Origin of the sequence: Paenibacillus sp. FSL R7-0189, from assembly GCF_037969925.1 — a bacterium.
In the GTDB taxonomy this organism is placed as follows: Bacteria; Bacillota; Bacilli; order Paenibacillales; family Paenibacillaceae; genus Paenibacillus_AQ; species Paenibacillus_AQ odorifer.
The window spans coordinates 1,903,158-2,133,843 of sequence record NZ_CP150223.1 but is presented as its reverse complement, the minus strand read 5'-3'; the positions used below and the strand labels follow the sequence as shown (position 1 = coordinate 2,133,843).

The following is a 230,686-nucleotide window of genomic DNA, read 5'->3' as shown; positions in this document are numbered from 1 at the left end:
GATAGGTTTTGAAATATTCATCCACCCTTTTAAAAGCATCCACTACATCAAATTTATTCACGTTATAGCTGTTGGAGATGGAGGAGTTTCTCTGTAAATAAAATGATAGTATATCCGGGATTGAGATGACTCTGGCCGCTCTGGACAAGGCTTTGTAGATGAACTCTTGATCCTCTCCATTCACACAGCGTTCTGTATAACCTAGCTCGTGGAGAAGTAGGAATTCTCGCTTATAAGCGATACTCCCTGTCCATATTCGCAAGCTCTTGTTCACGAAAATCCGCGCCAGTGCTTCACTTCCCGTCACGTCGCTGAAATCAGAGGTACAGCTCAATAGAGTTTCTCTGCCTTCGGAGACATGATTATAACCCCAGCAAATAATCTCGGGTTGTTCATCTTGGGTATAAGACTGAAGGGTTGAGACCAAGTCTGCGGAGACATAATCGTCTCCATCTACAAAAAGAACATAATTACCTGTGGCTTCAGCTAAACCCCTATTTCTAGCCGCGCTTACTCCATGATTCTCCGTTCGAATGACTTTACAGAAAAGGCCGGGATTACGCGAAAGAATCTTTTCTATAACGTTGTAAGTGTTATCCGTAGAACCATCATCTACGATGATGACCTCGAAATGCGGATCGCTTTGGTCAAGGAGTGAATTGAACATAGGGGTTATATACTGCTCTATATTGTATACCGGGATCACAAGGCTTAGATTCATGGGCTCGCTCCTTTCCTGTGTAAAACGGGACGATAAGCTATCTTAAGCTTACCCCTCGTATGAAAAGATTGTATATACTACTTTAGTTTACTTATTGCTGGCTCTACTCGTTGTAGCATCATGTGAATAATAATTATTACAATATGTAAAATGAAAATATTATGGTTTGGTTTAACATAGATAGAAAGCCAACAAAACGTTCGAAGCGGAGGGATCTGGGATGCAGCTGCAAAAAATATTCGTGAACGGTGAGAGACTGAAGAGTACAATCGAGGCATTTGCCGATTATGGGCGTACAGATAAAAATGGCGTGACCCGATTATCGCTGACGGAAGAGGATATTAAAGTTCGGGATTATTTTCGTGCCTGTTGTGAAGAGCTCGGAATGTCTGTGAAGATGGATGATATGGGGACGATGTATGCCACATTGGCAGGCGAAACTTCCGGGCCTCCGATTGTGATTGGCTCGCATATGGATACTGTGAAAAAAGGGGGCAGATTTGATGGCGTCCTAGGGGTTATCGCGGGTCTAGAGGTTGTGCGGACGCTTGTAGATCACGGGATTAAGCCGAAGGTTCCGGTGACGATTATGAATTTTACGAATGAAGAGGGGGCACGTTTTGAGCCATCGATGATGGCCTCTGGTGTGTTGTCCGGAAAGTTTGATAAAAGTGTTATGTTGAACAAAAAGGATCCAGCGGGCATTAGCTTTGGTGAAGCGCTGGAGAAGAGTGGATATAAGGGAGAGATGAGCAATCGTATCACCGAAGCCACCGCTTATTTGGAGCTTCATATCGAGCAAGGGCCTGTTCTTGAAAAAGAGGAGCAGGCGATTGGGCTGGTTAACTGTGTAGTTGGTATGGCCTGTTACGAGATTGAGGTGACGGGAGAATCTGATCATGCGGGCACAACCCCCATGGCGATGCGCAAAGATGCTTTGTTTGCTGCCACAGACCTGATTATTGAGCTGCGGAGCAAGCTGGGGGCGCTCGATTCCGAGCTTGTGTATACCATGGGCAGAATGAATGTGCTTCCTAATATCCATACCGTCATTCCCAATAAAGTGATTTTCACCATTGAAGCCAGACATAAAGATATGGAGATTGTGCGTGAAGTGGAAGCCATTATTAACGGTTTGCCAGAGCAACTGCTGGATTGTGAAGTAAGCAAAACTAAGCTTTGGGGCCGAGATACGGTGTGGTTTGATCAGAATGTGTGTGATTTGGTGGAGCAAGCGGCTCAAACCTTAGGTTATTCCAGTCGAAAGATCGCAAGTGGTGCAGGGCATGATGCACAGTTCGTAGCCAGCTTTCTGCCATCCGCAATGGTGTTCGTGCCTAGCGTGAATGGTAAAAGCCATTGTGAAGAGGAACTAACCTCTTATGAAGACTGCGAAAAAGGGGTAAATGTAGTGTTAGAAACAGTGATGTTGTTATTATCAAGATAGTTCATGTAACTTAATATAACATTATGCGATATGGTAGTCACTTTAATTTCATACAAAATCGTCAAAAAGGCACTCTATAGGGTGTCTTTTTTTATGAGATAATAAAGATGGTTGTGTTGAGTACCAAAGTGGTTAAAGATTAATGGGCAGTTAAGTCAGATCCTTTGTGTAAAAACACAATCATGGTAGATAATATTTTAATTTTTTAACAAAATGGGAATGCTAATCATATGTTATTATTCTTTACATAAGGGATCTACATTAGATGGGAGAGATGAATGATGATTATCGGAGTACCTAAAGAAATTAAAAACAATGAAAATCGTGTTGCCATAACCCCTGCGGGTGTAGTTAGTTTAATTACTGAAGGTCATCAAGTGCTCGTAGAAGCTGGAGCCGGTGTGGGCAGTGGATTTCCTAACGAAGAGTATGTCTCTGCCGGAGCACAACTGATTGAGGATGCAGCAAAAGTCTGGAGCTCCGCTGAAATGGTGATGAAGGTAAAAGAACCATTGGCAACGGAGTACCCCTATTTCCGTCCAGGCCTTATTCTATTTACGTATCTTCATCTTGCTCCAGAGCCTGCCTTGGCTGCTGCGCTTAAAGACAAAGGTGTCTTTGCGATCGGATATGAGACGGTTGTTCATGGACGCACCTTGCCGCTGTTAACACCGATGAGCGAAGTAGCTGGCCGGATGTCCGTCCAATTGGGAGCGCAGTTCCTGCAAAAGAACTACGGCGGACAAGGTATTCTTCTTTCCGGTGTTCCTGGCGTTAGCCGAGGTAAAGTGAGTATTATTGGCGGCGGTGTAGTAGGTACTAATGCAGCTAAAATGGCTATTGGCTTAGGTGCAGATGTTACGATAGTTGACCTCAGTGCGGAGAGACTACGTCAATTAGATGACATTTTTGGAGCACAGATCAATACGTTGATCTCTAACCGTTATAATATTGCGAAAGCAGTGGCTGAAGCCGATCTGCTGGTAGGTGCCGTGTTAATTCCGGGTGCCAAAGCACCGAAGCTGGTTACCGAAGAAATGGTCAAGACCATGAAGCCGGGATCGGTGATTGTCGACGTGGCCATTGACCAAGGTGGCATTGTAGAAACCATCGACAGAGTGACGACACATGATAATCCCGTGTTTGTGAAACACGGCGTGCTGCATTATTCCGTGGCTAATATGCCGGGCGCTGTTCCTAAGACCTCAACTATTGCCTTAACAAATGTTACAGTTCCATATGCCCTGCAAATTGCCAATAAAGGTGTGATCAAGGCGATTCAGGATAATGACGGCCTAAGAAGCGGCGTGAATGTAGCCAATGGCAGAATCACCTGCCAAGCTGTTGCCGAAGCGTTGGGTGAGACACCTTATTCGGTTGAGCAAGCCATGGAGCAGACATTCACATTGATCTAAAATAGACACGTTCCATAATGGAATGAGCCAAACAGCAAGCTCTCTGCGGGGAGCTTGCTGTTTGGCGTTTCTTGCGGAGGAGATCGGGTGGAAGTTTGTCAGTACGGTGTTAAAGTAAATAGATTGCGTTTCAGTGTGATTAGATACATTAGGTGTTTGCTCGTGTGGTGTGATGGTGGAAAGATTACGTAGTGAAGTTGGCTAGAACAGGCTAGTTTTGATTAGTTTTTGCTTCTGCGATGGTGAAAGCTTTGATGGAGAGATGCTTTAGGGAAATTCTCCCTAAAAAAACGCGAAAATAGCTTATAAATGCTGTTATTAGGGAATTCCTCCCTAAAAAGCGAGGAATACGCCTGTTTATACGCAAAACGGAAGAAAATCAGGGAGGATTTCCCCAATTATGATCGTGTGATGCTTAAAGTGCAGAATATTAGGGAGGATTTCCCTACTTATGATCGTGTGATGATTAAAACACAGAATTTCCGGGGGTTATTCCCTAAAAACCATTTATAACATTCGGTAAACACCAACAACTATTAAACCTTCCCAAACACCCCGACAAAACTCCCCACCAAACATCCCACACCACCCCCAACAAAACCCCCACCAAACATCCCCGTCCCAAACACCTTCCTCAACTAGCCGATCTCGTCCCTCACCTAAACCAGCTATTTATCTTATAGTCAGTTAGGGGGATGCATACTATAATGAAATCACTCTAGAGTACAGGATTTGGTTATTCTTCAGGTGGGAGTGAAGCTAGTGACAGATAAAGATCCATTATTTGATCGTTTTTTCGACAGTATGGAATCATTGGCGGATACGATAAGTGAATCGCTACAGTCTCAAGTTACCATCGAGGACAGCAATCATCATGTGATTGGCTACAGCTCGCATGAATTTGAGAGTGACTCCGCGCGGATTTCAACGATTATCGGGAAGCGTGTACCTAACGCTGTGATTATTGGCTTGCGCAAAAAAGGGATTATGCAGCAGCTGGAGAGCGCGGCACATCCCATTCGAATTCCTGCGGTGCTGGAGGTGGGACTTGGCCCCCGGCTGGCCATTTGTATTAAACATCAAAAGGAAATTCTCGGGTACATATGGGTAGTAGATACAGGCAACCTGGTAGAAGGGCATGCCGAAAATATCGTTGAGAAAGCGGCAGGTATCGTAGGTCGTTATTTACTTAAGCAGCGAGGCTGGAAAACGAAGCAGGACAAAACGCATGAGGATTTTTTCTGGAAGCTGATTACCTCCCACTACGACAACGAAGCAAATATTAAAAAGGATGCGGAATTTTGGTCCATTCTTTTGCCGGAAAAATATTATATTAGCGTGTTTGAGAGTGACAAGGTAATCGATGATCATTTAATACTCCGGTTTCGGCAGGTTATGGCTTCTTATTCCGGCCTGCAATTATTATTTCTGACGGCTGAGCATAATCGGCTGATTATTTTGTTTTCTTTCAGCTTTGTGATCGAAGGGGCGGGTGGATTATCTTCATTCCTGCATAAAACAATGGAGGATATGTATAAGAGTGAAGGCTGCACACTGGCTGCTGGCTGTAGTCTCGATTACACCGAATATATGTCCGCGGCTATTGCCTATTGGGAAGCGGTATCCATTGTGGAGATCAAAAAGCTGCTGCCTTTTCATGGGCGGGAGTTGCTATTGTACGAGGAGATTGGATTTTGGGCATATATACCGGCTATTATGGAGCAAAAGCGCAGTCGAATTCGTAAAAGCCCGTTGCTATATCCGCTAAAAGAACATGATCGCGAGCATAAAAGTGATTTTCTCAAAACCATCGCTGTCTATTTATCATTAAGCGGCAATTTAAAGGAATCCGCGGCTTTTTTACATATACACACTAATACATTGCTTTATAGATTAAACCGAATCGCAGAGATTACGGGCAAAAGCTTGAAGGATACGGGTTATCGGACTTCTATTTTCCTCGATATTTTGACGGAAGAGACACGGCAGCTTAACCAATGGTTTGCCGATGCCTGGGAATCATGAGAATTAAGCACCAACCCGGTGACGAACACGTACAATAACCTATATTTAGAACCTATAACATTGGAGGGACTAAGCATGGTGAAGGAAGTTCGTTCACCCGATGCCCTTGACTTTGAACGCAAAATGAGAGAAAGCATCGTGGAATCGGCTGAAGCTTTAAATGAAAGTGGAGTGGATTTTGCAACATTTGATGATTCCCGCTGTAATCCGCTGTTTTGGACACGTACAGAGATTGGTGGACTTCAGCTGAACGCTGGCGTGGAACCCACAGTGGGGATTAAAGATATTTTTCGGAATGGACATTTATATGCCTTCGAATGCGCGACAGCCATGGTTATTGTTTTGTATAGGGCGACAATTGAAGCTATAGGTGAAGGAGTCTTTAATAAGTATTTTAAGGACTTGTTCTTATGGGACTGGAATTATGACGAGAATTTACGCTTAATCACAAACTACAACAAGGACCACACGCAGCGGGGAGACGTTGTATATTTCAAGAATCCCGATCATGCTCCGAGCAAGCCAGAATGGCAGGGCGAGAATGCAATTAAGCTTGAAAATGATCTGTTCTACGGCCATGGCATAGGGATTACTACTGGAGAGATCATCATAGACTCTCTGAATCAGGAAAGAGTATATGGGAGTGATATCTCGGCCTATTTAACGGATGAATCGGTGCATCCAGACTTTAATTACTTACAGCGGTTATCTGCAGGAACGGTTTTACCGGCAGCCAACAATAGAAGCTTCCGATACACTGTATGTTCAAGAATAGGGTCTAGAAACTATATTTATAAGATATAGCGTCTGCCTATTTTATACTTACTGAGCAATGCAAAGAGAGGGCACTTTTGTATTGTTCATTTTTTATTCACAAAAGAAAGGGATGGAGCTTCAGATAACTCTGAAAACTCTATCCCTCTTTTTTAATTAAGGACTACCACGTCGTTTCTAATTTGTTATAGCTCAATAAAATCGTTGCGGAATTTCTCGAAATCAGATTTTCTGCATTCCAGCTCAAGGCGTGTGCCTGTTTCTTCATAGCTAGTAGATTGAACATGGGCATGTTCATTGAAATAAGAGACTACATTACCCCGATCAAATGGAACCAGAATCTCGCACTGGACATAGTCCGTAAAAACATGGCTGCGGATCAGAGCGGTAAGTTCAGCCATTCCACTATTTTGCTTGGCGGAAAGGTAGACATTGTCACCTTCAATTTGCGGGTAAGGCAAATCAGTCAGATCAGCCTTATTATAGGCATAGATCGTTGGAATCTGGTCAGCGCCGAGTGCTTTAAGCGTCTCATCCGTAACCGCCATATGCTGTTGATGCTGCGGATCGGAAATATCGACTACGTGAATCAATAAGTCCGCTTCGGTAACCTCTTCAAGAGTGGAGCGGAACGCTTTGACCAGATGATGGGGAAGCTGGCTGACGAATCCGACAGTATCTGTTAATAAAAAGGTTTTGTGATCAGGCAGCTCAATGCTGCGAACCGATGTCTCTAGTGTAGCGAACAGCATATCCTTGGCGAATACTTGTTTATTGGAACCTGGATGGTAAGTCTCTACCATGACATTCATTAAGCTGGACTTTCCGGTGTTCGTATAGCCTACAAGGCAGACGACGGGAACTTCATTTTTATGCCGTTGTTTCCGCTGGATTTGACGTCTTGCTACTTGTTGCTGCAGTTCAACCTGTAAAGCAGTGATCCGCTCTTCAATTCTTCTGCGGTCCAGCTCTAGCTTGGTTTCACCCGCACCTCTGTTTTTAAGTCCAGCTCCGCCACCTTGTCTGCCCAGCGACTCACGAAGACCTGTGAGGCGCGGCAGCATATATTGCAGCTTGGCTACTTCAACTTGCAGCTGTGCTTCCTTGGTCTTCGCTCTTTCCGCAAAAATATTCAAGATTAGAATGGTCCGGTCAATGACCTGACGGTCCAGTGCGGACTCCAAATTGCGGATCTGTGAAGGTGACAGTTCGTCGTTAAAAATAACAATAGGAGCATCGTGTGCTTCTAAAAGTGCTGATAATTCCTCGATTTTACCTGTCCCGATATAATGGGAGGGGTTAATTCGACTTGCCTTTTGACTAAGCTCTCCTACGACTTCAAGGTCACAGGCAGCTGCCAGATTGCTCAGCTCTTCCATCGAATAGGCGAAATTCGTTTCGTTCTGAAGCTGGACACCGACTATAATTGCTTTTTCTCGTATTTGTTCCATATATTTATTCATCCTCCAATAGTAAATAATAAACGCAAAAAAACACAGGCAATCTGCCTGTGCTTACGGTTCGTTAGAGGACGTCAGAGTTAGGGCCTTCCATAGGTAGAATGAATTAAACAACAGTCCAGTCGCAGGGAAGAGGCACTTTGATCCCTTGCGAGCAGCAGTTGGCTAATCGGCTTCTATGGATGTTCAATTCTTAAAGGAATGGAGGTGAAGAGAATCCTCCCTACACGCTGTTGTTAAATTATCGGGTTACCTTTAAAAATGGGTAGACCAATCCTGAGTCCTCTGCACATGGGCAGAGCTTTAGCGCTATTCAATTAGCCGCGCAAAGTTCTAACTCGGATAAAGTCTATCACACGTAACCCTCCGTTCATAAAAAGTTAAGTCGAGTTTACCACATTCGTTATTTAGTGGCAAATCTCTATTTAGGCTCTGGAACATCTCTTGTATTTTAATTACATCCAATAATTCTAAACAATGTTTACATATCATATATGAATTGATATATAGGAGGTGTGATGACATTGCCTGTTCTGTCCACAAACACCATTATTAATTTACCTGTCGACGGTACTCGGCCAATAGATCAAGTAGTGATCAAAGTTGTTAACAATGGATCGGCTGGCGCGTTTTGTTATATTACGGGCTTATCCAATAGTGTCAGTCCCCAGGCCATTTTTGTTGAAGAGTTATTTGAGCTGCAATATCAGGAGACCTTAAGCAAGACCTATGTCATGGTAGAGGATTTATTCCAATTTAATTTTGTATATTCGCAGGAGCAGATGAAGATTCAGGTTTTTCTTGTTGATGTGGACGGTGTATGGACCGCCGTTGATCTTGAAGTGTTTCAAGTGAGCCGGATAACTTCGGAAATACGTGATAACGTGTCTGTTACATCGACTGACTTCGCAGCAATCAGCTTTATGAGGCGTCCCGGCTTTGCTATTCCACAAGGTCTTGCGGCTGAGATTCGACCGGCAGCTTTAGATGTTATGTCCAAAAGACCAGTGCGCTATATGATCGTTGCAGGCGGGACACTTGATGGGACCTTCGAGAATTATCCTACACCGACTACGAATATTCCTGCCACGGACACGGCACTGCTAGTGAACTATACCTGCACTACGGTCACGGGTGGAAAAGTTATTATGCAAGGTACAGGATCAGGGATTTCTGGTGCGTATGCGAATCTGGCGGTCAATTTGCTTAATGAGCGACTCTCATACGAGTTCCATGATGAACCTGTCACATTGGTGGTAAACTCCCTCTCGGGCGGGGATGATCTCGCAGTCACCTTTAAAATGTCCGAGCAATGGTAATTATTCTTGTGAAAAAGGAACATTCGCATCTACGCGAATGTTCCTTTTGCTAGTCATTTAAGTCTCTACGCAAGGTAAAGAGATCTTTCAGAGCCTCAGTGGACAGCTCGGTAATCCAGCCTTCTGAGCTGGAGATCACATTGTCGCTGAGCTGCTGCTTATTCTCCAGCATTTCATCAATCCGTTCTTCGAGTGTACCCAGGGCGATGAACTTATGCACCTGGACATCACGAGTCTGGCCCATGCGGTAAGCGCGGTCAGTTGCCTGATTCTCCACCGCTGGATTCCACCAGCGGTCGAAGTGGAATACGTGATTGGCTGCAGTTAAGTTCAGGCCAACTCCCCCAGCTTTGAGTGAAAGGATGAATACATTCGGCTGATCAGACGGCGGTGCGTCTGGACGTGTAGACCCATCTTCCGCAGCAGGGGCTGGTGTCTGAAACCGCTCGATCATACGGTCGCGCGCCTGTTTGGAGGTGCTTCCGTTCAAATAAAGGACAGGTTCGCCCAGCTCCTGCTGGAGAACCGCCTGAAGCATTTTTCCCATACCCACATATTGAGTAAAAATCAGGCAGCGCTCGTCTTCCGCGCGCAGCTCCTTGACCATATCCAGCAGTCTTTCGAGTTTGGAGGAACGGTTAATAAGAAAGCTGGTATCCAGCTTGTTGTCCGTATCCAGTTCAGGGATAGCCTCTTTTGTTACAAGCATCGGGTGATCGCATAGCTGCTTAAGCCCGGTCAGAGCTCCAAGAATTGCCCCTTTGCGCTCAATGCCTTCCAGCTTCTTCATCCGTTCCAAGAGTCCATTTACGGTCTGATCGTAAAGCGCTGCTTGCTCGGCAGTCAGATGAACATAGGTTTTCATTTCGTTTTTATCAGGTAGATCGAGCTGTATATTAGGGTCTTTTTTCTTGCGGCGCAGCATGAAAGGTTTCACTAGATTTTGTAGGTCCGCTGTACGTTTCGCGTCGTGTTCCTTCTCAATAGCATTCGTGAATCGGTCATTAAAAGACTTGGCGCTGCCCAGATAACCTGGGGTTATAAAATCATAAATGGACCACAGCTCGGATAATCTGTTCTCTATAGGCGTCCCTGTTAAGGCAACCCGGTGTAGTGCTGGAAAACTACGTACAGCAGCGGATTGTTTGGTTTGGGCATTTTTAATATTTTGAGCTTCATCCAGGCAGATCGTCGCCCAAGTGAATTCCTTCAGCAGCTCCTGGTCAAGCGCGGCAGTCGCATAAGAGGTGAGTACCACATCGGCTTGCGAAGCTGCGCCATAGAAGAATCCTGCGTCCAGACGGCGGCTTCCGTAATGAAGCATAACATTCAACGAAGGCGCGAAGCGTTGCAGCTCCTTCTGCCAATTGCCTAACACGGAGGTCGGGCAGATGATCAATGAAGGCCAACCTGGTGGGTCGGTCTGCCGCCGGGCTGAGCTTGCATCCGTGTTCTCTTGGATGTGTAGCAGATAGGCGATGAGCTGTACTGTTTTGCCTAGTCCCATATCATCGGCTAGGCAGGCCCCCAGCCCAAAGCGGCGCAGAAAGGTCAGCCAAGCGAATCCTTCATGCTGATAGGTGCGCAGCTCCGCCTTAAGGCTTGCAGGTACGGGCGGCTTAGGCCATTCTGAGCGCTGGCCCAGCTGACCGATAAGGCTGATCAAATGCTCGTTCAGCTCTACCTCCAGACGCAGACGCGCGGCATCCTCTTGCAGCTGCTCTTCCGTAGCTTCAGCGTCTGCCTCTTCACCTGCTCCTAGCAAATGGAGCTGAAGCACGTCTTGGAAGGACAAGCCTTGCGACTTGTCCATTCCCGCCATGGCTCTTTGGATCTGCGCCAGCAGAGCCGGATCGAGTGAGACCCATTTGCCCTTGAAGCGGACGAGCCGTTCCCCTCTTGCGACCAGCTCGGCAAATTCGGCCTCAGTGAGATCCGCGTCGCCGATGGAGATGCGCCAATCGAAATCGATGATCGAATCGAGACCGAACAGCGACTCACCGCCGCTGCGTTTGTCTTCGCCGGAGCTGATCTTTGCGCGCAGGCGCGGCTTTTTCCGGCTGGCGGCTTCCCACCACGCCGGCAGCAGCACTTGCCAGCCTGCTTCCAGCAGCCGCTGGCTCTCGGCCGTCAAGAACCGCCAAGCGATGGCATCGCTGAGAGGTTCGGCCAGCACATCGCCGCCCGCCGCGAAGCGCTCGGGCGGCAGACTGCCGCGGAGGCGCTCCAGCCATCCCGCGGCCCGTTCATGCACGTGAGCCGACCACGCGGCCGGCCACAAGCCGTACGGCTCGCCGTTATCGGCGAGCCTGATGGGAACAAGCGCGGATTCATCGCGCTTGTCCTGAAGGATCAGCTGCAGCCGCCAATAGGATTCATCCTCATCGGGCTCCAGCAGCTGTAGAGCGGGCCGGAAAGGCGCGGTGTCCGCCTTCCAGCCAATGGCGATAAGCCACGCAGCGGTATCCATGCCCGCTGCAAGTGCTCCGCTTCTATCGAAGAAAAGCGGGAATTCGCTGCGGAGGTCGCCGGCCTCGGCCTCCGTGCTGTAATAGCGCTGCGATACGGCGGCAGAGAACGCCGCACGTAATCCACGGCTAAATTCGCTGCCGCCATTTAGCGCCTCAAGGGCTCCCTTAGCAGTGTCACTGTCCACTGCCACCTGCGCAAGAGCCCCCTCGTCCCAAGTCCATTGCAGCCTCCCGGCGCGGTAGGCGGAGATGTCGGGAATATACTGTTTGTGCTCCAGACATATAGCCAGAAGTGGCGCCAGTTCTGTGAGGTGGGCGGCATCGCCCTCCCAGCTCCATTCGATATGCGTCAAAAGCTTCTGCTCGGCAAAGAAGGGGATGACCTGCTCAGCAGGGAGAATCACTAGCTCCACGCCTTCGCCAGCGGGCTGCACGGTTAACTCCGTACCATAAAAAGACGCCTCATGCCAGGCGAAAAGCCGCTGCTTAAGCTGCAAGCCCGGCACGAGATCTTCGCGCTCATTCATTCCAAATATTAAAGCATCGCCATACTGGCTTAATGCAAGCCGGATGGTTAGCGTGCGTAAATGCATGTTCATGGTATTAGCTTTCCTTTCCGAAGCTCCTCTTGCAGCGCACGGAGCCTGCTATGCCTAATGGCGAAGGCAGTGAGGAACTCTTCCCAGCGTTCTTCTTGTTTCAGCTTTTTATACAGCTTGGATAATCGTTTCAATAATTTCACAGCCGCTTTGTAGCTATGTCTGTTCTTATCCAGCACGAATCTTTCGGCGGCCTGATGGTAAAAGGGCAGCAGAACCTCAGGTGCATTCTTTTCCACCGGTTGGAGGTCTTTGACACGAAATTCGGAGGGCTGTTTACCGATGGACAGCTGATAATCCATCCAGGTCTGCCATTTCTCATAGGTGATTAGCTTCTCTTCATAGACTTCGCCAGAGATAGGTAACATGGTGGCTAGTGTGTCCCACATTTGCAGCTCAGCTTCAGGCAGGTGGCGAACAGCTTCTTCCCAACTGGTTGAATAGCTATTGAGATTATAGAGTCTGCTGCTCAGCAGTGGACCGATCTGAACAAGCCAACCCACCAACCGGGACCAATCCCCTGCATCCAGCAGCGGAGAGGTGAAGCTCATGAGCTCATCGGGATGGAGACCCGGGCGTTCGGCAGCCTTATTCAGTAAGTCCCAAGCCTTCTGGTCATCCATCAGATAGTAATACATGCGGCTCTGAGCTAACAGCCAAGCATGTTGTGACAGGGAAGCGCCTAATTCACCTTCTGCTTGCTGCAGCTGTTCGATTTCATTCAGGTAAAGCTTAGTTCCACCTGTATTCGGATAAATCCAATTTCTCCACAGCAGATCATAGCTAAGAGAAAAAGAGGGTTGATCCCGTGAGCGATCCCGCGACTCCGTCAACATCTCGCGCCGCAGATACGATAAAGTATCGATGACGTATGGCCATAGATCCTGCTCTTGCTCGGGGGACAGCGGAAGTGTCTTTTTTAAAAGACCTGTGATTACTTCCTGTAGCTCTGAGACTGCTACCTGTGTGTAATAACCAAGAGAAGGGGCGTAAGCGGCCTGACCGACGGATTGCGTGGAAGGCTTAGCGAGCTTTTCCAACAGATAAAGATGAGCATGCAGAGTGAACAGCTTCTCCGTTTCCGGAAGCATTTTTGGTTTGAATTTATTAATTGCAGACAAGGCCCGACTCACATATTCAGGATTTCGGGTAGTATGGGCTAGAGGGGAGATACAGAATTCAAAATACTCCCGCCACTCCATTATTTTTCCGCTAGCGATGCGGTTGGCCATCTCTTTCATTTGCTGCTGACGAGTTGCATCGGCTCCAATAGAAGTACTTGTTGCTGTACTTGATATTTTAGGCAAAAAGGATGCAGCTTTAGCGTTAGCCAAAACCTGTACAGATCTATTTTGTTGTTCGGCATAATTCAACAGCACGGCAGCCATATGCTTGCAATGACCTGATACTGGACAATTACAATGACAATTGGTGAAGCCGTCGAGATCAATGGTGACGCGGTAATCCTCTCTACCTTCAACTAGAGCGTTAATCTTACGAGGCTCCGTCATAGTAAACGGCTGCACTCGATTTTGTTTATAATATTGGAACCCCCGCTTGAGGGTAAGATCATCGAAATAATAGGCGACATTTTGGATGAGCTTACTCCACTGCGTATCATCCATAGGATAGGTTGGTTGCATACAATTGGTCTCCTGTAACGAAAATGGTCTTTAGTTGTCTTTCATTATATCACTTCTGCTGGCTTCATCTTTAAATCGTTAAATTTTGATAGATCGTAAGAAAACTCTGTTTAAAAGCTGGCGTGAAGATGATTAGAAGCTAATGGCTTGTATTGAACGGAAGGTCTGAACATATAATAATCGTACTGCAAGTTGGATCATGATTATATAGGTGTCATTTACGAAAGATCAAACAAAGGTCAAAATTGGTCAAATAAATAAAAAGAACTAATTTTCTCGTGTGAAATCAGTTAATTCGCCTAAATTTGAGTGATAATCGGCTTAAATCGGTTTTGTTATTCCTCAGTTAGGGGACTATAATAAGGTCATAGGTCAAATAAAGTCAAAGTCAATGAGAGGAGAATGGATAATGTTTGATATGGTTCCTTTTGGTAAACGTAGAGATGATGCTTTTGGTATGCTGGCTAAGTCTTTGAATGATGTTTTTAATGATGATTTTTTTGCACCGATTAAGAGTTCCACGATGTCCTTCAGAACAGATATTCGTGAGAGTGAGCAGGCTTACCTGATTGAAGCTGAACTTCCTGGTTTGAAAAAAGAAGAAATCGACATTGATTATGCCAGTCCTTATTTGACGATTAAAGCGGTACGTAAGGAAGAAAATGCCGAGGAGAACAATGAACATCAGATTGTACGCAGAGAACGCCGATATGGTGAATATGTGCGCAGATTCTATGTTCAAGATATTGCCGAGGAAGAAATTCGCGCGTCTTTGAAAGATGGAGTGCTGAAGCTGGAAGTTCCCAAACGGCAAAAAATGCAAGGTAAACGCATCGAGATTCAAGACGGAGATTCTAATTCTACCGGTTCGCAGTCTGAATAAGCATAAATTAAGCGGAATGGACTTCCGCTCAGCCTTTTAGAGATGGCAGCGAGCTTTTAATATAGTGTTATGAATAGAAGGCGCATTGTAGTGGAGGATTCCGGCTATGGTGCGTCTTTTCTCGGAGTGCAATGGTGGTCGGTATGAGATTAGGGATGGAAAGGAGGAAGCGCGAGTGGCTAGTAAAAGCTATTATGATGCTTTGGGCGTGAGCAAAAAAGCTACTAAACAAGAAATTAAAAAGGCTTATCAGAAGCTTGCCAAGAAGTGGCATCCCGATGTTAACAAAGCCCCTGAGGCAGAGGCGAAATTCAAAGAAGCAGCTGAAGCCTATGAAGTGCTTGGTAATGAGGATAAACGAAAACTCTATGATGAAGAGCTGCTTTATGGAGCTCAACGTGGCAGAGCTAGTGGAGGGGCGGCGAGTGGAGCCTCTTCTTGGGATTCAAACTTTGGTGGAAGTGGAAGCTGGAACGGTGGGACTTATTCAACGGGAGGTTCTGGTATTTCGGAGGAAGATTTATTCGGGATGTTTTTTGGAAATCGGGGCTCGGCGGATCGGGCTGGCTTTGATTTTTTCTCGGGAAGTGGAACGGGGCGTGCGAATGGCAATCCGTGGGGCGAGGCCCGCAGTAGCATGCAGGCGCAGCTGGATATTACCTTGGAGCAGGCTTATAAGGGCGCCACTGTAAGAGTACAGGTCAGCGACAAAACGGTGGATGTGAACATTCCGCCTAGATCCTATGAGGGTACAATTATTAAAATCGCGGGAAACACTCCGGGTGGCGACGTGCTGCTGGCACTTCATATTCTTCCTCATGATATTTATGAGATTCGCGATGGCGACTTATATGGCATGGTTGAAATCGCTCCTTGGCAAGCGGTATTGGGCGGAGAAGTGAAGGTTCCATTACCGGGGGGCGGCGCCGTGAAATTGAAGATTCCAGCAGGAATTCAGAGCGGCAAAACGCTACGTATCCCCGGCAAGGGCTTAAAACGTGAGAATGGTGCGAACGGCGATATTTTATTTGGTATTGAGATTGTTATCCCTGAACCCACCAGCGAAGCGGAGAAAAATCTGTACCGAAAGCTGGCAGACTCCAGCCCTTTCGAAGCCAGAGCTAAACGTCAAAGTACTGGCACCCAGCGGCAAAAGGCGAAAGTGGGTAATTAATAGATAGGTAGAAGAGGTAGAGGTGAGGTGATTTCACCCGTTTGTGATCAACTCTGATTGGTGAAAGGCTGAATTGAATGCTAGTTGCAGAACAGTAACTTATTTAGCCACTAACTATAAAAGAACTTTTCGCTCAAACGGTGAAAGTCGGTACTATGGTGGGAAAAGAGAGTCAAAAGTGTACTAGAAAGCGCTAGATGAGGCTCGTTGGTCGAAAAGAAAGGCAAAAGTGCCTTAGAAAGTGCCGAATGGGGCTCGATGTGCGAAAAGAGAAGCAAAAGTGCCTTAGAAAGCGCTGAATTAGGCTCGTTGTTCGAAAAGAAAGTCAAAAGTGCCTTTAGAATGTGACGAATGGGGCTCGTTGGGCGAAAAGAGAGGCAAAAGTGCCTTAGAGTACGTCGAATGGGGCTCGATGTGCGAAAAGAACGGTAAAGATCCCGTAGAATGAGAGCAAACCAGCCAGTTACTCGAAAAGAACGGTAAAAATCCCGTAGAATGAGAGCAAAACTGCTAGTTACTCGAAAAGAACGGTAAAAGTCCCGTAGAACGAGCGTAAACCAGCTAGTTACTCGAAAAGAACGGTAAAAATCCCGTAGAATGAGCACAAACCAGCCAGTTACTCGAAAAGAACGGTAAAAGTCCCGTAGAATGAGCGCAAATCGGCTAGTTACTCGAAAAGAACGGTAAAAATCCCGTAGAATGAGAGCAAACCAGCCAGTTACTCGAAAAGAGCGGCAAAAATCCCGTAGATTGAGCACAAACCAGCTAGTTACTCGAAAAGAGCGGTAAAAATCCCGCAGAATGAGCACAAAGCGTTTAGTTACTCGAAAAGAACGGCAAAAATCCCGCAGAATGAGAGCAAACCAGCTAGTTACTCGAAAAGAACGGTATAAATCCCGCAGAATGAGCACAAAGCGTTTAGTTACTCGAAAAGAACGGTAAAAATCCCGCAGAATGAGAGCAAATCGGCTAGTTACTCGAAAAGAACGGTAAAAATCCCGGAGAATGAGAGCAAACCAGCTAGTTACTCGAAAAGAGCGGTATAAATCCCGTAGATTGAGCACAAAACGGCTAGTTACTCGAAAAGAGCGGTAAAAATCCCGTAGATTGAGCGCAAATCAGCTAGTTACTCGAAAAGAGCGGTAAAAATCCCGCTGATTGAGTGCAAACCAGCTAGTTACTCGAAATAAGCGGGATAAATCCCGCTAAATTAACCTATCCCCGGCCAAAAAGGCCGATTTAATATAATCACTCTTAAATAGAAAGGTGAGAGAGCTATGGATTTCAATAAATTAACTCAAAAGCTGCAGGAAGCAGTAGCTGCGGCGCAGTCGCTGGCATCAGACAGCGGTCATCAGGAGATCGATAATCTCCATCTGTTAAAAGCGTTGCTCCAGCAGCAAGAAGGTTTGCTGCCAAGATTGCTGCAAAAGATGAATATCCCTGTGGCTGAGCTGATGCGCAGCACAGATGAACTGCTTCAACGCAAGCCGAGCATCAGCGGGTCAGGAGCAAGCACGGTACGGCGTTACGCCTCGCAATCGCTGATCCATCTGCTGGAGCAGGCGGAGAAGGAAGCGGCGAAGATGCAGGATGAGTTTGTTTCTGTGGAGCATGCGGTGCTGGCCATGGTGTCGGATTCGAGCGGGGAGAATCGTGAGCTAAGGGATCTTTTTGTCCGCCGTGGGCTGACCCGTGAGAAGCTGATGTCGGTGCTTGCTGAGATTCGTGGACATCAGCGGGTAACCAGCCGGGAGCCAGAAGCTACTTATGAGGTGCTGGAGAAATACGGCCGTGATCTTGTAGCAGAGGTTCGCGCGGGCAAGATTGATCCAGTCATTGGTCGTGATGGCGAGATCCGCCGGGTAATCCGGATTTTGTCCCGTAAAACGAAAAATAACCCTGTGCTGATCGGTGAACCAGGTGTAGGGAAAACAGCCATTGTGGAAGGCTTGGCCCACCGGATCGTGCGCAAAGACGTGCCAGAGGGGCTGAAGGATAAGACGATTTTTTCACTGGATATGAGTTCACTTGTGGCAGGCGCCAAGTTCCGTGGTGAATTCGAAGAACGCCTGCAGGCGGTATTGAGGGAGGTTCGCGAAAGTAACGGCCGCATTATTCTTTTTATTGATGAGCTGCATACGATTGTGGGCGCAGGTAAAACCGAAGGCTCGATGGATGCGGGCAATATGCTGAAGCCGATGTTGGCCCGGGGTGAGCTGCACTGTATCGGTGCCACAACGCTCAATGAATATCGCAAATATATAGAGAAGGACCCTGCGCTGGAGCGCCGTTTCCAACAGGTGCTCGTGAGCGAACCCGATGTAGAGGATACGATCTCCATTTTGCGTGGTCTGAAGGAGCGGTTTGAAGTCCACCACGGGGTCAAAATCCATGACAGCGCCCTAGTAGCCGCAGGGGTATTGTCCAATCGTTATATTACGGATCGATTTTTACCGGATAAGGCGATTGACCTAGTGGACGAGGCTTGCGCCATGATCCGCACAGAGATAGACTCCATGCCGGGTGAGATGGATGAAGTGACCCGCCGCCTGATGCAGATGGAGATTGAAGAAGCAGCGCTTAAAAAAGAAACCGATGACGCCAGCAAACGCCGTCTCGAAATATTGCAGCGCGAGCTCGCTGACCTGAAGGAGAAGCAGCTAGGAATGACGGCGCGCTGGGAGAAAGAGAAGTCGGCCATCCAAGGGATTCGCGACCTCAAAAAACGGCTGGAGCAAGCACGTAAGGATCTGGTCGATGCACAGGAGGAATATGATCTTAATAAGTCAGCCGAACTGAGCTACGGCATTATTCCTGATCTGGAGCGTCAGCTGAAAACAGCGGAAGAAGCGGCACAGCAAGACCAGGATACAAGATTGCTACGTGAGGCTGTTACTGAAGAGGAAATCGCAGATATTGTCTCCCGCTGGACCGGCGTTCCAGTTAGCCGACTGGTAGAAGGCGAGCGGGATAAGCTGCTGCGTCTGGAGGATACGCTGCATGAACGGGTAGTGGGCCAAGACGAAGCTGTCAGCTTGGTGGCCGATGCCGTGCTTCGGGCAAGAGCGGGAATCAAAGATCCGAATCGCCCGATTGGTTCATTCCTGTTCCTTGGCCCGACGGGGGTAGGGAAGACTGAGCTCGCTAAGTCGCTTGCGGTATCTCTTTTTGACCGCGAAGATGGCATGATCCGTATAGATATGTCGGAGTATATGGAAAAGCATAGTGTCTCCCGTCTCGTCGGCGCACCTCCAGGATATGTTGGATATGAGGAAGGCGGGCAGCTCACGGAAGCTGTGCGGCGTCAGCCTTATACTGTAGTGCTGCTCGATGAAGTGGAGAAGGCGCATCCCGATGTGTTTAACATTCTGTTGCAGCTGCTTGATGATGGACGGCTGACTGATTCACAAGGCCGAATGGTTGACTTCAAGAATACAATCATCATTATGACTTCCAATATCGGTTCACCTTATCTGATTCAAGGCACCGATGAAAACGGTCAGCTCACGGAAGCTGCAAAGGATAGAGTGATGAAGGAACTGAGTGGTCATTTCCGTCCAGAGTTCCTGAACCGGGTGGATGACATTGTAATGTTCAAGCCGCTGACACTGGGTGAGATCGAGAAAATTGTGGACAAACTGGTGGATGGATTGCGTCTACGTCTGGCAGAACGGGAGATCGGGCTGGCATTAACTGAATCGGCGGTGCGTTTTATCGCTAAGGAAGGTTTTGATCCTGTGTATGGGGCAAGACCGTTGAAAAGATTTATCCAGCGAAGCTTGGAGACACGTGTGGCGCGTGCGATTATTGCTGGTGAAGCCGCAGAGGGATCAGTTATTCAGGTGGATGAATCCGGCAACGGGCTGACAGTAACCATTCTGAAGCCAGAAGTCGATGGGCCACAGAGTTCTGAATTGAGTTCTGAATAAAAAAAAGGCGTCCATAAAACCCTAACGGTTTTGTGAACGCCCTTTTTATTGTAAGCCTCACTCCACCCAAGGGATTAGATGAGGCTGTTCATCCAAGATGGACATATACTGCTCTTTCCAGCCGTATTTGCCGTCGGGGTCGAGGAGCATATAACGCAGATATTTTTCCAGCCGGAACTCGGCTTTGGACCAACCGAGATGCTTGAGCCGCAGATTGCTTAGCTGATGAGACAGCTCGAAAATATTTTCCGGGAACCGCCCACAGTGCTGTGGGGATTCATTCCATACATAGTTGAAGTCTTCTTTATAGCGAAGCAAAAAAGGGCGGTAGTTCAGATGAGAGCGCCAGTAGGTATCCTCCCTGTAATGGTTCGCGTTCCATAAATCGTAAAGGCGGAAGCAGAACAGATCGACCCCATCTGCATACAGCAAGGTATCTATATTTTCCGCAAAGCTGGCTTCAAAGATCTCATCCGCGTCCAGACTCAGAATCCACTCGGGATTTGTCTTTAGGACTTCCTCCCACTGCTGTTTTCGCAGCTCAATTTCATTGCTGAACTTGGATTCGGTATTATGCACGAGATGAACGGGAATGCCGTCAAGTGCTTCCAGACAGACAGCTGCTGTATTGTCGGTGCTGCCGTCATCAATAATGACAGCCTCATCGATATATTTGCGGTGTTCCTCCAGAACCTGTCGCAGGAAGCGCCCGCTTTCATTTTTTACAACCATGGTAAGGGTTAGCTTGGGACGCTTTTTGGTTATAGGAGCAGCTGCAGCCTCATTGGAATTTTCCTCGATGGGTGTGGGTGCCGATTCAGCTTTTACCCCTGTTGTTTCTCTGATGAAATCTTCAACCTTGTTCAAATCACTATCTCTGTACAAATGAAGGGCAGGATAATGGGTGTCAACAAATAGCGGAATGCCAAGGGCCGCGGCACGAATGCAAAAATGGCGATCCTCGCCCCAGTATGAAATGTTCCGGATCTGATTGTAGCTCACCCCGGCTTTTATCGCATGCTGGCTAATCAATGTACAAGCGCCTAGACCCCCCACTTCATAGATTCCAGGATTGCGGAGTTTGGCTATGAATTCATGAAATCTGCGGTTGATCTCCTCGGGTTGCAGTTTTTCGCCGGGAAGTATCTCCCACTGATTGTATTCGTCATGCATCCAGACCTGTGGCTGAAACATGGTATCTGGCTGCCACTGTGTCCAAAATACCTCTGAAATAATATCTTTGTTCGTCCCTATTAGATGTCTTAGCGTATCTGGGTGGAGGATGAGGTCAGAGTCGATCAGGAACAGGTAGTCATAGTTCAGGGTTTGCGCTCGGTTAATCATGAGGTTTTTGAAGTTGGCGACTTTCCAGACTAAATCAGAATTCCAATAGTGAGTCGTATCATTGCGAATGTACGCATCGTTAAAGCCGGAGCTTTGAATAAAAATATGCTCGCCCTTGCTTTTAAATTCCTGGAGCAGCCGGCTGGATTCCTCATCATCATTGTCATCAATCAGATGGAAATCCAGTTCGATTTTCTCGATATTCAAGCGCAGCAGGGAATTCAGAAATTCCCGTAATACATTGGGCTTTTGATGGATCGGGCTGCCGATTAATACGCGTGTCTTATTCATTGCGGCCTCCTTGGGGGACTCTCCCTTTCTTCCGAGAGGTATAGGTATGTTCTCAATATATTTACAGTGAGATAGTAATAATCCTTATTTCGCAAAGTTCTTATAGTAAATGAGAAATGAGAGTTGGATAAATTGAACTTTTTAGATATATTAATTTTGATGGATCTGCTGTACAATTACCGGATAATTAGATAAGAATGCCAGCCAGATGAGCGCAGGAATGAGACTATGGATAAATCACCACTAAAAGTTCAGCAGTTAATCAATCTGTTACTGGCCATGAATCCTCGTGCGGATGTGTTCTGGGATGATGGAAAGGGTGAATACCGACCTCTGCTGGATGAGGATGTTGAGGAAATTTATTGCACCGGAAGAGACAGCGAAGACGGAAGCTTATATTGGTGGCTGAACAGAGTTTGATTATTGCGACCCTTGGCATACTGTATTCGGAAGAGTCATTTCAGGTATGGACCATGTGGATACTTTAAGGCGTGGGGATGTCATGAAAAAGGTCGAAGTTATCAGTTCCCTCAATATTACATTAATGTGAAATGCTATCCATTGTAATTCCTAGTATCCCGATATACAATATAAAAAACAAACAAAGACAATATAGACACGGGGGAGAAACTTATGCGTAGAGGATTATCTGGAGTTATTACTTTGGTTTTGTTAACATTTTTGATTAGCGCGTGCTCCGGGGGAAATAACGCCGCTTCCACAAATACAAATCAGACGCCTACGGCTACTGAAGGATCGACAGCAAGCACTGAACCAAAAGATGGCGGCAACTTAATTATTGGGGTCGCTGCAGATCCTGTCATTCTAAATCCGAACTATGCAGGTGATCGTGTCAGTCTGACGATTGACCAAGCGCTCTATGCGCCATTGTTCCAAGTGAATAACGGAGAGAAGACCTTCTACTTGGCAGACAGTCTGACACTTTCCGAAGATAACCTGACTTATACATTGAAACTGAAAAGTGGACTAACTTGGCATGACGGAGAAAAGCTTACAGCTGACGATGTCGTGTTCACGATTGATAGCATCCTCGATGAGAAGCAAAACAGCATGCTGAGAGCGAACTTATTCATCGGTGATAAACCCGTTAAGGCAGTTAAGGTGGATGATCTGACTGTAGAGTTCAAGCTTCCGCAGGTCAGCCCAGCTTTTGAAGCTACACTAGTGCAAGTATTTCCGATTCCAAAGCATATTTTTGAGAATGAGACGGATCTAGAGAAAAGCACCAAGAATGCTGCTCCGGTTGGATCTGGCCCATTTAAATTTAAAGAATACAAAGCAGGCGAATATGTTACGCTCGAGAGATTTGATAACTACTTTGGCGGCAAACCACATCTTGATTCTATAACGTACCGGATTGCTAAAGATACGAATGCTGCGAATCTCGCACTTCAGAATGGTGAGATCAACATTAAGTATCTAGATCCACAGGATGTTGGAACGATTGAGGCTTCGAACAATTTCGAAATCCTGCCTTATAGTGAAGGCCGATTGTCCTACCTGTTGTTCAATGCAAACAGTGATAGAGGTGCTCTTGCTAAAAAAGAAGTTCGTCAAGCCTTGTCTCTAGCCCTAAATCGTGATGAAATCATTCAGGCTGCTTATACTTCTAACGAGTATGCAGACCCGGCGAAGTCCTTTTTGACTCCGGATGCATTGTTCTATACTAATGACGTACCTTCTTTTGATAATGATGTAGAAAAAGCCAAAGAGCTTCTGCAATCGGCAGGGGTTAGCGATCTGAAATTGAGATTGATTGTATCGAGCGGTAATAAAGCTCAGGAAGCCATTTCACTATACGTGCAGCAAAAGCTAAAGGCCATTGGCGCTGAAGTTGAACTGCAAAATATGGATGCCTCGGCATATGGCCAGAAATTCAGTGATATGAATTCAACAGATTTTGAACTTGCGATTGCAGGTTATATTATGGGTTACGATCCTGATGCTTACAGAATTTTGTATACTTCTACTGCAGACTCTAACTACTCGCATTATAATAATGCTGAAGTCGATAAGTTGTTCAATGATGGTGCAGGAGAAGCAGATGTAACTAAACGTGGTGAGATCTATAAGAAGATCCAAGAGATCATTGCTGATGATGCACCGATTTATCCAATTGCTAATACTAAGACTATTGTAGCTGTCTCCAAGAACTACGGCGGTCTAGAAGAAGCAGTCTTGAAGCCTGTCGTTATTTTTGAAGATTTATCGAAAATCTACCTTAAATAAGAACGGGAAAAAATAAGCTGGTCAATCCAGCTTATTTTTTTACCGATATAGAACTGGGAGAATATACGTATGAGACAACTTATCGTCCGAAGATTACTGCAAACCCTGCCGATGCTGTTTTTTGTCTCGGTTGTGTGCTTTGCGATGATTAAGCTGGCTCCGGGGGATCCGGTACTATCCTTCGTTACGCCGAATATGCACGCGGATGATATTGAGCGCATCCGGCATAACCTTGGGCTGGATAAGCCAGCCTACATTCAATATTTTATATGGATCAAAGAAGTACTGCAGGGCAATTTCGGTTATTCCCTTGTGAATCATCAGCCTGTATTGGAGCAAATTCTAGAACGTTTACCTGCAACAGCAGGTTTGATGGGCAGTGCAATCGGCTTAGCCGTTCTGTTGGCGATCCCGATGGGTCTGCTTGCTGGAGCTAACCGGAACCGCTGGGTGGATAAACTAATTAATTTTTTATCCTATATCGGAATTTCAGTGCCTTTATTTTGGCTGGCCATCTTACTTATGTACTTATTCGCAATTAAGCTGCACCTGCTGCCTATTATGGGGATGCGAACCATTGGTGTGGAATCAGCGGTTGATGTATTGAAGCATGGTATTTTGCCTTGCGCCGTATTGGCGTTTGGATTTCTGGCCGGTTACGTACGATACATCCGCTCTAGTACGATTGGACAGCTAAAAGAAGAATATGTGCAGATTCAATATGCTTTTGGATCCAGCAAGACAACGATTCTGTTCCGTCACGTGCTTAAGCATGTACTGTTGCCAGTAATTACATTGCTCGGAATGTCGATGGGTGATCTGGTGGCGGGTGCAATTGTAACGGAGACGGTATTTTCATGGCCGGGTATTGGCTCTTTAGGGATGACTGCGGTTAAAGGGATGGATTATCCCGTAATTATGGGAATAACTTTGTTCTCTTCTTTAATGCTGATCATCGGCAATCTGGTCGCGGATATTCTATATAGCTTCGTGGACCCACGAATTAAATTAACGAGGTGACCTCATGAATCGCAGTAAATGGAAAAGTGTTGGAGATGAGCTATTTACGAATAAATTGGGTGTCGCAGCCCTCATTACTTTAATCGTCTTCACACTAGGCTCTATATTTGCTTTTTTATCCGGACATGATCCGAATGCAATGGATGTTTTGGCACGTTTGAAAGCACCCGGGGCGGATCATTGGTTTGGTACGGATGATTACGGCCGGGATTATTTTGCCCGAGCTTTGTATGGTGGCCGGGTATCTTTGCTAGTTGGTTTTGCTTCAATGATCATTGCCACGGGTATAGGTGTGACGGTGGGCGTAATCAGTGGATATTTTGGCGGATGGATTGATAATCTATTGATGCGGATGCTTGATGTAGTGATGTCCATTCCATCTTTCCTTGTGCTGCTGCTGCTCAGCGTATTTTTGAAGCCGAGTGTAGGAAACATCATTTTAATCATTGCTCTATTAATGTGGATGAACATTGCCCGTGTGATTCGTGCGGAGACGATGACGATTAAAGAACGGGAATATGTACTGTATGCAAAAGCTTCCGGCCAGAGCAACTTCGGAATTATTTGGCGTCATATTCTTCCGGGGCTAGTACCTGTTGTGATTGTAGGTGCGACGAATAATATCGCTTCCGCGATTATGATGGAGTCGTCCCTAAGCTTCCTTGGGTTCGGGGTACAACCTCCGAATGCCACTTGGGGCAGTATGCTTAACAATGCGCAGGGATATATCGCTCAGGCACCTTATTTGGCATTGTTCCCGGGGTTATTGATACTATTAACGGTTCTGAGCTTTAATGTTCTGGGCGATATTTTGCGGGTTGGCTTTGAACCGAAGCTGATCCGAAGATAGGAGTGTGAAGACATCATGACGGAACGGCTATTGTCTGTTGAGAATTTGAAGGTTTCCTTCCAAACTCGGGATGGAGAGAATCAGGCAGTTCGTGGCGTTAGCTTTCATATAGATGCTGGAGAAACGGTAGGGATTGTTGGTGAATCCGGAAGCGGGAAAAGTGTAACTGCGAAGGCGATTATGTCGTTGATTACACCTCCGGGTAAAATTATCGCTGGAAATATTAATTTTCGTGGTGACAATTTATCTAACCTTTCGGAAAAAGAGTGGAGAAAACTGCGCGGTAACCGCATAGCGATGGTGTTTCAGGACCCCATGACTTCTCTTAATCCTGTGAAAAAAATCGGCCAGCAGCTTACGGAGGTCATCCGGCGGCATCGCGGCTTAAATAAGGAAGCAGCGTTTAAAGAGGCAGCAAGTATCCTGCGGCAGGTGGGCATTAATAATCCTGAGCAGCGGCTGCAGCAGTATCCGCATGAATTCAGCGGCGGGATGCGGCAGCGGGTCATGATCGCTATGGCTCTTTCCTGCGAGCCAGAGCTATTGATTGCGGATGAGCCGACAACTGCGCTTGATGTAACAATACAGGCCCAAATTCTTGATCTTTTTAAAGAGCTAAAAAATAATACCAGTACAGCTATAGCGCTGATCACCCATGATTTGGGTGTGGTGGCTCAGGTATGTACACGGGTTATCGTAATGTATGGTGGACTAGTGATGGAGGAAGGTACGGTGGAGGATATTTTTTATCGCCCACAGCATCCTTACACGAAAGGTCTGCTTCGCTCGATTCCGAAACGTGACGGCAAATCGCGTGAACGTCTAATTCCAATCGAAGGCACACCTCCGGATTTGTTGAATCCTCCTTCTGGCTGTCCGTTTATGGAACGTTGCCCTAATGCTTTTGCCCGTTGCAGTGAACGTCCTCCGGTAATCGAATTATCGCCCGGTCACCGTTCGATGTGCTGGTTAGCAGATGGTGTGCAGGAGACTCCAGCCGTAGCTGGCGTTGAAGGGAGCGGTTCGGTTGAGTGACAATAAGATTCTAGTAGACGTAAATAATCTCAAAAAACATTTCTCCAAAGGCAAGGATATGTGGGGACGCGATACATCGGTGCTTAAGGCAGTAGATGGCGTAAGCTTTCAGATACGACAGGGAGAGACCTTTGGGCTGGTTGGAGAGTCGGGAAGCGGCAAGTCCACGGTTGGACGCTGCTTGCTGCGCTTATATGACTACACAGACGGTGAAGTGTCTTTTGACGGGCAGCCGCTGAGCAAGCTTGGAGAGAAGCAGCTAAAACCTTTTCGCAGACGCATTCAGTCGATCTTCCAAGATCCCTATTCATCACTTAATCCAAGCTTAAGTGTGCTTGATCTGATCAGTGAGCCTATGAAAATCCACGGCATCCACGAAGGTGAAGAACGCAAAGAAGCTGTTGCGGCATTGCTGGAAAAGGTAGGTTTAAAAAGAGAACATCTCTACCGCTTTCCGCATGAATTCAGCGGTGGCCAACGCCAGCGGATTTCGATTGCCAGAGCATTGTCCGTAAGACCTGAGTTTGTCGTGTGTGATGAACCGATCTCAGCGCTGGACGTGTCTGTCCAGGCTCAGGTAGTGAACATGCTGGAGGATTTGCAGTCCGAATTCGGCTTGACCTATCTCTTTGTCGCACATGATCTGTCGATGGTACGGCATATTTCTGACCGGATCGGCGTGATGTATGGCGGTCGTCTAGTAGAGGTAGCCGAAAGTGATGAGCTGTACGAGAATCCTATTCATCCTTATACAAAGGCGCTGCTGTCTTCCATCTTGGAGACGGATCCCCGGCGGGCCAATCAGAGAATTATTTTAGACGGATACTCGCAAGAGTACGGCAGAGCTGAGACTTCTACACTACAGGAAGTAAGTCCGGGCCATTATGTTGCTTATGATTTTACGGTATGATTAGACTCTATATATAGATTGGGAGGGATCAGAATGTCAGAGAACTTAAACCGGGTAAAGTTATCCCAGTGGGATGCGTTATTGGTGGAATCACTCCGCTCCTTGGGGTGGTCTGATGAGGATATTCTTCGTAAAGTGGCAGAGGGCGATTTGCCCGTTGACGAGAGCGAATACCAATTTGATTATAAGCAGCTGACTACGTTGCAGTCAGAGCAGCCGGAGTTGTTCGGGCAAGCGGTGAAGACAGGCTATCAGATCAAATACAACACGATTCGTGGGATTCGCAGCTGGATATGGGTAGCTCTGGGCAAAGAAGCGGCTCTGGAGCTTGAGGAAGGTAAGGAAGCCGCTGAGGTGGCTTTAACCTTGGCCGAGAAGGAACGTTTGGCCTCTGTGTTATCCTTCGGTTGGCAGATCGAGAGCGATACGAAGGCGGCGGTTGGAGATACAGCTGTCTACCGGATTGCACCGATTGGACGTTAAGCTGAATAGCTACAGTAAAAAACGATTGTTGCGGGGAAGGACTCCCTGTGCACAATCGTTTTTTTGTTATATTTCTCGCTTAAATGCTTATCTTTAATATACGCTTACCGCTGGGTAAACTACCTCATAGTGTGCAGCTTCAATCCAGCTTCCTGTCTTAAAATCTCTGCCCCGGACAAGCACTTTATCGCTATACACTTCTACATAGAAGCCTTGGCTGCCCTCTTTATGTTTATCTTCATTAGTCCAAAGATAGGCGACAGAAGCAGCATTAAACATCGTTGCGATCTCTCCATCGCCAGGGAACATAGTGTTGTCTACCTCCAGCTCCCAATGGGTATGTCCAGTGAATAACAAGGTCTGAGGGTATCTCGACAGAATTTCTTTTAATTCCTTATCTTGTGTGACACCATACCAATCCTGCGATTCCAGCGATCCGGCTACAGTGTCTTTAAGCGGTTGATGCAGGAAGAGAAAGATAGGCTGATCTGGTGAAGCTTGTTCTCCAAGCTTATGCTCCAGCCAATCAAGCTGTTCAGAAGAAAGATCACAGAATTTGGGCAATCCTTGTTCTGTCCCTAGAAAAATAAAATGATAGCCATTGATCCAGTGATCATGATAGGGTCCGGACATTCCGGTCTGTGACGTATACATTCCTAAACGTGATTCCCAATTTCCGAGGCCCACATCATGATTGCCTAAGGTAAAGGTAATCCCGGGCAGGTCGGTTTTGTATTGTTTGAGGATACGAAGCATTTCTTCGTATTCAGCAGGGAAGCCGTGGTCTGTGACATCACCGATATGCATAATCCCGCTGCTGCCTTCCCCATGCGCTGCTATATCACGGAGAGCCAGCTCGAAGTTAAGATTGTACTCATGATTGCGGTCAGCAGTGACATGGGTATCCGTAATGATCTGAAAGGTGATAACTGGTTTATCTTCAGGTGATGTGTTCTTACTCATGTTTGGGCATCCTCCTTCATCTATGAACCTATCCAATACTGTTGCTGTTCGCTAATGCGTCTTGCCGCTAATATTCAGTCCTATGATCCCGACAATGATGACGGCGATCCAAAGTAGTGAGGATAGGGTTAGCTTTTCTTCAAAGAACAGAGTTCCTATGAAGGAAATCAGGATGATTCCCGCTCCTGACCATATCGCATAAGCTACGCCTACCTTAATAGAGGTGAGAGCATAATTCAGGGAGGTGAAGCTGGCTCCATAGAACAGGAACATAAGCACGGAAGGCCAGAGCTGGGTGAACCCTTGAGATATTTTCATTGAGAGGGTCCCTGAGAGTTCGAACACAATAGCCAGCGCCAGAAACATCCATGCCCATATTCCTTCTATTCTCACAGGGAAGTAACCTCAATTCTGAGCTCAGCGTAAGATTGTACAATGAGATCTGCATCCGGGAGAATATGTGTTGAAGCACTAGTACCGTCGCTTTCTGCTAGGCCGATAGCTACCTGTACACCCGCTGCTTTAGCCATTCGCATATCCCCGTTAGTATCACCGATAACTGCTGTGTGCGCGGGTTCAACGGCCAACCTTTCGCAGGCAAGCTGCACCATGTCGGGGAAAGGTTTACCCTGATCCACAAGATCTGTTCCAATTACCTCGGAGAAATAATGCCGTATGCCAAGCCATTGGAGATGTTTGTCTGCGGCCTCTGTTTCATCTGCGGTCACCACGGCGAGAGGAATGCCTGCACTCACACACTCATCAAGAAAACGATGAAGTCCCGGAAGGGAGTGAACGGGGCGTTTCTCTTCTAACCTAACATCCGCTTCGAGACGGCATTGATGGACAAGCTCCATGGACTCCGCCCAAGATAAACCTTGCAGATAACCCTGCCATGACAGGATGGCATAGAGGTCACTCATAGTCCCCATAGCCAGGGGGCCGTTCCGATCATAATCGGTAATGCTTCCTTGGGCATTGTGTATAGTTCCCATTAATGCAGGGAGCTGCTCTTCTGCAATCTGTAGCCCTCTTTGCTTCATATACTTCGTGAATCTCTCTAAAAAACATTCGCCCCAGCTGCCCCAGAGGGATACGAATTGGAGCAGCGTACCATCCTTATCGAATAGAATAGCTGCTACAGCGTATCTGCCTTGCGGAGTGATGAGCTCAGACATGAAGTCCACCGCCCTTTATTTTAATTTATCAAGCGCTGCTTGTGCCGTTTCTTGTGCTTCCTTAAGTGCTTGTGCTGCTGGGATATTCTCAATTTGCACCTTATCTGCGGCGATTGTCAACGCATCGTTAATTTTGCCGCCAGTTGGGTCTTGGAAAGGTGCAGAACCATGAGAAGCTTGCATCAATGGGACCCTAATCTGTGGATTACTTTCGCTGAATGACACAAATGCCGGGTCTTGCAATGCGGATTGGCGCACCGAAATATATCCCGTATTAATGGACCAGGACGCAGTATTCTCAGCATTTGTGAAGTAGGTTAGCCATTTCATAGCTGCTTCCTTTTCACTGTCGCTGGCTTTGGATAGAATGCCGGCCATAAGTGCTTGGGCTACGGGTTTGCCCTCACCGATCCCAGCCCAGCCTGGCTGCTCCATAGCCGAAACAATGCTGAAGTCCAAGTCGCCCTGATCGCCGCTGGAGCCGGTGTAGCCTGCGGCTTGACCCTTCATTACATCGTCAATCGTCTTGTACCAATACTCCCAGCCTTGACCGCCGGAATGAATCCGCATGATCTTATCCTCGTGAATCCACTTGCGGAACAAATCCCAGGTTTCAATCCACTCTTTAGAGTCGACCATAACTTGTTTTCCATCCTCACTAAGGATAGTGCCTCCTTTGCTGAGTACGGCATCAATCATGTTCCCTGAACCCCACATAGGCTCCCAACCATAAAGGGTGGTTTTGCCGCCGTCCTTCACTGTCATTTTCGCAGCTGCGGCAGCCAGATCTTCCCAAGTCTTTAGTGTGCTCGCATCAATTCCATTCTTCTCAAAAACATCTTTGCGATAGTACATGACCTGCGTTGTTCCATACATCGGCAGGAAGTATTGCTTACCATCAACCTGGCCCTGATTTAGAAAGGTTTGGACAAAATCCTCTTTATTGAAATCTGGCTGCAGTGCCATAAGCTCGTCTATCGGAGCGAAATATCCTTTACGGGCCCAATCTACATTGGAGGAGAGAGCAGCCGCAGGCACTTTCCCTGTAGCGATAGCTGCTTGCAGCTTCTGTTCGGTTTCCGTGTAGTCTGCCTGCGCGATACCTTTGACAATGACCTCTTGCTGAGAGGTATTAAATTTCTGAATCAGTGCCTCCATATTCTCACCAAGCTTGCCGCCGAGACCATACCAGAATTCAATTGTTACCGGTGCATTTTGTGTGGGTGCAGCCTCTGTGGAGGGGGAGGAAGAAGCTCCATTCGCCGCTGTAACATTGCCTGTATTCGCATTTCCTCCGCAAGCTGTTAACATTGTAAATCCGGCAACCAAAGACAGGGTGGACAGTCTCTTCAATACGTTCATCATCATTCTCCTCTTATTAAAATAGAATTGTTAGCTTATCCTTTGCTGGAACCAGCGGTCATATTGACACTTTGCATGATCGTTTTCTGAGCTAGTAGAAATACTAGCAGCAACGGGGCGATGGTGAATGCGCTAGCGGCCATGATCAGCGGCCATTTTAATCCGTAAGCACCTCCTTGAGTAAAGAAACTACGCAGACCCGCCGAGACTAGCTGGAGATTAGGGTCTTTGGTGATCAGCATCGGCCAGAAATAGTTATTGTACTGATCAATGAAGGTGATCAGGGCTAGCACAGCAAAGGAAGAACGTGTAATGGGGACAAGAATGGTCCACAGAATCCGCATATGTGAGGAACCGTCCACTTCTCCAGCCTCCACCAGCTCATGGGGAACCTGAAGGAAGGCTTGGCGAATTAGAAAGATGGAGAAGACACTTACACAGTTGGATAGAATTAATCCGGCATATGAATCCAGTAGATGGAGCTGGGACAATACCAAATATCCGGGAAGATAAACAGCGGTGGCTGGAACCATATAGCCGAAAAGAATAACGCCTGAGAACAGCCCTTTGAAGCGGAATTTCATATGCGTAAGCGCATAGGCCATCATCCCGGAATTTATGACCTGCAAAATAACAATCGACACAGCGACAAATATGCTATTGCCCATATATCTGAAGAAAGGGGCTTCGTGCCAGGCGGCTGAAAAATTACTCCACAGCGGATCCTTAGGCCAGATTGTGGGCGGAGACTGCCAGATTTCATCATTGGTTTTTAAGGCGCTGGTGACCATCCAATAGAAGGGGAAGGCCATGATCAGTGCAATAGCTGTAAAAAATAGATGGCGGGTCAGCTTGCCCGCGCGTACGATCGTTGCATTCATCAGTCGTTCTCCTTTACAGCAGTTGTTATTGATAATGGGTTGTCCGTTTACTAACCTCTAGTGAGATTACGGAGAGCAGCATACATATAAATACCAGAATTATTGCGACACTAGAGGCTTCTCCAATCTGAAAGGCTTCAAAGGCAGACTGATAATACATATAGAGCAAGGTGCGTGTTGATCCTGAGGGTCCACCTTGTGTAAGTACGTTAATCTGGTCGTAAGCCTGTAACGCCCCGATGATCTGTACGATGAACAGAAACAGTGTCGTTGGCGAGATTAGCGGTAAAGTAATACGGCTGAATTTTTGAACAGCATTTGCTCCATCCAGTTGAGCTGCTTCCAGCAGATCTGTAGGGACATTGCGTAGTGCCACCAAATAAAAAATCATCGCCCAGCCTACCGATTTCCATATTGTCACGAGCAGAACGCCAAGCAGCGCCCATTTAGGGTCTTGAAGCCAGCCGATTTTTTCTAGACCTAAGAGGTCAAGTACAGTATTGGCAAGGCCGATTTCGGGTTCATAGATCCAGGACCAGACAATGGATACAGCCACGGTCGGCGTGACCCAAGGGGAGAACAGCAATACCTGATATAGGGTGGAGCCTTTCAGCTTCCCGTTCATCAGGAGTGCTAGTCCAAGTCCGATCAGAATAACGGGCAGCACACTTCCGGCACAGAATAACAGAGTCACTCTAAGTGCTTTATAGAAGGCAGGATTGCTGAAAAGATCCAGATAGTTGGTTAGTCCGACAAAGGTTTTCTCAGGGCTCATGAAGTCCCATTCGGTAAAGCTGAGATAAAATACATAAAGTAATGGCGCTAGCCAAAATACAACGAATGGAATCATTGCCGGCAAGGTGAAGAGCACCGGTTTCAACTCCCCTATAAATCTCGAACGTTTCATTATTCTGTCGATACCCCATTCCATCTTCTGTTTTTTGCGGTATAATTCTGAGGAAAGCTCTTCCGTTCAAAAAAAATTGTACACTCATCGAGCGGCTGCGTGGTCAAGTGGACGTAAAGATCGATGCGAGATTATGTAAAAAATTAAGAGATTAGCGCAGGTAGTTGCTATTTTGTGTAAAATAGAAGGGTAGATTCTAAGTGGAATGAAGGTGCAGCTATGAAACAGGTAGCCTTTGGTGAAGAGAATAAAGACTTATCTCCACGCGAGCAGCTGCTGCGTCCGATGATCGATGCGATTGCTCAGACGATGGACCTATATGGTGCGAATTATTCATTCGGGCAGCTGTATGGAATTATGTTCTTTGAAGACCGTCCGATGACGCTTGAAGAGATGAAGAATGTGATGAATATGAGCAAGAGTAATATGAGCTATGGAGTCCGTTCTTTGATGGCCTCCAAGATGGTCACTAAGCTGGAGGAGAAGCGGGACCGAAAGGATCTGTATGCAGTGGAAACAGATTTCTTTCAGACCTTTAAGAACTTTTTTGGGATGAAGCTGCAGCGGGAGATTGATGTCATGAAGCACGCTTTAGACGTTGTCATTCCTGAGCTGGAGGGATTGGTTCAAGCCGTGGATACGTCTGAGGAGGAGCGGCAATTCTGCCTGAAGGATCTGGAGAAGCTGGAGCATGCCGTTCAATATTATCATTGGCTGCAGCAGTTCGTGGACGAGCTTGGGGAAGAGAATTACTTCGCAGATAAGAGAAGGTCCTAGACCGTCTACAATCACATATAGATGTACATAATTGTATATAGATCTCCATTTTTGCGGGGTGTTCCTTAAGCCGGTTCAGGCTTGAGGTTCGCCCTCTTTTTTATGATAAAGAAACAAAAATAAGAAGAAAATGTAACCAATAGCAGGTGGAACTTCCATAAAATATATAGTTACATAGGGACAAGAAATGTTGTTAAGGAGATTCTGAGATTGAAAACAAAAAAATATATGCTGCTTGTTGTCATAGTTCTACTGCTGAGCCTTGCTGCTATTTTGAATACACAACGTGAACCTTCAACAATAACTATTAACGTAAATGGTCAAATGATAAAGACGATAGCTGCCAATCCAGCCTCGCCTGATGATCTTATGATCCCGAAGGCGGTAGCTGAACAGGCACTAAATACACAAATCGGCTGGCAGAAATCCGGACCTCTTCCAAAAGGTATTTACTACAGAGATCAGGTGGCTGTGCTGATGTATCATCATCTTTCTGAGAAGCCCATGCCACAGTTTCCTTGGGTGTTATCGGTTGATCGGTTTGATGATCAAATGAATCTGCTGAAGCAGGAAGGTTTTCATGTGATCACCATGGCGGAATACCGTGAATTTATGCTGAATAACGGCGCAGTTCCGGACAATGCAGTGCTGCTGACCTTTGATGATGGATATGAGAGTTTCTATAAATTGGCGTTCCCCGTTTTGCAAAAATACGGATATACAGCCGTCAATTTTGTTATCGTATCTACAATAGATCACCCAGATCCGAATAGCGTACCGAAGCTCACTTGGGAGCAAATGCGGGAAATGAAGCATGCTGGGATGGGATTTTATAGTCATACCTATGATTTGCACCATTATGGGATTGTCGATGCCGAGGGCGGGCAGCGGCCAGCTGCAAGTGCCTTGTTATATGTTGATGATGAGAACAGGAATGAGATGAATGTCGAATACTACAGCAGAGTTACACGTGATCTGGCTAAGGCGGAGCAAAGGCTGAAGGAAGAATTGGGCAATACGGATTCGGCGATTGCTTTTCCTTATGGGTCCTACAATGACAGATTGCTGGCTGTTTGTGATTCGCTGGGGATTTCACTGACCTTCAAAATTGAGGATGGGATTAACACCAGAGCGGATCGGAATGCCGCACGAATTAACGGGGGAAGTGAGACACTTACCGCTGCGTTGACGCTTGATCAGATGAAGCATATCGATTTGCCTATGGAATTGACCTTGAACAACCAAAAGGTGAATATGGTAAGGAATTCTCCTGAAATGAGGAAGGGAACCTTGATGGTTCCATTTCATCAATTATGCAAAGATCTGCATATAGATATGAAATATGATCCGAAACGCCGAATCGTTGAATTGACTCATATGGATGCAGGAGCATAAAAAGTGTCACTTTTATTGATGATGAGATTACAAAAAGTGAGTAAATTCGTCATTTTAGGCGAATCACTAGTTGCTATAAGTGAATTCCTTACTGTAGACTATAAACAGAGTACTAATTGGTAGGCGAATGGAGAGAACTGATGGAATTGTTTAAGCGTTATTACGCAAATTTAACGGTCCGGCGTTTTTTGATTTTAGGATTGGTTGCTCTGCTGCTATTCAGCATTAGAGATATGCTTAATTTGGTACTGTTGACGTTTTTGATTGCGTATGTAATGAATAGCTTTCAAGTGCTGCTCACGAAGCGCATTAACAAATATGTAGCAGTTAACAGCAAAGTGATTATTGTTATTCTATACCTTGCCTTAATCGCTGTAGTTGTCATAACCCTCGTTAATTATCTGCCTAAGGTTTTTATACAGATTAAACAGTTAACGAATTTTTTGACCAATTTGACCCCTGAGAACATCCCGCAGAATGATATAGTGCAGTATATATTCGCCCAGCTTAAGGATTTGAACTATCAGTCGTACATGAAAGACGGTATTGAATATGTCTTGAAAATAAGCAATTGGGGCACCAGCTTTGTTTTATCAACCATTTTGAGCTTTGTATTTATACTTGAGAAGAACAGGATCGTTAGTTTCACTTCCCGCCTTAAAGAGAGCAAAATCTCTTGGTTCTATGTAGAGCTTGAGTATTTTGGCAGAAAATTTATCTCCTCTTTCGGAAAAGTGATCGAAGCACAAATTCTGATCGCGTTGTTTAATACATGCTTTACGGTGATCGGACTCTGGATTTTAGGTTTTCCTTACCTTTTCGCATTATCCATTATGATCTTCTTGCTCAGTTTAATTCCGGTAGTAGGTTTTGTTATCTCGCTAATCCCACTTTGTATTATTGGTTACAATATTGGTGGCCTAGTCATGACGATATACGTACTGGCAATGATTGCCGTACTGCATTTTGTAGAAGGCTACTTCCTAAATCCTAAACTGATGTCATCCAAAATGAATTTGCCTATGTTCTATACGTTTATCGTGTTGTTATTCTCTGAGCATTATCTCGGGGTATGGGGTCTGATTCTGGGGATTCCGATCTTTGTATTCTTCCTTGATATTCTGGAGATTAACAGAGAGAACAAGATAGGAACTTAGGGATTCTGTTATAAAATAAGTGTTAAATATACAAAAACCGGCTAAATGGAAGATCCATTTAGCCGGTTTTTTTGTGTGTATGTTACAGCGTCGCTGTATGTATTCCCTTAACCGAAGGAAGTATGGACACTATCTGAAACGATGTCCCTCAGCTCCGCTTTATATGCCGCATACTGCTCGGTTGTTATGCTTCCAACGGCTAACCGTGAATCCAATTGATCCGTTAGCTGGGCAACCTGTAGATCGATTACAGCTTCAATATCTTGGCCTTGTTCTGATGCAATATCTTGAAGTGACTTACCGTCATATATGGCCTCGTATAGATCCTCGTCCGTTGGTTGGTTAAGTACCTCCAATAATTCGTCTTGATCCGCGACCTCTGCGGTGGACCATTTAACAGGCGAACTTGCATTAGCGGTAAGACTAGTCCAAGCATTTCCGAAAGACATCACTACAACTACCGTTCCGACTATGATCACTCTTTTTATATCCATTAGAGTCCTCTTTTCTTGTTCTGCAATAACTTATCTTGCTTAAGCATCCGTCTAAAGTATCGTTTAAAATGGGTTCTAACTAGTTATATTGTAACCCGCGAAGCTGAACTGAAGCTTAAGCAATATTAAAAATAACCTAAAGATTTAACACGGCTATGATATAGCGATAATACACCGCAGGTATACTTTCCAGATGAGCTTCATTGCATATTTATGCATTGAATCACAATCAAACAAATGGGGAGTGTTCGGAGTTTTGAGAATAACAGCAAAAGCTAAACGTTTATTTTCCAGCATAATTGCCAGCAGTCTGATGTTGGGAATAATGGCTCCAGCAGGGTATGCCGAAGAGCAGCAGCTGGAGACAGAGCAGACATCTTCCGAATTAGAGGCGCATTTTGATGAACAGGTTGAGCTCAACACGCTTTTAAGTCAACCGACTGTAATGGCAGAGGTGTACGCGGTACCTAATAATCCAGGAGCGCTACTGATTACAGAAGTTGTTCCGGATACTAAAAATGTAAAAGGGACAGATGGAACCTCTGTAGATGGTTACGAGTTTGTTGAGGTCTACAATAATACGGACAAGCCGGTTAATTTTAAGGATTATTATTTCTTTTATAATGACAAAGATACATGGGCACCTAATGGTGATGCTGTAATACCGGCGCATGGAAATATTGTTTTCTGGATTATGAACGGCAATAATCTGAATGTTCCTACGGAGGATTTCATCAAAAACTTTAATCCTTCTGCAGCTTTGCAGGAAGGAGTGAATCTGTTCCGGATCAACGGTGGCGGGGGGATGGCTAACACTTCTGCGCGTAATTTACAAATTAAAAGCAAAGCAGGAGATACGCTAATTGTTTCTGTTTCCTATGGAAAAGAACAGGTGAAGGAGAATAACGGGATCTTCTATCAATATTTGCAAGCGGATAGCTCCGTTATGAACCTCATGGCGAATTCGGGAACGGTTGTGGCTACGCCTGGAACCGTAGAGGCAGAACAAGTGCCTGAGCTAGTTCCTGGGAACAAGCAGCCAGTGATTGAACATATTGCACAGAGTAGTGTCGATCCAGCCGATCTCCCTATCAGTGCGAAGATTACTAATCTGGAAAGCGGGGCAGATGGATCACTACCCGTAGTGAAGCTACAGTATGGCTCTCCTTCTCAGGCGAAAGATACGGTAATCACCATGACCTCAAAAGGTGGGGATGAATATGCGGCAATGATTCCTGCAGCTGCGCTGGAAGAGCCGGAGCTGCATTACAGCATCCGCGTTAACAATGTGACAGAGAGTTATTTTGTTCATGTGAATGTGCCGGCGTTCGATCCGAACAATGTGCCGCCGTTGTTAATCACAGAGCTGCTGCCAAACTCGACGAATGTAAAAGGAACGAGCAGCGACGCTTTTGAATTCATTGAGGTCTATAACAATACTGATGCACCAGTTAATTTCAAGGACTACAAGGTCTATTATCGTTATCCTGATAAAGGTAACGCTTCCGATGTGAAGTGGCCTTCGACGCCAGAGAACTTTCTTATTCCTGCACAGCAGTCCGTGGTGTTCTGGGTTATTAATAGTGCCAATAGTACGTACACTGCTAATGATTTCAATACAGAATTCAACACAAACTTAATTGAAGGCACTAATCTCTTTTTGATCAAAAGCGATGGTATGGCGAACTCTGGCCGCCGGGCAGTCGTAATCAAAAGTAACACGGAAAAAGAAATTTCCTCCGCGTATTATGATGCTGACCTCACCTACGATGGTGGAGCTAAAGGTGATGACACCAAAGAGAATAAAGTCCTTCTATATAAGTATCCTGTGAATGGGCTGAGCAAAATGCTCAAGATCAGTACGGGGTCAGCCGTTCCGTCACCAGGCCAGACGGATGTAACACAACTTCCAAACACACCGATCCATGTGGAGCCGGATACAGAGAAACCAACAGTAGAAGATCTGACGGGTGTAACGGAGATTGATCAGTCGCTGGGTCTCGATTTGAAGGCTTTTGCTGATGACAATAAAGCTGTTACTTCTGTGGAAGTTAGAGTGTCTTCGGACAAGCAGCCGGAGGCTGTTAGCCACAATCTATCCCAAGAATTCAACGACAGCTTGTATCACTTTAAATTGACCTCTGCGGATTTGATTGGCAGAAATGAAATCCAGTATTACTTTGTTGTTTCTGATGGAACGAATGAAACACAATCTCCAGTAATGAAAGTAAAAGTTACAGGAGGACAGGATCAATCACCCCTTCGTTTGAATGTGAAGGAAGGGCAGTTGATCAATGGCTCCGTGACCGTAAAGGGAACCTCTGCCACCGCTAAGGCTGATGTCTTAGGCTTGAGCATTGACAGTAAGTTACTGGGCAATAACGAGGCATATAATGCACTGGAGAATGATGCCTACTTTGTATTTGAAGCTAAAAATGTGGACTATTATTTTAAAAATGCGATCACGATGGGACCGGAAGAACTAGGAGATGCCAGTATTCTGTATACCTTTATGGACCCGATTACTACGTATACTACATTGACTTTTCCTATTTCTTCTGCCGCTTTAAAAAAGGGTACGGATAATGTGATTTACATTCGGGCGGGCTCTAAATCATCTCCATTTGATCCTCGGCCTGAGGAGAATAAGGATGATTTTGAAGTGAAAAATGTTCGTCTCCTGCTGGCAGATGGTACCGAAATTTGGGATCCGGCTTATGCAGAACGTGATAAGGAAATCAAGATGGGGGACAGCGCAGGTAAGCATGAATCCCTCGGCTTCCAGTTTGATCTAAAAGCGGATTTGTTCCGTTCAAAGGCGTACAACTGGAATACTAAGGAAGCAACTGACGGAGAACATAAAGTAACGCTTACCGAAGGTGGAACGAAAGTATCATCAAACGTAATTGTTGACAACACGCCACCATCCATCAAAGCATCAATAGAAGAAGGAGAAACTTACCGTGGCAATTTTGAAATTGCTGCTGAAGTTAAGGATACTTATGCGGGTGTAGATAAGGTCAGCGTGAAGCTGGATGGTAATGTTATTGAACTGCCCTATGCTACTTCATCCGGGAAGTTATCGGCTGGGGAGCATACGCTTTCTATCACAGCCTTAGATAGGATTGGCAATCAGGCAGAAAAGGTAATTACATTCCATGTGCCGAATGAGAATCCCTTTGCGCCACTGCTTATTTCTCCTACAAACTGGGAGACCGCTGTAGGTACTAATCCGACTTTAAAGGTTAAGGTTGAAGATCCTAATCAGGATAAGATAAACGTTACCTTTTTTAGAGGATTTAAGTACGATGCTAACCATCCGGAGCAAGGCTTTGCTGGGTTTATAAATGCATCCGATACAGAGCCGCCGAAACAATCCGTACCTGCGGGCGAACAAGCGCTTAGCAGTGATGACTACAGTAAAATAAGTGCGGTGGACGGACAATATTTAATTAATGATGCTGTCGATCAATTCCCTTATCAGCGTTATGAAATTAAGCTGGATGAGTCGGTTAAGGCGTCAGATCGTGTAGATATTGAATGGAAAGGGAATTCGTTGCCGGGACGAAAAGTAAGTCTCTACGCATGGAGTCCAGCTCAACAAAAATGGGTACAGCTGGATCATTTAATCGCTGGAACAGAGGATTTTGAGCTGAAATCCACGGTTACAGCTGGAGAATATGCTAATGGAAATAGCATTGCCGTAATGGTTCAGGATGAAATTGCTTCTGTGGCTAAGACAGCACCTACAGTAACACAAGATGCGTATGACTTCTCTTTTGTATGGATGTCTGATACACAATATTATTCACAGAGCTACCCTTACATTTACCGTAAAAATGTAGAATGGATAGCTGACAACAAAGAGAGCTTGAACCTGAAATACGTTATTCATACAGGAGATATCGTGGATAAATCCTATCAGGAGTATGAGTGGAAGGAAGCTGACCGGGACATGAAGGTTCTGGAGGAAGCTAACATTCCTTATGGTGTTCTTGCAGGTAATCATGACGTAGGTCATCAAACCGGGGATTACACGAAATTCTGGGAGTATTTTGGAGAGTGGAGATTCAAGAATATGCCGACCTTTGGTGGCTCTTATGACAACAACAGGGGCCATTACGATTTAGTGTCTGCGAACGGAAATGATTTTGTTATTGTATACATGGGCTGGGGATTGGCTGAGGAAGAAATCGAATGGATGAATGAGATCGTTGCCCGTTATCCAGAGCGTAAAGCGATTCTTTGTCTCCATGAATACTTGCTGGTTTCTAATAACCGGGCACCTATTGCGGATAAGATTTTTGAGATGGTTGTGAAACCTAATAAAAACGTAATCGCAGCACTGTCCGGCCATTATCATGATGCTGAGCTTAAAGTAGACGAGCTGGATGATAACGGTGACGGTATTCCAGACCGCAGTGTCTATCAAATGCTGGCAGATTATCAAGGCGCTGAAGAAGGGGGTCTCGGCTATATCCGACTGCTTCAGTTCGATGTTGCTAATAACAAACTTCGCGTGAAGACTTATTCGCCTTATTTGGATGATTATAACTACTATGATGAAGACGAATATCCAGGCAAAGATGAGTTCGTTCTGGATCTGGATTTACAGCCTGTGACTAAACGTGTGGCTACCGACTATATCGGAGTCAAGGTTTACAGCGATCAGGAAATTGCGGCCAATCCACAAGTAGAGAGTGGCGCGGAGACTCAGGTCACTTGGAGTAAGCTGAATCCGGATAGCTACTACCAATGGTATACAAAGGTTGAGGATGATCACTCCGGTAGTGTGCTTTCAGATATCTGGGGCTTTTACACTGGAAAAGAGGATGTGACGCCGACACCAGAGGTGACACCGACACCAACACCGACACCAGAGGTAACGCCGACACCAGAGGTAACGCCGACACCAGAGGTATCGCCATCGCCAGAAGTGACGCAGACACCAGCACCTGAGGTGACAACGGCACCTCCAGTAGTTTCACCAGTACCAACAGTGACTCCAACGCCTACAGCCACACCTGGAGCGGGAAAAGGAAACATTGAACTGGCATTAGGAAGTAATGGGACGTATACAGCTGATCCGTCAGCTTTGAAGAAACTGATAGAGGAAGCTGCTACAGGGGGAAGTCTAAAGATTAGCGCAGGCGGAGCAACTTCAGCTCAAGATCAGATTAGAATTGCTCTTGATGCAGCCGCTGTTCAACAGGCTGTCGATAAGAAGTTGAATTTGAATATTGTTTCATCTAACGTTACCTTGAGCGTACCAACAAGCTCCTTACCAGCCATTCCGGCAGGCAGTGATATGCTGCTACTAAGCATTGATACGAGTATGATATCTGTACAGGCCAATGACGCTGGAATGAGTCCATTCAGAGCTAACGTTACGCTGAACCTCAGTACATCTGCAGGAGGCAAAGAAACGGCTATCCACCAGCTTAAAGGTGCTGTTACGATTACCTTGACGCTGACTAAGGAACAGCTTGCTAAGCTTGATACAGATTTTGCGGGTGTCTATTATGTAAATGGCAGCACGTTGGAATATTTGGGTGGAGTGTTTAAGGATAATACCGTTACCTTCACAACAAATCACTTTTCCTCCTTTGCGGTGCTGGAATACCATAAGCAATTTAGGGATACTGCTGGTCACTGGGCAGAGTCGTATATTTCCAAGCTGACGGCTAATCATGTGATTAAAGGGATCGACGATACGCATTATGGACCACAGGCGAATGTAACCCGTGCAGACTTTGTTACACTGGCCGTTCGTTCTCTCGGATTGGATGAAGCAAGTGGGGCAATCGTACAGAGTGCTTTTGCAGATGTATCTAAAGATGCTTATTATGCACAGTCGATAGACAAAGCTGTCCAGCTTGGATTGATCCAAGGCTGTGATGGCAAGTTCCGACCTAAAGATGCGATTACTCGTGAGGAGGCGGCAGTTGTCCTGCAGAAACTGATGCAGTATAAAGCAGGATTGCAAGCTTCCGTTGCTGCTGCTGCAAGCTTTAAGGATATGAATAGTGTATCTGAGTGGGCGAAGCAAGCGGTAATTGATTTGCAAGCAAAGGGAATCCTTGACGGCAAGGGCGACAATAACTTTGACCCTCGTGGCAAAGTGACCCGCGCTGAAATCGCAAAACTGTTATATGGAATAATCAAATTATAAGATAGGTTGGCAAAGGCAGGCAGAGGTGACTCTGGCCTGCTTTTTGTCTTTTTTTGCGTGTAGTCTCCTTTTTCTTCTATGTAAAAAGGAAATTTCCACTATTCATATGATTTTTCATATATAATATTTTTGAATTAATTTTTAATTTTCAGAATCTTTCAAAATAAAAGGTAGATTGCAAGGAGTGCAAGTGAAATTAAATATCTCCAATCTGCCAATTCAGGAGTCGGGTAAAATATATTTACCAGTTAGAGCGTTATTTACCGGCCGTATCATCTTTTATGCAGGTTTATGATGAAGACAGCCATGCGCTTGTACTGGAAAGTGGTCTATAAGCTTCCAAGTTGGAGGGCACCTTTGAGGGTGTTCTTTTTTTGAATATATAAAATACTTACTTGACAGGTAGGAATAAAGGGGTATATGATATCACCAATACTTAAACAGTAATTAAATGAACAGTGAAATAATTCAACTGAGCTGATTGGACCACCAAAGGCTCCCGTACTTTTCCCTTGTCAGGGGTAGGTGCTGGGAGTCTTTTTTTATGGGCTGATTGGGAGAAAGCAGAGGTAAGTAAGCCATGAGCGAACAATATTGGAGACAGCTGGAGGAGACAGATTGGGCATTTCGCAAGGCGGTTCGCAGATTCGTGAAAGAGCGGGATAAGGTCGCCGTAGCAGGCATCTCCTTACCAGGCATGCTGATTCTGCACAAAATCATTCGTGATGGTGAACAAAGGCTAGGAGACTTAGCGGATGAACTAGACTTCACCTCAGGTGCGATTACCGCATTGAGCGATAAGCTTGAGGCGGGTGGATATACCGTGCGCAGACGTAAAGAAGGCGACCGTAGAACGGTAATGCTGGATATTACGGATAAAGGCCGCAAGCTGGCGGAGCAGAACAGCAACATCGGAGAACGATGTATTTCGCTTTTGTTTGAGGGGTTTACGGAGGAGGAATTGGCGCAGCAAAATGACTTTTATCAGCGGATCATTAGCAATTTGGAAGGATTCTCGGATATCCTGCTGAAGCTCGCCAAGGAGAATGCAGAGACCTCTCCAACCCTTGAACAGAAGCCACGAACAACCACCAAAAAAAGTAATTATCTTAGCTACTAAAAATTGAACGTAGGAGAGATGAACGATGGGACATTCAACCATTTATCCAACTGGAGCAACCGTATATAACCCTAACAAAGCCTGGAGTGGCTATACCGTATTTCAAGCTGGTGAAGAAGGTGTTGTACTGATTGATATGAACGGTAAAGAGGTGCATTTGTGGAAGGGGCTGCTTGGATTTCCGGCTAAAATCTTCCCGGGTGGTTATGTGCTGGGCAGCACAGGAAGAAGAGATCCTAAATTCGGAATACAGGATAATGTAGATCTGGTACAGGTGGACTGGGATGGGAACATCGTGTGGAAATATAACAGCTATGAACATATAGAAGATCCGGGTTATGAACCCCTCTGGTATGCCCGCCAACATCATGACTATCAGCGCGAAGGCAATCCGGTCGGATATTTTGCACCGGGGCTTGAACCCAAGGTAGACAGTGGAAAAACGCTAATTCTTGCTCATAAAAACATCTACAATCCTCAAATCTCCGACAAACAATTGCTTGATGACACGATCCTTGAGGTGGACTGGGAGGGGAATATCGTCTGGGAGTGGGCTCCAAATGAACATTTTGATGAGCTAGGCTTTGATGAAGCGGCCAAAAATGTACTATTTCGTGATCCTAACTCACGCTCTTTCGGAAATCTAGGTGGTGGTGTTGGAGACTGGCTGCATATCAATTCGGCTTCTTATGTAGGACCCAATAAGTTTTACGATGCAGGGGATGAGCGTTTCCATCCGGATAACGTGATCTGGGATGCGCGTGAAGCAAATATTATTGCGATCACGGATAAGCGTACCGGAGCCATCGTTTGGAGAATCGGTCCGGATTACTCGCTGCCAGAAGTGAAGCATATCGACTGGATCATTGGCCAGCATCATGCGCACATCATTCCGAAAGGTTTGCCGGGAGAAGGCAACTTACTTGTATTCGATAACGGGGGCTGGGGCGGTTATGGTCTTCCAAATCCATCTTCTCCTTTTGGGCAAAAAAATGCACTCCGCGACCACTCACGAATTCTGGAGATTAATCCCGTAACCCTTGAGATTGAGTGGCAATATACAGCGGCAGAAGCAGGTTTCTCTGTCCCAACCGATTCTTATAAATTCTACAGTCCATATATCAGCTCAGCTCAACGGCTTCCGAATGGCAACACCTTAATTACAGAAGGTTCTAACGGCAGACTCTTTGAGGTTACGCCAGAACATGAACTGGTATGGGAATATATTTCGCCATTTACGGACTCCAGAAATACCAACATGGTCTATCGTTCCTACCGTGTGCCTTATGCATGGGTACCACAGCTGGAAACGCCAGTTGAACAAGCGATTGAGCCAATAGACGTAACGCAGTTCAGAGTCCCGGGGTCTGCACCTAAAGGATCGGATTCTGTGGTAAGTGTGGCGACAACCCTGCCATTTGTTGAAGGAGCTGCTTGTGTGGCGACGACGGATGAAGGCAGCAGCCGCAAGGTAAATTAACAAATTTGAGGAGATGTGTCGGTTGAAAAAATCATGGATCAGCTCAAGCTTTCTGCTCTTATCTTTATCAGTGGTTATCCTTTTATCGGGCTGCAGCTCCAAGGGCGACGCGGCTGCCTCTAATGCCGCTAAAGAGGGAGCGGCGAACAGCAAAGCAGAGACATTAAAGATAAAAATTGCTGACATCAATACGAATCCCACTTTTCGGGTGGCACTAGATAAAGGCATCTTTGCCAAACACGGGATTGACGCTGAACTGGTCAACTTTGGTTCCCCTGCGGAAGGTGTAAATGCCCTTTTTATTAAACAGGTGGATGTGGCTTTCGGGGCAGACTTCCCCTTGCTGAACGCAGTGGCGAAGGGCGATTATGCTATTATCGCCTCGGCGGGATTAGCGACTGATGAAGCGTCCACTGAATGGAAATTGTTCGTACAGGACGATATTCAGAAGGCTGAAGACTTGAAGGGGAAGAAGCTGAGTTTCATACGCGGTACCTTCATTCCGTACCTTTGGGATGAATATTTGAAAGAGCATAATGCTGCTCTCAGTGATGTGGAGTTGATAGGACAGGGTGCCTTTGATGAAGCTTATATCGCTTTGAAGCAAGGTGCTGTGGATGGAGCATGGTTTTATGGTTCGGTTCTGAATGATAAGCTCTACGCGCTTAAAGGTGTTCATGAACTGACAGATATGTCTAAAACCACGGTTCGATTGGGGATGGGGATTGTAACGGGAAATGATTTTGCGACTAAGAATCCGCAAGGTATAGCGAATTTCCTAGCAGCGGTGAATGAAGCCGGAGCCTATGCTCAGGCTCACCCAGATGAGGTTGCTGATCTGATGTATAAGGAAGTGAAGCAGCCTAAGGAATCAACGATAAAAGATCTGCCGAATAATCCGTGGGCACTAGGATTTACTCAAGCAGCGTATGACAGTTTGACCAAGCAGAAGAAATATATGGTCGACAACGGAATCATTGAGAAGGATTTTGATCTGGATAGCAAACTGAATCTCGAGCCGCTGGCGAAGGCATTACCAGAAAAGGTTACGTACAAGAAATAGGGGGAGTTCAGCATGTCATTATCTGCTAAGCAGCATACCATTCATATTGAGCAGCTCCGTAAAAGCTACAGTGAACCGACTGCTGGGGAAGTCCACTACATTATAAAAGATGTAGATCTCGTAATTAAAGGTGGCGAATTCTTCGTTCTGCTCGGGCCGAGTGGTTGCGGGAAATCAACACTGCTGAATATGATCGCCGGCTTTGTCTCCAAATCCGGTGGGCATCTACGGGTGGATAATGTAGAGGTGAATAAGCCCGGCAGAGATCGGGCGGTTGTGTTCCAGCAGGCTGATTCCTCATTATTCCCTTGGTTAACCGTTCGTCAGAATGTGGAGTTCGGATTGCGGATGAAGAAAATCGCAAAGGTGGAACGGCATACAATATCGGATAGGTTCATCGGGCTTGTTGGGCTGAACGGGCATGAGGAGAAGTTCCCGAAGGAGCTGTCTGGGGGTATGAAGCAGCGTGTTCAGCTGGCTCGGGTGCTGGCGAATGATCCAGCGATTCTGCTGATGGATGAGCCATTTGGTGCACTGGATGCGATGACGCGCCGAACGATGCAGAAGGAATTGGTCAATATTTGGCGCCAGACACATAAGACGGTGATTTTTGTAACTCATGATATTCAGGAGGCGTTATTGCTGGGAGAACGAATTGGTATTATGTCAGTAGGACCGTCCTCTAATATTACGGATATTTATGACAATACACTGCCGTATCCGCGGGACGTAACCTCACCGGAATTCTACTCGTTATACAATCAAATTCAAGGTCATTTCGAAGAATAGGATAGGGTGAGACAGATGAGGAAATGGGTGGAGAAGAAGTGGGTTTCCGTAACCCTTCTATGGATTACCGCGCTCTGCGTCTGGCAGCTTGGAGCTGTAATCTATGGCCCCGATGTGATCCCCGGACCATGGAGTACACTTAAAGGCGGACGGGAGCTGCTGGAAGACGGAACCTTGCTGCAATATATCGGGATTAGCTTTTACCGGGTGCTCATTGGTTGGGTACTCGGCAGTTTACTGGCGATTCCCGTAGGACTAATCATTGGGAAGGTGAACTTGATCCGTATTTTTGCGGAGCCTTTCCTGAACTTTATCCGTTTTATCCCGCCGATTGCATTCATTACTTTGTTCCTAGTATGGTTTGGTATTGGGGAGCAGTCGAAGATTGCGTTAATTATGTACGCTACCTTTTTTATCGTGGTGCTGAATACTTTAACCGGTGTGATGTCCGTGGAAGAGGACAAAATCCGCTCAGCCCGCAGTATGGGCGCCAGTGAGTGGCAAATTCTGATTCATGTGGTCGTTCCGGCGACGATCCCTTATATTTTTACGGGTATCCGGTTAGCGATGGGCACCTCATATATGGCGATTATCGGCGCGGAAATGATTGCTTCGAACGAAGGTGTAGGTTATCTGATCTGGAATTCCCGGTTGTTTTTCCGTACGGATTGGATCTTTGTCGGGTTATTCTGCCTTGGCTTTATGGGCTTCTTTACGGATCGGCTTTTTGGCTGGTTCGGTAAGAAGGTGCTTTACAGATACGGTGTTGTCAGTGTGGCAGCGCGTAGACGGTAGTTATATTCATACATGTAAAACTGCCTGGAAATGTCGGGCAGTTTTTTACTTGGACTGAAGTTTATACGAATATTTTTTGTCATTGTAATTAAATTGGATGGAATCCAGTGATGAGGGATTAAGAGAATAATCATTTATTTTTTCTTTGTTGCCAGTCAGAAGATTATAAATATAAACTTCGTAACTATAGCTACCATCTGCATTTCCAGGAAGTATGGAAACCGATAGATAGAGTTTTTCTTTTTCATCAACTGCATAACTATAAAATTTACCTCCAGATGAATGGAATTGAGCAATTTCTTTATTAGATGTTGGATCGTCTACTTTCATCACCCAAGCTTGTTCTCGTATCGGCTGAGCTCCATCAGTGAAAATGGAAAAGGTATGATAGAGGATATAATCATCTAATCCAAAAACGCCGCTAACCACCAGAACAGCATCGCCATCATTTAAAGGTAACGTCAATAGCTTCTTGGACTTTTCTACAGCTAGTGATTTTTCATTAGGAGAACTTAAATAGAAAGTGAATGGCTCTGTTGGAAAATAAAATGGATTTGCTTCTGTTCCAGGGGCAATGTTCATTTTTGGGGCTGGCAACCATACGATACCGGCAGAGGTTTTGACAGCGTAGTTGTATTGTTCTGTATTCTGATCACGTAATGGGAGGGTGTAAAGATCACTGTTTATTTGAATGATTTTATTACTTGTATCTGGCGTGTTATTTTTAGGAGGAGTAGCTGCATTGTTGCAAGCTGAGATAAGCAAAGTACATAGAAATAAACCTGTTACCATCTGAATTTTTGTAAACGGCATTTTTCAAGCTCCTCTGAGGGTCATTTCTTATTATGAATAAATACTACTATACATCAGTAAAGTTCTATTTTAGTGTAATTAATGTAATTATTTTCATAAAAACATTTCTAAGGGAAACGGCGGTCATCTAAAAAAGACGACAGGTCGTTTCTTTTTATTTACAAATATTCCTATTCTCCTTAATGCCGCGAAAATAGTACACGCCTATACTGCAATTGGGTGCCTAACAGTTGGATCATAAAGAGCCCGCAAATAAGAAATAGGAGTGAAGGGGAAATCATGAAAAAAGGGATCAACAATCAATTATCGATGGGTCTAATGTTATCCTTGCTCGTCCTGTTGCTTGCTGCTTGTGGAAATTCGGCCAAGGCTGAAGAAACAACGAATGGAAAGGCTGGCACCAAAGAATTAAGTCTGACTGAGATCGAGAGTAAAGCTAAAGAAGAGGGCAGTATCATCAGTGTAGGAATGCCGGATTCCTGGGCGAACTGGAAAGATACATGGAGTGATATGAACAGTAAGTATGGTCTTACACATTCGGATACCGATATGTCGAGCGCGGAGGAAATTGCCAAGTTTGATGCGGAAAAAGACAAACCAACGGCCGACATCGGAGATGTGGGGATTGCGTTTGGATCGGTTGCTGTGGATAAAGGGGTAACCCAGCCTTATAAAACATCCTACTGGGATGAAATCCCCGATTGGGCTAAGGATAAGGACGGGAATTGGATCGTCGGCTATCAAGGTACCATTTCTTTTCTGACTAACACTAAGCTCGTGGCGAATCCACCGAAGAGCTGGGAAGATCTGAAGAACGGTAACTACAAAATCATCGTTGGTGATGTAACCAAGGCTGCTCAAGCACAGATGGCTGTATTGGCCGCAGCGATGGCCTTTGGTGGCGATGAGTCGAACATTGAACCGGGGATTGCTTTTTTCGAGGATTTAGCTAAAAAAGGACGTCTCTCCAATGCAGAAGCTTCCCTTGCCAACATTGAAAAAGGGGAAGTAGAAGTTACCCTGCTGTGGGATTTCAACGCTTTGAACTATAGAGACCAGATCAACAAAGATGGCTTCGCAGTAGCCATTCCTCAGGAAGGCAGTGTCGTGAGCGGGTATGCCACGATCATCAACAAATATGCGCCGCATCCTAACGCGGCGAAGCTTACACGCCAATACATCCTTAGCGATGAAGGACAGATTAATCTTGCCAAAGGTTACGCTCGTCCGATCCGTGACAGTGTAACGTTGCCGGATGATGTTGCAGCTAAGCTACTGCCAAAAGAGGAATATGTTAACGCTAATCCTGTTGGTGATTACAAGGTATGGGAAGAGACGGCAAAAACCATTCCTCAATTGTGGCAGGAACGTGTGCTTGTACATTTGAATTAGTATTCATTTCTCCCCAAAAAAGAAGCAGGGCGCCTTCGTCATGATGCCGTAAGGCGCCTTTGTTCTATTCCCGCGACAAGGAGCGAGTAAGATGAAACAAAGAAGCCGCGGTGTGATCCTGGCACTTATTCCATTTGCACTAATGGTGTTAGCCTTTCAACTGGTACCTATACTATCCATGCTGACGGGAAGCTTTCGCACAGCGGACGGAACGGGATTTACGTTAGGCAATTATCTGCATGCGTTGCAAAGTGCCTATTACATGCAGGCGATTAAGAACAGTCTGCTAATCTCCATAATCTCAAGTCTGATAGGGATCATTGTCGGGCTTTTTTGTGCTTATTGCATTACCCGGTTTACCCCGAGAGTACGCGATAGACTTCTGATGCTGTCGAATATGACCTCTAACTTCGCAGGTGTTCCGCTGGCTTTTGCTTATATCATTTTGCTCGGAAATAATGGGGTGTTTACACTCTTATTTAAACAGTGGGGCTGGAGTGTTTTTGCCGATTTTGATCTATATAGCTGGTCAGGTCTAATACTGGTGTATGTATACTTTCAGGTTCCGTTAGCCTTACTGCTTTTGTACCCGTCCTTTTACGGAATTCGTGAGCAGTGGAGAGAGGCAGCGTCCTTACTGGGGGCTGGGCCTTGGCAGTTCTGGAAGACGATAGGCCTGCCTATTCTAACTCCAGCGATCTTCGGCACACTTGGAATTCTTTTTGCTAATGCAATGGGGGCTTATGCCACGGCTTACGCATTGGTTGGCGGAAATTACAATCTGTTGGCGGTACGTATCGGTTCACTGGTTGCCGGAGATGTGGTTACACAGCCACAAATGGGGAGTACGCTTGCTGTTCTGCTTGGTCTGACTACGATTTTGGCGGTTTATCTGAACCATTTAATGGTGCGGCGTGCGGAGAGGTTCGGAACGAAAGCACTCAGTAAACCGGATGTGAAAATCAAAGCTTCCCGGCGTTTATGGACAGCTCGTGAGGAGGTAGGGCAATGAATATACGTAAAGCAGGCTTTGCTCCACGCACCTTCATGCTGCTGCTCATGGTGTATTTGCTGCTTCCTCTTTTGGCAACGGGTATTTATGCTTTTGCACAAGATTGGCAGAATACCTTGCTGCCCCGAGCTTGGACGCTGAATTGGTTTGGGGAAATGTTTGAGGATATTCGCTTTCTGGAGGCGCTTTGGACCTCGCTTTATTTATGCCTGATCAGCGTGGTGCTGAGTCTAGCCGTGATGCTGCCAGCTGTTTTTGTCATCACCCTCTATTTTCCGCGTTGGGAGAGCTTTATGAAAGGTATTGTTGTTTTGCCTTATGCGGTGCCTGGTGTTGTGGCTGCGGTAGGTCTTATTCGTACCTATTCCTCTGGTCCTTTTGATATCGCTGGAACAGCGTATTTATTGGTGGGCGCATATTTTGTGGTCATCCTTCCCTATATGTATCAGGGCATTCGCAATAGTCTGTTAACGGTTAATGCCGTAGAACTGCTGCATGCTGCGGAGCTGCTTGGTGCCCGCCGAAGAACGGCCTTCGTGAATGTGATTTTGCCTAATATATGGCCTGGGGTTATCGTCTCTACACTGTTATCATTTTCAGTTCTATTCGGCGAATTTGTCCTTACGAACATGTTAGTTGGCGGACATATTCAGACGATTCAGGTATATCTATATCAAAGGGTTGGTGAAAGTGGACATTTAGCCAGCGCGATTGCGATCTCTTATTTTCTGTTTATTCTAATTCTTTCGATGGTACTCATGAAGCTCGGTAAAAAGATGGGAGGGGCGTTAAGGGATGAATGATTATCTAAAGCTGCAGGGTGTACGCAAAATGTTTGGGAATACCTGTGTGTTAGACAATGTTGATTTGGAGATCCGTGAAGGTGAACTTGTGACACTGCTAGGCCCCTCCGGTTGTGGAAAAAGCACATTGCTACGCTGCATAGCCGGTCTTTCAGAGCTGGATGGCGGCAGAATTCTTTTGGAAAATAAAGATCTGGGAAGTTTGCCGCCCCGTAAGCGCGAGGTAGGAATGGTGTTTCAGTCTTATGCCTTGTTCCCCAATCTGACGGTGAGCCAAAATATCGAGTATGGAATGAAAATGCGGGGATTATCGAAATCAGCCCGCCATCATCGCTGCGCGGAATTGCTGGCATTGGTCGATCTGGAGGATAAACGGGATGTATATCCGCAGTCCCTCTCCGGTGGACAGCAGCAGCGGGTAGCGCTGGCTCGTTCTCTAGCGGTGCAGCCCAAAGTATTGCTGCTGGATGAACCCTTAAGCGCACTAGATGCTAAGATACGCAAGAATTTACGTGCAGAAATTCGTGATATCCAAAAAAGGTTTAACATGACGACACTATTCGTGACACATGATCAGGAGGAAGCGCTGATTCTTTCTGATCGCATCTGTATTATGAACGGTGGCCGGATTGTGCAGGATGGCACACCTGAGGGGTTGTACTCCGCACCACGAACAGAGTTCGTTGCCCGGTTTATGGGCAGTTACAATGTATTGACCCGATCAGAAGTGATGACGTTGTTCCGGGGGATAGATAGCACGCAGGACCGCTTTGCTATTCGGCCTGAGGCGGTTACGCTGCTGCATGAGGGTGCGGGACTTCACGAGGTTGCTGCCGGAGTGCAACTGGTGGATGGCATCATTAAATCTGTCTCCGTGTTGGGCAATATTATTAGGTGTACGGTAGAGGTAGAAGACATTTGCTTAACGGTTGATCTTTTAAATGACGGACGCTGGCTGAGGCTGGTGGAAGGGGCTAACGTCACCTTGGCTCTGAACCCTTCTGAGCTGCTGCATCTGGAACGAGAGGGAGCGTAATAAGATGACTGAAATGAACAATAAACTTATTGTGGTAGTGTTGGACGGACTTAGATATGAGGCCGCACGTGAATATATGGGGTATATGGAGCATTTGGTGGAGCAGGGGAAAATATCATGTCACCGAGTGAAGTCGGAATTGCCTAGTCTGTCACGCCCGCTTTATGAAGTGCTCTTGACGGGGACACCTGTGACCAAAAATGGAATTACGGCTAACCATATTGTGAGACCAAGCCATGAAGAGAGCGTATTCCATCTGGCAGTGGCCGCTAATTTGCGCACAGCTGCTGTCGCCTATCATTGGGTCAGTGAGCTTTATAATTCGGCCCCTTTTGATCCGCTGGCTGATCGCCATCAGCACAATGTGATGAAGCCCATTCAGCATGGCAGCTTTTATTTCGAGGATCACTATCCCGACAGTCATGTGTTTGCCGACGCGGTGTATTTACGGAGTGCCTATGATCCGCATTTCCTATACATTCACTCCATGAATATAGATGACGCCGGGCATCGTTATGGCGGCGAGAGTAAAGAATATGAGCTTTCAGTGCGTAATGCCGACGGTCTGCTGGCCACTGTTTTGCCTATTTGGATGGAACAGGGCTATAAGATTATGATTACGGCAGATCACGGAATGAACGCAAATGGGTACCACGGCGGGATAACCCCTTCCGAGCGAAATGTGCCATTATATACGTTTGGGGTAGATGTATTATCTTCAGAAAAAGAGGAAGAAATGCTGCCACAGCTGCGAATGGCTCCTTTAATGTGCCACTGTTTGGGGCTGGCCCCTTCGGCAGCAATGAGTAAGGAGGGCTTGCCTCCACTTGTGCAGAAGCAATCTCATGACAAAGTGGAAGAACCTTTGCCGTTGGTATGAAATAAAATAATTAGCACGAGAAAAATCATATATTTTACCCAATTAGGAGGTTGTCTATTGAGCGCTTCTAAAGCTATGAAATGGATTACGGGTTCCTGTGAAATTATTTTGGCAATTCCAATTCTGGGTGCTGCTATTGTTATTGGCACGGGGTATTCCGTTCTGGGGTTGATGTTTATTCTACATGTGATTACATTGATTTTATCTTCAAGAGACCGTGAGTCTATCTACGGTTCAGTGCTAGGAATTATAACTTCTTTATTGGCATGGATTCCTTTTGTAGGCTGGTTCTTGCACTTAATTACTGGGATTCTGTTGATGGTGAGTGGAGGACAGAAGTCCCGTTATCCGTCGAACCATATCTATCCACAATGATGTAAATTGACTTCAATACAGCCCAATTCGGACGTTTGTCCGGTTGGGCTGTATTCATGTTATAATGAGGGCACATTTTAGCAGTAAGCACAGAGAGGAGGCGCATCCATATGGAAATAACCGCACAAGAAGTAGCAGAATGGATGGTGAAGGAGATTCGTTTTACGGGTACCTTGCATCAGACGGCGGCGATTGAATATGTGAAAGAGAATTTTGGAGAACAATTTGTATTTGTGAATGAGAACGGCAATGCCTCACTCTCCAAAGAAGTGAAGAAAGCTTTCCGGAAACTCCATGGCGGGAGAATTGCTTGGGATCGAGACGGGTTCTTGTGGGCTTGGACCTAGGTTTGGCGCTTAAAAAACATTTATAAACTGTTCAACTTCTTATATAATGAGATGAAAAACGGACCATGCATGTACTGCAATGGCCCGTCTTTTTGCATTCTTTGTTAGTTAGATATATTCTGTCATTCCCTGTTCCTTTAGAAGCTCCACGATATCTTTGACTGACTGCGCTTTGTCCTTGGGACAGATTAATAGTGCATCCCCAGTATCCGCAATGATGAACCCGTCTACACCAATGGTCGTGATCAGTCTGCCATTTCCATAGATGATTGAATTATGGGTATCTATCCCCACATGATTTGCTTTTATAATGTTGCCTGCATCATCCGGAGGGAAGATTGAACCCAGTGCATCCCAGCTGCCGATATCATTCCAGCCAAATTGCCCGGAAAGCACGACAACTTCATCAGAGCGTTCTAAAATGCCGTAATCAATCGAAATATTCTGAAGCGTTGGATAGATGGCATTAATAACTTCCTCTTCTTGATCTGTACCCAAACAATCACTGATGGGCAGCATGGTTTTGTAGAGTCGAGGTAGATAACGTTTGAAATTATCAATAATGACAGAGGTCTGCCAAATAAAAATCCCACTATTCCATAGATAATTACCGGATGCCAGATAACTCTGTGCATTCTGAAAGTTTGGTTTCTCTACAAATTCATCTACATCATATACAGCCACTGGGCTTGTCGCAATCGGCGTCTTATCAAAGGCAATATAGCCGTAGCCAGTAGATGGGAAAGTAGGCTTGATTCCGATGGTTACTATTTTGTCTGACTCCATGGCAACAGTGCAGGCTTCGTCTAGTGTAAGACGGAATTGTTCCTCATCCGTTATATAGTGATCGGAAGGCAGGACGACCATTAAAGAATTACCATGAGATTTCTCTATAGATAATGCTGCAAAAAGAATGCTAGCGGCTGTATTTCGCGCCACAGGTTCAATTAGAATATTAGCTTTGAGAACGCTGCTGTGCATAATACTCTCCAACAATACTGCTTGGGTACGATTAGTAACGATAACTGTATTCTCCTGAGGAATAATCCCTTTGAAGCGTTCAATCGTATCGTTTAGCATAATGTCGTTGCCACTAATATTCAGCAGCTGCTTTGGGATTTCTTGTCTGGACAGGGGCCAAAACCGTGTTCCGCCCCCGCCGGCTAGGATTGTAGCATATTTATTCATGATGCATCACCAACCGGGCAATTGTGAAGGATATAATGCTCTCCGAGCCTTGGTTCAGGTTGAGTCCCGCGGCATGGATGCCGTCATAACAAGCACCAGTCTGCGCATCGATCAGAGGGATTCCCAAGGAATTATGCCCTAGATACCAGTTGTAGCATAATTCTGCCTGCGCAAGATAGGCGGGGTCCTCAAGAACAACAGCTGCTTCCCGGCAGGCCAGCAGCATCTCGCAGGCTTCAATGGGCTGTTCATCATAGGGTGCAGCCAGCCCATCGCGCAGCAGCCAGCCATGGCTGCCGATCGGTTTATAGTAACCTTTGCTGGAGAAGGTGGTGGAAGCTAGGAAATCCAGGCTTTCCTTGGCGGTCTCCCGCAGGTCTTTATTCCCGGAGATCAGGAAGGCCCGAAGCAGAGCCCAGGGCAGCATGGAATTGCCATAAGTGATGCTGTCCTCGAACCAATTCCAGCCGTGCCCCTTATAGCGGGTATATTGATTATGCAGCCGAACCGCAATATTTTCGATCAGACTCTCAATGGTTGCCCTTGGCAGAAAGGCGGCTTCTTCGGTCGTGTTTTCAGTATGCGGGTATGGAAAAGCATAACCTAATGAGCCCGGTGCTTCGGTAAGATAACTTAGGCCGATGATGGCATAGGCACCGGCCCGAGGTGAGCCCAAGGCTTCCAGATGCGGCAGTGCCTGATTGATCAAATACCGGCAGGTATTCATCAGGTTATCGGGCAGGGAAGCAGCATGCGACAAGGCGAACCCGAGTGCCCACAAGGTACGTCCCTGGCAATCTTCAGAACCTTTATCCTCTATAAAGGAGCGGTTATAATCCATGAAATTGCGAAAATTGCCGTCCGCTGTCTGGGAATGATAGATAAAAGAGATATACGTATGAATGAGATCGAGTGCCACGGCATCCCGGGAATTCTCGTACATTAAGACCGCAGCAATCAGAGCGCGGGCGTTATCATCGGTAGTGTAGCCCTTGGAACGGTCCGGAACCCCAAACTTGGTATGCTGAAAGATTCCTGTATCGTCCGTGATTCTGCGCATATAGCCTGGTTTAGACTGTACTGTGGTGGAGGTTTCCATTAAATCACGCTCCGATCAGCTGACGCCGAGCTCTGGATATGGCTGTGGAACAAGGCGGCATAGATTTTGGCGATTTCGTTCCAGCGCATAGTGAGCCCGAGCTTCAACGTGCGGTCTTCCATCGTTTGCACCAGAGCAGGGCTGTTCAGCAAGCGCAAAATGCAGGCTTCCAAGGAAGCAGAATCATGAAAATCAGCCAGTAGACCGCGGCCTTCTGCCAGCATTTCCTGGGCGTAGCGGTAAGGGGTAGACACGATAACCCGGCCATAACCGACTCCGTAGGCCAGGGTGCCGCTGACGGCCTGATCCTTACCCAGATAAGGAGTCACATAGATATCTGACATGACCAAGGACTCTATTACTTCTTCTTGGGTCAGCAACTTATCGACGAATTGGACATTGTCCTGCAGGTCAAACATTTCTACGAGGTCCGTCAGTTTCTGGCGGTAAACTTCCCCGGATTCCAGCTTGACGACCGGATGGGTCTTGCCCCAGACAATGTAAAGTGCTTCGGGATGGCGCTTGACCACGCCGCGCATGGCTTCGATGCTGTATTCAATCCCTTTGCCGGGACTGAGGAAGCCGAAGGTGGAGAGGATTTTGCGGTCTGGATAACCGTATTGTGCTTTAAGGCTGGTGCGTGAGGCTGTGCTAACTTGAGGGACGCCGTGATGGATGAATGTGATTTTGGAAACTGGGATCTCATAAATAGTAGATAAATCGGTAAGGGTTGATTCCGCCATCGTCACGACCTGCACGCTACGCTCGGCCAGACATCGGATGATCTGATGCTGCTTAGGGGAGGGCTTGGTCAACACTGTGTGAAAAACAACAACATACGGAATGTTCAAACGTTCGACAAAGGGCAGCAGGTATTCACCGCTTTCTCCGCCGTAGATGCCAAATTCATGTTGGATGACCAACAAATCGGTATCGGAATTGTTGAGGAAATCGGCCGTATCTATATAATCTGCGTAATTATGCTGGTCGATCTGCCGTATTACCTGCTGATCGTAAGCGTAGGTTTCATTGTTGTTTATGGCAATAATCCGGGGCGGGTTGAAGCCGGGAAGGTGGATAAGTTCATCTAGCAGATCCTGTGTGAACGTGGCGATACCGCACTCTCGCGGCAGACTGGTTCCCAGGAACACGATGTTGTGATTACGGACTGTATTTTTCATTCAAAGAGCCTCCCTAATGGTCTTGCGATTGGTCTGGATACAAAAAAAGAAAATAAAGAAGACTCTATTTTCTGAATAGGGAAAGGTATTTGGTTTTCTGAAATTAGAAATGTTGCAAATTATTTCCTAATCCCACTGTAACATGACCGTTTTATCTTGTCAATTCGATTGACGCCTTGGGGTTAGTGCGGATATATTATTGGAGGAGGTGTAGGAATGCCAGTCATACGCAGTAAACTGAGTGAGGTCATGGAGAGGCATGATCCGAAATTATCGATCCGCAAGCTTGCTAAAGAGATCAATTACCATTTTGATTCGGTACGCCGAATGTATAAGAATGAGATGGTGCAGTATCCAAGGGATCTGTTGCTAAAATTATGTGTATACTTTAATGTCCAGCCCGGCGAGCTGATTGCCATGGATGCGGAAGACAACGATTGGGTGATCGATCGTTCAAATGATTACGAGGAGGACGGCGATGACAAGGAACCCGGCACGGACAGCCACCTGTAAGCAGCTTCTGGATACATATCATGCCGGACGCGGTACAACCACTGTAAATAAAATGACGTTCACGGGTGTTGGGCACCGGGATGTCTATAATATAACCGCCCCGTTTATGTATAACGGGGAAGAGGTACTAATGGGAAGAGTTGAGGAACGGGACAGTGAGTTCTCTCAAGTCTTCTTTTTTACATGCCATGATGGGGTTTGGAGACCTCGTGCGCATACGCATACGTACAATTTACAGGACCCGTGCTGGACCCGGATCAGGGGGGAACTTATTGTGGGCGGGGTGGAAGTGATTACGGCAGCGGATGATCCGCACCGGATTGTCTCCTGGGTGACCCAGTTCTACCGGGGATATCACATCGATTCTTTGACCCACTTTTCTTCAGGTCCCGGCACGATGAAGGATATCCGGCTTATCGAGCTTGATAATGGCAGTGTAGGCGTATTTACCCGGCCGCAGGGCGAGCGGGGTGGGCGGGGGCAGATTGGGTTCACAGTGATTCCTTCGCTGGACGAACTAAATGAGCAGACCTTCATTGATGCCGAGGTTTTACAGGATCAATTCGTGCCCGAAGAGTGGGGGGGAGCCAATGAAGCTCATCTGCTGCGGGGTGGAATGGTGGGCGTATTGGGCCACATTGCTTGCTTCGATAGTGCCGGAAACAAACACTATTATGCCATGGCTTTTTCGCTGAATCCTGAGACTTATAAGGCAACTCCGGTCAAAATAATAGCAGTCCGCAGTGATTTTCCGGCGGGCCCGGGCAAGCGCAAAGAACTGGAGGATGTCATCTTCAGTGGTGGCTTGAAACGTCTTGGAGGAGGCCGGGCGGTATTGTCTGTAGGGGTGAGTGACGCAGAAGCATATCAGATTGAAATCGCAGACCCATTTGACGAATATGAATCCTAGCGTTCTTCCAGTAAGTTTGACTAGATTATATGGTCATGTTACACTTGGTGTGACAAGAATTTATGGTCAAAGAGAGCGGGAAACCCAATGAATAAGTTTATTCAATTCAACACACGTAAGACTGACACCAAGTCCAACATCAATCAGGCGCGTAAGCAAGGACGTATTCCGGCTGTATTATATGGTATTGGTAAAGAGACTCTGACGTTGGAAGTGAATGAAAAAGAACTTCTGGACATTCTCAAAAAGAATCCGCGCGCAATTCTGCAAGGTAAGGTATCGGAAGAGCTGGAGGTTCCGGTCGTGGTTCAGAACATTCAGAAGGATACCCTGTCCGGCAAAATTCTGCATATTGATTTTCAACATGTAAATATGAAAAAGAGCATGGACAGCAAGGTGACTATTCATTTTGCAGGTGAAGCCGTAGGGATTAAAGCAGGCGGCACACTTCAGGTAGAAATCTATGAAGTGGAAGTTCGTTGTATGCCTGAGGATCTGCCTACCTCCATGGAAGTCGATATCAGCGGACTGGATATTGGCGACCAGTTGCTCGTCTCTGATCTGATCTTCAAGGACGGTATTGAAGTGTTGACCGAACCGTCAACCGTAATGATCCAGATCAAGACCGTGCATGAAGAAGAGGAAGAAGAAGCGGTAGTAACTCCAGCTTAAACATATATTTTTATAAAAAAGGCAAGTTTCCAGGGAAGAGGAAACTTGCTTTTTTTGCGTTGAATCATACAGGAACTTCTCGTTGGTCCTTTGCCATAGGGGAACTACATAACGGGCAGGGCTTTGAGGTTAAATGATCCTCAGCTCCGCCCGCTTTCATGCGTGTCCAGCCAGGACAGGTACTGCTGGTACAATTCCATACCGCAACGACATGGGTTCTTGTCGCAGTTGTCCGGCTGGTAGGTAAGGATCTTGTTGTCACTGTTCTGCTCACCGTAGTCGTTGCTGTGGAAGAAACGGCAGAGCGGAAGGCTGATAACATGAAGCGGGAGACCTCTGCTTTTTTGCCTCGATGCCTCGCAGGTGAACTGATAAATAGCTCTTCCCGGGCTCTAGTAACAGCTACGTAAGCCAGTCTTCGCTCCTCTTCCAGGGCAGCCAAGCTTGAACTTCCACTATTTGCAGCGGCCAGCTTGCGGTCCTTGAGCCGGTCGCCCTCCAGGGCGGAGCTATGCGGGAGAATTCCTTCAGAGGCTCCAATCAAAAAGACCACAGGAAACTCTAATCCCTTGGATTTGTGAATGGTCATAAGCGCGATCCGATTCCCTTGTTCTTTGGTGCTTGGCTGACGATTATGTTCATTACGTTCAGTAACATTATCTATGAAATCCAGAAAGGCAGGGATACTATCAAATCGCTCTGCAGACGATTCTAGTTCATCTAGCATTTCTTTTAACGTCTCGCGATGTAAGGTTGCTTGATGCCGCTCATTCGCTTCGATGAAATAATCATAGAATTGCGTGCGGATCTGGCGGATCGCTTGGACTGGGGTTAACTCGCGCATATTGCGAATTAGATCCAGCCGCTCTCTAAGCTTAGTGCCCTTGAAATCCTCCATGCCGGGCATGGACAACAGATGGATTAGTGGGCCTTGCTTTGGTTGTCTGGCTTCCATCTGCCGGATGTGATTCATACCTTTTTCACGGTTCATATATAGAGTAGGCAGGATGTTCTCCATAGCCGCGAAATTCCGCCGATTCACGGAAAGACGCATATGATCCACGACCGGGGAAATTAGCCAGTGTTCGTACAGTAATTGGCCTTCTCCATAATCAATATAGGGAATATCGCGTAAAAGAAGTAATTCCAGAACGGCCCGGTTGCTGCTGGACGCTCTATATAACATGGCGAAGTCGCTATATTCTCTTTTGCCGCTCGAAACCTCGTTTAAAATATGCTCAACCATCTGCTCAGCTTCCTCGTCTGCTGTCTGCGGACGCATATACCGGGGCTGACTCCCGCTGCCTTTGGCAGCTTGCAGGGTTTTGGAACGCCGGCGCGTATTGTGCCGGATAATACCGTTACCGAGTCCGACTATAGCTGGACCAGAACGGTAATTAATATCAAGTGTAATAACCCTTGCTCCCGGGTACAGCTTCTCGAATTCCAGAATGAATTCACTGCGTGCCCCGTTGAAGGAATAAATCGTCTGGTCATCGTCGCCAACCACCATCAGATTATGCTGCGGGTGAGCAATCATTTTGACTAACTCGTACTGCAGGGCATTGGTATCCTGAAACTCATCCACCATCACGTATAGATATCTCATCTGCAATTCCTGCAAAAGCGTAGGACGCTCCTTCAGCATCCGATAGGCGATTAAGAGGACATCGTCGAAGTCGATTTTGAAATTGTCTAGTTTCCATTGTTCGTAGATTTCCAGAATGGATTTCATTTCTTTTTCAGCGGTGGTTCCTTCAGGCAAGCCTTCTACGGTACCCATGTTCATCTTACAGGAAGAGAGCAGGGAGAGTAGCGTTTCCGGTGGATAGGCATCCTTAGGTAGCCCGAGCTCACGCATGATTTGTTTTAGCAGGATGTGCTGGCGCCGCGTCTCACTGAAAATCTCTTGCTGCAATCCTTGTCTGCGCAAGAAAAATAAGAAAAAGGAATGAAACGTGCGGGCCTGCAGCCGCGCGACGTCTGCTGGGCCTACTCCCGGTAAAAGGGCGATCCGTTCGCGCATTTCAGCCGCAGCTTTACTCGAAAAAGTCAGCAATAGCAGCTGACTTGGTGAGACACCGCGCACGGACAACAAATAACCGGTTCGGCAGATCAGAACCGAGGTTTTGCCGGAGCCTGCGCCGGCCAGTGTTAGAAGCGGCCCTTTATGATGCCGTACCGCGGAAATCTGCGGACGGTTGAGCAGGATGCCGCCTTCTTCCAGCCTGCGAAAAAAAGCGGAGTCCTCTTCCTCCCGCTTCACCAGTTCTTGGCTTGTCTGCGCTGAGGCCACAGCCGCTTGCGGGATTCGCTCACCAGTCGCTCCCAGCGGGATATTATGAAATAAAAGCTTATTCAATAGATTCACCTTCATTATTTCTATATAGAGTGATCTCAACAAATCTAGTTCTATGATGTTTGAGTTCATCTTAAAATGTGCCGAAAATTTAGCCAATCTACAATATACCATCCCAAGCTTTTTGCTGCACAGGAAAAGTGTTGGATATTGAGCCAGTAAAAATCTGGGGATTGGTGTGGGAGTGGGACACAACGGTGGTATAAATCCCGTAGATAGGTAGGGTTGTGGCTGCGCGGACGGAATGTACGGTATAAATCCCGCAGATTGGCTGGAAAGTGGCTGCGCGGGTGAAATGTACGGTATAAATCCCTTAGATAGGCTGGATTGTGGCTGCGTGGGTGAAATGTACGGTAAAAATCCCGTAGATTAGTTGGAATGTGGCTGCGTAGACGGAATGTACGGTATAAATCCCGCAGATTAGCTGGATTGTGGCTGCGCGGGCGAAATGTACGGTATAAATCCCGCAGATAGGCAGGAATGTGGCTACGTGGGCGGAATGTACGGTATAAATCCCGTAGATTGGCAGGAATGTGGCTGCGTGGGCGGAATGTGCGGTATAAATCCCGCAGATTAGCTGGAATGTGGCTGCGTGGGCGGAATGTGCGGTATAAATCCCGCAGATTAGCTGGATCGTGGCCGCGTGGGCGGAATGTACGGTATAAATCCCGCAGATTAGCTGGATCGTGGCTACGTGGACGGAATGTACGGTATAAATCCCGTAGATTAGCTGGATCGTGGCTGCGTGGGCGAAATGTACGGTATAAATCCCGTAGATTAGTTAGAATGTGGCTGCGTAGACGGAATGTACGGTATAAATCCCGTAGATTGGCAGGAATGTGGCTGCGTGGGCGGAATGTGCGGTATAAATCCCGTAGATTGGCTGGAATGTGGCTGCGTGGGCGGAATGTGCGGTATAAATCCCGTAGATTAGCTGGATCGTGGCTGCGCGGGTGAAATGTACGGTAAAAATCCCGTAGATAGGTAGGATTGTGGCTGCGTGGGCGGAATGTACAGTAAAAATCCCGTAGATTAGCTGGATCGTGGCTGCGTGGACGGAATGTGCGGTATAAATCCCGCAGATAGGCAGGAATGTGGCTACGTGGACGGAATGTACGGTATAAATCCCGTAGATTAGCTGGATCGTGGCTGCGTGGGCGAAATGTACGGTGTAAATCCCGTAGATTGGCTGGAATGTGGCAGTGTCGGCGAAAAGAGAGGCATATTTGCCCCAGTAAAGGGCGCCGGGTGCAGGTCTGCTTCTATTTTTATAATATAAAAATTTCTGCCCGCGCATCGCAGGCTTGTCCAGCGCACATTTGCCACTCTCCTGAACAATTCTGTGATGCCCATTCCCTTTTCCTATCATGCTCATATCCTAAAGCAAAAACATGATATGGAGATGACCCTATGCCCTCGCCCAGTAAGGCCCGCATCAGACATGCCGTTACTATAGATGTACTGATTCCCGCGATTGAAAAAGATTTACAGACCCTTCCCCATGTGATTGACGCTGTTAGAAAGCAGGTTAAGCATCCCATCGGCCGGATATTAATTGTTGCTCCCAAAAAGAAACGGATGATTGAGTTCTGCCGCACAAAAGGCTGTACCTTTATTGACGAGAATACGGTGCTGCCGATTACGAAAAAAGACATTCATTACCGCTCACGCACCTGGGAACGTTCCGGCTGGCTATTCCAACAGCTGCTGAAGCTGAATGGCGACAAGCTCTGCACGGCGGATTATTTTTTGGTCATTGATGCCGATACCGTTCTGATCACCCCCCACCGTTTTCGGGCGGACGGCAAGACACTCTTTTACAGCCGGAACTGGAGCCAACCACAGTATTTTGTAACCTATAGGAAACTCATGGGCCGCAAGGTGACCGCAAAATCATCATTTGTGACCCATTACATGCTGTTTGAACGCAGTCAATTGGCTCAAATGAAAAGAGAGATAGAAGCAAAACACCAAATGCCTTGGTATCGAGCTATTTTACACAGTATGAACCGCTCCAAGCAATTTGCCTTTTCCGAATTCGAAACCTATGCCAATTACCTGTATTCGAAGAATCGCGAGGGAATGAAGATTCAAAAAGCGCGTAATAAAGGTCTCCATATGAATGCAGGACAGCTATCCAAGCAGAAAGTGAATCAGCTGGCTGAGAAGTATAGATCATTGTCTTTTCATAAACGAAAGGGGTATTTGAGAACACCGGGGGCTAAATCCAGCGCAGGGGGGCGATAGAGTTGCAGATCGTACTCCTTTCAGGGGGATCGGGGAAGCGGTTGTGGCCGCTATCAAATGAGATCAGGTCAAAAGCTTTTTTAAGGCTGCTTCCAACAGAAGCTGGCGGTGTGGAGTCGATGATCGAGCGGGTATGCAGAGGGCTGGAAGAGGTAGGTTTGTTGGATTCAAGTTGCATAGTGACTCATCGCAGTCAGGTGGAGATTACTCGCAAATCCGTTAGTGCTCAAGTCCCTTTATTAGCAGAGCCGCAGAAACGGGGGACTTTTACTGCAGTAGCTCTGGCGGCGAGTTATCTGCATTCTGTGAAGGGTATGGACTCAAAAGAGATCGTAGTGGTCATTCCGGTGGATTCGTATGTGGAGGCTTCTTTTTTTAAGCAGCTTCATCAATTTCCGAGTGTGCTTGCCGAATCACAAGCGGACATTGCTTTGATTGGTGTTTTACCTGAATTTCCTTCTACACAGTTCGGTTATATTCTGCCGGGTGAAGGGTCTGGGGTAGGGGGGACGTCTTTTTTAAATGTTAAGCAGTTTGCAGAGAAACCGAACGAATCGACAGCCGCCGAGTTCATTTCTCAGGGAGGACTGTGGAATTGCGGCGTGTTTTCCTGCTCATTAGGGTACTTGCTCTCAAGTATGGTCGAACGGGATCTTCCAGTAGATTACATGGAGTTTATGGAGCATTATGATCAATTGCCAGAACGAAGCTTTGACTATGAGGTGCTAGAACACACGCGGCGAGCGGTAGTCATCCCCTATATTGGGGTGTGGGCGGATATTGGCAGCTGGGATGCACTTGTTCCCCATTTGCAAGGAAGAGTAATTGGCAGTGGGAGTATTTCTGAGGATTCAAAAGGTACCCATTTGATCAACGAACTCTCTTGTCCTGTGCATATCATCGGCGCTCCTGGTTTAATCGTGGCGTCGGGGCCAGATGGTATTTTGGTTGCTGGGATAGAGCAGGCAAAACGAATTAAGCAAAAACTGGAGGGCCATGCGGCGAAGCCGATGATTGAAGAAAAACGCTGGGGTACCTCACGCATTTTGGACTTCTCTCGCACGGCGGCAGGTATTGAGGTTACGACCTCTAAAATAACCATTTTGGCAGGCGAGCACACCAGCTACCATTTTCACCGGCATACTAAAGAAGTTTGGTCTTTTCTTTCTGGAAATGGAGAATACCGGATGAATGGCCATCTTCATGCGGTTGCCGCCGGGGACACGGTCACGATTCCTGCTGGTACGAAGCATGGGCTGCGGGCAATTACAGCGCTCGAATTGATTATCATTGAACTGTTGGAATTTCCTGAAATTGATGACTACGTACGAGTGTCTGCCGAATGGGAGGGGGAGGACAGCTTCCTTGATGATTTGGGATGAATGGAAAGGTAGTTCGCTTTAACCCGGAGGCAGTTGTAGACATGGGGAGATTGACCGGCTGAAGTGAAATAGATGTATTCAGTGCAACTATTTCGTGGAGTAGCGAATGTCTTGCGATTTAGATGTAGTTTGTACAGTTAAAAATCGCGAATTTTTGCGTTTTGAATAGATTTGTTGAATATAAGTGTACAGAGTGCAATTAAATCCGAATTAGCGCCTAAAAGAGGGCATTTAACTGTACGAAGTACAACTAATTATTAAGAGGACGGAGATGCAATAGGCAAGCCACAGTAAACTACAGGAAAGCGATAAGTAAGCTATAGGCAAGCCACAGTAAGCTACAGGAAAGCGATAAGTAAGCTATAGGTAAGCCACAAGTAAGCTATAGGCACGCCATAACCTAAACCTAAAGTGTGATGGAAGACCCCTACCCAGCAAAAATAAACCCACAAATAGCACCGTGAGCAGAACTGCCCACGGTGCTATTTGTGCATCCGCTGCTTTATGCAGAAATTATTCTTTAGAATTTCTTTTCAAAAGATGCTCAATTCCTGCCGCGACTCCGTCTTCCTCATTACTGGTGGTGATGAATTCAGCCATTTCCTTAAGAATTGGCGCTGCGTTAGCCATAGCAATCCGGTAGCCGGCCTTCTCGAACATTGGCTGATCGTTATAACTGTCGCCCATGACAGCTACATCCGCTAGCGGGATACCATAATGGTCAGCAAGCATGGTTACACCGGAGCCTTTGTTGGCCTCTTCATGGTTAATCTCGATATTATTTACATGGGAGGCGGTAATAATTAAGCCCGGAATAGCTGCGAAGCGGGTGGAAGCTTCCTTGAGCAGCTCTCGGTTTAGAGAAAAAGCCAATGTTTTATAAATAACATTTTCCTCCTTGCTCCACACCTCTTCCATACTCTCCACATAGGTTACCGCTGCTTGTTGAAACTGTTGATCTATCATTGCTTTCAGCAACCAACTGACTTCTTCAGGAACTTCTTCATCGCTTAGTGCAGATAATTTCTCTAACCGTACACGTTTGTTCAGCTCTACATAAACGTTATCCTCAGTGTATACCTCGTAATACAAGTCCGGAATTTCGTTTATCCAGCGCAGAGCGGGAATGATGTCTGCTTTATTCAGCGGCGTGCTTGCCGCGAGGGTGCGATCAGATAATGTGACGACTGCGCCATTTAGACTGACTACAGGACATTCCAGATCCGCTAGCCGAAGCTGACGTTCTGCATCCATAAAAGAGCGGCCTGTGGCAATGATAACAATGTGACCTAGTTTCTGAGCTTTTATAATAGCTTCGCGGTTTTTTGGACTGATGTTTCCTTCTTCGTTCAGTAATGTTCCATCCATATCTAAAGCAATCAGCATATTGTATGAGCTCCTTTTCCAGGTAAAGTGGTACTTTTTAAGGGTATTGAAACGTTACTTGTATCTTATCATTAATATTCTGAAAACCAAAAACCATTTTCATGCAACTGTACAATAATGAACGTCCAACAAGAGATAAGAGGTTTTTACAGTATATTTTTAGATAATAGTTCAGTCGTGGTACAATAGTTATCAAACTAACCGACTAGCCGAATCTATCGTCAGCTTATGTTCGTGGAACGTGACCCGACGGTATTTTTCCTGTGTAAGGACATCGGCAGCTGCTTATGTAAAGGGGACTATTTATGAGATCCAAAAACTTAGCCACCATGTCACTCGCCTTTATGGCATGTGGGTTTCTGATTACACTGTTTCTACCTGAAAACCTAGCCGTGATTCTACTGAGAGGTGGTTTCGAGGCCGGTTTGGTAGGGGGGATTGCCGACTGGTTCGCGGTAACGGCGCTGTTCCGCCATCCGATGGGGCTACGTATTCCACACACCTCACTACTGCTCAAGAATCGCGATAAGATCATCCAATCACTAATCACCGCGATGGAGACTGAGCTTCTTAACAAGGAAAGCATTGAGAACAAGCTGCGTAAGTTTGGCTTTATATCAATGGGCTCCAAGCTACTGACAAAGTTCTTTAGTAAAAAGAAGGCAAGAGTACAAATATTGGAGCAGCTTGGCGAATTCGTGTCTCGTCTTCCGGTAGAGAAGGCAGTACCGTTTCTGCAAAAGGCAGCCTCCGAATATGTTCGTGAAGCTGAGCTTGGCGTTGCGGCTGATAAAATAGTTACTAAGTTAATGAATGACGGTAAAGATGTAGCTGCTCTGGACTATGCGCTGGAAGGGGTGTCTACTTGGAGCGGACGTCCTGAAACGAAGGCTATGCTGGGCAAGATTGCCAGCGAGAAATTGGCTGAAGTGAAGCTTGGCGGACTTAAAGGTATGGCTTTTCAGGCTTTTGTCGGGTTTATGGATGCAGATATGCTTGGTGAAATGCTGCAAGGTATGTTGCAGTCCGGTATCCGCGATTTTCGGGAAGAGGATAGCCCATACCGTGAAGAGATTATCCGCGAGATTCGAGTGGCCCTGTTCCAGATTGTTAATGACGAGGCTAGACTGGCTTCATTAAAAGAATGGGCACTAAATGAGCTTGAAGGCGAAGCAGCAACCGCATTTCTGCATACGCAATTGGAGAACATTCGCAGCAAAGCAATTTCCCTGTTGGAGGAAGATCGGGCGGCTGGCGGACGCAAGCTGTTCACGCTCTATACCCTGCTTGTACGTCGTATTGGCAAGGAACAAGAATGGATCAGCAGCTGGGAAGAGCGGATTCGCGCTTCGCTAATTGCCTTTGTAGAGGCTAACCACTACAGAATAGGTCTTTTGGTAAAAGAGAATCTGGACAGCATGGATGACGCTAGTCTAGTGAATATGCTGGAAGATAAAGTGGGTAAAGACCTGCAATGGATTCGTGTGAACGGAGCTTTATGCGGGTTTGTCGTAGGGCTTGTGCTTACAGTTATTCAATTGATTTGAATGAAACTTACTATTTATTGTAAAATAAGAAAAAAAGAAGAGCAGCGATTCTCCCGTGAGGGAGGATCGCTGCTTTTTGTTGTTGCTCATGGCCTGTCTGCATCGTGGAGTAATAATCCTCCTCTGAGGCTTATGGACCGATATGACGTTATTTGTTAGTTCTTGGCTCTTGGAACATGCTTGCGGACTCCACTGGCGTTATTCCTATGGATGACGTTCATATGGGGCATTTTTCATGCCAATAGGGGTTATAGGGTCCTTAGCATTGCAAATGAGGGATAAAGCTGCGTTTGGGGTCAGCTGTGTCCGATAGCTACCTTGTATGCGCATATGTTACCTAATTCATACGGAGATTGGTGTTTAGCTCAAGCAAGCTCAAAAAGAAAGGGACCCAGCAGCCAGTTGATGGCTTAGGAGGCCCCTACTTTGGGTGAGTCTACAATTGCATTCCATCTGCAAGAGTTCTGTACCCTTGCTGTGGTGTTGCAGAAGCTTGATACAGCTGTTCTAAATGGTTTGCGGTTCGCTGCCAATTGAAGGCTTCAAGCGCATCTGCTCTCCCTTGTGATCCGATGGTAACTGCCAATTGTGGATGGCGGGCTATCCGCAGCAAATACCGGGCAAAGGGTAAAGCCTCGCGATATCGTTCTACCAGATAACCGTTATGGCCAGAGGCGACTATCTCTCGGATGCCCCCATTATTCGAAGCGATAACAGGTAGACCGGAGGCCATAGCTTCTACATTAACAAGACCGAAGGATTCATGGTTCTGGGAAGGGCATACAAAGCAGTCTGCCGCCTGATAAAGGGTGTGAATATTCTCATGAGCCACATTTCCTAGAAAAGTAACAGACACTCTCAGCCGCCGTGCAAGGAGCTTCAACTGCCGTATGTACGACGGTTTGCCTTTGCCGGCGATGACCAGATGAGCGGGGAGGTGTTTGTTTAAATGCGACATAGCACGGATTAATATAGGCACTCCTTTGCGGGGTATAACCCGACCCACGAACAAAACTGTGAAGGTCTGCGGGAGTTTGTAGAAACTACGAAGCTGTTGTTTTTCAGATATCTGCACAGGGGTAAACCGGTCAAGATCAGCTCCCAATAAGACAATATGAATCCCTGTGGTCAGTTTCGGGAAGCGGCGATCTAATCTTCGCTGTAAGGAGTGGCTGTTGGCAATGATCAGATCCGCTTTTGCCAAGGCATTGGCCACTTTATCTGTACCCGGTGTGAAGGTAAGCGAGTGCAGGAACAGAAATACCGGGATATGAGGAAGCTGCTTCTTTACAGCAGACATAAGATGGGGGCGATTATCAACCTGAATGATGTCAAAGGATTCTTTCTGAATGTATTCTAATACCGAAGTAAGATAATGGGCTGGGGTGCTTGCAGGCAGTCGGATAATTCTGACCTGCTCCAATATAATGGCAGCAGGTAGTCCAGGTACCTTCCGACTAACAATGGTTACCTTATGTCTCTCCGCCAGTCTTCTGGCAATGGCCCAAATGCAGATTTCTACAGAACCGTCTCCCGGAACTGGGAACTGCTCCGGTGCAATGATACAAATGTGCATGGTTCACGCCTCCTTTTATCCGCTAATGGATATCCTCTTCCACCATATGCAACACAGTAAACAGTAGATACATCCGAAAGCGGAGAGGGCGTTTCACTCATGCCATTTGTACAGTTGCAGCATAAAATACTAAGGCTTACTAAGGCCGTGATTATTTTTTGAGGGACAGGGGAGAGGACAGTTGGGAAAGAAGTTAAAGTCTGCATTGACCAGCAAATGGATTAAAACCAAGGTGCTCATGCGAAGCGCTGAAATTTCACCGTTGATTCCCGAAACGATAAAATTCAGTAAAGTCAATCTGAAAGCTATGCTGCTGAAATATGGAATGGTTTATGTTAAACCGGAATACGGTACCTATGGCAATGGTGTGATGAAGGTTGAGCAGAGTAGAGAGGCTCATGGAACAGAATATAAGTACCAAAGTGGAACAAGACTCAAAACCTTTAGAACCTTCGACGCCTTCCATTTATCTTTAAAGAAAGCAACGCGTGGACGTAGTTACCTGATCCAGAGAGGAATAGTTTTGCTAAAGCACGGGAAACACCGCTTTGATATCCGTGTGATGGTCCAGCTCAGCCCGCAGGGCAAATGGGAAACTACCGGTCTGATCGGTCGGGTAGCTGAGAAAGGTAAGATTGTTACCAACTATCATAGCGGCGGCAAACTAACTGCTATGGAAAAGCTGCTGTCTCCTTATCTGAACGAAGCTCAGCAAGCGCAAATGCTTAAGATCCTGAGAAAGCTAGGAGAAGATACCGGACGTTTCTACCATAAGAAATATCCTGGGTTTAGACAGATTGGTGTCGATGTAGGATTGGATAGATCCATGACGCCTTGGATTATTGAAGTGAATACTAGTCCGGACCCGTATATTTTTAAACATCTTTCTGATAAAAGCATGTACCGCAAAGTAATGGCTTACCGCAGAGCGAATGAGAAGAAAAAGTCCGTTAAATGATCTGTTTCCTCGTATTTGCAATGACAGCAGAAATCTTTTGTTCTAATTCTATGATTTTTTGCTTGTGTGTTGCGATTTGGCGGTAACCGGAGACGAGTGAGGACAGAGACTGAGTGGTTAATGTAAGGTTTTGCTTGCGAATCGCTGCTTTGAAGTCACTCCAATCTGCGGAAATCCGTTTATTCAATGAGGTGACTACGCTTTTGTTTGATTTAATTGAGACCTGTGGACTATCAATGCCAGACAAGGTTTTGCGGGCATAGGTTATCTTTCGGGTACGTGTCTGTTTCGCTGCATTCAACTGATTCTGTCTGTCGCTAATTTCTTTGCGTGCCAACTGAACCAGGATCTTCATAGCATCACCTTGGGCTTGTAATACGGTATTCAACGTCTTGTTTTTAAGACCCTTGGCGATCTTGATACGCTTATTAAGCGCATTGTACTGGTCGAATAAGGGCTGATAGTGCTGTTTGCAGCTCTTAACGGTAGCCTCCAGTTGAGCTACGGTTTCTAAATCAATCTCTTTAATTTGCTTACGTACTGCAATCAGTGTTTGCTCATTATTATAGTGAAGGGTTCGGATCTGCTCCTCACGATTATTGTATTGCATCTTTAAAGTAGATAAATCATTGTACAGATTAGTCATCTTTATCCTTGTAGGACCGTCGGCAGTCGCAGCTGTTAGATCAAAAGCCGCTTGAATAGAGGGTGTTAATTCAGTCGTTGCTGCAGCAAAAGCTTCCGTTGATGTGCTTAACGATAGCAGGATCACCAGTAGTAGTAAGGGGAATGACTTTAGTGCGTTCATTAATTTGCTCCTCCTTTTGTCCGTATCCCTGAAGACAACAAAAAAGCACCCGTAGCAAAGGCAAAAGCCTTTATTACGGGTGCTTCCATCGTAATAGGTCACGAACGATATATTTATTCTTAAATATAAGTTGTTTATTTGCTAGCGTCAATAATTTAAATTTAAATATTTCCAATTTAAAATAATGCGCTAGACATTTCTTTCCCCAGTTCTCTTATCGTATACTGACATAAGAAGGTATGAGAGCTTTAGCACTAGCAACAAAGGAGGTCTGGCTTAAATGGGCAGCTCGGTAGAATTTAACGCAATTCTGGATCATGCATTTATGAGGTCTCCAGAAGGAATGGCCGTACTGTTTTCGAATAACGGCGATTTCAACTGGATAAAAGTCAATCCGGCTTTTTGCAATCTACTTGGCTTTACGGAGGCCGAGTTTCTTGCCGGGGCTCTTTTTACAGAATCGGAAAATAGAGAGGCACATTCAAAAGAGCTCTCCTATAGATTAGTAATGGACGAGCTTCAGAAATCGCCAGCGGGCAGCTGGAAGAAGGAACATTGTTTTTTAAACAAAGAAGGTCAACCCGTTTGCCTGTCTCTCATGTTCTCTGGATTAGGAGCAGAAGAAGGACAAGTCCCTTCGTATATTATAGTATACGCCGAGGATATTACGGAACTAAAGATCGCAGCTCAGGAAACGGTGGATCATCGGGATCAGCAGCAGCAAATGGAAGAACAAATTCGTCAAAGTGAACGCAATTATAGATTGATGTCCGAGAATTCGCTGGATTTAATCTCGCGTCATGCGGTCAAAGACAGTGTTTTCTTATATTGTTCTTCGGCTAGCCGTACCCTGCTTGGTTATGAACCTGAAGAGATGGTTGGGACAAGCGCCTATAATTATCTTCACCCCGATGATCTAGTTATGATGCAAGGTTTAATGGAGCAGAGCCGCAGCTCTGGCGTTATTCCGGCTGTAGCTTACCGCTACCGCCATAAGAATGGCACCTATGTCTGGTTCGAGTCGAGCAGTCGTTATACCTATGATGATGAGGGAAATGTCTTGGAGATTATAGCGATTGGGCGGGAAATTACGGAGCGCAAGCAGTTCGAGTTCAAGCTTAAGGAGAGCGAGCAACGGTATAAATCATTGTTTGAATACAATCCATCTGCTGTGTACTCTATGAATTTGCATGGAGACTATTTGACTGCCAATGCGAATTTGGAGAAGTTGACCGGGTATTCGCTGGAGGAACTGATCGGAATGTACTTTGGCCCCATTGTGCATGAGAAGGACATAGAGAAGACGTTGTATCATTTTAACTTAGCCGCCCAGGGTTATCCTCAAAGCTATGATCTAACGCTTATTCATAAAGACGGACACTTTGTAGAAATTAATACTACCAATATTCCGATCATTGTAGATGACCAAGTAGTGGGTGTGTATGGGATTTCCCGTGATATTACAGAGCGCATCCGTTATACAGAACAAATTGAGAAGCTTAGCAATGAGTATACCCTTATTTTAAATGCGGTTTCAGAAGGCATCTTTGGACTCGATATGGAGGAGAAGGTGACGTTCATTAACCCTGCAGGTTTGCAAATGCTGGACTATGAACATGATGAAATTATGGGCCATCCTTATTTGGATCATATTCAGCAAATAGCGCTTGATGGGAGCCATTATCGGCCGCAGGAATCTCCACTGATGAAGGCTATTAAGTCAGGTGTATCTTATCAGAGTAAAGATGCGGTCTTGTGGCGTAAGGACGGTTCTAGCTTTCTTGCGGAATACCAGGTAACCCCTCTGTTTGATAAAGGGGAGCCGAAGGGTGTTGTTGTAGTGTTTCGGGACATCACGGATGAGAAGGAAATCATTCGGGCGAAGGAATCCGCAGAAAAAGCAGACCAGGCTAAGTCTGAGTTCTTAGCTATTATGAGCCATGAAATCCGTACGCCGATGAACGGAATTGTAGGGATGACGGATCTCCTGGCGGAGACGGAGCTTGATGAAGAACAGCTTGGATATACTGACATTATTAAGGAGAGCAGCAGCTCGCTCCTATCTATTTTGAATGAAATACTGGATTACAGCAAAATTGAAGCCGGAAAAATGATGATTGTAAATGAGCCCGTGCAGCTTCAAGCCGTATTGGACAGCGTAATCGATCTATTTACAGCTAAGGCTTTGGAGAAAAATATTCAGTTATCATGCAGCATGGCACCTGGAGTCCCGCCACTGATTATGGGCGATGCCGGGCGGTTGCGTCAGATATTGGTCAATCTGGTCAGCAATGCAATCAAGTTTACAGATCGGGGCAGTATCAGTATTTACGTAGAGCAGAAGCTGTCCGCAGATCAAAAGAAATTAACTTTGAAATTTAATGTTAGGGATACGGGGATCGGCATTCCTCTAGAGAAGCAGCATCGGCTGTTTCAGTCCTTTTATCAGCTGCATTCCTCGTTTAATCGCAAATATGGCGGGACCGGATTGGGGCTGGCAATTTGTAAAAAGCTCGTTGAGCTGATGGGCGGAGCTATCGCTGTAGAGAGCAGTGAAGGAGAGGGCTCTAATTTCTATTTCACGCTGCAGATTAATCCTGATAGTAGTAAATCTGAGATAAATGTGGAAGATACAGTGCAAACAGAAGAACGGGAGACAACAATGGAAGGGGCAGCAGCTGCAGAAGAAGAATTGGATGCCGGTGCAAATGTAATTCTACTTCCGGAGGCAACTCCACATTGTGCTCCTAAGTCTAGCCCTTTAAGAGGGGATCTATCCGAATGAAGCATGGACAGCCTCGGATTAGCAAGAAACTGCCTGCGGAGCCATATACACAGTGGGAGGTTGGGGTCGAATCCCCGTCCTCTGCATGTGGCCCAGCTACGATGGCCGCGTTAGCGGAGTATTGGAACACCCATTTAGGAGCGGACTTTATTCGGGGCAAAGGTCATTTTCCTTCCAAAGCCGCTCATATTAATTACATATACAGCCATCACGGTGGAAGACCTTGGGGGATGAGTGTGCGCCGTTTTACCAAAGGACTGAAGAACTATATCCATTCAGTGATTTTACCTAAGGATCAGCAAAAGTTACTTATTACTACGTTTAATGATTTTGAAGTATATAAAACAGAAATTGATGCCGGCCGGCCTGTGGCTGTTAAATTTGATAAGTGGTTTCGTCTGCGGTGGAGAGGTGAGTTTACTTACGACTACCATTGGGTACTAGGTATAGGATATGAGGGATTTGAGGACGGAGAGCGTGCTAACCTGATTGTTCACGATAATGGTGTGCGGTACAAGGACGGTAGAGTCACTCTAGGGAAAGAACGGCGTATTCCGTATTTTGCGAATAAAGACATTATTACGATGGTTGGGCTAGATATTGACGATGCATCGAGGTAGAGGGATTGTCCTGACAAAATAGCTTGAAAAATTTGAGTCCAAACGTTTGCACTACTTAGACGATCATACTATAATCCAGTTAATAACTGGAAAAGGGGATAGGTGCTTTGTCCGTACAAAGGGAAATGAAGGAACCCATTTATTATGGGGATCCTGCGGCTACTAGAGGGATTTCCGTGTTTGCTCAGGAGTTTGATCAGTTATTCAGCTATGATGGGGACGATCTTGGCCTAACGTACTCACCGGGGAGTTCAGCTTTTTGTTTATGGGCGCCCACCGCTCAAGAAGCGGAGCTGGTACTCTATAATTCATGGCAGGGAGCAGCAGAGTGTAAGTATTCTATGATCCGTGATGTCCGGGGAACGTGGAGAATTACAGTTGACGGTGATTTAGATGGCAAGTTCTATACCTACCGAGTACGTCTTGGAGAACAGTGGAATGAGGCGGTTGATCCTTATGCACGTGCTGTAGGAGTGAACGGTGATAGGGGAGCTATTTTAGATTTACGTAAAACAGATCCGGAACGGTGGACGGAAGATAAGCCACCCTTGGATGATCCTGTGGATGCCATCATTTATGAGCTTCATTTGCGAGACTTATCCATTCATCCAGCAAGCGGTATGACCCATAAAGGAAAATATCTTGCTTTGGCGGAAGAAGGAACCCGCGGACCGGAGGGTATTCTCACTGGACTCGATCATATCGCGAACCTCGGTGTAACCCATGTGCAGCTATTGCCTGTCTATGATTATTCTACAGAGAGTGTAGATGAGACGAGGCTGGATGAACCGCATTATAACTGGGGTTATGATCCGAAGAATTATAATGTGCCAGAAGGCTCCTATGCTACAGATCCATATGTGCCTGGACTGCGTATCCGGGAACTAAAAACAATGATTCAAGCACTTCATGATCGCGGTCTCCGCGTCATTATGGATGTGGTTTACAACCATGTGTACGATGGCTATCGTGTGAATTTCACCAAGCTGGTTCCCGGCTATTATTTGCGTTACAAGCAAGACGGAAGCCTGTCGGATGGCTCTGGCTGCGGGAATGACGTGGCTTCAGAACGCTTGATGATGTCCAGCTTCATCGTGGAATCCGTAGTTTATTGGGCCAAAGAATACCATATCGATGGTTTTCGTTTTGACCTGATGGGCTTGATTGACCTCGCCACGATGGAGGAAATCCGGCGTCGTCTGGATGGGATTGACCCGTCCATCATGACGATTGGTGAAGGTTGGATGATGGGGACGGAGTTGCCGATGGAGCGGCTCGCTCATCAGAAGAATGCTGCGCTTCTGCCGGGAATCGGACATTTTAATGATGATTTCCGGGATGCCATTAAAGGGAATATTTTTCTGCATGATCAACCGGGTTTCATCAGCGGAATGATGGGACTGGAGCTTGCGATAAAGGCAGGGGTCGCGGGAGGCATTGCTTATGCCCCAGGCATTGGACAATTTGCCGTGGAGCCTCAGCAAACCGTCAATTATGTGGAATGTCATGATAATCATACGTTATGGGATAAAATATTACTGTCCACACAAGGGCAGACGGACAAACAGCGTCAATCTATGCATAGGTTAGCTTCTGCGATAGTGTTCATGAGTCAGGGAATCCCCTTTGTCCATGCGGGTCAGGAATTTATGCGCACGAAAAACGGGATAGAGAACAGCTATAAATCCTCGGTGAAGATCAACCAATTGGATTGGGAACTGTGCGCTGCTCATCAAGATGATGTGGTTTATCTGAAGCAGCTAATTGCCTTGCGTAAAGCACATCCGGCTTTCCGTATGCGAACGGCAGATGAGATTCGGAATCATCTAGTATTTGAAAAAGCACCGGTAAGTTCGGTAGCGTATACATTGCGTGGCCATGCTGGAGGCGATGCGGTGAAGCATATCTATGTGCTTTTTAATGCTAATGTAGAACAGACGACTTTGGTTCTGCCACAGCTTGGTGCATGGAAAACAGTTTTTGGAGCCGATCTTGCGCAGAATCTGACGGGTAATAAGCTAACTGTAAGCGGGATTGGAATGGTAGTGCTGACGGTGGACTAGATGTTTTTTTACAGATAATTCTTCAAAAGCATGCAGTGTATTGTGCTCAATGAGTGCAGTACTCCGCGTGCTTTTTTGTGTGGAACTTTCTTTTGAATGGATGCTCTTATTTTACATAAAAAGGTGACATTACTCATTTTCGTTAAAGATCTAGGATGCTAATATTAAGGCATTTACTTTGGCGCTTTAGAGTGGCATAACAGCAGAAAGTGACAGAGAGTACTTTTCTTTGGTGAGAGGATGAAAGAGATGGGGAAAGCAACCGGATTTTTAGAGTTTGAACGACAGACACCCTCCGAGTGTGAGGCATTGGAGCGAATTAAGAATTGGAATGAATTCTCGATACCTATGGATGAAGAAAAGCTGCGCGAGCAAGGGGCGCGTTGTATGGATTGCGGTACGCCATTTTGTCATGTAGGACGTCTGTTGTCTGGTATGGCTTCCGGCTGCCCTTTGCACAACTTGATTCCTGAATGGAACGATATGGTCTATCGTGGAAATTGGGAGATAGCGCTGAAACGTCTGCATAAGACTAACAACTTTCCTGAATTTACAGGCCGTGTCTGTCCCGCTCCTTGCGAAGGCTCTTGTACGGTAGGGATGAATGGCAAACCTGTCACCATTAAATCTATTGAGAAGTCGATTGTAGATAGAGGTTTTGCAGAAGGCTGGATTGTGCCTGAGCCGCCGCTTCATCGCACGGGTAAAAAGGTAGCTGTAGTGGGTTCAGGTCCGGCAGGCCTTGCCTGTGCGGCACAGCTTAATAAGGCTGGACATACGGTGACTGTGTATGAACGGGCGGACCGGATTGGCGGTCTGCTTACCTATGGTATTCCCAACATGAAGCTGGATAAAAAGACTGTGCAGCGCCGGGTGGATCTGCTTGCGGCTGAGGGTATTACCTTTGTAACTCGAACAGAGATCGGCCGAGATCTCCCAGCTTCACAGCTCAAGGCAGAGCATGATGCTGTGGTACTGTGTGGTGGATCTACACAGGCACGTGATCTTCCGATAGAAGGACGTGATCTGCGTGGGATTCATCAAGCTATGGAGTTTTTAACGCTGAATACAAAGAGCCTACTGGATTCAGGGCTTGCAGATGGCGAGTATTTATCTGCAGCAGGTAAGGATGTAGTTGTAATCGGCGGTGGGGATACTGGAACAGACTGTGTGGCCACCTCAATCCGCCACGGCTGCCGCAGTGTAACTCAGCTCGAGATTATGCCACAGGCGCCGCTGACTCGTCAGCCTAACAATCCTTGGCCGGAATGGCCAAAGGTGCTTAAAGTGGACTATGGTCAGCATGAGGCCGCTTCACTGTATAAAGAAGATCCACGCCGTTATCTGGTTTCGACGAAACGGTTTGTCGGCGATGAGGGCGGGCAAGTGCAGGAGCTGCGTACAGTGCGCATTGAATGGAGAAGTAATGAACAGGGACGAATGGTACCGGTCGAAGTGCCGGGCAGTGAGGAGACCCTGCAAGCGCAGCTGGTATTGCTGGCTTTGGGATTCACAGGGCCTGAAGAAACTGTACTGGGCGAGCTTGGGGTGGAACGCGATGAGCGGGGGAACGCCAAAGCAGAGTTCGGAGCACAAGCAACCAATGTAGAAGGTGTGTTCACAGCAGGTGATATGCGGCGCGGGCAAAGCCTTGTAGTATGGGCTATTGACGAAGGGCGTCAGACTGCGCGCGAAGTAGACCGCTTTTTGATGGGATCCTCGAATTTGCCGTGAGTGTTAAGATATAGCGAGCAGGGCGTTCCTTTGGGAACGTCTGCTTTGCGTTGTGGTATGTTCAAGGTTAAGATTATTGTCTAAGCGCATATTTACTTAAGTTAAGTTGAAAAGGAGAATACATGATGAAGTTAATGTTTATTTCCGACATTCACGGATCTTTATTTTGGCTGGAACGGGCTTTGGAAAAGGTAGAAGAAGAGCAGCCGGACAGTCTTATTATTCTAGGAGACTTCCTATATCATGGTCCAAGAAATCCGCTGCCGAAGGACTATAACCCACAAGAGGTTGCTAATAAGCTTAACGTATATAACAAAAACAAGCCGATAACCGCAGTGCGTGGAAACTGTGACGCCGAGGTAGATCAAATGCTGCTGGAATTCCCGATGATGGGCGATTATGTAATGCTTTTGCACGAAGGCAGACGGATTTACGCTACACATGGTCATGGCTTTAGCATTGAGCATTTGCCGGCGCTTTCCGAGAAGGATATTTTTATTCAGGGACATACCCATATACCAGTTGCCGATGTAAAGGAGGGAGTGTACGTGCTGAACCCCGGCTCCATATCGCTGCCTAAAGAGAATAATCCTAATTCCTATGCTGTTCTAGAGGGCGGGGAATTTATCGTTAAGGATTTTGAAGGCAATGTGGTAAAAAAGATTACCGTATAGTGAGAGGGATCGTTTAAAGGAACTCCTGAAGATTGAGAGATTGAATAAGGGCGACAATGCCGAAAGACAACATTACCAATCCGGATAGTTTGTTGAACAAGAGCTGTTTCGAACGTCCTGACATTATGTTGTTTCTGAACAAAGCGGTGCTCCCTGTCAAACCCATCCACCATAATGCGGAACCCAGAAAGACGCCGCTAACTAGAAACGGCATATTGGAGCTGCTATGAGACAGAAGGACGCCTGATGCGCTGAATACGCCAAGGGAAAAAATAATTGTCATGGGATTGGACAACGTCAGCAACAGCGTTACCGTGTATGAATTCAGTGAGCTTTTTGGGGAATTGGGTTCTGTTAGCTTCGTTGTAACGGATGAAACTTAAATTTTTTAACTGTAAAATGGGGGCTGCGAAAAAAAATTCCTTCCAACATTATTAATGTCCCAGGGAATTGAGCACTAGAACATATTATTGTATGATGAGGAAGGAGTTTTAAGGGTAGGACTGGCTCCAAATATATTAGTAAAGGTAGTTAACACATGAATCCTAAAGATTTGAACTATACAATGCCACCGGAATGGGGCAAGCATGAACGTACTTTTATCTCCTGGCCGGTGCAGGAATCTATGTGTTTCCCGGACAACCACGAGTCAGTGTGTCAAGGTTATGCTGACATTATCACAGCCATCGCCGAGTTTGAACCGATCACGGTCATTGTGAACCCGGAGGACGTGGAGCGGGTAGAACATCTGGTCGGCGGACCGAATGTAACGCTGCTGCCTATTGCGCATAGCGATGCTTGGCTGCGTGATAACGGACCTACCTTTATTGTTAATAAAGAAGGACAAATGGCAGGTGTGAACTGGAAGTTTAATGCTTGGGGCGGTAAATATTCACCTTGGGATCTGGATGACGAAGTGGCTCCGCAGATTCTGGAGCATGCACAGATCACCCGTTTTGATGCACCGCTTGTGATGGAGGGTGGCTCGATTCATACGGATGGAGAAGGCACTTTGCTTACTACAGAAGAGTGTCTGCTTAACCTAAACCGCAACCCGGAGCTGAAGCGCGAAGAGATCGAAGAGTACGTGCGGAACTATACAGGTACAGAAGCTATTATCTGGCTGAGACGTGGCCTTAGCGGCGATGAAACCGATGGTCACGTTGATAATATTGCTTGTTTTGCTGCAACAGGCAAAGTTATTATCCAGGTCTGTGAGGACCCGCAGGATGAGAACTATGAGATTACGCAAGAAAATCTGCGTATTCTGGAGAACGCTACAGATGCCAAAGGGCGTAAGCTGGAGATTATCAAGATTCAGCAGCCACCACGGGTCGATCATGACGGCAGTCGTCTGACGCTCAGTTATTTGAACTTTTATTTCGTGAACGGCGGAATTATCTTGCCTGTGTTTGGCGGCACCGCAACAGAAACGGATACACTTGCTGAGAAAGTGCTCGCTGGTTTGTTCCCGGATCGCAAGATTCGTACAGTTAACGGAATGGCCGTTATCACCGAAGGCGGGAATGTACATTGCACTACGCAGCAAATGCCTGCACAGCAATAATTTGAAGGAAACTAAACGTCCAAAGGGACATTTATATACAAGGAGGACAGATTCTTGAGAAATGTAAAAGTAGCTGCGACACAAATGAGTTGTTCCAGCAATATTGAGGAGAATATCAGCAAAGCCGAGGCATTGGTCAGAGAAGCGGCAGCACAGGGTGCGCAAATTATTTTGCTGCAGGAGCTGTTTGAGACTCCGTATTTCTGTCAAAAAGAGAAAGCTGATTATTACGCATATGCAACAGAGCTTGAGCATAACAAGGCGATTAATCATTTCAAAGCAGTAGCCAAGGAGCTGCAAGTGGTGCTGCCAATTAGTTTTTATGAGAAAAAGAATTACGCGCGTTACAATTCACTTGCTGTAATCGATGCTGATGGAACGGTGCTTGGTAAATACCGCAAGAGTCATATTCCAGATGGCCCAGGTTATGAAGAGAAGTTCTACTTTAATCCGGGAGATACTGGCTTTAAGGTATGGAACACTCGTTATGCCAAGATTGGCGTAGGTATCTGCTGGGATCAATGGTATCCAGAAGCGGCTAGAGTAATGAGCCTGATGGGAGCAGAAATTCTGTTCTATCCAACGGCTATTGGTTCTGAACCGCAGGATGGATCGATCGATTCCAAGGATCATTGGCAGACCTGTATGCTTGGACATGCAGCTGCTAATCTTATTCCAGTCGTGGCTTCCAACCGTATTGGTGAAGAAATTGATGAGGATTCGAGCATTAATTTCTACGGTTCATCGTTCATTGCAGGTCCTCAGGGCAATAAAATCGTTGAGGCTGGACGTGATGAGCAAACCGTGCTGGTAAGCGAATTCGATCTGGATGCTTTGGAAGTTGGACGGATCGAGTGGGGAATCTTCCGTGACCGCCGGCCGGATCTGTATAAATTGATCGGTACTTATGATGGAGATATCACACTTTAATAGGTTTAAGGTTAAATCTAAAGGCATTGCTAGGGAGAATACAATCTCTGGCAGTGCCTTTTTGTGTTTGATGGTAATTTTTTGAGAGTGATGTACGTATAAAACTTATAAAATAATAATATTATGTTATATAACCTTACATAAAATAGAAAAGTTAATTGTCATGAATCCTTTAATCTGTTAAAATCTCTTTAAGTTATTTCCAAAAATAGGGGGTATGGAGATATGACAATAAAAATTCGCGCTTTAATGTCAGTTTTTATCGCATTGGTGGTGGTTGGATTGGTAGGTTGTGGAGCAAATAACAGTAAAGCTGGTAACGAATCCCCGGCAGAGAAAATTAAGTTTGCCAGTGATGCCAGCTACGCTCCTATGGAGTACATGGACACGGATAAAATCAAAGGATTCGACATCGATTTCATTAAGGCAGTTATGGAAGAAGCGGGAATAGACTATGACGTAACGAACACAGGCTGGGAAACGATGCTTCAAAGTGTGAAGCAGGGAACGGAGTATCAAGCAGGACTGTCTTCAGTATCCATTACGGATGAACGTAAAGAAACCTATGACTATTCCATCCCTTATTTCGAATCTACCAATATGATCATGGTTAAAGAAGGCAGCGACATCAAAAATGCACTTGATCTTAAAGATAAAGTAGTTGCAATACAAGGGGCCACAACTGCAGACGACCTGATGAGCGGAATAATGGGCGTCGACAACCCTAACTTGAAACGTTTTGACAGCAATGCGGTGGCATTGATGGAACTGAATGGCGGCGGAGCCGATGCGGTCGTAGCGGATATTGCCATTGTACGTGAATACATGAAAAACAATCCTAAGCAGAAGCTGGTGGGGATTGTAGACACGGAGAACTTCGGAGCGGAATATTACGGCATTCTTTACCCTAAGGGCAGTGAGTTAAAAGCGAAACTGGATCCGGCTATTAAGAAGGTATTGGAAAACGGAAAATACGCGGAAATCTACAAAACTTGGTTCGGCGAAGAACCTAACTTGGATAGCTTATTGAACGCAAAATAAGGAAAGAACCTAATAAGCGTGCGTAATGATAGCTATTGCGCATGCTTATTTTTTTAAAGAGAGATGACATAAAGAAGAGAAGGGGAGAGCCCTATGGATTTTAGAATGGACATTATCATTCATTATTTGCCCGTCCTTTTAAAAGGGACACTGCTGACTATCGGCATTTCTGTAGTTTCTATTTTATTTGGCTCTATTTTGGGACTGGGAATCGGATTCGGCAAAATGGCCCCAAAATGGTATTTGCGCTGGCCTTTTCATTCATATATCAACTTTTTTCGGGGAACACCGCTGTATGTGCAGATTCTGATTGTTCACTTTGGAGTGATTCCCCCGCTTTACGGCAAAACCAACGCCCTAATCACTGCGTTTGTCGCTCTGTCGCTTAATTCGGCTGCTTATTCGGCTGAGATTTTTCGGGCGGGCATTCAGTCGGTTGATCGTGGGCAAAGGGAAGCCGCTATTTCACTGGGGATGACTAATCGGCAAGCGATGAGATTTATTATTTTACCGCAAGCGATCAAACGGATGGTTCCGGCTTTTGGTAACGAGTTTATTGTGCTTGTTAAAGACTCCTCTCTTCTGGCTTTAGTGGCTGCACCGGAAATAATGTATTGGACCAACACGATGAAAGGGCAATATTTGCGGATATGGGAGCCTTATTTGACAGCGGCACTTATTTATTTCATTCTTACCTATTCTCTTAGCAAGCTGCTGAATTACGTTGAACGGAGGCTGAAATAGGATGGAGCCTATGATTTCAGTACGGAACTTACATAAATCATTTGGAACAAATACGGTGCTGGCCGACATAAGTATCGATATTTTCAGTCAGGAGGTAGTGGTGGTTATCGGTCCGTCCGGATCGGGTAAATCGACCTTTTTGCGTTGCCTTAATTTACTGGAACAGCCGCAGGGGGGCGAGATTGTAATTGAAGGCACTTCTTTGATGGCGGCGAGTACGAAGATTAACGATATCCGTACAGAGCTTGGGATGGTGTTTCAGCAGTTTAATCTATTTCCTCATATGAAGGTTATAGAAAACATTATGCTGGCGCCGGTTCAGGTGCGTAAATGGTCTCCGGATAAAGCGCGGCAAAAAGCGCTTGAGCTGCTGCAAAAAGTAGGTCTAAGTGAAAAAGCAGAGATGTATCCAGCCTCATTGTCTGGGGGGCAGGCTCAGCGGGTAGCAATTGCAAGGGCGCTGGCTATGGAGCCCCAAATTATGCTCTTTGACGAACCAACCTCAGCGCTTGACCCGGAGATGGTGGGGGAAGTGCTGGCGGTGATGAAGGAGCTGGCCCGTGAGGGGATGACGATGGTCGTGGTGACGCATGAAATGGGCTTTGCGCGTGAGGTGGGAGATCGTGTGCTGTTTATGGAACAAGGTGAGATTGTGGAGGAAGGAAGTCCGGAGCAGCTGTTCGGAAATCCTGTGCAAGAACGGACACGCTCCTTTCTATCAAAGGTGCTGTAATTTTGTGGAAAGTAGAATCTTGTTATTTTATCAGGTATATTAGAAGAGTAACGGTTATTTCAGGGATTTATATGCAAAATCTGTCGGAACGTGGAGAGGAGGCTCTGGGGATATCTTTTGTTATCATAATCTTGCAGTGATAGAGGGAGAATACGATGAGCACATTTAAAAACTGGTTAAACACAACCAAAAGCGGACTAACAGATCAAGTGAAAAAATTCAAAAATAAAGATTTTATGAATGCTGTAGTTGCGGGCTGCGCTTTGGTGGCTGCGGCTGACGGTAAAATAGAAGAAGCAGAGAAAAATAAAATGGCCGGCTATATGAATATGAGTAATGAATTGAAGGTATTTGACATGAGAGATGTCATTGCTCAATTTAACTATTATGTAAGCAACTTCGAATTCTCACCGGAAATAGGGAAACAAGAGGCTTTGAAGGCCATCGCAAAGTTTAGCGGCAAACCAGATGCAGGACGTTTAATCGTGGGCGTATGCTCGGCAATTGGATCGGCCGATGGCGATTTTGATGATTATGAAAAAGCAGTTGTGCGGAATATTTGTAGCGTCTTGGGATTAAACCCTAGCGAATTCAGTTTATAAATTAGGTGGAGTCATAGATGAAAGTTCGTTGAAACGTAATTTAATCTTTATCGTATCACTGATATAACACCTAAAAGCTAGACTAACAGATAATGATTTTTATCGGAAACGGAGGTACGTTGATTTGGCTGGAATTAATCTGGTAAAAGGTCAAAAGATTGATTTGACTAAAGGTAATGCGGGCTTGTCCAATGTAATTGTGGGCTTAGGCTGGGATCCGATTGAAGCCTCGCGGGGATTCTTTGGAGTCAAGAAACAGGCGAATGTCGACTGTGATGCCTCAGCACTGCTATTAAATGAGGAAGGTAAGCTAACTAAGAAGGGTAACCTGATCTGCTTCCACAACAAGCAAAGTCCTTGCAACTCGGTTATTCATTCCGGAGATAATCTGACGGGTGAAGGCGACGGAGATGACGAGCAAATCATGGTTAATTTGAAAGCCATTCCTGCCGATGTTCACAAGGTGCTGGTTGTCGTTAACATTTACGATGCAGTGAATCGCAAACAGGATTTTGGAATGATCAAATCAGCGTATATTCGGGTAATGAATGCTGCCGGGAATAATGAGTTGATTAAATTTAACTTATCAGACAACTACACAGGTTTTACGGCACTTATTTGTGGAGAGCTTTACCGCCAAGGTGGGGAATGGAAATTCGCTGCAATTGGTGAAGGCAGCCACGCCGCTCATATCAATCAACTTGCAGAACGCTACGTATAATCCAAATATAAGAAAAGAGGTATGTAATCATGGCAATTAATCTATCCAAAGGTCAAAAGATCGATTTAACGAAAACAAACCCAGGTCTATCCAAAATCACAGTAGGTCTTGGTTGGGACACTAATAAATATGACGGCGGAAAAGATTTCGATTTGGACGTATCCGTCTTTTTGACCAATGCTAGTGGTAAAGTTGATAAAGAAACAAACTTTATTTTCTTCAATAACAAGCAAAATGAAAATGCTTCTGTTGTTCATACCGGCGATAACCGTACAGGTGAAGGCGATGGTGATGATGAGCAGGTTCAAGTGGATCTTCAGAACATCCCTGCTGATGTAGACAAAGTAGCTTTTACTATTACAATTTATGATGCTGAAGCAAGAAGTCAAAACTTCGGACAAGTTTCCCGTTCTTATGTACGTATCGTAAACGATCTGAACAATGAAGAGCTGATTCGTTTCGACCTCGGTGAGGATTTCTCTATTGAAACTGGTGTTGTTGTAGGCGAACTGTATCGTAATGGTGCAGAGTGGAAGTTCAATGCCATCGGCAGCGGCTATAAAGACGGCTTGGGCGGTTTGACTCGCGACTACGGCCTGCAATAAATTTCGTTGTATATGCCAAAGATGAACCAAATGAATAATGAAGGAAGGTTTTGTCAGTGACGATCAGTCTCTCTAAAGGACAACGGATTGATCTTACCAAGACTAATCCGGGTTTGACTAAGGTAGTAGTAGGATTGGGCTGGGATACTAATAAGTATAGCGGCGGCCAAGATTTTGACCTTGATGCTTCAGCCTTTCTACTGCATGAAGATGGTAAAGCCAAGGGCTCCGATGATTTTGTATTCTACAATAATCCCTCGGGTGGCGCAGGTTCTTTGACTCATACGGGGGATAACCGTACGGGTGAGGGGGACGGAGATGATGAGCAGATTGTTGTTGACTTCAGCAAAATCCCTGCTCATATTCAGCGCATCGGAATAACGGTAACGATCTATGATTACGAAACTCGGACACAAAACTTTGGACAAGTCTCCAATGCCTTTGTACGTGTGGTAGATGCTTCTAATGATCGTGAAGTGCTTCGCTTTGATCTGGGTGAAGACTTCTCAACTGAAACAGCTGTTGTATTCTGTGAGTTCTACCGCAATGGTGCGGATTGGAAGTTCCAGGCGATTGGAAGTGGCTTTGCCGGCGGTCTAAGCGCTTTATGCAGAAACTATGGACTGGACGCGCAATAGCATCCAAGTGGGCGGGGTCATTACCGATCCTGCCCTTTTTCTAAATATTTAGAGCAGTACAGACTCCACTTTGTGGGGTTCTTTTTTACAAAATTATGGGTTGGTTTACTCCATTTATAAAGGTGGCGTAAGAATGAGTGTTAACGTAGTCAAAGGGCAAAAAGCTGATCTGACCAAAGGCAATGCTGGACTTCATTCTATAATCGTAGAAATCGGCTGGAATGCTCCGGCTGCTCTGGAGATTGATAGCTCTGCTTTCCTGCTTGGATCAGAGGGTAAGGTAAGTAAAGACGAGGATTTAATATTTTATAATAATCCAGTCACTTCTTATATTAGGTATAAGGATGTGCCAGGATTCAATGACCGCAAGCAATTCGAAGTTCAATTGGATAAGATTCCTTCCGATGTGATGAAGATTGCCTTTACACTTACCATCTATGATGGGGAGAAAAGGGGTCAAAGTTTTGGGCAAGTAAGTCAGGCCTATTTTCGGATTCTGAATCAAGTAACAGGTGCGGAACTGCTCCGATGTGATCTCGACAATCTTTTCTCCGTGGAAACGGCCATTGTGGTAGGGGAATTATATAGATATAACAGTGAATGGAAGTTCAGTGCCATTGCAGCGGGGTTTGCCGGAGGTTTGAAAGAGATATGCAGCAACTTTGGTATTGAAGCGAATGAGGAGCCTGCTCCTGCTGCTCCACAGCCGGAGGTTAAGCCGCAGATTCCACCACGAGTCTTCGCAACGCCGCCTGCGCAGCCAGTGAAACGTGAAGAGAGCCCTCCACCCACACCTCCGCCTTCGCCAATAAATCTCAACTTGAAGAAAATCGAGCTGAAGAAAAAAGGCGATTCCATCAATTTGAAAAAATCAGCCAGTGGTGATCTAGGGGAAGTGTTGATTAATCTCAACTGGAACCAGAAACAGGGCGGACTCTTTAGTCGTAAAAATGGCGTAGATCTAGATCTTGCTTGTCTGTATGAACTGAAGAATGGCAGTAAAGGAGTGGTACAAGCGTTAGGCAATGCCTTTGGCTCCTTAAATCAACCTCCTTATGTCATGCTTGATGGGGATGATCGTACAGGCTCCGTAACTACTGGTGAGAATTTGCGTATAAATGGTATCAAAATTTCCGAGATTGAACGCATTCTAGTGTTTTCCTTTATTTATAAAGGGGTAACCAACTGGTCGGAGGCCGATGGGGTTGTCACCATCAAACAAGGCGGAGGACCTGATATCATTGTAAATTTGGACGAGCATAACAACCGAAAAGGGATGTGTGCCATTGCGTTATTCCGGAATGTAAGCAATGAAACATTTAGTGTTGAACGGCTGGTGCAATATTACAGTGGTCATCGTGAGATGGATGAAGCCTATGGATGGGGGCTGCGCTGGGTTGCGGGCAGCAAATAATCGATTTTACCGGAGGCGCAAAGTGTAATGGATTGGTTCGCAGATTTTTTTAGAAATATTAGTGAGAATTACGGGCATTTTTTCTCATGGAGTGATGTAGTAGGCACGCTCTCTGATCCTGTGAGCTGGGGGATTATCGGAAGCTTAATTCTACTAGAAGGTTTGCTCTCTGCAGATAATGCGCTTGTGCTTGCCGTTATGGTTAAGCATCTACCTAAGGAGCAGCAGAAAAAGGCACTTTTCTACGGTATCTTAGGGGCTTATTTGTTCAGATTCCTGGCCATTGGACTAGGGACATTTCTTATTAAGTTTACTTTGGTTAAGGTTCTTGGTGCACTGTATCTCTTTTATATCGCATATAAAGGTTTATTTAAGGGCAGTGGCGAAGAGCATACGGAGAATAAAGGTACTTCTTTTTGGAAGACGGTTCTCCTTGTTGAATTAATGGATATTGCTTTCAGTATTGACAGTGTCATTGCTGCATTTGGACTTAGCGATCAGGTTTGGGTTCTCTTTATGGGTGGTATATTAGGAGTTCTGATGATGCGCGGAGTGGCGCAGGTATTCTTGAAGCTTATTGATAAATTCCCTGAATTGGAACAGGCAGCGTTCCTGCTTATCGCCATTATTGCGGGTAAGATGCTAGCGGGTGCTTTTGGCTTTGAATTGCCGCATGTCGTATTCTTTACAATCCTTATAGCGGTATTCGTGGGTACGATCCTCTACAGTGCTAGACGTAAGAAAAAAGATGCCCACAAAAGTGCATGATTAAAAAAGTAATTGCACCATAGAGAAGTCGGAGCCGATCATGCAAGAATAGAAACGCCTGCTTCTTTCAGGTAATCGTATATGTTATAGCGTAGGCCTTCACTTATATTTGAGAGAGCCAAGATGCCATCCCAAGGGACAGTATTGCCGGTTCTGACACTCTCTATGAGGAGAGGTCTACGCTTGTTTTGCTTGGCTTCGCAAAACTATAAGGGGGAACCGATTTGAGATACTTCGATTACCTGACGAAAGAACAAGAAAACTCTTTGTTTTACACTCCGCCTATCTCATTTGATCATACCACGAACAAGGAACTGCTAGCCTACGCTGTCGGCGCTGCCCTCTATATGCCGGCTACCCGTGCAAGTGTTGCAGAAGACATCATTAAGCTCAAGAATGCAGGTCTGGTGACGGTTATTATAGATCTGGAGGACGCAATCGGAGATGACCAGGTTGACAATGCAGAGGAGTCTATTATCCAGCATCTTATTTATCTAGCTGCTTACGCAGAAAATGAGCTGGATTCGGCAAACAGCCTCCCGCTTCTTTTTATACGAGTACGTAACCCGGACCAACTCCGGCAAATGATTTTCCGCTTGGGATCCTTGGTAACGATGTTAACAGGGTTTGTTTTTCCTAAGTTCTCTGTGGACAATGGAATTCAATATTTTGAAACGTTAGCTGAGTACAACAATACGCGTGGTTATAATGATCCTGTGCTTTACGGGATGCCAATCTTGGAAACTGCACCTATTATTTATCGGGAAAGTCGAGTGGACAGTCTGCTATCTATCCGTGATTTACTCCGTAATTACCGTGAACTTGTCCTAAACGTTAGAATTGGGGCAACGGATTTCTCCAGTCTGTTCGGACTGCGTCGCAGTCCTGATGTTAGTATTTATGATCTTACTCCTATTCGTGACTGTATCTCGGACATTATCAATGTGTTTGGGCGGGTTGAAGAGGGATATGTGATCTCAGGACCCGTCTGGGAGTATTTTGCGAATAAAGGCCATCGAGTTCTCCGGCCGCAGCTGCGGCAGACCCCATTTGAGGATACTTACGGCAAAAACGGCCGTGATATGCGGAATAGCTATATTTCGAGCAGTGTAGACGGGCTAATTCGTGAGGTTATTTTAGATAAAGAGAATGGAATTGTAGGCAAGACGATTATCCATCCTTCTCACCTCAGACCTGTTCAGGCGATGTATACGGTTATGCATGAGGAATACGTTGATGCTTTAAGCATTGTAGAAAGTAATGATGGCAGTTTGGGCGTGTTTAAGAGTCAATATTTTAATAAAATGAATGAAATTAAGCCCCATCTCAATTGGGCAAGACGAACTTTACTACGATCTCAAATATACGGGGTGTTACATGAACAACAGCATTTTGTCGGATTATTACCCGAAAACGAATTTACGCACGTATAACATAGTCGAGAACCTGCAAGTGAATGTAACCGAAACCTTTAACCCCTTTCATATGCCTCTGGATTCTTTATTCTCTATGGCGGCGCGAATTAATAAAAAGCGGACTTTTCTGTTTGTCAGTAAGGTGCTTGGCAAGCATATCCCCGTCGATCCGTATACTTCACTTCTAAGCGGAGCAGCGTTGGCGCTGCTGTTATATCAGGAGATGAACGGTGATTCCGTGGACAGTGATCGTATGACAGAGTTATTGGATATGGCGGTTCATGGGCTGATTCATCCTGAATTTGCTAAGGAAGCCTATCAACATTTGCTAGCGGCCCAGCTGGTTTTGCCCAAGCCTGTGGTTTTTATAGGATTCGCAGAAACGGCAACTGCACTGGGTCACAGTGTGTACAACATCTTTGCTGAGCAGGCATCATATATTCATACTACGCGTGAGCATATTCCTGATTTGGAGTCTGTTGTAAGTTTTGTAGAAGAACATTCTCATGCGGTTGATCATCTATGTTATGCCTTGGATACCGAACTCTTATCTGGGACAGAGCCTATTATATTGGTAGATGACGAGATAACGACTGGGAAAACCGCGATCAATACGATTCGGGATATTCAGTCAAAGTTCCCGCGGGAGGAATATGTGGTAGTCTCCCTTTTGGACTGGAGAAGCGGCAGCAATCTTCAACGCTATAGTGATCTTGAGCAGGAGCTGGGGATTCGCATTAAGTCGTTATGTCTGCTGCAAGGGAATATTGAAGTGATAGGTTCACCAGTATTTAATAAGGATACAGAGCAGCTGGATAGAGAGGCTGCTTTAGAGTGTGAGGTTGTAACCACTTATGCTCCAGATGGAATGGAACGACTGGAGGTATCCTCTATCGATTCATATGGTGAGATTAACACAGCGCCGTATATGAAATATAGTGGACGTTTCGGAATTGTGTCGCAGGATAATCCGGGGCTTGATCAGGGTGTGAAACGAATAGCTGAACAGCTGCGGCAATTGCGTAGAGGACAGAAAGCCTTGGTAATGGGCGTAGGGGAATTTATGTATCTTCCGATGAGAGTGGCGGCGGAAATGGGGGAAGGGATTGCTTATCAGTCTTCCACTAGAAGTCCAATCCACCCTGAGCGTCGACCGGATTATGGGGTGCATAGTGCTGCTGCCTATCCTTCAGCCGGCGACCCGGAGATCACAAACTTTATCTATAATGTAGCTCCTGATCAATACGATGATATATTTGTGCTGATTGAGCGTGATGTACCGCATGAACGTATGAAACCTATGCTTGATATACTGAAGAAACTGGCCCGCCATAAAGTGCATCTTATTGTACTGACCTCGGAAAGAAGAAGTGGAGGCCCTACCAATGAAGGGAACAGTAACTGAAGAAATTCTAAACAGAAGTATAGCCGAACCGGTTCCGCTAGGCAGCTATTCTCCATCAGATGTTATATTTTTGCTTAAGGATCTGAGTGATGTTTCACTGGAGCGGGCGACTGACGAAAGAGAGGCCGCCATTCAATCAGGTGTACATTACTCTGAGATGCTGCCCGTGGAATATCAGCCTACTGAGCAGTATATTGAGTTATTTCACGAGACGCTGGAGCAATCTGCGGAGAAGGTCGCTCTAGCAGTAGCGGTAGTCTCTGAGATGATTGTCGCTCAACGGGGACTTGATACGGTGTTAGTCTCTTTGGCAAGAGCGGGAACACCAATTGGTGTACTGATTAAGCGTTATATCCAAGAGCGATATGATGCTGATTTGCCGCATTATAGTATCTCTATCATTCGGGGCAAGGGGATTGATGAGAACGCAATCCTCTATATTCTGCAAAAGCACGGGCTTGACGCTGATTTGCAGTTTGTCGATGGATGGACGGGGAAAGGAGCTATTCGCCAGGTATTGATTGAAGCGTGCAACAGCCTGTATGAGAAATATGGCATTCGGCTAAATGATGACCTGGCCGTATTGGCTGATCCCGGGAACTGTTCAGGCACGTTCGGTACTAGAGAGGATTATCTTATTCCTAGTGCATGCCTCAATTCTACGGTGTCAGGGCTGATGAGCCGGACAGTGCTGCGCGACGATTTAATCGGTCCGGAAGAATTCCATGGGGCTAAATTCTACAAGGAATGGCTCGATACGGATGTATCTAATGTATTCATTGCGGCGATCTGCCCGTATTTCTCCTCCGTTGCGGAAGAAGCACAAGCGATTGCTGAACAGATGCAGCAATCCCCGCCAGAAATTACATGGCAGGGGCTGCGTGATATTCAGAGTATTCAAGAAGTGTTCGGCATAGATAACATCAATTTGGTCAAGCCCGGAGTCGGAGAAACAACCCGAGTGCTGCTGCGCAGAGTACCGTGGAAGATTCTTGTCGATACTATGGATAATCCAAATCTCCGTCATATTATTCTCTTAGCAGAGGATAGGGGGGTTCCAGTAGAAGTATTCCCTGGACTCACCTATTCCTGTTGCGGGATTATTAAACCGCTGAGAGGTGAGACGGAATGATCTATGCCAGTGATTTGGACCGAACGTTAATCTATTCCCTAAATGCAATTGGTGTCCCGGAGAATACTCCGGGCCTGGTTCCTGCGGAGGTTGTGGATGGCAAGACGGTTTCATACATTTCCCAAAAAGCATTGGCTGATCTGATGGAGCTTACTTCCCGTATTATCTTTATGCCCGTTACAACACGTACAATCGCGCAGTATAAGCGTATTAATCTGTTTCAAGACACGATTATTCCAGACTACGCGATTACTAGTAATGGCGGGAATATTCTGATTGGTGGCGAAGTGGATAAGAGCTGGAGAGCTTCTGTGGGCAGGCTTGTTCAAAATGAATCGGCTGCGGCAGAAGAAGTTAGAATGCACGTTAGGTCTGTAGTGCACGAGGAATGGATCATTAGTGAGCGGTATTGTGATGATTTATTCTATACCTTTGTGGTAGTTCGTGATTTATTACCTATGGATGAGATTACGAATCTGGCAGAGCGATTATACGATTTGGGCTGGCGGGTATCCTTACAAGGGCGCAAGCTATATGTCGTTCCTGCCGCTGTAAATAAAAGTGATGCGATTGTTCATGTACGCCGGACGGTTCGGTCAGAACCGATGGTAGCATCGGGAGATTCCTTGTTGGATAAGAGTTTACTAGAAAGTGCGGACTATGCGATTGCTCCTTGTCATGGAGAAATATTTGCAGAGCAGCAAAGTGGTCTTGTAAAATCAAGGTACCCCTTTACGAAGCAAGCGGGTGTTTTTGCTGGTGATGAAATTCTACAGTATGTAAACATGATCTATAATAACTTAACCGTATTGGGAGTTGGGCCACTATGAAAAAGGTAAACATTTATTTCAATCGCTGGTTTTCCGTCGCTTACCATTATATGAATCTCATCCGCAATAATGAGGATGGCGTTCCTGTACAAATCTTCGCCACGCACCCAGATATTCACCATATGTCACTTCAAGGGGCTGATGTTGCTGGGACTGAACCGGCACTGACTGGAATAGAATATGTTCAATTTTGTGTGGATTTCTGTCGCCGCAATGAGATCGATATCTTTATTCCACGGTTACATATGCTGGATATAGCTTTGCATGCTGCTATGTTTGATGCGATTGGTACCAAGGTTCTGGTCTGTAGAGATTTGGACTTGTTGGAGACCATCATGGATAAGGGTAAGTTCTACGAAAGTGTTAAGGAAACCGGGATTATGACAATTCCTGATTATCATGTGGTCAGTACAGCAGAGCAGTTCAAAGAGGCTTATCATGATCTTGTAGCCAAAGGGCATCGCGTATGCTTTAAACCTACGGAGACAGAGGGGGGCCTCGGCTTCCGTATCATTGATAACACACGTAGTCCTCTGCAGGAGCTGTTTGGTCATGTAACACCGCTGATATCCTTCGAAGAGGCTTATCGTATTCTGGGAAGTGAAGCTACATTCCCTGAACTTATGGTGATGGAATTGCTGGAAGGTTATGAATACAGTATAGATTGCTTGTCAGATGAGAACGGCAGACTGTTAGCGGCTGTGCCCCGTCGTAAAGCTGGCGGCCGTCTGCGGCTGATGGAGCATATTCCGGAGCTGGAGGAGATCGCTTCTCGGGTAGCAGAGGTATATAAAATACCTTTCAATTTCAATATTCAAATGAAGTATAGTGGTGGAATTCCTAAACTGCTGGAGATTAACCCCCGGATGTCTGGAGGTCTTCATATTTCTTGTCTGTCTGGAATTAACTTTCCATACCTGGCTGTCAAAAGTGCACTCGGCGGAGAGGTACAGCCTGCGGAGTTCGGCGATAATGTGCTTGCCAGCCATGTAGAGCAGCCGTTAATTATGAAAATAAACGGCGAATCCGTAATTTCGGATCCCGTGAATTGAGCGTTCGCAATCTCGCTCACAAGAGGTGAGAAAAATTAAATTTAAATCGAAAATATTGCTGTATGCCGGTATTGGCTATGTTGTCGCTGTATTAACGAGCTCTTTTCTGCCTGAGTTACTCTCCTTGCTGTTGCCTGTAGCAGGTGCTGCTGTAGGGGTTCTTGCAACGAGAAGTCCGAGAACCAACCTTCCGGCTGAGGTGCTGCCAGCAGGTCCAGAGACGGTACCTATTGCTCCAGCTCCCTCTGCAAATGCTCCGCAATTAAATAGTGCGGCAAATAATGCTGCACCATTTAATCCGGGCAATAGTGGTAGAACTGAGGCAGAACCGACGAAGATTGGACCGGAATTTGCTCCGGTAGTTGAGTACCTTAGCATTCTGGAAGATATGATTATCTCCGAAGGGCAGAAGGATACACTGGACAATGAAATTGTCGAGAAATCACTGGCGCTTTTTGCGAGACTTCAACGTGTAATTCCGCTGCTGCAGGAGCTCAATAATGGCGATATTAATCACACGGTCCGCAGATTGATTCTGAAGGATTTGAATGGTGTGATTAACCCATTTTTGCGCCTAAGTGGTGAAGCAAAGACGAAGAATCGGAGAACGCTGCTGAACGGTCTAAGAGATGTTGATTCCAAAATATCGGATATTGCTTCGACGATCGAACATAAAGACCTGATGGAACTTCAGACGAAGGCGGAACTGATTCATCAGCGGTATAGCAGTTCCGAATTATAGGAGGGAAACCCATGTCCACGCAGTTGATCCAATTAAAAAAAGAAGATGAACAAAAGGTAGTCGAAGAAGCGGCACAATTGATCGAGAAGGTATCCCAAACAGATACAGTCACACTGGATTCTTTAATGGATGATATCGGGAAGCTTGGGGTGAAGACGCAGGAAAAAGCAGGCCAAACCCTCAAACTGCTGGATCGTCCGGTAAATGACCTGATGTCCGGTAAGCGTGTTGAAGTGCCTAACATGATTATGAAGCTGCGGAATGAGTGTGAAAATCTGCAACAGAGTAAGAATGTTAGCTTTTTCGGCAAAATGCTGCGGAAGAGTCCGATGAAGAACTATGTGTACAAATATCAGTCTGTCCGCACGAATATTGATGCGATTGTTACCGGTCTACGCGACGGCAGGGATACCCTCGAAGAGAGTATTGTAAATATGCGCCAGCTGAAACGTACCTCTATGGAGGAGATCTATAACCTGCAGACCAAAATTGCCTTCGGCAATAAGCTAAAAGAGCTGTTCGAGGTGGAGATTGCGAAGCCTGAGAATGAGTTCCGTAAAGCTTATCTGGAGCGTGGTCTACGTAAAGTGATGGTTCGTATTCAGTCCATGACAGAGATGATTCTATTGTACAATCAAGCGATCGCTGCTACAGATATCATCAATGACAATAATGATAAACTGATCGATTCCGTGAATAATGCGATTGATAAGACCTCTAATCTGATCACAGTGTCGGCAATGATTGCGATGTCGCTGGCCGATCAGGAGAATGTTATCAATGCTGTAGAAGCAACAAATAAGACGATTGAAGATCAGTTTAAAGAAAATGCACGCTTGCTGCGTACGACTACAGAAAAAACGACCGAGCTTCTATCCAAACCTTCCATGTCTATGGAAGCCGTGAATCAAGCGATCGGCGATCTGCTTAGCGCATTAGACACTTCGGAACAGTCAAACCGTCGTATTATCGAGAGCTGCCAGGATTATACATCCAAAATGACGACGATCAATACCCAATTGGGCAATCGTCTAGGTCTCAATGAAGCGGACAAGCCTGAGGCGCTGAAACAAGGTGAAGCAGAGAGCCAACTGAGCAGTTTCTTGAACTAATTAGTTAAAAAAAGACCGTAAAAATATAGCAGAGCAGTGAGCCTTCGTTTCTGGGGGCTCGCTGCTCTGTTTTTTTTTGGTTATGGGGTAGTTTGCTTCACCTGCTGTATAGGCGTAAACGCGATCTAATCAAACGAAGTTTGCTGTAGCCAAACATAAAGCCCTATCCACATACATAAGTTGTCACAAGACTACATGTGGAGGAAGTGGGGATAGGCTATGGTTTTAGGCTGTTTGATACTCGTGCTTATCATCGTCGCCAGCAGTGAAAAAGCAGAAGCCATTGCTAAAATGAATGAAGACAATTAGCAAGAGGTAGCTTCGCTTCCCCGTAAGTATTCAGGGATTTTTTGGCGTGAATTGGTTCAAGTAATTTCCAGCGGGTTATTGGGTATAATAACGCAAGGCTGTACGATTAGCCCATAATCAGCTGGAAATACCAAAATCCCTAAGGAGGTCACATGGAGAACGAGGCGCTGCTTCAGGTTGAACATTTAGCACTTAAGAAACAGAAGATATTCCGGCAAAGCGTAATGCGCTATATTGCCAGAGCCATGCTGGCCAGTATGTTTATCGGATTCGGTGTAATTGTAGCCTTTAAGACAGGCAACTATTTCTTTATGGAGCAATCCCCCTTTGCATATCCAATGGCTGCGATAACTTTCGGAGCGGCTATTATTCTAATTTCTTTTGGTGGTGGGGATTTATTCACCGGAGATACTTTTTATTACACATACACGGCACTAAGACGGAAAATGAAATGGTCTGAGGTTGTCCGCATGTGGATCATGAGTTATATCGGTAATATTCTTGGAGCTGCCGTTTTTGCCTTGCTGATTTTTTTGACAGGACTGTTCTATAGCTCAGATGTAAACGGATTTTTGTTATATGTAGTGGAGCATAAGATGGAAGCCCCGGCAGGTCAGCTTTTCTTTCGGGCCATTCTTTGTAACTGGCTCGTTTGTATGGCTTTTTTTATACCCATGAATATGAAAGGCGATGGGGCCAAAATGTTCGCAATGGTCTTATTCGTATTCTGTTTTTTCATCTCCGGCTATGAGCATAGTATTGCCAATATGTGTACCTTTGCGATTGCGCTTGTACTTGATCATCCCGGAACGGTATCGTGGTATGGAGTGTTCCATAACCTTGTCCCCGTTACGATCGGCAATTTAATTGGCGGTGGCGTACTGATGGGGGTAATGTATTATTATGTGAATAAACCTTTTTTGGATGACACTAAGCATTAACAGAAAAACAGAAAATAATAATCCTCCAAAACTTCGCTCTTTTACAGGGGTGGAGTTTTTTTGTGCAGAAAGTTATTTTTTAACATTGGGATTATTTGATTTTTAAGGATTGAAAAGGATTAGAGGGAGAGAGGTAGAATACATAATTATGCAATGCAAAATTGAAGATTCATACAGAATGGGGTAAGGGCTTTGGATGAGACAACAGGGATACTGACGGATGAGACCATTATTAAGGCTTCCAATCAGCATTGTATAGACCAAGGAATTGATCCTGAGCAACCGCCTGTCTTTGCAAAGGGATATTCTGCTGATGAATTGGGAGCGCAGCTTAGCGTATATAGTGAAGTGATTGAGGTTATCGAATTTTTTGTCAAAAAATTTCTGTCCTCAGTAAAGGGGAACCCGATCCTAATTACGATTTCGGATGATGCAGGTTATCTATTAGCGTTCCAGGGAGATGCGACGATTATTGATCTCGTAGGACAGGTAGGCATCAAAGAAGGCGTGCAGATGAACAAAGAGGTGGGTACCAATTCAATCGCTTTAGCCCTTGAATATCAGAGGCCATTCCAGCTGACAGGACGAGACCATTTCCATCATATTTTGCATCATTTAGTATGCTGTACGGCTCCATTTTATAAAGAAAATGGGCAGGAAATCTTAGGTACAATTTCATTTATGGCAGATATAGATGTAGCCCATCCCCATTTGCTGCCTCTGCTCTGTACGATGGCTGACTCGATTGAACGTGAGATTTTGTTGCGGAGAGGAAATTCTCAGCTGCAATTATTAAATCGGATTTTGCTAGAGACCAATTACTTAGGGGTAATCATAACAGATCAATTCGGAACAGTCGTGAATATAAATGAGAACGGTTTAGCCATGCTTCATTTGGGTGGTGAGCATCAAGAGTCTGTTGTTGGAACTAGTGTCTTTGAAATTAGGAATGTGGGCGCATACTTTCAACATGTCATCATACATCATGTCGCATGTGCCGGGTTAGAAGTGATTCAGGAGAAAAACGGGTTGTTCGAGCATTATATGTTAGATGTACTACCCGTTTACGATGCGAATGGTTACTTAGCGCGTGTGATTGGAAGTTTGCGCAACATCACGGAGATGAAAAGAACGGAAGAAGTGCTGCGCAATACAGAAAAGCTAGTGGTCGCAGGACAACTGGCCATGAGCATTGCACATGAGATCCGCAATCCCCTGACTACGGTGAAAGGGATGCTTCAACTGGCTAATAAAGATTCACGTCTGCTGCATTATGATCTCATTATGTCAGAAGTGGAAAGAATGAATCTCATTGTGAGCGAGTTTCTTATTCTGGGTAAGCCGCAGGCTGCGCATTATATGACTGAACAATGTAGTACGATCCTTCTGGAAGTATTGAATATCTTCGCGATTCAGGTGGAGATGAATAATATAGCGTTGAATACAAAGATCCATTATGATGCTGAGATCGAATGTGACCGCAATCAGATTAAGCAGATTTTCCTGAATATCCTAAGAAATTCAATGGAAGCTTTGCCTTTTGGCGGGAGCATTACAGTAACTCTTGATGTGAAGGATGAATTCCAGGTGATTACCTTTACCGATAATGGAGAGGGTATGAACAAGGAAGTTCTGGAGAAATTAGGGGAGCCCTTTCACACGACCAGAGGCGATGGGAATGGACTTGGCTTCATGATTGTCAAAAAAATCGTGACTGCCCACAGAGGATATGTGGCAATAGCTAGTGAAAAGGGAGTGGGCACAGCCGTTACAATTTATCTTCCAATGGCACATTCATACCACAAATGAAACAGCAATAATTCATAATTAAAAAGACTCTTCCGCCAGGTATAGGCGAAAGAGTCTTTTTGTATATCCATTTGCATCTAAGTGTGAGGAATCACCACTTTGAGCCACCCGATGAATTTCCACCGGATTTGCCGCCGCCACCGCCCCAAGAAGAACCGCCGGAGGATTTGCCGCCACTGCCGCCTCCGCCCCAGGAAGAGCCGCCGGAGGAACGTCCCCCACCGAATCCGCCTGAAGAAGGAGGACCAGAGGACATTCGTTTACGGGCTTGTGCACGCCGCTGTTGCTCTCTCATCATGGCTAGCTGGGCCAGCCGTTCTTCCTCTTCCTTTTGGCGAATGATTCGGTTCGCTTCATTCACAAAGGAAGTGATCTGAGCGTCATAAGCGCGGCCAATCGATTCCAGTTCCTCTAGGTTGTAAGGCCGGGATGACAGCCGTTGCTCCAACTGGCTATATTCCGGCAATAAGGACAACTCAAAGCGGATTCTGGAAGACAAGCCTCTGCTGTGCAGCATTCGCTGGGTCGTCTCTACCCGGCTTTGTCCTTCGGAGAAGAGACGTTGTACTTTATCAAGTCTTTCATTTAATGCATTTAGACTTTCAGAGACACCGTCATATTGCCGGCCAGCTTCATCCTGCAATGACAGCAAGCGCTCCAGCGCATCGTGGGCCTTGTCATATTCGCCCCGTTCATCACTGGTCCAGTTCTCAATTTGCGCCACTTCACCTGCGCCTTCCCGAAGACGTGTGCTCCACTCCGTCAGAATATTCTCTATAGTAGCTACATGCTGTTCTTCGAAATGTACACGTGCTTCTGTAATTCGTGCCTGCAGCTCGTCTCGCCGCTGTTTCAAATGGCTCCATGTGGTGCGGAATGTCTCTAGATCTCTACGGTTATTCTGCCGCAGCAGTGCTTGTTGCTCTGTCATAGCAATAGCTTCATCCAGAAGAAGGTCTAGACTGGCGCCGATTCTGCGCACCTCATCCATATCTCCTATACGCAGTGGCGCTTCAAGAGTCAACGATTCTGCGCGGGCCTGCTCCAGGTGATCATATGGCTTAACCTTCATATTGTGCAGTGAATTCTGTTCAATGATCCCGGTGATTTTGGCACGTGCCGCAGCTAATACCGTAGGGAATTTGTTTAGCTTATCATCGTAGAGATCAACATCCTTCAGATCCTGTTCAATCTTTTCCTGACGTTCCTGTGCATCCTCGGTAACCTCTTGTGCAGCAATGGGATCAAAAAGCTCTAATTGGTCTGCCTTAGCTGTCTCCTCCGCAAGCTCCTTAAGTTCCTCTACAATTTCTTGAAGCTCATATCCGGTTTCTTTAACTGCACCTTGCAGTTGCTCTTCAAGCTCCGGCGTATCCTCTTTCAGCTCTGTAATACGCTGTTTGACATTGCGGTCAGCTTCGCTGATGACAGCAATGTGTTTCTCTTCCTCTTCAAGCGCTGCGCGGAAGGAAGCTTCGGTCAGCTGTAATTGTTTCACAGCTGTCTTGAGGGCAGCCAAGCGATAAAATGCCGGCTGAACGCCTTGACCTTCGCTTTGTAGTGCAGAGATTTCAACGAGCTTGGCAGACAGCCGCTTAGAAATACCCTCGACTAGCTCTCCCGTCTTGCCTTGAACGATCCCTTGAAAAGGATTTAGCGATTCCAGTGCCCGATTTGCCTGGACCATTAAATTAGATAACTGTTTCTGTTGCTCGCTAAGCTGCTTGCGGCGACGCAGGCCCGTAACCACTACAAAGAGTAGAAGGAGGATTAGAAGGGCTCCGATAAGAATCGCTGCAATCATAAACATGGAGCTGCTGGAGCGGTTTACACCATTCCCGGCGCCGACTGCGCTCCCGCTTCCTGCGGTTCCTCCAGTATTGCCGGCACGATCTCCAATAGAATGGATGGCATTAATCAAAGCCTTTGTCCCGCCAGCGAAGTCCCCTTTTTTGGCATAAGGAATGAAATAAGTGTCGAGCAGTTTTTGGATGGCTGAACTTCCCGAGGACCCTCCCTGATTCTTAGACCAAGTATTTAACGAGCTTTGAAAGTCTGGATTTAAGAAATTTAGCTCAATGGACTGGTCACCAGCGGAGATCAGCAGTAGAAGATCCCGCGTGGACAGTTTCCACGAGTCGTAAACCTTGTCTGCATACTTATCAGCTGGAGTACCATCTGTGGAATCTACAGTGAGTACGTGGATGGTCAGGAGTTCTCCAGTAGCGGTAGCAGAAATAGACGCGGCTTCTGCGGAACTGAACATTTCAGCGTTATCGGTAACGAATCCCTGCTGTGCAGGAATTCCAGCGGCATATGCACCGGGTATCCATAACAGGCTGAGCATTAAGAATAAAGCTATATACTTTTTCAAGCTGACACGCTCCGATCTGAAGGGCTTTTTATTCTATATATTATGCTGATAATTATACTATATCATTAACCATCAGGTGACCTGGAGATACTCTTATTATTATATAGCTATGTCGGCATACCAACAAAAAAAGCCATGCTCCCAATAAGGGAACACGGCGTATATTCAGAAGCATTATCTTGTCGGCAGACAGAGAATGTATTGCAGTCTGGATTTAATTTCTTTTTGCCATTTCAAATCTCCAACTTTAACGGCAAGATTGAGCAGATCCAGATAATCGTCAACCTGTAATGTTGTTCGGGTAGAGGTAACGTTCATGGGTGATCAGTCTCCTTTTAACTTAAATATAGTAAATTGAAATTATTAACGCTTATAATAATGATAATCATTATCATCGTTTTGTCGTTATTGCTATTATCCACATTTTCTATGTAAAAAGCAATATAAAAATCAAGACTTCGTAACTTTTATCATTTACAAATAAAAGAGTCCATCGAAAGATGGGGATTTGCGTATAATGTGTGGTTTTAGGAAAGAATTAGCAGGAATCTTACCATATTTTGTCGAATACTTTTTAGAATAATGCTTTAAATTCTAAATTTTTGCAAAAAGGGGAATTGGGCAATGAAGCGGTGCACAATGTTGCTTCTGATTATTTTTCTGCTTTTGCTCGTACCTCCTACAGCCGCTCACGCCGAAAGAGAGGATATAAGGTACCAAGTAGAACTGGAATATCCACCGTATAAATATGTAGAAAATGGGTATTTGACCGGGTTTGATATTAATTTGAGCACGATGATTTTTGAGAAGCAGGATTATCTTATTCACTACAGTACTGGGCAATGGGATGAAGTTTACAGTCGGCTGATTCAAGGAGATATTGAGATAGCAGGTCTTATGGCAATTACGGAGTCGCGTAACCAAGAGGTGTTATTTTCAGATCCAGTTATTAAAAACTATATTTCCATCTATGCAAGGCGAGAGCTTGAGGATGAGATCGATTTAAAGACGTTGGGAAGTTATAAGATTGGGTTAGGGAATGGACAGTATTCTGCAACCGTGCTGAACAGCAAGGTGGGGATTACAAATTACATAGAGTATGCAACGACTCCTGAAGCTTTAAAGGCTCTTGAAAAAGGGGAAATCGACCTTCTATTTGAGAATCAGGAAGTGATCGATTATCTGATTGCTGAACAGAAATTGAAGGGGAGTATTATCAAAAAAATGAGCAATCTCTACCCTAGGGATGTTGCTTTTGCAATAAGTAAATCCGCTCCGGAGCTAGTAACTTATGTTAACGAGAGATTGGATCGCCTGCATCGTTCCGGTGCTTTTGAAGAGCTGTATCAGCACTATTTCTTCGTTCATTCAGATTATTATAAAGTTATGATGCGCAATAGATTTATTGTGGGAGCCATTATTCTGCTCGGCCTTCTGATCATTAGTGCGGTTCTGCTAAAAATGTATATTAATCACTTACGGCGGGCGGTTTATTCGGAACAGCAATTTTTTGAGGATGTAATAGAGCATAGCGGTATGGTGGTTTGGGCTGTGCAGGCGGATAAAAAGGTAGTTCGGTTTAACAATTACGCTGAGCGAATGACGGGCTTATGCGAGAATGAAGTAGTGGGCAAAAACATTGAGGATATCGAGGGTCTGGCAGGCAGTACGGCGGCTATTCGGAATCTGCTGGAAAGGGCCGTACAGCTTGACTATGTTGATAATATCGAGCATAAACTTCCGGACAATTCGCCAGCAGCGCGGTATTTTTCATTTCGGACCACCTTGTTAAAAGGATTGGATAAGCAGGCAGCTGATATTTTTGTGCTTGTAGGAGTGGATATCGATGAGCGCAAACAAAATGAGCTAAGGCTTCAGCAAAGTTATGAGGAACTGGAAGCTACTTACGAAGAGCTGTCAGCGACAGAGGTCGAGCTACAGGAGCAATTTGCTAGACTGCAGGTAGGTGAACGACGGTTCAGTCTCGCGACAGAGGGTTCTGGTGCTTACATGTGGGAGCTTGATTGGGAGACAGGACTGTATAATCTATCGGATCGCTGGTACAAGCTCATGGGCTATACGGAGGATGAAATCAATTCATTCGAAAATGGGGTGCTTAGTATTATTCATCCCGATGACCAGCCATCATCCCAAAAGGCAAGACATGATCATCTGGCAGGTTTAACACCTATCTACGAGACGGAATACCGCATGCGGACCAAAGATAATCAATTCGTCTGGTTTGAGGTAAGTGGTAAAGCTATCGTTGATCCAAAGGATGAAGTTGTGTTATTTATCGGTTCACTGATTGATATTAGTAAGCGGAAGCAGGTAGAGCTAAAGCTGAGCAACAGTTATCAGGAGCTTGAGGCAACCTATGAACAGCTAACAGCCACACAGCAGGAGCTTGTAGAGCAATACGATATGCTGGTGGAGAATCAAAAACACATGCATCGTCTAGCTTATGTGGATGAGCTTAGTAATTTACCCAACCGTGTATGTCTACTGGAATCTATGGAGAAATATCTGCAATGTTCAGGAGGCAAGGCGGCGCTGTTGTTCGTAGATACCGATAATTTTAAATACATCAATGATACCTTAGGGCATAAATCCGGTGATGTTCTCATTCAGAAGGCTAGCAAAAGGCTGCAGTCGTTGGTTCGTGAAGGGGATATGCTCTCTCGGCTCGGTGGGGATGAATTCGTGATTTTTATTAAGGATATAGAAAACCACGAGGATGTGCTAGACCTGGCGGAGCGGATCATGAGAGCATTCAGGCAGTCCTTTTTAATCGGAGAGAGTTATTTGTACGTTTCCGTAAGCATCGGAATTTCCTTTTATCCGGAAGATGGGGAGACCACCGAGCAAATCTTGAAAAATGCGGACGTCGCTATGTACCGGGCGAAAGAGGATGGCAAAGGGACTTATGTGGTATATGACAAATCCATGCATACTGCGTTTAATGAACGGATGAATATAGAGAAGCATTTGCGCAGTGCCATGAATAATAATGAGTTTGAGTTATATTATCAACCGCAGGTGGATATCCAGTCTGGATTAATTTCTGGTTTTGAGGCTTTAATTCGCTGGAATAGTCCAACGCTGGGCTTTGTATCTCCACTTTCTTTTATCAAAATCGCCGAGGATTCCAGGCTAATTATTTATATTGGAGAATGGGTGCTTAGGGAATCGTGCATCTTTATGAAGGGCATTCAAGATCGTATGGGCATTCCTTACAAGATATCAGTTAACATTTCCATTATTCAACTATTGCAGGATGATTTCGTCGAGATGGTGCAGGAAAGTCTGGCTGAAAGCGGGCTAAAGCCTAGTTGTCTTGAACTGGAAATCACCGAGTCTATCTTTATGGAATCGTTTGAGAGTATCGTGAATAAGCTTCAATTCCTCAAATCCCAAGGCATTCGTATTGCGCTGGATGATTTCGGAACGGGGTACTCATCTCTTAGTTATTTGCAGCAATTGCCGATTTCTACGCTTAAAATGGATAAAACCTTTATCGATTCGCTTTCGGAAAAAGCTTACAGCCAGTCTTTTGTGCAGACCATTATACAGCTGGGACACAATATGGGGCTGGAGGTCGTTGCGGAGGGGGTGGAAGAGATCAGCCAGCTGGATTTCCTCAGAAAATCGGGCTGCGATAAGGTACAGGGGTATCTGGTTAGCAGACCTGTTCCGAAGCAGGAAGTGGTGGAGCTTTTGGAACCGCAGAAGCGTTACGGAATATAGCAGTTGATACACAGCCCTCATCTACAAGGTGGGGGTTTTTGGTGTGTAATGCTTTTAAGATTAAGTCTTTGCAAAAAAACAAGCTCCGACAGATAAACAGTGTCTGTGGAGCTTGTCACTAGCTGATGACAATTTTATTCTTCCCGGTGTTTTTAGCTTCGTAAAGTGCATTATCAGCCTGCTGAAAAGTGGAATTTTTGGAGTCTGCGCCTGTGTAATCATGCATCCCGATACTGACGGTTATGCTTTTACCTTCCATTTCGGCAAAAGGGGTATCGGCTACTTTGGCTAGAATTTGTTGCATGATTTCATAGGATCGCTCAAAGGTTTTGGTAGTCAAAATGACAATGAATTCCTCGCCACCGTACCGCGCGGCGAAATCATCAGGACCGATATACTCGAGCAGAATCGCTGCGACTTTTTGTAATACGATATCTCCAACGGAGTGTCCATAGCAATCATTTACTTTTTTGAAATTATCGATATCCATAACGGCAAGCTGCATGGAGAATGGATTACTCTGCTGGTGCTCAATTAGCCAACCTAAATATTCGTGAAAAGTCTTGTGATTATACAGATCAGTCAGGGGGTCTATCTTAGATAGACGATCCATAATTATATTCTGAATGCGTAATTCCTGTTCTGACTTAACGGAGTTCTGCAGGGATTGCATCAAATCACGTCCACGAACGATTACTGCAAAACCTGCCAAAGCAGTGCCTGCAAAAATAAGAGCGATAATGATAGTTTGGGTGATCGGTAAGTACTGGTGAATGGGTGTCCTGGTGAATAAAATGATCGTGTACAGTAGAGAAATAGCAGAAGTGGCTATCATATAACTGCTCTTCAGATAGATCATCGAGACTAGTAGCGGGAACAGCATAATTAATGATTTAACATGCAACTCATCGCTGAGATTGACGATAATCAAAACCGCAAATAGATGGCTTGCAACCGTAATGGCGAGTTGGGCCCATAGGGGCTTCCATCTGTAGATTACTTCTAGAATAATGATCAAACTCACTATGATGGAATCAGAAATCAACGAGTGCTCAATATAATCGTACCTGGTAGGGGTTTCCGGACGCTGGCTCCATAAGGATAGAGAAACAATGAACTGGATACTTAAATACACAATCAGGATGATCCAGAATGAATTGAGAAGCACACGATTCCAATAGGTCTGACGAGGAGTTTGAGGTGTGGCGCGCATAATGTGATCCTCTTTTCCAGTGGCAATATGCTTATATATTCGACAATAAGCTCAGGTTTCCTCTTGATGGCTTTCTTGGAAGCGGGAGTTCAACAAGCATCTTTATAAGGGGAGATTGCCTGGCCCGGGGAATGATTGAACGAAAAGGAATACTATAGAAAGTATTTCCTTTAATTAACTCTGCTGATATAATGTTAGAATACATAACATCAATCGAGTGGAGTGGAATTGAAGATGCAGATCCGTCCAAACCAGATTTTTGTAGTCGTCCTGTTGCTTCTTGTCAGTGTGTACAGCTTATTGATTGACATGCTCTGGATTCATAAGCTGGTGATTATTCTGTTTATGGGTTCTCTAGGATGGTTCTCGCTGAATACATCCCGCTACGGTTATCGCAAAGAAGCGCTGCTGAAGGAGTCACAGAACAAAGTGGAGCTTCTTGGCAATGAGATTGTAGTTACCTCGGATCGGCTGCATGGTGCACTTGAAGAAATCAGCCGCCATACAGAGCAGCTGCAGCAGACAGCGGATTATTCACACGCGTATGAAACGGATTTAAGGATTCGCAGCAACGAAGCTAAAGCCAATATTGAAGGGGCCTATCAGACGATGGGCGGTGTAGCTTCAGTTACAGCACATATCGAAGAATTGACGGAAAAACTAGGCTCGAATATGCAATATGCCCGGCAAGGAATGACAGCAATGGTAGATTCCCTGAGCATTGCAGATGGGGTGATGAAGGATCTGCAAACACAGAGTGGGGACATGTTAGCTAAGTTTACTACCCTGAGTAATCATATTGCGATGGTAGAGGAGATCAATACATTGATTAACTCCATTGTGAATGAGACCTCATTGCTCGCGCTGAATGCTTCTATTGAAGCGGCCCGGGCCGGTGAACAGGGCCGCGGATTTGCAGTAGTGGCCAGCCGGATTCGGCAGCTGGCTGATCAAAGCAAGAGCTCGGTAGACCGCTCCTCAGGCATCTTGCTTGACATTAATAATGGAGTACAGCAGGTGCTGGAATCCGTTACGAAAGAGCAAGTCTCAGTGGAGCGTGGGGTGAACGAGGTCGGCACGGTGAAGCTTCGACTCGATGATATCGCGTCGAGAGTAGATGAAGTAGGCAGCGCCGTGACGGAAACAATCGATGCTGCCGCGAAGCAGGGCAAGCTGATTGTAGAAGTGACAACGGAGCTGAGCGGTGCGGTGGCGATCGTGAATGAGACGATTGCCAATGTAGACCTTACGCTGGAGCAGGTGACACGGCAGCGGGATCAAATTGGGCAGCTGAACGAAGTCAGCGCCAATCTGTTAGCGGAGTCGCAATCCTTGCAGCAATCGGTTACTAGCATTGCGGGCAGAGCGGAAATTGAGATGAGCCAATATGCAGCCCGGCTTCAGGAAATGCAGAGTCTCCTGGAGACGATTTCCGCCAAGGAAGAACTTTACGCTCCAGATACTGAAGTTCATCAAGGTGTTTTGAACGCTTACATTAAGAAAATTCCAGATGTACAAGCCATTTGGTCTAATCGGACGGATGGAACCTTTATCTACTCCGAGCCAGCGGCTGGCTTGTTGAATGCTAAGCGGCGTGATTGGTGGAATGGGGCCATGAATGAAGGTGAATATGTCTCTAAACCTTACGTATCTGCGATTACGAAACGTTCTTGTATTACATTATCTAGAGCAATCCGGAATCGTCAGGGAGATGTAGTAGGCGTGGTGGGTATTGATTTAGCGGTGTAATAAAGCAACAGCAGCAAGCCCTTCTGTAGCAGAGGCTTGCTGTTTTTTTTATTCCGATGCTAACACAACTTAGCTTTAGGTAGCGCTGACCTGCAATTGCTTCCACGTTGCCTGCCAGTTTTTTTGTGCAATTCGTTTTTCATAAATAGGGAGTAAGCTTGGATTATTGTTGAAATGAGGGGTAGCCCGCAACACTACATTAATAACATCCGCAATCCCATGCGGAGCGGTTAGGATAACCTTACCGTATTCATCTAAGGAAAGCCCAAGCGCTGTAGCTGTTTCCGGAAACTTGGAGATGGCATCTACAGATGACGTATAGGGTGCAAGGTTGTTAATGGTATGCATTCTTGCTTCATTCTTAACGGACCATGGCACATGGGGATTTAAATCTCTTAGTTTTGCCTCCCATTGCTTTTCCACTTCCTCATGAAGATTGCTGCCGTCATAATAAATAACATCAATATCTGGCAAAGGGGTCCGTTCTTCAAATCCATGTAAGGTATCCCAGATTTTTGAACGTACAAACCCCGCACAAACCCACCAGTCAGGTAACTGTAGCGATCTGGCATTTTCTAAAATATCCATCATCCAGGGATCATTATGTACAAGCTGAATGATATCTGCCTCGTGTTCTATCTTGCGCAAACTGCCACCTCCTAATATTCATGCTTCCAATCTGTTAATATCATACAACAAGAGTTTCAATAGAGGTATAAAGGGACAGGCTGAATGGACAGAGGCATGAACTATCTTTATAATGAATCGACATCGAGACCTTTGGAGGCGGTGACCGTGCAATATACGTTTACTATATTACTGCAATTGTTGGAAAGAGCTGCGTTATTGCTGATGTGTCTATTTGTATTGACTCGTCTGCCGCGGTTTAAAGAGGTTTTTCAAAAAGGGAGTTACGCTCCGCAAGAGCTTGCTATTGCAACGATGATCTTCAGCTTATTTGCCATTTTCGGCACTTATAGCGGAATTAATGTGGAAGGTTCGCTTGTGAATGTACGAATTATCGCCATCGTATCTGGCGGGATTTTGTTCGGGCCATGGGTTGGACTTATAACAGGCATCATCTCAGGGGTTCACCGTTTTCTGATTGATATCGGAGGGGTAACCTCTCTTCCTTGTCTGATTACGAGTATCACCGCGGGCATAGTGTCTGGGATAATCTATCGCCGCACCTCTGGTGAGCGTCGCTGGATAGCAGGCATTTTGGCGGGAATGGCCTGTGAGGCACTGACGATGCTGCTCATTCTAGCGATGGCTCAGCCGATGTCGCTGGGTGTGGATATCGTGTCCAAGATCGCTTTTCCGATGATTATGAGCCAGATTAGTGTCGGCCTGATTGTCGTGTTAGTGCAGAGCGTGGAAGGTGAGAAGGAACGGATTGCGGCTAAGCAGTCCAAGCTGGCGCTTGATATTGCCAATAAGACCTTGCCGTATTTTCGCAATATTAACCAGGAGTCGCTGCACACCATCTGCCAGATCATCAAAGAGGATATCGGTGCAGACGCTGTAGCGATTACTGATACTCGGTTTATTCGTGCCTATGTTGGTGTGGGTGAGGAGGATTATGAGACAACTAACGATATTATCAGTGAGGAAACTAAAGTAACGTTGTCCAGTGGTGAAATTACCATCCGTAATGATGATAGTGATTACGTGAATCCGCAGATCAAGTCGCTGATCATTATTCCTTTAAAGGAAAAGGGTGAGGTGACGGGAGCGCTCAAAATCTATTACACCAAAGCCCACAAGATTACCTACTCACTTCAAGCTATGGCCGTGGGTCTGTCGCAAATGATCTCTACCTTGATGGAAGTGTCGCGGGTGGAAGGCATTAAGGAAATGGCGAACAAAGCGGAGCTGAAGGCACTGCAGACCAGCATTAACCCGCATTTTTTATTCAATGCACTGAATGCGATTGCGTCCTCGATTCGAATTAATCCGGATAAGGCGCGTGAGCTGATTGTGAATCTGTCCGGTTATATGAGATACAATCTGGAGCTTACCGATGAATTCATTGATATCAAACGAGAGCTACAGCAGGTCCAGCAATACGTAGAGATCGAAAAGGCGCGTTTTGGAAGCCGGCTTAACGTGCTTTATGATATTGATGAGGTTCAGGTTCGGATTCCGAGTCTGATCATTCAGCCGCTTGTAGAAAATGCGATTATACATGGCATACTGAAGGTAAGAGGGACAGGAACAGTAACGATTTCTGTAAAAGACCACGGGGATACCGTACGGGTGGGCATTCGCGATACCGGAGCTGGCATCAGCGAGGAAACGATAGAGAAAGTCTATACTGGCGATATGCCGGAGAATAAAATCGGGCTGTTTAATGTACACCAACGGGTAAAGCTGATCTATGGGACTGGACTTACCATTCAGAGATTGGATAAAGGGACGAACATCTTTTTTGATGTTAAAAAGGAGGACCAATGAGAGCGATCATCGTAGAGGATGAAGAGCTGGCAAGACAGGAGCTGGCTTATTTAATAGAGACGCACAGCGGGATCGATATAACGGCACAGTTTGAAGATGGGCTGGACGCACTTAAATTTTTGCAGAGTGATACGGTAGATGTGATTTTTCTGGATATTAATATTCCCTCTATCGATGGGGTGCTGTTGGCACAGAATATCAGTAGATTCTCGGTAAAACCCTACATAGTGTTCATCACTGCGTATAAGGAGCATGCCGCTGAGGCGTTTGAGATTGAAGCTTTTGACTATATTCTTAAGCCGTATAGCGAGGTTCGCATTAAAGCCATGCTGCACAAGCTGGAAAATGCGTTTGCCAACCGTGGACGACAGGGGGAAGAGGAGCGTAATCCGGTCAGTGACAAGGTTAATCTGTGGAAAAATGAAAAGATTATCGTAGTGAATGCCGACGATATTTATTACGCCTCCGCGCAGGAAAAAAGTACAAGTGTGATGACTAAAGGTGAGGAATACAGCATGGCACTTAGTATTAGCGATTTCTTTCAGCGGCTGCCGCAGGATCGTTTTTTTCGCTGCCATCGTTCCTATATTGTTAACCTGTCCAAGATCAAGGAAATCATCCCGTGGTTCAACAATACGTATTTGCTGCGCCTGCATGATTTAGATTTTGAAGTGCCGGTAAGTCGTAGTAAGGTAAAAGAATTCAGGCAGATTATGCGCTTATAAATGCAATTCATTCTTCATTTCCGTCATCTCATGCCGGATTTCTCTCAACATCGGCTGGTTTAGCTACAATAAAGAGGCGATAGAAGCTCTTGTAGCAGACAACGAGAGAGAAAGAAGGAAAAGACCATGACTACGACAATGGACAGCAAAAGCACCAAACGGTGGCTAATCGTATTAGGTACAGTAATTATGCAAATGGGCCTAGGTACCATCTATACATGGAGTTTATTTAATGCGCATCTGGTAACAAAATTTGGCTGGGAGCTTAACTCCGTTTCGATTACTTTTTCTATAACGAGCTTTGCACTCGCTTTCGCCACCTTGTTCGCAGGGAAGCTGCAGGATCGTTTCGGGCTTCGCCGTTTGACTGCTACTGCTGGGATTGTGCTCGGACTAGGATTGATCCTTAGCTCGCAGGCCAATTCACTCTTCATGTTCTATTTATTGGTTGGGGTGATCGTTGGTTTTGCGGATGGGACAGCTTATATCACTTCATTATCTAATTTAATTAAATGGTTTCCGAATAATAAAGGTTTAATCTCCGGCGTATCCGTTGGTGCTTATGGAACAGGGAGTTTGATCTTTAAATATATTAACGGCGGGTTGATTGACTCAGTGGGTGTGTCTAATACATTTATGTATTGGGGTTTGATTGTTATGGGCATGATTGTAATCGGTTCCTTGCTCGTAAGAGAAGCCCCGGTTCAAGCGGCCCCAGCACCAGCGGGTTCAACGACAGCTGCAGTAATGAGTTCACCGAAAGACTATACGGTCAAAGAAATGCTGCGGACAAAAGAAGCGTATCTGCTATTTATCATCTTTTTCACCGCCTGTATGTGTGGTCTGTATTTGATCGGTATTGTAAAAGATATCGGCGTGCAGCTGGCTGGACTTGATGTACAGACTGCAGCTAGTGCGGTGGCTATGATTGCGATCTTTAATACAGCGGGACGTTTAATTCTGGGTGCTTTATCTGACAAAATAAGTCGCTTGAAGCTGGTAGGCGCATCACTTGCTGTAACTGCGGCGGCTATGCTGACCCTCAGCTACGCGACCCTGAATTTCGGACTTTTCTTCACTTGTGTAGCAGCCATTGCGTTCTGCTTTGGCGGGAATATCACGGTGTTCCCGGCCATTGTCAGCGACTTCTTCGGACTGAAAAATCACAGTAAGAACTACGGAATCGTCTACCAAGGTTTTGGTATTGGTGCCCTTTCCGGTTCGTTTATCGCCGTCTTCCTAGGCGGGTTCAAACCAACCTTTGTTATCTTTGGCCTCTTGTGCCTGCTGGCCTGCATCATCGCGATTTCTCTGAAACCGCCAGTGGCGAAGTCGAAAGAGAAAAAAGCGCTGCGTCTCAAAGCAACGGAACGTACAGCTTAAGGTGTAATTGAAGTTAGAGCCAGGCAGCGATTCTCCGGTTAGTGGAGAATCGCTGCCTGTTTTTTTGATTTGCGGTGGCTTGCTGAGCTGAGACTTGTTTGGGCGGATTATCTTCAATTGGGAGAAGGAGTTTTGCTGGGATCTGAGAAGTAACTGCATTCTGTGCAACTATTCCGTATGAAATAGTGAATCTTCGGACTTTAGCTGTATTCTGTACAACTAAAACCTCGAGATGTTGCTTAGAGGCGAAAAAACCAAGGAAATAGTTGCACCAAATACAGCTATATCTAATGGTGGCGTGATGCGTGAAAAAATAGTTGTATGAAATACAGTTAAACGTGACTACCCTTGCACCAGCACCAGCACCAGCACCAGCACCAGCACCAGCACCAGCACCAGCACCAGCACCAGCACCAGCACCAGCACCAGCACCAGCACCTATATCACTACGAGCGCCTAGCACCTACATCACTAGGAGCACTTAGCACCTACATCACTAGGAGCACCTAGCACCTATATCACTACAGGCACCTACACCAGCACCTACATCAGTACCAGCATCTGTACCAACGTCTGTGGGCCTGCACCATCACTTTTGCCATTCCTTTCCCTTCGTCTCTCTTTTGCGTCTAAACATTGCCTCCGTTACTGCTCAATATGTTTATTTAGAGGGTGGATAGATTTGTCGGACGCACAGCGGATTTTTTGTAACTAGGTAAGCAAGTACATCAATAGGACAGTGTGGTCGAAGCAGTGTTGGATGTGATCTGATTCTTGCGGAACTCGGATGGGGAGACCCCACTAAGTTTATTGAATATGCGGTTGAACTGGGAGAAACTGTTGAATCCGCATTGCCCGGCGATCTCGGAAATCTTCAGGCGGGTGTAAATCAGCAATTGCTGGGCATTACGGACCCGGGTCATCTGAATATATTCTGTCAGCGTGGAGCCGGTAATTAACTTAAATTGGTGTGATAAATAATAGGAGCTGATAAAGAACTCTTTAGCGAGGAAATCAAGGGATAACTCGCTGTTGTAATGGCTATGGATGTATGCGGTGATCGAGTAGATTTTTTGCATAATGGCATTTCCGATCTCCTCTGGGACATAGCTGTTCTGATCCCTGCGCTGGTATAAAGCACATAGAAACTGTTGGAAAAGGCTGTGAATCAGTACTGGATTTAATGGTGAAGTGCTGTGTGATAAGGTGAAGATAGCGTTAAGAGGATCAAACACGGCTTTGCGCAACTCTTTTGGCAAACGGTAGATCGGTATTTCTTCCCAAAATGAGAGAAACATACTTTTGTAAGCGTTCTCTAAACCGGGTATATCCTTGGGCATGGCGAAGTTTATGATCAGCCGCTTAAACGGCGGCCCTTCCGGATATTGTGTCTTATGCATCCGATAAGGACGCAGGAGCACGATGTCATACTGCTGGAGGGCGCAGACATTCCCATCGATAATATGAGTGGCTCGGGAATCCATTAAGATATGAATCTCGTAAAAATCATGAAAATGCTGAAACTCCATATTGATATCGTGAGAACGCTGGTCATAATCAAAATAGTAAAAAAGGGGATCAACGGGCGTGTTGATACGTACGCTATATCCTTGTTCGTACAGTAAGTCGCTTTCAAGCAAATGCTCTCACCGCCTTATTCTGTAATATGCACTTATTATATGTTCAGAAAAGCAAGATTTGCAATATATGAGGGTTATTACAGCAAATATAAAGTAGTTTTTGTATGGAATGGTTTGATATATTACGGGTGAATGGAACTAGCCAACATGAGGGAAGACCCAAAATGGCAGGCGAAGGGGCGGAAAACAGATGAACAACAGCCGGATTAGTAAAGTTGAGATCATTGAAAAGCTGAACCGCGTGACGGATAAGCTGCTGAAGCTGGAGCGGCCGGAAAACGAAGCCGAACTGCAAAATTTAGGGGAGGATGCGGGACGACGGGGGTATTTTGCTCGTGATTTTGGCATGGAGGAATGGGATTGGCCGCAGGGAGTGGGGCTTTACGGACTTCAAAAACTTGAGCAGCATTTCAAGGATGAGCGTTATCAAGAATATGCCAAGCTTTGGATGAGCAAGCAGCTGGGCAAGGGGCTGCCGAGCCGGAATATCAATACAACAGCGCCGTTGCTGTCATTGATGGAACTGAAGGAATCGGAGGAATTAAGCCTGGAATGGGTACAGTGGTTGATGCATGGCCTGCCGCGGACGAAGGAGTCTGGTTATCAGCATGTCACAACAGGAGCGAGCAAGGATGAAGTTACGCTCAACGATAATGAAATCTGGATTGATACGTTATTTATGGCTATTTTGTTCACGGCAAAAATGGGTGTGAAATACGATAATTCCGCATGGCGGCAAGCGTCGCTTTACCAACTGCTGCTGCATATCAAATACCTGTATGATAAAAAGACAGGGCTGTTTTTTCATGGCTGGCATTTTGGCGGCCGGCATAATTTCAGCGAAGCCTTCTGGTGCCGGGGTAATAGCTGGTTTACACTCGGCCTGCCTGAATACCTGGATTTGATGGGGCCGTATCTGGACAGTGGAGTGTTTGAATATCTTCAACAGATCCTGAACGCACAGGCAACAGCTTTATTAGCCTGCCAGAGCGGAGATGGATTGTGGCATACGCTGCTGGACGACTCTAGCAGTTATACTGAAACGTCAGGCTCAGCAGCTATCGCAGCGGGTATTTTGCATAGCGTACGCAGGGGGTTGTTGCCGGAATCGTATGCAGGTCATGCCCTGAAAGCGATCCGGGCGGTGCTGGACAGAATTGACGATGAAGGCACGGTGCTTGGTGTATCCGGCGGTACTCCGATTGGTGCTGCAAAAGAAGATTATAAGCAAATCATTATTGCCCCTATGGCCTACGGGCAGGCCATGGTTTTAGTCGCACTAGGTGAAGCGTTACATTACTGTTGAGGTTGAGTAAATAGCTAAGGCGAGAGTCAAAAAAGCTGGAGAAATATTTGCTTGTAACTTCGCTGGTGCTTGGAGTATACTATTTTCGGGATGGTTAAGCGCTTACCTCGAAGGAGGATAAGCAAACATGGTAAATCCGATCGTAGTTGGCATTATTGGGGCAGGCAGAATTGGCCGGCTTCATGCAGATAATCTGCGTGTGATGCCGTCGTTTAAGTTGAAATCAATTGCGGAGGCTGTGGTAAGTGAGGAATTGCTGGTCTGGGCAGAGAGCCGGAATCTTGGCTCTGCATTTGTGAATGGGCAAGACCTTCTGAATGACCCTGAGATCGAGGCTGTGTTTATCTGCACACCTACGGATACCCACGCCTCATGGATTGAGCTAGCAGCCCGGGCTGGGAAACATATTTTCTGTGAAAAGCCGATCAGCCTGTCGTCAGAGTTTACCCACCAGGCACTGAAGATAGTGGAGGATGAGGGTGTATTGCTACAGGTCGGCTTCAACCGGCGAATGGACCCTAGCTTCCGCAAACTTAAGCAACTGGTTCAGTCAGGAGAGCTAGGCAGTCCACATGTTGTGAAGATCACATCACGTGATCCGCAGCCTCCGGGTGAGGCTTATGTGCGGTCTTCCGGCGGGATGTTTATGGATATGACGATTCACGATTTTGATATGGCCCGTTATCTGATGGGTGAGGAAGTAACAGAAGTTTATACCCGAGGTGCCAATCTCGTTGATCCGATGTTTGGGCGCTGCGATGATGTGGATACAGCTGTCATCACGCTGACCTTTGCCAGTGGCGCAATCTGCGTCATTGATAACAGCCGTAAGGCTGTATATGGTTATGATCAACGTGTGGAGGTGTTCGGTTCCTGCGGCTCAGCCACCGCCGACAACTGCCGTCCAACAACTGTAGAGGTTTCAACCGCTGCTTCGGTCACACGCGATCAGCCGCTTCATTTCTTTCTCGAGCGGTATAACCAGGCTTTCGTGGAAGAGGTTGCCGCATTTGCCCGGGCAATCCGCTTGCAGGAGCCTATCATTTGCAGCGGGCTTGATGGGCAACAGGCGGAACGGATTGCCGAAGCCGCTAAAGAATCCTATCTTACCGGGCTTCCGGTCAAGTTGTCTTCTTGTGCCGGAGAGGGAATATCGGCGACACATGCTTTGTAAGCGGATGCAGATGCTGAAGATGGGGGAGGTCTGTGAAGATGTCCAATCTAATCATAAAAGCCGGAGCACCCGGCAAAGATGGACTTGTAGCGGCAGTTAGCAAGGAGAGCGCTGGATGGGAGTATGTAGGTTTTGAAGTGTACCAGCTGCAGGTTGGGGATACGCTGAGCCGCAGCGCGGAAGGGAATGAAATCTGTCTGGTGCTGCTGGCGGGCAAGGCGGATGTGAGAGCAGGCGCCCAGTTGTTCGCCGGGATCGGTGAACGTATGTCTGTATTTGAGGATTTGCCGCCGTATGCGGTGTATATTCCGGCGGGAGGGCATTATGAAGTTACGGCCTTGACGGAGCTGGAACTTGCGGTTTGCCTTGCACCAGGAACGGGCAAATATGCGCCACGTTTGATCACTCCGTGCGATACTGTAGCCGAAGCCCGCGGTTCTGGCAGCATGTCACGGCGAGTGGTCAACATTTTGCCTGAGCAGAGTGAAGCCGAGAGCCTGCTGGTCGTGGAAGTGCGTACGGGTGGCGGCAATTGGTCCAGCTATCCTCCGCACAAGCATGACTGTGACAATCTACCTGCTGAGTCTTATCTGGAAGAGACATACTACCACCGGGTTAACCCGGCTCATGGTTTTGTAGTGCAGCGGGTGTATAATGATGACCGCAGCCTCGATGAGACGATGGCGGTGTCTGACCGCAGTATTGTATTGGTTCCGGAGGGCTATCATCCTGTATCGGCACCGCCGGGTTATGATTCTTATTATCTCAATGTGATGGCAGGTCCGGTCCGCACATGGGTTTTTCATAATGATCCGGAACATGAATGGCTGTTCGAGATGCAGCAACACCAGAAGGATAAGAAGGAATAGTGTAGCAGCACGCACGAAAAGGGGGCTTCCGCAAGGCGGAGGCTCCTTCTTTGTGTCGATGTATTGACCAAATGTTCGCGACAGTAACAGAGTCCCTTGCACCGCTTAATAGACACTGTCAGAAGAGTTCCTTATAATCTAGGTATAGGATTGATTGTACGAACGTAAAGGCGGGCTCACTAACGATGAAACCTACGATATATGATGTGGCACGGGAAGCGGGAGTCTCCATCGCTACGGTGTCCAAGGTGTTGAACAAGAACGGGAGAATTAGCGATAAGACACGGGAGAAGGTTCATCGGATCATGGAGGAGCTGAATTACCAGCCGAGTCTGGTGGCCTCTGCGCTGACGAGTCGCCGAACGGGAACAATCGGGTTGATGATTCCCGATATTTCCAACCCCTTTTTTGCTGAGGCGGCCCGAGGTATTGAGGATTATGCTCAGGAGCAGGGAAGCGACTTAATTGTATGCAGTACAGACCGGGATGATGAGAAGGCGGCCCGGTATATCTCACTGCTCCTGCGCAAACGGGTGGACGGTATAATCATTGCTTCTCATACAGGGAATCCGGATATGGTCCGCCGCCTGCTGGCTGATCACGTGCCGCTTGTGTTATTTTCGGCTGATATCCGGATGATGGAGAGCAACAGCGTCACGGTGGATGACTATAAGGGAGGCTATCAGGCGACAGAATATCTGTTGTCCTTGGGCCATCGCAGGCTCGGCGTTATCTCTGACAATTTACCGGGGAGTAAGCTGCGCGTGGAAGGCTTTATGGATGCGCTCAAGGCAGCAGGTGTTGGCTTTGACAATCCGGCTAATCTCACGCATACCTCAGCCACGCTGGAGAACGGCCGCAAAGCGGCTGCCGCGATGCTGGCTCAGGCGCAGGAAGACCGGCCGACCGCGATATTCGCTTGCAACGATCTGCTCGCGATTGGGATATTGAAGGAGGCGCGCAGCGCAGGCTTGTCAATTCCCCGTGATCTGTCCGTAGTGGGTTTTGACAATACAATGCTGGCTGAAATTTGCCATCCTACCTTGACCAGCATTGCTCAGCCTCTGCGTGAGATGACGGAACAGGCGATGATTCTGCTGAACGAATCTATCGACAATCCCGATAGTCCTAAGCGCAAGATCATGCTGATGCCGGAACTGATAGTCCGCCATTCCACTGGACCGGCACCGCATTAGGAAGACACAAACTCTACAAACGGAGTAAGAACGCCGACTCCTATCTGAAGACCTGTACTTCGCTTAGCGGCGAGGAACAGGTCTTTTCTTTGTTTTTTTCTGGTACATGAGTTCAGATCCCAACTTCGTTTAAGTTCAGGATTGCCAAACTCCAATTTCTAAACTATACTAATGGAAATTAGGTTAAGCGCTTAACCCACCCCCGATGATTGTTGTATCTCATTAATCCATTTCACTGAAGTTTTCTCAAGGAGGCGTCATAATGAACGGTTTACAGTTCGATCCTGCACGACCGCTGGATTTAATCGCTGTCGGTCGGCTCTGTATTGACTTGAACGCTAATGAAACCGGAAGACCCATGGAAGAGACACTGACCTTTACCAAATATGTTGGCGGCTCTCCTGCCAATATCATAATTGGAGCAGCACGGCTAGGGATGCGCACTGGCTTTATCGGTAAGATATCCGATGATCAGATGGGCCGTTTTATCCGAACTTATCTGCAAAGGAATGGCATTGACGATAGCCAGGTGAGTGTTGACCAGACTGGTGCAGTGACTGGGCTTGCTTTTACTGAAATAAAGAGCCCTCAGGAGTGCAGCATTCTGATGTACCGGGATCATGTGGCTGATTTGCTGCTGAGTACGGAGGAGATCTCGGAAGAGTATATTCGGAAGTCCAAGGCACTGCTGATCTCAGGTACTGCACTGGCACAAAGTCCGTCCCGTGAGGCTGTGTTTGTCGCTTTGGAGTTCGCCCGCAAGCACAATGTCACTGTATTTTTTGATCTCGATTACCGCCCCTATACGTGGAAGTCAGCCGCAGAAACAGCGGTTTATTATAATCTGGCAGCTGAGAAATGCGATTGTATCATCGGTACCCGTGAGGAATTTAATATGATGGAGAGCCTGTACAATGTAACAGATGCAGATGACGAAGCAACAGTTAACCGCTGGTTCTCGCACCAAGCAAAGCTGGTCGTTATCAAGCATGGCGGGAGTGGTTCAATCTCCTACACGGCGGATGGGCAGAAGCATCGGAGTGGTATTTTTCCCGCTAAAGTATTGAAGACATTTGGAGCCGGGGATTCCTACGCCTCAGCCTTTATTCACAGTCTAATGCGGGGTGAAAGCGTCGGTGAGGCCATGCGCCGCGGCAGCGCGTCGGCATCCATTGTCATCTCCCGCCACAGCTGTTCGGATGCCATGCCAACCTTGGATGAATTGGAAGCGTTTTTATTGTCTAACGAGGAAATCATTTCAGGTGCAGAGTAAGTAGCCGGAGGTTGGAGAGGACACAACTCAAACAACCCCAGATCGAATAGTTATGCAAGATTAGATTACATTCGCAGGATCGCATTAATGAGATGAAGGAGTGAGTAGAATGGCACAGCAAACCGTGCAAGTGCTGAACAACTATATTGACGGGCAGTGGGTAGAGGCGGCTACGGAGCACTTAGAAACGGTATACAATCCAGCGTCTGGTGAGGAGATGGCAAGGGTTCCGCTGTCCAGCAGAGTCGATGTTGATCGGGCAGTGGCGGCGGCAAAGGCGGCTTTTGCAGGCTGGTCCAAGACACCGGTGCCGCGCAGAGCACGGATCTTGTTCAAATATCAGCAGCTGCTGGTGGAGCATTGGGATGAACTGGCGAAGACGATCACGCTGGAGAATGGAAAAAGCTTCAAAGAGGCCTACGGAGAGGTGCAGCGCGGCATTGAGTGTGTGGAATTTGCGGCAGGTGCGCCGACGCTGATGATGGGCCGGCAGCTGCCCGACATCGCGACAGGCATCGAGTCTGGGATGTATCGCTATCCCATCGGTGTAGTCGCCGGGATCACACCGTTTAATTTTCCGATGATGGTGCCTTGCTGGATGTTCCCGTTGGCTATCGCCTGTGGGAATACCTTTGTGCTGAAGCCCTCCGAACGCACACCGCTGCTGGCAGCGCGTTTGGTTGAATTGCTAGAGGAAGCCGGGCTTCCGAAAGGTGTGCTCAATCTGGTTAACGGTGCGCATGAGGTGGTAAACGGCCTGCTGGAGCATCCTGATGTGAAGGCGATTTCCTTCGTTGGCTCACAGCCAGTGGCCGAATATGTCTACAAGAAGGGTACGGCGTGTTTGAAGCGGGTTCAGGCGTTGGCAGGGGCGAAAAATCACTCTATTGTGTTGGCCGACGCGAATCTTGAGGCTTCAGCAACACAGATTGTCAACGCAGCCTTCGGCTCGGCGGGAGAGCGCTGTATGGCTTGCTCCGTGGTAACGGTGCAGGAAGAGGTTGCTGATGAGCTGATCTCCATCCTCCTGCGTGAATGTGAGCAGATGAACATCGGCGATGGCTTGGACGACGACACGTTTCTTGGGCCAGTTATCCGCCAAAGTCATAAAGACAAAACGGTCGCTTATATTGAACAAGGCGTGGCTGAGGGTGCTAAGCTGCTAAGAGACGGCCGGGCGGATGCTGCGGTGCAGGGACAGGGTTATTTTATCGGCCCAACGTTGTTTGATGGAGTGACCCGGGAAATGAAAATCTGGCAGGAGGAAATTTTCGCGCCTGTCCTGGCAGTGATCCGCGTCAAGGATGTAGAAGAGGCGATTGAAATTGCCAATGCCTCTCGTTTTGCCAACGGGGCTTGTATTTTTACGAATGACGGCGGGAAAGTGCGTTATTTCCGGGAAAATATCGAGTCAGGCATGTTGGGTGTCAATGTCGGAGTGCCAGCACCGATGGCCTTTTTCCCTTTCTCCGGCTGGAAGGATTCCTTCTATGGCGATCTGCATGCGAATGGAAGCGACGGGGTTGAATTTTATACACGCAAAAAAGTCGTCACTGCCCGCTGGCAGTAACAAAAACGGCGAAAGGGAGGCTTCACGTGGATACGATTAGATTAACGACGGCGCAGGCGCTGGTGAAATTTCTGAACCAGCAATATGTGGAATTTGGCAATGGACCGGAGCGTTTTGTACACGGTATATTCACCGTTTTCGGCCATGGCAATGTACTTGGACTGGGGCAGGCACTTCAGGAAGCGCCGGGTGAGATGACGGTCTATCAGGGGAGGAATGAGCAAGGAATGGTGCATGCGGCGACTGCCTTTGCCAAGCAGAGCCGCAGACGGCGAATCATGGCCTGCACCGCTTCGGTAGGGCCGGGTTCAGCCAATATGCTGACAGCCGCTGCCACTGCGACGGCGAATCAGATTCCCGTGCTGCTGCTCCCCGGCGATACCTTTGCCACCCGTCAACCGGACCCGGTACTTCAGCAAATGGAGCACACCTACAATCTGTCGATAACGGTCAACGATGCCTTCAAAGCGGTGAGCAAATACTGGGACCGGATTTATCGGCCAGAGCAGCTGATGACAGCATTGCTGAACGCGATGCGTGTGCTGACTGATCAGGCAGACACCGGGGCAGTCACGATTGCGCTGCCGCAGGATGTGCAAGGGGAGGCCTGGGACTATCCACTTGAGTTCTTCCGCAAGCGCATCCATCGGATCGTTTCCCGTACTCCGCATCCGGATGAGCTTGCTGCGGCAGCTGATCTTATTGCCAGCAAACAGCGACCTCTGCTGGTCTGTGGGGGTGGAGTCCGGTATGCAGATGCAGGGATGGAATTACGTGCATTTGCAGAGAAATTCGCCATCCCATTCGGTGAGACGCAAGCCGGAAAAAGTGCCGTGGCAAGCGACTGTGCCTACAATCTCGGTGGCATAGGAGTTACCGGGAATGGCTGTGCTAATACGTTGGCCGCAGAAGCGGATCTGGTGATCGGTGTGGGTACCCGGTTTACGGACTTCACGACAGGTTCGAAGAGTTTGTTCGCCCATCCCGAGGTGGAGTTCCTGACAATTAACGCTTCCCTCTACCATGCCTCCAAGCTGGATGCGCTGGCTGTGGTCTGCGATGCTGCCGAAGGTCTTAGAGCGCTGTCTGCCACGTTGGAGGAGCGTGGTTACCGCACCGCTTATACAGATGAAATTGTAGTGGCAAAAAAGGCATGGGAAGTGGAAAGAAAGCGTCTATCTGACGTGGAGTATACGGTGAATCAGGAGGCAGATCGTTCTTCAGTTTCCTTCGTGCCGGAAGTTGCCGGACATCTTGACGAGAAGCTATCTGAATATGCGGCGAAGTTGAACACTTCGCTGGCGCAAACACAGGTACTCGGGATTCTCAATGAATATCTTCCGAAAGACGCCATTGTGATAGGAGCCGCAGGCAGCTTACCGGGCGACATGCAGCGGATGTGGAATTCCACTGTGCCGGATACTTACCATATGGAATATGGCTTTTCGTGTATGGGGTATGAAATCTCCGGTGCACTCGGTGTGAAATTGGCGGAGCCGGACCGGGAGGTATATGCATTGGTGGGCGATGGCAGCTATCAAATGCTGCATTCAGAACTAGTGACGAGCCTTCAGGAGAACAAGAAGATCAACGTCATTCTGCTAGATAACATGGGGTTTGGCTGCATTAACAACCTGCAGATGGAGCAAGGACTGGATAGCATGGCGACTGAATTCCGCTACCGGGGCCCGGAAGGTCAGCTGAGCGGCGAACTGATAGGCATAGATTATGCAGCAAGTGCCGCGGGATATGGAGTGAAGACCTTCCGTGCGTCAACGGCTGAGCAGCTGCGTGACGCTTTGAGGGAGGCTCAGCTGCAGGATCGTTCCACCCTAATCGACATTAAGGTGCTGCCCAAGACAATGACACATGGTTACGGAGCCTGGTGGAATGTTGGTGTTCCAGAAGTGTCCGGCAGTGAGGCCGTTCGGGCTGCCCACGAGCAGAAGCTTGAACAGCTTGGAAAGGCCCGCAGTTATTAGTATTAGTAATACTGTGAAACGGAAGGGGTAGAATCGATGATGTTCAAAGAACATGCGGTCAAGCTGGCGATTGCTCCTATCGCTTGGACTAATGATGATATGCCTGAACTGGGAAAAGACAATACCTTTGAACAGTGCATTAGCGAAATGGCGCTTGCCGGGTTTCAGGGAAGCGAGGTGGGCAACAAGTATCCACGCTCTCCGGAACGGCTGCGCCGGGCACTGGAGCTTCGTGGACTTGAGATTGCCAGCGCTTGGTTCAGCGCGTATCTGACTGTGCGGCCATATGAGGAGACAGCGGAGGCTTTTTGCGCGCATCGTGATTTTTTATATGAGATGGGTGCGAAGGTGATTGTCGTCTCAGAGCAAGGGCGGAGTATTCAGGGACAAATGGATACGCCGCTATTTGCTAATAAACCTGTATTCACAGAAGCGGAGTGGGCCGCACTTGCCGATGGACTGGGTGGGCTTGGCCGGCTGGCTGCTGAAAAAGGTATGGCGCTTGTATACCATCATCATATGGGGACAGGGGTGCAGACTGGGGGCGAAATTGCTAAGCTAATGGAGCTCACGGAACCGGAAGAGGTGTCCCTGCTGTTCGATACCGGTCATCTAGCTTTTGCCGGTGAGAATCCCTTAGAGGTGCTGCGCATCCATCTACCTCGGATTAAACATGTCCATTTGAAGGATATACGTCCGGAGGTTGTTCAGCGTGTGCTGCGGGATCAGCTCAGTTTTCTCCAGGCTGTAAAAGCGGGCGCATTCACCGTACCTGGCGATGGATGTATATCCTTTGCGGAGATTTTCACCGAATTGGCAAGTTACTCTTATACGGGATGGTTTGTAGTGGAAGCGGAGCAGGATCCGGCACTTGCCGATCCACTGGAATATGCGATCAAGGCGCGCCGTTATATCAGAGATCTGAGTGGTTTATAGGCCGAGGAGGGCTACCACTTGGTGCTTGGCGGCTGCTCGGACAGATTTATATGCGGGGGTTCACGGCTATGGCTGTGCGCACCTCGCCTTTTTAATGAGCAGGTGTAAAATACGAATGGCTTCGTTGGTCGGGTTCATGTTGTATGTGTTATAATGGCAGCAAATTAGGCGGAAGAGTTTCCATTTCCATGATGGTGCAGCCAAATATCTATGAACTACTCGTGCATTAACGGCTAAACCGTGGCCGGGTATCCTAACGGTTGTACAGAGGGGGTTATCTATTGTTCCGTTCCTGGTATCGCCGATTACTGCTGTCCTACTTTCCTATTTTTTTGCTTACTGTGACGATACTGATTTTTGCCTCTTTTGTATTTATTAATGATATTTCACGAATGGAAACCAAAAAAGCGGACCGTATCACCGCCAGCTATCTTATGGATAATGTGGACCGAACGATCAAGGAAGCTGAATTGTCAGTGCTGGAGGCTGCTGAACGCAGCGATGCTTATAAACGTTATTTTAACAATCAAGGCCAGATTGATATGGCGACCGTCTACGCTGTTGCCCAGAATCTACGCAGCTTGACGCGTGAATCGCCCTATATTCAGTCCATCTATCTTTATGACAAGAGAAATGAAAGCGTTTTAACAGAAACTGGATTAAAGGACCTTTCAGGATTTGTAGACGAGGATTGGATTGGCCGCATCACCTCCGGCTCTTTATCGGAAGGCTGGCAGCCTGTTAGGGAATACAAAGATGAATTTCAGCGTACGTCTATACGTGTGCTTACCATAAATAAAGGAATGCCGCTGCCCTTCGGCTCGGAGGGAGTGCTCGTAATCAATCTCAAGATGAGCGGAATGGAACAGATCGTCGACGGTATGGTCAACGAACAGTTGTCCTTTCTGACCATCTTTGGCGCAGATGGACAGGTGGTCTATCAGGCCCATTCGGACAGTGAAGGTGCCAAGAATGGGAAGCAGTTGAACACTTTATATATGGAAAGGCTTGGCTGGACGTTTTCCAGCGGGATCAAAACGGGCAGTCTATTCAGCTGGGTGTCGGTGATTTCTTACCTTTGGGTAGCTATTGCCTTAGGTACGGTTGTGTGCGCGATTTTTTACCTGATCTATGTTACGCGGCGGAACTATAAACCAATTCAGGTGATTATGAACCGGATTGAAGGCCATCAAATTCGCAAGCTGGACCAATCCAACGACAGACCGGACGAAATGATGCTCATTGACGGGGTGCTGGAAGATCTAATCAACCATATGACGGATTATGATAAGAAAAGCAGAGAGAATCTGCTGTTACAGCGCAGCAAGCTTTTCAACGATCTCTTGCAAAGCGAACGGTTGGACAATGTCGTCCAGCGGATGGAAGAGCTGTCGCCGCTCTCCGGAGCTCATTCCACATCCCGCTTTATGGTTGTGCTAAGCGAAATCAACCGCTACGACAAGGTTTTTCAAGATCGGTATACAAGGGGCGATCAGAACACGCTTAAATTTGCCCTGATGAATGTCTTTCAAGAATTGGCGCGGAGTGCGGAATTGCAGGCTTGGGCGGAGTGGATTGGGACTGACCGGGCGGCAATTCTCTTCCTGACCACAGGAAGTGATGAAGAGATGGCAGAGAAAATCCGTGTATTCGCTGAGGACTGCCGCACCTGGGTGGAGCAGAATTTGCGCCTCTCCCTAAGCTTCGCTATCGGGCCAGTGGCGGCTGGGCCAGGGGAGATTCGCGATTCCTATGCGGCAGCGGAGAATGTGATGCAGCACAAGCTTTTAATGTACGAAGACATCGCTTTAACGGAATTTGGAGAAACGCGCCAGCCGCTTCTTGAGACATTCAAGTATCTACAAATGATTGCTGAGTTTGTTAAGCAGTTCCGGATGTCGAGCGGCCAATGGCGGGAACTGCTGGAAGGTGTTTTTGATGGTTTTAAACAGGATTATTTACAAGATGATGATATTCGCTCTCTAATTCAGGCCATGCTACAGATGCTGAGCCGGGAAGTGGCTGTCATGTCTGAGCAGCTGCAGGATGAGCTGTCAGCGGAAAATGCGGAGAAGCAGCTGAAGCGGCTGGAAGAGGCAGAATCCATAGATGAAATGAAGGGGATTTTGTTTGAGTATTTGACTGATTTATTCCGCACTTATGTTTCTGTCAGTGAGACTAAAAGCTACCGGGCGATGGTAACCGAGATGAAGAACTATATAGAAGAGAATTTTACAAATCCCGATCTCTCCTTAAAGCATTTGAGCGACCGGTTTCAGGTATCCGGCAAATATGCCAGCTATCTATTTAAAACAGAATTTAAAATGAAATTTGTTGATTTTCTAACAGAGCTACGCATGAAGGAAGCCGAAAAGCTTTTAGTGGAAACGGAATGTTCGCTGCAGGATATTGCACTCCAGGTGGGGTATGCGAATGCAATTACATTCGGCAGGGTATTCAAACGAGTATTAGGAATCACGCCGGGTGACTACCGTTCTTTAAAGCGCGGGCGCGGGACCTCCAGACTATAGGCTGCCGACTTTATTAATCCAATAGCAAGTGAACAATAGTTTTTTATAACCGCATCTGTGCACGCCAACCTCTATGATGGGGGCGCGAACACCGATGCGGTCTTTATTTTCACACTTTTGAAAGCGGTTTATTCTACGAAAATGGTTTGTATAGATAAACCGGAAGTCCGATTTTGCTGGGATATGAGCATCCGAAAGAGGTTTATTGTCAGACTGCCGAAATTCGTGAAATACTGTGGGCATCCAGAACAACAAGCGACCCAGTAGCACGGCAGTAAAAAGCATCACGAGCTATGGATTCCGCTGGGGATGGATAGAGTTAAGGCTAGGGGATCATAAATACACCATTAAAGCCTGCAAGGGCGAAGGGGATGGAAAAATGACAGTGAACGTACATCAAGGAGTTCTGAAGAAAGCAATCGGGATCGGATTAACCGCAATAATGGGCGTTTCTCTGCTAGCAGGCTGTTCCAATGATTCTAAAAACAACACAGCATCCGAGGGTGCCGCAGCCGGCGAAAGTGCCAAGCGCGTTACATTAAAGGTGGAAGTGTTTGATCGCGGCAACAGCCCAGCCCCTCATACCATTACCAATAACTACTTAACTAAACTAGTGCAGGAAAAGTTCGGAGATCCGAATAACATTGATGTGGAATTTGTACCTATCCAACGTTCTGAGGAAGTTACCAAGCTGAATGTTTTGATGGCGAGCAATACGGATGTGCCCGATATCGTATTTACGTATGATTCCAGTGTGTTTTATCGGTATGCCCAGCAAGGTGGCTTGACTGATGTCGGAGAAATTCTCGATGAATATGGCCCGAATCTGAAAAAGTTTATTGGCGAGGATACGCTGGCGTTCGGCCAGCTTGAAGGCCAACAGTATGCGATCCCTGGTAAACGGGCGATCACAGGCCGTTATAGCTCCTACATCCGTCAGGATTGGTTAGATAAATTAGGATTGCCTGTGCCAACGACGACCGATGAGCTGTACACCACTTTGAAAGCGTTTAAAGAAAAGGATCCGGGCAATCTCGGCAGCAAAAACATCCCGATGGGCATGGCACTGGCACCAGCCCAATTCGAGACGTTGATTTTCTCTTTCATGAAGCCGATCAGCGGCGATCTGACCTACAGCCAACGTTATGAGCTGCCGCTGCATGAGGGCTTTAAGGATGCCCTGCAATTTCTTAATAAGCTCTACAATGAAGGGATGATCAGTAAGGACTTCAGTCTGGACGAGGATAAAACACAGTTGGCCAAGGATATCCAGAACGGCAATGTAGGCTACTGGTCGGAGGATGTGGATGTCTTGTTCTATGCCGATGGTACCCTAGATAATCTCTACAAAAATGTAGAGGGAAGCAAGGTGCTGCCGGTAGACGTCTTAACCAACGCCAACGTTGATAACAAGCACATTAAATCCCGGTATGCCTCCAACGGCATGTACATCATGATTCCGAAGAGTAGTAAACGCGCCGTGGAAGCCGTTAAGTATCTCGATTGGATGGCTTCGGATAATAATCTGATTGATATCCAAAATGGCGTTGAAGGTGAAAACTACGACCTGGTAGACGGTATTCCAGTGGCTAAAACAGATGTTTCCCAGGAGTTCGCCGATCGTCTGTTTAACGCGGGTGACATGGCCATTATCTCCAACGGCAAAAACATTGGTGATCAGGCCACTAATGAAAAAGCATGGGCGCTGGGCTTCCCGGAACGTAACCGGGAGATGCTGACTCAATCAATCGCTATCGCCAACGCTGACACGGTGGGTCCGCTCGTCTTCGGCAAGCCGATAGAAGCGGAATCCCAATATGGCACAACGCTTAAAGATAAGCTCAACGTAATTATTGTAAAGACAGCAATGGCCAAACCAGAGCAGTTTGAAGCAGTTTACGAGCAGGAAATGAAAGATTACATGACTTTGGGCGGAACCAAACTGAAAGAGGAACTGGAGAAGTCGTTTAAGGAACTTTCGGCTCAATAAACAAATATATAGTGAAAACCGGGGGGAGATGGTGCTGCGCTCCACCCGGTTTTTCTCCTTAGGAGGAAAACGACTTGAGCAAAGCGACATACTTTAGACGGTATTGGCAATTGTACGCGCTGCTTTCGCTGCCTATTATTTATTTTCTGATCTTCCGCTATGGTCCGATGTATGGTGTGCAGATTGCTTTTAAGGATTTCAATTTGTTTCAAGGGATTGGAGGCAGCGAGTGGATCGGCTTTGATGCGTTCCGCGAGGTTTTTGGAATGAGAGAGTTCTATACCACCTTGCGCAATACCTTTATGCTGAATTTTCTGGATTTGCTGGTCTCTTTTCCGGCTCCGATTATCCTGGCGATTATGCTGTTCGAAATTCGTTCGGTGTGGTTCAAGAAAATATCGCAGACGATTTTGTATATCCCCCACTTTATTTCCTGGGTGATCATCGGGGGGATTGTGTATCAATTATTCGGCAACCAGTCCGGTATGGTGAACGGTGTGCTGGAGAGCTTAGGCCTTACTCCCATTCCGTTTCTGACTGAAAAAAATCCCTGGCTGATCACTTACTTATTCACAGGCGTCTGGCAAAGTGCTGGTTGGGGGACTATCCTTTATCTGGCGGCGTTAACCGGTGTCAACCGAGAGCTGTTTGAAGCTGCTGAAGTGGATGGAGCGACAAGGCTGAAGAAAATCCGTTACATTACGCTTCCCAGTATAAAACCAACTATCGTGACGCTGCTTATCCTCAATCTAGGAAAGATGGTCAGCATCGGTTTTGACCGTCCTTACATTATCGGTAACACTGCTGTGCGTGAGTATTCTGATGTGCTTAGTACCTTTGTGTACCGGGTGGGTCTAGAATCCGGACAATATACGTTGGCTACCGTAGTCGGATTGTTCCAGGCCGTGGTGGGACTGGTGTTTATTTTTGGCTCCAACTATATTTCGAAAAAAGTGACCGGAGACGGTATTTTATGATAAAGAAAGAAGGAGGCGGAGTGCTATGAGTGAACGTATCTCAAACCGGATATTCGATATCGTCAATATAACGTTTGTTGCCTTGTTCGTGTTGTTCTGCTTGGCTCCGTTTTTGCATGTGATTGCCGTGTCGCTTAGTTCCAACCGGGCAATTACTTCTGGAGAAGTAACGATTTTCCCCATTGAATTGAACTGGAATGCATACATTAATGTTTTTTCCAATAATGCGATGATCCGCTCTCTTGTCTTTACGGTTATTCTGACGTTTGCCACAACGGTGCTGTGTATGCTTTTCACTGTCGCAGCAGCTTATCCGCTGACCAAAAGAAAATTGAAGGGCCGCAAATTTTTTATGTATCTGATCGTTATCACCATGTTTTTCAGCGGCGGTATTATTCCTGAATATTTGTTGATCCGTGATTTACATTTGATTAATTCGGTCTGGTCGCTTATTCTGCCAGGTCTGATCAGCCCCTTTAACCTGATTATCCTGATCTCCTTTTTCAATAACATTCCTGCCAGCCTGGAGGAATCCGCCGAGATCGATGGCAGTTCCCATCTTCGTACACTGATGAGTATTATATTGCCGCTATCCATGCCGGTTATGGCCACGTTGGCTCTTTTCTACGCAGTGGGAAGGTGGAACGGCTTTCAGGATTCTTTGATGTATATCAATAATCCGGATTTGTATCCGCTCCAGCTTAAGCTGTTCCAGATGGTGCAGAACAACATGGTATCCGAACTGACACAAATGGAAGGTGCCAACCGAACCCCGCTGACACCAGAGAGCCTAAAAGCGGCCACCGTTATCTTTGCAACAGTACCGATCCTTGCCGTATATCCATGGCTGCAGAAATATTTTGTCAGCGGTGTAATGCTTGGTGCCGTAAAAGGTTGAACCGTAAGCTGTAACAAGGGAGGAAAACATAATTATGGAGGACAAAGGCATATTTTCGTTCTCAACTTGCTGGAACATTAAGCGCCACACTGCCGGTGACGCCATGCTGCGGGAAATCCGCGATCTCGGCTTTCAGCGGGTGGAGCTGAACTATAATGTGACTAAGGAAATGCTGGAAACGATCGAGCCGATGCTTGAGCGGGGGGAGATGGGGATCTCCAGTGTCCACAACACCTTCCCGCATGTGCATGACTCCGATTATGGCACAGATTCCGTGCTGCTAGGTTTTGAGGATGAGGAGAAGCGGCAGCGGGCGATTGAGCTGCTGATTGGCTCGGCTAAGTACGCTCAGCGTTACGGAGGAGAAGCCGTTGTTGTGCATCCCGGTGAGGTACCCTTTCCAAATGATATCAGTAAAGAGCTGGAGCAGATTTATAACGGAGAGGGTAGAGATTCTAACGCTTATCGCAGCAAATGGGCGGAACTGATGGAGCGGCGGGAAGCTTACAGCGCCGGCTATGTGCAGAAAATTATTGAAAGCCTAGATGAAGTATGTAACCGGGCAGTTTCTGCGGGGCTAAACGTCCGCTTTGGTATCGAAACACGTTCCAAACCGCAGCAGATTCCGACGCTTGCGGAAGCCAAAACGATTATTAAGGCGCTAAAGGGAGCGCCTGTGGGCATATGGTATGACACCGGGCATGCCATTATGATGGACCGTTTGGGTTTGTACGACAGTGTGGGGGAAATGGAAGGTCTGATGGATGATATTGTAGGTGTTCACATTCATGAGACCATCGGTCTGTCTGATCACTGGTGTCCTTATGTAAATAGCAGGAATATGGAATTCTATGATGCTTATCTGCCGATGATTGAACGGGCGCGAGTCAAGGTGTATGAGCTGAAGGCAGCTTGCCAGCCGGAAGAGATTGATGAAAGTCATCGGCTGCTTATGGCCAAGTTGGCGCGTAGAGGGCAGGTCTGATGTTGAACGATGAAGACCGTAGGTTAGCTATGAAGTATGCTCCGCGCTTATTTTTCGATCAGAACGAGCCATTTTTTCCGGTACGTCTCGGTATAACGGTGATGCGGCAGGAGGAGGAGTCTCCTTCCTTCCGGCGCCGTCTAGCTGTGAACCATCCGGATGTGCTGAACGTTGTGGAATACGCGATTTATTACGATTATGATATTCAGCATTTATATGATCTGGAGCATGTGTGGGTTTATATCGGTAGAGACGGGGAAGTGGTGGATGCCGAAGCGAGCTTTCACGGGAAATCCCTTAAAGCGCTGCTGCGCGGGAGCAGCAATCTAAACGGAACACGGGTGGACCTCTATGTCCAACCCGGCAAGCATGCCCTCGCCCCGTTCCCTGAAGTCTTTGAGCTGTTACCAGGATTCGCATCCAGTACACAGGATGGGGCAGGTGCGGAGGGTCTGATTTATGGTGACTTTTTCCGCGATATACTGGCATCGGATGAAGAAACTGACCGTCTTGTCCACCGTTATCTGCAAACCTGCCGGTTCACGCCTTCCCTGTCCTATTCGATCTGGGAATATGCGGACCGGGAGGAATTGTTCGTTTCTTGGATTCAACTGTTCACGGAAATTCCTGAACGTATCCGACAAGAGCTGGCGCGGCTTCAGCTCCTGTTACCACCCAGACATTGAGCAGATTGTTAACATGGAGGGAAGTATAATGTACAAGCAACTGGTAGCCAGTAATGATAGAGCGTCAGTGGAGGGATTATCCCGGCAGGTGCTTGATCCGACGAGCCGCTATTACGGAGGGATAATAGATCCGGGTACTGGCGTTGCCTGGGTTAATCATACGACCGGCACGCCAACCGATATGTGTTATTGGGGAGCGGCTCTGGTTAACCCGGATTCCGCATTCTACCGTGATGAGCTGCTGCTGGCCCGCCTGCTGCTGGCGACGGAGTTCGTGCTGCGTGCACAACATGAGGATGGCTCGATCTCTCCGGGCTGGACGAACTATCATTCTCCCCCGGACACAGCCTTTGTCATCGTCGGCTACGCTCAGCTATACCAACTGTTGGCGTCGCAGGATTGGGCACCACTGCAACAGGTGCTTGATAATATGCTTCTGTTTCTTAAGCGAACTATTCCCGTCATGCTTACAGGGGGCTGTCACACGCCGAATCACCGTTGGGTATTGTGTGCAGCACTGGGATTTCTGCATGAACTGTTCGGACTGGAGGAGGCTGTCCAGCGGGCGGATCAGTGGTTGGCAGAAGGGATGGATATTACACCTGATGGAGAATGGACGGAGCGCAGCAACGGTATTTATAGTGCGGTCAGCGACATCATGCTGATTCATGCCGCTCGTCTGCTGGATCGGCCGCAGTTGCTGGAGCCAGTTCGTCTGAATTTACACATGATGGTCTATTTGGTGCATCCTAAGGGCGAGGTTGTGACCGATTATTCTGGGCGCCAGGATCTGGGGAGCTTTCACGACCTGTCTCCATATTATTTACCGTACGCTATTCTGGCCCGTTTCGATAAGGAGCCATTGTTTGCGGGGATGGCCGAATGGGCAGGCAGTGCACTGGAAAATCCGGGGGTCTGCTCTGTCAACGTACTTGTACGGATGCTGCTGGAGCCGGAGCTTCAGCAACCTTTTGAAGATTCGGCAGCTCTGCCTGTAAAATATGAGAAAATACTGAACGGCGATTTTCCGCGACACGGCTATCTGCAGGATATGGAGAAGTCCGGCCATCAAGGGCGAATTTACCACAGCCGGCTGCATACTGATTTCGGAGCACCGGTTGCGCGCTACAGGGACGGGAACACTAGCGTGACCTTAATCACAGAGACGCCGTCTTTTTTTGCACTCCGTCACGGTGCCGTCAGGCTGCTTGCAGTGCAGCTGGCTTCTTACTTTTCTCCGGGATATGTACCGATGCAGAAAATGGTCAAATTGCCGGAAGGATACCACCTGTCAGGAGAACAAAAGAAGGGGTATTACGGTCCTGTCGAAGGCGAACTGCTTCCGCAAACATCTGCGGAGCCGGTAAGCCCTTGGTATCTGCTCCCGCACCAGAGCCGCGCACTTACGCATGAACAGACATTCCGTGTGGAGACGGAGGTTCAGCGTACGGACAGAGGGTGGACCCTCCGGTTGCATGCTGAGGAGCCTAGAGAGGTTATGACACAGTTGTCTTTCGTTTTTGGACGGGAAGGATGTTTCACTTCGGGCGAATTGCAGGCTGTCGGAGAGGACCATTATCTCTGGAACGGCGGTAACCTCCGCTATAGTTGTGAAGAGGACTGGATTGAACTGACAGGGGGCGAGCTTGGCCATCTGGCGGCTACGGTGCGTGAGGCGAAGCTACAGGATAACTGCAAGGTGGTGTTGGTCAATTTTATGACCCCGTTCGATAAGACGATTACGATCACTCTATCTCCTTCCATGATAAGAGAGTAGCCTTTGTACAATTTACAATCTAGTAGGCTTTGAAGTTACACCTCAGTCTTAGAATAATGAAGCCTTATTAAAAAACCTTCCATTAGAAGCAAACCTGGAGTTATCAGGTCTAATGGGAGGTTTTGTTATGCATCTGCTAAGCATAGACTCACCAGATTTTAACCGTGCATAATGGTATAAGTAAGAAATCCGGGCACACCAGCCGTCAGAAATTCAAATATTCTCCGAAGCTGTGATTATCACCTTTTATAAAATTTCCTTTAGTTTGGTTTACATAGGCACTTTTTTCGGCAGTCAAGTGTTATAGAGATATAAAGGTTAAGGAGGTGCTTACATCGCCACAGGATTCGCTAGACTCGACAGAGTTGGAAGAGCTAATCGTTAGGATTCAGGAGGGGGATTCCGAGCAGTATGCTTTAATTGTAAGAGTATTCCAAAAGCCGATCTATCGCTATTGCTATCGTTTGTTAGAAAACAAGCAGGATGCGGAGGACGCGGTTCAGGATATTTTGGTAAAGGGTTATCAATCTATCCAGCAATACAAATCGCAAATGCATTTCTCGGCTTGGCTCTATCGTATCGCATATCATCATTGCTTAAATCTGCTGCGCAGGCGTCGTCTGCACAAGCAAGTCATGCGTATTTTTCGTCCGGAAGTACTGTCTGCAAGCCCTGAACAGGAGCTGGATGCTCGGTTGTATAGTCCTTCATTGTCTGCAGCTTTAGCGCGATTGTCGCTTGAGGAGAGAAACATGCTTATTCTGCGGGTGTTTGAGGAACAAACTTATGCAGAGATAAGTGAGATTCTAGGGGTCAGTCCCAATGCGCTAACTAAAAGAATGAATCGGATCAAGCTAAAGGTTCAGGAAGCTATGAAGTCGGAGGAGGAGATCACATGGAAAGAAACAAAATCAGCAATGAATACCAAGATATAATTTATGCCTCGGCTGGCAATGAACTTTTGGATGAGGTAGATGTAGAAGATAAGGTCATGGGGCGTATTACTGGCATAACAGGTCGAAAGCGATCGTTCTCGCTGAGGGTGATGAATAAAACAACGGCAGTGGCTAGCATGTTAACGCTGTTTCTGCTGATCTCTGTGACTGCGTATGCTGCATCTGAATATATCCAAATCCGCAATAGTGAAGGAGTAGTGAAGGTTCAACATATTGCGCCGACAGAATCTGCAGAGAGGGCTTCTTATGATAAATATGCGCAGCAAGCAGAACAGTTCGCTAAACCGGGTGAATTGATCGGCTATCTTGTGAAAAATAAAGCAGGTGCAGCAGGCTTGGCGACAGAATTGCAGTTTAAGTATAAAGAGCAGCGGATAGATGCGTATTCTGACTTTATAAAAGAAATCAAAAGAACAGGGGCGCCAATGCTTCCCGAAACGGCAGCGGGGTACGCTTTTAAATATGGTGTAATCCATCCTAATTCTCCGACTACGGATACAGCTAAGCTAGGTTCTCTGTATAAGGAAACATTAAATGATCTTACCGCTCAGGCATATAAGGATAAGGGGACGCGCAATTTGTTTATGAAGGCTATACCGTGGTCTGAGCCAGGGGGGCTAAGTGTAACTTATTCGAAGAACAATGCTTTTATAGGGATCTCAGCAACGCTCATGCATGGCGGCAAGGTTTTCGTGGAACAAACATCTGAGAATCAAGCTAATAAGCTCACAGTCGCAGGCACAGATGTTATCTATAACAAGGTAGTAAGGGAAGAAGTCAGCTATGATTATCTGAATTGGTATAACGAGAAGCAGGACGCGTATTATACACTCACCAGCTATGGAGATGAGATTTTGACCATGGAGCAATTTTTACAGCTGGCTGAGGAGCTATTGAAGTAGAGTTTTGAAGTTTGAAGTTTGAAGTTTGAAGTTTGAAGTTTGAAGTTTGAAGTTTGAGGTTTGAAGTTTGAGGTTTGAGGTTTGAGGTTTGAGGTTTGAAGTTTGAGGTTTGAAGTTTGAGGTTTGAGGTTTGAAGTTAGTAGTTAGTAGTTAGTAGTTTGTAGGTGCATGCGCTAAGTTAGTTGTATTATGTGCAATTAAAGTTCACCAATAGCTGTATATAGGTCGTTTAGTTGTATTTGATGCAGTTATTACTGGTTAGATTAGTGGAAATAGACGTTTTTACGGATTTTAGTTGTAGAGAATGCAATTAGAGAAGAGGATATGAGCGGATCAGAAAGATATAAGTGTATAAAATACAGTTAAATCGTATGCAGGGAAGGCAGCAAGTCGATCCAGATATAAAAGAAGGTATCCCCCAAGCGAGAGCTGCAGGGATACCTTCTTTATATTCTTAAGTCGAAAAGTCGAAGAGCGTTAGCCTTCTAACAACAGTGCTTCTGGATCTTCCAGCAATTCCTTCACTTTGACGAGGAAGCTTACCGCTTCAGAGCCGTCAACGATCCGGTGATCATAGGAAAGGGCGATGTACATCATTGGACGGTTTACGGTTCTTTCTTCGTCCAGCGCGATCGGACGCAGTTGGATCTTATGCATCCCTAGAATACCCACCTGTGGTGTATTCAGAATCGGTGTGGATAACAAGGAGCCGAATACGCCACCGTTGGTGATGGTGAATGTTCCGCCTTGCAGCTCGGAGAGGCTGAGCGTATTGGCGCGTGCTTTGGAAGCGAGCTCGCCAATCTGGCGCTCGATTTCCGGGAAGCTGAGCCGATCCGCATCACGGACTACTGGAACTACAAGTCCTTCTTTCGCTGCAACAGCAATACCGATGTCGTAGAATTTCTTAACGACCAGATCTTCACCGTCGATTTCGGCGTTCAGCAGTGGATAGGTTTTAAGCGCACCGATCACGGCTTTAGTGAAGAAGGACATGAAGCCCAGTCCAACTTCATGTTTCTCTTTAAAAGCATCCTTGCGGCGCTTGCGGATGTCGAGGATCGCTGTCATGTCCACCTCGTTGAAGGTGGTAAGCATGGCCGCGGTCTGCTGCGCTTCGACCAAGCGGCTGGCAATCGTGAGCCGTCTGCGCGACATGCGCTTGCGCTCCACGTTTTTGCCCTCGTCCGGCGTGGCTTTGCTCGCTGCCGGCTTCGCTGGCTCCGGCTTGCCTTGCGGCGCCGGAGCTACCGGTGCAGCGGCCTGCGGCGCTGCTGCACCATGACCGGACACATCGGCCTGACCAATCCGGCCGATAGGATCACGGGCGCTAACCTCGCCGAGGTCGATGCCGCGCTCCCGTGCCAGCTTGCGTGCGCCCGGCGATGCCAATGCAGCGTGGCTGTCGCCACCTGCTGCAGGCACTTCGGGCGCGGCTACAGGCGCGGCGGCTGCTACTGCGTTGCCGCCTGCTGGTGCCGCTTTAGGCGCTTCGGCTTCGCTTTCAGCGGCCCGCGGCGTACTGCCGCTTGCGGCTCCAATGATGCCGATGGCTTCGCCAACGGCTACGTTCTCGCCCGCTTGACGCAGGATGGTGGAGATGACACCCTCCACCTCTGCACTAATTTCCAGATTGACTTTATCCGTTTCCAGCTCAGCGAGCACATCGCCTTGACCTACCGTGTCGCCTTCTTTAACCAGCCATTTGTAGATGGTTCCTTCGGATATGGATTCTCCCAGATCGGGTACTAAGATTTCTGACACAGGCCGTTTCCTCCCCAAACATAATGGTTTACGCTATTGTGATACCGTCCTCTTAAGAGGACGGTACAGCCGCTTGTACGTTCGAATTTGATTTTAGGGCTTCTGTTACAATTCTACGTTGTTCGAAGCTATGCACATCTGCATAACCACTGGCCGGGCTGGAACGTTCCGGACGGCCGATATATCTTACGCCGGCATTCTTTGGTGCGATGGCGCGTAACCGAGGCTCACTATAGCTCCAGCCGCCCATATTTTTCGGCTCTTCTTGCACCCAGACAATTTCCTGAAGGGAGCTGAAGGAGTTTAAATGTTCGCTTAACTCTTGTTCCGGGAACGGATAAAGCTGCTCTAGGCGAAGAACATGCAGCCATGACCAATCCTTATCCTGTGCTGCTTCCAGTTCTGTTTGGATGTCGATAGCCACTTTACCGCTGCAGACTACGAGCCGTTTAACTTCACTTGGTTTCTGGCCAAGCAAAGATTCAGCTAATACAGGCTTGAATTGTCCTGAAGCCAGCTCGGTTCCGGCAGAAGTGCTGCGCGTATTCCGAATGAGACTTTTCGGCGTCATAATGACTAGCGGTCTAGCATCTTCCTGCCCGCATAACGCTGCTTGGCGCCGCAGCAGATGGAAATATTGCGAAGCGGTAGTCAGATTAGCGACTGTCCAGTTCTCCTCAGCGGATAGCTGCAAGAACCGTTCCAGCCTACCGCTGGAGTGCTCAGGTCCCTGTCCTTCGTAGCCATGCGGCAGCATGATGACGAGATTGCTGCGCTGTGTCCATTTGGCGCGTCCAGCCGCAATGAACTGGTCAAAAATAACCTGACCCGCATTGGCGAAATCACCATACTGTGCTTCCCAGATTACGAAGGTTTCCGGTGCGAACACATTATAACCATATTCAAAGCCTAATACTGATGCCTCTGACAATGGACTGTTGTATACGCCAAAGGAGGCACGGGAATCGCTTAGCTGATGTAGCGGAGAGAATAAATCTCCTGTTTTACTGTCGTGCAGCACCAGATGGCGATGTGCGAAGGTTCCGCGTTGGGCATCTTGACCGCTCAGTCGGATGGGCGTCCCATTTTTCAAAATGGTAGCGAAGGCTAACGTTTCAGCCAGTGCCCAGTCGACCTTTTCACCCTCATTCAGTGCATCTTTACGACGTTGTAAAATGCGCTCCAGCTTCGGATAAACCTGGAATCCAGCTGGAACCGTCAACAGTTCACGATTGATCTCCTGCAGGCTGGAGATGGATACCGCTGTAGTGTTTGCCGCTGCGCGGTCCGTTTGTAGAGGAATGAAGGCTTTGGGTTCTTTTTTCTTATGATTGCCTTCCTTCATATTATCGTACGCACGCTGCAATACGCTTTCTGCTTCAGCATTCATCTTTTGTACGTCTTCGGCGGTAAGAACCTTTTCGTTTTTCAGTCTCTCTGCATAAACCTTGTAGACGGTTGGATGATTGCGAACCTTGCCGTAGACAATAGGTTGTGTGGTTTCAGGATCATCCATTTCGTTGTGACCATGACGGCGGTAGCCGATGAGATCAATTACGAAATCTTTTTTGAATTGATGGCGGTATGCGCTAGCTAAACGTACGGCTGCTACGCAGGCCTCTGGGTCATCAGCGTTGACATGGACTATCGGGATTTCATACCCTTTGGCAATGTCACTCGCATAATGCGTAGAACGGGAATCTTCACTTTCAGTCGTAAAACCAATTCGGTTATTAACAATGATATGGATCGTCCCACCATTTTGATAACCTTGAAGTTTGCCGATATTAAGCGTTTCTGCAACAATTCCTTCACCTGGAAAAGCAGCATCACCATGCATCAGCACCGCCATAGCTTTACTGGTATCAATCTTCGGCAGTCCTGCAGTGCTCCGATCTTCTTGTGCGGCACGAGTGAAACCTTCCACGACAGGATTGACGAATTCCAAGTGACTTGGGTTATTCGCTAGTGTTATTCTTGTGCGTACGGTTTCTCCTTCACGGACAGCACGGTCTGCACCGAGATGGTATTTCACATCACCTGTCCAGCCATAGTTAATGCCTGTGGAGCCTTCGGAAGGGAAAAGCTCCTTGTTCGGAGAATGATGAAACTCTGAAAATATGATATCATAAGGTTTGCCCAAAATATGTGCAAGAACGTTGAGGCGACCGCGATGCGCCATGCCCATCAAAATATGCTCTGCACCGTCATGTGCAGCAGCGCGTACGATTTCGTCTAACATCGGCACAAGAGCATCATTGCCTTCAAGACTGAAACGCTTCTGACCTACAAAAGTCTTGTGGAGGAAGGTTTCAAATTGCTCTACCTGAATCAGGCGGTTCAGGAGCTCTTTGCGTTCTGTATTATTTAGGGGTGCTGGTGAGCTGGTGGATTCTGCCTGTCTATTTAGCCATTGCAGTTCTTTTTCTTCATGCACATGCCCGAATTCATAGGCGATAGTCTTGGTGTATGCCTGACGCATACGTTGCACGGCATCCCACCCGGTATGCACATCATTCGGCGCATTTTCCCATATAAGCGTGGCAGGCAGTGCAATCAGGTCTTCGCGGGTCAGCCCATAGGTTTCAGGCTCAAGATATTTTGCCATGGGATTCTGATCGCGTACCAGCGGATCAATTTCAGCGGCCATATGGCCATATATACGAATATTGGCGATTAGCTTGGAAGCTCTTACTGCTTTTCTAAGCCATTCGGTGTCTCCCGAGATGCGCGGCTGAGGAGCCGGTTCGCTATCCGGAGTTAGGGGAGGGGGTCCCGAATTTGTAAAAAGCTCGCGATAATTATTTTCTACGGTGGAGGGATCTTTCACAAACTGTTCATATCTTTCTTGAATGTAGCCTAAATTGGGTCCGTAATACTTACTCCAAATGGATTCGTTATAGGGCTCTTTGGCTGCCATGAATACATCCTCCTTAACGGATGAACTCCATACGTGACATTTTGTGTCAACGCTTACTGGAGCTGTGATGATTGCGGTTTCATTTCTCATCTTATTGTGCTACTTTCAGCCACTGTAATCAATTCATTCTTTCGTCCAATACGTTCGCAAAATGGTATAGGTTAGCTTGTTCTAATGAAAAGAAGGGTGTTTCTTCTCATTACCCATTCTAAAGGCCTATTAAAATGATTCTATTATCCTTATTTTTAACTATTAGGTCAGTAAATATTTATTTTGCTAGTACAATTTATTTTATGTAACGGACGAGTATCGTGATAATCGGACAAGATCTTTGAAAAAAAATCTTTTATTTTTCGTTTTTAAAATAGAAAGTAACCAGGAATCGACACACTTTTCCGCTTTCTTTTTGTATAATGTTATTGCAGATAGTAATTTTATAGTTTTTTAAGCAGATCCTTTCGTGAAAAGGGTCCAGTAAAAGGTAAACTTGCCGAAAGGCAGGGGCACAAAGTCGCGGGTCTAAGGTAGAGATACTATGACAGCCGGATTGCCTGGGGACGTAAAATCTTAGGGGGAGATTTTTTGGAAAAGTCCAACCAGGGTAGCAACAGAGAACAGCAGTTTATTGATCTGGATCAAGAGTGGGTACATTTATTATTAGCAGCTAAGAAGGCTGGCATTAAGGCAGATGAAATCCGCCAGTTCTTTCATGAGAAAACTGTGCAGATCGTGCAGTAATACATTAGAGGGGTTACATATCGAAAAAGGGCACAGCGGTTCTTCGCTGTGTCCTTTTTCGATATGATTTAGTAGAAGAGAGGATCGTACCAGATTAGTAGGAAGTATTAATCCTTTTGATCGAGCTTCCATTTCTGATAGTCCAGAAATTCTTTGAATTCGCGTTTGCTAATGCCTGAGTCCATAGCTTCCTGCACCAATCGGAACCATTCCGAATCTAAATGTGATTCCTCTGCATCATTTGGTTCTCCATAGAGTAGGGCATGAATGGATACCTGAAGCGCGTCAGCGATCTTTTCGATAAACTGGATGGATGGATTGGATTGGATGTTTCTCTCCACGTTGCTAAGATACGACTTAGCCACATCTGCTCTGTCCGCAAGCTCAGATAGGGAGAAACCCTTGTCTAGGCGGAGCTGCTGGATACGTTGGCCCATATTCTGTGGCACTATGCTGACGCCCCTCCGTAATTTTTGTTATTAGTATAGCAAATATCAATAAATCGGACAAAGTTTATTGTAAAGAGAAGAGCAGCAATCTGCTTATCCGTGGCCGGATTCAGGATCTGCTGCTCTTCGAGTATTTTATTAAATTACTTTATTGATCTTAGTAGTCTTTTTTCGCACCTTGTTTAGCTACGAAATCCCAAGTCAGTGTTAAGCTATCGCCTTGGAAAATATTTTGATCTTGGTTATTTTCCACAAATTCGAATTGGACGGAGAAGCTGTCATTGGTACCGGCTTTAATACCGGATGCTTCGGTAAAGAGTTGATCCCAACCTGTATTTTTTACGAGATCCGGATGCTGACTTTTTAAAGCAGCAAGTGTAGTCTCATAAACTACATTTTCAGGAGAGACGATAGGTACTCCTTTATCATTATTTCTAAGGAATTTAACTTTAATGAACTCGGCTAAATCCAGGTAGTTATCTCCTTTAGCATCCGTGATTTGAGTCGATGTATTCAGAATGATAGATCCGATATCGAGCGAACCATCGTTTTTCAATTTGAAGGATTTAGTTACAGTATCACCTGGTTTCAGGTTAGGAATATTAACGATGACAGAAGGGTCGGAGTTCAGATCGAGTGTACCCGCTGCGAATGTAGCTGTGCTTTGCGCAGTGTCGCTAAAGTATGCGAAGGTTCCTCCGCCGATTAATGATAAACCCAGTGCTGCAGATGCTACGCCAAGACCCAATGTTTTCTTGATACCCATAATAAAATTCCTCCTCAAATTTGTGTTTGAATTTTTTATAAAATTTATATATTGTATCTTCCGGTTCGTAAGCGGAAGTGGACAATCAACTTAGGGCTGTGTTTCTGTTGGGGGCGGTGAGGCTGGCAGTAGGGCAGCATTTTTCTTTTCTAATGCAGCTACAGCCTTCCAAGAGGTATACAGAGCATAGAGCAGAAGCATCAAGCCAGGCACGATCATGAGGACTACACTTCCAGCTTTGGAAACCGCGAAATTCATAGCGTAACCGACATAGGGTACAGTGACCCCGGTATACTGAGCTACAACATTCGCAGAACTGGTAGGGTTCATGTCGGGTGCGTCGTTGTTATCGCCTTTAGTGCGATAAACAGCTTCACCAGTAGCGTTATTGACGGTCGCTTCTACAATCCGGTGAGTAATGAGCAGATTATCTTCGTTCCTAAAGGTGATGACATCGCCTGGTTTGAAACGATTCATATCCCCTCCGGGTTTTAATGCGACAATTGAGCCTGTCTGAATTCCTGGTTCCATCGATCCTGAGAGTACGGTTTTGATCTCATATCCGAAGAAAGCAGGTTCACCACCGGAGGCCTTGGATAACACTACGGCTGCCACCAGCAGAATAAAGATCACAAGCATTAAGCTCGATAAGGTATTATTGATAATTTTTTTAATTCGCATCTTATTCTCCACCTTTCTCAGGTTGAGGGTCCGAAGGAGCTTGGGTTGCTACCGGCGGGGTAGTCGTACTGTCTTCCGCCTTTGCCGTCTCTTGTGGAGCCTCTTGCTGAGGAACATCTTTTGGAATTGTGAGCTCTTCGCCAATTTCCGGCTTAACCGGGTCAGTGGCTGGGGCTTCAGGTTGTTCTTTATTTGGGGCTTCCGGAGCAGCTTCACCTGACGTTGGAGGGGTTGCCTCAGCTTTCGCTTTATCCTCGGCTTCTTGTTGCTTTTTCTCCTCAGCCAAACGTTCTTCTTCCTTCTTCGCTTCTTCTTCTTTCTTTGCTTGCTCTTCTTCTAGCCGAGCTTTTTCAAGCTCTTCTAGTTTTTGCTCGCGAGTCTGACTGATCATTTGGAGTTTATCTTGAAGGGTAGTGATACCTGAGGTTGCCGATTCTTTAAGGTTAGTCAATTCGGTATTTAGAGCTTCATAAGTGGAGGTGAGGTCGCTAGAGATCACGCCATCTGGTTGAGTGAAGGTAATCAGGAATGGCAGTGGCTGTGGGAACTCTCCTTCGCGTAATTCAAGTTGTCCATAAACATCACTGGTAACTACCGAAGCGAATGGAAGACCGACATCGTGTATGGAGGTTAGGTAACTAATAACTCCATTTAAGGAAGCATTCAAGGATTCCGAGATCACACCGCTTTGATTCAGGCTGCTTTGTAAATCTCTGAAAAATTGCTCATCCTTGATTTCTAGACAGTTTGAATCTAGAGAAGTCATATATCCTCCTATCTGGAAGAGTAAGGCTGCTGCTGCACTTAGCTCATTGTGGATTTGATTCCAAATTTGGCTGTTAGCCGCCAGTTGCTCGTTAACGCTATCTATTTGGGATTGAAGCGCCGCTATTTGCGAAGAAATCTCTTGTGCAGCGACATCAAGCTCTTCCAGCGACATCCCTTCTATTCCCGAAACGTCCGAGTAGTTAGCTGATGAGGAAAAGGGTTGTAGTGATTCTTTTAAAGTGAGCGCTCGATTAACATGCTCTTTGAACTCTGTAAGCAGTGCCTTGATCGAATTCGGAAATACTTCGCAAAAGCTAATCGTGCTAGTGGTTTGCGCAGCAGCTCCAAAGCCTCCATAGGTACCACCAACTTGCTGCGAGGTATATAGAAATAAGACGGAGACAGCCATTCCTGATTGCAGTATACGTAAACCAATTTTCCTGTTTCTTCTAGGTCTTCTCCTTGCTGATCTGGGTCTCAGAGGAATACCTCCCCTCAATGTCTGTTTCTTTGGTTCGTTATTATCGTTCTTTATTAAGAACAACTTCTGTAATGAATCATACATGGAATAAAACAAAAAGAAAACTGCCAATAACGCGCATTTGTACTCTATAAAGAACAAAAATGATAATTTATCTCTGAATAACTCTATTTATCGCTCGATTACTAAATATATTCGCAATAAAGAACGATCTATTAGGGTGATTCGCATAAAAATACCCGGCTCGCAGTAAAAACGCGAGCCGGGTATAAGTGGAGTAATGAAGTTGAGAATATAAATGTATATGTTACGGAAGTTTTGAACCACGTGAACTAACATACAGGTCGTACCATTCCTTACGGCTAAGCTCCAGCTTGTCCGCATCGGCACAGGCAGTAATACGCTTCGGATTCACAGTTCCAATAACAGGCTGAATGGCAGCTGGATGTGTCATTAGCCAAGCCAATACAATAGCTTCGGGTGTTGTTCCTTTTTCATCTGCAAGCTGTTGGACCATAGCTGCTGTTTGGACGATATTCTCCGGTTGATCCTCTAATGAACGCCCGCTAAATAGACCTTGGGCGAGTGGTCCCCAGGCTTGAAGCTGAATGTTCTCCATTCGACAATGTTCAAGGGTTCCCTCAGGAAAGATAATATCCTTCCAGGGTTCACGATTTACACTGATTCCAGCATCCACCCAGCTGATCTTAGCCAAGCTCATATGCAGCTGGTTTACGATAAAAGGTTCATCGCAATAAGTCTGCAGCAGCTTGATCTGAGCGGCGCTCATATTGGAAACCCCGAAATGGCGAACCTTACCAGCGGCCTTCAGTTGATGTAATGCGGAGGCTACTTCCTCAGGATCCATTAAGGGATCGGGTCTATGCAATAGAAGAATATCAATGTATTCGGTCCCAAGTCGTGACAATATTCCATCCACGCTGTTCAGAATATGTTGGCCAGAGAAATCAAACGTATTAGTGCTGTCCCCAGGCTCCATTAGCTTAATTCCACATTTAGATTGAATTATAATTTCTTCACGTAGTCCTGGACGATCCTTAAAAATCTGACCGAATACCTTCTCCGCCTTGCCACGAGTGTAAATATCTGCATGATCAAACATGTTGATGCCGATGGAAAGTGCGGCATCGACCGCTTCATGCCCTTGTTTAACATTCTCCGCAGTAATCGGCTCATGGTCCCAGTCACCGCCTAGTCCCATGCAGCCTAAAGCAATGCGGCTTGCGGGAATCCCGCGCTTGTTTAAAGGTAACGCTTTCAACAATGTGATTCCTCCTTGGAAAATATGATTGCGTACTTGTAGTTATTGTACACTCTCAGAAGCCCGTATGGTATTTTTTGTCGCTGGAAGAGCGGTGTTTGGTCTCCTCTTTATTCTTTTCCTCTTGCTTTTCCAGTGTCAAATCTTCCATCGGAATTGGGTCTACATTCTGCTCACTTTCATGAAGATCGAATAGACTTTCTTTCTCTGTTGGATATTGTTCCGGGTGATCCCGTTTATCACTATTCAGCTGATGTTTTTCTTGGGTCATTTTTACCGCCTCGTCTTCCTTTGAGATTTAATGGATATTGTGCTCGTTAATAAACGTATTTTGACTCCCTTAAACAGAAAAAGAGGCCATTAGGCCTCTAAATTCAACGGTGTCCCTATGTCTTTTAGCTTGCGTGCTACAACATCATCGTATAGGCGCTGCAGCCATTTCAGCTCAGTCAGGGTGTGCTCATATGTACCGTACATTAGATGCAGGGCAGAACGAGGCACGATGGAGATATGCTCCTCGTATACCTGATAAGCCAGATTAACCTGATGTTCTGTTTCCCGTAGGCGTTCCTCGAGCAGCTTCTCAACCTTGCTCTGATCGATATGACGGGACATAGCCAGGGCCATATACATCGGATGATAGAAGGGTTCGTTTTTCTTAATTTGTTGCAGGATAAGCTGTTCGAATAAAGCTTTACCTTGCTCCGTTATGGCATAGATTGTTTTGTCCGGCCGATCACTGCTGCGGATGACCTCTAAGGCTTCTATATAACCATCTTGTGCAAGCTTATCCACAGCATAATAGAGTGATCCCATCTGCAGCTTCGTGATCCGGTCCATGGAACGTTCCTTCATCACTAATGTGATTTCATAGGGATGCATGTTCCGCTCCAGCAGTAAACCTAGAATGGCTAATTTCATGGACATAATGGTTACCTTTTGCCCTCTGACGCCTGAACAGCTTTAGCAGGAATGGTAAGACGGTCTTTTGGCATGAGCAGTACAAAGACTAGACCGAGCACTGCAGGAATCAAAGCCCACATAAAGGTTTGAGCAATAGAGGTGGATAACGCACTTGATATTTTTTCTAATATTTCAGCAGGGATCTTCGCTCTTGCTTCAGGTGTTAACGCAGCGCGTGGATCTCCGAAAGCTGCTGACTGTTCACTACCGCCAAAAGCATCGCTTAGACTGTTAGTAAAGCTATTCCGCTGAATAATCCCGAAGATCGTAATTCCCAGCGTCATTCCAAGGGAGCGCATGAAGGTACTGGTTGATGTTGCCGACCCCCGTTGACGCATATCGAAATTATGGATAGCTGCCATGCTCAGCACGGAGAAGGAAAAGCCTACGCCGAACCCAGTCAGAGCCATAAATACATTAAGCATGAGGCGGGAGGTATCTGGTGATAAAGTGCTTAGGCTGTAGACCCCTGCGACAAAGCAGACTGCGGATAGGATCATAATGTTGCGGAAGCTGGTTTTTGTTGTAAGCAGCCCCCCGGTCTGACTGCCAACGACCGTACCGATCATCATCGGCATAAGGATCAGCCCTGAGTTCGTAGCTGAGCCGCCAAATACACCCTGCACAAAGATAGGGATATAAATAGTAGCTACGATAAAAGCAGAACCATAAAATAAGCTGGTCACGCTGCTTGTTGCAAACAACCGTTTGCGGAACATAGCGAACGAGATCACAGGTTCAGCAGCTACTCTCTCAATAAGGATAAACGCCAGCAAGAGAACAGCAAAACCTACGAATAAGCCAAGGATGGCACTGGAATCCCAAGCATATTGATTACCACCAAGTTCCAGAGCGAACATTAGGCAGATAATCGCGCCAACCAGAGTGAAGGCTCCGCCCCAGTCAATGCGCTGTTTAGCGTGGGAGATCGACTCCTTATAAGAAGTTGCAATCAGGAACAGTGCAATAATTCCTAGCGGCAGGTTAATGTAGAATACCCACTGCCAACCAACATAGTCGGTAATATAGGCACCGAGTAAAGGTCCAAGTACACTGGAAATTCCGAAGACGGCTCCAAAGAGACCGGTCAATTTCCCTCTTTTTTCAGGCGGGTAAATGTCGAAAACGATGGTGAAGGCGATTGGCATTAGTGCACCGCCGCCGATCCCTTGAATGGCACGGTAAATGCTGAGCTGTGTGATACTGGTGGCAGTACCGCACAGAGCCGAGCCAATCAGGAATACAATCAATCCGAAAATGAAAAAACGTTTACGTCCGTACATATCAGAGAGCTTGCCGAAGATAGGGGTCCCGGCCATTACCATTACCATGTAAGCCGAGGTGACCCATACGATTTTATCCAGACCGCCGAGATCTGAGACTATCGTTCCCATAGCTGAAGCTACAATGGTATTGTCCATTGCGGACATAAGAATACCAAGCAGCAGGCCAACTACTACGAGTTTAAGATTACTTTCTTTAGTATGCATGCTTCGCAGCTCCTTCTTCTAAATAGTGATAGTTCTGTTCGAAAAATGTTCATAATTGGAAGCAAAATTTATTATATTCAAATTTGAATAGGGAGGCAATAGTTTTTTTGAAAAATAGAGATGTATAGCCAACCATAGAAGAATACGGCGGTAATAAAGGGACAAACTACCGGTGGAGATCATCTGTGGATGAATTAGGAATGCCTCTTGACATACCCTACGGGGGTATATTATATTATAACCAAGGAGGCTGATTCTTATGTCTACTGCCAAGAAAGAGCAAGCTGCAGAATCCTGCGACATAAATTGTCATTCTTCATCATCAGGAGAACGAAAAAGTCATCATTCGGCAGAATTCAAGAATAACTTGAATACGCGCCTCAACCGGATTGAAGGCCAGATCCGCGGGGTAAAGGGTATGATTGAGCGGGATACCTATTGTGATGATGTGCTCAACCAGCTCGCAGCGGTACAGGCGGCGTTAAATGGTGTCGGTAAGTTGCTGCTAGAAGGGCATATGAAAAGTTGCATTGTTGAGCGAATCGAAGCTGGTGAACATGAGGTTATCGACGAGCTCCTAATTACGGTTAACAAATTAATGAAATAATAAGCTAATGCTTCTAGAGCATAGCTTCACAACATTTATTGGAGGTTATATTAATGTCAAACGCTACATTAAACGTTGAAGGAATGTCTTGTGGTCACTGTGTTAACTCCGTAGAGAAAGCCGTAGGCAATCTTGGAGCAACAGCTAAAGTTGATCTTGCTGCTAAGAAAGTTTCCGTCGAGTATGATGAGAACAAAGTAAGCCTTGGCGCGATTAAAGAAGCGATTGAAGATCAAGGGTATGACGTAGTTTAGTTTGAAGCACAGTAATAAGGCTTGGAGTGATATGGGGAAGCAACCCGAAGCTCCAATGCCTTTTCTTTTAGAAATTATCATACCCTATAGGGGTATGTGGAGGCGTGGAAATCATGGATAAAACCAAAACAACAGCTTCACCAAACGAACAGCAGGCAACTGTACAGATTACAGGGATGACTTGTTCCGCTTGTGCAACCCGGATTGAGAAAGGTTTGTCCCGAATGGACGGCGTATCTCGTGCGAATGTGAATCTAGCCTTGGAACAGGCTACTGTTGGATTTGATCCGACAGTATCAGGGTTGCCACAAATTGAAGATAAAATCCGTTCTCTTGGTTATGACACTATTAAAGAATCTGCGGATTTTGATATATCGGGGATGACCTGTGCTGCTTGTTCCTCACGGATTGAAAAAGTGTTGAGCCGTACACCGGGCATAGCAGCAGTTAATGTGAATTTGGCGCTGGAAACAGCACATGTAGAATATACACCCGGTAATATCAGTCCAAGGGAGATCATGGAGAAGGTAAGCAGTATCGGCTATAAAGCTTCTCTTAAAGAAGACCGCAAGGATCATGTGGATCGTCGTGGAAAAGAAATTCAGCATAAAAAGTGGAAATGGATCATTTCTGCAATTCTTTCGTTCCCATTGTTATGGGCGATGGCGGGTCATTTCTCCTTCACCGGCTGGATTCCAACACCGGATATATTTATGAATCCTTGGTTCCAGCTTGTTCTGGCTACCCCTGTGCAATTTATCATCGGTTGGCAGTTCTACGTCGGTGCTTATAAAGCCCTTCGTAACCGGAGTGCCAATATGGATGTGTTGGTCGTATTAGGGACGTCGGCAGCTTATTTCTACAGTCTTTATCTGACCATTGATTCCTTAAGCATGAAGGGAATGAATCATACTGTAGAAATGTATTATGAGACGAGTGCTGTACTCATTACCCTTATCCTCGTCGGTAAATGGTTTGAGGCGCTGGCGAAAGGCCGTTCCTCTGACGCAATCAAAAGCTTAATGGGGCTTCAGGCAAAAACCGCCCTCGTAATTCGGGATGGGCAAGAAATGAATATCCCGACAGATGAAGTCATTCCTGGCGATATTGTATTGGTGAAGCCCGGTACTAAGGTGCCTGTGGATGGAGAAGTTGTCGAGGGATCTTCTTCTGTGGATGAGTCGATGTTGACCGGAGAAAGTATTCCTGTGGAGAAAAAACCAGGGGATACCGTGATCGGTGCCACTATGAATAAGAATGGTATCTTGAGAATCAAAGCAAATAAAGTGGGTCGCGACACTGCGCTGGCTCAAATTATCCGAGTAGTGGAGGAAGCTCAAGGCTCCAAAGCTCCGATTCAACGGATTGCCGATGTAATCTCAGGGATTTTTGTGCCGATTGTTGTGGGTATTGCTGTGATAACGTTTCTGATCTGGTATTTCTGGGCAGCCCCTGGCCAGTTCGCTGATGCCCTCGAAAAAGCTATTGCAGTGCTCGTAATTGCTTGTCCATGTGCGCTAGGTCTGGCAACGCCAACCTCCATTATGGCAGGATCGGGCCGGGCAGCAGAGCTTGGAATCCTCTTCAAGGGTGGGGAGCATTTAGAGGGAGCGCAAGGGATCCAGACCGTTGTGCTAGATAAAACAGGTACAGTGACGAATGGTAAACCCGTGCTTACTGATGTTGTGACAACAACTGGAATTGCAGCTTATGGAAAAGAAAACGCGGAAAACCGTTTGTTAGCTTTAACTGCAGCCGCCGAAAAGCTATCAGAGCATCCACTTGCGGAGGCTATTGTTGCTGGCGCCGCTGATAGAGGTTTGGCTTTGCCTACTGCTGAGCAGTTTGATAATGTGCCCGGACGTGGAATTATGGCGGTTATCTCTGATCAGCAGGTTATGGTAGGCACACGGCGGATGATGGAAGATCATCAGCTCGATATCACAGAATGGACTCCAATTATGAAGAAGCTGGAGGAGTCGGGAAAGACAGCTATGCTAGTAGCGGTAGAGGGAGAAATCGCTGGAATTGTGGCCGTTGCTGATACGATTAAACCGACCTCAAAAGCGGCTGTAGCCGCGCTTCATGATATGGGTATTGAAGTCGTTATGATCACTGGTGACAATAAAATTACAGCTGAGGCTATTGCGAAGCAGGCAGGGATCGAAAAAGTGTTAGCAGAGGTTCTGCCAGAGGGCAAAGCTGAAGAGGTTCGCAAGCTCCAGCAAAATGGGACTAAGGTTGCCATGGTTGGGGATGGGATCAACGATGCTCCGGCACTGGCTACTGCCGATACGGGTATGGCGATTGGGACAGGAACGGATGTAGCTATGGAAGCAGCAGATATTACGCTGATGCGCGGGGATTTGAAGAGTATTCCTGATGCGATTATGATGAGCCGCAAAACGATGAGAAATATTAAACAAAATTTGTTCTGGGCGCTTGCTTACAATACAATAGGAATACCGATTGCTGCACTTGGGTTTCTAGCCCCATGGCTGGCAGGAGCTGCGATGGCATTTAGCTCCGTGTCTGTTGTTTTGAATGCACTTCGGCTACAGCGGGTAAAGCTGTAATATCACCATCACTATTTAGGGAGTGGCCACAGTGCAAGTAAATAACGATACAATTTCTCTGTTAATGAAACATGCATCTGTCCGCAAGTTTCAGGATAAGCCAGTAAGTGAAGATCAGCTTAGCGCTATTATTGGAGCAGCTCAGATGGCTTCAACCTCAAGCAATGTTCAGGCCTATAGTGTTATTGCAGTTACTGACCCGGCACTAAAGACGGAGCTTGCGGGATTAGCGGGCAATCAGGCTTATATAGAACAATGCCCAGTGTTTTTGGTCTGGTGCGCTGATCTGTATCGGCTGCGCGAGGTGACGAAACCTCATTTGCAGGGAGAGACTTCTTATGAAGATTCTGCTGAGAACCTGATTGTAGCTACCGTTGATGTTGCGCTTGCTGCACAGAATGCTGCAGTGGCTGCGGAATCACTAGGACTTGGAATTGTATATATCGGTGGAATCCGTAACCGGATCGCTGAGGTATCGGAATTGCTGGGACTGCCTGAATTGGTCTACCCGATATTTGGGATGTGTGTGGGTTATCCTGACGGAGCTTCGGGCCTGCGTCCGCGGCTTCCACTAGAGGCTGTTCTGCATCGTAATCGCTACAATGCGGAAACCACTGTGGAGCAGGTCAAAACTTACGATAAAGTCTCTTCAGACTATATGCGTGAGCGGACCCACGGTGCCAAAGACACCCCTTGGTCGGCCATTATGGCGGAGCGATTGGCACAGCCAGCACGGCTGCATATGAAGGAGTTCCTGCTGGAAAAAGGATTCCTTCGAAGATAACTAAACTTTCTTCACCTAAAGAGGCTGCCTTATTAGTAGTTCATTCTACTGATAGGGCAGCCTCTCTTTTTTATTCGGAGCCAGGAAGGTGACAGTTGTCATCTTAAAGAAATGACAGTCCATACTAATGTCATGTCTTCTTTTTCCATATGATTGAAATAGATCAAACGCATTCGGAAGCGGAGGGATTACGTTATGGATAATATTATAGAAATGCACGGAGTCAGCAAAATATATAAGGATAAAAAGGCTGTAGATAATATCAGCTTTAACATTGCTAAAGGTTCGATTACAGCTATTCTGGGACCGAACGGAGCGGGTAAAACAACGGCATTAGGCATGCTGCTGGGGCTAATAGAGCCTACCGAGGGTACAGTGGAGTTATTCGGGCATCATCCGAAGGATAAAGTGGTACGAGAAAAGACAGGAGCAATGCTGCAGGAGGTAAGTGTAATGGATCGGCTAAAGGTGCGGGAGATCATTGACCTGATCCGCAGTTATTATCCAAAGCCTATGGATATGGAGTTTCTAATTAAGGCTACTGGACTTGCGCCAGCCGATTTGAATAGATACGCCGAGAAGCTCTCGGGCGGTCAAAAGCGTAGTTTGGGTTTTGCGCTAGCCCTCGCGGGTAATCCGGAGCTGATCTTTTTCGATGAACCTACAGTCGGACTTGATATTACTTCCCGGCGGCGGTTCTGGGAAACGGTTCGTGGACTTGCGGAGCAAGGAAAAACGATTGTGTTCACGACCCATTATTTGCAGGAAGCAGAAGATATCGCGGATCGTATTCTGTTATTCAGTAAAGGCCACTTAGTTGCGGACGGAAGTCCAGATGAGATTAAATCGCGGATTGTGAAGCGTTCCGTGTCCTTCCTGCCTGTGGGTGATCGCTCGCAATTGCGCAGCAACCTGCTAGACCTAGCTGCTATAGAGGATTGTTATGAAAAAGATGGCCGCATTCATGTGACCACAGAGGATACAGATGAGGCGCTTAAAGCGATTTTTGTGGCTGGACTTCCCGTGAAGGATGTTCGAATTGATCAGGGACGTTTGGATGAGGCTTTTGAACAATTGACCATGAACCAAGAGGAGGCTGTCTAACCATGAGACTAATTACTGTACAGTGTAAAGCAGAAATGCTGCGGATCATCCGTAATCCCTATTATGTGTTCTGGTCTTTGCTCATGCCCATCATGTTCTATTTCATCTTCACCCGGGTGGTCAATACAGGTAGCGATGACCTAACGTGGCGTGCTCATTATTTAATGTCTATGGCGACCTTCAGTGTAATGGGCTCAGCCATTATGACGCTTGGCATCCGGTTGGTGCAAGAGCGAACACAGGGCTGGACCACCTTTATTCGGATTACACCGCTGCCGGGTTCGATCTATTTTTTCGGAAAAATGTTCGGACAGACGATGATGCATCTGTTTTCGGTCATTTGTATTTTTATCGCAGGCTATTTAATCAATGGCGTCTCTTTATCCGCGGGTCAATGGGTGCTTAGCGGGCTGTGGATCCTGATCGGTTCTCTACCATTTTTAGCGATTGGTACGCTTGTAGGTGCTATGAAACGGGTGGATACAGCCAGTGGAGTCAGCAACGTGATTTATATGGCTCTTGCTGTAGCAGGGGGCATGTGGATGCCGATTGAGATTCTGCCACGATTAATGCAGCGGATTGGTCATTGGTTGCCTTCCTATAACTATGGGAATGGAGCCTGGGAGATCGTTCGTGGATCAGCTCCGACGTGGAGTAATGTCTTGATTTTGCTCGGATATTTGGTAGTTTTTATGTTACTATCGGTCTATATTCGAAAAAAACAGGAAGCGGTGTGAATGAATGGCTGAGCGTGCGAAGTTCCGGTTATTTCCACAAAAACAGGGGTTTTTCCCTTTTGTATGGGCTGTTTATCTGGTTTTGCCCATCCTGAATTTGCGCGGGGAGACTGGAATGAAGCTCATTCTGGGCGGGATTATGATAGCGGTATTTGCCCTCAGCTATCGCCAGCTGTATTGGGTGCGGGGTGGAGTGTTTAATGTTTGGTTAATTATTCAAATGTTGATCATCGTGGTGCTTAGTGTGTTCTATACCCCCTATAATCTGTACATGGGCTTTTTCACCGCAAATTTTATCGCATATTATACGGAGAATAAAGGTTTCAAAATTGCATTTACTTCTTTTGTGATCATGATCCTTTCGGTGCTGGTCTTAGTGGGTCGTGGGATGGAGTGGGGAAGTGTGATATTTTTAGCTCCGTTTATTGTTATTATGTTGATTAGTCCGTTCGGAGTGAGGTCCATGAATCGGAATCAGAAGCTGGAGAAAGAGCTGGATCAAGCGAATGAGGTAATTAAAGAGCTGGTGAAGCGTGAGGAACGAATGCGAATCGCCCGTGACCTGCATGATACCCTTGGCCATACCTTGTCCTTGATTACGTTAAAGAGCCAACTCGTAGAGAAGCTGGTGACGAAAAATACGGAGCGAGCCCAAGAGGAAGCGCGGGAAATCCAGCGCACTTCACGGGCTGCGCTCCGTCAAGTGCGTGAGCTAGTGTCGGAAATGCGTGCGGTCTCAGTAGCAGAGGAACTGGCTGAAGCTGGAGAGATGCTGCGGACGGCAGAGATCGCCTTAGAAGTGGAAGGGGATATCTCTCTGGAGGGGGTATCCGACCTGACGCAAAATATCCTCAGCCTCTGTATCAAAGAAGCGGTGACTAATATCGTGAAGCATAGCAGAGCGGATAAATGCTTCATAGGAGTGGCAAAGCTGGCTGGAGAAGTGCGAATTACCGTTAAAGATAACGGTATTGGCCTACAGCACGGGGAGAAAGGGAACGGCGGGCTTAACGATGGAAATGGCATGAAGGGGATGGCGGAGCGCCTATCCCTGATTGATGGCTCCCTGTCGCTAAGCTCAGCTGAGGGTCAGGGAGCTAAGCTGATCGTTGCCATCCCGCTAATCGTAAAAGATGCACAAGGGGGTGAGACTGCATGATAAGCATTGTTATAGCGGAGGATCAACGTCTGCTTCGGGGAGCGATGGCTTCTTTGCTGGATCTTGAAGACGATATCGAAGTAGTCGGAGAAGCTTGTGATGGGGCGGAGGCGTTAGCTTTAATCGACAAGCTTCAGCCGGATGTCTGTCTCATGGACATTGAAATGCCGTTCAAGAGCGGGCTGGAGGTTGCAGAAATATTGCGGAGTAAGGGGTGTCCGACCCGTATTATTATTTTGACTACCTTTGCCCGTCCGGGATATTTTGAGCGTGGAGTAAAGGCTGGTATTCAAGGGTATTTGTTGAAGGACGAGCCTGTAGATAAGCTAGCTGAATCTATTCGTCGTGTCATGGCTGGACATCGGGAGGTATCTCCGGAGTTAGTCTTTGGCAGTTTGCGGGAGGAGAATCCATTAACAGCACGGGAGCGAGAGATTTTAAAACTGGCTGGAGAAGGGCAAACCGCGAGCGAGATAGCCTTTTCGCTGCATCTGTCTTACGGCACTGTCCGCAATTACATCTCTGAAATACTCAACAAGCTGGAAGTGAAAAGCCGGATTGAGGCGGTACGGCTGGCGGAAGAAAAAGGCTGGATTTGAGGGGAGAAGGGTATTGTTATGCAAATATTTCTGATTCGTCATGGTGATCCGGACTATTCCATAGATAATCTAACGGAATTCGGGCATCAGGAAGCAGCAGCGGCATTGGGAAAACGCATGGCATCTATCGGTCTGGTTGAATTATATGCTTCACCATTGGGGTATGAACTATCGCCCAAGGGGATTAATGGGTAATCATGTTTAAGGTGACTGATTAAGAGCGAGCTAGGATATTGTCTATGAAGTGAAAGGCCATCCCGCAGAGGATGGCCTTTTTTTAAAATACAACAAGAACGTATAAGTTCGGCACGATACATTACCTTCTATTTCTCGCATAAGCGCTTACCGTTCTTTAGGGACATCGAAGGCATTTTTGCTTGCATATAAGAATCGTGCCCCTTGCCCAGTTCCTGATTTCCACTTGCTATTGTACTAACGGACTTAGATGCAGCTATTTGTACATTTTAAGCCTTTTGGAGGAAGTTGGGGACTCGAGAGATCTTATTTTCCATAAATGGAGGGAATATCGTGCTATTTTAGTGATATAAAGTCTCTGAAGTCCGTTAGCATCCCAGAACAGCGAAATAGTTACGAATAAGGGCTGTGGTGTCCGAACGCAATTCTGAATTCTGCTCGCAATAAAGCTACATTGGCAGATAGCAGCAGCTTTTCATGAAATGGTCGACTCATTTTAGTTTTGAGCCTACTCTATCTGAAATTCCACTCTTCACCGTGGATTTAATTTCACCTGTGAACCTTTGCCGCCTGTCTGTATGCCCGTTTCCTTCGTTCCAACGTCCTTCAAGTCAGTCACTAGTCGCTCCAATACGGCCTTGGAGGCAGCCGCTTCTTTGGCGCCGGATGCCTTCACGACTAATTGCACCGGCTTGCCGGAGCGGAGATGCTTATCAGCCTGACGGAGCTTAGTATCGTAGTCGTGCTCTTCAATATGAGCAGTGAAGCGGAGTTCTTTGACCTTCTCCTTGCTGCCGCCCTTTGCAGCTGAACCCCCACTGGCCTTGCGTGCTGAGGCTGCCTCCTTCTGCGCGGCCGCTTTTGCTTTGCCTTTTGCAGTTAGGCTGCAGGGCGGTGGGCTGCTCATTAGCGAGGTGCATACCAGATCAGCACCTGCTGATCTGGCCATGGCCAGCGCCTCTTCCCGGGAGACGATACCCAGCTTCTCACCCCTAAGTCCTGTAAGGACTACTTCGGATGCTCTGATTTGTTCATTGATTAATACTGCCACTTCTATGAATCCTCCCCTGATAACGATGATAAAGCTATCATATATGGAACTAGCTTGAGGTTCAAATGTGGAGCGTAGGATTAGCGTTACTAATCCTCTCAATTTCTTCTTTTATGATTTTTAGGATTAGTTTTTTAGATGATGTTGCTAGATATTCTCGGTTGCGCCGCTGCAATATACCTACTTGTATGAACGGTTCGCTTAGTGCAACATCTATTTTTACGATATCTGTCATTAAAGCTGTCGAATCAAGCACTACCCCTACCCCAGGGTTCTTTCTTACAAAATGAGGAATAGCAGAAATTTGGCTTATGGTGGATAAAGTGGGCTTTGATTCGAATCTCGAAAATTGCTTAGCTAACCGAAGGTAATATAAGCAAGTGCGCCCTCCAGCTATAATTGGATATTCAAGAATTTCTCGAAATGAAATATCGTCTCGTCCGCTTAAAGGATGATTTTCATCTACTATAAAAGCGATTTTCTCGTGATAGAGCGGTTCGAAATAAATGAAAGACAGGTCGGACGGCTCACCGCAGATGGCGAAATCCAGCTCACTTTGGAGGACAAGCTGTGAGAGGGAATCAGTGTTACCCTGAATGAAGTTACATGCCATCTTTGGTTTTTGCTCCTGAAACTTTCGCAAGGCGTTCGGTAGGACGGATTCCATCATGGATTCAATGCCTCCGATATGAAGTGTGCCAATTTCGTCATGCTGTAAAGCTTTGGTGAGTTCTGATACATAGTTCCAGTGTTGAATAAGGTTATCGATTTCCGCTGCAAAAACTTGCCCAGCACTTGTCAGTTCTACTTCCCAGCCTCTGTGAAAGAGTTGTATGCCCAGTTCTTTTTCAAGTCGTTGAATTTGGTTGGTAATGGTAGACTGCGCATAATTCAACTTCTCGGCAGCGCGTGAGAAAGTGCCTTCTTGAAGAATGGTCTTAAAAGCCATCAGTTCTTTTAGATCCATCGATTGTCACCTCTATCGGTATAATTGATTAAGATTATTATCTTATTCAATTATATAAATCAAAATACTGAGAGTACAATAAAAGAATTCCAAAGAAGGAGTGAATTAAAATGCCTTTCATTAGAGTCAGTTATCTGGAGCAACAATACGACATTCATCAGCTAGAAGGAATATGCAGAGCGATTATGAGCGCGTTAATTCAGCATTTCCATGTACCGGAGGATGATATGTTTCAGGTTTTTCATGCGCATAAAGCGGGGGAATATTTTTATAGTAAAGATTATTTAAATATTGAACGAAGCGACGGACTGATATATCTCCAAGTTACGCTAAAATCCGGAAGATCAACGGAACAGAAGAAAAGCTTTTACGCGAGGCTAGCCGAGGAATTATCGATGACGCTAAACATCAGAAAAGAAGATATATTCATTGTGCTCGTCGATACGGAATTCGAAGATTGGTCGTTTGGTAACGGTGTTGCTCAAATGCTACAACCTCCGGTTAGGGAGGCGTAATATGGCGCATCAGAAAATCGCCACAAATGTACGGGAATCGTTAGGCGAGTTCGCTCCGGCATTCGTCGAATACTCGGAAAATGTGTTATTTGGGGACTTATGGAGACGTGAGCAATTATCACTTCGGGATCGTAGCATGATTACGATTTCTGCCTTGGTGATGGGGGGCATGACGGAACAACTACCCTATCATCTGCGCTTGGCTTTAGAGAACGGCTTACAACTTGAAGAAATCGTGGAGGCCATCACCCACCTTTCTTTTTATGTAGGTTGGCCGCGAGCCTCTTCTGCTCTAGAGGTTGCAAAGGATGTAATAGGAAAAAATAAATAACGTCTGACTTTTTAATCCCATCCGTAACCTTTAGGAACTTCATTGGCACTTGTATATAATACGGAAGAAGGGGGTGGGGGAGAAAATGCTTCAGTATATCGAGGAGGCTAAACAAGGAGACCGACAAGCCTTTGAACAGATTGTTAGGCACTTTACACCGATGGCAATTGCAGTTGCGTCCGAAAAGCTGCGTGACTATCAGTTAGCGGAAGATGCTGTGCAGGAAGCTTTCACAGAAGCCTTTTTGCATTTGAATAAATTACGAGCAGTAGAGGCATTCCCGGGCTGGTTTAAAGCTATTGTGGTACGGCAATGTTATCGTATCTTGCGAAGAAAGCAGCATCCTGCATTACCCTACGATGAAGCTGCGCAAGCGACAGAATCTTCATTTTCTATAGCAGATATTATTGAGAAAAAGGAAACCCAGCGGCTGGTTCACGAGTCTATAGCTGCATTAACGTCCAATATGCGGATTGCCGTTCAATTATATTATTTTCAAGGCTACTCACTACAAGAGATTGCTGACTTTCTGGGGACTTCGGTTTCGGTATTGAAGAAGCGACTTTTTGATGCCCGCCGCAAACTGAAAGGTGCATTGCCTGTGGCAGATGTTCTTTCCGTATTCAACCATTTGTACGAAGGGGGAAAAGATGTGCTTCACATTGTAAATGGAGATGTAGTGGGAGAGAAGCTGCGGCAAGGAATCGTGAAAGGTGATGTACTGGTGTGGAGAGAGGTATATTCGCATGGGCCGGTATTTTTGGATCCTGCCGATGGAGATAACCGTGCAGTTCGAGCGCAATATTTGGAACAAACGATGGGAATTCCGCAGAGGGAATTTATTGAAAATAGTGAGAGGCAAGAGAAGATTTTAGCTGATTTTCATAAATATGAAGAAGTGGTGTTATGGTTCGAGCATGATTTATTCGATCAGACGATGCTCAGTTATTTACTCCATTGGTTCTCGAAGCAGAAAATGTTAACCACCAAGCTAAGCTTACTATGCATTGGAGAGTATCCGGGAATAAAGTTATTTCGAGGACTTGGACAACTTTCTATAGAGCAGATGGAAACATTATCAGGCACATGGAAGCTAATCGGAGCCAAAGAATTAGAAGCAGGTCAAGCACTCTGGGAAGCCTATGTATCACCGAATCCAGAATTGCTGTCACAACGATTAACTACCGATACATCGGCTTTGCCCTTTGCACATGACGCTTTTCAGGCGCATTTATCGCGCTTTCCCTCTACTACAAACGGACTTGGTATCGTAGAACAACTCACGCTGGAGATGATCTATGAGGGAATAAAATCACCATATGAGCTGTTCAAAAATGTGGGTGATAAGCTTCATATCTTGGGAATGGGCGACTTGCAATATTGGCATATCCTAAGAAAGCTGGTACAAGGCACGTACCCTTTGCTACAAACCCATGGATGCAATGAGTTCCCTGTTTATAACGATTCAGTAATGCAATTTAAAGACTGTGAGCTTGTATTAACAGAGCTAGGTAAGAGTGTAATAACTGGAAACGAAGACTGGGTGCAGAAGAATGACAGCGATGAGTGGTTTGGAGGTGTACATCTGCAAGGATTGACTCCGCGCTGGCGGTGGAATCCGTTGGTCGGTGTGCTTCAGGAGAGAAGTACCGAGGCGTAATTTTATTAATCTAAATGCTTGCTACACAAGGCATACTGAGCATAAAAAGACTTCCACTAACTTGGAGATACTCAAACGCTCCAGAGGGGGAAGTCTTTTTTTGTTGTATCCATATATTATATGAATAGTAAATATAGTATATATCATCTATTTAAAGGGTGATTGATCTTTGTTGGAGAATATTATCTATAGAATAAATAGTGAAAGTATTCACTTGTTGATGTAAAGGGAGGAATATTCGTTATACGATAGGAGGATGATGTATCAATGTCCATACAGAATAAAACCGCAATGATAAGAATTGCAAAAGCGAATTTAAAAGCGGAAAAAACCAAAAATTATTTTGTAGGCAGTGTAATAGCTTTAGCTGCATTTTTATTAACTGTTGTGATGACCTTTGGTTATAATTCTTTTACTAACCTACAAAATGAGTCGAATTTCCAAGCTTTATTCTATAACCTCAATAACAATGAAATCTCACGATTGAAAGAAATAGAGGAAATTAATAAAATCGGACTCTATAAGGAAATAGGCAGAGAGAAAAAAGAAGAACGTTTATTGTCCATTCTCTACACGGATCCAGCCATGATGGATTTATCAAATGCCAATATCGTTCTGGGGAAATTTCCTACAAAAGAAAATGAAATTGCAATAGAAAAAGACTTTCAGTTATCCGATGATCGAAGCCTGGGGCTTGGCGATTCTATTTCTTTGCAATTTAGAAACAATGCCAGCAAAGAATTTCAAACCAGCCAATTTGTGATTACTGGAATTCTGCAAACAACCGCATCAGGTAACGAGAATCGAATCGGTTACAATGCTCTGGTATCAAGCGCGTTCGTTGAGGCGGATCCGTTTCTTTCCAAAGAAGATTACTCCGCGGCAATTAGCATCAACAATAGCAGCAGTTATTCCAACGAGGAACTGAAGTCAAAAATCAAAGAAATAGGGCAGCGAATGGGTATCCCTGAGAGAAATATTCAGATCAATAATGTGAATGTGGATAGTAATAATCTGTCAGGAAGCACTGTGATAACCATCCTGTCTATCATGCTGATTATCGTACTGGCTTGTTGGCTTGTCATCTACAATATCTTTTATATTTCAATTACTAAGCGAATTAAACAATACGGACAACTTAGAGCAATCGGTGCAACAAAAAAGCAGATAAAACAGCTTGTTCTATATGAAGGGAAAAATCTTTCAAGAAAATATATCCCTATTGGAGTTATCTTTGGATGTTTAATGAGCTGGATTTTAAGTGGCTTTCACTGGAATGCAGCTCCAAGTTTTTCACTTGCTTTTTTAGCAGGTTTGCTCACCAAAGTAACAGTTAGAGCTTCATTAAACGCACCATCTAAATTCGCATCAAGAATCTCCCCTATAACAGCGATTAGACATGTAGATGCCGATGTTAATACAAAAAAGGAGAAAAGAAACTCTAAAAGACTAACACCATTTTCTTTAGCTGCATTGAACTTATCAAGAAGCAGGAAAAAGACGGTGTTAACTTTGCTGTCTCTTTTTTTAAGCGGAACGCTATTTGTTTCCTTGGGGACATTGTTAAACTCGGTCGACCCAATCTCAAAAGCAGAGAAATATTTTCCAAATCATGGTCAGTTTGATATTCAAATTAATAATGATTTGTATTCTGAAACAACCTCATTAAGTGATCTTCAGACGGAAGGGCAACTATCTACTTCTTTAAAAAATAAAATCCTAGCTATAAATGAAGTTGAGGACGTAATCGAACATCAGTATATTGAAGCTGCTATCGAAGGAATAAAAACGGATGACGGGGCCGCGATAGTCAGTATTGAGAATATCCCTACGTTATACAACGAAAGATGGAGTAGTCATTTGGCTGAGGGGAAGATCCCGGATGTTGATTCATCGGATGCATCCTACATTCTCTTGAACAGCGCCAGTAGTGACTTAGATTATTACGGGGCTCATTACGCTGTCGGTGATCATATTTCATTCATAATTGCTAATGATCAGGAGAAGGCCAAACATGATTTTGAGATCATTGGAGATATTCCGGATAAGAATTCAGGAACTTCATTTTATCTTCCACCCAAAGTAATGCAAACTACAGCCCCTTTTAATAGCAATAAGAGCTACGAAGTTATTACTATGGATAAAGCGAATGAAGAGTTAATAAAGAGTGAGTTAGAGGGTATGATTCTCAATGAGGATACACTCAAATTATTGTCTTTTTCCGAAGTTGTGGAATCCAATAGAATTGCTTTTAGAACTATCACTATTTCAGTGTATAGTTTTATGGTTTTTATAGCAGTATTCAGTATGATCAATCTCTTGAACACCATAATCACCACTATTTCTGCAAGAAAAGGGGAGCTAGGCCTTATGCAAGCCATAGGAATGGGCCGAAAACAATTAATGGCTATGTTAACCTATGAAACAGGATTTTTAGTTGTCGGAAGCTTTACGATGGCTCTTGTTACGGGCAATCTAATGGGATACATGATAAGTAAGAGTGCGGGGAATATGGGGGGGCTTTCCTACATTCAATACCAATTCCCTTGGAGTGCTATTTTCCTGTATTTCTTGGTTATTTTACTTGTCCAGACTGGTATGGTTCAGTTTGTTAGACGAACAATATCGAAGCAGAGCATTATAGAGCAATTAAATTAACGATGCGGAAAGTTTAGCTATATTTAATAAATCCCTCGCCTTTATACGGGCCAAACGTGAAAATAAATAGTGAGTAGCAATTAACGTTGAAGGGTGATTTATATGCTGAAACTACCGGTGTATCATTCCGTTATTTCTTCCAATGCCTTAGTACCCGTAATTAATGATCTTTATGAAATCGGGGATGTTTTGGAGTGTAGTTTTTATGAGAACGGACTTAATGATACCTATTTACTAAAGACCTCTATTGATAAATACATTCTTAGGATCTATAAAGCTCATTGGCGAAATAAACATGAGATTGATTTTGAAGTGGAGTTATTGAATCACTTAAATAAGAACAATATCCCTGTATCGGCTCCGGTAATCAGCAGGGATGGTGGTTACCTAATTGAGCTGGAGGCTCCTGAAGGAACACGTTACGCAGTTCTGTTTACTTTTGCAAAAGGCAATTATTCCGATGAAAAAGCTAGCTGTGAATTATACGGTGAACAAGTGGCTAAGATGCATCTGGCTATGAATGATTTCGAATGTGGGCAGCAAAGATTTACGCTTAATCTGGATCATCTGCTTAAAGAACCGCTTCAATCGATTCGCAAGCCTTTATCCCACAGGCAAGAGGATATCGATTATCTAGAATCTTTGTCGGAAGTATTGGCAAATAGCATAGCAGAAATCTCATCAGAGCTGGATTGGGGGGCATGTCATGGTGATCTTCATGGAGCGAACGTACATTTCTACGAGGATACCCTGACTCATTTCGACTTTGATTGCGGAGGTTTTGGCTGGAGGGCCTATGATATTTCCGTGTTTTTGTGGTCAAGGGTTAGAGGGAAAGAACGAGAGCATTTTGACAATGAACAATGGACTGTTTTCCTGGAGTCATACCAAAAGCATAAAGTATTATCTGAGAACGATCTAAAGGCAATCCCTATATTTGTTGCTATCCGGGAGATATGGTTGATGGGTCTGCACACAGGGAACGCACAGGTTTGGAGTTGTGGGTGGCAAAACGATCATTACTTCAATACTAATCTGCAATTCCTACGTAATTGGTGTGAAGTTCATTCTATCCAATAGACAATACCCAAACAAGAAGCCACTCCATATTTAGGGGTGGCTTTACTTCAGTCATTATTCATAAACGTCTTATGATAAGCGTTACGATATTGGGTGGGCGTCATGTTTTCGTATTTTCGGAAGAGGCGCATGAAATATTTATCGTCGGTGAACCCCGTCTCTGTCGCGATTTCCCTCACGCTTAATGCGGTTCTGGTTAGTAGCTCCTTCGCTTTAGTCACACGTACTGAATGGATATATTCCAATGGCCCCATGGAGGTATGCTGTTTAAATAGCCGAGCTAAATAGTCCTTGTTGTAATTGAATTTATCCGCGATGATGGCCACGGTAAGGGGTTCGCTTGCATGAATCCTTGTCCACTCAGTTATTTTGACGAAGGTGACATCTTGCTGTGCGCGGATCAGCTTACTGGCGAACGGCTGAAGTGCATGCTCAGATAGCTCAATTAAAAGCGAGGTCAGCAAATAATTAACGCTGGAATAGGTTAAATACCCCGAATTGGCCACATGAAGGATTTGATTCGCCAGAATATGAATCCGGTCACTATGTTCGATTTTTATGATTTGGGGCAGATATAGATCATGTACGGACCATAAGCGCTGTGTGCGCGAAAAGATTTTTTCTGCCTCAGGCTTCATTTCCTCCTCACTCAGCAATAGCCCCTCGTTTGTCAGTTCGAAATGAAACCAATAAAACTTAACCCCGGGTCGTGACTCTCTATAGCCGACATGTGTGCGATTAGGCATGAGCAGAAGAGCTTCGTCAGGGCCTACTTCAAATTGTTTGTTTTCCTCACTCAAATATACTGTTTCGTTCACGCCAATGATTAGTTCGTAGTTCCCCATAACACGCTCCACATGCTTCCATGGTGTTTCTGAGATAAATTCACCTGCCGCTGTAAAATGAACAGGTACATCTGCATTTATTTTTAAATAGGTCATGCGGTCCTCCTAGCAATCAATAAGTCGGGTTTGTCCACTATTTGTACGACTGATCTACCGACAAATCAACGTTCCGGTGTTATCTTATGGATACAAATATACACTTGTCATCTAACCCTGACAAGATTGCGAGGGAGCGATTTCATTGAAGACGCAAGCTTTTGATCTACAGAACGTACGAATTGATTCAGGTCCACTTCTCCATGCGATGGAGTTAAATACTGATTATTTACTCAAGCTTGAGGCAGATCGGCTTCTGTCGCGTTTTCGCGAATATGCTGGCTTAGAGCCTAAGGCTGCTCACTACGAGGGCTGGGAATCTCAGGGCATTAGCGGCCATACGTTAGGCCATTATATTTCTGGATGTGCGTTAATGTATGCCTCTACGGGAAATGAAGAGCTGCTACAACGCGTGAATTATGTAGTAGATGAATTAGAGCAATGTCAGGATGCGCATGGCAATGGCTTTATTTCCGGCATTCCTCGTGGCAAGGAGTTATTTGAGGAAGTGAAGGCAGGCGACATTCGCTCACAGGGCTTTGACCTCAACGGAGGTTGGGTGCCACTTTACACGATGCATAAGCTGTTTGCAGGTCTTCGCGATGCTTATCGACTGGCCGGCAATCAGAAGGCGCTCGTTATTGAAACGAAGCTGGGCCTGTGGCTTGAGGATATTTTTGCAGGGCTGAGTAAAGATCAGATCCAAGAGGTGCTGCGTTGTGAGTTTGGCGGCATGAATGAAGCGCTGACGGATTTGGCAGAGGATTCCGGGGAAGAGCGTTTCCTCGCGTTAGCGGAAAGCTTTTATCATGGGGAAGTCTTTAATGATCTTGCTATAGAAAAAGATACCCTAGCTGGAAGACATGCTAATACACAGATTCCAAAAATCATCGGAGCTGCTAGACAATATGAGGTAACAGGGCAGGAGCATTATGCAGGTATTTCCCGCTTCTTCTGGGATCGGGTCGTGAATCATCATTCTTATGTGATCGGCGGCAACAGCTATAATGAGCATTTTGGTGAACCGGATAAGTTAAATGACCGATTGGGTGAAGGCTCCTGTGAGACATGCAACACGTACAACATGCTGAAGCTGACCAAGCATATGTTCCAATGGGATGCGTATGCAGCGTATGCGGATTACTACGAACGTGCGATGTATAACCACATCTTAGCCTCTCAGGAGCCGGTAGATGGCCGGGTATGTTACTTCGTATCTCTCGAGATGGGTGGACATAAATCGTTTAATTCGCAGTTCGAAAGCTTTACGTGTTGTGTAGGCTCGGGAATGGAAAGCCATTCTATGTATGGCTCGGCGATATACTTCCATAGTGCAGATGAGCTTTATGTCAATCAGTACGTACCTTCTACAGTGGCTTGGAAAGAGCAAGGCATTAGCTTGCAGCAAGAGACCAAGTTCCCGGCAGAGGGACAAGGTGTACTGCGGATCAGTGCAGCACAGCCAACGAAATTCACATTAAAGCTAAGACATCCTTACTGGGCTGAGCAAGGGATGAGTGTTAGCGTAAATGGTGAAGATGTTCAAGTAAATGTAGGCAAATCTAACTACTTTACTTTGGATAGAGAGTGGCAGGATGGAGACGTTGTCGAATACGATATTCCGATGTCGGTGAGAATCGAGACGATGCCGGATAATCCGAACCGAATTGCATTCCTTTACGGTCCACTTGTGCTCGCAGGTGATTTTGGGCCTATAAATGCAGAGGCCAATAGCGATCGCGCCCTTGCCTCCGTATTAATCGGAGATCGGGACACACTGACGGACAACCTCATCCAATCTAATGTGAGCAAAAATGTGTTCCGGATGAAAGGTTTAGGTTATACAGGGGATCATGAGCTTCGTCCGTTCTACCCTATGCATGATCATCGTTATTCCGTGTATTGGGATTTGTTCACACCGGAAGAGTGGAAACTGGCAGAGGCTGAATATCGCGAAGCCGTGGAGAATAACTTGCTGCTTGAGCTGTTAACTGTCGATTCCGTACAACCTGCTGAAATGCAGCCTGAACGCGATCATAATTTCACAGGTGAATTTGTAGGCTTAGGCAAAATCCACAATCGCAAGTATCGGGACAGCTGGATCAATGGCTGGTTCTCCTTCACGATGGAAGTTTTGCCGGATGAGCAAGTGGATCTGGTGGTCACGTATCTGAAGTCGAACGATACTTCGCTGGCATTCGATATTTTGGCGGATGGGGAGCAACTTGGTGTAGGCACTCTTGAGTCTGAGGAGATGAATAAGCTGGAGACGATTCGTTATGAACTCCCGCAACCGATCACGAGCGGCAAATCAGCGGTTACGATCAAGTTTGCTTCTCATGAAGGACATAAGGTTGGCCAAGTGGCCGGACTACGTATCGTTAAACGTAATTCTTGAATAAAAAGGCTTACAGAATTATAATAGGAACAATTCTTTTAATTGAGGTGAAATGGATGTCTTTCCGTACCGTTACAAGGAACTAGTTATCGGGCTGGGTGAAACGCGTACCAGCTATCAAGGGGGGAGTCTACCCTTTTGATTACAACTAACTAGAGCTTTGTACGGTGCCATAGGCAGCTATTTTTGTAGAGCCAGGCACTTAACCTATTTAACTTAGAGAACCGTTTATTTGTGGATGGTTTTTTACAGTGGGATAGGGGCGCCTGGCTTTTTTGCATTCAATTAAAAGAGGGGATAAACGATATGTTAAAAAAGAGTCTAGCTCACCTAAAATGGTGGGTAGGTGGTTATATTTTATTGGGTTTTGCCATTCAGCTGTTAAGTAGTTTAGGTGTTGTTGTCTTTCAAAAAATATTAGATAAGGCCACGGTAATCAACAGTTTTGATGAAATAGCAACATTAATTATGGTGTATGGGGCTCTGCTGGCTGGGGTGGCGATCCTGAATTATATAGACGAATACCCGAGTGTGTTTTTATCGAACAGCATCACGGAGAGGTTAAAGATCATTGCACTGTCCAAAATATCAAAAATGGATTATCAAGCGTATCAGGATATGGGGACAGGGCAAATGATTAAGGTGATCGAGAACGGGGCAGCGGCTGGAAACAGTATTATTTTTTCTTTTTTTCTCAAAACACTACATGAGCTATTACCTACTCTTCTATTCAGTCTAGTCTTTATCAGCTTCTACGATCTAAGGATCATGTTAGTGATTGCAGCTGGCTACGTGGTCGTCTTTCTGATAACAAATCTGCTGTTGAAATTTCTGTATGCCATGAAGGCAACCATTCTCCAAGAGCAAGAAAAGATGTCCAGATTCTCTATCCGCGGGTTTATGGAATTGGTCGTCTTTAGAACCAACAAGAGATATGAGAAAGAGATCGAGAAATTAAGCCAGACCGCACGCACTATCATTCATAAAAATGCTCAGCTAAAAATGATCCATGAAGCTTTTTTTGCTATATTCGAGTTATTTGTCACGATCATTAAAGTTGTTGTCCTGATTTATGGTGTGAAAAGCATTGTCGCAGGCGAGACCTCACTTGGTATTGTGGTCGCATTGTTTATGTTCATCGATAAAATTTATACCCCAATTGCCATCTTCAATGTTTTATTTGTAGATTACAGACTGAATAAAGTGACTTACAGAAGATTCGAGGAATTTATTGCTGCCCCAGAAGATAAGAACTTGGAATCCGGAGAAGCCATCACTGAGCTCCAAGGTAATATTGACTTTAGGGAGGTGTCCTTTACTTATGGGAATGTGCAGATTCTGAATAACCTGTCATTTTCGCTTGCGCGAGGAACTTCCGTTGCTATTGTCGGATTAAGTGGAGGCGGGAAATCTACGCTGATTAAATTGATTGTGGGGTTATTAAAAAAGGGCGAAGGTGAACTCTTACTGGACGGTAAGGATATCGATGAGATTCGTTTGAATAGCTACTATGATCATATTTCCTATCTATCCCAAGACACGCCGATTTTCGATGCTACGATAAGAGATAATATTGTATTCGATGAGGATACTCTGTCCGATGAAGAGCTATATGAGATTTTGGAAAAAGTTCATTTGCAGGAAAAAGTAAGCCATTTGCCGGATCGCTTAGATACTTTGGTGGGCGAAAAAGGTCTAAAATTATCAGGAGGCGAAAGACAGCGATTAGCCTTTGCCAGAATCATTGCCCAAAAAAGAAATATTCTATTTCTGGATGAGCCTGTGTCAGCGCTTGATAATATCACTGAGCAGAGTCTTATGGAGACGATTTTGAATGAATTTAAGGACAAAACTATCATCATTGTGGCCCACAGGCTTAATTTTATAAAAGACGTTGATAAGATATTGGTAGTGGATCAAGGGTCAATTGTTGGGGAAGGGAAGTTTGATGATTTAATAGAACAGTGCGAAGCTTTTAAAGCGTTATGGAATAGAAAAATATCGTTTACAGATTATCGATAAATTGCTAGACTCTTCTAAAAAAAAGAGGTGCTATCGATGGCTTGGCCAACACATATTGTAGCGGTGGGTGGAATTGCAATAAATGAAGAGGGAGATATTCTTTTAGTAAAAACACATCATGGTGGGTGGGTATTTCCTGGAGGACAAGTGGAAGTTGGAGAAAACCTAATGGATGCACTAATTCGCGAGATTAAAGAGGAAAGTGGAATAGATGTCGTTGTTTCTCAATTGATTGGCGTGTATTCGAATACAGGTATGCATAAATGGTATGACGGTGAGACGGATGTTCCTACCAAGGTCATGTTAGACTTTATCTGCAAGCCCGTGGGAGGAGAATTAAGTACTTCAGAGGAAACATCTGAAGTGATGTGGGTAGCCAAGGAGAAGGTGCTGGATCTGATTTCTGCAGGGGCTATTCGTACCCGCTATCAAGCTTATTTGGATTTCGATGGAAATACTAGGTATATGGATTATGTAACTGGAGGTGCGTTTGAAGTTAAATTGGATCGGATGGTGTAAAAAAGATACTTTGAGGCTTTCCCGAAAGGGAAGGCCTCTTTTGTTGAGAATGAGCGATCATTCCGCTATATCGTATAAGGATTGTGACGAATCATCTCAATTAAATTCACTGCGGCTGCTGATAAGGGCTCATTTTTACGTGTACAGATCGCAATGGTGTTCTTCAGATGGATTCCTTCTACATATACTCGGCACAATTCTCCACGCTCTACATATTTGCGTACGACTAATGAAGAAACGAAGTTTGCACCATATCCGGCGATAACGGCTTTGATGGCTTCATGTAGTCCATTAAATTGCAAAGAGATGATAGGAGCGGGTGTGTTGTATGTGCGGCATAAAGATAATAATCGCTCCCGCGTTGAACTTCCTTCTTCACGCATAACAAAGGGTTCCTTCATCATTTCGGATAGAGAAACTTGCTGATTGGCATAACGATGATCGGGTGCGACTACAAACCATAACTCGTCCTGAAATAACTCTTCTGTCTGGATTGTATCTGGATAAGCCTCGGCGATTCCTCCATAAATAGCTATATCCACGTCTACATTTAACAGCTGCTTGAGGGCATCACTTGAGTTGGTAGTGGTGATCATCATCTCCACTTGTTCATATTGTTGCTTAAACTTTGCAATCCAGGTAGGAATGAGAAAGTGAGCAGGCAAATACGTTGCGGCTAGACGGATACTTCCGTTAGTGCCGTTAACATAATCTTGAGTGAATTGCTCAATTTGTTGTTCTACGGCGAACAGTCGCTTGGCGAGTAGAGTAAGCTCTTCCCCAGCATCCGTTAAAGCGATTCCTCTGCCTTGAGGTTTAAATAGGGTAAAGGACAGTTCTTTTTCGAACTTCTTAATCTGCGCAGTGATGGCAGGCTGACTTATATTTAAAATTTCTGAAGCGCGTGTCACACTGCCTGTCGATGCGATTACATGGAATAAGCGTAAGGCATGTAGGTTCATGGTTAAACTCCCATTCTTCGATTTATATAATAAATATATAAATTAGACTTAAAGATATATTATATTTATGATTATAACTGATTTACAATACAGATATAAAGATGAACTTGGAAAAATGAGATTAGGGAAAGGAGTAATGGAGAGGAGGTTTGGAACTGTAGGAGCGTAGCGATCGCCTTTGTCTCCGGATTTCAACCATGAACAAATACTAAAGGAGAAGTGATAAATATGAATCAAACGACTACTTGGGATAAAGTCGATCAGTATATTACAGAGCGCCTGATTCCACAGGACTCTGTGTTGGAAGAAGTGTTGGTCACCAATCAACAGGCAGGGCTGCCGCCCTTTGATGTTTCGCCCAGTCAGGGGAAATTCCTGAATCTACTGGTGCAAATGAAAGGTGCACGCCGGATTTTGGAGATTGGCACCTTGGGCGGGTACAGTACGATTTGGATGGCAAGAGCCCTGCCGTCTGACGGACAGATAGTTACTTTGGAGCTGGATCCCATTCATGCGCAGGTAGCTAAAGCTAATCTTTCGCTTGCCGAGGCGGATCATCTGGTAGAGCTTCGTGTAGGGGATGCATTAGAGCAACTGTCTCAGATGAAACAAGAGGGCGTTGAACCCTTTGACTTTATTTTTATAGATGCCGATAAACCGAATAATCCTAACTATTTAAAGTGGGCGCTGCAATTCTCCCAGCCCGGAACGGTGATCCTTGGAGATAATGTGATTCGTGAAGGTGAGGTCATTAATGAGAATAGCGAAGACGCTCGTGTAGTAGGCGTACGGGAATTCTATGATCTGTTGGCTGAAGAGTCTAGAATTTCGGCTACTGCCATTCAGACGGTGGGAAGCAAAGGTTATGATGGATTTGTATTGGGGATTGTGAATAGCTGAGGGATTTCACAGGTCCTCTGAGCGTTACGGACCCCAGTGACGCTATTGCTTAGAAAGAGGTTCATATGTGTCCGATAGATGCCGGTGCCTCCTACCTGTAAATGATATCAAATCAAACAAAGGTGTCCCTAAGCCATGATGGCTTTTGGAACACCTTCGTTATTTTAAAGCGCCTCTTTAATTACCTTTTTGTAATAAAAGACGGACAATATTGCAAAGATCGAATACAAAGCAGTGTATAACAGCATCACCAGAATCATCGGTGTCCAAAGCTCTGTGCCGAATAAGAACCAGCCGGATTTAACGGCGAAGTAGCTGTGAAGCAGACCTATGACTAATGGAATACCGAAATTGAACAATTGCTTCATCTGTATACCTCTGAGCAGATCGCCTTGCGTGAACCCAAGCTTTCTCAGAATGGTGTAGTTAGGTTTTTCATTTTCACTTTCATCCATTTGTTTAAAGTATAGAATACATCCGGAGGTAATCAAGAAGGTTAACCCCAGAAAAGCAACGATAAACATAATGAGTCCCATATTTTGTTTTTGACCTTTTATCGACTCTAATTGAGAGTCTTGTTTGTTTTTCTCATCAAATTTCAAGGTCTTAAAAAGTTCATTTGCCTGTTCAACGCTTGCCCGGACTTTCATATCAATCCCGATATTAAGGGAGGATCCTCTTTGAAGGGAAGGATCTAAATCCTTCTTTAAGCGCTTGAAGATCGATTCGTCTACAACCGCAACCGGTAAGCCACCACCTGTGTAATACCCTGAAATGGGACTTTCGATATCTAATCTTTTATAATCCTGCGGAAAAACCTCATGTAACCCTTTTAGTTCAATCGCACCTTTATCTTTCATAGTAACAAAATTATCCAGTGTACTGCTTGATTTCGTAAAATAAGCTTTATCTGGAGTTAGATCAACGTCTTCAAGTGCATTTTCACTTATGACCGCCAGGGTCATAATATTTGAAAACATATTGTCTCCGTCCGGTTTTTTAACAAGAATCTCTTCAACATCTACATCGACCTGAAGGACTTGGGTCCTTCTTTCTGTAAATACTAAATCATTTGCCGTTAGGATCTTTGTAAATTGTTCAGCCTCTTGGGCATTCGTGAATACAAAATCCGTTGGGACATATTGCTTGGAAGTTTTCTCAGCAGAGTAAAAGGAAATGTAGCTAAGGGATAATAAACCCAGGGCTAGTGCCGATACCGTTGTAATGATGGTTAATAATACGGCATTTGATTTCATGCGAAACATAATGGAGGAAAGAGATAGAACCTCTCTAATGTTCAGATAGCCGTTTTTCCGCTTACGAATGATATGAAAAATAAAACTTACCGAGCCTTTATAAAATAGATAGGTCCCAATAATGACGGATCCCAAAATAGTAATCATGGAAATAGCCAATTGATTCATTGAGGTTACGTCTTCGGTAAGTAATTTAGAGGAGAGCACATAGCCCAGTAGGATTAGGCCAATTCCGACAATCCCTATGATCATTTCAAAGAAGGATAACTTTTTCACTGTACCTTCTGTTGTTGAGGTCACCCGGAACAAGGATAAAATACTTTGTCTTTTAATAAATCCATAATTCATCAGCATGATCAAAAGATAAATCACACAGAATACGATTAACGTCTGAATCAAAGCTTCGATAGAGAAATGAAGGGAGGCTATAGCATCGACCCCCATTATCTTAAATAAGATCATGAGGATTAATTTTGAGATAGAAAAGCCAACCAATATCCCCAGGACCAAGGAACCGAAATACAGAATAAAGTTCTCTGCCGAAAGAATGCGGAAGATTTTATTTTTGGTCATTCCAATTAACTGAAATAAGCCAATTTCTTTACCGCGTCGTTTGATGAAGATCGTATTAGCATATAACAGGAAAATAGAGACAATTACGACTAGTAAAATCGAGGCAGCCATGATTGCTGCGCCCCCTTTGATAGAGCTTTCCAGCTCATCCATCGAGGGATCATATTGCAAGGTGACAAAGGCGAAATATAAGGCCACACTAAAAACTAGCGCAAACACGTATAGGTAGTAATTTCGAATGTTTTTTCGCAGATTTCGAATCATTAATACATTAATGCTCATTCTGCACACCGCCTAATACACCCTGTGTTTTTATAATGTCGTTGAAGAAAACTTGTCTTGATTGTTCTCCTTTATTTAGCTGCGTATAGATTTTTCCATCTTTTATAAAAATAACTCTACTGCAATAACTGGCAGCCACTGGATCATGTGTAACCATAACGATGGTTGCTTTTCGTTTTTGATTGAGTTCACTTAGCTTATTTAATAAATCAGAAGCGGATTTAGAATCCAGCGCCCCGGTAGGCTCATCAGCAAAAATAATACTTGGATCATGAATGAAGGCACGAGCTGCTGAGGTACGTTGTTTTTGACCGCCAGAGATTTCATTGGGGTACTTATTTTTTAATTCCAAAATCCCCAATTCCTTTGCGAGACTTTCGAATTTCTGATTGGCGGCTTTCTTGGGTGTATTGGTAATGGATAGTGGCAGCAGGATATTCTCCTTTACCGTCAGTGTGTCCAAGAGATTATATTCTTGAAAAATAAAACCTAAATGATTTTTGCGAAATTCCGCGAGCTGCTTCTCTTTCATATTGGAGATTTCATTGCCCTCAATGGTAATAGATCCGTTGCTGATTTTGTCGATCGACGAGAGTACGTTGAGTAGGGTTGTTTTACCTGAACCGGAAGGCCCCATGATGCCAACGAATTCGCCTTCTTCTATACGAATATCGAGTCCGCTTAACACGGATTGTTTGTTTAATTTATTGCCATAGCTTTTATGAATTTTAGTAGCTTCTAGAATTGCCATAATGATTCACTCCTTCGTTTCTTCTTGTATAGCCTTATTATAAAAAAGTTTATTGTTCTTATCCTGCGATTGCCCGAACAAAATATAAAAGCATGTGACATTGTTGTCACATGCTTGAGATTTTAACGAATTCATTTTTGAGTGGGAAGGTTAAAGTAAATGTTGTTCCCGCTCCAAGCTTGGATTGAACCCCGATGATGATGAGTAAGGATTGAGCTGCTTTCTGAGCTAAATATAAGCCCATGCCTGTGGCTGCATTGTCGCGATGTACAGTAGTGGAAGTAAACCCTCTATCGAAGATGCGCGGCAGGTCCTTCGGATCTATCCCGCGCCCGGAATCCTTCACCTCAAGAACGATATGTTCAGCTTGCTGGTAGCTATTCACTGTAATATCAGAAGCTTCACTATATTTTACGGCGTTGGTTAGTAGTTGTCTGAGGATAAAAGCCAGCCATTTTGCATCACTAAGCACTTCAGCAGCTTCTAAGTTCAACTCAAAGCCGATTCCCTTCTGAATACACCAAGACTGTAACGTCTTAATCTCACTAAAAATAAGCGTTTCTATATCGATTTGCTCCATATACAGATCGTTTTCAATAAAGGGTATCCGTCTTTGGTGGAGCTGCTGATCCAGCAGCAGATGAATACGCAGCCACTCATAGGTCAAGTGCCTCTTCATAACATCATCTTCTATACGTTCAATCATTAGATGCATTGCGGTCAGTGGAGTCTTTACTTCATGAATCCAGGATAACAGCTCATCCTTCTCTTGCTCCAAGTTCATTAGATTGTCTGAAGCAGTCCTCTTTAACAGTTTCACTTGGTTGGTGATGCTCTCTTCGATGATTTTCTCAAAAGGACTTTCGGCAAGAGCGATACTTGTCAGATCGAGATCATCGTCCCGCTCATTTAAGCTTTTATAAAATCTGGTTTCCTTAGGATAGCGAATGACTAGAAAAATTACGAAAAAAATCATTGATAAAGAGACCAGATAGAGCACTGAAGACAGGGGGATGGTCGGGTCCATAAAGGTGATAAAGAGCATAAATAGATGTACAAAGAGAAAGAGCAGAATCCAACCGAGTCTTTCGAGCAGGTACTTTTTTATCATAGACAATCCTCTTCAATGGCTACGTACCCTTGTCCAACCTTCGTCTCAATAAACGCCCCTAATTCAAGCTCGTCCAGCTTTTTGCGCAGCCGATTTACGTTGACGGTGAGGGTGTTATCACTAATAAAGCGCTTATCGTCCCATAAGCTATTAATTAATTCCTCGCGGGTGACAATTTTATTCTTTTTCTCAATGAGTAATTTCAATATGAAAATCTCATTTTTGGTAAGCTCAATCGATCCCGTGTCGTTGGTCACTGAATTCCGCTCATAATCGACGGTAGCTCCGCACCACGTTTTGAGTTCAATGTTATCCGAATTGTAATTGTACACACGTCGGAGAATGGCTTGCACCTTGGCAATGAGTACATCGAAATGGAAGGGCTTTTGGATATAATCATCGGCTCCCAGCTGCATGGACATCACCATATCTGTCGGATGATCCCGGGAGGATAAGAAGATAATCGGCAGGTTAGAGTGAGAGCGAATCATTCTGCACCAATGAAATCCATCGAATTTGGGTAATTGGATATCAATTATCACTAAATCAGGTTTGATTTCCGTGAATTCCTGCGTAACATTGTTGAAATCTTGAATGCCATATACATCATAAGACCACTGCGTAAGCCGCTCTTTGATCTCATTAAACAGCGTTGTATCATCTTCGATTAATAAAAGCTTGAACAAATCGGTCACCACACTTTTAGTTTCGTACCTTGCGTTTAGAATACGCTTAAACGATTGAAGCCATACTTTGATTGTGCTTAGAGCATTGCAGATAACACTGTCTGATAATGCGCAAATTCCTTCGTTTCATTAAACTGAGGGCACATTTTCAAGGAGAGCAGGGCGCTTTCGATTAAGAACTCTCTTGGTTCCTTGTTGTTCATGATCTCTTCTTGGATAAAATATAACAGCTTTAGTGCATTGGACAGGTTAGGATCATCAGCGGCGAATGATTTATCTATGATTTTTTTTAAGCTCACGGTCGCAAACGATAAATCATTATTAAAAAAATCAGTGTATTCGGCTACAGGTAATAGTTTCCCTACATGATCGGGGGAGATAAGCTGGATTCCTTTTTCGCTTACATCCTCAACAATCGTCTGGATAAGAGTAGTGCAATAATTAATGATTTGTTGAGAGGTAATGACTTCATTCATGGCACTGTTAATTTGCAGCATATGTTGCAAGATGCCTGTGAAAATGATGGCTCCATCCAGTAGATAGGGCTTCTTATCTTCAGAAAATATATGCAGGAAACGTTCATGCACCCAGGTTAATAAGGTGAATTTAGTTTTTTTGATGAACGTAATTAAGTCCGGATCATTGGAGACCAGGGCATCTTCAACCAGCTGCAACAATTTATTTTTCTTATTGATTTTCATAACCAGTTGAACTTGTTTAGCGAATATATCAATGTCAGAGGGGTCCTGGCCAATGAGCAGGCCATTTCTGCCTTCTTCCAGCTGGTCATGAATAGAGGTGAATACAGCTTTAAAGAGATCCCCTTTGGAAGGGAAATAATTATAAAAAGATCCTTTGGAGATCCGGCTGTGATTCAGAATGTCCTGTATGGATGTGGCGTGGTAGCCTTTTTCAATAAATAATTCATGTGCTTTTTGAATCACTTGCTCTTTCCGTTTATTTATCATCTTAGGTGCCCCTTTAAGCTGGACTCTTTTGTGCAAAAAAAACACTTCACGTAGAATAGACTAGCTTATATTTCCACTTAATACAATTTAGTTTTTAAATGAATTCTGACTTGCCAAGCAGTAAATATAAGAGTAATATATTCTACATTGTAACATAAGTTCAAATTTGAACCGACGGTATGATTATAGAATGGAGGATTCCAAAATGAAAACGAAAGAAAGTAAAGCGTCCTATGGGATTTTGGCAATCCTTATGATTGGTGCATTTGTTGCTTTACTAAGTAATACACTACTCAATATAGCTTTACCATCGATTATGAAGGATTTTGATGTCAGTGCCTCAACGGTACAGTGGCTATCGACGGGTTATATGCTAGTGAACGGGATCATGATTCCTTCAACGGCCTTTTTAATTCAAAAGTATACAGCGAGACGATTATTCTTAATCGCCATTGGATTATTTGCAATAGGGACCTTTATTGGAGGCTTTGCTCCAAGTTTCCCTGTATTATTGATTGCGAGAATGGTCCAAGCCTCAGGGGCCGCAATTATGATGCCATTATTAATGAATGTATTGTTTACCACATTTCCACCTGAAAAACGCGGCTCGGCCATGGGGATGTTTGGTTTGGTTATGATTTTTGCACCAGCCATTGGTCCTACACTGTCAGGATGGATTATTCAGCATTATGAATGGCCTGTGCTGTTCTTTATGATTGCACCTATCGCCGTATTGGTGTTCATTCTTGCCTTCTTCAAACTGCATGATCCTAAAAAAGATGTGGCTATTAAAATCGATATTCTATCTGTAGTTCTATCAGCGATTGGGTTCGGGGGTCTTCTATACGGCTTCAGTTCCGCTGGGAATAAAGGATGGGATGATCCAATGGTCTACTCCACCCTTATTATCGGGGTTATTGGTTTAGTGATATTCATAATGCGCCAGATGAGAATGAAGGAGCCTATGCTTAACTTCAGAGTGTACAAATATCCGATGTTCGCTTTATCCTCAGCGATTTCGATTACACTGAATATGGCGATGTTCTCAGCGATGATGTTAATGCCGATTTACCTGCAAAATATTAGAGGCATTTCACCTCTGGATTCGGGACTCCTAATGTTGCCTGGTGCGTTGATTATGGGGGTTATGTCTCCAATCACAGGTAAATTGTTCGATAAATTCGGCGGTAAAGTCTTGGCGTTAATGGGTCTGGCTATCGTAGTGATCAGTACGTATTTCTTTAGTGATCTAACTGAAACAACGAAATATTCGACACTTATGATTTTGTATTCTGTGAGAATGTTCGGGATTTCAATGGTTATGATGCCTGTGATGACCAATGGTCTGAACTCCATCCCGGCTAAATATACACCGCATGGTACAGCCATGAACAGTACGATTCAGCAAGTCTCCGGAGCGATTGGCGGGGCGCTGCTTGTAACGATTATGTCTAACAGTACCACTTCACATGTCAAAGATATGGTAGCAGAAGCTGTGAGTAAATTAACGGCTAAACCTTCTGCAGAGCAATTGCTTGGTATTCAAAACCAAGTCATCGCAAAAGCAACGATCGAAGGAATTAACGATGCGTTCTTAGTGTCAGTAGGCGTAGCCATCATTGCCTTTATCCTAGCTTTCTTCATAAAAAGAGGGATACAGCCTAAGGATACAGAAACAGTCGAAGAAAAAGTGGCTGTTAAACAAGTTTCATCCGCTAGATCGATGTAATTTGCTATGCAGAAAGACGCTCACCTGTGGTGGGCGTCTTTTTTGTCTTAATTAAAAATAGAGCTCTGAGTGAGTCTTGGTCCATCCTGAATGACCGTTATGGAGTCGTTTCCACCTACATAAATTCTATTTGTGAGCGGGTTTAGCACAGTACTGCCTGATACAGAGGGGAATCTTGCGAGCCGTTTAAACGTGGTGGCGTTATAAACGGACATATGATTTTTATCGAAATTACCAACAAATAAATGATTTGTATTCGGATTAATGGTTATGTTGGAGGAAGTAGGAAGAACCTTTGTTGTAATGATTTTGTTGTTATTTCCATTGATGACGAATAGCTTTCCTTTACCTTCAACTTGTGCACTTGAAACAAAAATACGGTTCGTCAGGGGATTTATAACGACCTCGCTTTGCAGACGTCCCAGCTGTACATTACGCAACAATTTGTTGGTTCGGCCATTGATCACAGAAAGAAACCGGCTTAAGTTATTAGCGACATAAATACGATTGGTAATTTTATTAAGTGCTGGCGCTATCACGGGGTTACTTCCGACTTTTATTGTCGCAATGATAGCCTGTGTAGTTCCGTTAATGACGGTGACGCTATCATTTGCTGTATTGGTCACATAGACACGGTTTGTAAGCTCATTGATAACGATTCTGGATGGGCGTCCACCGATTTCAATCTTTTTGCGGACCTGATTTGTTTTCCCGTCTATGACGAATAGGGTTCCGAATGCGCTAGTTACATAAATCAGATTGGTTAGAACATTCACTCCGATATTGTCTGGGAATCGGCCTACTTTGACAGTTTTGATTACCTGGTTTGTCCGCCCGTTTATGACAGAGACATTTTCGTCACGGAAGTTAGGTACATAAATCCGGTTGGTTTGGGGGTTGATTCCGAGCTGAGACGGCAGTCTTCCTACAGGGATCCGAGCGATAATGCGATTAGTTCTGCCCTCCAATACCCCGATAGTTCCAGCCTCGGTGTCTGGGTTTACAAAGTATACTCGATTCGTGACGACATTTACTTTTATATCTCCGATCGGTCCGGCAGAGCGGACTGTAGCAATCACTTTTGGCTGCGCCATGCTTTTACCCCTTTCCAAGTAAATAGATACTTCATTATATTTAGGCTTAGGCAAAAGGGTACTTCATTTATCCTTGCAAGATATATATTAGGAGTGTAGAATGGTACTCCATTATCCAAATATTAGGTTAGGTGTAAGCGTTTTATTTTTTTGAAAAATTGAGATTGATTGGAGGTTGGGGTTGAGATGGTGAAATCAGTGTTGTCGGATATTTTATTAACACCTGATAAGACGCAGCTTCATAGTGAATTGTTAGAGGAAATTGGGCAGTATATCACGCAAGAAATTCTAAATCATCCGTTAATGAAAGAGGAGAGTCAGCGGGTAAGTATTCTCCTTGATGGATCGACCGCACTTGGTGTGGTGGATGAGCAGTCGGATGTGGATGTAATCATTATTTGTCAGGACGAGTATTATAGCAGCATTAATCATCGGTTCGAACAAGCGGGGCTGATCCCGGAGCAAAGTAGTTTTTTTATGGATTTACGACTTCCCAGCGGCAAGTCCGGACATTACACACTGCATAAAATATCAGAAATTAAAGCGGCGTTAATGAGCGGAAATATGGAATGGCTGTGGAATGCTTCTATTTCTTATATCTACTATGACCGATTGGATGTAAAGTCACTTTTTGATGCCTATGTCCCCCTCCAACCTGAAGTCCTAATGAGATTTCGTAAGAATTCATACATACAGTTAAGAAGTTATGCCAAAAGCTTAGATAATCCTGTAGTGCGTGGCGACGCCTTTCCTATTTTATTTTTAGCGGTTTCTCTTTATAAAGAAGCATTACGCTGTGCCATTACTATTGAAGGTTATCCCTACCCCTACGACAAATGGCTGGTACCTGTAGCCAAACAAACGACTGTCGGACGAAAGATTACGGAGTGTGCGGGCGATTTTTGGAGTTTTATTAGAGATGATGAATCCTTTGCCCCTATGTACCAGGAGGATAATAACTTTGTCAAAATGGAAAAACGTTTCCGGAAGATACTTGTAGAGGAATTCCGCATGCGGGGGATCGATGAACCTTGGTTAGTAGAGTGGTGGAAGTTTATGGAGGAGTGAATGGAGCTATAGGGTGAGTGTAGTGGTTGAGTGTAGTGGTTAGTGGCTGGGGTGGTTGGAGAGGTGGCGGAGGGAGTGAAGTGGTTATTGTGAGGTGGAGTGGCTATGGTGGATTGTAGTGGCTGTAGTAGCGTAGTAGCTGTGATGGCTGGAGAGGTGGCGGAGGGAGTGAAATGGTTATTATGAGGTGAAGCTATGGTGGACTGTAGTGGCTGTAGTAGCGTAGTAGCTGTGGTGGCTAGGGTGGTGGAATGGTCGGGTGGTTGAAGTGGCTATAGTGTTTGGGTAAGTGGCTATAGTGTTTGGGTAAGTGGCTGTAGTGATTAAGTAACTTAAATGACTCCCCTTCCTCCTCTTGATTATGGTAAGGTATATTGAAGTGGAATTTTAGTGAGAGGTGATTATATGGACGGGACAGTTTCAATATTAGGAGTTCCCTTTTCAAAACTAACACTACATGAGACAACACTTCATCTAACAAAACATATTCAATCCGGAGAACCGAAACTTTTCCATTTGATCACGGCTAACCCGGAAATTACGATAACAAGTCAATCGGACGAGCTGCTACGAACCATACTTCAAGAAGCGGATTTAATCACTCCTGACGGGATTGGCATTGTGATGGCTTCAAAAAGAAAAGGCGATCCTATTGCTGAGAGGGTAACTGGATATGAGCTGCTTCTTGAGCTTTTGGAGCAAGGAAATAGCTTGGGATGGAGTTTTTATTTCTTGGGAACAGATGAGCTTACCAGTTGTAAAGCGGTCGAAAAGATCACGGAGTTATATTCGAATGTGAAGATTGCAGGAAGACATAATGGTTTTCTTACCAAGGAAGAGGAGCCTGCCATTGTAGCAGAGATTCAGCGTGCACAGCCGGATTTTCTGATCGTTGCGATGGGGGCGCCATACTCTGACAAATGGGTATATAAGCACAAACAGGAGCTTACGCAGGTAAAAGTTGTTTTTGGCGTGGGGGGCAGCTTGGATGTAATAGCGGGAAAAGTTACTCCTGCACCAGCGCTATGGAAAAAACTCAATCTGGAGTGGTTGCATCGACTTTTGTTCGCTCCAGTTGCGAAGGGACAAAAGTCGCGATGGCGCAGACAGGCAGTTCTGCCCAAATTCGTGTTCCGAGCTATGATTAAGAAATGAAGAAAAGGCCTCGTTTATGGGGGCCTTTTTTGGTTCGGTTGGTGTGAGAGGAAGAGGAGGCAGGTGTGAGAGTAGGAAGTAAGGAGTAAGGGGAAGAGTAATAGTGGTTAGTGGGAGTGAGGTGAGGAGTAGGGGGAAGAGTAATAGTGGTTAGTGGGAGTGAGGTAAGGAGTAGGGGCAAGAGTAAGTAGTGGGATTGAGGTAAGGAGTAGGGGCAAGAGTAAGTAGTGGGAGTGAGGTAAGGAGTAGGAGCAAGAGTAAGGAGTGGGATTGAGGTAAAGAGTAGGGGCAAGAGTAAGTAGTGGGATTGAGGTAAGGAGTAGGAGTAAAAGTGAGTAGTAGGATTGAGGTAAGGAGTAGGAGTAAAAGTGAGTAGTGGGATTGAGGTAGGGAGTAGGAGTAAAAGTGAGTAGTGGGAGTGAGGTAAGGAGTAGGAGTAAAAGTGAGTAGTGGGATTGAGGTAGCGAGTAGGAGTAAAAGTGAGTAGTGGGATTGAGGTAGGGAGTAGGAGTAAAAGTGAGTAGTGGGATTGAGGTAAGGAGTAGGAGTAAAAGTGAGTAGTGGGATTGAGGTAGGGAGTAGGAGTAAAAGTGAGTAGTGGGATTGAGGTAGGGAGTAGGAGTAAAAGTGAGTAGTGGGAGTAAGTGTAAGAGTAGCGAGTAGAATGTAAGTGCGACTATAGTTGTGACCTTTAAACAAATTAATAATAATAAACAACACCGATTCTGGTTGATGCCATAGCCTCGTATTTAATTCAAGCTAAAAGCTAAAGGGAAACTATAAGGGCAAAAATGCCCTTGAGTCACTGGAATTCCGCCCGAAGAAGTAAAAGAAAGACAAAAATGCCCTAGAATCGGTGCGATTCCGCCCGAAGTGGTAAAAGAAAGGCAAAAATGCCCTAGATCGGGTGCAATTCAGCCCGAAGCAGCAAATCAACGGTATAAATCCCGCAGAATGAGCCGAATCCGGCCCGACGAAACAAATCAACGGTATAAATCCCGTAGAATGAGCCGAATCTGGCCCGACGAAGCAAATCAACGGTATAAATCCCGTAGAATGAGCCGAATCCGGCCCGACGCAGCAAATCAACGGTATAAATCCCGTAGAATGAGCCGAATCCGGTCCGATGAAGCAAATCAACGGTATAAATCCCGTAGAATGAGCCGAATCTGGCCCGAAGCAGCAAATCAACGGTATAAATCCCGCAGAATGAGCCGAATCCGGCCCGACGAAACAAATCAACGGTATAAATCCCGCAGAATGAGCCGAGTCCGGCTCGACGAAGCAAATCAACGGTATAAATCCCGTAGAATGAGCCGTATCCGGTCCGAAGAAACAAATCAACGGTATAAATCCCGTAGAATGAGCCGAATCCGGCCCGACGCAGCAAATCAACGGTATAAATCCCGCAGAATGAGCCGAATCCGGCCCGAAGCAGCAAATCAACGGTATATATCCCGTAGAATGAGCCGAATCCGGTCCGAAGCAGCAAATCATCGGTATAAATCCCGTAGAATGAGCCGAACCTGGCCCGAAGCAGCAAATCAACGGTATAAATCCCGTAGAATGAGCCGAACCTGGCCCGAAGCAGCAAATCAACGGTATAAATCCCGCAGAATGAGCCGAATCCGGCCCGAAGCAGCAAATCAACGGTATAAATCCCGTAAATGTCCCCAACCCGCCCGGTTTCTACCCGTTACCAACACGGAGGCCGTTTTCGCCACACATTTAATGTGATCCCTACTAGGATGAGTGAAATTTGTTAAATGAGCAGATACATCCGCACCAATTGTAAATATGTTAGGGAATTTATCGCTGCAAATAAATAACTGACACCGCTATACCAGCGATATCAGTTTACAGTGCTTAGCGATTAAGCTAGCGGCTGCCTATTTTTAGCTTGTTCCTCTCGCATCCACTGTGACAACTGGCGTTTGAGCTTAAGGAACTCGGGAGAGTCCGTAATCTCATCACGGCGTGGCCGCGGAAACGGCACATCGACTGTATGCAGGATGGAGCCGGGGCGGCCGGAAAATACATAGATACGATTAGAGAGCAGCAACGCTTCTTCGATGTTGTGAGTAATGAACAGCACAGAGCGGCGATTCTCTTCCCACAGCTCAAGCAGCCAGCGCTGCATTTCACTGCGAGTTAGTGCATCGAGTGCGCTGAAAGGTTCATCCAGCAACATTAGCTCCTGCGGAGCGAGCAATGCTCTGAGAAAAGCTGCACGCTGCTGCATCCCGCCAGACAGCATATGCGGATAAGCATGTTCGAACCCGCTTAACCCAACCTTGGCAAGCCACTGGCGTGCTTCCTCGCGGGCTCCATCCCGCAGTGCGCCCTTGATCTCCCCAGCAAGCAGCACATTATCCTCAATCGTACGCCAAGGAAAAAGAGCAGGCTGCTGCGGCATATAACTAATTTCACCGCGTTGACCTGTAACGACCTTACCGTTCATGCGGATCGTGCCTGCATCGGGTTTCACAAGGCCGCCAATCATATGGAATAAGGTGCTTTTTCCGCAGCCGGAAGGACCAACGATCGAAACGAATTCTTGTTGCTCTACCTTGAGAGAGACATTATTCAGAACTTTTGTCTCACGGCGACGATGGAAAAAAGATTTGGAGATGCCGCTCACTTCAAGGGCGGGTGCCGCGGTATGAGCTTCAGGAGAGCTGGTGACTTCTGTTGTTCTGTGTTGCATTTGCATCGCTTGAGACATACAGGCATCTTCCTTTCTATGAGTTACGGCGCGGCTTCCAGCGAACCAGCCATTTTTCCAGCAATGCAATAATAGCAAAGAGTACAAGACTTAAAAGTACAATAATAACAATAGCGACAAACATCCGATCCGTACGATAAGCGGATTTCTGCAGAAGCATATAATAGCCAATACCCTTATCCGCGCCAATCCATTCAGCGACCACGGCGCCCATAACCGCATAAGTAGCAGATATTTTTACACCGGAAAATAGTGCCGGGATAGAAGAGGGCAGCTCCAGCTTGGTAAAGATTTGCCACTTGCTTGCGCCAGCCATTTTCATATAATTCATCATGACCTGATCACTTTGGGCCAGGCCGCCCATCGCAGCGACAGCTACAGGGAAGAAACATACTAGTGTAATCAGCACGATTTTGGGCAAAAGACCAAAGCCGAACCAGATAATGAGCAGGGGGCCGAGCGCGATGGAGGGAACATTTTGACTCAGAATAATGAGTGGATAAAAAGCCCGTCTAGCCCAAGGCAAAAGATGCAAAAGCAAAGCGACGATCAGACCTACCCCCGTACCGATGGGAAAACCAATTAAAGTGAGCCGCAGCGTAGCCATCGTATGAGCCCAAAGACCAGAAGCGTTACTGGTGGATTCACGGGCAATATCAGCAGGACTCGGCAGAATCCAGGATTCAATATGAAATACAGATACAGATAGCTGCCATACGCTTAAAAAGAAGACGACCGCCACAAGGGGCGGCCATATTAGCTTCCAGGTCGATCTCACGGCCGATATTTCTCCGTCAATTTATCCATGCTGATTCCGTTAGGATTATGAGCGATTTTGATCTGCGAAATTACGCTTGGACTGCCTGCTTCGATCAACGCCTCTTGCATCTGACGCACAACCTCCAGCAGCTCGCTAAGCTCACCTTCCATTGTGGTTTCCAGCGGATTCACCTGATGTTTAACACCGGATTTTTGAATGACCTCAATCGCTTTATCTACGTATGGGATGGAATCCTCATTGTTCGGAGTTTTTGGAATTACTTGAATGCTTAGTAGGGTGTTAGCCACAATAATCAATCCTCTCATTTTATAAGGTAAGTTCAAAAAGCCAACTTTGATAACGAAGTAATTCAGGAAGCAAACTCGACATCGAATCTTGAACGAACTTGGGAAGTCCGGTACTCACGTAGCACATCACTACGCTCCGTTCCTCCTTCCTCAAGTAACGTCCAACCTTCTTGGTTCTGAAAGCCGACTTTTTGAGCTCTTAAATTATAAGGTGAGTTCAAAAAGCCAACTTTGATAACGAAGTAATTCAGGAAGCAAACTCGACGTCGAATCTTGAACGAACTTGGGAAGTCCGGTACTCACGTAGCACATCACTACGCTCCGTTCCTCCTTCCTCAAGTAACGTCCAACCTTCTTGGTTCTGAAAGCCGTCTTTTTGAACTCTTAAATTATAAGGTAAGTTCAAAAAGCCAACTTTGATAACGAAGTAACTCAGGAAGCAAACTCGACGTCGAATCTTGAACGAACTTAGGAAGTCCGGTACTCACGTAGCACATCACTACGCTCCGTTCCTCCTTCCTCAAGTGACGTCCAACCTTCTTGGTTCTGAAGTCCGCTCTCTACTCCGCCGGTAAAAAATCATTACTGAATGCACTAGCAGCATCCAGCGGTTTATCCAGCAACTTCAGATCATACATCCAGTCGCCGTAATTTTGCCAGACCTCGGTTTTTTGCTCGCCCCAGCGGGCAGCATCGTCCTTGTATTTTGGGCTAAGCCATTTTTGGCTAGCTAGGACAAGGTCGGCGTCCAGGTCAGGAACGGCCTTCGATAACATACCGGCAGCCTCTTCCGGATGATCAATGGCATATTGATAACCTTTTGATGTGGCTTTCATGAAGGCCTTCACCAGCTCAGGATGATCTGCAATTTGCTTCTCACTCGTCGTCAGCACAGGCGTGTAATAATCGAGCTGTGGCGCATAATCCTTTAAGTACAGCATATCCAATGGCTCGCCACGCAACTCAGCCTCAACGCCAGTCCAAGCGTAGAAAATCCAGGCGAAATCAATGTCACGTTTGACGGCGGTAAAATAATCAGCTTCACCGATACTTATCAGCTTCACCTTTTTCACATCGCCACCTTCAGGATCCATGATAGCTTTCATGGCTGCTTCTTCGGCCGGTGAGCCCCAGCCTCCGTAGGTTTTACCTTCGAAATCCTTTGGTGATTTAATATTGCGATCTACTGGAGCGGCGAATCCCGATGTATTATGCTGAATAATAGCTGCTATCGAGACAAGGGGGACGCCTTGTAGACGGGCTAGAGTTAATCCTTCTTGCGCGCTGATGCCAAATGCGGCCTCGCCAGAAGTAACCATAGTATCAGAACCCGCTGCGCCTGGTTGAACGATTTCGACGTCCAGACCTTCTTCAGCGTAGTAACCAAGATCCTTAGCTACGTATAGACCGGTATGATTCGTGTTCGGTGTCCAGTCGAGTGCGACTTTAACTTTGGTGAGCTCTTTTGGAGCATCCGTCCCAGCCGCTGCAGTTGGATCAGTAGCATTTGCTTTGTTTCCGGCTGTATTCCCATTGTTGCTGCCGCATCCGGCAACGGCAAGAATGAGTACACAGGTGAGGCACAACGTAAGTGCTTTTTTGAGGTGCATGTCTTCTTCTCTCCTTTAAGGTTACAAGAATCCCGTCTTCACAACATGAACCGTAAAGTGTAGTATGTACGTTTTTCTACATCTTTTAGTGATCTTACAAAAAAAGCGCCCCGAGTGATCGGGACGCTGGCTTGGCGCAAGGTTAGTCAAGGTCACAGGGACCAGAACCAATTGGCGATTCCTACGCTGGCATTATCCAGATCAGGTATAAGGGTCAGTATCTTGTGGGATACAATCTCAGCCGGCCAATTCCAGCACCCCTGGTTCTATGAAGTTAACGGGTATTTCTATGTGCAATATAAGTAAGCATAAGTTTTGTACCTATACTTAATGTCTTATATTTCTCGCATACGGTGTATTATAGACGGCTGTACTCGGAATGTCTAGTAGTGCACTCCTGAATTTTTCCAATCCAGTAGTTTCTTTTTTGCTAGTCTAGATCTTTATATTTCTTGCGGTGACGCCGTTTAAGCTCACTAACCAGCGCCCCTAGCGTGAGGACAACGCTGATCAGAATCCCGCTCATGATCACGAAGAGGGCAAGAAATTCAAAGGGGGAATATCCAATCATTTTACTCCATTGAATCTTTCCATCCAGATCGTCAATGACCTGATTCATGCCGTAAATCCCGCTTACTACCGTAAATACAGTGAGAATCATCAGCAGATTATCCCGTCGCTTGGACTGAAACTTATCCTGATACTGAAACAGGTCATTTAAGGTTTCTTTCACTTCCTCGAATAAAGCGTCGTTTCCGTATACTTTACGCAGCTGAAGAAATATCTCCCGGCCCTGCGACTGGGAAATCAACTCCAAGAAGTAGAACTTTGCCGAGAACTTATTGATGGAATAGATTAGATTGTCTATTTCCTCATAATCATGATTAATCCGAAGTCGGGAGTGCATATTGGCGAGCTTCAGCAGAACGATTTTGTGGAAAATATTGAGTAAAAATCCGTAATAATATTGCCCATACATCTGGTTGGCTAGACTTACAGCAATCTCCTGTTCAGCCCGGGTCATGCAGCAAAAGGTCTGCTCATTCATCATATAATACGTGTCTGGGCCCCAGCGATTATAGGAATGCTCATGACAATAGTTTGCAATATACGCTGGATCGCTTGCACTGGCATAGGGCTTTCCGTTCAGATCAATTCCATCAAGCTGTGAGGCGCGATAGCGTAGATTTACACTAATCTCATCAGAACCTTCTTCATTCTGAAAGCCGTAAAAAGCTTGCACCTGCATTCTTTCATCTACGAAAAAAGGAAGGGTCTCAAAATAAGCCCCATTGATATCCGATTGATCCAGATATGGCTCCAGTCCATCCACCAAATTTCGGAAGACAAAATCCTCTACCATCTCATAGGTCTGTTCCCCGCAATGAATATAAGTGTAGTCATCCTGTATGAAGGTTTTCTCTAGCGCACGGAAACGATCCGCGAATTCTAGGGCAATACTAAAGGGAATCGAATCCCCCTCCAGCTGGACACGTATCGTCACGAATCCAAGCTGAAAGGGACATATGAATATATCCGTCGAGAGAATTTTGAAAAATATAGATTGCTGCGGAATCTCCAGAATGCAGTCGAGATTATTTACTCTGGAAAAACGGCGAAACGAGTCGGCATCCTTCCTGCGCGGAAAAAGGACGTGTGCGGCAAACGGTAAATAGGTGCGCTCCATTCGTTCATGGGAAACACAGTAACCTTCTCCATAATAGGCAGCTTCCAGTTCTTTGTTATCCAGAAAAAAACGTGTGAATCCGTCGTCCTGTAATTGCTGGATAAGCTGCTTAGAATCGCCCTTTTTTATAGAGAAGGGAAATATAAACTGCATAAGCGCAGTATGTAACAAAGGCTCAGTTGAAGACTCATTTAAAGACTCATTCATTCATTGTCCATCCTTGTGCTCAGAATATGCTTATAGATCACATTACCCTAAAAGGATAACGTTGATACTATTCTAAATACTGGAACTCTTTCCTTCCACCGCTTGCCTGGCTTGGAATCTCCATGCGGCAATGCTTAGCAGGAACAAGAAGGCAGCAAAAGTGGCAAGTAATCCGGCTGTTTGTGCCACTTCTAAATGGTCCATAGACCAGCCCGTAAACAGAGGTAGCAAAGCACCACCAACGCCTCCGGAAGCAATCATAATGCTGGGTGTTGACTCTTCGGTGCCAGGCAGCATTTTGCTGGAGAAAACCAATGCAATGGAGAAAATACCGGACATAAACAGCCCCAGCAGCAGAATTACAATGAAAGCAGTCATTCGATTGTCAGTGAACGGAAAGAGTGTCAGCAGTAACAAGGTTAGTAAACAGCTGCTGAGAATGTACGCGCGATAAGATATTTTTTCGGCAATTACACCCGCAAACAATCTTCCTGTAGACATCGCCAGCCAAAAGAAAGTGACTGTCAGTGCTGCCGCAGACTCTGTCATCCCTAGCTTGGCAATAAAGATAGCCGGCATAAAGTTGACTAAACTCATCTCTGTGCCTACATAAAGAAAAAAGAAAACGATGAAGATCCCTAGCAGAATCCATTGCTTACCTTTATACGGAAATTTTTTGTTAGAACGTGAGCTTGAGGAATGCGAATTGTCTGCTCCTTGGACAGAGGCACGTTCATCCAGCATGCGTTGTAGATTACCGAAGTGTCCTCTTGCCCAGAGGATAAGAGAAATCAAAGAGAAGGCAGCGACGATTAGAAAGGCCAATCTCCACGCTCCGGCAGCAATGAGCGGACTGGCGATAAGCGGCATCACGAGTGCGCCTATCCCGAATAGAACTTCGAGCCGGCTCATCGCAATAGCCGTTCCTTCGGTTACAGCACCAATAATGATGGTGCCATAACCGCTTCGATCATCCCGAAACCAAAACCTGCGGCAACAGCGATAAAATACATCCAGCCCCAAGGCGGTAGAAAGGCATAGGCAACTTCTGCAACTATTAGAAGACTGGTGGCAATGAGGATGCCTCCACGTTTACCGAAGCGGCGATTAAGTAGGGGAGAGACCAACACGCCTGCTAAAAAACCAGCGAATTGACTAAAGATTAATTCACCGCCAGCACTGTAATTTTGATCATAATGTTGCAGTAGAACGGGCAGAATAGATCCCAGCACAACATGTGCCAGACCGATAACGAAGTAGGAGAGACAGCCGATCCAAATCAGTTTTTTCACGAAGTAAGCTCCTTATCTTGATGTAGTTTATGGAGTAAGGTCGGATTCAATGTGAACCTGAAGGGTACATTATAATAAGCACCATTGTTATGATAAATCCAAACGGTGAGCTTGGATATATAAACTTTTGTTTACATGCTTGAAGGGAGAGATTTACGTAATGGATAACAAACAACTGGAACAACTCATTATTAAAGCATTGGATGACAACAAGTTCGGTTCCTTTGGTACGATCGAAGAAGGAAATAAGCCGAAAGTACGTTATATGGCCATTTTCCATGAGGGTTTGAAGATTTATTTGGCTACAAATCGCAAAACTCATAAAGTGGAGGAGCTATCCGATAATCCGAATGCTTTTGTACTGCTTGGCTATGAGGCCGGCGGAAGCAAAGATGTGCTGGAGATTGAAGCGACCGCTACCGTCTCTAAGGATGAAGGCTTGCGCTCCAAGGTATGGAATAAAGAGCTGGAGCCATGGTTTACTGGACCTGATGATCCTAATTATGTGATTTTGGAGCTTACTCCAACACGTATTGAGTATGTAGGTAGCAATAAAGAGCATGGAGTATGGCAGCCATAAGCTATAGCCTTGAATTGATCAAACAGCCCTCCTATCCCCTATGGGGTAGGAGGGCTGTTTGATGTGTTATAATGACTTCAACTTTTTAGGTATTCATATCGGGGAGGAGCTAAAGCTACATGAGCGTTACTCTGTTATATATTGAAGATGATCGTGAGATTGGCAGCGTAGTGTCTGCTGATTTAAGCGAAAGAGGATATAGTGTCCGCTGGCTACGGAGCGGCGAAGGTGCGATGGAAGAAGCCGGCGCCTGCCAACTGGCTATTCTCGATGTTATGCTTCCTGGTCTGGATGGGTTTACGATCGGGCAACGATTGAAACGTTCCTACCCTAAGCTGCCCATTTTAATGCTCTCCGCCCGAACCTCGATTGATGATAAGCTGCAAGGTTTGGAATTCGCAGATGATTACTTGACCAAGCCTTTTCATCCGGATGAATTGGCCGCTCGAATCGAGGTGCTGCTCAGACGGAATGGGGCATCTGTACAGGATTCGCTCACACTTAAACATCTGGTCGTATATGAAGGGGATAACCGCGTGATAAATGCTCAGACTCAGGAAGAAATCATGCTTACAGGCAAGCAATTTCAGATTTTTTCCTATTTGCTGCGTCATCTTAACCAAATTATGACGAAGGAGCAGATCTACGAGGCCGTGTGGGGTGAGGCTTATATCGAAGGGGATAAAACTCTGATGGTACATATTCGTTATTTGCGCGAAAAGCTGGAGCTTGATCCGGGTAATCCGGAAATTATCGAAACTGTCCGTGGGATCGGATACCGGGTAAGAGCATGAGAGGATTGGAGCGCATTCGCAAGAAACGCAATTCCTCTTTGTTATCAGGGTATTTGCTAATTATCGTTTCTGCACTGCTATTTATCCCTGTGGTCCTTCCGCTGTCTTTTGTTGGCTACAATATTGTTAACGAAGTGACTAAAGGTGCCCCGCCTGTAGATACATCCCTGTATTCGAATATTGCACCGCTGGAGACTATGTGGCATAAGGAGGCACTTCACTTAGAAAATGCTTCTTCGGAAGCCATAAATCAGCGGCTGCATGAACTGAGTCGAAAATACACTGAGACTACTATGTTTTGGGTAGACGGGCAGGGAAAAACCCAGCTGATTCTCACACCTGATGAAGGGGATACGGATAAGATTTACCATGAAGTTCCTGATCAGTGGACTGCGGCTGAGGCTATTTCATTTATGAAAGAAAGTACGAATCGTGATCCTTTAGCGATCGTTGCTTTCGTGGGGGACAAGGTGGAGGCAGGCAAGGGATTTATAGTGATGCAAATTCCAAGTGAGCTGCTGAACAAAGGGGCTTATGGGGGATTAGGGGCTTGGGCTTGGTATAACTTTGTGTTATTTACCCTTTTTGGAGGGTTCGCTCTGGTTTCGTGGATGTTCTTTAGAAAAATTCGCAAACGGCTATTGCAACTGCAAACCGCGATGACGATTACAGGCCCGGATAGAATGCCTAAGTCTATAGTGACAGGCAAACTGGACGAGATCGGTCGCCTGGAGGAAGCTTTTAATACGATGGTAACCAAACTGGATGAAAGCCGACGCAGGGAAATAGAAGAGGAAGAGTTGCGTAAGCGTCTAGTCTCGAATCTATCTCACGATTTACGTACACCTCTAACCGTCATTCGCAGCCATATCCATGTTATGACCAAAGAGGATCTGACCTCAAAAGGTAAGCAGTCCTTACAGCTTATGGATGAGCGTATTGCGGATCTTAGCGTCCTGATCGAGAATCTTTTGTCTTACAATCTGCTCAATAGTGGACGGGTAACCTTAAAGCTGGAACGTAAAGATGTTTTACGCTTGTTGCGGGAAAGTGCGGCTGCTTGGTACCCCGTATGGGAAAAAGAGGGCTTCGACATTGATATTAACCTGGAAGCCGAACCGCTATTCTGGAGGGTGGATGAGGTCTGGTTCCGCCGTATTCTCGATAATTTGTATCAAAACATTGTACGACATGCCAGCAGCGGGCATTATGTCGGGATCTCAACGGAGCAACGTAATGAACAACGTGCCATAATTATTGCGGATCATGGTCGAGGCATTCAGAGTCCATCCGATTACAAGGGGGCAGGTTTGGGATTGTCTATCGTCGATCTTTTGATGAAGCATATGGAGCTGGAATGGGTTATGGAGAGCACAGGCGAAGGCACTTCTATTGTAATCTTTGATCCGCGTCGTGAAATTTAAACAAAACTTAAACTTGGCACTTCCTTGTTCTTAACCTTGGGACGTTATGCTGTATACCGAGGTGAAGAACATGGAAGAAACAGTGATTAAAACTAAGGATTTATTGAAAAAATATCGTGGCCGGGCTGCGGTAGAAAATTTGAATTTAAATATCCGCAAGGGTGAGATTTATGGTTTTCTGGGTCCCAACGGAGCTGGGAAAACTACAACAATCCGTATGCTGCTTGGCCTAATTACACCGACATCTGGAAAAATTGAAGTGTTCGGCCAGGATCTTCGGAAGAATAAGCTGCAAATTTTACGGAAGGTAGGGTCGCTTGTCGAATCCCCCTCGTATTATGGGCATCTGAGCGCTGTGGACAATCTCGAAGCGATCCGCCGCATTCTGGATGTTCCGAAGTCACGAATCGCTGAGGTGCTAGATATTGTTTCTCTAACCGGGGAAGAGAGACGTCCGGTCAAAGGGTTCTCCCTCGGGATGAAGCAGAGACTTGGTATCGCAGCTGCCTTGTTAGGGAATCCAGAGCTGCTTATTCTGGACGAGCCAACGAACGGACTCGACCCGTCAGGGATTCAGGAAATTCGTGGGCTTATCAAACGTTTGCCACAGGAGCAAGGAATTACGGTTGTAGTATCCAGTCACCTGCTTAGTGAAATTGAACAAATGGCAGATACCGTGGGTATTATTCGCCAAGGGCAAATGGTGTACCAAGATACAATAGCTAATCTGCAACAACAGGCTGCTGGCGAGATACGCCTTGCGGTTTCGGAACCAGAGTCTGCGTTACGTCTCGCTGGAGGCCGGGGGTATGAAGGGACACTACATGAGCAAAAACTGATTTTTTCAAGAATGAACGATGCAAGAGTAGCGCTGCTAGTCAAAGCTTTGGTAGAGAATGGGCACGCTGTCTATCGTGTAGAGGAGCGGAGACAATCGCTTGAGGACTTCTTCCTACAGGTTGTGGGAGGCGGGGAATCATGATGTGGCGGGCGTTGTCAGCGGATTGGCTTAAAATCCGCGGCAAAGGAATTTGGTTTCTAGTGTTTCTAGGACCGATTGGTCTAGTAGCCATGCAGGGCCTTAACTTTGGCCTTCGTTATGATTATCTGCGTCAGCAGTATAGCGCGGATTTATGGGGAGGACTACTGGATAATGTGTCCGGGTTTGTGCCCACAGCTCTTTTTCTGGGAGGCACTTTAGTATGCTCGCTGATTGCAAATGTCGAACATCAGATGAGCTCGTGGAAGCAGCTCTTGGCACTGCCTATCTCCCGTACTTCAGTGTTTATGGCTAAGCTAACGCTCTGTCTGCTGCTTGTGGCAGTTTCCTGTTTGTTGCTCTCAGTGGGGATAGTTGTTTTAGGGCTTATTTTGGGCTTCAAAGCTGATCTTACTCCTTATGTGGATGTACTCAGAATTGGCTTTATGTCCTATATTGCGGCTCTGCCGGTCATCGCGCTACAGCTGTGGCTTTCCCTGGCTAATCGTAATCAGACACTGCCGGTTGCCCTGGGGATCACATTATCCTTGACGTCATTTTTCTCCATGTTCCTTTCGGAGTGGGTGCCTTTAACATGGCCATATTTGGCGTGGGACTCCTCTAATCGCCTCTTGTTCAGCGGTGCGGGTCTGCTGCTGGGAATGCTGGTGTTTTTGCCGGGTGCAGTGCATTTCGCTCGAAAGGATGTGGATTAAGATGAAGTCATTTTGGAGAGTATTATCCTCAGAGCGATTAAAAATGTCTAAATCATATGTTTGGCTTTTAGTCATAGGAAGTCCGGTTTTATCACTGGTTCCCGGATTGTTATCGGATAATCAAGGCGAGAAGATGACTTGGGAGCTGCTGTTAAGTGTGATGTCAATGATGCATGCTTTGCTGTTTCTGCCTGTGCTTTCAGGCATTTTTGCGGCCCTGATCTGTCGTTATGAGCATCATGACGGTGGCTGGAAGCTATTGTTGTCTCTGCCTGTAACCCGGTTGTCGGTGTATCTCTCAAAATATGTGATGATCATCGGATTGCTGGCTGCTGTGCAAATAACGTTCCTCGTTATGGTGCTGGGAATGGGCTTGTTCCGTGGGGCTCCAGATCCAATCCCTTGGGCGCTGCTGCTAAAATCAGTATTTGGCGGCTTTGTAGCCTGCCTACCACTCGCCGCATTGCAGCTGGCGATCTCGCAAAGCTGGAGCAGCTTCGGCGCACCGCTGGCGCTGAATGTGAGTCTGACTATTCCCAATATACTGATCGCTAATTCTTCAACCTACGGCCCCTATTATCCTTGGGTACAGCCGATGTTAGCCATGAGTCCTTATGGTGATGACGGATTTGGTGCCTTTAATCTGCCTTTAGAGACACTGATGATGATAGTGGGAGGGAGCTTGATTGTCTTTTTTGCCGCAGGACTAATCTCCTTTTATCGTAAAGCAGTCTGATTCACAATCAGAGGCTATAAACTCCTCCTCAATGGACATCCCGTGCTGTTTTTCTTATAATTAAAGAATATAATTAGCTAAGATGGAGGAGGGCGAGAGCATGGAGCCAACGGCATTAGAAGATTGCGACAATACATGCAAGGGTTCAGAGCTTGAACCGGAATCCATTGCATTGATCCTGCCAGACCGTGGGATTACTGATAAAATGGCAGAAATGTTCAAAGCGTTGGGTGATCCAACACGAGTGCGGCTCATTTACGCTTTGTCCCAGCAAGAATTATGTGTACATGATTTGTCCGTGATCCTTGATATGGGCCAATCTGCGATATCCCATCAGCTCCGTTATTTACGGAATCTACGGATCGTGAAACGCCGTAAAGAGGGGAAAACGGTATTCTATTCGCTGAACGATGCGCATGTGGAGCAGATCTTTTTGCAGACCCACGAGCATGTCCGACACGAATAGCTAGTTGCAAAAAGGGGGACTCCCAGCAGCCATTGGATGGCTTTTGGGAGTCCCTCTTTTTATTATGCCGACGAGTCCTGATCATCCGCTACGGCTTACGGACCCAGTTGACCTTATTTGCAAAATTAACGCTTTTTGAGCAGAGTTGCGGACCTCAGTGCAGTTATTCCTTAGAAAGAGGTCTGATTTTGCTCTTTTTCATGCCTATAGCAGCTATGGGGTCCGATAATATGCTAAATCGGGGATAATACTGCTTTTAGGGTCAACTGGGTCCGTTAGCTGTGTGGGTTGCGACAAATATTGCTCTAATGAAACCAAGTTGAATCAACTGAAGCTTTGTATTTTGAAGCAAGGGTTAGCTTATTAACTGGCTTGATTTAGGTTCTTCGTTAGGTTTGGTTTTCTAAAGGACAACACTAGCCAGACACATTGCACTGCGAGCACTAGCAGGATAAATAGATCGATTCCCATGTATTCACTCGTATTATCATTGCCCACAAACTGAATTAAATTATGTATAAAATGAAAGGATATCAGCGGAAGAATATTATTATTTTTTAGCATCAGCAAGGCTAGCGCAAAACCGATCAGAAGCGCATATACGAGTTGTAGAAGAATTTGTGTGATATCTGTGCCGGATAATGCATTAAGTAAGTGGGTAATAGAGAAGAGAATGCTTGAAGTGATCACTGCTGTTTTAGCCCCTTTAGGAAGCAAGGTCTTAAAAATCAAACCGCGATAGATGCTTTCCTCCACAAAAGCGACCAGCAGGGTGAAAAAAATAAAGAACAGTACCTCGGATGCGCTGATCTCACGAAAACCCTTAAAGGATATGGTAATCAGGACCACTACTAGTGGGGCATAATAGATCCAGTTGCCCGAGGATATGGTGTTTAGAGGTCGGAAGCCGAGCGTGCTCCATTTGCGCTTAACTGTAAAGTAGATGATGAGTACAAGCGCGATTGGGATGAAGGAGATAAGTACAGGGGCGTTGTACGCAAGTTCCTTAATGGTTGCGTAAGCCCCGGCGGCAGTTACGGCTACAAGTAATAACACCTCGATAATAACTACGCTCCAAATGGGGTGTTTCTGTGAAAAAGAAGACGTTTTGGCTAGCTTTGACATGTTCTAAATTCATCCCTTCTGTGTAAATCATTTGCCCATCGAGCTTCATTGATAATGGGGTCATTCGTATGTAAGAAACTTACTTTCGGTCATACATGATTTTACATATTTTCACGTAAAGGTCAATTGATTTAATTTTTAAGATAATGTAGAAAAATGGTGTATATCGCGTATTGACCTTGAAATATAAAGGGAATATAATAGGGCTAAGATAACATATGAACAAGTGCTCATATATGGTTTTTATTTGAGGAGATGTGCCGTATGGATACAATGCAAGGAAAATTAAAACGTCAGTGGGAATTAGAAGGTTTGGATTGCGCCAATTGCGCGATGAAAATTGAAGATAAGGTGAAGAAGATTGAAGGTGTATCGTCTTGTTCCGTTAACTTTGTAACAAAAACAATGACGTTGGAAACCGCCGCAGGGTATGAGGAATCAGCGATTGTAGAAGCGAAGAAAACGGTGAAGGCACTCGAGCCCCACGTAAATGTGAAAGAGAAGGTTGGGGGAAATCACAAGGCGCGCAATAGCGGTGCTCATGAACATACGCATGCTCACGAGCATGGTCATGAGCACGGCCATCAAGCTGATGGACATCATCATGATCATGAGGATGCTGAAGGTCATGGTCATACACATGAGCATGGGGAAGGCGACACACGCAAAATATTGCTGCGGTTAGGCGCTGGTGGAATTCTTGCTCTAGCTGGGATATTCCTGCCCGTGGATGGAGTAGTTGAATTGCTGATCTTTTTGGCAGCCTATCTTATCGTGGGTGGTGAAGTTGTCTGGCAGGCGGTTAAGAACATCATCCGTGGCCAGGTGTTTGATGAGAATTTCCTGATGGCTCTGGCAACTATCGGTGCATTTGCGATTGGTGAGTATCCAGAGGGCGTGGCAGTAATGCTGTTTTACCAGATTGGAGAACTGTTCCAAGGTCTGGCTGTGAATCGTTCACGCCGATCTATTACGGCACTTATGGATATTCGCCCCGAGTTTGCCTATCTCAAGCTTGGAAATGATCTGAAGAAGGTCTCACCTGAGGAAGTAGCCATCGCAGATTTGATTGTTGTTAAACCCGGTGAGAAGGTACCCCTTGACGGAACTATACTTGAAGGTAACGCCATGATGGACACATCTGCACTTACTGGAGAGTCGGTACCACGATCAGCTGGTCCAGGAAGTGCGGTGTTAAGTGGTTTTATTAACCGGAACGGCGTAATTACTGTGCAAGTTACTCAGACCTTTGGAGAATCGGCCGTATCCAAAATACTGGAGCTAGTGCAGAATGCATCAAGCAACAAAGCTAAAACCGAGAACTTTATTACTAAATTTGCACGTGCCTACACACCTGTAGTAGTGATCACAGCAGTTCTGCTGGCCGTCGTTCCTCCACTGCTGATCAGTGGTGCGACTTTTTCGGATTGGATTTACCGAGCACTTGTATTCCTCGTAATCTCTTGTCCTTGTGCGCTTGTGGTCTCGATTCCACTGGGATTCTTCGGAGGGATTGGTGCAGCTTCACGCAGCGGTATTCTGATTAAGGGAAGCAACTACCTGGAAGCCCTAAATGATGTGAAGGTAGTTGTCTTTGATAAAACGGGAACGTTGACCAAGGGACAGTTTAAGGTGACGGGGATTTATCCGTCGGGTGGCAAATCTAAGGATGAATTACTGCGGACAGCCGCTTATGCGGAGAGCCATTCCAATCACCCGATCGCTGAGTCGATTCGGACGGCTTATGGTGAACAGATTTCTAAGGAAGCTATCACGAATTACAATGAAATCTCTGGTCATGGTATCGAAGTAACTATCGAAGGCAAGACCGTATTTGCAGGCAACGCACGTCTGATGGAGCGTGAGGGAATTGCTTATGAGGTCCCAGAGCAGAGCGGTACCGTTGTTCACATTGCGGTAGATCATCAATACGGGGGTTATCTGGTGATCGCCGATGAAGTGAAGGAGGACTCACTGCAGGCCATTCAGCGCCTCAAAAAGCTTGGTATACGCAAGACGGTGATGCTGACAGGTGATGCTTCCGCCGTAGCTGAAGATGTAGGGAAGCAGTTAGGGGTAGATGAGGTACACGCAGAGCTTTTACCACAGCATAAGGTAGAGGCCATCGAGAAGCTGGATCGTGAAAAGTCTCCACGCGAGAAGATTATTTTTGTCGGAGACGGAATTAATGATACTCCTGTACTGGCTAGAGCCGATGTCGGGATCGCTATGGGGGGACTCGGTTCCGACGCTGCCATTGAAGCAGCGGATATTGTAATTATGACCGATGAACCTTCGAAGATTGCTGTAGCTATCGGAATTGCCAAGCGTACACGGACCATCGTATGGCAAAATATTATTTTTGCTTTAGGTGTAAAAGCTATATTCCTTCTGCTCGGTGCATTCGGGATTGCCACGATGTGGGAGGCTGTATTCTCAGATGTAGGGGTAACCGTACTAGCCGTACTGAACAGTATTCGAGCTTTAAAAGTGCAAGACGAGGGTTAAGTATCTTTGGTGTTTAAATAAATGATTTCAACAAAAGTGAGCTTTAGGATTCCAGTTTTAGGGGTCTTAGGGCTTATTTTTTTTATTTGCCAGCAAAGAATTTGTCTTTTTTTGCCGATATAGAAGATATATCCACATCAGGAGACATTATAACAAATGGAGTGAGGAGGCTATTTCATCGTGAATGAAAATGAAATGAAAGGAAACAAGATGAAAAAAATGAGAAAAAATGTAACGAAGAGAAAAGCGACGTCAATTCAACTTAAGTGGTCATCTGTTATATTAGCTATTGCAATCGTGCCGCTTATGGTAGCGACCATATTTTTACTTGATTATTTCGGCAATGTCACACGCACAGACAGTGAGCAAATGGCGCAGGACACCATTAATACGAACACATTCCGGATGGATGAGTGGCTATCCAACAAAACCTCGTCCGTAAAGGATCTGGTGTCCCAGCATCCTGAGTTCGATTTTACGAATCCAGCGAGTATCTTCCCTGTGATAGAAGTGCTGGAGGAAAGTGACAGTGAGACAGAAGGTTACAGTGTCATCAGTAAAGACGGTCAGTTAACTAATATGATGAACATGACCGCAAGTGTAGCAGATGCGAGCTATTTCTTGAAAGCGAAAGAAACACATGCGCCTGTGTTGGGGGAAATGTCCTATCTGGAGCAGCTTGATAAATATATCATTCCGATCGTAGTTCCTGTCATGGATAAGGATAAGCAATTTATGGGAGGTATTGTCTTCTCGATTACTCCTGAAGTTCTTGCCCAAATGAGTAATGAAATTACTATGGCGGATACCGGATTTGGATACGTAATCTCAAATGATGGCATGTATTATACTTATCCAGACGTCAGTCGTATGGGCAAAAAAATTACCGATTACGCTAAAGAGCCGGCTCTTCAGAAGGTCGTTGACAAGATTTTGAGCAACAAAGAGGGGTCCGAAACTTATAAGGGCGAAGATGGTAAGAAAGTCATTACATACTTTAAGACCATTCCAGATACTGACCTGAAGCTTCTTGTAACAGTACCGGAGAAAGAGGTTTTTGCCAAAGTGACCTCTGCACAAAGAACAGCAATGTTCATCTTATTGGCAGTTATACTCGTCATAATTTTTGTTTCTCTCTACCTTACTCGCCTTATCGTTAGACCCATTAAAGCTATTTCCTCCACTATGAAAAAGGTGGCAGAGGGTCATCTGAATGAGAGGGTTAAAGTGCAATCCGGAGATGAAATCGGCGAGATGAGTCAAAATATCAATGATATGATTGAGACACTCTCCGGTATTGTCAACAAGATTGATACAACGGTAGTGGAGGTTTCTTATTCCTCAGAAGGAATGCTGAAATCGGCTCAACGGTCGTCTTATACTTCAGCAGAGGTAGCAACAGTTATCCAAGAAGTGGCTCAAGGAATGGAAGAGCAATTCAGAGGCTCGGAGCAATCGGCAAGAGCAACGGAAGAGATGGCCGTAGGTTTGCAACGTATTGCTGAGTCCTCTGCAGCGGTATCAGATCAGGCTGAGACGGTCAACTCAGAAGTAGAGAGTGGCTATTTGGAAATCCAATCTACACTGCAACAGATGGCTGTTATCAGTTCCACAGCTAATCAGACAGCCGAGATGATTGGTAAATTAAGTGAGCAATCGGAACAGATCGGACAAATTGTGGATGTAATTTCTGAGATATCCAATCAGACAAGCTTATTATCTTTAAATGCTTCTATTGAGGCTGCCAGAGCTGGGGAACATGGCCGTGGCTTCGGGGTAGTTGCGAATGAGGTGAAGAAGTTAGCGGAGCGGACGAACAGTTCCATCATTAGTATAGTGGAGCTGATCGGCGGCATTCAGTCTTCGACAACAAGTGCAGCGGATTCCATGAAGAAGAGTATTGAGGAAATTGGCGATGGAATGGGAAAAATGCAAAACGTCGGTGTTTCCTTTGATCATATCCGTTCTTCGATCCGTGAAGTATCGTCGCAAATACAGGATGTGTCAGCAATTAATGAAGAGATGTCAGCTGGCACAGAAGAAATAACGGCTTCTATATCCGATATGCTCGGAATAGCTAAAGAATCTGCTGAGAATGCTCAGGCGGTCTCATTAGCTTCAGCGGAGCAGACGGAGATTATGAAGGATGTCGTGTCCTCGGCGGAATCACTTAATGAAGTGATGTCTGTGCTGAAAGAAGAAATCGAGAAGTTTAAAAAGTAGGAGATAAACTGAGATTCATCTCCTTATAATACAAAAAATCGCTCTTTGGGAGCTGGTGGGCTTATTTCACCAATTCCCAAAGTAGCGATTTTTTTTGTTCTTTATGAGATTAAATGCTTTCTTCCAGCTGTAGACTCTCGATGCCTGCACGTACAATATTGCAGGAGTTGTTCAATTTCTGGGTTTCCTCTGTATTTAAATTAAGCTCCAGCAGCTCTTGAATCCCAGTGTTGCCTATAATGGCGGGCACACCCGTGCATACACCACTATGTCCGTATTCTCCATCCAGAATGGCGGATACGGCGATAATTTTGTGCTCATCATTCAGGATCGAACGGGTAATGTAGGCAAGTGCGCTGCCAATCCCGAAATGTGTGGAGCCTTTACGGGTGAAAATTTCCCAGCCGGCATCTTTTGTCTTGCGGGAGATATCCTCCAGATCCAGATGCGGGAACCGCTCGCGATGCTGATCCAAAATTTGTAGAATAGGCTTGCCGCCAATTGTCACATGGGACCAAGCTACAAATTGAGATTCGCCATGTTCACCTAACGCGTAGCCATTAACACTACGCGGGTCAATGGAGAACACATCGGAGAGCAGTGTTTTTAGGCGCGACGAGTCAATGGAGGTTCCGGTACCGATAATTCTGTGGCGAGGCAGACCTGATATTTTCCAGACCATATAAGTGACAATATCGACCGGATTAGCGGCGACTACGAATATTCCATCAAATCCCCCAGCCATGATGTTGGTAATGATTTCTCTAGTAATAACAGCAGAGGCTTCCAATACGTCAAGTCGGGTCTGCCCGGCTGTTGGATTAGCACCAGCGGTTAAGATAACTACATCCATCTTTGCACAATCGCTATAGGTTCCGGCATATACCTTTGTGCGTGTGCTTGTGAAATCCATACAGTGCGAGAGATCAAGTGCTTGTGCCATAGCCCGATCATAGGTGCGGTCGATCATCATTATCTCGTCACAAATGGCCTGATTAACCATGGAGTAAGCACAGCTTGAACCCACCATTCCGGCCCCGACGATGGCTACTTTTCTCGATTTACTTTTCAATTGCCTTGTCCTCACTCTCTAAAAGTTATACGCAGTATAGGTTTCCAAATGATATTTATTTCAGCATTAAGGTCTTTTGGAAGCTTATCGTTAGGTATGCTTATAGTTTAACGTATCCCTTCGCAGGTTACCTGACATCGGACTTACAAAGATTATATTTTTTCTTTTTAATGCTGAATAGGTGACATAACGAGTTAGATATTTTAAGTGATCTATTCCTATAGTGTATGTAAAGTACTAAAAGAGGATGTAATAAGAGGATGGCTAATTGATGTCAGAAAAGGGTGAAAAGTAGAAAAAATCAGAGGATATAACATAAGCTTGAGTTACAAGAGGTAAGAAGTCATCTCAAGGATATCGGGTAAGCACCCTGAGATGGCTTCTTAGGATCATTGTTGACAATCATGGCTGGGGCAGCAGACTCCCCGAGGAAGTCATAGCCTTATAACGCTTGAACATAAAAAATCTCCAATGAACAATCATGCCGAAGGCTAAAATAAAGAACAAACCACCGGACTGTGGGATAGACACATAACGGTTAATAAATTCATGGAGTAAAGTGCGGACTAGAAGAAGTCCGAGCAGGATAAACGCAAAGCTCTTGGAGCGTTGAGCATAAATTTGTCCATCACGTTGTTCAAAATGGGTGCTGCGTATAAGAGGATACGCGAAGATGAACCAGCCAATCAGAAAGGCGACTGCCGCCCACCATAATGGGAACCTGACCGCAGGTGCCACAAACATGGCAAAACCCGTCGACATACCGAGAGGTGGAATCCATATTTTTCGAATGGTAACCGGACGTGCGCTTGCTTTTAGACGAATGAAAATAACCATCAGCGCCATGAACAAAGCCCCTAATGTAGAGCCAATATGTAGAAGCGAGGGGTTTATGTTACCCATGATACACGACCTCTCTATGATTTCAGTCACTTGTATCTTCATTATAACAGAAAAACGATGGCAAAACATTGAAGTGTATTGGCTCCATACCCGCTACAATTCCAGCTTAGGAATTATTTCTTAAAGGAGCGATACATACAAAAATCCCCGCCAGAGCATACTCTGACGAGGATTTATTGATGTGAATATTATTATCTCAGCCCAGACTTACGAACGGCTGCGTCCACTTGTCGAGCGAAGAATAAGGCTCACGATAAAGATCAGCACAACCGCACCGATCAAAGAAGGGAAGAAGTAGAAATCACTTACTTTAGGTCCCCAGCTTCCCAGAAGCACGCCACCGAGCCATGAACCGATAATACCAGCGATGATATTACCGATAACACCACCAGGAATATCTCTGCCCATAATCAGACCAGCCAACCAACCAATAACCCCACCAACGATTAACATCCATAGAAAACTCATGTTACTTCAACTCCTTCGTTTTGTTGTTTGCGATGTCTACTATTAACCTTTGTGACCATCTTTAAACCACATGGAAAAACTTACTTCTTCCGGAATAGTTAGGGAGTAGGCTCTAAATGCAGTTTCGATAATGTATTACAACTATAAACATGCTATAGTGAAAAAATATTATAAAATTATGAGTAAACCCCTATTAGTAAAGGGTAAGTAAGAAGTAATACAATACATAAAGATAAAGGAGCCACTATTATGGAACGGGCTAATGAGGCATTGTTTTATGTAGGAACGTATAACTCTGAGAATGAGAAGGCGATTCAGTTATGTGCGCTTAGTCTTTTATCGGGGGAAATGAGAATTCTTGAGGGTACCGAGGGAATTGAGAACCCATCGTTTTTAGCTGTGAATAGTGCAGGCAGCGTGTTGTATGCAGTTAGTGAGAAGGATCAAGGTGAGGTTTACGCATATGCAATTGATCCCGCAACTAAAGCGTTGCAATCACTTGGAAGTCGTTCTACGGAAGGCGGCGCTCCTTGTTATGTCTCCATTAGTCCTAAGGAAGATTACATATTCGTCTCCAATTACTCGGGAGGCAATGTTAATGCTTTTCCTGTAAATGAAGATGGTTCGCTTCAAGAAATGTCCGACCAAGTAAAACATGTGGGTTCAGGCATTCGTGAAGACCGTCAGGAGGCTCCGCATCCGCACTCTGTCATTCCGGACGCAAGTGGTAGACATGTGCTGGTGTGCGATTTGGGATTGGATCAAATTGTGATCTATCGCCCTGAAGAGGGCAAACTGGTAAAACATCGTGAGCTTAATCTGCCACCTGGTTCAGGTCCACGTCATCTGGCGGTGCATCCCTCTGGACAATGGATTTACCTGGCGAATGAACTGAATTGTACAGTAACGGCATTTGCTAATGATGAACAGGATGCAAATCTAAATAGTTTACAGCATCTTAGCACGCTTCCTGATAATTATACTGCTGGTAGTGACGATACAGCTTCCGATATTCATGTCTCCCCTTGTGGCAGATTCCTGTATGTCTCCAATCGCGGACAAGACAGTATCGCCCTGTTCCATATCGATGAATTAACGGGTCTGCTTGAAGCAGTGGATTGGCAGGTTACCGGCGGTCGTACTCCGCGTAACTTTGCAATTATTGGGGATAAGCTGCTTGCTGCTAATCAGAATAGTGATAATATTACCTCGTTCTCCATCGATAGTGAGAGTGGCAGATTAATCCCTACAGGAAATGAATTGGAAATGAAGTCACCTGTTTGTGTGCAAGCGTTGTAGGCTGAGACTAGGTTATTGTATGTCGTAAAAATAAGGGCTATTCCCGTAATCCATTCATTTTTTCGTGAGTGGAGGTTGGGAATAGCCCTATTTTGCAAATGAAGACCTAAGGATAATAGCAAGTGATTGTTAAAATGTATTTCTGATACCTAAATCGTAAAAACCGATGTCATCAAGCATGATCCGGTCGCCTTCTTCTTCAAGATAGAAGGTGATTTCCGTCAGGTTGTCAGGATCCAGCTCTGGTTCTTCCTCCTGAAATTGTTCGAACGGCATCTCGTAGGTTTGAAATACAGCTTCGGAAAGGTCGCCGTATTTGCCATCGTTTATCCGCTCTTCAAGCCATGGGAATAACGTGAACTGAGTTTGTGGAAGTGGCAGTATATCCATTACTTCATCCAGCTTCAAGCGTGCTGAGGTATCGTTATGGTCAGTTAACTCCACCTCAACCTTTGGAGGTTGTGGAACATCCATTTCTTCATTCATGTCGTCATTCAGATTTGCCATGGAGAACGTAAGGCCATCTGCCCCTAAAAGAGCAGTTTCAGTACGGACACTGTCGTTAAGCTTAATGTTGTAATAAGCTTCTTCGTTTTTGCTGGCTGTGCGTTCAAGGACAACACCATAGGTGGCTTTGCTTTTCGACTCCCGGTCTTTAGCTAACTCTTCTGACCAAGAAATACCCGATGCTGCTGCTGTTCCCAGTTCTACAGTGTTTTTGTTACGGTCATCGTCAAATGTGGCTACAGGACGATATCCCCCGCTTTGGAATCTATTGTAGTAGGCGGTATCTGGTAACCACTTCAGCCCGCTGCGATAATCCCGGAACAAGCTTTGGTATTCCTCTTTTTCATGCAAGGTGGTCTCTAAGAAAGCTGATACATAGACCTTGGCGATTTGCCGTTGTTTGTCTGCATCCATGATTTGTGTCCGATTTAAAAAGAGTCCAGCTGGCAAGGTCTGATCATACCCGCCCCAATCGCTGTTGAATTGACTGTGATTGGCATCCGCAATATACAGCGAGCTTTTGAAAGCAGATGATCCTTGGGAATAGGAAGTGCGTATATACTGCCGATCACCATAGAAATCATGTACATCTCCATCGCGGGCTCCCTGCAAGGTCAAATAATTGATGTCTTTGAGACGGGCTTGCTGGTCATCTATTGTTTTGTCCGTCGGTGCAAGCGCGATTACAGAGGTTATATTAAAGCGATTAACTGCCGCCATCACCGGATCATCCTTAAACCAACGAGTGGCATCCGCGGCCATAGCTACGGCTTGTCCTCCGCGGCTATGGCCGAGCAGGGCGGTTTTTGTGAAATCTATTTTCTGATATAAAGGACTGCCCGGATCATCTGAAAAATCTGCTAGCTGCTCTAAATGTTTCAGTAGGATCCAAGTACGTACTTTAAAATCATTGTCCGGAATGCCGGACCAAGCAGAATAATTCAGGAAATTCTCATCGAGCGAGATCGCGATAAATCCCCGGCTTGCCAATAGTTCGCCGAGATAAGCGTACCCGCCATCAGAGTAATCTTCCATCATATGATTGCCGTGCACCATCAGCACTACTGGATATGGACCTTCACCTTCTGGCATCCATACGCGACCATTCAGGGGAAGTGCCTTATAATCGAAACCCCAGAATAAAGTGCGCAGCTTTGACCAATCCTTAATATAAGCAGAAGCATCGGCCGTAGAGGATATCAAGCTTGTATCCTTGCCGTATTCGGCACGATGAAGATCGGTACCACTGGCATAGGTGAAGGTCTGATAAGCTAGATTGCCTGGTATTCCCGGATCGGAGGCTGTCAGTGGAACGACTTCCGTATCGTTGATATCGACCGACTCTGAAATAGGCAGTTCTTGTACTCCGCTTGCCAGCGCAAGTGGGGAAAAAGTCACCGCCACTGTTAGCAGAAGCCCTAGTGTTATTCTTTTGCTGCGGAGCAGGCCGATGGCTAATCCGCCTAATGCCCCTAGCAGTGCAAGCACGACCGCGATGACAACCGCGGCTTCAATCTCAAAATCTGCGTAATATAAGATTAGTAGAATAGCTCCAAAATCACTCAATACACAGCCTGCAAATAATCTTGGGATACGCAGTCCGGTCAACGCTAGCAGAACAGCTAAGATATTGCCGGAAATCGCCAGCAGGACAGTGCCTGCACCTGCAGCAAGAGCGATATCCGTAGGTTTACCTAATCCAGTAGGAATGCCTAACACGGCACTACTAAAGGCTAAAAAGCATACTATCCAAAGACCGGCTATAGCTGTTCTCCAAACTGCTGTATCGTAACGGTAGGTTCCCCTAATTCTTCGTCCAATTTCTTGAGCCATACGTCTGTGGAGCCGTGGTTTCAACGGCGCAGGGACGTACTCTAACTCCATACCCATGACTCTCTCCCCTGACATAAAGCGGTATTTTCTCTTAACCCATAAGCTGTAGCAATAATATTACTTTATAGCATCAATAACAAGTGGATCTTACAGGAACCGACCCCATAGCTTGTACGGTGTGGTGTGTGGGAGTTTTCTTTGACATAGGCTGGAAAAAAAGGTTTGACACAGTTAAAGGGTTTCAGTATTATATCCATATAAACCAACTAAGTAGATAGGAATAATTGAAGAAAGTTCTTACCGTACGAACGGAGGAACGCCTGCATTAGGCTCGCAGACACGGTCTTAGGACCGGTTTGACCTGCCATACGTAGGCTTTCCTCCGTTCTTTTTGTGTTACCCAAGGGTTGTCTGGTACGAAAAAACATGGGGGAGTGGAAGAGATGAAGAAAAAGATGAATAAAGGGCTTCTTGTAGGGTTTAGCTTGTTGCTGACGGCAGGGCTTACTGCTGCTTGCGGCAGCAATAACAATAACGGCAATAGTGCTAGTCCGGCAACAGACGCACCAGCAACAACCAATTCAGCGGAGGCCACAAATGCGGCTGAAGCAACAAAAACTCCATCTAAAGATCCAGTAGAACTACTGAACGTCTCATATGACCCTACTCGCGAATTGTACGAGAATTATAATAAAGCTTTTGCTGCCTATTGGGAGAAAGAAACAGGACAGAAGGTCACCATTAAACAATCCCACGGTGGATCAGGGAAACAAAGCCGTGCTGTGCTTGATGGTCTGGAAGCGGATGTTGTGACATTAGCACTTGGTTATGATATTGATGCCTTGCAGGAAAAGGGACTGATCAATGAGGGCTGGCAAAGTAAATTCGATCATAATAGCTCGCCTTACACCTCGACTATCGTGTTCCTTGTACGCAAAGGGAATCCGAAAGGAATCAAGGATTGGCCAGATCTGCTCAAAGAGGGCGTAGAGGTTATTACACCAAACCCGAAAACATCAGGTGGAGCACGCTGGAACTACTTGGCAGCTTGGGGCTACGCACTAGACCAGAACAATAACGATGAGGCTAAGGCTGAGGAATTTGTAAAAGAACTGTTCAAGCATGTGCCAGTGCTGGATACCGGCGCGCGTGGATCTACGACAACGTTTGTGGAGCGTGGAATTGGTGATGTGCTGATCGCATGGGAGAATGAAGCCTATTTATCTGTGGAAGAGCTGGGACCGGACAAATTTGATATCGTGAATCCTTCGGAGAGTATTTTGGCTGAACCGCCAGTAGCTATAGTAGATAAGGTTGTGGATAAAAGAGACACGCGTGAGGTATCCGAGGCGTACTTGAAGTACCTCTATAGTGAAGAGGGACAAAAAATCGCGGCTGAAAACTACTACCGTCCTACATTAGATAGCGTGAAAGAAGAATACAAAGATAAGTTCCCGGAAATCAAGCTGTTCACATTGGCTGACAAATTCGGAACCTGGAAAGAAACGCAAGAGAAGCATTTTAATGATGGCGGGATCTTTGACAAGATTTATGTGCCAGGTGCCAAATAACAGATGAATGAAACGCAGGATGTAATCATTGAGATTTGTCCCGGTAGGGGCTGATCGGCTAAAAGGCCGAAGGCGAGAAAGGATGAATAGGGGATGAATGTCACCACTACGGCTACACCAGCAGCAACACGGCGCAAAATACTGCCCGGCTTCGGGCTGACGATGGGCTACAGTGTACTATACCTGAGTCTAGTGGTTCTACTGCCACTTTCGGCGCTGCTGTTCAATTCTACAGGTCTGAGCTGGGCGAAATTCTGGGATGTAGCTACGGACCCGCGGGTATTAGCCTCGTATCGTGTGAGCCTGTCGACAGCTGCTGCGGCCGCTTTTGTAGATGCAATTCTAGGACTTTTGCTGGCGTGGGTACTGGTACGTTATGAATTTCCGGGCAAAAGAATATTTGATGCGCTGATCGATCTCCCGTTTGCCTTGCCGACAGCTGTAGCCGGTGTCTCTTTGACGGCGCTCTATGCAGGCAATGGCTGGATTGGGTCTTGGCTTGAGCCGCTGGGATTAAAGGTGGCATTCACTCCGCTCGGGATTACCTTGGCTTTGATGTTCATCGGCATACCGTTCGTTGTCCGGACGGTGCAGCCGGTGCTGGAGGATTTGGACAGAGATATGGAGGAAGCTTCGGCAACCCTTGGCGCAGGCCGCTGGAGAACCTTTCGCTCAGTAGTACTGCCTGAGCTGTTCCCGCCACTGCTAACAGGTTTTGCTCTAGCTTTTGCCCGGGGCATCGGTGAATTCGGCTCCGTCGTATTCATCTCCGGTAACATGCCGATGAGGACGGAGATTGCTCCGCTGCTTATCATGTCTAAACTGGAGCAATATGATTATGCCGGAGCTACCGCCGTAGCCCTGCTATTGCTCTTCATTTCCTTCCTTATGCTGCTTGTTATTAACACACTTCAGCGCTGGGTTCGTAAGACTTCTCGTTGAGGGTAATCTCCGTGACAGCTGACATCCGATCATGTTCAAACTTACTCGGAGACAATTCGTATCTGTTGTCGATACTGCATACTCGAAGTATCTTGTCTTCGTAAAACCCTTAAAGGAGGAATAATTTTGGCCGGTACCGTCCCCCTCTACACCCCCCGGCTACAAAAGAATGCGTCCTCGTCCGCGACAACAGAAACCCCAATTGTAAAATGGGTGTTGATCGGAGCGGCTGGGCTAGTCCTTTTTTGGCTGATTGCTCTGCCATTAGTTGTTGTGTTAACCGAGGCGCTGAAGAAGGGCTGGGATGTATATATAGCTGCCCTGACTGATCCGGATGCCCGCTCAGCGCTGCGATTGACGCTGCTTGTTGCAGCGGTAACGGTGCCTCTGAATACCTTTTTTGGTGTAACAGCGGCGTGGGCTGTAACCAAGTTTCGTTTCCGCGGCAAAGGGTTTCTAATTACCTTGATTGATCTCCCTTTTGCAGTTTCGCCTGTCATCGGCGGTCTAATCTTTGTGCTCGTCTTCGGTGCTAACGGATGGTTTGGTCCTTGGCTAAGCGCACATGATATCAAGATTGTATTTGCGCTTCCGGGTATCGTGCTAGCCACGTTGTTTGTGACGTTTCCTTTTGTAGCGCGTGAGTTAATCCCGCTGATGGAGGATCAGGGTACACAGGAGGAAGAAGCCGCAATTACACTCGGAGCACATGGGTGGCAAATCTTTTTCAGAGTCACACTGCCTAATATTAAATGGGGATTACTATACGGCATTATTTTGTGTAATGCGCGGGCCATGGGTGAGTTTGGTGCGGTTTCTGTGGTGTCCGGGCACATACGTGGGGAGACGAATACGCTGCCGCTGCATGTTGAGATTTTGTATAACGAATATCAATTTTCAGCATCTTTTGCAGTAGCTTCTTTGCTCCTGTTATTGGCTTTGGTAACGATGATTATTAAAAGCTGGTTGTCGCGAAAAAATGCCCATTGACATGACTTTTAGTTCCATGCTAAGTTAATTCATAGTATACTGGTTGGTAATAACGGAATTGAAGAAATAAGGAATTTAGGCGGATACAATCCTTTGGTGAGAAAGGGAGGCTAGAGAATGGCTAAACCGCTGAAAGTGGACGATTTATGGCTTACGCGGATTGCAGGACTTCTGGATGATATGGAATTTGGCTCATTGCATATTGTGGTGCATGAAGGTCAGATTGTTCAGATGGAGCGTACGGAACGCAAACGGTTTGAGAATAGCAGTGGCAACGCAAATGGACGTTATATTGGTGAAAACGGCGGCCGGCGGGCCGATTCTCAATCCGCGGGACGTTGATTCAATCTCAGGGCAATCATAAAGATATATCTCATCTTTTTGGATAAAAGATTATGGAGTTGTCACATAAGCCACGTAATGGCTGCTGGGGCAACTCCTTTTCTTTGTATGCTTGGATATTCTGGCACGTATGACGCATCCCATCGGACTCAGTTGACGCTAAACGCAGTATTATGCCACATTTGCCACGCTAACGGACCGCATAGCTGCTATTGGCATAAAAAACACCACATATGGACCTGATTCTAAGCAATAACGTCCCTGGAGTCCGAAACCACGCTCCAAAAGCTGAAAAGGTGCAAATAACGTCATCTGGGTCCGCAGGTCTCAGGGAATGATGACTATTTAAGCAGACCGCCCACGAGTAAGCCCACAGCAATACGTTTTACGGGTCCGTAAGTGGCAGGTGATGATGAGTGTTGAAGCAGACCGCTCATGAGTAAGAACAAAGCAATATGTCATCTGGGTCCGTAGGTCGCAGGGAATGATGAGTGTTGAAGCAGACCGCTTACCAGTAAGAACACAGCAATACGTCATCTGGGTCCATAGGTCGCCGGGAATGATCTGTCTTTTTACGACTTTTACAAATGATTCGGCCCGTGGGACAGCTACATATTTTGATGACGCAGTAAGTTGTTAATAACGAGGGGCTTGGCGTGAGGCGGATACGCCCTCCATTAACAGGATGAACGCAGTGATGGCGTGCATAATCCAACCAACGATCGGAATAAAAGCTAAAATCGAGGTGATAATGCCCAGAACGTTACCCATGAATGGTTTATGCTCTCTCTGCAGCACAACAACGGCTACAGCGTGGAGCAAAAAGGCAATGGCCAAAGGGACCCAACCATTTGCAATGATAAAGAGTCCGCCGATCAACGGCAGAGCCAGAAAAGCTTCATAAAGGCATGTTCCCCATTTAAACAGCTTGGCTACAGGAGACATAATGCTTCACCCACCCTTTTATAAATATTGTTACAGATACTATTCCACACAGTCAGTAAAGGAATTCAAGAATATAAAACTTATCCCTCGGTTTCAAAAACATCCCTAGCAGTGAGCCTTGCCTGTGAACCATGCAGTCGTATATAGTGGGAACAGCAATGCTGAACGGAGGAGTGCGGGTGGAAACAACAAGAAAGCTTGATATACGCCATGAACAGCCTTCAGTGGAACAGTATTTGGCGCTGAGAAAAGAAGCTGGGCTGAGTGAAATGAGTGTGGAAGGTGCAGCGATCGGTTTGCCTCGTTCTATTTTTGCTGTAACTTTGTATGAGGAGAATAACCTAATCGGGATGGGACGGGTGATTGGCGATGGGGGATGTTTTTTTCAGGTCACGGATATCGCGGTCAAGCCTTTACATCAAGGACAAGGTTTGGGAAAGCTGATCATGCGGGAAATCAGAGAATTCCTTAATACTGTACCAGACAAGGCGTATGTAAGTCTGATTGCAGATGGAGAAGCCTCGAAGCTCTACGCACAATATGGTTTTGAATCGGTTATGCCACGTTCTCAGGGAATGTTTTTGCGTCGCTAAGCTAAGGCGAATACATGCTGCTTTTTTTAGTAGAGAGTGCCCCTTGTATTGGTTAAGGGGTTTTTGGTCTGAAAGCGGGTTAGTAGGTGCGATCTGGTTTCGATTGGATCTCAGGGGATAAATAATGTTTAAAGGCTGTAAGGGAAAAGCTATTCAGATGAGCATCAAAAAAATAATTGAGCAGAAGGCTGCACGATAATGGCTTTGCTCGTAGAATGTGAGGAACAACAAGATGGATGTTGTAATATTGGGCGCTTCAGGAACGATTGGAAAGGCAATTGTACAGGAGGCATTAAAAAGAAAACACGAAGTAACAGCTGCGGTACGCAATCCAGAGTCAATAACTCTCGAACACGAGCGTTTACATGTAACAACGGTGGATATTCTTGATCCGGCTTCAGTAGCAGCTGCAGTCCGTGGCCATGAAGAGGTAATCAGTGCTTATGGACCAGGAGCGGGGCAAGAGCAGGATCTGATTACGGCGGCAAAAGCGTTGGTGGAGGGTATGCAGACGGTAGGGTTAAATCGGCTGTTGGTTGTTGGAGGTGCAGGTAGCTTAAAGACTGAAACTGGAGAGCTGCTGATGAATACACCGGATTTTCCGGAAGAGTTTAAACCAGTTGCAGAGGCGCATGCGCAGGCTTATGAGATTTACAAAAATACAGAATTGGATTATACGTATCTCAGTCCTGCTGCGGTAGTTCATCCAGGTCGTCGTACAGGTCATTTCCGCATCGGATTGGACCGTCTTATTCTAGATGAGAATGGTGAAAGCAAGATTAGTGTGGAGGATTTCGCTGTAGCTATGGTGGACGAGCTGGAGGAAGGGAATTTTAGTCGGGCCAGATTTACTGTCGCTTACTGATATCAGACTTGCGCCGGACTTGCGCTCGGACTTGTACTTGGAATTGCGTGTGAAGCTTTGGAACGGTAGATTGCGGAAAGGGGCTAAATCATGTATCTGGTAACTGCTGAGCAAATGAGGCAGCTGGACAGCGAAACGATCCAGCAGCTGGGGATTCCAGCGATTGCGCTGATGGAGAATGCGGGAAGAGTTATCGCCGAGGAGATCATCACGCTTTGCCGGGAGAGAGGCGGGGCAGGCTGCAGGAATGCAGCCGAAAGGAACGATACCGGGCTAAGGGAGGCCGCGCTGGGTGGCACAGGCAAGGCATTTAAGGTCAGCGCAGATCATGCGCTGACGCTTGCCTCTGCCGCAGCCGAGCGATGGTTCATCCTCGTCGGCAAAGGCAACAACGGCGGCGATGGCCTCGCCGCCGCACGGTACCTTCGCGAGACCGGCATCGCCGTCACGCTCGTCTATGCGGTGCCGCCGGAGTCGCTCTCCGGCGAGGCCGCCCTGCAGCGCGATGCGGCTGCAGCCATGGGCCTGCCTGCCGTAGTATACGGCAGGGATCGGCTGGACCTTGCCGAGTGCAGCGGCATCCTGGATGCGCTGCTCGGCACCGGCGGCGCGGGAGCCCCGCGCGGCGCCTATGCGGAGCTGATTGCCGCAGCGAACAGCAGCGGTAAGGTCATTGTGTCCGCGGACATCCCCAGTGGTCTGAACGCGGACACAGGAGAGATGCATGAGCCTTGCATTCATGCATCTGTGACGGTATGCCTCGCCTTTCTCAAGCGAGGCCTCCTGCAATACCCCGGTGCAGGCGCAGCGGGGCATGTCAAGGTACAGGCTATCGGCATTCCGACTGCTCTGGCTCTTAACAGCGGTGTGCAGGCACACCTGCTGACACCGGAAGTGCTGCATGCCCATCTGGGTGTCGATCTGGCCCGGCGGCGGTCGCCTGAAGGCCATAAGGGTACTTATGGGCATGTACTCCTTGCCGCCGGCACCCTACGGATGAGCGGTGCTGGACTACTCGCAGCCCGTGCTGCGCTACGCACGGGCTGCGGACTGGTGACGTGGGCGCTTCCTAAGAAGCTGTTACCTTCCGTCATCGGTGTTGTTCCTGAATTGATGCTGGCTGATGTAGGTGGCAGTGAAGAGGGAAACTGGGTGGCTGAGACCGTGTCAGAGCTACTGAAGTTAAGCGAAGAGCGAGATGTAATAGCTGTGGGTCCTGGTCTTGGACGGTTCCCGGGAGATACAGATTGGCTTCGCAGTCTTTGGGAAGGCAGTGATTGCCCGCTGGTTATCGATGCGGATGCCTTAAATATTCTGGCTGACTCCGATTATAAGAGTTGGGTGCGGCGTCATTCTGTAATTCTGACCCCTCACCCAGGTGAGATGGCTCGTCTAGCCAACCTAACTACGGCTGAGGTCCAGCGTGACCGGATCGGTCTGGCTATGGACTATGCCAAGGAGCATGGGGTTACACTTGTGTTAAAAGGAGCGCATACCGTGATAGCAACTCCTGAAGGGCAAGCTTATGTAAATACCACAGGCCATCCCGGCATGGGCACTGGTGGAGCCGGTGATGTGCTAACGGGCATGATTTCCAGCCTGCTGGCTCAGGGACTTCATGCTACGCAGGCAGCAGCTTTTGGGGTATACCTGCACGGATTAGCAGGAGAGAGAGCAGCCCGTCAGCGGAATAATCCGGCGGCTATCATTGCCGGAGATATCATTGAAGCGCTTTGAATACACCTAATAAGGCTTATGACAGCAGTAAACAGAGCAGTGGCAGAAACAGGGCGAATACTGGCAGCAACAGAGGGAATCTTTCCACACCAAGCTGGGTCACTCGAAGAATGAGCAGTCCCAGAATTCCACCCAGACCCCATAGCAGATACTCTGCACCTTGTTCCGCTGCCAGCCATAAACCTGCGCCGAAACCCGTGACGACGTATACAGCTAGAGGCAGGATTTGCGATTTCGAACGCAGAATATGCAGCAGTATATCCGCTACTAACGCCGCAGGCAATCCATAAGCATAAATGGCATAAGGAATCGATAGTGGCCAGCCTTCAGGGATTCCGTCGGATTGTGGAAATCCAAGCATAAGTAAGGTAACAAGGACGTAGGTTAACCCTGCGCAGGCTAATTTGGTTAATGCGTACATGCCACTGCTCAGGCGGACAGAAGAGATATCATAATCGTTTATCTTATTCATTTGATATACATTCCTCTCGTGGTGTAATGCATCAGCTGGTGACCATGTCTCCACCATTGACATGAATACATGTCCCGGTAACATACGAAGAATCCGGTCCCGCTAAATAAAGATAGGCTCCTGCTAACTCATATGGCTGTGCGGCACGTTTAAAGGGTGTATCCGTCCCAAATACACTAACCTCATCTGCGGAGTAGCTGGAGGGAATTAGTGGTGTCCATACGGGTCCGGGAGCTACACTATTGACACGAATGCCAGAGTCTACGAGTGATAAGGCTAAAGAGCGGGTAAAGGATACGATCGCACCTTTAGTTGAGGAATAATCTATAAGCTCTTTATTTCCTTGATAGGCAGTAATGGACGCAGTATTGATGATGGCTGCGCCTTTTTTTAGATGTGGAAGTGCGGCTTGCGTCAGGTAAAAGAATGGAAATATATTCGTCTGAAACGTTTGGTAGAGCTGTGCTTCCGTGATATCCAAAATACTTTTTTGTGGATACTGGACGCCATGATTGTTGACGAGGATGTCCAGCTTGCCAAAAGTGCGAAGGGTATGCTCCACAGCCTTGAAGCAGTTTTCCTTATGGCGTAAATCAACTTCGATCCGCAAACAACGTTGCCCTAATTCTTCAATTCGCCGCTGAGTGACCTCTGCATCTGAAGCTTCGTATAAATAAGCTATAGCGACATCTGCGCCTTCCTTTGCAAAAGCAATGGCCGCCGCTTTACCAATCCCGCTGTCGCCTCCGGTGATGAGTGCAATTTTTCCTTTCAGCTTTCCACTGCCGGCAATCTCCGGATTTTCACTGATGGGGCGAGGATTCATTAGACTCTCTAGACCTGGCTGACGGTCTTGGTGCTGCGGGGGAAAAGCAATAGGCTGTTCCTTACATATCGTTTGTTCCCCATAGTAGGGGTAGGTGGGATTCATTTTTACATACACTCCTCCTTGCCTTCTATCTTCCGTATATTTCTATGCATGCGCCTAGAAAAGCGTGCGCTGTTATCCAGTTATACCTGTGTTTATATCCTAGTCGGAGGGGCGTTTGTCCGAGATGAATGATTGGCGAAATATAGATTATTTGAATCACGGAACTCCAGTGCAAAAAGAGGCCTATGCCCTGTTAAGAAAATTAAATATTATGAGTTTGCTGGCCGACTATAACCCGGTGCTGGTTGGCACAGTGCCGCTTGGAATTCAGGTGAAGGGCAGCGACCTGGATATTATTTGTGAGGTTCATGATTCCGTAATGTTTACGGACATTGTTAGTCGATATTTCGGAACCATGGATGATTTTACTAGTGTATCGCGTGTGGTTGATGGGGTCTCTCGAACGAAAATTAACTTTATGGCCGGGGGCTGGCCTATAGAACTGTTTGGGCAGCCGCGGCCTACAGCTCTGCAGAATGGTTACTTACATATGATCATTGAAGCGGAAATTCTAGCTCAGCTGGATAATGATTTTCGCCAGCTGATCATTATGATGAAAACAAACGGATGGAAGACCGAACCCGCCTTCGCGCAAGTGCTGGGTTTGGAAGGTGACCCTTACGAAGCGCTGCTGATGCTGGAGAAGCTTCCGCGGAGTGCTCTTTATGCTTTTTGTCATTCTATACAAGCGAGGGGATAGACATGAATTATCGAGAGATGATTGCAGATGACTATGAAGCTGCCTACCAGCTATGGGCAAATACAGAGGGAATGGGACTCAGCGAAGCAGATTCGAGGCTGGAGATTGCGCGTTATCTGGAGCGTAATGCTGGCTTCAGCCAGATCTGCGAGAATGAAGACGGGCGGATTGTAGGAACTGCATTGTGTGGACATGATGGGCGAAGAGGTTATATGTATCATGTGGCGATTAGTAATGACTGCCGAGGCATGGGCATCGGGCGTGAGCTTGTAAAGCGTTGTCTCGGTAATTTACGTACAGCTGGTATTGCAAAATGCCATCTGATGGTTATAGGAACAAATGAACAAGGAAGAGGATTCTGGGAAGGGATAGGCTGGCAGTATAGAGGTGGAATTATGTTATACTCCCAGGATATCTTGTGATACATAAGATGCGAAATGAAGATACTATCTAAGTAAAATATCATTAGATTAGAAGTGGATATATCACAGCAAATGTAACGGTGAACTCCGACTGCCAGTGCAGTATACTATATATGAGTTTGATAATTGCCTATTTGCAGGCAGGAGGTCTTTTATGCGTTTTAAAGATGTGTTTTCAATTATTGGTCCGGCCATGGTCGGGCCTTCAAGCTCGCATACAGCCGGTGCAGCACGGATCGGAAGGGCTGCAAGGCAGGTGCTGGGTGAAGTGCCGCGTGTGGCAGAAGTGACGTTTTTTGGTTCTTTTGCAGCTACTTATCAGGGACATGGTACAGACCGGGCTATTGTCGGAGGACTTATGGATTACGCTACCGATGATCATCGGTTACCCGACTCTCTGGAGTTGGCGGCTGAAGCTGGGATGGAAGTATCTTTTGAGCAAGGAACGGGATTGTTTCCTCATCCTAACACGGTTAAACTGCATCTTATCGGACAAGAGACAGGAAGTGAGCTGACTTTAACGGGGACATCCATCGGTGGTGGAAACATTGAGATCGTCGATGTGGATGGTTTTGGAGTAAAGCTTACGGGAATGTATCCGACGGTATTGATTCATCATATGGATTATTTAGGTGTTCTGGCGAGTGTTACAGAAGTGATGCGTAACGGACAATTTAATATAGGGCATATGTCTCTTGATCGGAAGAATCGCAGCGGTGCAGCCTTAACGGTACTGGAGCTGGATGAAGCTGCTACTCCTGAGCTTATTGAAGCGCTTAAAGCGCTCACTGCGGTGAAATCGGTGAAATTGGTTAATTTAAACGAAGGTAAGCAAGATGAGAAGGGGAAGGAAAGCTTAACATGAATTTTCAAACACTTAGCCAACTGGCTGTATTATGTGAGGAACGTGGCCTCACCATTGGAGCTCTTATGCTCGAAGAGCAAAGCGCGGAATCTGGACGTTCCAGTGAACAGGAATTTGCCACTATGCGTGAGTATTATGGGGTCATGAAAGAAGCTGTTCATCGTGGGATGCATGAAGATACCACTTCGCGCAGCGGCCTTACGGGAATGGATGCCCAGCGTGTAGGAGCCTATAACGCAGCAGATGAACCATGCCTAGGTGGACCCGCTGGTCAAGCAATGGCCTATGCTTTGGCTGTATCCGAGGTTAATGCCTCAATGGGCCGAATAATTGCTACACCTACCGCAGGTTCATGCGGAATTATTCCGGGTGTATTTCTCAGCTGCCAGGAACGGTTTGGCTGGGATGATGATTATATGGTTTCCGGTTTGTTCGCTGCGGGAGCAATCGGTTATGTCATTGCCAACAATTCGTTTGTATCTGGCGCAGAGGGTGGCTGTCAGGCCGAGGTCGGATCGGCCATCGGGATGGCGGCAGGAGCTTTAACCGAACTGCGTGGAGGGACGCCTGCACAAGCAGTGCATGCTGTTGGACTGGCGCTTAAGAACACATTAGGACTGATTTGCGATCCGGTGGGAGGACTTGTAGAGATTCCTTGTATCGTTAGAAACGGATTCGGTGCAGTGACCGCGCTCGCCGCCGCCGATATGGCACTGGCTGGTGTACGTAGCGTGATCCCTTCAGATGAAGTAATCAAGGTCATGCTTGAGGTAGGCTCAGCTATGCCAGAAAAACACCGCGAGACCGCAGGTGGCGGATTAGCACAGACACCTACCGGCCGCAAGATCATGCAGGATTTACGTAAAAAGAAATAATTTTAGAGCATTTTGAAACGTTCCAACTGTTCCCATAAGCCTTCCTTCCGAAGGATTTCTGCTTGTTTGGGTCCCATAAGGTCAAAGTGGGGAAATGGGGAACGATTATGAATATATTTAGCCGGCAGTCCATTTTCCTCACACCAATAGGTTAATCTGGTTAGGTCACTACAGCCTACCTTGGTGACAGTAGTCATGCCGGGAAAACGCGGGTCTAGCCAGTAATGGGTTAAGAAGGCGATTTCTCCTGCGGAGACTGCTTTTTTCCAGCGGGTTAATTCTTCTCTGTTGATGCCGAAGGCCATTACGTCTCCTCCTTATCTAGTATAGTTGACAACATTATAACCCATTGAAAGGGGATTACATCATGAACGGACAGGTAAGAGCCGATATTCGTCCTGGGCTTGAAGTGGATATTGTGCTTAAGCAGGATCAGCCGACGGGTAAGCTAACACATGGAACGGTGAAGGATATTCTCACCAACTCACCTCGACATCCGCATGGCATCAAGGTGCGTTTAACCAGTGGACAGGTAGGACGAGTTAAAAATATTGTTGCTAACTAATAATAAAATTCACCTTTAATTTAAAAAGCGCCCCTAATCAACTGAGATTGGGGCGTTTTTCTATTTTATCTGCTCATAAAATCCTCAACGGACTGATCGGCCTTGGTCTGATTACATAACGTACAAGCGCAAACGCAATTATCCGGAGTAGTATGACCACCTTTAGCACGGGGCAGCAGATGATCTATAGTGTCTCCATAGGAGCCACAGAAGTAGCAGGTATAGTTGTCTCTGGTCAATATATAAGCACGGAAATCCTTATTGCTGTATATCCTGCGGATGGTTCGGCGATTCACTACGATAGCGGCATGTTCTCTGACTAGAGTAACCGCAAGCTCGTAGTCAATTTCCTGATGCCAGCGCCGTCCTTTATCACTGTGGCCACGCATTAGAATTTTCCCTTTGGCAGAGGGAATCAATTGCGTTGGATCTTCGGGACTCAGTTTCGCGCCTTGAGAATGAGAATGTTTCCTTCGTTGTTCCAAGCCCCGTATGCGCTGATTTGGGTTGGATTGCGGTGAAGAAGCAACCGTGGGAGAAGGCTTTCCTTGTTTGGAGCGTTCCTTGACAGCTGAAGAAGGGGGTTGAATGGTATCAGGTTGTACTGGAATGGGACCTGCTGCAAGAGTGAGATCTATGTTTTGTCGTTGTTTGCGGCACTCCCGACAAGCACCACGGCGAGACTGGCCTTTGGAACGTTTGCCGGTACGTTTACGAAATTCAGAGAGCGGCTTCTGTTGCTGGCAATAGGTGCATTGTTTGGTGGATAAAAGATGGGTATCGTTCATAGATATGTTAGGTTCAGCGCGTCTTTGCGCCCGTCCTGTCTCCTTGTTTTTTAGGATCCAATGTATTTTATTTATTAGATTCAGTCGGCAGGGTTAACATTTCGTTCTAATCTTAGTATAGCGTAAAATACAATCGTTCACATCGCACTCAAAAAAAGCTTAAATACGGCTTTTTGTGTGATATCTATCTTGGTGACGTTCAGGAAAAACATGTAAAATTGAAAAGAGCAGTAAGGAATGCTCTACTTTTTTAACATGGGAAGGGGTATTGAAATGGAACCAACCAAAAGAAGGCCGTTTACGGTAACATTGCTTTATATTCTTCATATATTTTTGGGGGTTGGAGCGTTAGCAGGAGGCGGGTCAATGGTCATAGATCCTAGTGGTGATCTGATACACATGCCCACATCTATGCTGGAAAGATCGCCATTTTCAGATTTTTTAATTCCGGGTATTCTGCTATTCATCGTATTTGGTATCCTGCCCTTGTTTGTGTTTTATGGGTTGATCAAGAGACCAGAATTGCGCTGGGTGAATACTTTGAATCCCTTTAAGAAATTATATAGCTTCTGGGCATTGTCCCTATATATCGGATTTGGGTTAATTATTTGGATTATGGTGCAGACGTATATGTTGAACAGTGTGGCAATCATACATCTGATCTATATGAGTCTAGGGCTTTTGATCCAAGTCTTTACGCTGCTTCCTTCCGTACAAAGTTACTTTTTGCTGGACGGCGGTACCGAAAGACGTTAAAATTGCAGTGAACAGAAGGTATCAGAAGGTATTTCATTAGTCTGGGCAAGGAGTGAACCGGATTGACAACTATATATGATATTGCCAAAAGAACCGGTTACTCTCCTACAACGGTATCCAAGGCGTTTAATAATTATTCCGATGTACGGGAGAAGACTCGCCAGGAAATTTTCCGGGTTGCCCAAGAAATGGGATATTTGCCGAATTCCCATGCCCGTACACTGACTACTAAGAAATCATGGACCATCGGTGTATTGTTTGTAGAGAATACGGGATTTGGTATTCGCCATCCCTTTTTTAGCGCTGTGATTGAGAGCTTTAAGAAGGTTGCTGTGGATAAGGGGTATGCCCTCATGTTTATTTCCAAGGATGTTGGAGGTAAACAAAGTGGTTATTTGGAGAATTGCCGAATTCGTGGTGTAGATGGTGTTGTCGTATTCTTGTCTGATTACGAGGACCCTTATTTCCGTGAGCTGCTAGAGAGTGATATTCCTACTGTGATTCTGGATTTTGAGACTACGCAGTCGCATACGGTATGTTCGGATAATACGGCTGGAGCTCAGCTTGCGATAGAGTATTTAGTTTCTTTGGGTCATCGCAAGATTGCTCATATTTCCGGAGGTATGAACACTTTCCCTGGTAAAACCCGGGAGTTAGGATATAAGAACGCTATGAAGCAGCAGGGGCTTGAAGTGCCGGAGTCCTATGTTGTGAATGGAGCTTTTTATTCTCGTGAAAGTGGTTATCAAGCGATGCTGGAGCTTCTTAAGCTGCCTGATCGGCCAACCGCTGTTTTTGCTTCGGGTGACATGTTAGCTTTAGGGGCTATTATGGCGGTAAAAGATAGTGGACTTTCCGTACCGCTGGACATTTCAGTTGTGGGGTACGATGATATTGATCTAGCTGAGTATGTTACACCTGCATTGACAACCATTCGTCAGGATACGGAACTTTTAGGAAGCCGAGCAGCGGACATTCTTTTAGCATCGATTGAAGGGAAACAGTTGGATAAGGAAGCGGTTCTAGTTCCAGTAGAAGTGATCGAACGGGAATCCTGTGCGCCTCCGAGTGGAAATTAGGGCTGTATCAAATTCCATAAGTACAGAGAGCAGGCTGCTGCCCACAGGATAAATCTTGACGAAAAGAAAAGAGTCCTGATAAAGTAGAGGACATCATAGCTCGAATTCTTCCTATGTGGTATTTGCTACAGCTTATTCAGAGGAATGGGGCTATAATGGGTATATTGTTATGCCGCTTTTTTTCCTGCTCTTCGTTAGATCATTTTTTTTCGCAACAATCGAAACCGGTTTCGATTTTAGGTTTCGAATGAGCTGAAATCAAAGTTTACCGAAGGCTTCCTTGAATTTTCTCAAACGTTTCAGTGGCCCATCGCTCCGAACCCTAACATCGGATGGTGATCCAGTAAAGACAGTGCTTGTTGTTAGTAACAAAACAATTAGAGGAGATGGATGAAATGGCAAAAGTTCAAACTGTAGTAACTGCAAAAGATACAGGGGAACGCTTAACTCCGAAAGAGGCAATTGTTTTTAGCACAAGAGTTGATTCTGGATCTGCCGATGTAGAGCTTAAGCCAGAGCAGGAGTTCCAAAAGATGATAGGATTTGGCGGCGCTTTCACAGAAGCTGCGGCATATACGTTGTCACGGCTCAGTCCTGAGAAACGGGCAGAGGTTATTCATCGCTACTTTCATCCGGTAGAGGGATTAGGCTATAACATGGGTCGTGTTCATATTCATAGCTGTGATTTTGCGCTTGGAAATTATACTTATGTCGCTGATCATGATACGGAGCTGGCTACCTTTGATATCTCCCATGATCATAAGTGGGTGATTCCGCTGATTAAGGATGCAATGCAGGTAAAAGGTGGACCGTTCACGATGTTGGCCTCTCCTTGGAGCCCTCCGGCATGGATGAAAACAAATGGTGAAATGAATAATGGAGGATCGCTCAAGCCAGAATACGCTGAAGTTTGGGCACGCTATTATACCAAATTTATTGAAGCTTATGGGAAGGAAGGCGTACCTATTTGGGCGGTTTCCGTGCAGAATGAGCCGGCTGCTGTTCAAGTCTGGGATTCTTGCATTTATAGTGCGGAAGAGGAACGCGATTTTGTTAAAAATCATCTCGGTCCAGTGATGCAGCAGGCAGGCCATTCCGATGTGAACATTGTTATCTGGGATCATAACCGCGATATTATGGTCGAACGTGCTTCGGTCGTGTTGTCTGATCCTGAAGCTGCACAATATGTGTGGGGTACAGGCATCCACTGGTATGGTGGTGAGGAGTTCGACAAGGTAGAGAAGGTACATGATCTATTTCCTGACAAACATCTATTGTTCACTGAGGGCTGTCAAGAGGGCGGCGTCAAGCTTGGCGAATGGTTTACAGGTGAACGTTACGGCAGAAATATGATTGGGGATCTCAATGCATGGACAGAAGGGTATCTGGACTGGAACCTGGTACTGGATGAGACCGGCGGGCCCAATCATGTAGGGAATCTCTGTGATGCTCCAATTATTGCAGATACAACAACAGACGAATTGCACTATAACAGCTCTTATTATTATATCGGGCATTTCAGTAAATTTATCGCGCCAGGTGCGGTACGGATTGGCTTTACTTCTGAAGCGGAAGGAATCCTATCCACAGCATTCCGTAATCCGGACGGCAGCCTTGCTGTCATATTGATGAATGAGAGCGAAGAAGCTCGCACGGTAACCTTGGGGCTTGGCGAAGAGATTGCCAACTGCGAGCTATCCCCTCATTCTATCGTAACGCATCTGATTTCATAAATAAGTAACAGTTTAGGAGGACATTAACGTGAGTAATTATTATTTCGAATCAGGTAATTTTGTAATGGAGCAGTTTGATACAGGAAAGCCTTTCTCTAGTTTCCTGCCAGGTCTTGCAGGTCTTAAGGGAATTCCAATGTGGACTTTTTATGTGAACCGGGGGCAAGCGATTTGCAGCTTTGGAGTACGCGACAAGAACTCGCCAATCATGGAATTTTCTCCAGCAAATATCTCTTATAAAGACGTAGGAACCACCGGCTTCCGAACCTTTATTAAAATAAAAGGCGAGCAAGAGATTTATGAGCCATTTCAATCGGCACGTCCAGATCCTGCCGCCAAGCGGATCATGACCATTTTGCCTAACGGACTGACCCTTGAAGAAAGCCATGCCGGGCATGGGCTGAAGACGACCGTACACTATTTCAATCTGCCTAATGACGATTATGCCGCGTTGGTACGTCGGGTGGAGATTGAGAATATCGGGGGCAAAGAGATTGAACTGGAGCTGATGGATGGTCTGCCTGAGATCTTGCCTTACGGAGTAGAAAACAGCGGCTACAAGGAGATTGGTAACCTGCTGCGCAGCTGGATGGACGTATACAATCTGGAGAACGGTATTCCGTTCTATAAGCTGCGTTCCAGCACCAACGATAGCGCGCAGGTTAGCGAAATCACAAATGGGCATTTCTATCTGTCGTTTACTGGAGAAGGAGAAAAAGTCGCGCCAATCGTTGATTTCGAGCTTATTTTCGGCGGCAATACCTCTCTTACTTACCCAGACCGCTTTGCGGGATTAACGCTTTCGGAGCTGAGTGAGCTTCCACAATATCCAGTCAATAAGGTTCCTTGCGGCTTCAGTGGTGTGGCTAGACGTTTGGCACCCGGCAGCAGCTTGACCCTGAATACTTTGGTTGGGCATGTAAATGACATCGATAAAATCAATAAAAAGGCAGAGCATTTATGCCGAGATGAATATATTCTGTCCAAATCCCAAGAAGCCGCAGGTCTGACAGAGGAATTAACAGAAGACATTGCCACGCACACTTCATCGGCTGTGTTTGATGCTTATTGCCGTCAGTCCTATCTCGATAACTTCCTGCGTGGAGGCTATCCTTTTATTTTTGACAATGGCGGAGATGGCTTTGTGGTTCATTTATATTCCCGTAAACATGGCGATTTGGAGCGCGACTATAACTTCTTCTCGCTTGCCCCAGAATACTATTCACAGGGGAACGGAAACTTCCGCGATATGAATCAGAACCGCCGGAATGATGTGTTTTTTAATCCGAAGGTGGGCAGCTTCAACATCAAAATGTTCTATAGCTTAATTCAAGCAGATGGCTACAACCCACTTAGTGTTCAAGGAACAACCTTTGAAGTGAAGTCAGACAGCAGAGCGAAGGCTGCGGAATGGATCGGAGAAGCGGCTGCGGATCATCAAGCTGAGCTTGTTAAGCTATGCAACAGTCGGTTCACCCCAGGCAGCCTGATCAATTACATTGCGGATCATAACGTTACGTTGAAGGTTAGTGAGCAGGAGTTTCTGTCGGGTCT

General features: G+C 45.9%; 200 protein-coding genes and 2 riboswitches (2 of these 202 only partly in view). Of the genes, 136 read left to right on the top strand and 64 right to left on the bottom strand.

Going from position 1 to position 230,686, the window contains the following annotated elements; genetic code table 11:
- Window positions 1-721, bottom strand: partial view of a glycosyltransferase family 2 protein gene (locus MKY63_RS09125; protein ID WP_326046949.1) — the 5' portion only. Its footprint begins 338 nt before the window's first position; the window shows 721 of its 1,059 coding nt (coding positions 1-721); the start codon lies at window positions 719-721; the stop codon falls past the left edge of the window.
- A 220-nt stretch (window positions 722-941) separates the two neighbouring features.
- On the opposite strand from MKY63_RS09125, the gene MKY63_RS09120 reads away from it, so the two are divergent.
- From MKY63_RS09120 to MKY63_RS09105, 4 genes are all read left to right on the top strand, one after another.
- Window positions 942-2,168 carry a Zn-dependent hydrolase gene (locus tag MKY63_RS09120; protein ID WP_326046948.1) on the top strand — a complete coding sequence of 409 codons (1,227 nt, stop codon included), beginning with the start codon at window positions 942-944 and terminating at the stop codon, window positions 2,166-2,168.
- Between the two features lie 281 nt (window positions 2,169-2,449).
- On the top strand, window positions 2,450-3,583 hold the full coding sequence (gene ald / locus MKY63_RS09115) for an alanine dehydrogenase (RefSeq protein ID WP_076107330.1): 1,134 nt from the start codon (window positions 2,450-2,452) through the stop codon (window positions 3,581-3,583).
- A gap of 762 nt (window positions 3,584-4,345) precedes the next feature.
- Window positions 4,346-5,608, top strand: a complete 1,263-nt coding sequence (locus MKY63_RS09110) for a helix-turn-helix domain-containing protein (protein WP_339812566.1) — start codon at window positions 4,346-4,348, stop codon at window positions 5,606-5,608.
- Between the two features lie 75 nt (window positions 5,609-5,683).
- On the top strand, window positions 5,684-6,412 hold the full coding sequence (locus tag MKY63_RS09105) for a protein-glutamine gamma-glutamyltransferase (protein WP_076107334.1): 729 nt from the start codon (window positions 5,684-5,686) through the stop codon (window positions 6,410-6,412).
- Window positions 6,413-6,567: 155 nt separating this feature from the next.
- Here the strand turns inward: MKY63_RS09105 and hflX are convergent, their stop codons facing one another.
- Complete coding sequence (hflX, locus tag MKY63_RS09100; RefSeq protein ID WP_036687269.1) at window positions 6,568-7,833, bottom strand: GTPase HflX; 1,266 nt, start codon at window positions 7,831-7,833, stop codon at window positions 6,568-6,570.
- A 527-nt stretch (window positions 7,834-8,360) separates the two neighbouring features.
- On the opposite strand from hflX, the gene MKY63_RS09095 reads away from it, so the two are divergent.
- Window positions 8,361-9,161, top strand: coding sequence for a hypothetical protein (locus tag MKY63_RS09095; protein ID WP_036687271.1), 801 nt, complete (start codon window positions 8,361-8,363; stop codon window positions 9,159-9,161).
- 49 nt (window positions 9,162-9,210) lie between these two features.
- On the opposite strand, the gene MKY63_RS09090 is transcribed toward MKY63_RS09095, so the two are convergent.
- Window positions 9,211-11,337 carry a DEAD/DEAH box helicase gene (locus MKY63_RS09090; RefSeq protein WP_339812562.1) on the bottom strand — a complete coding sequence of 709 codons (2,127 nt, stop codon included), beginning with the start codon at window positions 11,335-11,337 and terminating at the stop codon, window positions 9,211-9,213.
- Window positions 11,338-11,901: 564 nt separating this feature from the next.
- Here MKY63_RS09090 and MKY63_RS09085 point away from each other — a divergent pair.
- Entirely contained in the window at window positions 11,902-12,039 is a 138-nt protein-coding gene (locus MKY63_RS09085) for a hypothetical protein (protein ID WP_339812559.1), read from the top strand.
- A gap of 188 nt (window positions 12,040-12,227) precedes the next feature.
- Here the strand turns inward: MKY63_RS09085 and MKY63_RS09080 are convergent, their stop codons facing one another.
- Complete coding sequence (locus MKY63_RS09080) at window positions 12,228-13,874, bottom strand: SWIM zinc finger family protein (protein WP_280753358.1); 1,647 nt, start codon at window positions 13,872-13,874, stop codon at window positions 12,228-12,230.
- A gap of 409 nt (window positions 13,875-14,283) precedes the next feature.
- Between MKY63_RS09080 and MKY63_RS09075 the strand changes: the two genes are divergently transcribed.
- From MKY63_RS09075 to clpB, 3 genes are all read left to right on the top strand, one after another.
- Window positions 14,284-14,757, top strand: a complete 474-nt coding sequence (locus MKY63_RS09075) for an Hsp20/alpha crystallin family protein (RefSeq protein ID WP_036687276.1) — start codon at window positions 14,284-14,286, stop codon at window positions 14,755-14,757.
- Between the two features lie 175 nt (window positions 14,758-14,932).
- On the top strand, window positions 14,933-15,931 hold the full coding sequence (locus MKY63_RS09070) for a DnaJ C-terminal domain-containing protein (protein ID WP_339812555.1): 999 nt from the start codon (window positions 14,933-14,935) through the stop codon (window positions 15,929-15,931).
- Window positions 15,932-17,208: 1,277 nt separating this feature from the next.
- On the top strand, window positions 17,209-19,863 hold the full coding sequence (clpB, locus tag MKY63_RS09065) for an ATP-dependent chaperone ClpB (RefSeq protein WP_339281562.1): 2,655 nt from the start codon (window positions 17,209-17,211) through the stop codon (window positions 19,861-19,863).
- Between the two features lie 57 nt (window positions 19,864-19,920).
- On the opposite strand, the gene MKY63_RS09060 is transcribed toward clpB, so the two are convergent.
- Window positions 19,921-21,498, bottom strand: coding sequence for a glycosyltransferase (locus MKY63_RS09060; protein WP_339812551.1), 1,578 nt, complete (start codon window positions 21,496-21,498; stop codon window positions 19,921-19,923).
- Between the two features lie 228 nt (window positions 21,499-21,726).
- Here MKY63_RS09060 and MKY63_RS09055 point away from each other — a divergent pair, with 228 nt between their 5' ends.
- The 8 genes from MKY63_RS09055 (at window position 21,727) to MKY63_RS09020 (ending at window position 28,046) form a co-directional block, all read left to right on the top strand.
- The gene (locus tag MKY63_RS09055; protein ID WP_339812548.1) at window positions 21,727-21,918 is read left to right on the top strand and encodes a hypothetical protein; all 192 of its coding nucleotides are present in this window, start codon (window positions 21,727-21,729) and stop codon (window positions 21,916-21,918) included.
- Between the two features lie 46 nt (window positions 21,919-21,964).
- Window positions 21,965-22,048 carry a hypothetical protein gene (locus MKY63_RS09050; protein WP_081384372.1) on the top strand — a complete coding sequence of 28 codons (84 nt, stop codon included), beginning with the start codon at window positions 21,965-21,967 and terminating at the stop codon, window positions 22,046-22,048.
- Window positions 22,049-22,131: 83 nt separating this feature from the next.
- On the top strand, window positions 22,132-23,748 hold the full coding sequence (locus MKY63_RS09045) for an ABC transporter substrate-binding protein (protein ID WP_076127005.1): 1,617 nt from the start codon (window positions 22,132-22,134) through the stop codon (window positions 23,746-23,748).
- A 69-nt stretch (window positions 23,749-23,817) separates the two neighbouring features.
- The gene (locus MKY63_RS09040) at window positions 23,818-24,768 is read left to right on the top strand and encodes an ABC transporter permease (RefSeq protein WP_036687292.1); all 951 of its coding nucleotides are present in this window, start codon (window positions 23,818-23,820) and stop codon (window positions 24,766-24,768) included.
- Between the two features lie 4 nt (window positions 24,769-24,772).
- Window positions 24,773-25,618 carry an ABC transporter permease gene (locus tag MKY63_RS09035; protein WP_036687295.1) on the top strand — a complete coding sequence of 282 codons (846 nt, stop codon included), beginning with the start codon at window positions 24,773-24,775 and terminating at the stop codon, window positions 25,616-25,618.
- 15 nt (window positions 25,619-25,633) lie between these two features.
- Window positions 25,634-26,653: an ABC transporter ATP-binding protein gene (locus MKY63_RS09030; RefSeq protein WP_339812544.1), complete on the top strand. Its 1,020-nt coding sequence runs from the start codon at window positions 25,634-25,636 to the stop codon at window positions 26,651-26,653.
- Window positions 26,646-27,563, top strand: coding sequence for an ATP-binding cassette domain-containing protein (locus tag MKY63_RS09025; protein ID WP_280753353.1), 918 nt, complete (start codon window positions 26,646-26,648; stop codon window positions 27,561-27,563). Before MKY63_RS09030 ends, MKY63_RS09025 begins: the two co-directional genes overlap by 8 nt.
- Before the next feature lie 33 nt (window positions 27,564-27,596).
- Window positions 27,597-28,046, top strand: coding sequence for a hypothetical protein (locus tag MKY63_RS09020; RefSeq protein ID WP_076134772.1), 450 nt, complete (start codon window positions 27,597-27,599; stop codon window positions 28,044-28,046).
- A 93-nt stretch (window positions 28,047-28,139) separates the two neighbouring features.
- On the opposite strand, the gene MKY63_RS09015 is transcribed toward MKY63_RS09020, so the two are convergent.
- Genes MKY63_RS09015 through MKY63_RS08990 form a run of 6 tightly spaced genes read right to left on the bottom strand, consistent with a single transcriptional unit; the run spans window position 28,140 to window position 33,337 of the window.
- Window positions 28,140-29,009: a metallophosphoesterase gene (locus tag MKY63_RS09015; protein ID WP_339812540.1), complete on the bottom strand. Its 870-nt coding sequence runs from the start codon at window positions 29,007-29,009 to the stop codon at window positions 28,140-28,142.
- A 51-nt stretch (window positions 29,010-29,060) separates the two neighbouring features.
- Window positions 29,061-29,402 carry a multidrug efflux SMR transporter gene (locus MKY63_RS09010; protein WP_248549163.1) on the bottom strand — a complete coding sequence of 114 codons (342 nt, stop codon included), beginning with the start codon at window positions 29,400-29,402 and terminating at the stop codon, window positions 29,061-29,063.
- Window positions 29,399-30,187 carry an HAD family hydrolase gene (locus MKY63_RS09005; protein ID WP_339189171.1) on the bottom strand — a complete coding sequence of 263 codons (789 nt, stop codon included), beginning with the start codon at window positions 30,185-30,187 and terminating at the stop codon, window positions 29,399-29,401. The genes MKY63_RS09010 and MKY63_RS09005 overlap by 4 nt, the downstream gene beginning before the upstream one ends.
- A gap of 15 nt (window positions 30,188-30,202) precedes the next feature.
- The gene (locus tag MKY63_RS09000) at window positions 30,203-31,549 is read right to left on the bottom strand and encodes an ABC transporter substrate-binding protein (RefSeq protein WP_339189173.1); all 1,347 of its coding nucleotides are present in this window, start codon (window positions 31,547-31,549) and stop codon (window positions 30,203-30,205) included.
- 35 nt (window positions 31,550-31,584) lie between these two features.
- Entirely contained in the window at window positions 31,585-32,430 is an 846-nt protein-coding gene (locus MKY63_RS08995; RefSeq protein WP_076186174.1) for a carbohydrate ABC transporter permease, read from the bottom strand.
- Between the two features lie 25 nt (window positions 32,431-32,455).
- Complete coding sequence (locus tag MKY63_RS08990; RefSeq protein WP_076186172.1) at window positions 32,456-33,337, bottom strand: sugar ABC transporter permease; 882 nt, start codon at window positions 33,335-33,337, stop codon at window positions 32,456-32,458.
- Window positions 33,338-33,556: 219 nt separating this feature from the next.
- On the opposite strand from MKY63_RS08990, the gene MKY63_RS08985 reads away from it, so the two are divergent.
- From MKY63_RS08985 to MKY63_RS08975, 3 genes are all read left to right on the top strand, one after another.
- On the top strand, window positions 33,557-34,114 hold the full coding sequence (locus MKY63_RS08985) for a transcriptional regulator (RefSeq protein WP_076101159.1): 558 nt from the start codon (window positions 33,557-33,559) through the stop codon (window positions 34,112-34,114).
- A 210-nt stretch (window positions 34,115-34,324) separates the two neighbouring features.
- Complete coding sequence (locus MKY63_RS08980; protein WP_248549159.1) at window positions 34,325-35,509, top strand: polysaccharide deacetylase family protein; 1,185 nt, start codon at window positions 34,325-34,327, stop codon at window positions 35,507-35,509.
- 140 nt (window positions 35,510-35,649) lie between these two features.
- Window positions 35,650-36,666 carry an AI-2E family transporter gene (locus MKY63_RS08975; RefSeq protein WP_076101160.1) on the top strand — a complete coding sequence of 339 codons (1,017 nt, stop codon included), beginning with the start codon at window positions 35,650-35,652 and terminating at the stop codon, window positions 36,664-36,666.
- Window positions 36,667-36,773: 107 nt separating this feature from the next.
- On the opposite strand, the gene MKY63_RS08970 is transcribed toward MKY63_RS08975, so the two are convergent.
- Window positions 36,774-37,160: a hypothetical protein gene (locus MKY63_RS08970; RefSeq protein ID WP_339812536.1), complete on the bottom strand. Its 387-nt coding sequence runs from the start codon at window positions 37,158-37,160 to the stop codon at window positions 36,774-36,776.
- A gap of 256 nt (window positions 37,161-37,416) precedes the next feature.
- Here MKY63_RS08970 and MKY63_RS08965 point away from each other — a divergent pair, with 256 nt between their 5' ends.
- The 6 genes from MKY63_RS08965 to MKY63_RS08940 all read left to right on the top strand — a co-directional run bounded on the left by MKY63_RS08965 (window position 37,417) and on the right by MKY63_RS08940 (window position 48,579).
- Entirely contained in the window at window positions 37,417-43,332 is a 5,916-nt protein-coding gene (locus MKY63_RS08965) for an S-layer homology domain-containing protein (protein WP_339812534.1), read from the top strand.
- 580 nt (window positions 43,333-43,912) lie between these two features.
- Window positions 43,913-44,452, top strand: a complete 540-nt coding sequence (locus MKY63_RS08960; protein WP_036687318.1) for a MarR family transcriptional regulator — start codon at window positions 43,913-43,915, stop codon at window positions 44,450-44,452.
- 25 nt (window positions 44,453-44,477) lie between these two features.
- Window positions 44,478-45,932, top strand: a complete 1,455-nt coding sequence (locus MKY63_RS08955) for an aryl-sulfate sulfotransferase (protein ID WP_076186164.1) — start codon at window positions 44,478-44,480, stop codon at window positions 45,930-45,932.
- A gap of 22 nt (window positions 45,933-45,954) precedes the next feature.
- Complete coding sequence (locus MKY63_RS08950) at window positions 45,955-46,995, top strand: ABC transporter substrate-binding protein (protein WP_339812532.1); 1,041 nt, start codon at window positions 45,955-45,957, stop codon at window positions 46,993-46,995.
- 12 nt (window positions 46,996-47,007) lie between these two features.
- Window positions 47,008-47,784, top strand: a complete 777-nt coding sequence (locus MKY63_RS08945; RefSeq protein WP_339812529.1) for an ABC transporter ATP-binding protein — start codon at window positions 47,008-47,010, stop codon at window positions 47,782-47,784.
- A gap of 15 nt (window positions 47,785-47,799) precedes the next feature.
- Window positions 47,800-48,579: an ABC transporter permease gene (locus MKY63_RS08940; RefSeq protein WP_036687327.1), complete on the top strand. Its 780-nt coding sequence runs from the start codon at window positions 47,800-47,802 to the stop codon at window positions 48,577-48,579.
- 45 nt (window positions 48,580-48,624) lie between these two features.
- On the opposite strand, the gene MKY63_RS08935 is transcribed toward MKY63_RS08940, so the two are convergent.
- Window positions 48,625-49,392 (bottom strand): hypothetical protein, encoded by a 768-nt coding sequence (locus tag MKY63_RS08935; protein ID WP_280753348.1) that lies wholly within the window; start codon window positions 49,390-49,392, stop codon window positions 48,625-48,627.
- Window positions 49,393-49,671: 279 nt separating this feature from the next.
- On the opposite strand from MKY63_RS08935, the gene MKY63_RS08930 reads away from it, so the two are divergent.
- The 7 genes from MKY63_RS08930 to MKY63_RS08900 all read left to right on the top strand — a co-directional run bounded on the left by MKY63_RS08930 (window position 49,672) and on the right by MKY63_RS08900 (window position 55,237).
- Window positions 49,672-50,784 (top strand): extracellular solute-binding protein, encoded by a 1,113-nt coding sequence (locus MKY63_RS08930; RefSeq protein ID WP_339812526.1) that lies wholly within the window; start codon window positions 49,672-49,674, stop codon window positions 50,782-50,784.
- A 91-nt stretch (window positions 50,785-50,875) separates the two neighbouring features.
- On the top strand, window positions 50,876-51,796 hold the full coding sequence (locus MKY63_RS08925; RefSeq protein WP_280753346.1) for an ABC transporter permease subunit: 921 nt from the start codon (window positions 50,876-50,878) through the stop codon (window positions 51,794-51,796).
- Window positions 51,793-52,599 (top strand): ABC transporter permease subunit, encoded by an 807-nt coding sequence (locus tag MKY63_RS08920; RefSeq protein ID WP_339812522.1) that lies wholly within the window; start codon window positions 51,793-51,795, stop codon window positions 52,597-52,599. Before MKY63_RS08925 ends, MKY63_RS08920 begins: the two co-directional genes overlap by 4 nt.
- On the top strand, window positions 52,592-53,635 hold the full coding sequence (locus MKY63_RS08915; protein WP_076127045.1) for an ABC transporter ATP-binding protein: 1,044 nt from the start codon (window positions 52,592-52,594) through the stop codon (window positions 53,633-53,635). Before MKY63_RS08920 ends, MKY63_RS08915 begins: the two co-directional genes overlap by 8 nt.
- Before the next feature lie 4 nt (window positions 53,636-53,639).
- Window positions 53,640-54,515 carry an alkaline phosphatase family protein gene (locus MKY63_RS08910; RefSeq protein WP_081387133.1) on the top strand — a complete coding sequence of 292 codons (876 nt, stop codon included), beginning with the start codon at window positions 53,640-53,642 and terminating at the stop codon, window positions 54,513-54,515.
- A gap of 57 nt (window positions 54,516-54,572) precedes the next feature.
- Window positions 54,573-54,890, top strand: a complete 318-nt coding sequence (locus tag MKY63_RS08905; RefSeq protein WP_036687337.1) for a hypothetical protein — start codon at window positions 54,573-54,575, stop codon at window positions 54,888-54,890.
- Window positions 54,891-55,000: 110 nt separating this feature from the next.
- Window positions 55,001-55,237 carry a hypothetical protein gene (locus MKY63_RS08900; RefSeq protein ID WP_036687339.1) on the top strand — a complete coding sequence of 79 codons (237 nt, stop codon included), beginning with the start codon at window positions 55,001-55,003 and terminating at the stop codon, window positions 55,235-55,237.
- 108 nt (window positions 55,238-55,345) lie between these two features.
- Here MKY63_RS08900 and MKY63_RS08895 read toward each other — a convergent pair whose 3' ends face one another.
- The 3 genes from MKY63_RS08895 to MKY63_RS08885 are packed head-to-tail and all read right to left on the bottom strand — an operon-like array spanning window position 55,346 to window position 58,705.
- Window positions 55,346-56,425 (bottom strand): mannose-1-phosphate guanylyltransferase, encoded by a 1,080-nt coding sequence (locus MKY63_RS08895; protein ID WP_036687341.1) that lies wholly within the window; start codon window positions 56,423-56,425, stop codon window positions 55,346-55,348.
- Window positions 56,418-57,524, bottom strand: coding sequence for a glycosyltransferase (locus MKY63_RS08890; RefSeq protein ID WP_076186148.1), 1,107 nt, complete (start codon window positions 57,522-57,524; stop codon window positions 56,418-56,420). The genes MKY63_RS08895 and MKY63_RS08890 overlap by 8 nt, the downstream gene beginning before the upstream one ends.
- The gene (locus MKY63_RS08885; protein WP_036687342.1) at window positions 57,524-58,705 is read right to left on the bottom strand and encodes a glycosyltransferase family 4 protein; all 1,182 of its coding nucleotides are present in this window, start codon (window positions 58,703-58,705) and stop codon (window positions 57,524-57,526) included. Before MKY63_RS08885 ends, MKY63_RS08890 begins: the two co-directional genes overlap by 1 nt.
- A 216-nt stretch (window positions 58,706-58,921) precedes the next feature.
- Here MKY63_RS08885 and MKY63_RS08880 point away from each other — a divergent pair, with 216 nt between their 5' ends.
- The 3 genes from MKY63_RS08880 to MKY63_RS08870 all read left to right on the top strand — a co-directional run bounded on the left by MKY63_RS08880 (window position 58,922) and on the right by MKY63_RS08870 (window position 60,800).
- Window positions 58,922-59,218: a helix-turn-helix transcriptional regulator gene (locus tag MKY63_RS08880; protein WP_051491502.1), complete on the top strand. Its 297-nt coding sequence runs from the start codon at window positions 58,922-58,924 to the stop codon at window positions 59,216-59,218.
- The gene (locus tag MKY63_RS08875; protein ID WP_076186146.1) at window positions 59,184-60,128 is read left to right on the top strand and encodes a DUF1861 family protein; all 945 of its coding nucleotides are present in this window, start codon (window positions 59,184-59,186) and stop codon (window positions 60,126-60,128) included. Before MKY63_RS08880 ends, MKY63_RS08875 begins: the two co-directional genes overlap by 35 nt.
- Before the next feature lie 87 nt (window positions 60,129-60,215).
- Complete coding sequence (locus tag MKY63_RS08870; RefSeq protein WP_076101172.1) at window positions 60,216-60,800, top strand: 50S ribosomal protein L25; 585 nt, start codon at window positions 60,216-60,218, stop codon at window positions 60,798-60,800.
- Window positions 60,801-60,864: 64 nt separating this feature from the next.
- Here the strand turns inward: MKY63_RS08870 and MKY63_RS08865 are convergent, their stop codons facing one another.
- Window positions 60,865-63,162 (bottom strand): UvrD-helicase domain-containing protein, encoded by a 2,298-nt coding sequence (locus MKY63_RS08865; protein ID WP_339812513.1) that lies wholly within the window; start codon window positions 63,160-63,162, stop codon window positions 60,865-60,867.
- A gap of 778 nt (window positions 63,163-63,940) precedes the next feature.
- Window positions 63,941-64,528: a hypothetical protein gene (locus MKY63_RS08860; protein ID WP_339812510.1), complete on the bottom strand. Its 588-nt coding sequence runs from the start codon at window positions 64,526-64,528 to the stop codon at window positions 63,941-63,943.
- A 41-nt stretch (window positions 64,529-64,569) separates the two neighbouring features.
- Here MKY63_RS08860 and MKY63_RS08855 point away from each other — a divergent pair, with 41 nt between their 5' ends.
- Window positions 64,570-65,406 carry a DUF6492 family protein gene (locus MKY63_RS08855; RefSeq protein ID WP_339812508.1) on the top strand — a complete coding sequence of 279 codons (837 nt, stop codon included), beginning with the start codon at window positions 64,570-64,572 and terminating at the stop codon, window positions 65,404-65,406.
- A 2-nt stretch (window positions 65,407-65,408) separates the two neighbouring features.
- Window positions 65,409-66,788, top strand: coding sequence for a sugar phosphate nucleotidyltransferase (locus MKY63_RS08850; RefSeq protein WP_339812505.1), 1,380 nt, complete (start codon window positions 65,409-65,411; stop codon window positions 66,786-66,788).
- Window positions 66,789-67,301: 513 nt separating this feature from the next.
- Here MKY63_RS08850 and MKY63_RS08845 read toward each other — a convergent pair.
- Window positions 67,302-68,174 (bottom strand): Cof-type HAD-IIB family hydrolase, encoded by an 873-nt coding sequence (locus MKY63_RS08845; RefSeq protein ID WP_339812503.1) that lies wholly within the window; start codon window positions 68,172-68,174, stop codon window positions 67,302-67,304.
- A gap of 305 nt (window positions 68,175-68,479) precedes the next feature.
- On the opposite strand from MKY63_RS08845, the gene MKY63_RS08840 reads away from it, so the two are divergent.
- A complete protein-coding gene (locus MKY63_RS08840; RefSeq protein ID WP_076304753.1) occupies window positions 68,480-69,721 on the top strand; it encodes a DUF445 domain-containing protein in 1,242 nt (413 codons plus the stop codon).
- A gap of 436 nt (window positions 69,722-70,157) precedes the next feature.
- Here MKY63_RS08840 and MKY63_RS08835 read toward each other — a convergent pair whose 3' ends face one another.
- The gene (locus MKY63_RS08835) at window positions 70,158-71,297 is read right to left on the bottom strand and encodes a glycosyltransferase family 4 protein (RefSeq protein WP_339812501.1); all 1,140 of its coding nucleotides are present in this window, start codon (window positions 71,295-71,297) and stop codon (window positions 70,158-70,160) included.
- Window positions 71,298-71,478: 181 nt separating this feature from the next.
- Between MKY63_RS08835 and MKY63_RS08830 the strand changes: the two genes are divergently transcribed.
- Entirely contained in the window at window positions 71,479-72,255 is a 777-nt protein-coding gene (locus MKY63_RS08830; RefSeq protein WP_232061115.1) for a YheC/YheD family protein, read from the top strand.
- Here MKY63_RS08830 and MKY63_RS08825 read toward each other — a convergent pair.
- On the bottom strand, window positions 72,248-73,063 hold the full coding sequence (locus MKY63_RS08825; protein ID WP_076220534.1) for a hypothetical protein: 816 nt from the start codon (window positions 73,061-73,063) through the stop codon (window positions 72,248-72,250). The genes MKY63_RS08830 and MKY63_RS08825 overlap by 8 nt on opposite strands.
- A 280-nt stretch (window positions 73,064-73,343) precedes the next feature.
- Between MKY63_RS08825 and MKY63_RS08820 the strand changes: the two genes are divergently transcribed.
- From MKY63_RS08820 to MKY63_RS08700, 25 genes are all read left to right on the top strand, one after another.
- The gene (locus tag MKY63_RS08820) at window positions 73,344-75,848 is read left to right on the top strand and encodes a PAS domain S-box protein (protein WP_339812498.1); all 2,505 of its coding nucleotides are present in this window, start codon (window positions 73,344-73,346) and stop codon (window positions 75,846-75,848) included.
- Window positions 75,845-76,468 carry a C39 family peptidase gene (locus tag MKY63_RS08815; RefSeq protein WP_076185575.1) on the top strand — a complete coding sequence of 208 codons (624 nt, stop codon included), beginning with the start codon at window positions 75,845-75,847 and terminating at the stop codon, window positions 76,466-76,468. Before MKY63_RS08820 ends, MKY63_RS08815 begins: the two co-directional genes overlap by 4 nt.
- A gap of 107 nt (window positions 76,469-76,575) precedes the next feature.
- Window positions 76,576-78,531 (top strand): type I pullulanase, encoded by a 1,956-nt coding sequence (gene pulA, locus MKY63_RS08810; RefSeq protein ID WP_339812493.1) that lies wholly within the window; start codon window positions 76,576-76,578, stop codon window positions 78,529-78,531.
- Between the two features lie 249 nt (window positions 78,532-78,780).
- Entirely contained in the window at window positions 78,781-80,265 is a 1,485-nt protein-coding gene (locus tag MKY63_RS08805) for a glutamate synthase subunit beta (protein WP_076107377.1), read from the top strand.
- A gap of 125 nt (window positions 80,266-80,390) precedes the next feature.
- Window positions 80,391-80,939, top strand: a complete 549-nt coding sequence (gene yfcE, locus MKY63_RS08800; protein ID WP_076316588.1) for a phosphodiesterase — start codon at window positions 80,391-80,393, stop codon at window positions 80,937-80,939.
- Between the two features lie 538 nt (window positions 80,940-81,477).
- Entirely contained in the window at window positions 81,478-82,506 is a 1,029-nt protein-coding gene (locus MKY63_RS08795; RefSeq protein WP_076316589.1) for an agmatine deiminase family protein, read from the top strand.
- 54 nt (window positions 82,507-82,560) lie between these two features.
- Window positions 82,561-83,436, top strand: a complete 876-nt coding sequence (aguB, locus tag MKY63_RS08790) for an N-carbamoylputrescine amidase (protein ID WP_076316590.1) — start codon at window positions 82,561-82,563, stop codon at window positions 83,434-83,436.
- Window positions 83,437-83,661: 225 nt separating this feature from the next.
- Window positions 83,662-84,477: a transporter substrate-binding domain-containing protein gene (locus MKY63_RS08785; protein WP_076297259.1), complete on the top strand. Its 816-nt coding sequence runs from the start codon at window positions 83,662-83,664 to the stop codon at window positions 84,475-84,477.
- Between the two features lie 93 nt (window positions 84,478-84,570).
- Window positions 84,571-85,221: an amino acid ABC transporter permease gene (locus MKY63_RS08780; protein WP_036687415.1), complete on the top strand. Its 651-nt coding sequence runs from the start codon at window positions 84,571-84,573 to the stop codon at window positions 85,219-85,221.
- A 10-nt stretch (window positions 85,222-85,231) separates the two neighbouring features.
- Window positions 85,232-85,954 (top strand): amino acid ABC transporter ATP-binding protein, encoded by a 723-nt coding sequence (locus MKY63_RS08775; RefSeq protein ID WP_036687449.1) that lies wholly within the window; start codon window positions 85,232-85,234, stop codon window positions 85,952-85,954.
- 155 nt (window positions 85,955-86,109) lie between these two features.
- Complete coding sequence (locus MKY63_RS08770; protein ID WP_036687417.1) at window positions 86,110-86,556, top strand: tellurite resistance TerB family protein; 447 nt, start codon at window positions 86,110-86,112, stop codon at window positions 86,554-86,556.
- Between the two features lie 124 nt (window positions 86,557-86,680).
- Window positions 86,681-87,277, top strand: coding sequence for a TerD family protein (locus tag MKY63_RS08765; RefSeq protein WP_036687418.1), 597 nt, complete (start codon window positions 86,681-86,683; stop codon window positions 87,275-87,277).
- 29 nt (window positions 87,278-87,306) lie between these two features.
- A complete protein-coding gene (locus tag MKY63_RS08760) occupies window positions 87,307-87,882 on the top strand; it encodes a TerD family protein (RefSeq protein ID WP_076147827.1) in 576 nt (191 codons plus the stop codon).
- A gap of 56 nt (window positions 87,883-87,938) precedes the next feature.
- Window positions 87,939-88,520, top strand: coding sequence for a TerD family protein (locus tag MKY63_RS08755; protein WP_339812486.1), 582 nt, complete (start codon window positions 87,939-87,941; stop codon window positions 88,518-88,520).
- A gap of 133 nt (window positions 88,521-88,653) precedes the next feature.
- On the top strand, window positions 88,654-89,934 hold the full coding sequence (locus MKY63_RS08750) for a TerD family protein (protein WP_339812484.1): 1,281 nt from the start codon (window positions 88,654-88,656) through the stop codon (window positions 89,932-89,934).
- A 27-nt stretch (window positions 89,935-89,961) separates the two neighbouring features.
- Window positions 89,962-90,702, top strand: coding sequence for a TerC family protein (locus tag MKY63_RS08745; protein ID WP_036687425.1), 741 nt, complete (start codon window positions 89,962-89,964; stop codon window positions 90,700-90,702).
- 224 nt (window positions 90,703-90,926) lie between these two features.
- On the top strand, window positions 90,927-92,135 hold the full coding sequence (locus MKY63_RS08740; protein ID WP_235219550.1) for an HpcH/HpaI aldolase/citrate lyase family protein: 1,209 nt from the start codon (window positions 90,927-90,929) through the stop codon (window positions 92,133-92,135).
- A 76-nt stretch (window positions 92,136-92,211) separates the two neighbouring features.
- Window positions 92,212-93,522 (top strand): phosphoribosyltransferase family protein, encoded by a 1,311-nt coding sequence (locus MKY63_RS08735; protein WP_339813476.1) that lies wholly within the window; start codon window positions 92,212-92,214, stop codon window positions 93,520-93,522.
- Complete coding sequence (locus tag MKY63_RS08730) at window positions 93,503-94,654, top strand: cysteine protease StiP family protein (RefSeq protein WP_076101184.1); 1,152 nt, start codon at window positions 93,503-93,505, stop codon at window positions 94,652-94,654. Before MKY63_RS08735 ends, MKY63_RS08730 begins: the two co-directional genes overlap by 20 nt.
- Window positions 94,651-95,484 carry an HAD family hydrolase gene (locus MKY63_RS08725; RefSeq protein ID WP_036687429.1) on the top strand — a complete coding sequence of 278 codons (834 nt, stop codon included), beginning with the start codon at window positions 94,651-94,653 and terminating at the stop codon, window positions 95,482-95,484. Before MKY63_RS08730 ends, MKY63_RS08725 begins: the two co-directional genes overlap by 4 nt.
- Window positions 95,481-96,536, top strand: coding sequence for an ATP-grasp domain-containing protein (locus tag MKY63_RS08720; protein WP_036687430.1), 1,056 nt, complete (start codon window positions 95,481-95,483; stop codon window positions 96,534-96,536). The genes MKY63_RS08725 and MKY63_RS08720 overlap by 4 nt, the downstream gene beginning before the upstream one ends.
- A gap of 34 nt (window positions 96,537-96,570) precedes the next feature.
- On the top strand, window positions 96,571-97,278 hold the full coding sequence (locus MKY63_RS08715; RefSeq protein WP_036687454.1) for a hypothetical protein: 708 nt from the start codon (window positions 96,571-96,573) through the stop codon (window positions 97,276-97,278).
- A gap of 11 nt (window positions 97,279-97,289) precedes the next feature.
- Entirely contained in the window at window positions 97,290-98,390 is a 1,101-nt protein-coding gene (locus MKY63_RS08710) for a toxic anion resistance protein (protein WP_036687432.1), read from the top strand.
- A 461-nt stretch (window positions 98,391-98,851) separates the two neighbouring features.
- Window positions 98,852-99,640 (top strand): formate/nitrite transporter family protein, encoded by a 789-nt coding sequence (locus MKY63_RS08705; RefSeq protein WP_038568317.1) that lies wholly within the window; start codon window positions 98,852-98,854, stop codon window positions 99,638-99,640.
- 192 nt (window positions 99,641-99,832) lie between these two features.
- Window positions 99,833-101,449 (top strand): ATP-binding protein, encoded by a 1,617-nt coding sequence (locus tag MKY63_RS08700; protein WP_036687435.1) that lies wholly within the window; start codon window positions 99,833-99,835, stop codon window positions 101,447-101,449.
- A 91-nt stretch (window positions 101,450-101,540) separates the two neighbouring features.
- On the opposite strand, the gene MKY63_RS08695 is transcribed toward MKY63_RS08700, so the two are convergent.
- On the bottom strand, window positions 101,541-103,823 hold the full coding sequence (locus MKY63_RS08695) for a TPM domain-containing protein (RefSeq protein WP_339812479.1): 2,283 nt from the start codon (window positions 103,821-103,823) through the stop codon (window positions 101,541-101,543).
- A 174-nt stretch (window positions 103,824-103,997) separates the two neighbouring features.
- On the bottom strand, window positions 103,998-104,141 hold the full coding sequence (locus MKY63_RS08690; protein WP_167348483.1) for a hypothetical protein: 144 nt from the start codon (window positions 104,139-104,141) through the stop codon (window positions 103,998-104,000).
- A 306-nt stretch (window positions 104,142-104,447) separates the two neighbouring features.
- Here MKY63_RS08690 and MKY63_RS08685 point away from each other — a divergent pair, with 306 nt between their 5' ends.
- Window positions 104,448-107,570 carry an EAL domain-containing protein gene (locus MKY63_RS08685; protein ID WP_076215615.1) on the top strand — a complete coding sequence of 1,041 codons (3,123 nt, stop codon included), beginning with the start codon at window positions 104,448-104,450 and terminating at the stop codon, window positions 107,568-107,570.
- Between the two features lie 118 nt (window positions 107,571-107,688).
- Here the strand turns inward: MKY63_RS08685 and MKY63_RS08680 are convergent, their stop codons facing one another.
- The gene (locus MKY63_RS08680; RefSeq protein WP_076224874.1) at window positions 107,689-108,783 is read right to left on the bottom strand and encodes a GGDEF domain-containing protein; all 1,095 of its coding nucleotides are present in this window, start codon (window positions 108,781-108,783) and stop codon (window positions 107,689-107,691) included.
- A 234-nt stretch (window positions 108,784-109,017) separates the two neighbouring features.
- Here MKY63_RS08680 and MKY63_RS08675 point away from each other — a divergent pair, with 234 nt between their 5' ends.
- Complete coding sequence (locus MKY63_RS08675) at window positions 109,018-110,532, top strand: methyl-accepting chemotaxis protein (RefSeq protein WP_051491509.1); 1,515 nt, start codon at window positions 109,018-109,020, stop codon at window positions 110,530-110,532.
- 75 nt (window positions 110,533-110,607) lie between these two features.
- Here the strand turns inward: MKY63_RS08675 and MKY63_RS08670 are convergent, their stop codons facing one another.
- Window positions 110,608-111,123, bottom strand: coding sequence for a nucleotidyltransferase family protein (locus tag MKY63_RS08670; RefSeq protein WP_051491511.1), 516 nt, complete (start codon window positions 111,121-111,123; stop codon window positions 110,608-110,610).
- A 261-nt stretch (window positions 111,124-111,384) separates the two neighbouring features.
- Here MKY63_RS08670 and MKY63_RS08665 point away from each other — a divergent pair, with 261 nt between their 5' ends.
- The 3 genes from MKY63_RS08665 to MKY63_RS08655 all read left to right on the top strand — a co-directional run bounded on the left by MKY63_RS08665 (window position 111,385) and on the right by MKY63_RS08655 (window position 115,097).
- Window positions 111,385-112,989 carry a sensor histidine kinase gene (locus MKY63_RS08665; protein ID WP_280513476.1) on the top strand — a complete coding sequence of 535 codons (1,605 nt, stop codon included), beginning with the start codon at window positions 111,385-111,387 and terminating at the stop codon, window positions 112,987-112,989.
- Window positions 112,986-113,714: a LytTR family DNA-binding domain-containing protein gene (locus tag MKY63_RS08660; protein ID WP_036687441.1), complete on the top strand. Its 729-nt coding sequence runs from the start codon at window positions 112,986-112,988 to the stop codon at window positions 113,712-113,714. The genes MKY63_RS08665 and MKY63_RS08660 overlap by 4 nt, the downstream gene beginning before the upstream one ends.
- 126 nt (window positions 113,715-113,840) lie before the next feature.
- Window positions 113,841-115,097 (top strand): OFA family MFS transporter, encoded by a 1,257-nt coding sequence (locus MKY63_RS08655; protein WP_256721526.1) that lies wholly within the window; start codon window positions 113,841-113,843, stop codon window positions 115,095-115,097.
- Between the two features lie 728 nt (window positions 115,098-115,825).
- On the opposite strand, the gene MKY63_RS08650 is transcribed toward MKY63_RS08655, so the two are convergent.
- Window positions 115,826-116,737: an AraC family transcriptional regulator gene (locus MKY63_RS08650; RefSeq protein ID WP_038568333.1), complete on the bottom strand. Its 912-nt coding sequence runs from the start codon at window positions 116,735-116,737 to the stop codon at window positions 115,826-115,828.
- A gap of 190 nt (window positions 116,738-116,927) precedes the next feature.
- Here MKY63_RS08650 and MKY63_RS08645 point away from each other — a divergent pair, with 190 nt between their 5' ends.
- The 17 genes from MKY63_RS08645 (at window position 116,928) to MKY63_RS08565 (ending at window position 138,745) form a co-directional block, all read left to right on the top strand.
- Window positions 116,928-118,043 carry a glycoside hydrolase family 88 protein gene (locus MKY63_RS08645; RefSeq protein ID WP_038568335.1) on the top strand — a complete coding sequence of 372 codons (1,116 nt, stop codon included), beginning with the start codon at window positions 116,928-116,930 and terminating at the stop codon, window positions 118,041-118,043.
- Between the two features lie 127 nt (window positions 118,044-118,170).
- Window positions 118,171-119,217: an inositol 2-dehydrogenase gene (iolG, locus tag MKY63_RS08640; RefSeq protein ID WP_052096728.1), complete on the top strand. Its 1,047-nt coding sequence runs from the start codon at window positions 118,171-118,173 to the stop codon at window positions 119,215-119,217.
- Between the two features lie 38 nt (window positions 119,218-119,255).
- The gene (gene iolB, locus MKY63_RS08635; RefSeq protein ID WP_038568337.1) at window positions 119,256-120,086 is read left to right on the top strand and encodes a 5-deoxy-glucuronate isomerase; all 831 of its coding nucleotides are present in this window, start codon (window positions 119,256-119,258) and stop codon (window positions 120,084-120,086) included.
- A gap of 185 nt (window positions 120,087-120,271) precedes the next feature.
- Entirely contained in the window at window positions 120,272-121,282 is a 1,011-nt protein-coding gene (locus tag MKY63_RS08630; protein ID WP_076101202.1) for a LacI family DNA-binding transcriptional regulator, read from the top strand.
- Between the two features lie 262 nt (window positions 121,283-121,544).
- The gene (gene iolC / locus MKY63_RS08625) at window positions 121,545-122,555 is read left to right on the top strand and encodes a 5-dehydro-2-deoxygluconokinase (protein WP_076107390.1); all 1,011 of its coding nucleotides are present in this window, start codon (window positions 121,545-121,547) and stop codon (window positions 122,553-122,555) included.
- A gap of 109 nt (window positions 122,556-122,664) precedes the next feature.
- Complete coding sequence (locus tag MKY63_RS08620) at window positions 122,665-124,125, top strand: CoA-acylating methylmalonate-semialdehyde dehydrogenase (RefSeq protein ID WP_339812470.1); 1,461 nt, start codon at window positions 122,665-122,667, stop codon at window positions 124,123-124,125.
- Window positions 124,126-124,151: 26 nt separating this feature from the next.
- The gene (gene iolD, locus MKY63_RS08615) at window positions 124,152-126,107 is read left to right on the top strand and encodes a 3D-(3,5/4)-trihydroxycyclohexane-1,2-dione acylhydrolase (decyclizing) (RefSeq protein ID WP_076107394.1); all 1,956 of its coding nucleotides are present in this window, start codon (window positions 124,152-124,154) and stop codon (window positions 126,105-126,107) included.
- 39 nt (window positions 126,108-126,146) lie between these two features.
- Window positions 126,147-127,043 carry a myo-inosose-2 dehydratase gene (gene iolE / locus MKY63_RS08610; RefSeq protein WP_038574038.1) on the top strand — a complete coding sequence of 299 codons (897 nt, stop codon included), beginning with the start codon at window positions 126,147-126,149 and terminating at the stop codon, window positions 127,041-127,043.
- Window positions 127,044-127,324: 281 nt separating this feature from the next.
- Window positions 127,325-129,574, top strand: coding sequence for a helix-turn-helix domain-containing protein (locus MKY63_RS08605; RefSeq protein WP_038568352.1), 2,250 nt, complete (start codon window positions 127,325-127,327; stop codon window positions 129,572-129,574).
- A gap of 379 nt (window positions 129,575-129,953) precedes the next feature.
- Window positions 129,954-131,564: an extracellular solute-binding protein gene (locus MKY63_RS08600; protein WP_038574040.1), complete on the top strand. Its 1,611-nt coding sequence runs from the start codon at window positions 129,954-129,956 to the stop codon at window positions 131,562-131,564.
- A gap of 74 nt (window positions 131,565-131,638) precedes the next feature.
- Complete coding sequence (locus MKY63_RS08595) at window positions 131,639-132,541, top strand: ABC transporter permease subunit (protein WP_038568353.1); 903 nt, start codon at window positions 131,639-131,641, stop codon at window positions 132,539-132,541.
- A 25-nt stretch (window positions 132,542-132,566) separates the two neighbouring features.
- Window positions 132,567-133,439, top strand: coding sequence for a carbohydrate ABC transporter permease (locus MKY63_RS08590; RefSeq protein WP_339812466.1), 873 nt, complete (start codon window positions 132,567-132,569; stop codon window positions 133,437-133,439).
- Window positions 133,440-133,473: 34 nt separating this feature from the next.
- A complete protein-coding gene (locus MKY63_RS08585) occupies window positions 133,474-134,424 on the top strand; it encodes a TIM barrel protein (RefSeq protein ID WP_339812463.1) in 951 nt (316 codons plus the stop codon).
- Window positions 134,424-135,110, top strand: coding sequence for a hypothetical protein (locus MKY63_RS08580; RefSeq protein ID WP_339812460.1), 687 nt, complete (start codon window positions 134,424-134,426; stop codon window positions 135,108-135,110). The genes MKY63_RS08585 and MKY63_RS08580 overlap by 1 nt, the downstream gene beginning before the upstream one ends.
- A 28-nt stretch (window positions 135,111-135,138) precedes the next feature.
- A complete protein-coding gene (locus tag MKY63_RS08575) occupies window positions 135,139-136,887 on the top strand; it encodes a hypothetical protein (protein WP_339812458.1) in 1,749 nt (582 codons plus the stop codon).
- Window positions 136,888-137,213: 326 nt separating this feature from the next.
- Window positions 137,214-137,822 (top strand): RNA polymerase sigma factor, encoded by a 609-nt coding sequence (locus MKY63_RS08570; protein ID WP_076275620.1) that lies wholly within the window; start codon window positions 137,214-137,216, stop codon window positions 137,820-137,822.
- Window positions 137,783-138,745 (top strand): hypothetical protein, encoded by a 963-nt coding sequence (locus MKY63_RS08565; protein WP_339812456.1) that lies wholly within the window; start codon window positions 137,783-137,785, stop codon window positions 138,743-138,745. The genes MKY63_RS08570 and MKY63_RS08565 overlap by 40 nt, the downstream gene beginning before the upstream one ends.
- Before the next feature lie 477 nt (window positions 138,746-139,222).
- On the opposite strand, the gene odhB is transcribed toward MKY63_RS08565, so the two are convergent.
- The gene (odhB, locus tag MKY63_RS08560) at window positions 139,223-140,509 is read right to left on the bottom strand and encodes a 2-oxoglutarate dehydrogenase complex dihydrolipoyllysine-residue succinyltransferase (protein WP_036682784.1); all 1,287 of its coding nucleotides are present in this window, start codon (window positions 140,507-140,509) and stop codon (window positions 139,223-139,225) included.
- Window positions 140,510-140,561: 52 nt separating this feature from the next.
- Window positions 140,562-143,429: a 2-oxoglutarate dehydrogenase E1 component gene (locus MKY63_RS08555; RefSeq protein ID WP_036682783.1), complete on the bottom strand. Its 2,868-nt coding sequence runs from the start codon at window positions 143,427-143,429 to the stop codon at window positions 140,562-140,564.
- A gap of 470 nt (window positions 143,430-143,899) precedes the next feature.
- A riboswitch (cyclic di-GMP riboswitch) is annotated at window positions 143,900-143,984 on the top strand.
- Between the two features lie 27 nt (window positions 143,985-144,011).
- Here MKY63_RS08555 and MKY63_RS08550 point away from each other — a divergent pair.
- Window positions 144,012-144,167: an anti-repressor SinI family protein gene (locus MKY63_RS08550; protein WP_232061118.1), complete on the top strand. Its 156-nt coding sequence runs from the start codon at window positions 144,012-144,014 to the stop codon at window positions 144,165-144,167.
- Between the two features lie 107 nt (window positions 144,168-144,274).
- On the opposite strand, the gene MKY63_RS08545 is transcribed toward MKY63_RS08550, so the two are convergent.
- The 8 genes from MKY63_RS08545 to MKY63_RS08510 form a co-directional block, all read right to left on the bottom strand.
- A complete protein-coding gene (locus MKY63_RS08545; protein WP_036682795.1) occupies window positions 144,275-144,604 on the bottom strand; it encodes a helix-turn-helix domain-containing protein in 330 nt (109 codons plus the stop codon).
- 169 nt (window positions 144,605-144,773) lie between these two features.
- Window positions 144,774-145,382 (bottom strand): TasA family protein, encoded by a 609-nt coding sequence (locus MKY63_RS08540; RefSeq protein ID WP_036682781.1) that lies wholly within the window; start codon window positions 145,380-145,382, stop codon window positions 144,774-144,776.
- 90 nt (window positions 145,383-145,472) lie between these two features.
- Window positions 145,473-146,063 (bottom strand): signal peptidase I, encoded by a 591-nt coding sequence (locus tag MKY63_RS08535; RefSeq protein WP_036682779.1) that lies wholly within the window; start codon window positions 146,061-146,063, stop codon window positions 145,473-145,475.
- A gap of 1 nt (window position 146,064) precedes the next feature.
- Window positions 146,065-147,240, bottom strand: coding sequence for a hypothetical protein (locus MKY63_RS08530; RefSeq protein WP_036682777.1), 1,176 nt, complete (start codon window positions 147,238-147,240; stop codon window positions 146,065-146,067).
- Between the two features lie 379 nt (window positions 147,241-147,619).
- The gene (locus tag MKY63_RS08525) at window positions 147,620-148,594 is read right to left on the bottom strand and encodes an aldo/keto reductase (RefSeq protein ID WP_170914307.1); all 975 of its coding nucleotides are present in this window, start codon (window positions 148,592-148,594) and stop codon (window positions 147,620-147,622) included.
- 55 nt (window positions 148,595-148,649) lie between these two features.
- Window positions 148,650-148,865 (bottom strand): hypothetical protein, encoded by a 216-nt coding sequence (locus tag MKY63_RS08520; RefSeq protein ID WP_051491260.1) that lies wholly within the window; start codon window positions 148,863-148,865, stop codon window positions 148,650-148,652.
- 89 nt (window positions 148,866-148,954) lie between these two features.
- A complete protein-coding gene (locus MKY63_RS08515) occupies window positions 148,955-149,521 on the bottom strand; it encodes a PadR family transcriptional regulator (RefSeq protein WP_036682773.1) in 567 nt (188 codons plus the stop codon).
- 5 nt (window positions 149,522-149,526) lie between these two features.
- The gene (locus MKY63_RS08510; protein WP_036682771.1) at window positions 149,527-151,047 is read right to left on the bottom strand and encodes an MDR family MFS transporter; all 1,521 of its coding nucleotides are present in this window, start codon (window positions 151,045-151,047) and stop codon (window positions 149,527-149,529) included.
- 259 nt (window positions 151,048-151,306) lie between these two features.
- On the opposite strand from MKY63_RS08510, the gene MKY63_RS08505 reads away from it, so the two are divergent.
- From MKY63_RS08505 to MKY63_RS08465, 9 genes are all read left to right on the top strand, one after another.
- The gene (locus tag MKY63_RS08505; protein ID WP_051491259.1) at window positions 151,307-151,654 is read left to right on the top strand and encodes a metal-sensitive transcriptional regulator; all 348 of its coding nucleotides are present in this window, start codon (window positions 151,307-151,309) and stop codon (window positions 151,652-151,654) included.
- Between the two features lie 53 nt (window positions 151,655-151,707).
- Window positions 151,708-151,908, top strand: a complete 201-nt coding sequence (gene copZ / locus MKY63_RS08500) for a copper chaperone CopZ (protein ID WP_036682768.1) — start codon at window positions 151,708-151,710, stop codon at window positions 151,906-151,908.
- Between the two features lie 113 nt (window positions 151,909-152,021).
- A complete protein-coding gene (locus tag MKY63_RS08495) occupies window positions 152,022-154,484 on the top strand; it encodes a heavy metal translocating P-type ATPase (RefSeq protein ID WP_036682766.1) in 2,463 nt (820 codons plus the stop codon).
- A gap of 64 nt (window positions 154,485-154,548) precedes the next feature.
- Window positions 154,549-155,268, top strand: coding sequence for an oxygen-insensitive NADPH nitroreductase (gene nfsA / locus MKY63_RS08490; RefSeq protein WP_036682790.1), 720 nt, complete (start codon window positions 154,549-154,551; stop codon window positions 155,266-155,268).
- A gap of 195 nt (window positions 155,269-155,463) precedes the next feature.
- On the top strand, window positions 155,464-156,372 hold the full coding sequence (locus tag MKY63_RS08485) for an ABC transporter ATP-binding protein (protein ID WP_036682763.1): 909 nt from the start codon (window positions 155,464-155,466) through the stop codon (window positions 156,370-156,372).
- Between the two features lie 2 nt (window positions 156,373-156,374).
- Window positions 156,375-157,109, top strand: a complete 735-nt coding sequence (locus MKY63_RS08480) for an ABC transporter permease (protein WP_036682760.1) — start codon at window positions 156,375-156,377, stop codon at window positions 157,107-157,109.
- A gap of 4 nt (window positions 157,110-157,113) precedes the next feature.
- Complete coding sequence (locus MKY63_RS08475; RefSeq protein WP_036682757.1) at window positions 157,114-158,268, top strand: sensor histidine kinase; 1,155 nt, start codon at window positions 157,114-157,116, stop codon at window positions 158,266-158,268.
- Window positions 158,265-158,867: a response regulator transcription factor gene (locus tag MKY63_RS08470; RefSeq protein WP_036682756.1), complete on the top strand. Its 603-nt coding sequence runs from the start codon at window positions 158,265-158,267 to the stop codon at window positions 158,865-158,867. Before MKY63_RS08475 ends, MKY63_RS08470 begins: the two co-directional genes overlap by 4 nt.
- 18 nt (window positions 158,868-158,885) lie before the next feature.
- Entirely contained in the window at window positions 158,886-159,062 is a 177-nt protein-coding gene (locus tag MKY63_RS08465; protein ID WP_143758693.1) for a histidine phosphatase family protein, read from the top strand.
- Between the two features lie 532 nt (window positions 159,063-159,594).
- Here MKY63_RS08465 and infC read toward each other — a convergent pair.
- Window positions 159,595-160,113: a translation initiation factor IF-3 gene (gene infC, locus MKY63_RS08460; RefSeq protein ID WP_038568388.1), complete on the bottom strand. Its 519-nt coding sequence runs from the start codon at window positions 160,111-160,113 to the stop codon at window positions 159,595-159,597.
- A 61-nt stretch (window positions 160,114-160,174) separates the two neighbouring features.
- Complete coding sequence (locus tag MKY63_RS08455; RefSeq protein WP_036682751.1) at window positions 160,175-161,080, bottom strand: LysR family transcriptional regulator; 906 nt, start codon at window positions 161,078-161,080, stop codon at window positions 160,175-160,177.
- A gap of 110 nt (window positions 161,081-161,190) precedes the next feature.
- Between MKY63_RS08455 and MKY63_RS08450 the strand changes: the two genes are divergently transcribed.
- The 5 genes from MKY63_RS08450 to MKY63_RS08430 all read left to right on the top strand — a co-directional run bounded on the left by MKY63_RS08450 (window position 161,191) and on the right by MKY63_RS08430 (window position 167,324).
- A complete protein-coding gene (locus tag MKY63_RS08450) occupies window positions 161,191-161,595 on the top strand; it encodes a tautomerase family protein (protein WP_036682749.1) in 405 nt (134 codons plus the stop codon).
- A gap of 1 nt (window position 161,596) precedes the next feature.
- Window positions 161,597-161,926 carry a carboxymuconolactone decarboxylase family protein gene (locus MKY63_RS08445; RefSeq protein WP_036682746.1) on the top strand — a complete coding sequence of 110 codons (330 nt, stop codon included), beginning with the start codon at window positions 161,597-161,599 and terminating at the stop codon, window positions 161,924-161,926.
- Window positions 161,927-162,011: 85 nt separating this feature from the next.
- On the top strand, window positions 162,012-163,586 hold the full coding sequence (locus MKY63_RS08440; RefSeq protein WP_076147992.1) for a sigma-70 family RNA polymerase sigma factor: 1,575 nt from the start codon (window positions 162,012-162,014) through the stop codon (window positions 163,584-163,586).
- A 267-nt stretch (window positions 163,587-163,853) separates the two neighbouring features.
- A complete protein-coding gene (locus MKY63_RS08435; RefSeq protein ID WP_076147994.1) occupies window positions 163,854-166,244 on the top strand; it encodes an ABC transporter permease in 2,391 nt (796 codons plus the stop codon).
- Window positions 166,245-166,346: 102 nt separating this feature from the next.
- A complete protein-coding gene (locus MKY63_RS08430) occupies window positions 166,347-167,324 on the top strand; it encodes a phosphotransferase (protein WP_076316598.1) in 978 nt (325 codons plus the stop codon).
- A gap of 47 nt (window positions 167,325-167,371) precedes the next feature.
- On the opposite strand, the gene MKY63_RS08425 is transcribed toward MKY63_RS08430, so the two are convergent.
- The gene (locus MKY63_RS08425; protein ID WP_076316599.1) at window positions 167,372-168,265 is read right to left on the bottom strand and encodes a helix-turn-helix transcriptional regulator; all 894 of its coding nucleotides are present in this window, start codon (window positions 168,263-168,265) and stop codon (window positions 167,372-167,374) included.
- 145 nt (window positions 168,266-168,410) lie between these two features.
- Here MKY63_RS08425 and MKY63_RS08420 point away from each other — a divergent pair, with 145 nt between their 5' ends.
- The 3 genes from MKY63_RS08420 to MKY63_RS08410 all read left to right on the top strand — a co-directional run bounded on the left by MKY63_RS08420 (window position 168,411) and on the right by MKY63_RS08410 (window position 173,204).
- Complete coding sequence (locus MKY63_RS08420) at window positions 168,411-170,663, top strand: beta-L-arabinofuranosidase domain-containing protein (protein WP_339812443.1); 2,253 nt, start codon at window positions 168,411-168,413, stop codon at window positions 170,661-170,663.
- Window positions 170,664-170,969: 306 nt separating this feature from the next.
- The gene (locus MKY63_RS08415) at window positions 170,970-172,685 is read left to right on the top strand and encodes an ABC transporter ATP-binding protein (RefSeq protein WP_076316601.1); all 1,716 of its coding nucleotides are present in this window, start codon (window positions 170,970-170,972) and stop codon (window positions 172,683-172,685) included.
- A gap of 36 nt (window positions 172,686-172,721) precedes the next feature.
- Complete coding sequence (locus MKY63_RS08410) at window positions 172,722-173,204, top strand: NUDIX hydrolase (RefSeq protein WP_036682730.1); 483 nt, start codon at window positions 172,722-172,724, stop codon at window positions 173,202-173,204.
- A 65-nt stretch (window positions 173,205-173,269) separates the two neighbouring features.
- Here MKY63_RS08410 and MKY63_RS08405 read toward each other — a convergent pair whose 3' ends face one another.
- Entirely contained in the window at window positions 173,270-174,166 is an 897-nt protein-coding gene (locus MKY63_RS08405; RefSeq protein ID WP_036682727.1) for a LysR family transcriptional regulator, read from the bottom strand.
- A 228-nt stretch (window positions 174,167-174,394) separates the two neighbouring features.
- Here MKY63_RS08405 and MKY63_RS08400 point away from each other — a divergent pair, with 228 nt between their 5' ends.
- Entirely contained in the window at window positions 174,395-175,066 is a 672-nt protein-coding gene (locus tag MKY63_RS08400; protein WP_036682724.1) for an O-methyltransferase, read from the top strand.
- 164 nt (window positions 175,067-175,230) lie between these two features.
- On the opposite strand, the gene MKY63_RS08395 is transcribed toward MKY63_RS08400, so the two are convergent.
- From MKY63_RS08395 to MKY63_RS08375, 5 genes are all read right to left on the bottom strand, one after another.
- Complete coding sequence (locus MKY63_RS08395) at window positions 175,231-177,177, bottom strand: ABC transporter permease (protein ID WP_036682721.1); 1,947 nt, start codon at window positions 177,175-177,177, stop codon at window positions 175,231-175,233.
- Window positions 177,167-177,928 (bottom strand): ABC transporter ATP-binding protein, encoded by a 762-nt coding sequence (locus tag MKY63_RS08390; RefSeq protein ID WP_038568421.1) that lies wholly within the window; start codon window positions 177,926-177,928, stop codon window positions 177,167-177,169. Before MKY63_RS08390 ends, MKY63_RS08395 begins: the two co-directional genes overlap by 11 nt.
- A gap of 106 nt (window positions 177,929-178,034) precedes the next feature.
- Window positions 178,035-179,039, bottom strand: a complete 1,005-nt coding sequence (locus tag MKY63_RS08385) for a sensor histidine kinase (RefSeq protein ID WP_036682716.1) — start codon at window positions 179,037-179,039, stop codon at window positions 178,035-178,037.
- Window positions 179,036-179,725 (bottom strand): response regulator transcription factor, encoded by a 690-nt coding sequence (locus tag MKY63_RS08380; protein ID WP_036682713.1) that lies wholly within the window; start codon window positions 179,723-179,725, stop codon window positions 179,036-179,038. The genes MKY63_RS08385 and MKY63_RS08380 overlap by 4 nt, the downstream gene beginning before the upstream one ends.
- Before the next feature lie 77 nt (window positions 179,726-179,802).
- The gene (locus tag MKY63_RS08375) at window positions 179,803-180,693 is read right to left on the bottom strand and encodes a TetR/AcrR family transcriptional regulator (protein ID WP_235219480.1); all 891 of its coding nucleotides are present in this window, start codon (window positions 180,691-180,693) and stop codon (window positions 179,803-179,805) included.
- Between the two features lie 205 nt (window positions 180,694-180,898).
- On the opposite strand from MKY63_RS08375, the gene MKY63_RS08370 reads away from it, so the two are divergent.
- Window positions 180,899-182,422: a DHA2 family efflux MFS transporter permease subunit gene (locus tag MKY63_RS08370; RefSeq protein WP_036682711.1), complete on the top strand. Its 1,524-nt coding sequence runs from the start codon at window positions 180,899-180,901 to the stop codon at window positions 182,420-182,422.
- 47 nt (window positions 182,423-182,469) lie between these two features.
- On the opposite strand, the gene MKY63_RS08365 is transcribed toward MKY63_RS08370, so the two are convergent.
- The gene (locus MKY63_RS08365; RefSeq protein WP_051491257.1) at window positions 182,470-183,516 is read right to left on the bottom strand and encodes a YncE family protein; all 1,047 of its coding nucleotides are present in this window, start codon (window positions 183,514-183,516) and stop codon (window positions 182,470-182,472) included.
- A 186-nt stretch (window positions 183,517-183,702) separates the two neighbouring features.
- Between MKY63_RS08365 and MKY63_RS08360 the strand changes: the two genes are divergently transcribed.
- Both MKY63_RS08360 and MKY63_RS08355 read left to right on the top strand, forming a co-directional pair.
- Window positions 183,703-184,584: a nucleotidyltransferase domain-containing protein gene (locus tag MKY63_RS08360; RefSeq protein WP_036682709.1), complete on the top strand. Its 882-nt coding sequence runs from the start codon at window positions 183,703-183,705 to the stop codon at window positions 184,582-184,584.
- Between the two features lie 405 nt (window positions 184,585-184,989).
- Complete coding sequence (locus MKY63_RS08355) at window positions 184,990-185,739, top strand: WecB/TagA/CpsF family glycosyltransferase (protein ID WP_038568435.1); 750 nt, start codon at window positions 184,990-184,992, stop codon at window positions 185,737-185,739.
- A gap of 898 nt (window positions 185,740-186,637) precedes the next feature.
- Here MKY63_RS08355 and MKY63_RS08350 read toward each other — a convergent pair.
- The 8 genes from MKY63_RS08350 to MKY63_RS08315 all read right to left on the bottom strand — a co-directional run bounded on the left by MKY63_RS08350 (window position 186,638) and on the right by MKY63_RS08315 (window position 194,328).
- The gene (locus MKY63_RS08350; RefSeq protein WP_339812434.1) at window positions 186,638-187,384 is read right to left on the bottom strand and encodes a hypothetical protein; all 747 of its coding nucleotides are present in this window, start codon (window positions 187,382-187,384) and stop codon (window positions 186,638-186,640) included.
- Window positions 187,385-187,612: 228 nt separating this feature from the next.
- Window positions 187,613-188,446 (bottom strand): ABC transporter ATP-binding protein, encoded by an 834-nt coding sequence (locus MKY63_RS08345; RefSeq protein ID WP_038574047.1) that lies wholly within the window; start codon window positions 188,444-188,446, stop codon window positions 187,613-187,615.
- A gap of 34 nt (window positions 188,447-188,480) precedes the next feature.
- Window positions 188,481-189,242, bottom strand: coding sequence for an ABC transporter permease (locus tag MKY63_RS08340; RefSeq protein WP_076101296.1), 762 nt, complete (start codon window positions 189,240-189,242; stop codon window positions 188,481-188,483).
- Window positions 189,239-189,532, bottom strand: a complete 294-nt coding sequence (locus MKY63_RS08335) for an MTH1187 family thiamine-binding protein (protein ID WP_036682688.1) — start codon at window positions 189,530-189,532, stop codon at window positions 189,239-189,241. The genes MKY63_RS08340 and MKY63_RS08335 overlap by 4 nt, the downstream gene beginning before the upstream one ends.
- Before the next feature lie 560 nt (window positions 189,533-190,092).
- Window positions 190,093-191,142 carry an ABC transporter substrate-binding protein gene (locus MKY63_RS08330; protein ID WP_036682667.1) on the bottom strand — a complete coding sequence of 350 codons (1,050 nt, stop codon included), beginning with the start codon at window positions 191,140-191,142 and terminating at the stop codon, window positions 190,093-190,095.
- 161 nt (window positions 191,143-191,303) lie between these two features.
- Window positions 191,304-191,414: riboswitch (TPP riboswitch) on the bottom strand.
- A gap of 158 nt (window positions 191,415-191,572) precedes the next feature.
- Window positions 191,573-193,036 (bottom strand): hypothetical protein, encoded by a 1,464-nt coding sequence (locus MKY63_RS08325; protein WP_051491254.1) that lies wholly within the window; start codon window positions 193,034-193,036, stop codon window positions 191,573-191,575.
- A 72-nt stretch (window positions 193,037-193,108) separates the two neighbouring features.
- A complete protein-coding gene (locus tag MKY63_RS08320) occupies window positions 193,109-193,948 on the bottom strand; it encodes an MFS transporter (RefSeq protein ID WP_235219479.1) in 840 nt (279 codons plus the stop codon).
- 20 nt (window positions 193,949-193,968) lie between these two features.
- Window positions 193,969-194,328, bottom strand: a complete 360-nt coding sequence (locus MKY63_RS08315; RefSeq protein WP_235219478.1) for an MFS transporter — start codon at window positions 194,326-194,328, stop codon at window positions 193,969-193,971.
- A 160-nt stretch (window positions 194,329-194,488) separates the two neighbouring features.
- Here MKY63_RS08315 and MKY63_RS08310 point away from each other — a divergent pair, with 160 nt between their 5' ends.
- The 7 genes from MKY63_RS08310 (at window position 194,489) to MKY63_RS08280 (ending at window position 200,023) form a co-directional block, all read left to right on the top strand.
- Window positions 194,489-194,908: a pyridoxamine 5'-phosphate oxidase family protein gene (locus MKY63_RS08310; RefSeq protein ID WP_036682665.1), complete on the top strand. Its 420-nt coding sequence runs from the start codon at window positions 194,489-194,491 to the stop codon at window positions 194,906-194,908.
- A gap of 119 nt (window positions 194,909-195,027) precedes the next feature.
- A complete protein-coding gene (locus tag MKY63_RS08305; RefSeq protein WP_036682664.1) occupies window positions 195,028-195,702 on the top strand; it encodes a response regulator transcription factor in 675 nt (224 codons plus the stop codon).
- The gene (locus tag MKY63_RS08300; RefSeq protein ID WP_036682662.1) at window positions 195,699-197,126 is read left to right on the top strand and encodes a HAMP domain-containing sensor histidine kinase; all 1,428 of its coding nucleotides are present in this window, start codon (window positions 195,699-195,701) and stop codon (window positions 197,124-197,126) included. Before MKY63_RS08305 ends, MKY63_RS08300 begins: the two co-directional genes overlap by 4 nt.
- Before the next feature lie 70 nt (window positions 197,127-197,196).
- On the top strand, window positions 197,197-198,108 hold the full coding sequence (locus MKY63_RS08295) for an ABC transporter ATP-binding protein (RefSeq protein WP_036682661.1): 912 nt from the start codon (window positions 197,197-197,199) through the stop codon (window positions 198,106-198,108).
- Entirely contained in the window at window positions 198,105-198,821 is a 717-nt protein-coding gene (locus MKY63_RS08290) for an ABC transporter permease (protein WP_036682659.1), read from the top strand. Before MKY63_RS08295 ends, MKY63_RS08290 begins: the two co-directional genes overlap by 4 nt.
- 1 nt (window position 198,822) lies before the next feature.
- The gene (locus tag MKY63_RS08285) at window positions 198,823-199,557 is read left to right on the top strand and encodes an ABC transporter permease (protein WP_036682657.1); all 735 of its coding nucleotides are present in this window, start codon (window positions 198,823-198,825) and stop codon (window positions 199,555-199,557) included.
- A 100-nt stretch (window positions 199,558-199,657) separates the two neighbouring features.
- Entirely contained in the window at window positions 199,658-200,023 is a 366-nt protein-coding gene (locus MKY63_RS08280) for a metalloregulator ArsR/SmtB family transcription factor (protein ID WP_036682656.1), read from the top strand.
- 363 nt (window positions 200,024-200,386) lie between these two features.
- Here the strand turns inward: MKY63_RS08280 and MKY63_RS08275 are convergent, their stop codons facing one another.
- Window positions 200,387-201,148, bottom strand: coding sequence for a CPBP family intramembrane glutamic endopeptidase (locus tag MKY63_RS08275; RefSeq protein ID WP_036682655.1), 762 nt, complete (start codon window positions 201,146-201,148; stop codon window positions 200,387-200,389).
- A gap of 264 nt (window positions 201,149-201,412) precedes the next feature.
- On the opposite strand from MKY63_RS08275, the gene MKY63_RS08270 reads away from it, so the two are divergent.
- A complete protein-coding gene (locus MKY63_RS08270; RefSeq protein ID WP_036682654.1) occupies window positions 201,413-203,656 on the top strand; it encodes a heavy metal translocating P-type ATPase in 2,244 nt (747 codons plus the stop codon).
- Window positions 203,657-203,836: 180 nt separating this feature from the next.
- Complete coding sequence (locus MKY63_RS08265) at window positions 203,837-205,879, top strand: methyl-accepting chemotaxis protein (protein WP_235219477.1); 2,043 nt, start codon at window positions 203,837-203,839, stop codon at window positions 205,877-205,879.
- 109 nt (window positions 205,880-205,988) lie between these two features.
- On the opposite strand, the gene MKY63_RS08260 is transcribed toward MKY63_RS08265, so the two are convergent.
- From MKY63_RS08260 to MKY63_RS08250, 3 genes are all read right to left on the bottom strand, one after another.
- Complete coding sequence (locus tag MKY63_RS08260; protein ID WP_036682652.1) at window positions 205,989-206,951, bottom strand: L-lactate dehydrogenase; 963 nt, start codon at window positions 206,949-206,951, stop codon at window positions 205,989-205,991.
- A 402-nt stretch (window positions 206,952-207,353) separates the two neighbouring features.
- Window positions 207,354-207,854: a cytochrome c biogenesis protein CcdC gene (locus MKY63_RS08255; RefSeq protein ID WP_036682651.1), complete on the bottom strand. Its 501-nt coding sequence runs from the start codon at window positions 207,852-207,854 to the stop codon at window positions 207,354-207,356.
- A 207-nt stretch (window positions 207,855-208,061) separates the two neighbouring features.
- Window positions 208,062-208,322: a GlsB/YeaQ/YmgE family stress response membrane protein gene (locus MKY63_RS08250; RefSeq protein WP_036682650.1), complete on the bottom strand. Its 261-nt coding sequence runs from the start codon at window positions 208,320-208,322 to the stop codon at window positions 208,062-208,064.
- Between the two features lie 249 nt (window positions 208,323-208,571).
- Here MKY63_RS08250 and MKY63_RS08245 point away from each other — a divergent pair, with 249 nt between their 5' ends.
- Window positions 208,572-209,621 carry a lactonase family protein gene (locus MKY63_RS08245; RefSeq protein WP_036682649.1) on the top strand — a complete coding sequence of 350 codons (1,050 nt, stop codon included), beginning with the start codon at window positions 208,572-208,574 and terminating at the stop codon, window positions 209,619-209,621.
- A gap of 129 nt (window positions 209,622-209,750) precedes the next feature.
- Here MKY63_RS08245 and MKY63_RS08240 read toward each other — a convergent pair whose 3' ends face one another.
- On the bottom strand, window positions 209,751-212,018 hold the full coding sequence (locus MKY63_RS08240) for an alpha/beta hydrolase (protein ID WP_036682647.1): 2,268 nt from the start codon (window positions 212,016-212,018) through the stop codon (window positions 209,751-209,753).
- 386 nt (window positions 212,019-212,404) lie between these two features.
- Between MKY63_RS08240 and MKY63_RS08235 the strand changes: the two genes are divergently transcribed.
- The 4 genes from MKY63_RS08235 to MKY63_RS08220 all read left to right on the top strand — a co-directional run bounded on the left by MKY63_RS08235 (window position 212,405) and on the right by MKY63_RS08220 (window position 215,806).
- Window positions 212,405-213,532, top strand: coding sequence for a sulfate ABC transporter substrate-binding protein (locus MKY63_RS08235; protein WP_036682645.1), 1,128 nt, complete (start codon window positions 212,405-212,407; stop codon window positions 213,530-213,532).
- Between the two features lie 93 nt (window positions 213,533-213,625).
- Complete coding sequence (gene cysT, locus MKY63_RS08230) at window positions 213,626-214,474, top strand: sulfate ABC transporter permease subunit CysT (RefSeq protein ID WP_036682643.1); 849 nt, start codon at window positions 213,626-213,628, stop codon at window positions 214,472-214,474.
- Between the two features lie 126 nt (window positions 214,475-214,600).
- Window positions 214,601-215,464: a sulfate ABC transporter permease subunit CysW gene (gene cysW / locus MKY63_RS08225; protein ID WP_036682641.1), complete on the top strand. Its 864-nt coding sequence runs from the start codon at window positions 214,601-214,603 to the stop codon at window positions 215,462-215,464.
- A gap of 117 nt (window positions 215,465-215,581) precedes the next feature.
- Window positions 215,582-215,806 carry a YezD family protein gene (locus MKY63_RS08220; RefSeq protein ID WP_036682638.1) on the top strand — a complete coding sequence of 75 codons (225 nt, stop codon included), beginning with the start codon at window positions 215,582-215,584 and terminating at the stop codon, window positions 215,804-215,806.
- A gap of 636 nt (window positions 215,807-216,442) precedes the next feature.
- On the opposite strand, the gene MKY63_RS08215 is transcribed toward MKY63_RS08220, so the two are convergent.
- The gene (locus tag MKY63_RS08215) at window positions 216,443-216,751 is read right to left on the bottom strand and encodes a hypothetical protein (protein WP_036682636.1); all 309 of its coding nucleotides are present in this window, start codon (window positions 216,749-216,751) and stop codon (window positions 216,443-216,445) included.
- Between the two features lie 179 nt (window positions 216,752-216,930).
- Between MKY63_RS08215 and MKY63_RS08210 the strand changes: the two genes are divergently transcribed.
- From MKY63_RS08210 to MKY63_RS08200, 3 genes are all read left to right on the top strand, one after another.
- Window positions 216,931-217,344: a GNAT family N-acetyltransferase gene (locus MKY63_RS08210; protein ID WP_235219476.1), complete on the top strand. Its 414-nt coding sequence runs from the start codon at window positions 216,931-216,933 to the stop codon at window positions 217,342-217,344.
- A gap of 232 nt (window positions 217,345-217,576) precedes the next feature.
- Window positions 217,577-218,209, top strand: coding sequence for an NAD(P)H-binding protein (locus MKY63_RS08205; RefSeq protein WP_036682631.1), 633 nt, complete (start codon window positions 217,577-217,579; stop codon window positions 218,207-218,209).
- 90 nt (window positions 218,210-218,299) lie between these two features.
- Window positions 218,300-219,946 (top strand): bifunctional ADP-dependent NAD(P)H-hydrate dehydratase/NAD(P)H-hydrate epimerase, encoded by a 1,647-nt coding sequence (locus MKY63_RS08200; protein WP_036682629.1) that lies wholly within the window; start codon window positions 218,300-218,302, stop codon window positions 219,944-219,946.
- A gap of 16 nt (window positions 219,947-219,962) precedes the next feature.
- Here the strand turns inward: MKY63_RS08200 and MKY63_RS08195 are convergent, their stop codons facing one another.
- Complete coding sequence (locus tag MKY63_RS08195) at window positions 219,963-220,418, bottom strand: hypothetical protein (protein WP_051491252.1); 456 nt, start codon at window positions 220,416-220,418, stop codon at window positions 219,963-219,965.
- 31 nt (window positions 220,419-220,449) lie between these two features.
- Entirely contained in the window at window positions 220,450-221,349 is a 900-nt protein-coding gene (locus MKY63_RS08190) for an SDR family oxidoreductase (protein WP_036682627.1), read from the bottom strand.
- Window positions 221,350-221,473: 124 nt separating this feature from the next.
- Here MKY63_RS08190 and MKY63_RS08185 point away from each other — a divergent pair, with 124 nt between their 5' ends.
- The 4 genes from MKY63_RS08185 to sdaAA all read left to right on the top strand — a co-directional run bounded on the left by MKY63_RS08185 (window position 221,474) and on the right by sdaAA (window position 224,211).
- Window positions 221,474-222,049, top strand: a complete 576-nt coding sequence (locus tag MKY63_RS08185; RefSeq protein WP_036682680.1) for a DUF4269 domain-containing protein — start codon at window positions 221,474-221,476, stop codon at window positions 222,047-222,049.
- Between the two features lie 2 nt (window positions 222,050-222,051).
- Window positions 222,052-222,471, top strand: coding sequence for a GNAT family N-acetyltransferase (locus MKY63_RS08180; RefSeq protein ID WP_036682625.1), 420 nt, complete (start codon window positions 222,052-222,054; stop codon window positions 222,469-222,471).
- A gap of 154 nt (window positions 222,472-222,625) precedes the next feature.
- Entirely contained in the window at window positions 222,626-223,336 is a 711-nt protein-coding gene (gene sdaAB, locus MKY63_RS08175; RefSeq protein ID WP_036682623.1) for an L-serine ammonia-lyase, iron-sulfur-dependent subunit beta, read from the top strand.
- On the top strand, window positions 223,333-224,211 hold the full coding sequence (gene sdaAA, locus MKY63_RS08170; protein WP_036682621.1) for an L-serine ammonia-lyase, iron-sulfur-dependent, subunit alpha: 879 nt from the start codon (window positions 223,333-223,335) through the stop codon (window positions 224,209-224,211). Before sdaAB ends, sdaAA begins: the two co-directional genes overlap by 4 nt.
- 2 nt (window positions 224,212-224,213) lie before the next feature.
- On the opposite strand, the gene MKY63_RS08165 is transcribed toward sdaAA, so the two are convergent.
- Window positions 224,214-224,516, bottom strand: coding sequence for a hypothetical protein (locus MKY63_RS08165; protein WP_036682619.1), 303 nt, complete (start codon window positions 224,514-224,516; stop codon window positions 224,214-224,216).
- Window positions 224,517-224,578: 62 nt separating this feature from the next.
- On the opposite strand from MKY63_RS08165, the gene MKY63_RS08160 reads away from it, so the two are divergent.
- On the top strand, window positions 224,579-224,776 hold the full coding sequence (locus MKY63_RS08160) for a YwbE family protein (RefSeq protein ID WP_036682616.1): 198 nt from the start codon (window positions 224,579-224,581) through the stop codon (window positions 224,774-224,776).
- 65 nt (window positions 224,777-224,841) lie between these two features.
- Here the strand turns inward: MKY63_RS08160 and MKY63_RS08155 are convergent, their stop codons facing one another.
- The gene (locus MKY63_RS08155) at window positions 224,842-225,165 is read right to left on the bottom strand and encodes an HNH endonuclease (protein ID WP_036682678.1); all 324 of its coding nucleotides are present in this window, start codon (window positions 225,163-225,165) and stop codon (window positions 224,842-224,844) included.
- Window positions 225,166-225,360: 195 nt separating this feature from the next.
- Between MKY63_RS08155 and MKY63_RS08150 the strand changes: the two genes are divergently transcribed.
- From MKY63_RS08150 to MKY63_RS08130, 5 genes are all read left to right on the top strand, one after another.
- On the top strand, window positions 225,361-225,546 hold the full coding sequence (locus tag MKY63_RS08150; RefSeq protein WP_254924567.1) for a hypothetical protein: 186 nt from the start codon (window positions 225,361-225,363) through the stop codon (window positions 225,544-225,546).
- Window positions 225,547-225,837: 291 nt separating this feature from the next.
- Window positions 225,838-226,320: a hypothetical protein gene (locus MKY63_RS08145; protein ID WP_094902055.1), complete on the top strand. Its 483-nt coding sequence runs from the start codon at window positions 225,838-225,840 to the stop codon at window positions 226,318-226,320.
- A gap of 62 nt (window positions 226,321-226,382) precedes the next feature.
- Window positions 226,383-227,399 (top strand): LacI family DNA-binding transcriptional regulator, encoded by a 1,017-nt coding sequence (locus MKY63_RS08140; RefSeq protein WP_036682614.1) that lies wholly within the window; start codon window positions 226,383-226,385, stop codon window positions 227,397-227,399.
- Between the two features lie 395 nt (window positions 227,400-227,794).
- Entirely contained in the window at window positions 227,795-229,132 is a 1,338-nt protein-coding gene (locus MKY63_RS08135) for a glycoside hydrolase family 30 protein (RefSeq protein ID WP_036682611.1), read from the top strand.
- A 28-nt stretch (window positions 229,133-229,160) separates the two neighbouring features.
- Window positions 229,161-230,686 carry the start of a hypothetical protein gene (locus MKY63_RS08130; RefSeq protein WP_036682608.1) on the top strand. 1,702 nt of this gene lie beyond the right edge of the window, so 1,526 of the gene's 3,228 nt are visible here — the first part of the coding sequence; the start codon lies at window positions 229,161-229,163; its stop codon lies off the right edge, out of view.

Coding starts and splice junctions, on each gene's coding strand:
- MKY63_RS08275 (WP_036682655.1), bottom strand. CDS start 201,148: ATGTCAAAGCTAGCCAAAACGTCTTCTTTTTCACAGAAACACCCCATT.
- MKY63_RS08390 (WP_038568421.1), bottom strand. CDS start 177,928: ATGGCAATTCTAGAAGCTACTAAAATTCATAAAAGCTATGGCAATAAA.
- MKY63_RS08835 (WP_339812501.1), bottom strand. CDS start 71,297: ATGCACATTTGTATCATTGCACCGGAGCAGTTCCCAGTTCCGGGAGAC.
- iolC (WP_076107390.1), top strand. CDS start 121,545: ATGAACGGTTTACAGTTCGATCCTGCACGACCGCTGGATTTAATCGCT.
- iolG (WP_052096728.1), top strand. CDS start 118,171: ATGGTAAATCCGATCGTAGTTGGCATTATTGGGGCAGGCAGAATTGGC.
- MKY63_RS08505 (WP_051491259.1), top strand. CDS start 151,307: ATGTCTACTGCCAAGAAAGAGCAAGCTGCAGAATCCTGCGACATAAAT.
- hflX (WP_036687269.1), bottom strand. CDS start 7,833: ATGGAACAAATACGAGAAAAAGCAATTATAGTCGGTGTCCAGCTTCAG.
- MKY63_RS08530 (WP_036682777.1), bottom strand. CDS start 147,240: ATGGCTGTCTCCGTCTTATTTCTATATACCTCGCAGCAAGTTGGTGGT.
- MKY63_RS08895 (WP_036687341.1), bottom strand. CDS start 56,425: ATGAATAAATATGCTACAATCCTAGCCGGCGGGGGCGGAACACGGTTT.
- MKY63_RS08745 (WP_036687425.1), top strand. CDS start 89,962: ATGGATTGGTTCGCAGATTTTTTTAGAAATATTAGTGAGAATTACGGG.
- MKY63_RS08285 (WP_036682657.1), top strand. CDS start 198,823: ATGAAGTCATTTTGGAGAGTATTATCCTCAGAGCGATTAAAAATGTCT.
- MKY63_RS08860 (WP_339812510.1), bottom strand. CDS start 64,528: ATGATAGGAAAAGGGAATGGGCATCACAGAATTGTTCAGGAGAGTGGC.
- MKY63_RS08630 (WP_076101202.1), top strand. CDS start 120,272: ATGAAACCTACGATATATGATGTGGCACGGGAAGCGGGAGTCTCCATC.
- MKY63_RS08680 (WP_076224874.1), bottom strand. CDS start 108,783: ATGCGCGCCACACCTCAAACTCCTCGTCAGACCTATTGGAATCGTGTG.
- MKY63_RS08165 (WP_036682619.1), bottom strand. CDS start 224,516: ATGGCCTTCGGCATCAACAGAGAAGAATTAACCCGCTGGAAAAAAGCA.
- MKY63_RS08775 (WP_036687449.1), top strand. CDS start 85,232: ATGATTTCAGTACGGAACTTACATAAATCATTTGGAACAAATACGGTG.
- MKY63_RS08645 (WP_038568335.1), top strand. CDS start 116,928: ATGAACAACAGCCGGATTAGTAAAGTTGAGATCATTGAAAAGCTGAAC.
- MKY63_RS08815 (WP_076185575.1), top strand. CDS start 75,845: ATGAAGCATGGACAGCCTCGGATTAGCAAGAAACTGCCTGCGGAGCCA.
- nfsA (WP_036682790.1), top strand. CDS start 154,549: ATGAAACATGCATCTGTCCGCAAGTTTCAGGATAAGCCAGTAAGTGAA.
- MKY63_RS08345 (WP_038574047.1), bottom strand. CDS start 188,446: ATGCAACACAGAACAACAGAAGTCACCAGCTCTCCTGAAGCTCATACC.
- MKY63_RS08685 (WP_076215615.1), top strand. CDS start 104,448: ATGAAGCGGTGCACAATGTTGCTTCTGATTATTTTTCTGCTTTTGCTC.
- copZ (WP_036682768.1), top strand. CDS start 151,708: ATGTCAAACGCTACATTAAACGTTGAAGGAATGTCTTGTGGTCACTGT.
- MKY63_RS09055 (WP_339812548.1), top strand. CDS start 21,727: ATGGATAAATCACCACTAAAAGTTCAGCAGTTAATCAATCTGTTACTG.
- MKY63_RS08400 (WP_036682724.1), top strand. CDS start 174,395: ATGAATCAAACGACTACTTGGGATAAAGTCGATCAGTATATTACAGAG.
- MKY63_RS08280 (WP_036682656.1), top strand. CDS start 199,658: ATGGAGCCAACGGCATTAGAAGATTGCGACAATACATGCAAGGGTTCA.
- MKY63_RS08415 (WP_076316601.1), top strand. CDS start 170,970: ATGTTAAAAAAGAGTCTAGCTCACCTAAAATGGTGGGTAGGTGGTTAT.
- MKY63_RS08710 (WP_036687432.1), top strand. CDS start 97,290: ATGTCCACGCAGTTGATCCAATTAAAAAAAGAAGATGAACAAAAGGTA.
- MKY63_RS08450 (WP_036682749.1), top strand. CDS start 161,191: ATGCCTTTCATTAGAGTCAGTTATCTGGAGCAACAATACGACATTCAT.
- MKY63_RS08445 (WP_036682746.1), top strand. CDS start 161,597: ATGGCGCATCAGAAAATCGCCACAAATGTACGGGAATCGTTAGGCGAG.
- MKY63_RS08435 (WP_076147994.1), top strand. CDS start 163,854: ATGTCCATACAGAATAAAACCGCAATGATAAGAATTGCAAAAGCGAAT.
- MKY63_RS08220 (WP_036682638.1), top strand. CDS start 215,582: ATGGCTAAACCGCTGAAAGTGGACGATTTATGGCTTACGCGGATTGCA.
- MKY63_RS09030 (WP_339812544.1), top strand. CDS start 25,634: ATGACGGAACGGCTATTGTCTGTTGAGAATTTGAAGGTTTCCTTCCAA.
- sdaAB (WP_036682623.1), top strand. CDS start 222,626: ATGCGTTTTAAAGATGTGTTTTCAATTATTGGTCCGGCCATGGTCGGG.
- MKY63_RS08430 (WP_076316598.1), top strand. CDS start 166,347: ATGCTGAAACTACCGGTGTATCATTCCGTTATTTCTTCCAATGCCTTA.
- MKY63_RS09095 (WP_036687271.1), top strand. CDS start 8,361: ATGACATTGCCTGTTCTGTCCACAAACACCATTATTAATTTACCTGTC.
- MKY63_RS08475 (WP_036682757.1), top strand. CDS start 157,114: ATGGCTGAGCGTGCGAAGTTCCGGTTATTTCCACAAAAACAGGGGTTT.
- MKY63_RS09120 (WP_326046948.1), top strand. CDS start 942: ATGCAGCTGCAAAAAATATTCGTGAACGGTGAGAGACTGAAGAGTACA.
- MKY63_RS08585 (WP_339812463.1), top strand. CDS start 133,474: ATGGAGGACAAAGGCATATTTTCGTTCTCAACTTGCTGGAACATTAAG.
- iolE (WP_038574038.1), top strand. CDS start 126,147: ATGTTCAAAGAACATGCGGTCAAGCTGGCGATTGCTCCTATCGCTTGG.
- MKY63_RS09075 (WP_036687276.1), top strand. CDS start 14,284: ATGTTTGATATGGTTCCTTTTGGTAAACGTAGAGATGATGCTTTTGGT.
- MKY63_RS09105 (WP_076107334.1), top strand. CDS start 5,684: ATGGTGAAGGAAGTTCGTTCACCCGATGCCCTTGACTTTGAACGCAAA.
- MKY63_RS08485 (WP_036682763.1), top strand. CDS start 155,464: ATGGATAATATTATAGAAATGCACGGAGTCAGCAAAATATATAAGGAT.
- MKY63_RS08320 (WP_235219479.1), bottom strand. CDS start 193,948: ATGAGCCGGCTCGAAGTTCTATTCGGGATAGGCGCACTCGTGATGCCG.
- MKY63_RS08250 (WP_036682650.1), bottom strand. CDS start 208,322: ATGAGTTTTCTATGGATGTTAATCGTTGGTGGGGTTATTGGTTGGTTG.
- MKY63_RS08940 (WP_036687327.1), top strand. CDS start 47,800: ATGAGGAAATGGGTGGAGAAGAAGTGGGTTTCCGTAACCCTTCTATGG.
- MKY63_RS08845 (WP_339812503.1), bottom strand. CDS start 68,174: ATGCTGATTGCTTTAGATATGGATGGAACATTACTGAACGAAGAAGGA.
- MKY63_RS08985 (WP_076101159.1), top strand. CDS start 33,557: ATGAAACAGGTAGCCTTTGGTGAAGAGAATAAAGACTTATCTCCACGC.
- MKY63_RS08455 (WP_036682751.1), bottom strand. CDS start 161,080: ATGGATCTAAAAGAACTGATGGCTTTTAAGACCATTCTTCAAGAAGGC.
- MKY63_RS08495 (WP_036682766.1), top strand. CDS start 152,022: ATGGATAAAACCAAAACAACAGCTTCACCAAACGAACAGCAGGCAACT.
- MKY63_RS08840 (WP_076304753.1), top strand. CDS start 68,480: ATGAGATCCAAAAACTTAGCCACCATGTCACTCGCCTTTATGGCATGT.
- MKY63_RS08925 (WP_280753346.1), top strand. CDS start 50,876: ATGAAACAAAGAAGCCGCGGTGTGATCCTGGCACTTATTCCATTTGCA.
- MKY63_RS09050 (WP_081384372.1), top strand. CDS start 21,965: ATGGACCATGTGGATACTTTAAGGCGTGGGGATGTCATGAAAAAGGTC.
- MKY63_RS08690 (WP_167348483.1), bottom strand. CDS start 104,141: ATGAACGTTACCTCTACCCGAACAACATTACAGGTTGACGATTATCTG.
- MKY63_RS08620 (WP_339812470.1), top strand. CDS start 122,665: ATGGCACAGCAAACCGTGCAAGTGCTGAACAACTATATTGACGGGCAG.
- MKY63_RS09020 (WP_076134772.1), top strand. CDS start 27,597: ATGTCAGAGAACTTAAACCGGGTAAAGTTATCCCAGTGGGATGCGTTA.
- iolB (WP_038568337.1), top strand. CDS start 119,256: ATGTCCAATCTAATCATAAAAGCCGGAGCACCCGGCAAAGATGGACTT.
- MKY63_RS08875 (WP_076186146.1), top strand. CDS start 59,184: ATGACAAGGAACCCGGCACGGACAGCCACCTGTAAGCAGCTTCTGGAT.
- MKY63_RS08375 (WP_235219480.1), bottom strand. CDS start 180,693: ATGATAAATAAACGGAAAGAGCAAGTGATTCAAAAAGCACATGAATTA.
- MKY63_RS08195 (WP_051491252.1), bottom strand. CDS start 220,418: ATGAATAAGATAAACGATTATGATATCTCTTCTGTCCGCCTGAGCAGT.
- MKY63_RS08365 (WP_051491257.1), bottom strand. CDS start 183,516: ATGGCGCAGCCAAAAGTGATTGCTACAGTCCGCTCTGCCGGACCGATC.
- MKY63_RS08135 (WP_036682611.1), top strand. CDS start 227,795: ATGGCAAAAGTTCAAACTGTAGTAACTGCAAAAGATACAGGGGAACGC.
- MKY63_RS08160 (WP_036682616.1), top strand. CDS start 224,579: ATGAACGGACAGGTAAGAGCCGATATTCGTCCTGGGCTTGAAGTGGAT.
- MKY63_RS08580 (WP_339812460.1), top strand. CDS start 134,424: ATGTTGAACGATGAAGACCGTAGGTTAGCTATGAAGTATGCTCCGCGC.
- MKY63_RS08660 (WP_036687441.1), top strand. CDS start 112,986: ATGAGAGCGATCATCGTAGAGGATGAAGAGCTGGCAAGACAGGAGCTG.
- MKY63_RS08795 (WP_076316589.1), top strand. CDS start 81,478: ATGAATCCTAAAGATTTGAACTATACAATGCCACCGGAATGGGGCAAG.
- MKY63_RS08145 (WP_094902055.1), top strand. CDS start 225,838: ATGGAACCAACCAAAAGAAGGCCGTTTACGGTAACATTGCTTTATATT.
- MKY63_RS08255 (WP_036682651.1), bottom strand. CDS start 207,854: ATGGGTAACATAAACCCCTCGCTTCTACATATTGGCTCTACATTAGGG.
- MKY63_RS08305 (WP_036682664.1), top strand. CDS start 195,028: ATGAGCGTTACTCTGTTATATATTGAAGATGATCGTGAGATTGGCAGC.
- MKY63_RS08545 (WP_036682795.1), bottom strand. CDS start 144,604: ATGGGCCAACGTATCCAGCAGCTCCGCCTAGACAAGGGTTTCTCCCTA.
- MKY63_RS08805 (WP_076107377.1), top strand. CDS start 78,781: ATGGGGAAAGCAACCGGATTTTTAGAGTTTGAACGACAGACACCCTCC.
- MKY63_RS08915 (WP_076127045.1), top strand. CDS start 52,592: ATGAATGATTATCTAAAGCTGCAGGGTGTACGCAAAATGTTTGGGAAT.
- MKY63_RS08825 (WP_076220534.1), bottom strand. CDS start 73,063: ATGAACGCACTAAAGTCATTCCCCTTACTACTACTGGTGATCCTGCTA.
- MKY63_RS08235 (WP_036682645.1), top strand. CDS start 212,405: ATGAAGAAAAAGATGAATAAAGGGCTTCTTGTAGGGTTTAGCTTGTTG.
- MKY63_RS08330 (WP_036682667.1), bottom strand. CDS start 191,142: ATGCACCTCAAAAAAGCACTTACGTTGTGCCTCACCTGTGTACTCATT.
- MKY63_RS08465 (WP_143758693.1), top strand. CDS start 158,886: ATGCAAATATTTCTGATTCGTCATGGTGATCCGGACTATTCCATAGAT.
- MKY63_RS08385 (WP_036682716.1), bottom strand. CDS start 179,039: ATGATAAAAAAGTACCTGCTCGAAAGACTCGGTTGGATTCTGCTCTTT.
- MKY63_RS08770 (WP_036687417.1), top strand. CDS start 86,110: ATGAGCACATTTAAAAACTGGTTAAACACAACCAAAAGCGGACTAACA.
- MKY63_RS08760 (WP_076147827.1), top strand. CDS start 87,307: ATGGCAATTAATCTATCCAAAGGTCAAAAGATCGATTTAACGAAAACA.
- MKY63_RS08325 (WP_051491254.1), bottom strand. CDS start 193,036: ATGAATGAGTCTTTAAATGAGTCTTCAACTGAGCCTTTGTTACATACT.
- MKY63_RS08960 (WP_036687318.1), top strand. CDS start 43,913: ATGAGCGAACAATATTGGAGACAGCTGGAGGAGACAGATTGGGCATTT.
- MKY63_RS08515 (WP_036682773.1), bottom strand. CDS start 149,521: ATGTCCATGAAATTAGCCATTCTAGGTTTACTGCTGGAGCGGAACATG.
- MKY63_RS08785 (WP_076297259.1), top strand. CDS start 83,662: ATGACAATAAAAATTCGCGCTTTAATGTCAGTTTTTATCGCATTGGTG.
- MKY63_RS08880 (WP_051491502.1), top strand. CDS start 58,922: ATGCCAGTCATACGCAGTAAACTGAGTGAGGTCATGGAGAGGCATGAT.
- MKY63_RS08590 (WP_339812466.1), top strand. CDS start 132,567: ATGAGTGAACGTATCTCAAACCGGATATTCGATATCGTCAATATAACG.
- MKY63_RS08670 (WP_051491511.1), bottom strand. CDS start 111,123: ATGATGGATATTTTAGAAAATGCCAGATCGCTACAGTTACCTGACTGG.
- MKY63_RS08975 (WP_076101160.1), top strand. CDS start 35,650: ATGGAATTGTTTAAGCGTTATTACGCAAATTTAACGGTCCGGCGTTTT.
- MKY63_RS08310 (WP_036682665.1), top strand. CDS start 194,489: ATGGATAACAAACAACTGGAACAACTCATTATTAAAGCATTGGATGAC.
- MKY63_RS08360 (WP_036682709.1), top strand. CDS start 183,703: ATGGTGAAATCAGTGTTGTCGGATATTTTATTAACACCTGATAAGACG.
- MKY63_RS09005 (WP_339189171.1), bottom strand. CDS start 30,187: ATGTCTGAGCTCATCACTCCGCAAGGCAGATACGCTGTAGCAGCTATT.
- MKY63_RS08575 (WP_339812458.1), top strand. CDS start 135,139: ATGTACAAGCAACTGGTAGCCAGTAATGATAGAGCGTCAGTGGAGGGA.
- MKY63_RS08425 (WP_076316599.1), bottom strand. CDS start 168,265: ATGACCTATTTAAAAATAAATGCAGATGTACCTGTTCATTTTACAGCG.
- MKY63_RS09060 (WP_339812551.1), bottom strand. CDS start 21,498: ATGAATAAGACACGCGTATTAATCGGCAGCCCGATCCATCAAAAGCCC.
- MKY63_RS09045 (WP_076127005.1), top strand. CDS start 22,132: ATGCGTAGAGGATTATCTGGAGTTATTACTTTGGTTTTGTTAACATTT.
- MKY63_RS08190 (WP_036682627.1), bottom strand. CDS start 221,349: ATGAATCCCACCTACCCCTACTATGGGGAACAAACGATATGTAAGGAA.
- MKY63_RS08520 (WP_051491260.1), bottom strand. CDS start 148,865: ATGACCCAAGAAAAACATCAGCTGAATAGTGATAAACGGGATCACCCG.
- MKY63_RS08215 (WP_036682636.1), bottom strand. CDS start 216,751: ATGTCTCCTGTAGCCAAGCTGTTTAAATGGGGAACATGCCTTTATGAA.
- MKY63_RS08855 (WP_339812508.1), top strand. CDS start 64,570: ATGCCCTCGCCCAGTAAGGCCCGCATCAGACATGCCGTTACTATAGAT.
- MKY63_RS08820 (WP_339812498.1), top strand. CDS start 73,344: ATGGGCAGCTCGGTAGAATTTAACGCAATTCTGGATCATGCATTTATG.
- MKY63_RS08995 (WP_076186174.1), bottom strand. CDS start 32,430: ATGAATGCAACGATCGTACGCGCGGGCAAGCTGACCCGCCATCTATTT.
- MKY63_RS08565 (WP_339812456.1), top strand. CDS start 137,783: ATGGAAAGAAACAAAATCAGCAATGAATACCAAGATATAATTTATGCC.
- clpB (WP_339281562.1), top strand. CDS start 17,209: ATGGATTTCAATAAATTAACTCAAAAGCTGCAGGAAGCAGTAGCTGCG.
- MKY63_RS08870 (WP_076101172.1), top strand. CDS start 60,216: ATGAATAAGTTTATTCAATTCAACACACGTAAGACTGACACCAAGTCC.
- MKY63_RS08720 (WP_036687430.1), top strand. CDS start 95,481: ATGAAAAAGGTAAACATTTATTTCAATCGCTGGTTTTCCGTCGCTTAC.
- MKY63_RS08655 (WP_256721526.1), top strand. CDS start 113,841: ATGACTACGACAATGGACAGCAAAAGCACCAAACGGTGGCTAATCGTA.
- MKY63_RS08930 (WP_339812526.1), top strand. CDS start 49,672: ATGAAAAAAGGGATCAACAATCAATTATCGATGGGTCTAATGTTATCC.
- MKY63_RS08270 (WP_036682654.1), top strand. CDS start 201,413: ATGGATACAATGCAAGGAAAATTAAAACGTCAGTGGGAATTAGAAGGT.
- MKY63_RS08180 (WP_036682625.1), top strand. CDS start 222,052: ATGAATTATCGAGAGATGATTGCAGATGACTATGAAGCTGCCTACCAG.
- MKY63_RS08945 (WP_339812529.1), top strand. CDS start 47,008: ATGTCATTATCTGCTAAGCAGCATACCATTCATATTGAGCAGCTCCGT.
- MKY63_RS08295 (WP_036682661.1), top strand. CDS start 197,197: ATGGAAGAAACAGTGATTAAAACTAAGGATTTATTGAAAAAATATCGT.
- sdaAA (WP_036682621.1), top strand. CDS start 223,333: ATGAATTTTCAAACACTTAGCCAACTGGCTGTATTATGTGAGGAACGT.
- MKY63_RS08405 (WP_036682727.1), bottom strand. CDS start 174,166: ATGAACCTACATGCCTTACGCTTATTCCATGTAATCGCATCGACAGGC.
- MKY63_RS08535 (WP_036682779.1), bottom strand. CDS start 146,063: ATGCGAATTAAAAAAATTATCAATAATACCTTATCGAGCTTAATGCTT.
- MKY63_RS08480 (WP_036682760.1), top strand. CDS start 156,375: ATGAGACTAATTACTGTACAGTGTAAAGCAGAAATGCTGCGGATCATC.
- MKY63_RS08885 (WP_036687342.1), bottom strand. CDS start 58,705: ATGAAAAATACAGTCCGTAATCACAACATCGTGTTCCTGGGAACCAGT.
- MKY63_RS08665 (WP_280513476.1), top strand. CDS start 111,385: ATGTGTCTATTTGTATTGACTCGTCTGCCGCGGTTTAAAGAGGTTTTT.
- MKY63_RS08725 (WP_036687429.1), top strand. CDS start 94,651: ATGATCTATGCCAGTGATTTGGACCGAACGTTAATCTATTCCCTAAAT.
- MKY63_RS08970 (WP_339812536.1), bottom strand. CDS start 37,160: ATGGATATAAAAAGAGTGATCATAGTCGGAACGGTAGTTGTAGTGATG.
- MKY63_RS08900 (WP_036687339.1), top strand. CDS start 55,001: ATGGAAATAACCGCACAAGAAGTAGCAGAATGGATGGTGAAGGAGATT.
- MKY63_RS08935 (WP_280753348.1), bottom strand. CDS start 49,392: ATGCCGTTTACAAAAATTCAGATGGTAACAGGTTTATTTCTATGTACT.
- MKY63_RS09000 (WP_339189173.1), bottom strand. CDS start 31,549: ATGAACGTATTGAAGAGACTGTCCACCCTGTCTTTGGTTGCCGGATTT.
- MKY63_RS08300 (WP_036682662.1), top strand. CDS start 195,699: ATGAGAGGATTGGAGCGCATTCGCAAGAAACGCAATTCCTCTTTGTTA.
- MKY63_RS08730 (WP_076101184.1), top strand. CDS start 93,503: ATGAAGGGAACAGTAACTGAAGAAATTCTAAACAGAAGTATAGCCGAA.
- MKY63_RS09015 (WP_339812540.1), bottom strand. CDS start 29,009: ATGAGTAAGAACACATCACCTGAAGATAAACCAGTTATCACCTTTCAG.
- MKY63_RS08555 (WP_036682783.1), bottom strand. CDS start 143,429: ATGGCAGCCAAAGAGCCCTATAACGAATCCATTTGGAGTAAGTATTAC.
- MKY63_RS08440 (WP_076147992.1), top strand. CDS start 162,012: ATGCTTCAGTATATCGAGGAGGCTAAACAAGGAGACCGACAAGCCTTT.
- cysT (WP_036682643.1), top strand. CDS start 213,626: ATGAATGTCACCACTACGGCTACACCAGCAGCAACACGGCGCAAAATA.
- MKY63_RS08470 (WP_036682756.1), top strand. CDS start 158,265: ATGATAAGCATTGTTATAGCGGAGGATCAACGTCTGCTTCGGGGAGCG.
- MKY63_RS08675 (WP_051491509.1), top strand. CDS start 109,018: ATGCAGATCCGTCCAAACCAGATTTTTGTAGTCGTCCTGTTGCTTCTT.
- MKY63_RS08290 (WP_036682659.1), top strand. CDS start 198,105: ATGATGTGGCGGGCGTTGTCAGCGGATTGGCTTAAAATCCGCGGCAAA.
- ald (WP_076107330.1), top strand. CDS start 2,450: ATGATTATCGGAGTACCTAAAGAAATTAAAAACAATGAAAATCGTGTT.
- MKY63_RS08370 (WP_036682711.1), top strand. CDS start 180,899: ATGAAAACGAAAGAAAGTAAAGCGTCCTATGGGATTTTGGCAATCCTT.
- MKY63_RS08205 (WP_036682631.1), top strand. CDS start 217,577: ATGGATGTTGTAATATTGGGCGCTTCAGGAACGATTGGAAAGGCAATT.
- MKY63_RS08705 (WP_038568317.1), top strand. CDS start 98,852: ATGGAGAACGAGGCGCTGCTTCAGGTTGAACATTTAGCACTTAAGAAA.
- MKY63_RS08240 (WP_036682647.1), bottom strand. CDS start 212,018: ATGGGTATGGAGTTAGAGTACGTCCCTGCGCCGTTGAAACCACGGCTC.
- MKY63_RS08920 (WP_339812522.1), top strand. CDS start 51,793: ATGAATATACGTAAAGCAGGCTTTGCTCCACGCACCTTCATGCTGCTG.
- MKY63_RS08750 (WP_339812484.1), top strand. CDS start 88,654: ATGAGTGTTAACGTAGTCAAAGGGCAAAAAGCTGATCTGACCAAAGGC.
- MKY63_RS08910 (WP_081387133.1), top strand. CDS start 53,640: ATGACTGAAATGAACAATAAACTTATTGTGGTAGTGTTGGACGGACTT.
- MKY63_RS08245 (WP_036682649.1), top strand. CDS start 208,572: ATGGAACGGGCTAATGAGGCATTGTTTTATGTAGGAACGTATAACTCT.
- MKY63_RS08355 (WP_038568435.1), top strand. CDS start 184,990: ATGGACGGGACAGTTTCAATATTAGGAGTTCCCTTTTCAAAACTAACA.
- MKY63_RS08540 (WP_036682781.1), bottom strand. CDS start 145,382: ATGGGTATCAAGAAAACATTGGGTCTTGGCGTAGCATCTGCAGCACTG.
- MKY63_RS08510 (WP_036682771.1), bottom strand. CDS start 151,047: ATGCATACTAAAGAAAGTAATCTTAAACTCGTAGTAGTTGGCCTGCTG.
- MKY63_RS08955 (WP_076186164.1), top strand. CDS start 44,478: ATGGGACATTCAACCATTTATCCAACTGGAGCAACCGTATATAACCCT.
- MKY63_RS08200 (WP_036682629.1), top strand. CDS start 218,300: ATGTATCTGGTAACTGCTGAGCAAATGAGGCAGCTGGACAGCGAAACG.
- MKY63_RS08600 (WP_038574040.1), top strand. CDS start 129,954: ATGACAGTGAACGTACATCAAGGAGTTCTGAAGAAAGCAATCGGGATC.
- MKY63_RS08890 (WP_076186148.1), bottom strand. CDS start 57,524: ATGGAAACCTCCACCACAGTACAGTCTAAACCAGGCTATATGCGCAGA.
- MKY63_RS08990 (WP_076186172.1), bottom strand. CDS start 33,337: ATGAAACGTTCGAGATTTATAGGGGAGTTGAAACCGGTGCTCTTCACC.
- MKY63_RS08185 (WP_036682680.1), top strand. CDS start 221,474: ATGAATGATTGGCGAAATATAGATTATTTGAATCACGGAACTCCAGTG.
- MKY63_RS08410 (WP_036682730.1), top strand. CDS start 172,722: ATGGCTTGGCCAACACATATTGTAGCGGTGGGTGGAATTGCAATAAAT.
- MKY63_RS08395 (WP_036682721.1), bottom strand. CDS start 177,177: ATGAGCATTAATGTATTAATGATTCGAAATCTGCGAAAAAACATTCGA.
- MKY63_RS09040 (WP_036687292.1), top strand. CDS start 23,818: ATGAGACAACTTATCGTCCGAAGATTACTGCAAACCCTGCCGATGCTG.
- MKY63_RS08735 (WP_339813476.1), top strand. CDS start 92,212: ATGGCGGCGCGAATTAATAAAAAGCGGACTTTTCTGTTTGTCAGTAAG.
- MKY63_RS09035 (WP_036687295.1), top strand. CDS start 24,773: ATGAATCGCAGTAAATGGAAAAGTGTTGGAGATGAGCTATTTACGAAT.
- MKY63_RS08780 (WP_036687415.1), top strand. CDS start 84,571: ATGGATTTTAGAATGGACATTATCATTCATTATTTGCCCGTCCTTTTA.
- MKY63_RS08155 (WP_036682678.1), bottom strand. CDS start 225,165: ATGCGTGGCCACAGTGATAAAGGACGGCGCTGGCATCAGGAAATTGAC.
- MKY63_RS09080 (WP_280753358.1), bottom strand. CDS start 13,874: ATGCAACCAACCTATCCTATGGATGATACGCAGTGGAGTAAGCTCATC.
- yfcE (WP_076316588.1), top strand. CDS start 80,391: ATGAAGTTAATGTTTATTTCCGACATTCACGGATCTTTATTTTGGCTG.